At 72.8% G+C, this 230,686-nt stretch carries 124 protein-coding genes and 2 pseudogenes (1 of these 126 only partly in view); 73 read left to right on the forward strand and 53 right to left on the reverse strand.

From position 1 onward, the window contains the following. The 4 genes and pseudogenes from OG823_RS31215 to OG823_RS31230 form a co-directional block, all read left to right on the forward strand. Window positions 1–3,353 carry the end of a type I polyketide synthase gene (locus OG823_RS31215; protein WP_371483525.1) on the forward strand. The gene continues 12,049 nt to the left of window position 1, outside the view, so the window shows 3,353 of its 15,402 coding nt (coding positions 12,050–15,402); its start codon lies off the left edge, out of view; it ends in the stop codon at window positions 3,351–3,353. A 64-nt stretch (window positions 3,354–3,417) separates the two neighbouring features. Further along, window positions 3,418–7,746: pseudogene (locus tag OG823_RS31220) on the forward strand (type I polyketide synthase); the annotation flags it as partial. Between the two features lie 210 nt (window positions 7,747–7,956). Continuing rightward, window positions 7,957–20,274: an SDR family NAD(P)-dependent oxidoreductase gene (locus tag OG823_RS31225; protein ID WP_371484725.1), complete on the forward strand. Its 12,318-nt coding sequence runs from the start codon at window positions 7,957–7,959 to the stop codon at window positions 20,272–20,274. A gap of 118 nt (window positions 20,275–20,392) precedes the next feature. After that, entirely contained in the window at window positions 20,393–21,787 is a 1,395-nt protein-coding gene (locus tag OG823_RS31230) for a cytochrome P450 (RefSeq protein WP_371483526.1), read from the forward strand. Window positions 21,788–21,875: 88 nt separating this feature from the next. Here the strand turns inward: OG823_RS31230 and OG823_RS31235 are convergent, their stop codons facing one another. From OG823_RS31235 to OG823_RS31260, 6 genes are read right to left on the reverse strand one after another with little or no spacing between them, the layout of a single operon-like run. Continuing rightward, on the reverse strand, window positions 21,876–22,904 hold the full coding sequence (locus OG823_RS31235) for a spirocyclase AveC family protein (protein WP_371483527.1): 1,029 nt from the start codon (window positions 22,902–22,904) through the stop codon (window positions 21,876–21,878). A gap of 36 nt (window positions 22,905–22,940) precedes the next feature. Beyond that, window positions 22,941–35,777: a type I polyketide synthase gene (locus tag OG823_RS31240; RefSeq protein WP_371484726.1), complete on the reverse strand. Its 12,837-nt coding sequence runs from the start codon at window positions 35,775–35,777 to the stop codon at window positions 22,941–22,943. Beyond that, complete coding sequence (locus OG823_RS31245) at window positions 35,774–38,848, reverse strand: beta-ketoacyl synthase N-terminal-like domain-containing protein (RefSeq protein ID WP_371484727.1); 3,075 nt, start codon at window positions 38,846–38,848, stop codon at window positions 35,774–35,776. The genes OG823_RS31240 and OG823_RS31245 overlap by 4 nt, the downstream gene beginning before the upstream one ends. Continuing rightward, on the reverse strand, window positions 38,845–41,058 hold the full coding sequence (locus tag OG823_RS31250; RefSeq protein ID WP_371484728.1) for a type I polyketide synthase: 2,214 nt from the start codon (window positions 41,056–41,058) through the stop codon (window positions 38,845–38,847). Before OG823_RS31250 ends, OG823_RS31245 begins: the two co-directional genes overlap by 4 nt. Window positions 41,059–41,063: 5 nt before the next feature. Then, on the reverse strand, window positions 41,064–52,172 hold the full coding sequence (locus OG823_RS31255; RefSeq protein ID WP_371483528.1) for a type I polyketide synthase: 11,109 nt from the start codon (window positions 52,170–52,172) through the stop codon (window positions 41,064–41,066). Next, window positions 52,162–59,241 carry an SDR family NAD(P)-dependent oxidoreductase gene (locus OG823_RS31260; RefSeq protein WP_371483529.1) on the reverse strand — a complete coding sequence of 2,360 codons (7,080 nt, stop codon included), beginning with the start codon at window positions 59,239–59,241 and terminating at the stop codon, window positions 52,162–52,164. Before OG823_RS31260 ends, OG823_RS31255 begins: the two co-directional genes overlap by 11 nt. Before the next feature lie 376 nt (window positions 59,242–59,617). Here OG823_RS31260 and OG823_RS31265 point away from each other — a divergent pair, with 376 nt between their 5' ends. Further along, window positions 59,618–60,421, forward strand: coding sequence for an SDR family oxidoreductase (locus OG823_RS31265; RefSeq protein ID WP_371483530.1), 804 nt, complete (start codon window positions 59,618–59,620; stop codon window positions 60,419–60,421). Between the two features lie 135 nt (window positions 60,422–60,556). Here OG823_RS31265 and OG823_RS31270 read toward each other — a convergent pair whose 3' ends face one another. After that, window positions 60,557–61,342 (reverse strand): thioesterase II family protein, encoded by a 786-nt coding sequence (locus OG823_RS31270; RefSeq protein ID WP_371483531.1) that lies wholly within the window; start codon window positions 61,340–61,342, stop codon window positions 60,557–60,559. A gap of 337 nt (window positions 61,343–61,679) precedes the next feature. Between OG823_RS31270 and OG823_RS31275 the strand changes: the two genes are divergently transcribed. Continuing rightward, on the forward strand, window positions 61,680–64,547 hold the full coding sequence (locus tag OG823_RS31275) for an AAA family ATPase (protein ID WP_371483532.1): 2,868 nt from the start codon (window positions 61,680–61,682) through the stop codon (window positions 64,545–64,547). Window positions 64,548–64,595: 48 nt separating this feature from the next. On the opposite strand, the gene OG823_RS31280 is transcribed toward OG823_RS31275, so the two are convergent. From OG823_RS31280 to OG823_RS31295, 4 genes and pseudogenes are all read right to left on the reverse strand, one after another. Continuing rightward, a complete protein-coding gene (locus OG823_RS31280) occupies window positions 64,596–66,074 on the reverse strand; it encodes a cytochrome P450 (protein WP_371483533.1) in 1,479 nt (492 codons plus the stop codon). After that, window positions 66,067–66,714 (reverse strand): hypothetical protein, encoded by a 648-nt coding sequence (locus OG823_RS31285; protein ID WP_371483534.1) that lies wholly within the window; start codon window positions 66,712–66,714, stop codon window positions 66,067–66,069. Before OG823_RS31285 ends, OG823_RS31280 begins: the two co-directional genes overlap by 8 nt. Before the next feature lie 265 nt (window positions 66,715–66,979). Beyond that, window positions 66,980–67,279 (reverse strand): annotated as a pseudogene (locus OG823_RS31290) (hypothetical protein); the annotation flags it as partial. Window positions 67,280–67,325: 46 nt separating this feature from the next. Next, the gene (locus OG823_RS31295; RefSeq protein WP_371476951.1) at window positions 67,326–67,496 is read right to left on the reverse strand and encodes a hydrophobic protein; all 171 of its coding nucleotides are present in this window, start codon (window positions 67,494–67,496) and stop codon (window positions 67,326–67,328) included. A 133-nt stretch (window positions 67,497–67,629) separates the two neighbouring features. On the opposite strand from OG823_RS31295, the gene OG823_RS31300 reads away from it, so the two are divergent. Both OG823_RS31300 and OG823_RS31305 read left to right on the forward strand, forming a co-directional pair. Further along, window positions 67,630–67,803: a CsbD family protein gene (locus tag OG823_RS31300; RefSeq protein WP_371483536.1), complete on the forward strand. Its 174-nt coding sequence runs from the start codon at window positions 67,630–67,632 to the stop codon at window positions 67,801–67,803. A gap of 470 nt (window positions 67,804–68,273) precedes the next feature. Next, on the forward strand, window positions 68,274–68,633 hold the full coding sequence (locus OG823_RS31305) for an ATP-binding protein (RefSeq protein WP_371483537.1): 360 nt from the start codon (window positions 68,274–68,276) through the stop codon (window positions 68,631–68,633). Window positions 68,634–68,888: 255 nt separating this feature from the next. On the opposite strand, the gene OG823_RS31310 is transcribed toward OG823_RS31305, so the two are convergent. The 3 genes from OG823_RS31310 to OG823_RS31320 are packed head-to-tail and all read right to left on the reverse strand — an operon-like array spanning window position 68,889 to window position 71,342. After that, the gene (locus OG823_RS31310) at window positions 68,889–69,182 is read right to left on the reverse strand and encodes a DUF1330 domain-containing protein (RefSeq protein ID WP_371483538.1); all 294 of its coding nucleotides are present in this window, start codon (window positions 69,180–69,182) and stop codon (window positions 68,889–68,891) included. Window positions 69,183–69,238: 56 nt separating this feature from the next. Further along, window positions 69,239–69,826, reverse strand: coding sequence for a TetR family transcriptional regulator (locus OG823_RS31315; RefSeq protein ID WP_371484729.1), 588 nt, complete (start codon window positions 69,824–69,826; stop codon window positions 69,239–69,241). Next, complete coding sequence (locus tag OG823_RS31320; protein WP_371483539.1) at window positions 69,798–71,342, reverse strand: MFS transporter; 1,545 nt, start codon at window positions 71,340–71,342, stop codon at window positions 69,798–69,800. The genes OG823_RS31315 and OG823_RS31320 overlap by 29 nt, the downstream gene beginning before the upstream one ends. A 530-nt stretch (window positions 71,343–71,872) precedes the next feature. Here OG823_RS31320 and OG823_RS31325 point away from each other — a divergent pair. Next, the gene (locus OG823_RS31325) at window positions 71,873–72,337 is read left to right on the forward strand and encodes a phage tail protein (protein WP_371483541.1); all 465 of its coding nucleotides are present in this window, start codon (window positions 71,873–71,875) and stop codon (window positions 72,335–72,337) included. A 193-nt stretch (window positions 72,338–72,530) separates the two neighbouring features. Here OG823_RS31325 and OG823_RS31330 read toward each other — a convergent pair whose 3' ends face one another. The 4 genes from OG823_RS31330 to OG823_RS31345 form a co-directional block, all read right to left on the reverse strand. Further along, window positions 72,531–73,892, reverse strand: coding sequence for a tetratricopeptide repeat protein (locus OG823_RS31330; protein ID WP_371483543.1), 1,362 nt, complete (start codon window positions 73,890–73,892; stop codon window positions 72,531–72,533). After that, on the reverse strand, window positions 73,889–74,665 hold the full coding sequence (locus tag OG823_RS31335) for a class F sortase (RefSeq protein WP_371483545.1): 777 nt from the start codon (window positions 74,663–74,665) through the stop codon (window positions 73,889–73,891). The genes OG823_RS31330 and OG823_RS31335 overlap by 4 nt, the downstream gene beginning before the upstream one ends. Continuing rightward, on the reverse strand, window positions 74,662–76,302 hold the full coding sequence (locus tag OG823_RS31340; RefSeq protein WP_371483547.1) for a DUF4331 domain-containing protein: 1,641 nt from the start codon (window positions 76,300–76,302) through the stop codon (window positions 74,662–74,664). Before OG823_RS31340 ends, OG823_RS31335 begins: the two co-directional genes overlap by 4 nt. Window positions 76,303–76,549: 247 nt before the next feature. After that, complete coding sequence (locus OG823_RS31345) at window positions 76,550–77,698, reverse strand: HoxN/HupN/NixA family nickel/cobalt transporter (protein WP_371483548.1); 1,149 nt, start codon at window positions 77,696–77,698, stop codon at window positions 76,550–76,552. Window positions 77,699–78,071: 373 nt separating this feature from the next. Here OG823_RS31345 and OG823_RS31350 point away from each other — a divergent pair, with 373 nt between their 5' ends. The 10 genes from OG823_RS31350 (at window position 78,072) to OG823_RS31395 (ending at window position 88,299) form a co-directional block, all read left to right on the forward strand. Then, a complete protein-coding gene (locus tag OG823_RS31350; protein ID WP_371483550.1) occupies window positions 78,072–79,520 on the forward strand; it encodes a DUF4331 domain-containing protein in 1,449 nt (482 codons plus the stop codon). Between the two features lie 125 nt (window positions 79,521–79,645). After that, window positions 79,646–80,944, forward strand: coding sequence for a tetratricopeptide repeat protein (locus OG823_RS31355; protein ID WP_371483552.1), 1,299 nt, complete (start codon window positions 79,646–79,648; stop codon window positions 80,942–80,944). Further along, window positions 80,941–82,668: a nickel/cobalt transporter gene (locus OG823_RS31360; RefSeq protein WP_371483554.1), complete on the forward strand. Its 1,728-nt coding sequence runs from the start codon at window positions 80,941–80,943 to the stop codon at window positions 82,666–82,668. Before OG823_RS31355 ends, OG823_RS31360 begins: the two co-directional genes overlap by 4 nt. A gap of 17 nt (window positions 82,669–82,685) precedes the next feature. Further along, window positions 82,686–83,027 carry a hypothetical protein gene (locus tag OG823_RS31365; RefSeq protein WP_371483555.1) on the forward strand — a complete coding sequence of 114 codons (342 nt, stop codon included), beginning with the start codon at window positions 82,686–82,688 and terminating at the stop codon, window positions 83,025–83,027. Window positions 83,028–83,343: 316 nt separating this feature from the next. Beyond that, entirely contained in the window at window positions 83,344–84,405 is a 1,062-nt protein-coding gene (locus OG823_RS31370) for an acyl-CoA dehydrogenase (protein WP_371483556.1), read from the forward strand. Next, entirely contained in the window at window positions 84,402–85,214 is an 813-nt protein-coding gene (locus OG823_RS31375) for a PIG-L deacetylase family protein (RefSeq protein WP_371483557.1), read from the forward strand. Before OG823_RS31370 ends, OG823_RS31375 begins: the two co-directional genes overlap by 4 nt. Next, window positions 85,211–85,861, forward strand: coding sequence for an SAM-dependent methyltransferase (locus tag OG823_RS31380; RefSeq protein WP_371483558.1), 651 nt, complete (start codon window positions 85,211–85,213; stop codon window positions 85,859–85,861). Before OG823_RS31375 ends, OG823_RS31380 begins: the two co-directional genes overlap by 4 nt. Then, entirely contained in the window at window positions 85,858–86,580 is a 723-nt protein-coding gene (locus OG823_RS31385) for a glycosyltransferase family 2 protein (RefSeq protein ID WP_371483559.1), read from the forward strand. The genes OG823_RS31380 and OG823_RS31385 overlap by 4 nt, the downstream gene beginning before the upstream one ends. Window positions 86,581–86,719: 139 nt before the next feature. Then, window positions 86,720–87,637, forward strand: coding sequence for a Rieske 2Fe-2S domain-containing protein (locus tag OG823_RS31390; RefSeq protein WP_371483560.1), 918 nt, complete (start codon window positions 86,720–86,722; stop codon window positions 87,635–87,637). Window positions 87,638–87,822: 185 nt separating this feature from the next. Then, on the forward strand, window positions 87,823–88,299 hold the full coding sequence (locus tag OG823_RS31395) for a ferritin-like domain-containing protein (RefSeq protein WP_371484271.1): 477 nt from the start codon (window positions 87,823–87,825) through the stop codon (window positions 88,297–88,299). A 166-nt stretch (window positions 88,300–88,465) separates the two neighbouring features. Here OG823_RS31395 and OG823_RS31400 read toward each other — a convergent pair whose 3' ends face one another. The 3 genes from OG823_RS31400 to OG823_RS31410 form a co-directional block, all read right to left on the reverse strand. Further along, entirely contained in the window at window positions 88,466–88,639 is a 174-nt protein-coding gene (locus OG823_RS31400) for a CsbD family protein (protein WP_371483561.1), read from the reverse strand. A 185-nt stretch (window positions 88,640–88,824) separates the two neighbouring features. Further along, window positions 88,825–89,907 carry an SRPBCC family protein gene (locus tag OG823_RS31405; protein WP_371483563.1) on the reverse strand — a complete coding sequence of 361 codons (1,083 nt, stop codon included), beginning with the start codon at window positions 89,905–89,907 and terminating at the stop codon, window positions 88,825–88,827. Between the two features lie 3 nt (window positions 89,908–89,910). Further along, the gene (locus OG823_RS31410; protein ID WP_371483564.1) at window positions 89,911–90,795 is read right to left on the reverse strand and encodes a histone protein; all 885 of its coding nucleotides are present in this window, start codon (window positions 90,793–90,795) and stop codon (window positions 89,911–89,913) included. A gap of 504 nt (window positions 90,796–91,299) precedes the next feature. Between OG823_RS31410 and OG823_RS31415 the strand changes: the two genes are divergently transcribed. From OG823_RS31415 to OG823_RS31495, 17 genes are all read left to right on the forward strand, one after another. Continuing rightward, window positions 91,300–91,671 (forward strand): gas vesicle protein, encoded by a 372-nt coding sequence (locus tag OG823_RS31415; RefSeq protein WP_371484730.1) that lies wholly within the window; start codon window positions 91,300–91,302, stop codon window positions 91,669–91,671. Between the two features lie 70 nt (window positions 91,672–91,741). After that, a complete protein-coding gene (locus OG823_RS31420; RefSeq protein WP_371483565.1) occupies window positions 91,742–92,194 on the forward strand; it encodes a gas vesicle structural protein GvpA in 453 nt (150 codons plus the stop codon). A gap of 1 nt (window position 92,195) precedes the next feature. Beyond that, entirely contained in the window at window positions 92,196–92,909 is a 714-nt protein-coding gene (locus OG823_RS31425) for a GvpL/GvpF family gas vesicle protein (RefSeq protein WP_371483567.1), read from the forward strand. A 13-nt stretch (window positions 92,910–92,922) separates the two neighbouring features. Further along, entirely contained in the window at window positions 92,923–93,174 is a 252-nt protein-coding gene (locus OG823_RS31430; RefSeq protein ID WP_371483568.1) for a gas vesicle protein GvpG, read from the forward strand. Between the two features lie 31 nt (window positions 93,175–93,205). After that, a complete protein-coding gene (locus OG823_RS31435; protein WP_371483569.1) occupies window positions 93,206–93,670 on the forward strand; it encodes a gas vesicle protein in 465 nt (154 codons plus the stop codon). After that, window positions 93,667–94,488, forward strand: a complete 822-nt coding sequence (locus OG823_RS31440; RefSeq protein ID WP_371483571.1) for a GvpL/GvpF family gas vesicle protein — start codon at window positions 93,667–93,669, stop codon at window positions 94,486–94,488. The genes OG823_RS31435 and OG823_RS31440 overlap by 4 nt, the downstream gene beginning before the upstream one ends. Beyond that, window positions 94,485–94,727: a gas vesicle protein GvpJ gene (gene gvpJ, locus OG823_RS31445; RefSeq protein ID WP_371483573.1), complete on the forward strand. Its 243-nt coding sequence runs from the start codon at window positions 94,485–94,487 to the stop codon at window positions 94,725–94,727. The genes OG823_RS31440 and gvpJ overlap by 4 nt, the downstream gene beginning before the upstream one ends. Next, window positions 94,724–95,131: a gas vesicle protein K gene (locus OG823_RS31450; protein ID WP_371483575.1), complete on the forward strand. Its 408-nt coding sequence runs from the start codon at window positions 94,724–94,726 to the stop codon at window positions 95,129–95,131. The genes gvpJ and OG823_RS31450 overlap by 4 nt, the downstream gene beginning before the upstream one ends. Before the next feature lie 145 nt (window positions 95,132–95,276). After that, the gene (locus tag OG823_RS31455; RefSeq protein WP_371483576.1) at window positions 95,277–95,735 is read left to right on the forward strand and encodes an SRPBCC family protein; all 459 of its coding nucleotides are present in this window, start codon (window positions 95,277–95,279) and stop codon (window positions 95,733–95,735) included. A gap of 96 nt (window positions 95,736–95,831) precedes the next feature. Then, entirely contained in the window at window positions 95,832–96,536 is a 705-nt protein-coding gene (locus OG823_RS31460) for an HAD family hydrolase (protein ID WP_371483577.1), read from the forward strand. Window positions 96,537–96,757: 221 nt separating this feature from the next. Then, on the forward strand, window positions 96,758–97,228 hold the full coding sequence (locus OG823_RS31465) for a (2Fe-2S)-binding protein (protein WP_371484731.1): 471 nt from the start codon (window positions 96,758–96,760) through the stop codon (window positions 97,226–97,228). Next, window positions 97,225–98,217 carry a xanthine dehydrogenase family protein subunit M gene (locus tag OG823_RS31470; protein WP_371483579.1) on the forward strand — a complete coding sequence of 331 codons (993 nt, stop codon included), beginning with the start codon at window positions 97,225–97,227 and terminating at the stop codon, window positions 98,215–98,217. The genes OG823_RS31465 and OG823_RS31470 overlap by 4 nt, the downstream gene beginning before the upstream one ends. Beyond that, complete coding sequence (locus OG823_RS31475) at window positions 98,214–100,283, forward strand: xanthine dehydrogenase family protein molybdopterin-binding subunit (RefSeq protein ID WP_371483580.1); 2,070 nt, start codon at window positions 98,214–98,216, stop codon at window positions 100,281–100,283. The genes OG823_RS31470 and OG823_RS31475 overlap by 4 nt, the downstream gene beginning before the upstream one ends. Before the next feature lie 216 nt (window positions 100,284–100,499). Beyond that, complete coding sequence (locus OG823_RS31480; RefSeq protein WP_371483581.1) at window positions 100,500–101,777, forward strand: ABC transporter substrate-binding protein; 1,278 nt, start codon at window positions 100,500–100,502, stop codon at window positions 101,775–101,777. Beyond that, complete coding sequence (locus tag OG823_RS31485; RefSeq protein ID WP_371483582.1) at window positions 101,774–102,709, forward strand: carbohydrate ABC transporter permease; 936 nt, start codon at window positions 101,774–101,776, stop codon at window positions 102,707–102,709. The genes OG823_RS31480 and OG823_RS31485 overlap by 4 nt, the downstream gene beginning before the upstream one ends. Next, the gene (locus tag OG823_RS31490; RefSeq protein ID WP_371483583.1) at window positions 102,706–103,539 is read left to right on the forward strand and encodes a carbohydrate ABC transporter permease; all 834 of its coding nucleotides are present in this window, start codon (window positions 102,706–102,708) and stop codon (window positions 103,537–103,539) included. Before OG823_RS31485 ends, OG823_RS31490 begins: the two co-directional genes overlap by 4 nt. Before the next feature lie 34 nt (window positions 103,540–103,573). Then, on the forward strand, window positions 103,574–104,761 hold the full coding sequence (locus OG823_RS31495) for an ABC transporter ATP-binding protein (RefSeq protein ID WP_371483584.1): 1,188 nt from the start codon (window positions 103,574–103,576) through the stop codon (window positions 104,759–104,761). A gap of 242 nt (window positions 104,762–105,003) precedes the next feature. Here the strand turns inward: OG823_RS31495 and OG823_RS31500 are convergent, their stop codons facing one another. Together OG823_RS31500 and OG823_RS31505 are read right to left on the reverse strand one after the other, a co-directional pair. Beyond that, entirely contained in the window at window positions 105,004–105,327 is a 324-nt protein-coding gene (locus tag OG823_RS31500; RefSeq protein WP_371483585.1) for a hypothetical protein, read from the reverse strand. After that, a complete protein-coding gene (locus tag OG823_RS31505) occupies window positions 105,324–105,788 on the reverse strand; it encodes an ATP-binding protein (protein ID WP_371483586.1) in 465 nt (154 codons plus the stop codon). Before OG823_RS31505 ends, OG823_RS31500 begins: the two co-directional genes overlap by 4 nt. Before the next feature lie 206 nt (window positions 105,789–105,994). Between OG823_RS31505 and OG823_RS31510 the strand changes: the two genes are divergently transcribed. Both OG823_RS31510 and OG823_RS31515 read left to right on the forward strand, forming a co-directional pair. After that, window positions 105,995–106,843 (forward strand): helix-turn-helix domain-containing protein, encoded by an 849-nt coding sequence (locus tag OG823_RS31510; RefSeq protein WP_371483588.1) that lies wholly within the window; start codon window positions 105,995–105,997, stop codon window positions 106,841–106,843. Next, complete coding sequence (locus OG823_RS31515) at window positions 106,840–107,058, forward strand: DUF397 domain-containing protein (protein WP_371483589.1); 219 nt, start codon at window positions 106,840–106,842, stop codon at window positions 107,056–107,058. The genes OG823_RS31510 and OG823_RS31515 overlap by 4 nt, the downstream gene beginning before the upstream one ends. A gap of 376 nt (window positions 107,059–107,434) precedes the next feature. Here the strand turns inward: OG823_RS31515 and OG823_RS31520 are convergent, their stop codons facing one another. Further along, window positions 107,435–107,812, reverse strand: coding sequence for an ArsR/SmtB family transcription factor (locus tag OG823_RS31520; protein WP_371483591.1), 378 nt, complete (start codon window positions 107,810–107,812; stop codon window positions 107,435–107,437). 120 nt (window positions 107,813–107,932) lie between these two features. Between OG823_RS31520 and OG823_RS31525 the strand changes: the two genes are divergently transcribed. After that, window positions 107,933–109,186 carry an MFS transporter gene (locus OG823_RS31525; RefSeq protein WP_371483593.1) on the forward strand — a complete coding sequence of 418 codons (1,254 nt, stop codon included), beginning with the start codon at window positions 107,933–107,935 and terminating at the stop codon, window positions 109,184–109,186. A 155-nt stretch (window positions 109,187–109,341) separates the two neighbouring features. Here the strand turns inward: OG823_RS31525 and OG823_RS31530 are convergent, their stop codons facing one another. Then, window positions 109,342–109,989: a ScbR family autoregulator-binding transcription factor gene (locus tag OG823_RS31530; protein WP_371483595.1), complete on the reverse strand. Its 648-nt coding sequence runs from the start codon at window positions 109,987–109,989 to the stop codon at window positions 109,342–109,344. Between the two features lie 235 nt (window positions 109,990–110,224). Here OG823_RS31530 and OG823_RS31535 point away from each other — a divergent pair, with 235 nt between their 5' ends. From OG823_RS31535 to OG823_RS31635, 21 genes are all read left to right on the forward strand, one after another. Beyond that, entirely contained in the window at window positions 110,225–111,187 is a 963-nt protein-coding gene (locus tag OG823_RS31535) for a ScbA/BarX family gamma-butyrolactone biosynthesis protein (RefSeq protein ID WP_371483596.1), read from the forward strand. Beyond that, on the forward strand, window positions 111,181–112,452 hold the full coding sequence (locus tag OG823_RS31540; protein WP_371483597.1) for an oxidoreductase: 1,272 nt from the start codon (window positions 111,181–111,183) through the stop codon (window positions 112,450–112,452). The genes OG823_RS31535 and OG823_RS31540 overlap by 7 nt, the downstream gene beginning before the upstream one ends. A 349-nt stretch (window positions 112,453–112,801) precedes the next feature. Further along, the gene (locus tag OG823_RS31545) at window positions 112,802–113,431 is read left to right on the forward strand and encodes a TetR family transcriptional regulator (protein ID WP_371483599.1); all 630 of its coding nucleotides are present in this window, start codon (window positions 112,802–112,804) and stop codon (window positions 113,429–113,431) included. A 133-nt stretch (window positions 113,432–113,564) separates the two neighbouring features. Beyond that, window positions 113,565–114,605 carry a LysR family transcriptional regulator gene (locus tag OG823_RS31550; RefSeq protein ID WP_371483600.1) on the forward strand — a complete coding sequence of 347 codons (1,041 nt, stop codon included), beginning with the start codon at window positions 113,565–113,567 and terminating at the stop codon, window positions 114,603–114,605. A gap of 396 nt (window positions 114,606–115,001) precedes the next feature. Further along, window positions 115,002–115,991 (forward strand): NAD(P)H-dependent flavin oxidoreductase, encoded by a 990-nt coding sequence (locus OG823_RS31555; protein ID WP_371483601.1) that lies wholly within the window; start codon window positions 115,002–115,004, stop codon window positions 115,989–115,991. Between the two features lie 156 nt (window positions 115,992–116,147). Continuing rightward, window positions 116,148–116,738, forward strand: a complete 591-nt coding sequence (locus tag OG823_RS31560; RefSeq protein WP_371483602.1) for a hypothetical protein — start codon at window positions 116,148–116,150, stop codon at window positions 116,736–116,738. A gap of 131 nt (window positions 116,739–116,869) precedes the next feature. Then, window positions 116,870–118,303 carry an FAD-binding protein gene (locus tag OG823_RS31565; protein WP_371483603.1) on the forward strand — a complete coding sequence of 478 codons (1,434 nt, stop codon included), beginning with the start codon at window positions 116,870–116,872 and terminating at the stop codon, window positions 118,301–118,303. Window positions 118,304–118,335: 32 nt separating this feature from the next. Continuing rightward, a complete protein-coding gene (locus tag OG823_RS31570; protein ID WP_371483605.1) occupies window positions 118,336–119,271 on the forward strand; it encodes a hypothetical protein in 936 nt (311 codons plus the stop codon). Continuing rightward, window positions 119,268–120,044, forward strand: a complete 777-nt coding sequence (locus tag OG823_RS31575) for an alpha/beta fold hydrolase (RefSeq protein WP_371483606.1) — start codon at window positions 119,268–119,270, stop codon at window positions 120,042–120,044. Before OG823_RS31570 ends, OG823_RS31575 begins: the two co-directional genes overlap by 4 nt. After that, the gene (locus OG823_RS31580; RefSeq protein WP_371483607.1) at window positions 120,041–121,813 is read left to right on the forward strand and encodes an isocitrate/isopropylmalate family dehydrogenase; all 1,773 of its coding nucleotides are present in this window, start codon (window positions 120,041–120,043) and stop codon (window positions 121,811–121,813) included. The genes OG823_RS31575 and OG823_RS31580 overlap by 4 nt, the downstream gene beginning before the upstream one ends. Next, window positions 121,806–122,666 carry a DUF6282 family protein gene (locus OG823_RS31585; RefSeq protein WP_371483609.1) on the forward strand — a complete coding sequence of 287 codons (861 nt, stop codon included), beginning with the start codon at window positions 121,806–121,808 and terminating at the stop codon, window positions 122,664–122,666. Before OG823_RS31580 ends, OG823_RS31585 begins: the two co-directional genes overlap by 8 nt. Before the next feature lie 34 nt (window positions 122,667–122,700). Then, window positions 122,701–125,412: a phosphoenolpyruvate carboxylase gene (gene ppc / locus OG823_RS31590; protein WP_371483610.1), complete on the forward strand. Its 2,712-nt coding sequence runs from the start codon at window positions 122,701–122,703 to the stop codon at window positions 125,410–125,412. A gap of 42 nt (window positions 125,413–125,454) precedes the next feature. Further along, window positions 125,455–126,498 carry an MBL fold metallo-hydrolase gene (locus OG823_RS31595; RefSeq protein WP_371483611.1) on the forward strand — a complete coding sequence of 348 codons (1,044 nt, stop codon included), beginning with the start codon at window positions 125,455–125,457 and terminating at the stop codon, window positions 126,496–126,498. Between the two features lie 403 nt (window positions 126,499–126,901). Further along, window positions 126,902–127,501: a GNAT family N-acetyltransferase gene (locus OG823_RS31600; protein ID WP_371483612.1), complete on the forward strand. Its 600-nt coding sequence runs from the start codon at window positions 126,902–126,904 to the stop codon at window positions 127,499–127,501. A 116-nt stretch (window positions 127,502–127,617) separates the two neighbouring features. Further along, window positions 127,618–129,765, forward strand: coding sequence for a WD40 repeat domain-containing protein (locus OG823_RS31605; protein ID WP_371483613.1), 2,148 nt, complete (start codon window positions 127,618–127,620; stop codon window positions 129,763–129,765). A gap of 91 nt (window positions 129,766–129,856) precedes the next feature. Continuing rightward, window positions 129,857–132,619, forward strand: coding sequence for a BTAD domain-containing putative transcriptional regulator (locus OG823_RS31610; protein WP_371483615.1), 2,763 nt, complete (start codon window positions 129,857–129,859; stop codon window positions 132,617–132,619). Between the two features lie 265 nt (window positions 132,620–132,884). Next, window positions 132,885–133,586: a hypothetical protein gene (locus OG823_RS31615; RefSeq protein WP_371483617.1), complete on the forward strand. Its 702-nt coding sequence runs from the start codon at window positions 132,885–132,887 to the stop codon at window positions 133,584–133,586. Between the two features lie 238 nt (window positions 133,587–133,824). Beyond that, window positions 133,825–136,140, forward strand: a complete 2,316-nt coding sequence (locus tag OG823_RS31620; RefSeq protein WP_371483618.1) for a hypothetical protein — start codon at window positions 133,825–133,827, stop codon at window positions 136,138–136,140. Between the two features lie 40 nt (window positions 136,141–136,180). Continuing rightward, window positions 136,181–137,278, forward strand: coding sequence for a WXG100 family type VII secretion target (locus OG823_RS31625; RefSeq protein WP_371483620.1), 1,098 nt, complete (start codon window positions 136,181–136,183; stop codon window positions 137,276–137,278). 4 nt (window positions 137,279–137,282) lie between these two features. Continuing rightward, a complete protein-coding gene (locus tag OG823_RS31630) occupies window positions 137,283–154,094 on the forward strand; it encodes a toxin glutamine deamidase domain-containing protein (protein WP_371483621.1) in 16,812 nt (5,603 codons plus the stop codon). Window positions 154,095–154,737: 643 nt separating this feature from the next. Next, entirely contained in the window at window positions 154,738–158,043 is a 3,306-nt protein-coding gene (locus OG823_RS31635) for a LamG-like jellyroll fold domain-containing protein (RefSeq protein ID WP_371483622.1), read from the forward strand. A 165-nt stretch (window positions 158,044–158,208) separates the two neighbouring features. Here OG823_RS31635 and OG823_RS31640 read toward each other — a convergent pair whose 3' ends face one another. The 4 genes from OG823_RS31640 to OG823_RS31655 all read right to left on the reverse strand — a co-directional run bounded on the left by OG823_RS31640 (window position 158,209) and on the right by OG823_RS31655 (window position 163,973). Then, a complete protein-coding gene (locus OG823_RS31640; RefSeq protein WP_371483623.1) occupies window positions 158,209–160,272 on the reverse strand; it encodes a cellulose binding domain-containing protein in 2,064 nt (687 codons plus the stop codon). A gap of 831 nt (window positions 160,273–161,103) precedes the next feature. Beyond that, entirely contained in the window at window positions 161,104–161,967 is an 864-nt protein-coding gene (locus tag OG823_RS31645) for a ketose-bisphosphate aldolase (RefSeq protein WP_371483625.1), read from the reverse strand. A gap of 28 nt (window positions 161,968–161,995) precedes the next feature. Continuing rightward, window positions 161,996–162,913, reverse strand: a complete 918-nt coding sequence (locus OG823_RS31650) for a 1-phosphofructokinase family hexose kinase (protein ID WP_371483626.1) — start codon at window positions 162,911–162,913, stop codon at window positions 161,996–161,998. Between the two features lie 175 nt (window positions 162,914–163,088). Then, window positions 163,089–163,973, reverse strand: a complete 885-nt coding sequence (locus OG823_RS31655) for an SIS domain-containing protein (RefSeq protein WP_371483628.1) — start codon at window positions 163,971–163,973, stop codon at window positions 163,089–163,091. 406 nt (window positions 163,974–164,379) lie between these two features. Between OG823_RS31655 and OG823_RS31660 the strand changes: the two genes are divergently transcribed. The 6 genes from OG823_RS31660 (at window position 164,380) to fabD (ending at window position 194,912) form a co-directional block, all read left to right on the forward strand. Continuing rightward, complete coding sequence (locus OG823_RS31660) at window positions 164,380–166,185, forward strand: ricin-type beta-trefoil lectin domain protein (RefSeq protein ID WP_371483630.1); 1,806 nt, start codon at window positions 164,380–164,382, stop codon at window positions 166,183–166,185. Between the two features lie 357 nt (window positions 166,186–166,542). After that, window positions 166,543–167,511: an ROK family protein gene (locus OG823_RS31665; protein WP_371483631.1), complete on the forward strand. Its 969-nt coding sequence runs from the start codon at window positions 166,543–166,545 to the stop codon at window positions 167,509–167,511. Between the two features lie 98 nt (window positions 167,512–167,609). Continuing rightward, window positions 167,610–168,395 carry a DeoR/GlpR family DNA-binding transcription regulator gene (locus tag OG823_RS31670; RefSeq protein WP_371483633.1) on the forward strand — a complete coding sequence of 262 codons (786 nt, stop codon included), beginning with the start codon at window positions 167,610–167,612 and terminating at the stop codon, window positions 168,393–168,395. A gap of 953 nt (window positions 168,396–169,348) precedes the next feature. Further along, entirely contained in the window at window positions 169,349–183,790 is a 14,442-nt protein-coding gene (locus OG823_RS31675) for a GNAT family N-acetyltransferase (protein ID WP_371483635.1), read from the forward strand. Continuing rightward, window positions 183,787–193,029, forward strand: coding sequence for an amino acid adenylation domain-containing protein (locus OG823_RS31680; protein WP_371483636.1), 9,243 nt, complete (start codon window positions 183,787–183,789; stop codon window positions 193,027–193,029). The genes OG823_RS31675 and OG823_RS31680 overlap by 4 nt, the downstream gene beginning before the upstream one ends. Then, window positions 193,026–194,912 (forward strand): ACP S-malonyltransferase, encoded by a 1,887-nt coding sequence (gene fabD, locus OG823_RS31685; RefSeq protein WP_371483637.1) that lies wholly within the window; start codon window positions 193,026–193,028, stop codon window positions 194,910–194,912. Before OG823_RS31680 ends, fabD begins: the two co-directional genes overlap by 4 nt. Before the next feature lie 184 nt (window positions 194,913–195,096). Here the strand turns inward: fabD and OG823_RS31690 are convergent, their stop codons facing one another. The 19 genes from OG823_RS31690 to OG823_RS31780 all read right to left on the reverse strand — a co-directional run bounded on the left by OG823_RS31690 (window position 195,097) and on the right by OG823_RS31780 (window position 214,488). Next, complete coding sequence (locus OG823_RS31690) at window positions 195,097–196,035, reverse strand: alpha/beta hydrolase (protein WP_371483638.1); 939 nt, start codon at window positions 196,033–196,035, stop codon at window positions 195,097–195,099. Between the two features lie 123 nt (window positions 196,036–196,158). Further along, the gene (locus OG823_RS31695; protein WP_371483639.1) at window positions 196,159–196,896 is read right to left on the reverse strand and encodes a 4'-phosphopantetheinyl transferase superfamily protein; all 738 of its coding nucleotides are present in this window, start codon (window positions 196,894–196,896) and stop codon (window positions 196,159–196,161) included. Continuing rightward, window positions 196,893–198,248, reverse strand: a complete 1,356-nt coding sequence (locus OG823_RS31700; protein ID WP_371483640.1) for a PLP-dependent aminotransferase family protein — start codon at window positions 198,246–198,248, stop codon at window positions 196,893–196,895. The genes OG823_RS31695 and OG823_RS31700 overlap by 4 nt, the downstream gene beginning before the upstream one ends. Window positions 198,249–198,250: 2 nt before the next feature. Beyond that, window positions 198,251–199,507, reverse strand: coding sequence for an alpha-hydroxy acid oxidase (locus OG823_RS31705; RefSeq protein WP_371483641.1), 1,257 nt, complete (start codon window positions 199,505–199,507; stop codon window positions 198,251–198,253). 68 nt (window positions 199,508–199,575) lie between these two features. Then, complete coding sequence (locus tag OG823_RS31710) at window positions 199,576–200,649, reverse strand: hypothetical protein (protein ID WP_371483643.1); 1,074 nt, start codon at window positions 200,647–200,649, stop codon at window positions 199,576–199,578. A gap of 2 nt (window positions 200,650–200,651) precedes the next feature. Further along, window positions 200,652–200,948: a phosphopantetheine-binding protein gene (locus tag OG823_RS31715; protein WP_371483644.1), complete on the reverse strand. Its 297-nt coding sequence runs from the start codon at window positions 200,946–200,948 to the stop codon at window positions 200,652–200,654. Between the two features lie 33 nt (window positions 200,949–200,981). Beyond that, window positions 200,982–201,911, reverse strand: a complete 930-nt coding sequence (locus OG823_RS31720; RefSeq protein WP_371483646.1) for a 3-oxoacyl-[acyl-carrier-protein] synthase III C-terminal domain-containing protein — start codon at window positions 201,909–201,911, stop codon at window positions 200,982–200,984. Beyond that, window positions 201,908–203,359: a condensation domain-containing protein gene (locus OG823_RS31725; RefSeq protein ID WP_371483648.1), complete on the reverse strand. Its 1,452-nt coding sequence runs from the start codon at window positions 203,357–203,359 to the stop codon at window positions 201,908–201,910. The genes OG823_RS31720 and OG823_RS31725 overlap by 4 nt, the downstream gene beginning before the upstream one ends. A 31-nt stretch (window positions 203,360–203,390) precedes the next feature. Continuing rightward, window positions 203,391–205,019, reverse strand: coding sequence for a class I adenylate-forming enzyme family protein (locus OG823_RS31730; protein WP_371483649.1), 1,629 nt, complete (start codon window positions 205,017–205,019; stop codon window positions 203,391–203,393). A 79-nt stretch (window positions 205,020–205,098) separates the two neighbouring features. Continuing rightward, window positions 205,099–206,070, reverse strand: a complete 972-nt coding sequence (locus tag OG823_RS31735; RefSeq protein ID WP_371483651.1) for an alpha-ketoacid dehydrogenase subunit beta — start codon at window positions 206,068–206,070, stop codon at window positions 205,099–205,101. After that, entirely contained in the window at window positions 206,070–207,062 is a 993-nt protein-coding gene (locus tag OG823_RS31740) for a thiamine pyrophosphate-dependent dehydrogenase E1 component subunit alpha (RefSeq protein WP_371483652.1), read from the reverse strand. Before OG823_RS31740 ends, OG823_RS31735 begins: the two co-directional genes overlap by 1 nt. Continuing rightward, the gene (locus OG823_RS31745) at window positions 207,055–207,990 is read right to left on the reverse strand and encodes a phytanoyl-CoA dioxygenase family protein (protein WP_371483653.1); all 936 of its coding nucleotides are present in this window, start codon (window positions 207,988–207,990) and stop codon (window positions 207,055–207,057) included. Before OG823_RS31745 ends, OG823_RS31740 begins: the two co-directional genes overlap by 8 nt. Then, window positions 207,987–209,093, reverse strand: coding sequence for a 4-hydroxyphenylpyruvate dioxygenase (gene hppD, locus OG823_RS31750; RefSeq protein WP_371483655.1), 1,107 nt, complete (start codon window positions 209,091–209,093; stop codon window positions 207,987–207,989). The genes OG823_RS31745 and hppD overlap by 4 nt, the downstream gene beginning before the upstream one ends. A 36-nt stretch (window positions 209,094–209,129) precedes the next feature. Beyond that, the gene (locus OG823_RS31755) at window positions 209,130–210,416 is read right to left on the reverse strand and encodes a beta-ketoacyl synthase (protein WP_371483656.1); all 1,287 of its coding nucleotides are present in this window, start codon (window positions 210,414–210,416) and stop codon (window positions 209,130–209,132) included. Further along, entirely contained in the window at window positions 210,413–211,183 is a 771-nt protein-coding gene (locus OG823_RS31760; RefSeq protein WP_371483657.1) for a hypothetical protein, read from the reverse strand. The genes OG823_RS31755 and OG823_RS31760 overlap by 4 nt, the downstream gene beginning before the upstream one ends. Continuing rightward, window positions 211,180–212,325, reverse strand: coding sequence for a beta-ketoacyl synthase N-terminal-like domain-containing protein (locus OG823_RS31765; RefSeq protein ID WP_371483658.1), 1,146 nt, complete (start codon window positions 212,323–212,325; stop codon window positions 211,180–211,182). Before OG823_RS31765 ends, OG823_RS31760 begins: the two co-directional genes overlap by 4 nt. A gap of 159 nt (window positions 212,326–212,484) precedes the next feature. Next, the gene (locus OG823_RS31770) at window positions 212,485–212,721 is read right to left on the reverse strand and encodes a phosphopantetheine-binding protein (RefSeq protein WP_371483659.1); all 237 of its coding nucleotides are present in this window, start codon (window positions 212,719–212,721) and stop codon (window positions 212,485–212,487) included. Between the two features lie 2 nt (window positions 212,722–212,723). Next, entirely contained in the window at window positions 212,724–213,008 is a 285-nt protein-coding gene (locus OG823_RS31775; RefSeq protein ID WP_371483660.1) for an acyl carrier protein, read from the reverse strand. After that, entirely contained in the window at window positions 212,998–214,488 is a 1,491-nt protein-coding gene (locus OG823_RS31780) for a class I adenylate-forming enzyme family protein (RefSeq protein ID WP_371483661.1), read from the reverse strand. The genes OG823_RS31775 and OG823_RS31780 overlap by 11 nt, the downstream gene beginning before the upstream one ends. Window positions 214,489–214,952: 464 nt before the next feature. Between OG823_RS31780 and OG823_RS31785 the strand changes: the two genes are divergently transcribed. The 6 genes from OG823_RS31785 to OG823_RS31810 all read left to right on the forward strand — a co-directional run bounded on the left by OG823_RS31785 (window position 214,953) and on the right by OG823_RS31810 (window position 220,397). Next, on the forward strand, window positions 214,953–215,867 hold the full coding sequence (locus tag OG823_RS31785) for a methyltransferase domain-containing protein (RefSeq protein WP_371483662.1): 915 nt from the start codon (window positions 214,953–214,955) through the stop codon (window positions 215,865–215,867). Beyond that, complete coding sequence (locus tag OG823_RS31790; protein WP_371483664.1) at window positions 215,864–216,241, forward strand: hypothetical protein; 378 nt, start codon at window positions 215,864–215,866, stop codon at window positions 216,239–216,241. Before OG823_RS31785 ends, OG823_RS31790 begins: the two co-directional genes overlap by 4 nt. After that, a complete protein-coding gene (locus tag OG823_RS31795; RefSeq protein WP_371483666.1) occupies window positions 216,241–217,455 on the forward strand; it encodes a glycosyltransferase in 1,215 nt (404 codons plus the stop codon). Before OG823_RS31790 ends, OG823_RS31795 begins: the two co-directional genes overlap by 1 nt. A 2-nt stretch (window positions 217,456–217,457) precedes the next feature. After that, window positions 217,458–218,216 (forward strand): ABC transporter permease, encoded by a 759-nt coding sequence (locus OG823_RS31800; protein ID WP_371483668.1) that lies wholly within the window; start codon window positions 217,458–217,460, stop codon window positions 218,214–218,216. A gap of 97 nt (window positions 218,217–218,313) precedes the next feature. Further along, a complete protein-coding gene (locus tag OG823_RS31805) occupies window positions 218,314–219,276 on the forward strand; it encodes an ATP-binding cassette domain-containing protein (protein ID WP_371483669.1) in 963 nt (320 codons plus the stop codon). Window positions 219,277–219,311: 35 nt separating this feature from the next. Beyond that, window positions 219,312–220,397, forward strand: a complete 1,086-nt coding sequence (locus OG823_RS31810) for an NAD-dependent epimerase/dehydratase family protein (RefSeq protein ID WP_371483670.1) — start codon at window positions 219,312–219,314, stop codon at window positions 220,395–220,397. A 301-nt stretch (window positions 220,398–220,698) separates the two neighbouring features. Here OG823_RS31810 and OG823_RS31815 read toward each other — a convergent pair whose 3' ends face one another. Then, a complete protein-coding gene (locus tag OG823_RS31815) occupies window positions 220,699–223,059 on the reverse strand; it encodes a chitobiase/beta-hexosaminidase C-terminal domain-containing protein (RefSeq protein WP_371483671.1) in 2,361 nt (786 codons plus the stop codon). 1,108 nt (window positions 223,060–224,167) lie between these two features. Here OG823_RS31815 and OG823_RS31820 point away from each other — a divergent pair. Then, window positions 224,168–225,085 (forward strand): NAD-dependent epimerase/dehydratase family protein, encoded by a 918-nt coding sequence (locus OG823_RS31820; RefSeq protein ID WP_371483672.1) that lies wholly within the window; start codon window positions 224,168–224,170, stop codon window positions 225,083–225,085. A gap of 191 nt (window positions 225,086–225,276) precedes the next feature. Here the strand turns inward: OG823_RS31820 and OG823_RS31825 are convergent, their stop codons facing one another. From OG823_RS31825 to OG823_RS31840, 4 genes are all read right to left on the reverse strand, one after another. Beyond that, on the reverse strand, window positions 225,277–226,455 hold the full coding sequence (locus OG823_RS31825) for a GDSL-type esterase/lipase family protein (RefSeq protein WP_371483673.1): 1,179 nt from the start codon (window positions 226,453–226,455) through the stop codon (window positions 225,277–225,279). Between the two features lie 34 nt (window positions 226,456–226,489). Next, complete coding sequence (locus OG823_RS31830; RefSeq protein WP_371483674.1) at window positions 226,490–227,128, reverse strand: TetR/AcrR family transcriptional regulator; 639 nt, start codon at window positions 227,126–227,128, stop codon at window positions 226,490–226,492. Window positions 227,129–227,472: 344 nt separating this feature from the next. Further along, a complete protein-coding gene (locus tag OG823_RS31835; RefSeq protein WP_371483675.1) occupies window positions 227,473–229,110 on the reverse strand; it encodes an amidohydrolase in 1,638 nt (545 codons plus the stop codon). Next, window positions 229,107–230,537: an APC family permease gene (locus tag OG823_RS31840; RefSeq protein ID WP_371483676.1), complete on the reverse strand. Its 1,431-nt coding sequence runs from the start codon at window positions 230,535–230,537 to the stop codon at window positions 229,107–229,109. Before OG823_RS31840 ends, OG823_RS31835 begins: the two co-directional genes overlap by 4 nt. Between the last annotated feature and the right edge of the window lie 149 nt (window positions 230,538–230,686).

Below are 230,686 nucleotides of genomic sequence, written 5' to 3' on the forward strand. Positions count from 1 at the left end.
CCGTGTTCGGCACCGTGCTCCTCCCCGGGACGGCGATCCTGGAACTGGCCGTACGGGCGGGCGACGAGGTCGACTGCGCGGTCATCGAGGAACTGACCCTCCAGGTGCCGCTGGTCCTGCCGGAACGCGGCTCCATCCTCCTCCAACTCATGGTCGGCGCACCCGAGTCGGCGCCGGACGGCGTGGAACGGCGCACCTTCGCGCTGCATGCGCGGGAGGACGACGGCCTCGACCGGGCCACAGCGGGGACCGGAGCCGACTGGACCTGCCACGCCACCGGCGTCCTGGCCCGCGGCCGGGAGTCCGCCGGCGCCCTGCCGGCGCCGTGGCCGCCCGCCGGCGCGACACCGGTGGACCTCGACCACTGGTACGAGACGCTGGCCGACGCCGGCCTCGGCTACGGACCGGCGTTCCAGGGCCTGCGGGCGCTCTGGCGGGACGGCGACGACCTGTACGCGGAGGTTTCCCTGCCCGACGGGCCGGCGGGCGACGCCTCCCGCTACGCCGTCCACCCGGCGCTGCTCGACGCGGCCCTCCACCCCGTCGTCCCGGGCTTCGCCGAGGCCGGCACGACCGAGGGCCACGGCTGGCTGCCGTTCTCGTGGAGCGGCGTCACGGTGGTCGCCTCGGGCGCGTCGGCGCTCCGCATCCGCCTCAGCCGCCGATCGGCCGACACCGTCGCACTGCTGGCCACGGACGGCACCGGACGGACCGTCCTCGCGGCCGAGGCGCTGGTCTTCCGGCCCGTCACGGCCGACCGGCTCCGGGCGGCCGGGGCCGCCCACCACGACGCCCTCTTCCGGCTCGATTGGGCTCCGGTGCCGCTGCCCGAGTCCCCTCCCGCGGCGACGGACCCGGCGGTGCTCGGCTCGGAGCGCGGTGATCCAGCGGACCCGGCAGACCTCGCGGAGCTGGCGGCCGCCGGTGCGCCCGAGGCGGTGGTCGTGCACTGCGGCCGGAGCGAAGACCCGGCCGATCCGGCCGCCACCGGGCGCGCCGCCGCCCGGGCCCTGCGGTTGATCCAGGGCTGGCTCGCCGACGAGCGGTTCGCCGACTCCCGCCTCGCGTTCGTCACCCGTGGCGCGGTCGCCACCGCGCCGGGCGAACCCCTCCACGACCTCGCGCACGCCGCCGTCTGGGGCCTGGTCCGCTCCGCGCAGACGGAGCACCCCGGCCGGTTCCTCCTCGTGGACGTCGACGACACCGACGCCAGCCGGCGCGCCCTGATCGCCGCCCTGCACTCCGGGGAGCCGCAGACGGCGCTGCGCGACGGAGCCGCCCGCACCCCGCTGCTGGCCAGGATCCCGGCCGACGGCCGGACCGAGCCGGCCCGCTGGGACCCGGACGCCACCGTCCTCATCACCGGCGGCACCGGCCACCTCGGCCGGCTCGTCGCCCGTCACCTCGCCGAACACCACGGTGTCCGCCACCTGCTGCTGACCAGCCGAAGCGGTCCCACCGCGCCCGGCGCCGAGGAACTCCGCGCCGAACTCGCCACGTCGGGAGCCGAGACGACCGTCGTGAGCTGCGACCTCGGCGACCGCGCGGCCGTCGCCGCGCTGCTGGGCGATGTCCCGGCGCGGTACCCGCTCCGGGCCGTCATCCACACCGCCGGCGTCGTCGACGACGGCGTCCTCACCGCCCTGACCCCCGACCGCCTGGACGCCGTCCTGCGCGCCAAGGCCCACGGCGCCGCCCACCTGCACGCGCTGACCCGTGACACCGAACTCGACGCCTTCGTCGTCTTCTCCTCCTCCGCCGCCTCCTTCGGCAGCCCCGGCCAGGGCAACTACACGGCCGCCAACGCCTACCTGGACGCCCTGATGCACCACCGCCACGCCCTCGGCCTGCCCGGCCACTCCCTCGCCTGGGGCCACTGGGCCGAGGCCGGCGGCATGGCCCGGCACCTCACCGCCGCCGACCTCGGCCGGATGACCCGCGGCGGCCTGCTCCCGCTCACCAACGCCCACGGACTCGCCCTCCTCGACACCGCCCTCGGCCTCGACCACCCGGTGCTGCTCGCCACCCCGCTCGACCCGGGCGCCCTGCGGCGACAGGCGGCGGCGGGCGCACTGCCGCCCGTCCTGCGCGGGCTGGTCCGCACCCCCGCCCGCCGGAGCGTCGACCGGGACCTCGGCACGGAGGCCCCCGCCGAGCTGCGGAAGCGGCTGGCCGCGACCCCCGCCGCCGCGGGACGCGCCGCCCTCCTGCTGGAGCTGGTCCGCACCCACGCCGCCGCCGTGCTCGGCCACCTCACGGCCGACACGGTCGCGCCCGGCGAGCAGTTCCGCGAGCTCGGCTTCGACTCGCTGACCGCTGTCGAGTTCCGCAACCGCCTCAACGCCGTGACCGGCCTCCGGCTGGCGACCACCCTCGTCTTCGACCACCCGACGGCGGAGGCGCTCGCCACCCGGCTGGGCGAGCTCCTGGCCGACGGAGTGGCCGGCGAGGGTGCCGGCGCCGTGCCTTCCGACCTGGCTGGCGAGGTGGGGGCGGCAGGAGCGGCAGGGGAGAGCGGCGTGCGGGGGAGAGCCGGCGCCGTGCCGTCCGACGAGACCGTGGAAGCACTGTTCTGGATCGGCCACGACGCCGGGCGCGTCGAGGAGTCCATGGCCCTGCTCACCGCCGCCTCCGCCTTCCGGCCGAGCTTCGCCGACCCCGCGGCCGCGCCCGCACCGTCCTTCGTCCGCATCGCCCGGGGCGGCACCGGCCCCGCGCTGATCTGCCTGCCCACCGTCGCGGCCGTGTCCAGCGTGTACCAGTACTCGCGCTTCGCCGCCGCCCTCGACGGGCTCCGCGACGTCTGGTACCTCCCCGCACCCGGCTTCGTCGACGGCGAACCCCTGCCCGCCGACGTCGACACCATCACCACGCTGTTCGCCGAGGCCGTCCTCCGCCACACCGACGGAGCGCCCTTCGCCCTCGCGGGGCACTCCGCGGGCGGCTGGTTCGCCTACGCCGTCACCAGTCGCCTCGAACAGCTGGGCTCCCCGCCACAGGCCGTGATCGCCATGGACGCCTACCTGCCCGACGAGGGCATGGCCCCCGTCGCGGCCGCCCTCACCAGCGAGATCTTCGACCGGGTCACCGCGTTCGTCGACCTGGACTACGCCCGCCTCGCGGCCATGGGCGGCTACTTCCGCATCTTCGCCGGCTGGCGACCACCCGACCTCGTGACCCCTGCGCTCTTCCTCCGCGCCCGCGAGGGCGAGCAGCCGCCCCCGGTGTGGGGCGAACCGGACAGCGTCCTCGACGTCGACGGCAACCACTTCACCATGCTCGAACAGCACGCGGACGCCACCGCCCGGCATGTCCACACCTGGCTGACCGAACTGACCGACCGGCGCCGCTGACCCTCGGTCCCACCACCGCGTTCGCACCTCCGGACTCGACACCCTCCCAGACTTGGAGACACCGATGACCACGCCCAGCGAGAAGCTCGTCGAGGCGCTGAGGGCATCCCTGAAGGCCAACGAGACGCTGCGGACGCGCAACCGGCAACTCACCGCGGCCGTCGAGGCGGCGAGCGAACCGCTGGCCGTCATCGGGATGGCCTGCCGGTTCCCGGGAGGGGTGCGCACGCCGGAGGGGCTGTGGGAGCTGGTGGCGTCGGGCGGGGACGCGATCGGGGAGTTCCCGGCGGACCGCGGCTGGGACCTGGACGGCCTGTACGACCCCGACCCGGACCGGTCCGGCACCTCCTACGCCCGGCACGGTGGATTCCTGTACGACGCCGCGGAGTTCGACGCGGGATTCTTCGGGATCTCGCCGCGGGAGGCACTGGCGATGGACCCGCAGCAGCGGCTGCTGCTGGAGACCTCCTGGGAGGCCGTCGAACGGGCCGGGATCGACCCGTCCTCGCTGCAGGGCGCCCGGGCGGGCGTGTTCGCCGGGATGATGTACCACGACTACGCCTCCCGGCTGACGACCATCCCCGAGGGGTTCGAGGGCTACATCGGGAACGGCAGCGGCGGCGCCGTCGCCTCCGGCCGGGTCGCCTACACGCTGGGCCTCGAAGGACCGGCGGTCACGGTCGACACGGCCTGCTCCTCCTCTCTGGTCGCGCTGCACCTGGCCGGCCGGTCGCTGCGCGCGGGCGAGTGCGACCTGGCGCTGGCCGGCGGGGTCACGGTGATGTCCACCCCGCACCTGTTCGTCGAGTTCTCCAAGCAGCGGGGACTGTCACCCGACGGGCGGTGCCGGTCCTTCGCGGGCGCCGCCGACGGCACCGGCATGGGTGAGGGCGTGGGCCTGCTGCTCGTCGAACGCCTCTCCGACGCACGGCGGTTGGGGCACCGGGTGCTGGCGGTGGTGCGGGGCAGCGCGGTGAACCAGGACGGCGCCTCGAACGGTCTCACCGCGCCGAACGGGCCCGCGCAGGAGCGGGTGATCCGCGACGCCCTGGCCGACGCGGGGCTGTCGGTGTCGGATGTGGATGCGGTGGAGGGGCACGGGACGGGGACGCGGCTCGGCGACCCGATCGAGGCGCAGGCCCTGCTGGCCACCTACGGCCGAGTACGGCCGGAGGGTAGGCCGTTGTGGCTGGGGTCGTTGAAGTCGAACATCGGTCACGCGCAGGCGGCGGCGGGGGTGGGCGGGGTCATCAAGATGGTGATGGCCTTGCAGAAGGGTGTGCTGCCGGGGACGTTGCATGTGGATGAGCCGTCGCCGCAGGTCGACTGGACGGTGGGGGACGTGCGGCTGCTGGCGGACGCGCGGCCGTGGGTGCGGGACGAGGCGCGGGTACGCCGGGCGGGGGTGTCGTCCTTCGGGGTGAGCGGGACGAACGCGCACGTGATCCTGGAGGAGGCGCCGGAGACCGTCGAAGAGCCTGTGGTGGACGCCGGGGGCCCGGTGCCGTGGGTGTTGTCGGCCCGGTCGGAGGCGGCGCTGCGGGCGCAGGCGCGGGGTCTGCGGGACTTCGTCCTGGCCGCCCCCGCGGTCCAGGTCGCGTCCGTGGGTGCGGGGTTGGCGCGGGGGCGGGCGGCGCTGGAGCACCGGGCGGTGGTCGTCGCCGCGCGGGGTGAGGAGTTCGTGGGGGCACTGGAGGCGCTGGCGGCCGGCGAGCCGCATGTGTCCGTCACACAGGGGAGCGTGGGGGGCGGTCACGGTCAGGTGGTGTTCGTGTTCCCCGGTCAGGGTGGGCAGTGGGCGGGTATGGGCCTGGATCTGCTGCGTACCTCGCCGGTGTTCGCGGAGCGGATCGCGGCGTGTGAGAAGGCCCTGGCGCCGTGGGTGACCTGGTCGCTGACGGACATGCTGCACCGCGACGCGGAGGACCCCGCCTGGGAACAGGCGGACATCGTCCAGCCGGTGCTGTTCTCGGTGATGGTGTCGCTGGCCGCCCTGTGGCGCTCCTACGGTATCGAGCCGGACGCGGTGCTCGGGCACTCGCAGGGCGAGATCGCCGCCGCCCATGTCTGCGGGGCGCTCAGCCTGGACGACGCCGCCAAGGTCGTCGCCCTGCGCTCACGTGCCCTGGCGGTGCTGCGCGGCCGAGGTGCCATGGCCTCCATCGCCCAACCCGCCGACACCGTACAAGCCCTGATCGATGCGCGGTGGGCGGGGCGACTGTGGGTGGCGGCGTTCAACGGCCCCCAGGCCACCACCGTCTCCGGTGACACCGACGCGCTGGACGAGCTCCTCGCGCACCACGCCGGCACCGACACCCGCGCACGACGCGTGCCCGTCGACTACGCCTCCCACTGCCCGCACACCGAAACCGTCGAACGCGAACTCCTCAACACCCTGAGCGACATCACGCCCGTCGCATCGACCGTGCCGTTCTACTCCACCGTCGACGACGCCTGGCTCGACACCACCACCCTCGACGCCGGCTACTGGTACCGCAACCTGCGCCGGCCCGTCCGCTTCACCCAGGCCATCACCACCCTCACAGCCGCCGGCCACCGCACGTTCATCGAAACCAGCCCCCACCCCACCCTCACCCCCGCCATCGAAGACCACGACGACGGCCTCACCGCCATCGGCACCCTGCGCCGCCACGACCACGACACCACCCGCTTCCTCACCTCCCTCGCCCACGCCCACACCACCGGCCACACCGTCGGCTGGACCACCACCCACCCCCACACCACCCCCCACCCCGACCTCCCCACCTACCCGTTCCAGCGCGAGCGCTACTGGCTCGATGCACCGGCCGGCACGGGGGACCTCTCCGCCGTCGGTGTCCAGGCGGCCGACCATCCCCTCCTCGGAGCCTTCGTCGAACTCGCCGACGGCGACGGTCTCGTCCTCACCGGGCGGCTCTCCCTGCACACCCATTCCTGGCTCGCCGACCACACCATCGCGGGTACGGTCATCCTCCCCGGCACCGCCATGCTGGAGCTCGCTCTCCATGCCGGCGTGCGCGCCGGCTGCGAGCACGTCGACGAACTCACCCTCCACGCACCGCTCGTGGTCCCCGAATCCGAGCCTGTGCTGCTCCAGGTGGTGGTGTCGTCCGCGGACGAGTCCGGGCGCCGCGCGCTGAGCGTGTACACGCGGCCGGTGGGTGACGGCTGGACCGACGGCGTGTGGACGCGCCAGGCGGAGGGTTTTCTGAGCCCGGCCCTTGACGCCGGTCCGGCCCGGGACGAGGTCTTGGCCGGTGCGTGGCCGCCGCCCGGCGCACGGCCCGTCGACCTGGACGACGTGTACGAGCGGCTCGCCCAGGCCGGGTTCGGCTACGGGCCGTCGTTCCAGGGGCTCACCGCGGCCTGGCGGTGGGGCGAGGAGATCGTGGCCGAAGTCGGCCTAACGGAAGGGATGTTGGCGGACGCCGGGCGGTTCGGGATCCACCCCGCTTTGCTGGACGCAGCCGTTCAGGCGGTGGGGTTGCTCTCGCCGGGGGAGTGCCTGCCGTACGCGTGGAGTGGTGCCGCGCTGCACACCCGGGGCGCGACCGGTCTGCGCGTCCGGATGACACCTGTGGGCGAGCCCGGGACGACGGTGGCCCTACGGGTGGTCGACGGGTCGGGTGCGCCGGTCCTCTCGCTGGAGTCCCTCGTGCTGCGGCCGGTGTCACTGGCGGGACTGGCGGCCGGCCGGGGCTCGTTGTTCGAGCTCCAGTGGATCCCTTGTGAGGCGCAGGCCGATGTGCCGGTGCCCGTACCCGGGTTCGAGGTGTGGGAGTGCCCGGACGGCGACGTCGCCGGCGTCACCGCCGCGGCGCTGGCGACCGTACAGGCCTGGCTCGCGGATGAGCGTCCCTCCGAAACCCGGCTGGTCGTGGTGACGCGGGGTGCGGTCGTCACCGGCCCCGGGGAGGGCGTGGTGGATCCGGCGGGTGCGGCGGCCTGGGGGCTGGTGCGCTCCGCGCAGTCGGAGCATCCGGACCGCTTCGTCCTGGTCGACCTCGACCCCGACCCCGGCACCGATGGTGTGGGCGTGTCGGCGGCTGTCGCATGCGGTGAGGCACAGGTGGCCGTGCGGGCCGGGGTGCCGCGGGTGCCACGCCTCGTGCGGGCGGGGTCGGGGTCGGGGTTGGTGCTGCCCGCTGGTGGGGGGTGGCGGCTGGGCTGCGACGGCTCGGGGACGTTGGACGCGGTGGGTCCGGTGGACGCGGACGCGGACGAGGTCGTGCTGGGGCCGGGTCAGGTGCGGGTCGCGTTGCGGGCGGCGGGGGTGAACTTCCGCGACGTGATCGTGGCGCTGGGGATGGTGCCGGAGCTGTCGGGGATCGGTAGCGAGGGTGCGGGGGTGGTGGTGGAGGTCGGGCCGGGGGTGGAGGGTCTGGTGGTGGGGGATCGGGTGTTCGGGGTGTTCGGGGAGGCGTTCGCGCCGGTGGTGGTCGCGCAGGCCGCGGTGTTGGCGCGGGTGCCGCGGGGGTGGTCGTTCGCGCAGGCGGCGTCGGTGCCGGTGGTGTTCGCGACCGCCTACCTGGGTCTGGTCGATCTGGCGGGCGTGCGGCCCGGTGAGCGGGTGCTCATCCACGCCGCGGCCGGCGGTGTGGGGATGGCCGCGGTGCAACTGGCCCGCCACCTGGGGGCGGAGGTCTTCGCCACCGCGAGCCAGACCAAGTGGCCGCACCTGCACGCGCTCGGCATCCCCGCGGAGCGGATCGCCTCCAGCCGCACCCCGGACTTCGAGAAGCAGTTGCGCCAGGCCAGTGACGGGCTGGGAATGGACGTGGTCCTGAACTGCCTGACCGGACCCTTCGTCGACGCCTCCCTGCGTCTGTGCACCGAGCAGGGAGGCCGGTTCCTGGAGCTCGGCAAGACCGACATCCGCGACACACAGCAGGTGGAGCGGCAGTTCCCGGGGCGGTCCTACCGGGCGTATGACCTGATGGACGTCGGCGCCGAACGGGTGGGACAGATCCTGCGCACGATCGTGGACCTGTTCCACCGCGGCGTACTGCAACCACTGCCGGTGACCGCGTGGGACGTGCGCCAGGTGCGCGAGACGCTGCGAGCGATGCAGTGCGGCCGTCACGTCGGCAAGAACGTCCTCACCCTGCCCACCCCCCTGGACCCGGACGCGACGGTCCTGGTGACCGGCGGTACGGGTACCCTCGGTGCGGCCGTCGCCCGCCACCTGGCCGCCTCGCACGGGGTGCGGCACCTCCTCCTGGCCTCCCGGCGCGGGCCGCAGGCGCCGGGCGCCGAGGAGCTGATGGCCGAACTCGCCGCCCTGGGCGCCAAGGTGACGCTCACCGCGTGTGACGTCGCCGACCGCGGGCAGCTGGCCGAACTGCTCGCCGGCATCCCCGCGGACCGGCCGCTCACCGCGGTGGTGCACACCGCCGGCGTCCTGGACGACGCGACCATCACCGGCCTCGACGAAGCACGGCTGCGGGCGGTCCTGGCACCGAAATGGGAGGCCGCACGGCACCTGGACGAGCTGACCCGCCACATGGACCTGTCCGCGTTCGTGCTGTTCTCCTCCGCCGCCGGCATCCTCGGCTCACCCGGCCAGGGCAACTACGCCGCCGCCAACGCAGCCCTCGACGCCCTCGCCCACCAACGCCACACCCACGGCCTGCCCGCCCTCTCCCTCGCCTGGGGACTCTGGGCACAGACCAGCGGCATGACCGGCCACCTCGACACCGGCGACCACCACCGCATCACCCGCTCCGGACTACGCCCCCTCACCACCCCCGACGCCCTCACCCTCCTCGACACCGCCCTGACCACCGGCCGCCCCGCCCTGCTGCCCGCCGACCTCCACCCCACCCACCCCACCCCACCCCTACTCAGCCACCTCACCCCCACCACCCGCACGGGCCACCGCCGCCACCCGAACACGACACCCGCCACCGACCTGCCCGCCCGCCTCGCCGCCCTCACCCCCGACCAGCGACACGACACCCTCCTCACCCTCGTCCGCACCCACATCGCCACCGTCCTCGGCCACCCCACCCCCCACACCATCGACCCCGACCACACCTTCCGCGACCTCGGCTTCGACTCCCTCACCGCCGTCGAACTACGCAACCACCTCACCCACACCACCGGCCTACGCCTACCCACCACCATCGCCTTCGACCACCCCACCGCCACCACCCTCACCCACCACCTCACCACCAGGCTCGTCGGCGCGGAGGACTCCCGCGCCCCCCTGGAACCCGCTGCCGTCGCACCGATCACCGGCAGCCACGAGCCGATCGCGATCGTCGGCATGGCCTGTCGCTTCCCCGGCGGAGTCGCGTCGGCCGAGGACCTCTGGGAGCTGGTCGCGTCCGGCACCGACGCGGTCGGCGAGTTCCCCGCCGACCGGGGCTGGGACCTGGAGAGCCTCTTCCATTCCGACCCGGATCACCCGGGCACCTCCTACACCCGGCACGGCGGATTCCTCTACGACGCAGGCGAGTTCGACGCCGGGTTCTTCGGCATCTCACCGCGTGAGGCGCTGGCGATGGACCCCCAGCAGCGGCTGCTCCTGGAGACGACCTGGGAGGCGTTCGAACGGGCCGGTATCGATCCGCGGACGGTGCGGGGCAGCCGGACCGGCGTGTTCGCCGGCGTCATGCCGCAGGACTACGCGCCACGGACCCGACAGCACGTCGAAGCCGACGTCGACGGCTATGTCCTGACCGGCACCTCGGGCAGCGTGGCGTCGGGACGCATCTCCTACACCTTCGGACTTGAAGGCCCCGCGGTGTCCGTGGACACCGCCTGCTCCTCCTCCCTGGTGGCTCTGCACCTGGCCGCCCAGGCATTGCGCTCGGGCGAGTGCACGCTGGCGCTCGCGGGCGGCGTGACGGTGATGTCCACCCCCACGCCCTTCGTTGAGTTCTCGCGGCAGCGTGGGTTGTCGGAGGACGGTCGGTGCCGTTCCTTCGCGGCCGGTGCTGGCGGGACGGGTTGGGGCGAGGGCGTGGGGATGCTGCTGCTGGAACGGCTTTCGGATGCGCGGCGCAACGGTCATCGGGTGCTGGCGGTGGTGCGGGGCAGCGCGGTGAACCAGGACGGCGCGTCGAACGGTCTGACCGCGCCGAACGGGTTGGCCCAGCAGAGGGTGATCCGGCAGGCGCTCAGCGGGGCGGGTCTGTCGGCGGCGGACGTCGACGCGGTAGAGGGGCACGGGACGGGGACGCGGCTGGGTGATCCGATCGAGGCTGAGGCGCTGCTGGCCGGTTATGGCCAGGATCGGCCGGAGGGGCGGCCGTTGTGGCTGGGTTCGTTGAAGTCGAACATCGGGCACAGTCAGGCCGCGGCGGGTGTGGGTGGGGTCATCAAGATGGTGATGGCGCTGCGTCACGGCGTGTTGCCGCGGACGTTGCATGTGGACGAGCCGTCGTCGCACGTCGACTGGGCGTCGGGGAATGTGCGGCTGCTGACGGAGGCCCGACCGTGGGTTCGGGACGAGGCGCGGGTACGCCGGGCAGGGGTGTCGTCGTTCGGCGTGAGCGGGACGAACGCGCACGTGATCCTGGAGGAGGCACCCGAACCGAAGGCCGTCGAGCCGGCGGGGTCGGGGGCTTCGGGGCTGCCTTCGGGGCTGCCGTCGGTGTGGGTGCTCTCGGGCAAGTCGCAGGCCGCGCTGCACGCCCAGGCCACCGCCCTGCACACCCACGTCACCGCCCACCCCGACCTCGACCCCGCCGATGTCGGCGCGACTCTCGCGTCGGGCCGCGCGGTCTTCGAACACCGCGCCACCGTCATCGCCACCGACCGCGATCAGGCCCTGAACGCCCTCACCGCCCTCACCACCGGACAACCCCACCCCTCCCTCGTCATCGCGCCGGCCCGCGGGACACATGGAAAGACCGCGTTCCTCTGCTCCGGCCAGGGCACCCAATACCCCGGCATGGCCCACGGCCTCTACCAGGACTACCCCACCTTCGCCACCGCCCTGGACGAAGTCTGCGCACACTTCGAACCCCACCTCGACGCACCCCTGCGCGACCTCCTCCTCAACACCGACAACGGTGACGGTGACGGGCTACTCGCCCAGACGCTCTACGCCCAACCCGCACTGTTCGCCCTCCAAGTCGCCCTGCACCGACTGCTCACCGACACCTACCACATCACCCCCCACTACCTCGCCGGACACTCACTCGGAGAAGTCACCGCAGCCCACCTCGCCGGAATCCTCACCCTCCCCGACACCACCCGCTTCATCGCCACCCGCGCCCACCTCATGCACACCATGCCCCCCGGCACCATGATCACCCTCCACACCACCCAAGACCGAATCACCCCACTCCTGAACGGCCTGGACGACAAAATCTCCATCGCCGCCATCAACACACCCACCTCCATCGTCATCAGCGGCGACACCGACACCATCAACCACCTCACCACCCTCTGCCACACCCAAGGCATCACCACCAAACCCCTACACAGCACCAAAGCCTTCCACTCCCCACACACCGACACCATCCTCGACCAACTCCACACCGCCGCAAGCGAACTCACCCTCCACCAACCCCACACCCCCCTCATCACCGCAACCCCCGGCGACCCCACCACCCACCAGTACTGGACCCACCAAGCCCGCAACCCCGTCCACTACGCCAACACCACCCAAACCCTCCACACCAACAACGTCACCACCTACATCGAACTCGGCCCCGACCACACCCTCACCACCCTCACCCACCACAACCTCCCCCACCACACCCCCAACGCCACCGCCCTCCTCCACCCCCACCACCACAACCCCACCCACCACCTCCTCACCGCCCTCGCCCACACCCCCACCCCCTGGCACACCCACCACCACCCCCACACCACCCACACCACCCCCAGCACCCCCAGCACCACCGGCACCGGCACCGACCTCCCCACCTACCCCTTCCAACGCACCCACTACTGGCTCAAAACCCCCACCAACACCGCCGGAGTGACGGCCGCCGGCCTCGACACCCCCGACCACCCCCTCCTGTCCGCCGCAGTGGAACTCGCCGACGGCGACGGCCTCATCCTCACCGGCCGGCTCTCCCTCCAGAGCCACCCCTGGCTCGCCGACCACACCATCGCCGACACCGTCCTGCTCCCCGGCGCCGCCATGCTCGAACTCGCCCTCCACGCCGGCCGACACACCAACTGCCCCCACGTCGACGAACTCACCCTCCACACCCCCCTCGTCATCCCCGACACCGGCCACACCACCATCCAGGTAGCGCTCTCATCCACCAACGAGGCCGGCCAGCGCACCATCACCATCCACAGCCGCCCCGCCCACCACGACGCATGGACCCGCCACGCCGACGGTCTCCTCAGCCCACCCACCAACACCACCCCACCCGCCGACGAGACCCTCACCGGCCCCTGGCCACCACCCGACGCACAACCCATCAACCTCGACCAGCTCTACGACCACCTCACCCACAACGGATTCAACTACGGCCCCCTCTTCCAAGGACTCACCACCGCCTGGCACCACACCGACGGCATCCTCGCCGAAGTCCACCTCCCCCACCACACCCCCCACCACAACACCCACGGCTTCGCCCTCCACCCCGCACTCCTCGACGCCGCCATCCAAACCGTCGCCCTCCTCACCCCCCACCACAACACCCACGACCACGACACCCCCCACGACCACCCCCACCCCGCTCTACTACCGCACACCTTCACCCACACCGACCTCCACACCCACACCACCACCACCCTGCGCATCCGCCTCACCCCCACCGACCACAACGCCACCACCCTCACCCTCCACGCCACCGACGAAACCGGCACCCCCGTCCTCACCCTCAACACCCTCACCCTGCGCCCCCTCCCCACCCCCACCCCCACCCACGGCACCCCCACCCACGGCACCCTCCTCGAACTGCACTGGATCCCCGCCCCACCACACCCCACCCACCCCACACCCACCCACCCCGCACCCGACCACCCGGTGCTCGACTACCAGCTATGGCAATGCCCACCCGGCGACATCACCGACGTGACACACGCCGCCCTCCACACCCTGCAAACCTGGCTCACCCAAGACCACCCACCCCACACCCGCCTCGTCATCACCACCCAAAACGCCACCACCACCCAAAACGCCACCACCACCACCCAAACCACCACCGACCCCGCCCACGCAGCCGTCTGGGGCCTCGTCCGCACCGCCCAAACCGAACACCCCGACCACTTCCACCTCCTCGACACCAACCAGCCCCACCCCCAACACACCGACATCACCACAGCCCTCGCAACCGGCGAACCACAAACCGCCCTCCGCAACGCCACCATCCACATCCCACGCCTCGTACCGACAGCGGTGACGGGGACGCCGGGGAGTGTGCCGTGGAGCGGGGTGTGCACGGGGACGGTGCTGGTCACCGGTGGTACGGGCACGCTCGGCTCGGCCGTCGCCCGTCACCTCGCCGCCGAACACGGGGTGCGGCACCTCGTCCTGGCTTCCCGGCGCGGACTGGAGGCGCCCGGTGCTGATGAGCTGGTGGCCGAACTCGCCGCACTGGGGGCGACGGTCACGGTCGAGGCCTGCGACCTGTCCGACCGCGAGCAGGCCGCAACGCTGCTCAAGGGGATTCCCGCCGATCGGCCGCTGACCGCCGTAGTGCACACCGCCGGCGTCCTCGCCGATGCCACCCTCACCACGCTCGACGAGGGCAGGCTCCGCACCGTCCTGGCGCCCAAGGTCGATGCGGCGCGGCACCTGGACGAGCTGACCCGAGACATGGAGCTGTCGGCGTTCGTGCTGTTCTCGTCCGCCGCCGGCGTTCTCGGTTCCCCGGGGCAGGGGAACTACGCCGCTGCGAACGCCGCCCTGGACGCGCTCGCCCACCAGCGCCGTGCCGCCGGACACCCCGCTCTCTCCCTCGCCTGGGGGCTGTGGGAGGCAGCGAGCGGCATGACCGGCCATCTCGACACCGGCGACCGCCACCGCATCTCACGCTCGGGCCTGCACCCCCTCTCCACCCCCGACGCCCTCGCCCTCCTCGATGCGGCAGTGGCCGGCGACCGTGCCGTCCTGCTGCCCGCCGACCTGCGACCGACGCACCCCGTCCCGCCTCTCCTCGCCGAGCTCGCGCCCACCCGCACCCGCCGTCGCACGGTCCCCGCGCAGGCCGGCGACAGCGCCGCGGCGCTGCGCACCCGGCTGGCCGGCCGGACACCGGAGCAGCAGCACCACGTCCTGCTCTCGCTCGTCCGCTCGCACGTGGCCACCGTCCTCGGCCATCCGGCGCCGGAGGCCGTCCCGGTGGACTCGGCCTTCCGCGACCTGGGCTTCGACTCGCTGACGGCGGTGGATCTGCGGAACCGCCTCAGCGCCGAGACGGGCCTGCGGCTCCCGGTCAGCCTGGTCTTCGACCAGCCGAGCCCGGCGGCCGTGGCGCGGATGCTCCGCACCGAACTGGTCGAGGAGGACGTCGAGGCCGGTCGAGCGCCTGTCGGCAGCGCGTCGGCCGTCGACCGTGACGATCCGATCGCCATCATCGGCATGGCGTGCCGCTTCCCGGGCGGAGTGCGCTCACCGGAGGGGCTGTGGGGGCTGGTCGCCTCGGGCGGGGACGCGATCGGGGAGTTCCCGGCGGATCGCGGTTGGGACGTGGACTCCCTCTTCGATCCGGACCCGGAGCGGTCGGGCACCTCCTACACCCGGCACGGCGGATTCCTCTACGAGGCGGGGGAGTTCGATGCCGACTTCTTCGGGATCAGCCCTCGTGAGGCGCTCGCGATGGACCCCCAGCAGCGGCTGTTGCTCGAAACCACCTGGGAGACCATCGAGCATGCGGGCCTGGCCCCGACGGCCGTCCGCGGGTCGCAGACGGGCGTGTTCGCCGGGGTGATGTACCACGACTACGCCTCCCGCCTGACCACCGTCCCCGAAGGAGCCGAGGGCTACATCGGCAACGGCAACGCGGGCAGCGTCGCCACCGGCCGGGTCGCCTACACCTTCGGCCTGGAAGGCCCGGCGGTGACGGTCGACACGGCGTGTTCGTCCTCCCTGGTCGCGCTGCATCTGGCGTGTCAGGCGTTGCGTTCGGGTGAGTGCTCGATGGCGCTCGCCGGCGGCGTCACGGTGATGTCCTCACCGGGCACCTTCGTCGACTTCTCGCGGCAGCGGGGGCTGTCGGTGGACGGTCGGTGCAAGTCCTTCGCCGGTGCCGCCGATGGTACGGGCTGGGGTGAGGGCGTTGGCATGTTGCTCGTCGAGCGTCTGTCGGATGCGGAGCGCAACGGGCATCGGGTGCTGGCGGTGGTGCGGGGTAGTGCGGTGAACCAGGACGGTGCCTCGAACGGTCTGACGGCGCCGAACGGGCCGTCGCAGCAGCGGGTGATCCGGCAGGCGCTGACCAATGCGGGGCTGTCGGTGTCGGATGTGGATGCGGTGGAGGGGCACGGGACGGGGACGCGGCTCGGCGACCCGATCGAGGCGCAGGCCCTGCTGGCCACCTACGGCCGAGTACGGCCGGAGGGTAGGCCGTTGTGGCTGGGGTCGTTGAAGTCGAACATCGGTCACGCGCAGGCGGCGGCGGGGGTGGGCGGGGTCATCAAGATGGTGATGGCCTTGCAGAAGGGTGTGTTGCCGAGGACGTTGCATGTGGATGAGCCGTCGCCGCAGGTCGACTGGACGGTGGGGGACGTGCGGCTGCTGGCGGACGCGCGGCCGTGGGTGCGGGACGAGGCGCGGGTGCGGCGGGCCGGGGTGTCGTCCTTCGGGGTGAGCGGGACGAACGCGCACGTGATCCTGGAGGAGGCGCCGGAGACCGTCGAAGAGCCTGTGGTGGACGCCGGGGACCCGGTGCCGTGGGTGTTGTCGGCCCGGTCGGAGGCGGCGCTGCGGGCGCAGGCGCGGGGTCTGCGGGACTTCGTCCTGGCCGCCCCCGCGGTCCAGGTCGCGTCCGTGGGTGCGGGGTTGGCGCGGGGGCGGGCGGCGCTGGAGCACCGGGCGGTGGTCGTCGCCGCGCGGGGTGAGGAGTTCGTGGGGGCACTGGAGGCGCTGGCGGCCGGCGAGCCGCACGTGTCCGTCACACAGGGGAGCGTGGGGAGCGGTCACGGTCAGGTGGTGTTCGTGTTCCCCGGTCAGGGTGGGCAGTGGGCGGGTATGGGCCTGGATCTGCTGCGTACCTCGCCGGTGTTCGCGGAGCGGATCGCGGCGTGTGAGAAGGCCCTGGCGCCGTGGGTGACCTGGTCGCTGACGGACATGCTGCACCGCGACGCGGAGGACCCCGCCTGGGAACAGGCGGACATCGTCCAGCCGGTGCTGTTCTCGGTGATGGTGTCGCTGGCCGCCCTGTGGCGCTCCTACGGTATCGAGCCGGACGCGGTGCTCGGGCACTCGCAGGGCGAGATCGCCGCCGCCCATGTCTGCGGGGCGCTCAGCCTGGACGACGCCGCCAAGGTCGTCGCCCTGCGCTCACGTGCCCTGGCGGTGCTGCGCGGCCGAGGCGCCATGGCGTCGGTCGCCCAACCCGCCGACATCGTACAGGGGTTGATCGATGCGCGGTGGGCGGGGCGACTGTGGGTGGCGGCGTTCAACGGCCCCCAGGCCACCACCGTCTCCGGTGACACCGACGCGTTGGACGAGCTCCTCGCGCACCACGCCGGCACCGACACCCGCGCACGGCGCGTGCCCGTCGACTACGCCTCCCACTGCCCGCACACCGAAACCGTCGAACGCGAACTCCTCGACACCCTCGGCGACATCACGCCCGTCGCATCGACCGTTCCGTTCTACTCCACCGTCGACGACGCCTGGCTCGACACCACCACCCTCGACGCCGGCTACTGGTACCGCAACCTGCGCCGGCCCGTCCGCTTCACCCAGGCCATCACCACCCTCGCAGCCGCCGGCCACCGCACGTTCATCGAGACCAGCCCCCACCCCACCCTCACCCCCGCCATCGAAGACCACCACCACCACGACCACCACGGCCTCACCGCCATCGGCACCCTGCGCCGCCACGACCACGACACCACCCGCTTCCTCACCTCCCTCGCCCACGCCCACACCACCGGCCACACCGTCGGCTGGACCGCCTCCTCCCCCGATGCCGCCCCCCACCCCGACCTCCCCACCTACCCGTTCCAACGCCAGCGCTACTGGCTCGACGCACCCACCACCGACCCCGTACGCCTCCTCGCCGCCGGCTTCCACCCCACCCACCACCCCCTCCTCACGGCCACCCTCCAGCTCGCCGACGGCACCCGCCTCCAGACCGGGCGGCTCTCCCTCCAGAGCCACCCCTGGCTCGCCGACCACACCATCGCCGACACCGTCCTGCTCCCCGGCGCGGCCCTGCTCGAAATCGCCCTCCAGGCGTGCGACTTCCCGTACGTCCGGGAGCTGGTCCTGCACGCCCCCCTGGCCGTTCCGCAGGCCGCTGGCGTGGACCTCCAGGTCCGCGTCACGGCACCCGACGACAGCGGCACCCGCACCCTGACGGTCTCCTCGCGCCATGAGGACGCCCACCCCGACGACCCCTGGCAGCACCACGCCACCGGCCTGCTGGACACCGAAGAACCGGCGGCCGACGACGACCTGCTCCGCAGCTGGCCGCCGGAGGGCGCAGTGCCATGTACGGCCGAGGAGTTGGACGGCCTCTACGCCGCGTACGCAGAGAGCGGGTTCGCCTACGGTCCGGCGTTCCGAGGGCTGCACTCCGCCTGGCGGCGGGGTGAGGAGGTGTTCGCGGAGGTCCGGTTGCCAGAGGTCGTGGCGGACGAGGCGTCCGCGTACAACCTGCACCCGGCGCTGCTGGACGCGGCTCTGCACTCGGTGGCGTTCGGCGCGACGGACGGGCTGCCGACGGGGGCCGTGCCGTTCGCGTTCACCGGTGTGACCCTGCACGCGGTGAACGCGGCCGCCGCGCGGGTCCGGGTGGCCCCTGCCACGGAGGGCGGTGACCAGGCAGCCGTGTCCGTCCTGCTGGCGGACGAGACGGGCCGGAGCATCCTGTCGATCGACGCCCTCGCCGTGCGACCGCTGGACGCCGGCGAACGCCGGGCGTCGGCGCGCACGACCGGAAGCGCCTCACTCTTCGACGTGACCTGGACGGACGTCACCCCGGGTTCGCCGCCCCCCGCCCCGATCGTCCGGCCGACCATGCTGGGCCCCGACTGGATGGGGCCGGACCTCGCCGACCTGCTGATCGAGCCGGACGGTGGCGCGCCCACGCCGGAGGCGGTGCTGCTGAGGTGCCCGCAGGGTTCGGTGGCGGACGTCCTGGGCGAGGTGCTGGGCACGCTGCAGACCTGGCTCGCGGCGGAGCGTCTCCTCGACGCCCGGTTGGTCGTGGTGACCCGGGGAGCCGTGGCCACCGGCCCCGGCGACGATGTCGCGGACCCGGCGGGAGCGGCCGTGTGGGGCCTGGTGCGCTCCGCCCAGGCCGAGCACCCTGACCGCTTCATCCTCCTTGACATCGACACGGGGACCGACACCGTCGGTGACCTGCCGCTCGCCGCGGCCCTGGCCTGCGGCGAGCCACAACTGGCGGTGCGCGCCGATCGACTGCTGGCGGCGCGCCTGACCCGCCTGCCGGCGACGGGCGAGCAGCCGGGCACCTCGTCGTGGAGCGGCGCAGGGACGGTCCTGGTGACCGGTGGTACGGGTACCCTCGGTGCGGCCGTCGCCCGCCACCTGGCCGCCTCGCACGGGGTGCGGCACCTCCTGCTGGCCTCCCGGCGCGGGCCGCAGGCGCCGGGCGCCGAGGAGCTGGTGGCCGAACTCGCCGCCCTGGGCGCCAAGGTGACGCTCACCGCGTGTGACGTCGCCGACCGCGGGCAGCTGGCCGAACTGCTCGCCGGCATCCCCGCGGACCGGCCGCTCACCGCGGTGGTGCACACCGCCGGAGTCCTGGACGACGCGACCATCACCGGCCTCGACGAAGCACGGCTGCGGGCGGTCCTGGCACCGAAATGGGAGGCCGCGCGGCACCTGGACGAGCTGACCCGCCACATGGACCTGTCCGCGTTCGTGCTGTTCTCCTCCGCCGCCGGCATTCTCGGCTCACCCGGCCAGGGCAACTACGCCGCCGCCAACGCAGCCCTCGACGCCCTCGCCCACCAACGCCACACCCACGGCCTGCCCGCCCTCTCCCTCGCCTGGGGACTCTGGGCACAGACCAGCGGCATGACCGGCCACCTCGACACCGGCGACCACCACCGCATCACCCGCTCCGGACTACGCCCCCTCACCACCCCCGACGCCCTCACCCTCCTCGACACCGCCCTGACCACCGGCCGCCCCGCCCTGCTGCCCGCCGACCTCCACCCCACCCACCCCACCCCACCCCTCCTCAGCCACCTTGTCCCGGGGACCCACCGGCTGCGCACCGCGCATGGCCCGTCGACGGCGGCCGCCCTCGACGCGACCCTCGCCGAACGCCTCGCCACCCTCAGCCCCGACCAGCGGGACGAGACCCTCCTCACCCTCGTCCGCACCCACATCGCCACCGTCCTCGGCCACCCCACACCGGATGCCGTCCACCCCGACCGCGCCTTCCGCGACCTCGGCTTCGACTCCCTCGCCGCCGTCGAACTTCGGAACCGGCTCGCCCGGACGACGGGGCTGCGCCTGCCCAGCACCCTGGTGTTCGACCACCCCTCGGCGACCGTCCTGGCCCGGCACCTGCTGACCCGGCTGCTCCCGGACAGCGTGGTCGCGGACCCCGGCGCGACCGCGCCCGAGCGGTCCCTGCTGGCCGACCTCGGCCGGCTGGAGGCGGCGCTCAGCTCCGCGGTCTCGCCGTCCTCCGGCCCGGCGGTCCTGGACGAGGCGGCCCGCACCCGGCTGGCGTCACGGCTCCGCTCGCTCGCCCAGACGCTCGGCGGAGCGGCGGAACCGCGCCAGGACCTTGCCGAGACGACGGACGAGGAGATGTTCGCGCTCATCGACCTGGAGCTCGGCGCGGACTGACACGACGTCCGCCAGGGCGGGCCACGGCACACCGTCCACGGCCCACCGTCCAAGTCCTCCACCGCCCGCCAACCCCTTCCCCAGCCCCACCCGGGGCTTCCCCCCGTAAGGAGCAGCAGTGTCCTCGACCCCGTCGAGCATTCCCGAGGCCCCCGGCGCCTGGCCGGTGCTCGGCCACCTGCCGGCGCTCATCCGCAATCCGCTGGGATTCCTGTCGTCGGCGGCCGATCACGGGGACCTCTTCCGGGTCCGGCTCGGCCCCAGCACCGTCTACCTCGCCACCCACCCGGAGCTGGTGCGGACCATGCTGGTGTCGAACTCGGCGGACTTCACCCGGAGCAAGGGCGCGGCCGGTGCCAGCCGCTTCATCGGCCCGATCCTGGTGGCCGTCTCCGGGGACTCGCACCGCCGTCAGCGGCGGATGATGCAGCCCGGGTTCCAGCGGGGGCAGCTCAACCACTACGTCGTCGGCATGACCGCCGCCGCCACGGAGACCGCGGACTCCTGGCGGCCCGGCGAGGTGGTGGACGTGCAGCGGACCGCCAGCGACCTGTCGCTGGCGATGATCACGAAGGCGCTCTTCCAGTCCGAGCTCGGGGCCACCGCCGAGGCGGAACTGCGCGTCACGGGGCACGACATCCTGAAGGTCGCCCGGTTGAGCGCGCTGGCCCCGGGGCTCTACACCGTCCTGCCCACCGCGGCCAAGCGCAACCTGGGCCGCACCAGCGCCGCCATCCGGGCGGCGGTCGCCGCCTACCGGGCGGACGGGCGCGACCACGGGGACCTGCTGTCCATGATGCTGCGCGCCCAGGACGCCGAGGGACGCACCATGACGGACCAGGAGGTGCACGACGAGATCATGGGGCTCGCGGTCGCCGGGATCGGCGGCCCCGCCGCCCTCACCTGCTGGATCTTCCACGAGCTCGCCCAGGACGCCGCCGTCGAGCAGCAGCTGCACGCCGAACTCGACGAGGTCCTGGCCGGCCGGACGCCCACCGGAGCGGACCTCCCGCTCCTCCCGTACACCCAGCGCCTGGTGAAGGAGGCGCTGCGCAAGTACCCCGGCTGGGTCGGCTCCCGCCGTACCGTGCGGCCGGTCAGGCTCGGCGACCACGAGCTGCCGGCCGACGTGGAGGTCATGTACAGCCCGTACGCGCTCCAGCGCGACGCCCGCTGGTACCGCGACCCGGAGCGGCTCGACCCCGACCGCTGGGAGTCGAAGGAGTCGACGCGGGAGGTGCCGAAGGGTGCCTGGGTCCCCTTCGCGCTCGGCACCTACAAGTGCATCGGCGACAACTTCGCGCTGATGGAGACGGTCGTGGCGATCGCGGTGATCGCCTCGCGCTGGCGGCTGCGCCCCGTCCCGGGGGACCGCGTCCGGCCGGTGGCCAAGGCCACCCATGTCTTCCCCAACCGCCTGCGGATGATCGCCGAACCCCGCACCCCTTGCCCCCCGCGCGGCCCCGCGCACGATTCGCTGACCGACTCCGCGACCGCGGCGGCGCCGTCCTGACAGCGGACCGGCCAGGCGCCTGAGAGCACGACAGAGGGAAGGGGGCCCGGAGACGGGCCCCCTTCCCTCTGCCCGGCGTGGTGGGTGCTCAGTAGGCGGCCGGCGGACCGAAGAACTCCGGCAGCCCGGCCGGCGGTTGGCCGCCGGCCAGCGACAGCAGCGCCTGGAGGGCGGCGTAGCCCAGCATCACCGCGTTGACGGTGCCCACCACGGCCAGGAACCGCACCCACGGCCGGATCCGCCCCGGCAGCCGCCAGGCCCCGCGCTCCACCACCGTCTCGTCACGCTCGTCGCGGAAGAACCTGATGGCACTCAGCGAACCGCTGGCCAGGCCCGTGCCCACCAGCTGATACAGCGGGAACTGGTACCACGCGCCACTCCACAGGGTCACGGCCGGCAGCGCCCGCGACCAGACGGAGACCCCGGCGAAGGAGATGAACGGCTCCGACAGGTCGAAGACCACGGCCGTGAGGAAGGCCAGCCCGACCAGCTGCCACGGCCGGATGCCCGGCCACCGGTCCCGGGCCCGCGTCATGACCTGGCAGCACCCCAGCACGCCCAGCAGCACCGTCGAGCCGAGGCTGAAGGTCACCAGCGGCAGTTCGGCCTCCATCCCCGGCGGCAGACCCCGCCACCCCGGCACGTACGGGCCCCAGGAACTCAGCGCGCCCCACACGTGCGTGTTGGCGATCAACACGGGGTGGAACCAGTTCATCAGCGGGCTGAGCCAGCCCGCGAACAGCACTCCCGCGAACAGCAGCGCGTCGAAGGACAGCCGGCGCTCCGTCCGCCCCCGCCGGACCAGCGAGACGGCCAGCCCGACGACGCCCGCCACCGACAGCGCCGGGAGGAGGACGTCCACGACCCGCCGGTGGCCGGTCCCCGCGCCGGCCGTCCCGTCGTCCGGGCCCGGCACGGCGAGGAGGTGGTAGCCGCCGTCGGCCGCCCAGCGCACGAACACGTAGCACTGGAGGGCCAGGAACACCGCCCCGGCCGCGGCCCACCAGAGCACGGGCCCTCGGCGGGTGTCCGGGGCCGCCCGGCCGTGCTCCACGGTGCCCTGGGTGGGCACCGTCACGACGGCGGCCGGGACGGGGGGTGGGGAACTCTGCGTCATGTGCTCTCTCGCATCCGTGAACCTGCGGCGTCGGGGTCAGTACCCGGCCGGAGCCGAGTCGGTGTCGGTGCCGTCGTGAGCCAGGCCGATCAGACTGTCGACGTCCATGGCGTCGATGTCCTCGATCGACACGGGCCTGGGGCCGGACTCCGCCGGGCGGACGGCGGAACCCGGTGCGGCGGCGAGTTCGAGCAGGCGGTCCAGCAGGCCCGCCTCCCGCAGCCGGTCGACCGGGATCGAGGACAGCAACCCGCGCAGTTCCTCCCCGCCCACCGCGGGCACGGCGTCGGCCGGCAGCAGACGAGCGGTGAGGTGCTCCGCCAGGGCCACCGGCGTCGGAAAGTCGAAGGCGAGCGTCGCCCGCAGGGCCAGTCCGGTCGCGACCTTGAGCCGGTTCCGCAGCTCCACGGCCGTCAGCGAGTCGAAGCCCAGCTCGCGGAAGGCCCGCGACTCGGACACCGACTCCGAACCCGCGTGGCCCAGCACCGCCGCCACATGGGAACGCACCAGCCGCAGCAGGGTGCCCCGGCGCTCGCCCTCGCTCTGGCGGCCCAGCCGCTCCCGCAGTCGCGCGGCCTCGTCCGCACCACCCGAGGGCGCCCGGTCCGCCGCCCTCCGGCCCCTGCGGGCACCGGGCAGCCGGACCAGGCCGCGCAGCAGCGGCGGCAGCGGACCGTAGGCGGCCCGGGAACGGACGGCGCGCAGGTCGACGCGCGCCGGGACGAGAAAGGGCTCCTCCGAGGCGAGCGCCGCGGAGAACAGGTCCAGGGCATCGGCCGTCGGGAGCGGTGCCATGCCCGCCCGGCCGATCCGGGCGCGGTCGCCGCCGTCGAGGTGCCCGGTCATGCCGCTGCCCTCCGCCCACAGCCCCCAGGCGAGGGAGAGGGCGGGCCGGCCGGCGGCCCGGCGCCGATGGGCCACCGCGTCGAGGACGGCGTTGGCGGCCGCGTAGTTCCCCTGGCCGGGGGAGCCGAGGACACCCGCCGCGGAGGAGAACAGGACGAAGGCGGACAGTTCCTGATGCCCCGTCAGTTCGTCCAGCAGCAGCGCCCCGTCCGCCTTCGCCCGCAGGACCGCCGCCAGCCGATCGGGCGTCAGCGAGGTCAGGACGCCGTCGTCCAGCACGCCCGCGGCGTGCACCACCGCGCACAGCGGACGCTCTTGCGCAACCCCGGCCAGCAGGGCCTCCAGCTGCGCCCGGTCGGCCGTGTCGCAGGCGGCGATCCTGACCCTCGCGCCGAGCTCGCGCAGTTCGGCCGTGAACGCCTCCACGCCCTCGGCCGCCGGACCACGCCGGCCGGCCAGGAGGAGGTGACGTACGCCGTGCTCCGCCACCAGGCGCCGGGCGACCAGCCGGCCCAACAGCCCGGTCCCGCCGGTGATCAGCACCGTGCCGCTCGACGGGAGCAGTAGGTACCGCGGCCCGGGCGTGCCCGCGGTACCGCGGTGCGGACGGGTCAGCCGGGGCGCGTGGAGGGTCCCGGCCCGGACGGCGAGCTCCGGTTCGCCGGAGGCGAGGGCGGCGGCGAACAGGTCCGGGGTGGCGGAGGTCCCGCTCGCGCAGTCCAGCAACGTGATGCGGTCCGGGTGCTCGGACTGCGCGGACCGCATCAGGCCCCGGACGGCCGCACCCGGTACGTCGGTGACCCCCTCCCCGGGCGAGGCGGCGACGCCGCCGGACGTGGCGACCACGAGGTGGCTCTCGGCCAGGCGCTCGTCCGCCAGCCATGCCGCGGCGGCGGCCAGGGCATGGGCGGCAGCCGCGTGGACGGCGTCGACGGGGTCGGTGACGTGTTCGGCACCGGTCCCGGCGCCCAGGATCACCATGGCGGGGACGGGCGCGCCGCCGTCCAGGTCGGCGATCAGGTCGTTGGTGCACCGGTAGGCCGTGACGCCCGCCCGCGCCAGGCCCGCCACCGCGGGGCCGGCGCCGACCACGGCCCAGGGGAGCGGCGGTGCGGTGGGGAGCGGAGCCGGGGCCGTGGCCGGTACCCACTCCAGGTGGAACAGCGACTCCTGCCGGCCGCCTTCCGCCGCTTGCGCCGCTGCCCGGAGCTGGTCGGGAACGACGGGACGCAGGGCGAGCTCCCCGACCGACAGCACCGGACGACCGTCCTCGTCCACGGCCACGAGGGAGACGGTGTCCCACGTGTCCGGCGCGCACGGTTCGACCCGGACGCGGAGTGTCGTCCCGCCCGGTGCGAACAGCTCGACGTCGGTCCAGGCGAACGGCATCCGGCCGTGGTGCGGCGCGGAGTCGGACGTGATGTCGGGCGCGGTGTGAGTCGCCGAGGCCAGTGCCGTCACGTGCAGGGCGGCGTCCAGCAGGGCCGGGTGCACGCCGAACCCCGACGCGTCGGCCGAGGCCTCCTGCGGCAGACGCACCTCGGCGACGATGCCACCGCCGTCGCGCCAGGCGGCGTGCAGCCCCTGGAACGCGGGGCCGTAGCCCAGGCCCGCCGCCGCCATGCGGTCGTAGAAGCCGCTGAGGTCGAGCGGTCGAGCGGACGGTGCGGGCCCGACGGTGACGGTGTCGGGTTCGCCGGGGTCGGTCGAGGGGGAGAGGGTGCCGGTGGCATGCCGTGTCCATGCGTGGCGTGCCGGGTCTTCGGCGTCCGTGCCCGTGTCCGCGTCCGCACCGGCGACGACGCGCGAGTGGAGTGCGAAGGCGCGTCGGTCGGCGTCGTCGGGCGCCGCGACCGTCAACTGGAGTACGACGTTGCCGGTGTCGGGGATGACGAGGGGCGCCTGGAGGGTGAGTTCGTCGACATGGGCGCAGCCGGTGTGTCGGCCGGCGTGGAGGGCGAGGTCGAGCAGGGCGGTGCCGGGGAGGAGGGTGACGCCGTCCACGGTGTGGTCGGCGAGCCAGGGGTGGGTGTGGAGGGAGAGCCGCCCGGTGTGGAGGCGGGTGCCGTCGGCGAGTTCGACGAAGGCTCCGAGGAGGGGATGGTCGGCCGCCTGGACACCGACGGCGGAGAGGTCCCCCGTGCCGGCCGGTGCGTCGAGCCAGTAGCGCTGGCGTTGGAAGGGGTAAGTGGGGAGGTGGGGGTGGGGGGTGGTGTGGGGGTGGATGGTGGTCCAGTCGACGGTGTGGCCGGTGGTGTGGGCGTGGGCGAGGGAGGTGAGGAAGCGGGTGGTGTCGTGGTCGTGGCGGCGCAGGGTGCCGATGGCGGTGAGGCCGTGGTGGTCGTGGTGGTGGTCTTCGATGGCGGGGGTGAGGGTGGGGTGGGGGCTGGTCTCGATGAACGTGCGGTGGCCGGCGGCTGCGAGGGTGGTGATGGCTTGGGTGAAGCGGACGGGCCGGCGCAGGTTGCGGTACCAGTAGCCGGCGTCGAGGGTGGTGGTGTCGAGCCAGGCGTCGTCGACGGTGGAGTAGAACGGCACGGTCGATGCGACGGGCGTGATGTCGCCGAGGGTGTCGAGGAGTTCGCGTTCGACGGTCTCGGTGTGCGGGCAGTGGGAGGCGTAGTCGACGGGCACGCGCCGTGCGCGGGTGTCGGTGCCGGCGTGGTGCGCGAGGAGCTCGTCCAGCGCGTCGGTGTCACCGGAGACGGTGGTGGCCTGGGGGCCGTTGAACGCCGCCACCCACAGTCGCCCCGCCCACCGCGCATCGATCAGGGCTTGTACGGTGTCGGCGGGTTGGGCGACCGACGCCATGGCGCCGCGGCCGCGCAGCACCGCCAGGGCACGTGAGCGCAGGGCGACGACCTTGGCGGCGTCGTCCAGGCTGAGCGCCCCGCAGACGTGGGCGGCGGCGATCTCGCCCTGCGAGTGCCCGAGCACCGCGTCCGGCTCGATACCGTAGGAGCGCCACAGGGCGGCCAGCGACACCATCACGGAGAACAGCACCGGCTGGACGATGTCGGCCTGTTCCCAGGCGGGGTCCTCCGTGTCGCGGTGCAGCATGTCGGTCAGCGACCAGGTCACCCACGGCGCCAGGGCCTTCTCGCAGGCGGTGATGTGTTCGGCGAACACCGGCGAGGTACGCAGCAGATCCAGGCCCATGCCCGCCCACTGCCCACCCTGACCGGGGAACACGAACACCACCTGACCGTGACCGCCCCCCACGCTCCCCTGTGTGACGGACACATGCGGCTCGCCGGCCGCCAACGCCTCCAACGCTCCCACGAACTCCTCACCCCGCGCGGCGACGACCACCGCCCGGTGCTCCAGCGCCGCCCGCCCCCGCGCCAACCCCGCACCCACGGACGCGACCTGGACCGCGGGGGCGGCCAGGACGAAGTCCCGCAGACCCCGCGCCTGCGCCCGCAGCGCCGCCTCCGACCGGGCCGACAACACCCACGGCACCGGGTCCCCGGCGTCCACCACAGGCTCTTCGACGGTCTCCGGTGCCTCCTCCAGGATCACGTGCGCGTTCGTCCCGCTCACCCCGAAGGACGACACCCCCGCCCGGCGTACCCGTGCCTCGTCCCGCACCCACGGCCGCGCGTCCGTCAGCAGCCGCACGTCCCCCACCGTCCAGTCGACCTGCGGCGACGGCTCATCCACATGCAACGTCCTCGGCAACACACCCTTCTGCAAGGCCATCACCATCTTGATGACCCCGCCCACCCCCGCCGCCGCCTGCGCGTGACCGATGTTCGACTTCAACGACCCCAGCCACAACGGCTCCTCTCCCGAACGTTCCTGACCGTAGGTGGCCAGCAGCGCCTGCGCCTCGATCGGATCACCCAGCCGCGTCCCCGTCCCGTGCCCCTCCACCGCATCCACATCCGACACCGACAGCCCCGCATTGGTCAGCGCCTGCCGGATCACCCGCTGCTGCGACGGCCCGTTCGGCGCCGTCAGACCGTTCGAGGCACCGTCCTGGTTCACCGCACTACCCCGCACCACCGCCAGCACCCGATGCCCGTTGCGCTCCGCATCCGACAGACGCTCGACGAGCAACATGCCAACGCCCTCACCCCAGCCCGTACCATCGGCGGCACCGGCGAAGGACTTGCACCGACCGTCCACCGACAGCCCCCGCTGCCGCGAGAACTCCAGGAAGGTCTCGGGAGAGGAGAGCACCATGACGCCGCCGGCCAGCGCCATCGAGCACTCACCCGAACGCAACGCCTGACACGCCAGATGCAGCGCGACCAGGGAGGACGAACACGCCGTGTCGACCGAGACGGCGGGCCCCTCCAACCCGAGGGTGTAGGCGACCCGGCCGGATGCCACGCTTCCTGAGCTTCCGGTCAGTGCGTACCCCTCGACACCGTCCTTGGCCTGGCGGAGATGTCCGGCGTAGTCCTGGGCGTTGATGCCGGTGAAGACGCCGGTGGAAGTGCCGTGCAGGCTCTGAGGGTTGATCCCCGCGTGTTCGATGGTCTCCCAGGTGGTTTCGAGCAGGAGCCGTTGCTGGGGGTCCATCGCGAGCGCCTCACGGGGGTTGATGTCGAAGAAGTCGGCATCGAACTCCCCCGCCTCGTAGAGGAATCCGCCGTGCCTCGTGTAGGAGGTGCCCGGGTGGTCGGGGTCGGGGTGGTAGAGGGCGTCGAGGTCCCAGCCGCGATCCGTGGGGAAGCCGCCGATCGCGTCGGTCGCCGATGCGAGGAGGTTCCAGAGGTCCTCGGCGGAGCGCACCCCGCCGGGGAACCGGCAGGCCATCCCGACGATGGCGATCGGTTCGTCGACGGTGGAACTCCGTCGGTCAGCCACCTGCCCATCAGGAGCGATGTCGCAGTCGCTCGGCAGCAGCCGGGACCGCAGCAGGGACACACAGTCCGCCGGAGTCGGGTGGTCGAAGACCAGCGTGGTGGGGAGCTGGAGGCCGGTGGCCTGGGCGAGACGCCGACTGAACTGGGCCGAGGTGAGCGAGTCGAACCCCAGATCCTTGAACGCGCGCTGCTCGTCGACCTCGTCCGCCTCGTGCCGGCCGAGCAACTCGGACATGTGCGTGCGCACCAGACGGAGGAGCTGCCGGTTCTGCTGGGCGGCGGTCAGGCCGGCAAGACGCTCGCGCAGGGGCGGGGCGTCGGGCGCGACGGTCGTGGACGTCTCCGCCAGCTCCGCCTTCCGTGCCAGTCGCCGGACTTCGGGGATGTCCTCGAACAACGGGTTGCTGCCGTGGGCGGTGAACCTCGGGACGAAGCGGTCCCAGTCGATGTCGGCGATGACGAGATTGGAGTTCGGCCGCGACCTGAGCGCGAGGTCGAAGGCCTTCACGGCGAGCCGGGGCTCCATCGGAGGGACGCCGCGCTCCCTGAGGTACCGCTGGGCCTCCTCGCCGGCGGACATCCCCTCTCCGCCCCACGGTCCCCAGGCGATCGACATGCCCGGCAGCCCGCGGGCCTGGCGGTGTGCCGCCAGCGCGTCGAGGTGCGCGTTCGCGGCCGCGTACGCGCCCTGGTTGCCGCTGCCCCACGCTGCGGCGCCGGAGGACAGGAGGATGAAGTGCTCCAACGTGTCGTGATCCAGCAGAGCTTCGTGCAGATGTGCCGCGCTGGCCGCCTTTGCCGCGAGGACGGATTCGAGCATGGCCGGGTCGGTCGCCGCCAGGGGTGAGTGGAGGTTGGTTCCGGTGGTGTGGATGAGGGTGGTGAGGGGGTGGTGGGTGGGGATTTGGTTGAGGAGGTTGGTGATGTGGTGGGGGTTGGTGAGGTCGCAGGTGGTGATGGTGGTGGTGGTGCCGAGTTGGGTGAGGTGGTGTTGGAGTTGGGTGGTTTTGGGGTGGTTGGGGTTGGTGCGGGTGGTGAGGTGGATGTGGTGGTGGCCGTTTTTGGCGAGGTGGGTGGCGAGGTGGTGGGTGAGGGCTCCGGTGGCGCCGGTGATGAGGGTGGTGCCGTGGGGGTTGGGGGGTGTGGTGGGGGTGGGGGTGAGGGTGGTGGGGGTGAGGTGGCGGGTGTGGGTGGTGTTGTGGCGGATGGTGGTGTTGTGGTGGGGGTGGGGGTGGGGGTGGGTGATGGTGGTGATGAGTTGGGTGAGGGTGGTGGGGGTGGGGGTGTGGGGGAGGTCGATGTGGCCTCCGGTGTGGGTGGGGTGTTCGTGGTGGGTGGTGCGGGCGAGTCCGATGGTTTGGGCTTGGGTGGGGTGGGTGAGTGGGTCGGTGGGGTGGGTGGTGGTGGCTTGGGTGGTGAGGTACCAGAGGGGGGTGGGGGGTTGGGTTTGGGTGTGGGTTTGGGTGAGGGTGAGGTTGTGGTGGGTGCCGGTGGGGGTGTGGGGGTGGTGGGGGTGGGGTGTTTCGTCGAGGGCGAGGAGGGTGAGGACGGCGGTGATGGGGGTGGGGGTGTTGTGGTGGGCTTGGTGGTAGGCGTGGTGGGTGTTGGTGGTGGGGGTGAGTGGGAGGGGGATGGGGGTGATGTTGTGGTGGGGGAGGTTGGTGAGGAGGTTGGTGATGTGGGGGTGGTTGGTGTGGGTGTGGGGGTAGGCGATGAGCCAGGTGGTGGGGGTGGTGGGTTGGGTGGTGGGGAGGTGGAGGGGTTTCCAGGTTTCTTGGTAGGTCCAGGTGTTGATGTGTGCGTCGTCGCGTTGGCGTTGGTGCCAGGTGGAGAGCGCGGGCAGGACGTCGTCGAGGACGGTGCTGTCCAGGTTCAGGGAGTCGGCGACGGCGTCGACGTTCTCGTCCTCGACGGCCCGCCAGAAGTCGGCCTCGACCTTCTCAAGAGCTGATCCGCTGAAGTCCGTGCGCTGGGGCTCGACTTCGGTGTTGGTGGGGGTTTTGAGCCAGTAGTGGGTGCGTTGGAAGGGGTAGGTGGGGAGGTCGGTGGTGGTGTGGGGGTGGTGGTGGGTGTGCCAGGGGGTGGGGGTGTGGGCGAGGGCGGTGAGGAGGTGGTGGGTGGGGTTGTGGTGGTGGGGGTGGAGGAGGGCGGTGGCGTTGGGGGTGTGGTGGGGGAGGTTGTGGTGGGTGAGGGTGGTGAGGGTGTGGTCGGGGCCGAGTTCGATGTAGGTGGTGACGTTGTTGGTGTGGAGGGTTTGGGTGGTGTTGGCGTAGTGGACGGGGTTGCGGGCTTGGTGGGTCCAGTACTGGTGGGTGGTGGGGTCGCCGGGGGTTGCGGTGATGAGGGGGGTGTGGGGTTGCTGGAGGGTGAGTTCGCTTGCGGCGGTGTGGAGTTGGTCGAGGATGGTGTCGGTGTGTGGGGAGTGGAAGGCTTTGGTGCTGTGTAGGGGTTTGGTGGTGATGCCTTGGGTGTGGCAGAGGGTGGTGAGGTGGTTGATGGTGTCGGTGTCGCCGCTGATGACGATGGAGGTGGGTGTGTTGATGGCGGCGATGGAGATTTTGTCGTCCAGGCCGTTCAGGAGGGGGGTGAGACGGTCTTGGGTGGTGTGGAGGGTGGTCATGGTGCCGGGGGGCATGGTGTGCATGAGGTGGGCGCGGGTGGCGATGAAGCGGGTGGTGTCGGGGAGGGTGAGGATTCCGGCGAGGTGGGCTGCGGTGACTTCTCCGAGTGAGTGTCCGGCGAGGTAGTGGGGGGTGATGTGGTAGGTGTCGGTGAGCAGTCGGTGCAGGGCGACTTGGAGGGCGAACAGTGCGGGTTGGGCGTAGAGCGTCTGGGCGAGTAGCCCGTCACCGTCACCGTTGTCGGTGTTGAGGAGGAGGTCGCGCAGGGGTGCGTCGAGGTGGGGTTCGAAGTGTGCGCAGACTTCGTCCAGGGCGGTGGCGAAGGTGGGGTAGTCCTGGTAGAGGCCGTGGGCCATGCCGGGGTACTGGGTGCCCTGGCCGGAGCAGAGGAACGCGGTCTTTCCATGTGTCCCGCGGGCCGGCGCGATGACGAGGGAGGGGTGGGGTTGTCCGGTGGTGAGGGCGGTGAGGGCGTTCAGGGCCTGATCGCGGTCGGTGGCGATGACGGTGGCGCGGTGTTCGAAGACCGCGCGGCCCGACGCGAGAGTCGCGCCGACATCGGCGGGGTCGAGGTCGGGGTGGGCGGTGACGTGGGTGTGCAGGGCGGCGGCCTGGGCGTGCAGCGCGGCCTGCGACTTGCCCGAGAGCACCCACACCGACGGCAGCCCCGAAGCCCCCGAAGCCCCCGACCCCGCCGGCTCGACGGCCACCGGTTCGAGTGCCTCCTCCAGGATCACGTGCGCGTTCGTCCCGCTCACGCCGAACGACGACACCCCCGCCCGGCGCACGTGATCAGCTTCCGGGGCCCACGGTCGGGCCTCCGTCAGCAGCCGCACATTCCCCGACGTCCAGTCGACGTGCGATGACGGCTCGTCCACATGCAACGTCCGCGGCAACACGCCGTGACGCAGCGCCATCACCATCTTGATGAGGCCGGCCATGCCGGCCGCGGCCTGGGTGTGGCCGATGTTGGACTTCACTGAGCCGAGCCACAACGGCTTTTCCTGGGAGCGGTCTTGGCCGTATGTGGTGAGGAGGGCGTGGGCTTCGATGGGGTCGCCCAGCTTTGTCCCCGTGCCGTGGGCCTCTACCGCGTCGACGTCCGCAGCTGTCAACCCGGCACTGGCGAGGGCCTGGCGGATGACCCGTTGCTGGGAAGGCCCGTTGGGTGCGGTGAGACCGTTGGAGGCGCCGTCCTGGTTCACCGCGCTGCCGCGCATCACCGCCAGTACCCGGTGACCGTTGCGCCTGGCGTCGGAGAGTCGTTCGACGAGGAGGGTGCCGGCCCCTTCGCTCCAGCTGGTGCCGTCGGCTGCGGAGGCGAAGGGCTTGCACCGTCCGTCGGGGGCGAGGCCGCGTTGGCGGGAGAACTCGGTGAACGTGATCGGGCTGGTCATGACGGTGACGCCGCTCGCGAGTGCCATGGTGCACTCGCCGGCGCGTAGGGCCTGGGCTGCCAGGTGCAGGGCGACCAGGGAGGACGAGCAGGCGGTGTCGATGGTCACGGCGGGCCCTTCGAGGCCCAGCGTGTACGCGATGCGGCCCGATGCGATGCTGCTGGCGGTGCCGGTGAGCACGAAACCCTCGGTGGTTTCCGGGGTCGCGTGGGCGTGTGCGGCGTAGTCCTGGGCGTTGATGCCGGTGAAGACGCCGGTGGAGGTGCCGTGGAGGGTCTGGGGGTTGATGCCGGCGTGTTCGACGGCTTCCCAGGCGGCTTCGAGCAGGAGCCGCTGCTGGGGGTCCATCGCCAGCGCCTCACGCGGCGAGATCCCGAAGAACTCCGCGTCGAACTCGCCTGCGTCGTAGAGGAATCCGCCGTGCCGGGTGTAGGAGGTGCCCGGGTGATCCGGGTCGGGGTGGTAGAGGGTGTCGAGTGCCCAGCCGCGGTCGGTGGGGAACGCGTCGATGGCGTCGTGTTCGGCGGCGACGAGGTGCCAGAGCTGCTCGGGTGAGCTGACGCGGCCGGGGAAGCGGCATGACATGCCGACGATGGCGATGGGCTCGTCGGCCTCGGCCCGTACGGCCGGGGCGGTGGCGCCCGGGCCCGGGAGGGCACCGACGAGCTCGGTGCGGAGGAAGGCCGCGAGCCTGGACGGTGTCGGGTGATCGAACACGAGCGTCGTCGGCAGGACCAGTCCGGTGTCGGCGGCAAGGTGATTGCGGAGTTCGACGGCGGACAGTGAGTCGAATCCGAGTTCCCGGAAAGGGCGTTCGGACACGACGGACTCCGGTCGGTCGCGTCCCAGGACGGTGGCCGCGTGGGTGCGGACGAGCGTCTGCAGGGTGTCGAGCTGGTCGGCCGGCGACTGCCGGAGGAGCCGTTCCCGGAGGTCCCTTGGCTCAGAGGACGGGTTGGCGCGGCCGGTTGGCACCGGCTCGGGCTGCCGGGCTTCGGGGATCTCCTCGAAGAGGGCGCGGAGCGCGGTCGAGGTGGTGCGACCGAACCTGGGCCAGTCGATGTTCGCGATGAAGACGGAGGGTCGATCGCTCGCGACCGCCCGGTCGAAGGCGCGGACCGCCGTTTCCGGGTCCAGGGGAATCATGCCGCGTCGGCGCAGGTGCTCGCCGATCTCGCCGCTCGAAAGTCCTTTTCCTTGCCAGGTGCCCCAGTTGATGGTGGTGGCGGGGAGGCCGTGGGTGTGGCGGTGGTGGGCGAGGGCGTCGAGGTGGGCGTTGGCGGCGGCGTAGTTGGCTTGGCCGGGGGCGCCGAGGGTGGAGGCGGCTGAGGAGTAGAGGACGAAGTGGGTGAGGGGGAGGTGTTGGGTGTGGTGGTGGAGGAGTTGGGCGGTGTGGGCTTTGGCTTGGAGGACGTTGTTGAGTTGGGTGGGGGTGAGGTTGGTGAGGGTGGCGTCGTCGAGGGTTCCGGTGGTGTGGATGAGGGTGGTGAGGGGGTGGTGGGTGGGGATTTGGTTGAGGAGGTTGGTGATGTGGTGGGGGTTGGTGAGGTCGCAGGTGGTGATGGTGGTGGTGGTGCCGAGTTGGGTGAGGTGGTGTTGGAGTTGGGTGGTTTTGGGGTGGTTGGGGTTGGTGCGGGTGGTGAGGTGGATGTGGTGGTGGCCGTTTTTGGCGAGGTGGGTGGCGAGGTGGTGGGTGAGGGCTCCGGTGGCGCCGGTGATGAGGGTGGTGCCGTGGGGGTTGGGGGGTGTGGTGGGGGTGGGGGTGAGGGTGGTGGGGGTGAGGTGGCGGGTGTGGGTGGTGTTGTGGCGGATGGTGGTGTTGTGGTGGGGGTGGGGGTGGGTGATGGTGGTGATGAGTTGGGTGAGGGTGGTGGGGGTGGGGGTGTGGGGGAGGTCGATGTGGCCTCCGGTGTGGGTGGGGTGTTCGTGGTGGGTGGTGCGGGCGAGTCCGATGGTTTGGGCTTGGGTGGGGTGGGTGAGTGGGTCGGTGGGGTGGGTGGTGGTGGCTTGGGTGGTGAGGTACCAGAGGGGGGTGGGGGGTTGGGTTTGGGTGTGGGTTTGGGTGAGGGTGAGGTTGTGGTGGGTGCCGGTGGGGGTGTGGGGGTGGTGGGGGTGGGGTGTTTCGTCGAGGGCGAGGAGGGTGAGGACGGCGGTGATGGGGGTGGGGGTGTTGTGGTGGGCTTGGTGGTAGGCGTGGTGGGTGTTGGTGGTGGGGGTGAGTGGGAGGGGGATGGGGGTGATGTTGTGGTGGGGGAGGTTGGTGAGGAGGTTGGTGATGTGGGGGTGGTTGGTGTGGGTGTGGGGGTAGGCGATGAGCCAGGTGGTGGGGGTGGTGGGTTGGGTGGTGGGGAGGTGGAGGGGTTTCCAGGTTTCTTGGTAGGTCCAGGTGTTGATGTGTGCGTCGTCGCGTTGGCGTTGGTGCCAGGTGGAGAGCGCGGGCAGGACGTCGTTCAGTGTCGCGGACGGTGGTAGATCCAGCGTCGCGGAGACGTTGTGAACGTCCTCGTCCTCGACGGCGCGCCAGAAGTCGGCTTCGAGGGCTGCGAGCGCGGACGTCTGAGACCGGCCGGAACGTCCCTCTGTCGTAGTGCTGTTGGTGTCGCGCTTCGACGATTCGAGCCAGTAGTGCTCTCGTTGGAAGGGGTAGGTGGGGAGGTCGGTGGTGGTGTGGGGGTGGTGGTGGGTGTGCCAGGGGGTGGGGGTGTGGGCGAGGGCGGTGAGGAGGTGGTGGGTGGGGTTGTGGTGGTGGGGGTGGAGGAGGGCGGTGGCGTTGGGGGTGTGGTGGGGGAGGTTGTGGTGGGTGAGGGTGGTGAGGGTGTGGTCGGGGCCGAGTTCGATGTAGGTGGTGACGTTGTTGGTGTGGAGGGTTTGGGTGGTGTTGGCGTAGTGGACGGGGTTGCGGGCTTGGTGGGTCCAGTACTGGTGGGTGGTGGGGTCGCCGGGGGTTGCGGTGATGAGGGGGGTGTGGGGTTGGTGGAGGGTGAGTTGTTGGGCGGCGGTGTGGAGTTGGTCGAGGATGGTGTCGGTGTGTGGGGAGTGGAAGGCTTTGGTGCTGTGTAGGGGTTTGGTGGTGATGCCTTGGGTGTGGCAGAGGGTGGTGAGGTGGTTGATGGTGTCGGTGTCGCCGCTGATGACGATGGAGGTGGGTGTGTTGATGGCGGCGATGGAGATTTTGTCGTCCAGGCCGTTCAGGAGGGGGTGATGCGGTCTTGGGTGGTGTGGAGGGTGGTCATGGTGCCGGGGGGCATGGTGTGCATGAGGTGGGCGCGGGTGGCGATGAAGCGGGTGGTGTCGGGGAGGGTGAGGATTCCGGCGAGGTGGGCTGCGGTGACTTCTCCGAGTGAGTGTCCGGCGAGGTAGTGGGGGGTGATGTGGTAGGTGTCGGTGAGCAGTCGGTGCAGGGCGACTTGGAGGGCGAACAGTGCGGGTTGGGCGTAGAGCGTCTGGGCGAGTAGCCCGTCACTGTCACCGTCACCGTTGTCGGTGTTGAGGAGGAGGTCGCGTAGGGGTGTGTCGAGGTGGGGTTCGAAGTGTGCGCAGACTTCGTCCAGGGCGGTGGCGAAGGTGGGGTAGGCCTGGTAGAGGCCGTGGGCCATGCCGGGGTATTGGGTGCCCTGGCCGGAGCAGAGGAACGCGGTCTTTCCATGTGAGCCGCGGGCCGGCGCGATGACGAGGGAGGGGTGGGGTTGTCCGGTGGTGAGGGCGGTGAGGGCGTTCAGGGCCTGATCGCGGTCGGTGGCGATGACGGTGGCCCGGTGTTCGAAGACCGCGCGGCCCGACGCGAGGGTCGCGCCGACATCGGCGGGGTCGAGGTCGGGGTGGGCGGTGACGTGGGTGTGCAGGGCGGCGGCTTGGGCGTGCAGCGCGGCCTGCGACTTGCCCGAGAGCACCCACACCGACGGCAGCCCCGAAGCCCCCGAAGGGGCCGGCTCCGGCGCTTCTGTCTCGGGTGCCTCCTCCAGGATCACGTGCGCGTTCGTCCCGCTCACGCCGAACGACGACACCCCTGCCCGGCGTACCCGCGCCTCGTCCCGAACCCACGGTCGGGCCTCCGTCAGCAGCCGCACATTCCCCGATGTCCAGTCGACGTGCGATGACGGCTCGTCCACATGCAACGTCCGCGGCAACACGCCGTGACGCAGCGCCATCACCATCTTGATGACCCCACCCACACCCGCCGCGGCTTGACTGTGCCCGATGTTCGACTTCAACGAACCCAGCCACAACGGCCGCCCCTCCGGCCGATCCTGGCCATAGCCGGCCAGGAGGGCGTGGGCTTCGATGGGGTCGCCCAGCCGCGTCCCCGTCCCGTGGGCCTCCACCGCGTCGACGTCCGCAGCTGCCAACCCGGCACTGGCGAGGGCCTGGCGGATGACCCGCTGCTGGGACGGCCCGTTGGGTGCGGTCAGACCGTTGGACGCGCCGTCCTGGTTCACCGCGCTGCCGCGCACCACCGCCAGCACCCGGTGACCGTTGCGCCTGGCGTCGGAGAGCCGCTCGACGAGCAGCATGCCGACACCCTCGCCCCAACCGGTGCCGTCGGCCGCGTCCGAGAACGCCTTGCACCTGCCGTCGGCCGACAGCCCTCGCTGCCGCGAGAACTCCACAAAGGCCTGCGGAGTGGACATCACCGTCGCGCCACCCACCAGCGCCAGGGTGCACTCGCCCGAGCGCAGTGCCTGGGCGGCCAGGTGCAGGGCCACCAGGGAGGAGGAGCAGGCGGTGTCGATGGTGACCGCCGGGCCTTCGAGGCCGAGGGTGTACGCGATGCGGCCCGATGCGATGCTGCCGGCGCTCCCGTGCCCCAGATAGCCTTCGTAGCCATCCGGCGCGGTGAGGAACCGGCTCGCATAGTCGTGGTAGATCAGTCCCGCGAACACGCCGGTGGTGGTGCCGCGCAGGGACTCAGGGTTGATGCCGGCGCATTCGGCGACCTCCCATGCGGTTTCGAGGAGAAGCCGTTGCTGGGGGTCCATGGCGAGGGCTTCACGGGGACTGATCCCGAAGAACTCCGCGTCGAACTCCCCGGCCTCGTAAAGGAATCCGCCCTGCTGGGTATAGGTCGTTCCGTGGCGGTCCGGGTCCGGGTCGTACAGTGCCGCCAGGTCCCAGCCGCGGTTCGTCGGAAACCCGCCGACCGCGTCGTGCTCGTCGCTCAGAAGGCGCCACAGGTCGTCCGGCGTCCGTACGTGACCGGGGTAGCGGCAGGCCATACCGATGATGGCGATCGGCTCGTCGGTTGCCGCCGCCCGGAGAGGGAGCCGGCTGGAGGTGTCCTCCGCGCCGAGGATCTCCGACTGGAAGTACCGGCGGAGGGCCGCCGGGGTGGGGTGGTCGAAGACCAGCGTGCTGGGGAGGTCGAGGCCGGTGACGGCGGCGAGCCGGTTGCGGAGCTTGATGGCGGCCAGTGAGTCGAAGCCGAGGTCCTTGAACGCCCTGTCGGGGTGGACGGCGTCCGGTGTGGAATGCCCGAGCACGGCGGCTGCCTGTGTGCGGACGAGGTCCAGAAGGGCCTCTTCGCGCTCCTGCGGGGGTCGGCCGGCGAGGGTGTCGCGGAGCGAGGTGGCGTGCGGTGACGGGGTGTCGAGGCCGGCGGCCGTCACTCCGGCGGTGTTGGTGGGGGTTTTGAGCCAGTAGTGGGTGCGTTGGAAGGGGTAGGTGGGGAGGTCGGTGGTGGTGCCGGTGCGGGTGGTGGTGCCGGTGCCGGTGCCGGTGCTGGTGGTGGGGGTGCCGGTGGTGTGGGGGGGGTGGTGGGTGTGCCAGGGGGTGGGGGTGTGGGCGAGGGCGGTGAGGAGGTGGTGGGTGGGGTTGTGGTGGTGGGGGTGGAGGAGGGCGGTGGCGTTGGGGGTGTGGTGGGGGAGGTTGTGGTGGGTGAGGGTGGTGAGGGTGTGGTCGGGGCCGAGTTCGATGTAGGTGGTGACGTTGTTGGTGTGGAGGGTTTGGGTGGTGTTGGCGTAGTGGACGGGGTTGCGGGCTTGGTGGGTCCAGTACTGGTGGGTGGTGGGGTCGCCGGGGGTTGCGGTGATGAGGGGGGTGTGGGGTTGGTGGAGGGTGAGTTGTTGGGCGGCGGTGTGGAGTTGGTCGAGGATGGTGTCGGTGTGTGGGGAGTGGAAGGCTTTGGTGCTGTGTAGGGGTTTGGTGGTGATGCCTTGGGTGTGGCAGAGGGTGGTGAGGTGGTTGATGGTGTCGGTGTCGCCGCTGATGACGATGGAGGTGGGTGTGTTGATGGCGGCGATGGAGATTTTGTCGTCCAGGCCGTTCAGGAGGGGGTGATGCGGTCTTGGGTGGTGTGGAGGGTGGTCATGGTGCCGGGGGGCATGGTGTGCATGAGGTGGGCGCGGGTGGCGATGAAGCGGGTGGTGTCGGGGAGGGTGAGGATTCCGGCGAGGTGGGCTGCGGTGACTTCTCCGAGTGAGTGTCCGGCGAGGTAGTGGGGGGTGATGTGGTAGGTGTCGGTGAGCAGTCGGTGCAGGGCGACTTGGAGGGCGAACAGTGCGGGTTGGGCGTAGAGCGTCTGGGCGAGTAGCCCGTCACTGTCACCGTCACCGTTGTCGGTGTTGAGGAGGAGGTCGCGTAGGGGTGTGTCGAGGTGGGGTTCGAAGTGTGCGCAGACTTCGTCCAGGGCGGTGGCGAAGGTGGGGTAGGCCTGGTAGAGGCCGTGGGCCATGCCGGGGTATTGGGTGCCCTGGCCGGAGCAGAGGAACGCGGTCTTTCCATGTGACCCGCTGGCCGGCGCGATGACGAGGGAGGGGTGGGGTTGTCCGGTGGTGAGGGCGGTGAGGGCGTTCAGGGCCTGATCGCGGTCGGTGGCGATGACGGTGGCCCGGTGTTCGAAGACCGCGCGGCCCGACGCGAGGGTCGCGCCGACATCGGCGGGGTCGAGGTCGGGGTGGGCGGTGACGTGGGTGTGCAGGGCGGCGGCTTGGGCGTGCAGCGCGGCCTGCGACTTGCCCGAGAGCACCCACACCGACGGCAGCCCCGAAGGCAGCCCCGAAGTCCCCGACCCCGCCGGCTCGACGGCCTCCGGTTCGGGTGTCTCCTCCAGGATCACGTGCGCGTTCGTCCCGCTCACGCCGAACGACGACACTCCCGCCCGGCGTACCCGTGCCTCGTCCCGAACCCACGGTCGGGCCTCCGTCAGCAGCCGCACATTCCCCGATGTCCAGTCGACGTGCGATGACGGCTCGTCCACATGCAACGTCCGCGGCAACACGTCGTTCCGAAGTGCCATCACCATCTTGATGACACTGCCCACACCCGCCGCGGCGACCGAGTGGCCGATGTTGGACTTGAGCGTCCCCAGCCAGAGCGGTCGGCCGTCGGAGCGGTCCTCGCCGTAGGCCTCCTGAAGGGCCTGGGCTTCGATGGGGTCGCCCAGCCGCGTCCCCGTCCCGTGGGCCTCGACGGCGTCGACGTCGGCGGGGGCGAGGTGGGCGTTGCTCAGGGCCTGGCGAATGACCCTCCGCTGCGACGGCCCGTTGGGCGCGGTGAGACCGTTGGACGCGCCGTCCTGGTTCACCGCGCTGCCACGCACCACCGCCAGCACCCGGTGACCGTTGCGCCTGGCGTCGGAGAGCCGCTCGACGAGCAGCATTCCCGCGCCCTCGCCCCAGCCCGTACCGTCGGCCGCGTCCGAGAACGCCTTGCACCGACCGTCGATGGAGAGGCCGTGATGACGGGCGAACTCGACGAAGACCAGCGGGGTCGCGAGCACCGAGGCACCGCCCGCGAAGGCCATGGTGCACTCGTCGGCGCGCAGGGCCTGGCAGGCCAGGTGCAGGGCTACCAGGGACGAGGAGCAGGCGGTGTCGATGGTGACCGCGGGCCCTTCGAGGCCGAGGGTGTAGGAGATGCGCCCGGACGCGATGCTGGCGGCGGCGCCGGTCAGCAGGTAGCCCTCGACCTCCGAACTCCGGCCGTGCTGACCGGTCGTGTAGTCCTGCGGGTTGATCCCCGTGAAGACCCCGATCCGGTTGCCGCGGACCGAGGTCGGGTCGATTCCGGCGTGTTCGAGTGACTGCCAGGCGGTCTCCAGGAGGAGCCGCTGCTGGGGGTCCATCGCCAGCGCCTCACGCGGTGAGATGCCGAAGAACTCCGCGTCGAACCCGCCTGCGTCGTACAGGAATCCGCCGTGCTTCGTGTAGGAGGTGCCCGGGTGGTCCGGGTCGGGGTGGTAGAGGCTGTCGAGTGCCCAGCCGCGGTCCGTGGGGAACTCCCCGATCGCGTCCGTCCCCGAGTTGACGAGGTCCCAGAGATCCGCGGGCGACCCGACGCCGCCCGGGTAACGGCAGGCCATGCCCACGATGGCGATCGGCTCCTGTTCCCGTTCGACGACCTCGTACAGGCGCCGCCGGGTCCGGTCCAGGTCGGCGGTGACCCGCTTGAGGTATTCGAGGAGCTTTTCGTCGTTCGCCACGTCTGGTTTCACGTCCTTGGGAGAACCCCGTTGCGCACGGGGGGAGTTCTGGTTGATCTGGTTCAGGAGAGACCGAGGTCCCGGTCGATGAAGGCGAGCAGCTCGTCCGGGGTGGCCGACGCGAACCTGTGGTCGTCGTCCATCTCTTCGGAGGCGGGCTGTCGGGAGCCGCTCCACTTGAGCATCAGCGACTGCAACCGCCGGGTGACCCGCTCACAGGCGGTGTCGTCCCGGTTCAGCGCGGTGAGTGCGGACTCCAGCTTGTCGAGCTCGGCCAGTACCGGGTCGACGCCCATGTCGGCGGGGGCCAGCAGCCTGGTGGTGAGGTGGTGGGTGAGGGTGGTGGCGGTGGGGTGGTCGAAGGCGATGGTGGTGGGTAGGCGTAGGCCGGTGGTGTGGGTGAGGTGGTTGCGTAGTTCGACGGCGGTGAGGGAGTCGAAGCCGAGGTCGCGGAAGGTGTGGTCGGGGTCGATGGTGTGGGGGGTGGGGTGGCCGAGGACGGTGGCGATGTGGGTGCGGACGAGGGTGAGGAGGGTTTCGTGTCGCTGGTCGGGGGTGAGGGCGGCGAGGCGGGCGGGCAGGTCGGTGGCGGGTGTCGTGTTCGGGTGGCGGCGGTGGCCCGTGCGGGTGGTGGGGGTGAGGTGGCTGAGGAGGGGTGGGGTGGGGTGGGTGGGGTGGAGGTCGGCGGGCAGCAGGGCGGGGCGGCCGGTGGTCAGGGCGGTGTCGAGGAGGGTGAGGGCGTCGGGGGTGGTGAGGGGGCGTAGTCCGGAGCGGGTGATGCGGTGGTGGTCGCCGGTGTCGAGGTGGCCGGTCATGCCGCTGGTCTGTGCCCAGAGTCCCCAGGCGAGGGAGAGGGCGGGCAGGCCGTGGGTGTGGCGTTGGTGGGCGAGGGCGTCGAGGGCTGCGTTGGCGGCGGCGTAGTTGCCCTGGCCGGGTGAGCCGAGGACGCCGGCGGCGGAGGAGAACAGCACGAACGCGGACAGGTCCATGTGGCGGGTCAGCTCGTCCAGGTGTCGCGCGGCCTCCCATTTCGGTGCCAGGACCGCCCGCAGCCGTGCTTCGTCGAGGCCGGTGATGGTCGCGTCGTCCAGGACGCCGGCGGTGTGCACCACCGCGGTGAGCGGCCGGTCCGCGGGGATGCCGGCGAGCAGTTCGGCCAGCTGCCCGCGGTCGGCGACGTCACACGCGGTGAGCGTCACCTTGGCGCCCAGGGCGGCGAGTTCGGCCATCAGCTCCTCGGCGCCCGGCGCCTGCGGCCCGCGCCGGGAGGCCAGGAGGAGGTGCCGCACTCCGTGCGAGGCGGCCAGGTGGCGGGCGACGGCCGCACCGAGGGTACCCGTACCGCCGGTCACCAGGACCGTCGCGTCCGGGTCCAGGGGGGTGGGCAGGGTGAGGACGTTCTTGCCGACGTGACGGCCGCACTGCATCGCTCGCAGCGTCTCGCGCACCTGGCGCACGTCCCACGCGGTCACCGGCAGTGGTTGCAGTACGCCGCGGTGGAACAGGTCCACGATCGTGCGCAGGATCTGTCCCACCCGTTCGGCGCCGACGTCCATCAGGTCATACGCCCGGTAGGACCGCCCCGGGAACTGCCGCTCCACCTGCAGTGTGTCGCGGATGTCGGTCTTGCCGAGCTCCAGGAACCGGCCTCCCTGCTCGGTGCACAGACGCAGGGAGGCGTCGACGAAGGGTCCGGTCAGGCAGTTCAGGACCACGTCCATTCCCAGCCCGTCACTGGCCTGGCGCAACTGCTTCTCGAAGTCCGGGGTGCGGCTGGAGGCGATCCGCTCCGCGGGGATGCCGAGCGCGTGCAGGTGCGGCCACTTGGCCTGGCTCGCGGTGGCGAAGACCTCCGCCCCCAGGTGGCGGGCCAGTTGCACCGCGGCCATCCCCACACCGCCGGCCGCGGCGTGGATGAGCACCCGCTCACCGGGCCGCACGCCCGCCAGATCGACCAGACCCAGGTAGGCGGTCGCGAACACCACCGGCACCGACGCCGCCTGCGCGAACGACCACCCCCGCGGCACCCGCGCCAACACCGCGGCCTGCGCGACCACCACCGGCGCGAACGCCTCCCCGAACACCCCGAACACCCGATCCCCCACCACCAGACCCTCCACCCCCGGCCCGACCTCCACCACCACCCCCGCACCCTCGTTGCCCATTCCGGTGAGTCCCGGTCCCAGGCCGAGGGCGACGAGCACATCGCGGAAGTTCACCCCCGCCGCCCGCAACGCGACCCGCACCTGACCCGGCCCGAGAACAGCCGCGCCGGCATCGGAAGCGACCGGCACAACGTCGTCCAACGTCCCCGAGCCGTCGCAGCCCAGCCGCCACCCCGTACCAGCGGGCAGCACCAGTCCCGTGCCCGTCACCGCTGTCGGTACGAGGCGTGGGATGTGGATGGTGGCGTTGCGGAGGGCGGTTTGTGGTTCGCCGGTTGCGAGGGCTGTGGTGATGTCGGTGTGGTGGGGGTGGGGCTGGTTGGTGTCGAGGAGGTGGAAGTGGTCGGGGTGTTCGGTTTGGGCGGTGCGGACGAGGCCCCATACGGCTGCGTGGGCGGGGTCGGTGGTGGTTTGGGTGGGGGTGGTGGTGGCGTTTTGGGTGGTGATGACGAGGCGGGTGTGGGGTGGGTGGTCTTGGGTGAGCCAGGTTTGCAGGGTGTGGAGGGCGGCGTGTGTCACGTCGGTGATGTCGCCGGGTGGGCATTGCCATAGCTGGTAGTCGAGCACCGGGTGGTCGGGTGTGGGGTGGGTGGGGTGTGGTGGGGCGGGGATCCAGTGCAGTTCGAGGAGGGTGCCGTGGGTGGGGGTGCCGTGGGTGGGGGTGGGGAGGGGGCGCAGGGTGAGGGTGTTGAGGGTGAGGACGGGGGTGCCGGTTTCGTCGGTGGCGTGGAGGGTGAGGGTGGTGGCGTTGTGGTCGGTGGGGGTGAGGTGGATGCGCAGGGTGGTGGTGGTGTGGGTGTGGAGGTCGGTGTGGGTGAAGGTGTGCGGTAGTAGAGCGGGGTGGGGGTGGTCGTGGGGGGTGTCGTGGTCGTGGGTGTTGTGGTGGGGGGTGTTGTGGTGGGGGGTGAGGAGGGCGACGGTTTGGATGGCGGCGTCGAGGAGTGCGGGGTGGAGGGCGAAGCCGTGGGTGTTGTGGTGGGGGGTGTGGTGGGGGAGGTGGACTTCGGCGAGGATGCCGTCGGTGTGGTGCCAGGCGGTGGTGAGTCCTTGGAAGAGGGGGCCGTAGTTGAATCCGTTGTGGGTGAGGTGGTCGTAGAGCTGGTCGAGGTTGATGGGTTGTGCGTCGGGTGGTGGCCAGGGGCCGGTGAGGGTCTCGTCGGCGGGCGGGGTGGTGTTGGTGGGTGGGCTGAGGAGACCGTCGGCGTGGCGGGTCCATGCGTCGTGGTGGGCGGGGCGGCTGTGGATGGTGATGGTGCGCTGGCCGGCCTCGTTGGTGGATGAGAGCGCTACCTGGATGGTGGTGTGGCCGGTGTCGGGGATGACGAGGGGGGTGTGGAGGGTGAGTTCGTCGACGTGGGGGCAGTTGGTGTGTCGGCCGGCGTGGAGGGCGAGTTCGAGCATGGCGGCGCCGGGGAGCAGGACGGTGTCGGCGATGGTGTGGTCGGCGAGCCAGGGGTGGCTCTGGAGGGAGAGCCGGCCGGTGAGGATGAGGCCGTCGCCGTCGGCGAGTTCCACTGCGGCGGACAGGAGGGGGTGGTCGGGGGTGTCGAGGCCGGCGGCCGTCACTCCGGCGGTGTTGGTGGGGGTTTTGAGCCAGTAGTGGGTGCGTTGGAAGGGGTAGGTGGGGAGGTCGGTGCCGGTGCCGGTGCCGGTGCCGGTGGTGCCGGTGGTGTGGTGGTGGTGGGTGTGCCAGGGGGTGGGGGTGTGGGCGAGGGCGGTGAGGAGGTGGTGGGTGGGGTTGTGGTGGTGGGGGTGGAGGAGGGCGGTGGCGGTGGGGGTGTGGTGGGGGAGGTTGTGGTGGGTGAGGGTGGTGAGGGTGTGGTCGGGGCCGAGTTCGATGTAGGTGGTGACGTTGTTGGTGTGGAGGGTTTGGGTGGTGTTGGCGTAGTGGACGGGGTTGCGGGCTTGGTGGGTCCAGTACTGGTGGGTGGTGGGGTCGCCGGGGGTTGCGGTGATGAGGGGGGTGTGGGGTTGGTGGAGGGTGAGTTCGCTTGCGGCGGTGTGGAGTTGGTCGAGGATGGTGTCGGTGTGTGGGGAGTGGAAGGCTTTGGTGCTATGTAGGGGTTTGGTGGTGATGCCTTGGGTGTGGCAGAGGGTGGTGAGGTGGTTGATGGTGTCGGTGTCGCCGCTGATGACGATGGAGGTGGGTGTGTTGATGGCGGCGATGGAGATTTTGTCGTCCAGGCCGTTCAGGAGGGGGGTGATTCGGTCTTGGGTGGTGTGGAGGGTGGTCATGGTGCCGGGGGGCATGGTGTGCATGAGGTGGGCGCGGGTGGCGATGAAGCGGGTGGTGTCGGGGAGGGTGAGGATTCCGGCGAGGTGGGCTGCGGTGACTTCTCCGAGTGAGTGTCCGGCGAGGTAGTGGGGGGTGATGTGGTAGGTGTCGGTGAGCAGTCGGTGCAGGGCGACTTGGAGGGCGAACAGTGCGGGTTGGGCGTAGAGCGTCTGGGCGAGTAGCCCGTCACCGTCACCGTTGTCGGTGTTGAGGAGGAGGTCGCGCAGGGGTGCGTCGAGGTGGGGTTCGAAGTGTGCGCAGACTTCGTCCAGGGCGGTGGCGAAGGTGGGGTAGGCCTGGTAGAGGCCGTGGGCCATGCCGGGGTATTGGGTGCCCTGGCCGGAGCAGAGGAACGCGGTCTTTCCATGTGTCCCGCGGGCCGGCGCGATGACGAGGGAGGGGTGGGGTTGTCCGGTGGTGAGGGCGGTGAGGGCGTTCAGGGCCTGATCGCGGTCGGTGGCGATGACGGTGGCGCGGTGTTCGAAGACCGCGCGGCCCGACGCGAGAGTCGCGCCGACATCGGCGGGGTCGAGGTCGGGGTGGGCGGTGACGTGGGTGTGCAGGGCGGTGGCCTGGGCGTGCAGCGCGGCCTGCGACTTGCCCGAGAGCACCCACACCGACGGCAGCCCCGAAGCCCCCGACCCCGCCGGCTCGACGGCCTTCGGTTCGGGTGCCTCCTCCAGGATCACGTGCGCGTTCGTCCCGCTCACGCCGAACGAGGACACCCCTGCCCGGCGCACGTGATCAGCTTCCGGGGCCCACGGTCGGGCCTCCGTCAGCAGCCGCACATTCCCCGACGCCCAGTCGACGTGCGACGACGGCTCGTCCACATGCAACGTCCGCGGCAACACGCCGTGACGCAGCGCCATCACCATCTTGATGAGGCCGGCCATGCCGGCCGCGGCCTGGGTGTGGCCGATGTTGGACTTCACTGAGCCGAGCCACAACGGCTTTTCCTGGGAGCGGTCTTGGCCGTATGTGGTGAGGAGGGCGTGGGCTTCGATGGGGTCGCCCAGTTTCGTCCCCGTGCCGTGGGCTTCTACCGCGTCGACGTCCGCAGCTGTCAACCCGGCACTGGTGAGGGCCTGGCGGATGACCCGTTGCTGGGACGGCCCGTTGGGTGCGGTGAGACCGTTGGAGGCGCCGTCCTGGTTCACCGCGCTGCCGCGCATCACCGCCAGTACCCGGTGACCGTTGCGCCTGGCGTCGGAGAGTCGTTCGACGAGGAGGGTGCCGGCCCCTTCGCTCCAGCTGGTGCCGTCGGCCGCGGAGGCGAAGGGCTTGCACCGTCCGTCGGGGGCGAGGCCGCGTTGGCGGGAGAACTCGGTGAAGACGCGTGGTGTGGCCATGATGCTGACGCCGCTCGCGAGTGCCATGGTGCACTCGCCGGCGCGTAGGGCCTGGGCTGCCAGGTGCAGGGCGACCAGGGAGGACGAGCAGGCCGTGTCGACGGTCACCGCCGGGCCTTCGAGGCCGAGGGTGTAGGAGACACGGCCGGAGACGACGCTGCCTGCGGTGCCGGTGAGGGTGTAGCCCTCGCTGTCGTCCGGCGTCTTGTGGGTGTGGCCGGCGTAGTCGTGTCCGTTGATGCCGGTGAAGACGCCGGTGGAGGTGCCGTGGAGGGTCTGGGGGTTGATGCCGGCGTGTTCGACGGCTTCCCAGGCGGCTTCGAGCAGGAGCCGCTGCTGCGGGTCCATCGCCAGCGCCTCACGCGGCGAGATCCCGAAGAATCCCGCGTCGAACTCTCCGGCCTCGTACAGGAATCCGCCGTGCCTCGTGTAGGAGGTGCCCGGGTGATCCGGGTCGGAATGGAAGAGGCTCTCCAGGTCCCAGCCCCGGTCGGCGGGGAACTCCCCGATCGCGTCGCCACCGGAGGCGAGGAGCTGCCAGAGATCCTCGGGTGACGTGACTCCGCCGGGGAAGCGACAGGCCATGCCGACGATCGCGATCGGCTCGTCGGCCTCGCTGCGAGGTGCCGGTACCGGCGCGTCGACGGAGTCCGAGCGCGTGCCCGTCAGCTCGGCCTGCAGGAAGGCGGCGAGCCTGGACGGGGTGGGGTGGTCGAAGACCAGCGAGACGGGCAGGTGGAGGCCGGTCTCCTTGCCGATCCGATTGCGGAGGTCGACGGCGGTGAGCGAGTCGAAGCCGAGCGCGCGGAAGGCCTGGTCGGGCGCGAGCGCACCGGGGTTCGCGTGCCGGAGTACCGCCGCCGCGTGCGACCGCACCAGGTCGAGCAGAGCCGCCCGCTGGTCGGAGGCGGACTGTTGGCGGAGCGTGCCGCGGAGGTCGACCGTCGTGGGCCGGGCCTTGGTACTGGCGGTGCGTCCACCGGTGGTCGAGGCGATGAGGTCATGGACGACAGGGGTGTCCTCGATTGTCGTCCAGTCGATGTCGGCGATCACCACGCCCGGTCGCTTGCTGGCGATGGCCCGGACGGCCGCGGCGGCGGCGAGCCTGGGGGGCATCGCGCGGAAGCCCCGGCGGCCGAGGTTCGCGCGGGCCCGGTCCGAGTCGGCGAGTCCTTTTCCTTGCCAGGTGCCCCAGTTGATGGTGGTGGCGGGGAGGCCGTGGGTGTGGCGGTGGTGGGCGAGGGCGTCGAGGTGGGCGTTGGCGGCGGCGTAGTTGGCTTGGCCGGGGGCGCCGAGGGTGGAGGCGGCTGAGGAGTAGAGGACGAAGTGGGTGAGGGGGAGGTGTTGGGTGTGGTGGTGGAGGAGTTGGGCGGTGTGGGCTTTGGCTTGGAGGACGTTGTTGAGTTGGGTGGGGGTGAGGTTGGTGAGGGTGGCGTCGTCGAGGGTTCCGGTGGTGTGGATGAGGGTGGTGAGGGGGTGGTGGGTGGGGATTTGGTTGAGGAGGTTGGTGATGTGGTGGGGGTTGGTGAGGTCGCAGGTGGTGATGGTGGTGGTGGTGCCGAGTTGGGTGAGGTGGTGTTGGAGTTGGGTGGTTTTGGGGTGGTTGGGGTTGGTGCGGGTGGTGAGGTGGATGTGGTGGTGGCCGTTTTTGGCGAGGTGGGTGGCGAGGTGGTGGGTGAGGGCTCCGGTGGCGCCGGTGATGAGGGTGGTGCCGTGGGGGTTGGGGGGTGTGGTGGGGGTGGGGGTGAGGGTGGTGGGGGTGAGGTGGCGGGTGTGGGTGGTGTTGTGGCGGATGGTGGTGTTGTGGTGGGGGTGGGGGTGGGTGATGGTGGTGATGAGTTGGGTGAGGGTGGTGGGGGTGGGGGTGTGGGGGAGGTCGATGTGGCCTCCGGTGTGGGTGGGGTGTTCGTGGTGGGTGGTGCGGGCGAGTCCGATGGTTTGGGCTTGGGTGGGGTGGGTGAGTGGGTCGGTGGGGTGGGTGGTGGTGGCTTGGGTGGTGAGGTACCAGAGGGGGGTGGGGGGTTGGGTTTGGGTGTGGGTTTGGGTGAGGGTGAGGTTGTGGTGGGTGCCGGTGGGGGTGTGGGGGTGGTGGGGGTGGGGTGTTTCGTCGAGGGCGAGGAGGGTGAGGACGGCGGTGATGGGGGTGGGGGTGTTGTGGTGGGCTTGGTGGTAGGCGTGGTGGGTGTTGGTGGTGGGGGTGAGTGGGAGGGGGATGGGGGTGATGTTGTGGTGGGGGAGGTTGGTGAGGAGGTTGGTGATGTGGGGGTGGTTGGTGTGGGTGTGGGGGTAGGCGATGAGCCAGGTGGTGGGGGTGGTGGGTTGGGTGGTGGGGAGGTGGAGGGGTTTCCAGGTTTCTTGGTAGGTCCAGGTGTTGATGTGTGCGTCGTCGCGTTGGCGTTGGTGCCAGGTGGAGAGCGCGGGCAGGACGTCGTTCAGTGTCGCGGACGGTGGTAGATCCAGCGTCGCGGAAACACTCGCCAAGTCCTCGGAGGCCACCGCCTGCCAGAACTCCGTCTCAGGAGGCGATAGTTCGGCGGAACCGGCACTCCTTGCCGCTCCGTGGGCCGCATCCCGCGGACCGTCGGTGGACGGACGCAAGGCCTCCCGCCAGTAGTGCTCGCGTTGGAAGGCGTACGTCGGGAGGTCCACGTGTCGTGGCGTGTGCCCGAGTCCGTCGTAGTGGTGGCGCCAGACCTCGGTGCCGGCGGATCCGTTCACGTGCAGATGGGCGAGGGAGGTGAGGAAGCGGGTGGTGTCGTGGTCGTGGCGGCGGAGGGTGCCGATGGCGGTGAGGTCGTGGTGGTGGTGGTCTTCGATGGCGGGGGTGAGGGTGGGGTGGGGGCTGGTCTCGATGAACGTGCGGTGGCCGGCGGCTGCGAGGGTGGTGATGGCTTGGGTGAAGCGGACGGGCCGGCGCAGGTTGCGGTACCAGTAGCCGGCGTCGAGGGTGGTGGTGTCGAGCCAGGCGTCGTCGACGGTGGAGTAGAACGGCACTGTCGATGCGACGGGCGTGATGTCGCCGAGGGTGTTGAGGAGTTCGCGTTCGACGGTTTCGGTGTGCGGGCAGTGGGAGGCGTAGTCGACGGGCACGCGTCGTGCGCGGGTGTCGGTGCCGGCGTGGTGCGCGAGGAGCTCGTCCAGCGCGTCGGTGTCACCGGAGACGGTGGTGGCCTGGGGGCCGTTGAACGCCGCCACCCACAGTCGCCCCGCCCACCGCGCATCGATCAGGGCTTGTACGGTGTCGGCGGGTTGGGCGATGGAGGCCATGGCGCCTCGGCCGCGCAGCATCGCCAGGGCACGTGAGCGCAGGGCGACGACCTTGGCGGCGTCGTCCAGGCTGAGCGCCCCGCAGACGTGGGCGGCGGCGATCTCGCCCTGCGAGTGCCCGAGCACCGCGTCCGGCTCGATACCGTAGGAGCGCCACAGGGCGGCCAGCGACACCATCACGGAGAACAGCACCGGCTGGACGATGTCGGCCTGTTCCCAGGCGGGGTCCTCCGCGTCGCGGTGCAGCATGTCCGTCAGCGACCAGGTCACCCACGGCGCCAGGGCCTTCTCACACGCCGCGATCCGCTCCGCGAACACCGGCGAGGTACGCAGCAGATCCAGACCCATACCCGCCCACTGCCCACCCTGACCGGGGAACACGAACACCACAGCCCCGCTGTCACCTTGGGTGTCCGCCCGGCCCTCGGTCAGACACGGATGGGGGTCGCCGGCGGCCAGCGCCTCCAGCGCCCGCAGGAACCCCGGACGATCCGGGGCGACGACCACCGCCCGATGCGTCAGCGCCGCCCGCCCCCGGGCCAGTCCCGCACCGATGTCGGCGAGTTCGACAGCCTCCGTGTCGTCCCCGGTCGTCTCCCCGGCCCGAACGAAGCGGGCCAGTACCGCCGCCTGTGCCCGCAGCCCGGCCTCGGACCGTCCGGATACCACCCACGGCAAGGCCGACGGGACCGGCAGCGGCAGTTCACCGTCCGCCTCCGGTTCCTCGCCGTCCGCCTCTTCCAGGATCACGTGGGCGTTGGTCCCACTCACGCCGAATGAGGAGACCCCGGCCCGCCGTGGTTCGCCGGCCTCCACCGCCGGCCACTCCACGGCGTCCGTCAGCAGCCTTACGGCGCCCGCCGCCCAGTCCACCTGCGGGGACGGCTCGTCCACGTGCAACGTCCGCGGCAACGACCCGTGCCGCAACGCCATCACCATCTTGATCACCCCGCCCACTCCGGCGGCGGCCTGGGTATGGCCGATGTTGGACTTCACCGACCCGAGCCACAAGGGCCGTTCCTCGGAGCGGTCTTGGCCGTAGGTGGCGAGGAGGGCGTGCGCCTCGATCGGGTCGCCCAGCCGTGTTCCCGTGCCGTGGCCCTCGACCACGTCGACGTCCGTCGGCGACAGGCCGGCGCTCGCCAGGGCGTCGCGGATCACCCGCTCCTGCGCGGGGCCGTTGGGGGCGGTGAGACCGTTCGAGGCGCCGTCCTGGTTCACCGCGCTCCCCCGCACCACGGCCAGCACCCGGTGCCCCAACCGCCTTGCGTCCGCGAGGCGTTCGACCAGCAGCAGGCCGGCGCCCTCGGCGAACCCGGTGCCGTCGGCCGCCGCCGCGTAGGCCTTGCACCGGCCGTCCGCCGACAGACCGCGCTGTCGCGCGAACTGGACGAACAGGCGCGGGGTGGCCATCACGGACACGCCACCGGCCAGGGCGAGGTCGCACTCGCCCGCGCGCAGGGCCTGGCAGGCGAGGTGCAGCGCGACCAGGGAGGAGGAGCAGGCGGTGTCGACGGTGATCGCCGCGCCTTCGAGGCCGAGGCTGTAGGCGATGCGGCCGGACGCGATGCTGGCGGCTCCGCCGTCGCCGACGTAGCCCTCCAGTTCCGGGTCGTCGCCGTGATCGGTGGCGTAGTCGTGGTACATCACGCCCGTGAAGATGCCGACCCGGGAGCCGTGGGCCGAGGACGGGTCGATCCCGGCGCGTTCGAAGGCCTCCCAGGAGGTCTCCAGCAGGATTCGCTGCTGGGGGTCCGTCGCCAGCGCCTCGCGCGGTGAGATCCCGAAGAAGCCGGCGTCGAACTCCCCCGCGTCGTGGAGGAAACCGCCGTGCCGGGTGTACGACGTCCCGGGCTGCTCGGGGTCGGGGTCGTAGAGGGCGTCCAGGTCCCAGCCGCGGTCGGTGGGGAAGGGCCCGATCGCATCCCCGCCGGACGCGACGAGGTCCCACAGGTCCTCCGGTGTCCGCACCCCGCCCGGGAAGCGACAGGCCATCCCCACGACGGCGATCGGCTCCCGGCTCGCCGCCTCCAGCTCGGTGACGCGCTCGCGTGAGCGGTGCAGGTCGGCGGTGACCCACTTGAGGTAGTCGAGGAGCTCGTCGTCATTCTCCACGAGGGGTCGCCTTGCCTTTCGGGTCGGGGGTGCGCTGGTCGAGGGGGGAGCGGGACGAGGGCGGGGAGTCGCGCCGGGGTTCGCGGCCGAGTTCGCGATCGATGAAGGCGAAGAGCTCGTCGCGCGAGGCGCCGGCGAGTCTCTCGGTGGTCCCGCGGCCGGTGGTCCCGTGACCGTCGGCGTCGTGATCGTCGGCCGCCGGGTGGGACCGCCCCGGTTCCGGCGCCCGATCGGCACGCGCCGGGGCCGGGGCGGGCACCGAGGCCGCGAGCGCCAGCAGGCGCGCCGCCACTCCGGCCGCCGCCAACTCCTGGACGGGAACGCCGTTCATCGCGGCCTCCAGCCTTTCGAGCGCGGTGAGTGCCGACGAGACCGCCGCGGGCCGGGGAAGGTCCGTGGGTGCGGGGCCGGGCGAGCATCGGTCGACGAGGTGCCGCGCGAGGGCCGAGGGCGTGGGGTGGTCGAAGACCAGGGTGGCCGGCAGGCGCACGCCGGCCGCCGCGTTGAGCTGGTTGCGGAGCTCGACGGCCATCAGCGAGTCGAAGCCGAGGTCACGGAAGCTGCGCTCGCCGTCCACCGCCTCCGGGCCGGCCGCACCCAGGACCCGCGCCACGTGCAGGCGGACGAGCCGGGAGACGGTGGTGGTCCGCTTCCGCCCGTCCAGACCGGCCAGCGTCTCGCTCAGGGGCGCGCTCCGGCGGCCGGGTCCGGTCCGTCGGCCGGCCTCGGACACCCCGGGGGTGTGGAGGAGGCGGCGCAGAACGGGCGGGGCGTCGGAGGTCCGGCGCAGCGCCGGCAGGTCGAGGCGGGCCGGCACCAGGACGGCGCGGTCCAGGGCGAGGGCTGTGTCGAAAAGGGTCAGACCGGTGTCGGAGGGGAGCGGGGTCAGGCCGTTGCGGGCCATCCGCCGCAGGTCGACGGAACCGAGGTGCCCGGTCAGGCCACCGGTCTGCTCCCAGAGGCCCCAGGCCAGGGAGGTGGCCGGGAGGCCTCGGGCGCGACGATGACCGGCGAGCGCGTCGAGGAAGGCGTTCGCGGCGGCGTAGTTGGCCTGCCCGGGCGTGCCGAGGGTGGCGGCGGCGGATGAGAAGAGGACGAACGCGGCGAGCGGCAGGTCGCGGGTGAGGTCGTGGAGGTGGAGTGCGGCGTCGGCCTTGGCCCGGAGGACGTGGCCGAGCCGCTCGGGGGTGAGCGAGGCGAGCACTCCGTCGTCCAGCACGCCGGCGGTGTGCAGCACGGCGGTCAGCGGGTGCTCGGCCGGGACGGTCGCGAGGACGGCGGAGAGCGCCGCGCGGTCGCCGGCGTCGCAAGCCGTGACGGTGACGGAGGCGCCGAGGGAGGCGAGTCGGTCCCGCAGTTCGGCGGCGCCGGGGGCGGCAGGGCCGCCGCGGCTGACGAGGAGCAGCCGCCGCACGCCGTGCGCGGTGACGAGGTGCCGGGCGAACAGCCCACCGAGGCTGCCGGTTCCACCGGTGACGAGGACGGTTCCGGCCGGGTCCCACACCGGCGGCCGGCCGGTGGCAGCGGTGGAGCGGACGAGTCGGGGAATCCTCAGCTCGCCTCCCCGGAGGGCGAGTTGCGGCTCTCCGGAGGCCAGTGCCCGCTCCACCAGGTGGCCGGGGAACGGACCGTCGCCGCCCGCACCGTCGAGGTCCAGCAGTACGAGCCGCCCGGGGTGCTCGCTCTGCGCGGAGCGCACCAGCCCCCAGAGCGCCGCCGTGACGGGGTCGGTGACCGGTTCGTCCGGGGTGCAGCCCACCGCGCCCCGCGTCAGCAGGATGAGCCTGGTCTCGGTCAGGCCGTCCTCGCCGAGCCAGGCCCGGACGAGGTCGAGTCCGCGTCGGCAGGTCTCGTGCAGGTTGGCCACGTCGAGGGGCCGGCCCTCGCCGCCGACGGGGACCAGGACGGCCGCGGGGGCGGACGTGCCCCCGGTGACCGCCTGCGCGAGGGCCGCGACGGTCGGGTACGGACGGTAGGGCGGCTGCGTGGCCCCCAGGACGGCGATGGCCTCCGCATCGGGGGCGGGGGCGGTGACCGCCGGGAGCGGGAGCCAGTCGAGCCGGAACAGCGCATCGCGCGAGCTTGTCGCGGAGCGGGCCGCCGCGTGCAGGCGCTCGGTGGAGGCGGGCCGCAGTGCCAGCGCCCCCACGGAGAGGACCGGCTCCCCGGTAGCCGCCGTGGCGGTGATGGAGACGCTACCGCCCCCGGCGGGTGCGAGACGAACCCGTAGGGTGCCGGTCGCGGGGGCATGGAGCGTCACGCCGGTCCAGGAGAAGGGCAGGGGGCGGGCCGGCACGTCCTTGAGGAACCCGAGGACGAGCGGGTGCAGGGCGGCGTCCAGCAGGGCGGGGTCGACCAGGAACGCGGAGCGGTCCTCGGACAGGGCCACCTCGGCGAAGACCTCCTCCCCGCGCTGCCACACCGCGCGCAGCCCCTGGAACGACGGCCCGTACCCGAACCCGTCCTCGGCCAGCCGGGCGTAGCACCGGACCGCGTCGCCGTGCTGCCCGGGGAGTACGGGCACGGCCCCCGGCGGGGGCCAGGCGCCGGTGAGGTCGGGCAGCGGAGCGGCGGGGGTGGGCGCGCCGGTGCCGAGGACACCGACGGCGTGGTGCTGCCAGGGGTCGTCGGGGAGGGCGTTCTCGGAGCGGGAGGAGACGGTGAGCGAGCGGAGGCCGGTGTCGTCGGGTCGGGTGACGCGGACCTGGAGGTCGATCGTGCCGTCCTCGGGGAGGACCAGGGGATTCTGCAGGGTGAGTTCGCGGATCTCGCCCGACTCGGCGCAGTGGAGGGCGAGTTCGAGGAGAGCCGTGCCGGGGAGGAGGGTGATGCCGTCCACGGCGTGGTCGGCGAGCCAGGAGTGGCTGCGCAGGGAGAGGCGGCCGGTGTGGAGTCGACCGCCGCCGTCGGCGAGCTCGACGGCGGCACCGAGGAGGGGGTGGGCGGAGTCGCGCAGGCCGGCGGTGGTCACGTCTCCCTGCCCGGCGAGGGAGTCGAACCAGTAGTGCTCGCGTTGGAAGGCGTACGTCGGGAGGTCCACGTGTCGTGGCGTGTGCCCGAGTCCGTCGTAGTGGTGGCGCCAGACCTCGGTGCCGGCGGATCCGTTCACGTGCAGATGGGCGAGGGAGGTGAGGAAGCGGGTGGTGTCGTGGTCGTGGCGGCGCAGGGTGCCGATGGCGGTGAGGCCGTCGTCGTGGTCTTCGATGGCGGGGGTGAGGGTGGGGTGGGGGCTGGTCTCGATGAACGTGCGGTGCCCCTCGGCTGTGAGGGTGGTGATGGCCTGGGTGAAGCGGACGGGCCGGCGAAGGTTGCGGTACCAGTAGCCGGCGTCCAGGGTGGTGGTGTCGAGCCAGGCGTCGTCGACGGTGGAGTAGAACGGCACGGTCGATGCGACGGGCGTGATGTCGCCGAGAGTGTCGAGGAGTTCGCGTTCGACGGTCTCGGTGTGCGGGCAGTGGGAGGCGTAGTCGACGGGCACGCGCCGTGCGCGGGTGTCGGTGCCGGCGTGGTGCGCGAGGAGCTCGTCCAGCGCGTCGGTGTCACCGGAGACGGTGGTGGCCTGGGGGCCGTTGAACGCCGCCACCCACAGTCGCCCCGCCCACCGCGCATCGATCAGGGCTTGTACGGTGTCCGCGGGTTGGGCGACCGACGCCATGGCGCCGCGGCCGCGCAGCACCGCCAGGGCACGCGAGCGCAGGGCGACGACCTTGGCGGCGTCGTCCAGGCTGAGCGCCCCGCAGACATGGGCGGCGGCGATCTCGCCCTGCGAGTGCCCGAGCACCGCGTCCGGCTCCATACCGTAGGAGCGCCACAGAGCGGCCAGCGACACCATCACCGAGAACAGCACCGGCTGGACGATGTCGGCCTGCTCCCAGGCGGGGTCCTCCGCGTCGCGGTGCAGCATGTCCGTCAGCGACCAGGTCACCCACGGCGCCAGGGCCTTCTCACACGCCGCGATCCGCTCCACGAACACCGGCGAGGTACGCAGCAGATCCAGACCCATACCCGCCCACTGCCCACCCTGACCGGGGAACACGAACACCACCTGACCGTGACCGCCCCCCACGCTCCCCTGTGTGACGGACACGTGCGGCTCGCCGGCAGCCAACGCCTCCAGTGCCCCCACGAACTCCTCGCGCTGCGCGGCGACGACCACCGCCCGGTGCTCCAGCGCCGCCCGCCCCCGCGCCAACCCCGCACCCACGGACGCGATCTGGACCGCGGGGGTGGCCAGGACGAAGTCCCGCAGACCCCGCGCCTGCGCCCGCAGCGCCGCCTCCGACCGGGCCGACAACACCCACGGCACCGGGTCCCCGGCGTCCACCACGTCCACCACGAGTTCCTCGGCGGCCTCCGGCGCCTCCTCCAGGATCACGTGCGCGTTCGTCCCGCTGATGCCGAAGGACGACACCCCGGCCCGCCGCACCCGCGCCTCGTCCCGCACCCACGGCCGCGCCTGCGTCAGCAGCCGCACGTCCCCCACCGTCCAGTCGACCTGCGGCGACGGCTCATCCACGTGCAACGTCCCCGGCAGCACACCCTTCTGCAAGGCCATCACCGCCTTGATGACCCCGCCGACTCCCGCCGCCGCCATGGTGTGCCCGATGTTCGACTTGAGCGACCCGAGCCACAACGGCCGGTCCGCAGGGCGGCCCTGACCGTAGGCGGCGAGGAGTGCCTGCGCCTCGATCGGGTCGCCGAGCCTCGTCCCCGTCCCGTGCCCCTCCACCAGGTCGACATCGGTGGCCGCCAGCCCCGCGTCCGCCAGGGCGTCGTGGATCACCCGTTCCTGTGCCGACCCGTTGGGCGCCGTCAGTCCGTTGGATGCGCCGTCCTGGTTGGCCGCGCTGCCGCGCACCACCGCCAGCACCCGGTGCCCCAACCGCCGTGCGTCGGAGAGGCGTTCGACGAGCAGCAGGCCCACGCCCTCGCTCCAGCCCGTCCCGTCGGCCGCTGCCGCGTACGCCTTGCACCGGCCGTCCGTCGACAGGCCCCGCTGCTTGGAGAACTCGACGAACATGCCGGGGGTGGGCATCACTGTGACCCCGCCGGCCAGCGCCAGGTCGCACTCGCCCGCGCGCAGCGACCGGCCGGCCAGGTGCAGCGCGACCAGGGAGGAGGAGCAGGCCGTCTCGACGGACACCGCCGGGCCCTCCAGGCCGAGGGTGTACGCGATGCGGCCCGAGGCGACGCTGGGCAGCATGCCGGTGAGGACGTGGCCTTGCAGGTCGGCGGCGCCGTGGGAGGCGTCGCCCAGGCTGGGTCCGTAGCCGAGCGGCAGGAGTCCTGCGAAGACGCCCGTCCGGGACCCGCGCAGTTGCGTCGGGTCGATACCGGCGCGTTCGACGGCCTCCCAGGCGTTCTCCAGCAGGAGCCGCTGCTGCGGGTCCATCGCCAGTGCCTCCCGCGGCGAGATCCCGAAGAAGCCGGCGTCGAACTCGCCTGCGTCGTGCAGGAATCCGCCGTGTCGGGTGTAGGAGGTGCCCGGGTGGTCGGGGTCGGGGTGGTGGAGGGCGTCCAGGTCCCAGCCGCGGTCCGCCGGGAACTCGCCGATCGCGTCCCCGCCCGACGCCACCAGCTCCCACAGCCCCTCCGGCGTGCGCACCCCTCCCGGGAAGCGGCAGGCCATCCCGATGATGGCCAGCGGTTCCCGGTCCTCACCGGCGCGGGCGGCGCCCCGCGCCGGTTCCAACGGGCCGCTGTCGTCGGCATCGCCGAGCGCCAGGCGGCGCAGCCGGGTGGCGAGCGCTGCCGGCGTCGGGTGGTCGAAGAGTGTCGCCACCGGCAGTCGTAGTCCGGTCGTTGCGCGGAGCCGGGTGATGAGGAGGACGGCGCCGGCGGAGTCGCAGCCGAGGTCGGCGAAGGTGGCGGAGGCCTTGAGCCGGTCGGCAGGCCGGCGGCCGTCGGAGACGAGGAGGGTGTCGAGCTCGGTCTGGACGAGGTCGAGCAGGAACCGCTCCTGCTGCGTGGGGGAGAGCGGGGCCAGGCGGTCGCGCAGGAGCGGGGCGCTCGCTGCTGCGTCCGAGCGGGGGGCCGTGGCGCCGCGGAGACGGCCGAGCGCCGCGCGGAACTCGGGCATCCCGCCGTGGTCCCGGCGCAGCGTGCCCGTGAGGACGGCGTCGGCGCCGCCGGGAATCTCGTCGGCGAGCTCCTGGAGGCCGAGGGTGAGGACGGGGTGGGGGCTGAGTTCGACGAAGCGCCGGTGGCCGCTCTCCAGGAGTCGCCGGGCGGCGGTCGCGAAGCGGACGGTCCTGGTGATGTTGCGATACCAGTGGGCGGCGTCCAACTCACGGGTGTCGAGCGGGCCCGCGGTGAGGGAGGAGTGGAAGGGGACGCGGGAGACACGCGGGCGGAGCGGGGCCAGGTCGGTGAGGATCCGGTTCCGGAGGGCACGCATCGCGGGGGAGTGGGCGGGGACGTCGACCGCGATCCGGCGGGCGCGGACGCCGGCCGCGGCGAGGTCGGCCTCCAGTGCGGCGACCGCCTCGACGTCTCCCGAAACCGTGGTGCTGTTGGGTCCGTTGACGGCGGCGACGGCGAGCCGGGCGCGGGCCGCGTCGCTCCCGCCGTGTCGCTCCAGGTGCGGTGCCAGGTCCTGCGGCGCGGCCGTGACCGCGAGCAGGGCGCCGGTGCCCGAGAGCGTGGCCTGGGCCTGGCTCCACCGTGCCGTCAGCCGTGCGGCGTCGTCCAGGCTCAGGGCGCCGCAGACGTGGGCGGCCGCGACCTCGCCGAGGCTGTGACCGAGGACGGCCCGCGGTACGACCCCGTGCGCGCGCCAGAGTTCGGCGAGCGACACCATGAGGGTGAACAGCGCGGGCTGGGCGACGTCGGCCCGGTCCGTGGCCGGGGCGCCGGGGGCGCCGCGCAGGACGTCCTCGACCGACCAGTCGAGGTAGGGGGCGAGCGCGGCCGCGCAGGCCCGGACGCTGTCGCGGAACACCGGCGAGGCGTCCCAGAGTTCCACTCCCATGCCGGGCCACTGCGGGCCCTGGCCGGGGAAGACGAACACCACGCCGTCCGCGTCCTCGGCGGCGGGCCCGCTTCCGTCGTACGCCTGCGCGTCGTGCACTCGTCGTCTCCTCACCGCTCGGCTCGGGTGGGCGGCCGAGGGGCAGGACGAAAGCCACCGAGGGAATTTCGGGCAGGGCAGAGCCCGAGAACGGGGAGAGCTTTCGAAGGAGGCCGCGCGCTGGGGTCTGAGGTTTCCCACGCTAGTGATCACGACGGGAATCCGGAAACCCCTGTCCGTCCACGATTACTCCGTCAGGGTAATCAGTCACCCCTAAGAGTTCTTCGTGTGAATATCAATCGTTCGCCCGCATCGTCGCGTGCCGTCGGGAATCTGGCACAGTATTGGGCGAGGTCGTGACCGCGGGTGGAGCCCGGCGGGTCGGGTCGACCATAGTAGAAATTGCAATCCTACTTTTTTCGGAAGGGAATTCGACATGGCGGATCTCAATGACAGGACGGCCCTGGTCACCGGTGCCTCGCGCGGCATCGGCAAGGCCGTCGCCCAGCGCCTCGCCGCCGACGGCGTCCGGGTCGCGGTGCACTACGGGACGCAGGAGAAGGCCGCGGACGAGACGGTGGCGGCGATCGAGCGGGCGGGCGGGCGGGCCTTCCCGGTCCGGGCCGACCTGTCGCGCGACGACGCCGTCGACACCCTCTTCGAGGGGCTGCGGGAGGGACTGGAGGGGCGGCCGCTGCACATCCTGGTCAACAACGCGGCCGTCGCCGCCGCCCCGACGGATCCGGCCCTGGCGGCGCGGCCCGACCACGTCCCGGGCCTGTCGGACGTGACGTCCGAGGAGTTCGACAGGCTCTACCGGATCAACGTCCGGGCACCGTTCTTCGTGACCCAGCGGGCCCTGCCCCTGTTGGCCGACGGCGGCCGCATCGTCAACGTTTCCTCGGCCGTCACCCGGATCGCCTGGCCGCTCCTGCCGTACGCCATGACCAAGGGCGCCCTGGAGATGATGGCCCCCAGGCTCGCCAACGAGCTCGGCGGCCGTGGCATCACCGTCAACACGGTGGCGCCAGGGATCACCGACACCGACATGAACCGCTGGGTGCACGAGATCCCGGGGGCCGAGGCGAGCATCTCCGGCCTCACGGCGCTGCGCCGCCTCGGCCGGCCGAACGACGTCGCCGACGTCGTCGCCTTCCTGGTCTCGCGCGACGCCCGCTGGATCACGGGGCAGCTCCTGGACGCCAGCGGCGGCATGGCCCTCGCACCCGCCATGATGTGAGGCCGCGCTGCCACCGGGCGCGCGCCGCTACGAGGGTCCGTGCCGCGGTGGGGACCGCCGTGACCGGCGGCCCCCACCGGGTCGCTCCGGGCCCGCGCCGCGGAGCGACCCGGTGTGGGCGCCCGGTCGGCGGCCTCACACCAGGTCGGCGCAGGCCGCCCGGTCCGCCCGGAGGCGGGCGGTGACGACGTCCACCACCGCGTCGTGGTTGCCGTCGAGGAAGAAGTGCCCGCCGGGGAAGGTCAGCACCTCGCACGGCGCCGTGCTGTGGCGGGCCCAGGCGCGCGCCTCGTCGGGGCTGGTCCTGGGATCGGCGTCGCCGACCAGCACCGTGATCGGGCAGTCGACGGTGGCGTCCTCGGCGGCGCGGTAGCGGCCGATCGCGCGGTAGTCGGCCCGCAGGGCGGGCAGTGCGGCGGTCAGCAGCTCCTCGTCCTGGAGGATCCGCAGGTCGGTCCCGCCGAGGGAGCGCAGCTCGGCGAGCATCGCGGCGTCGCTGGCGGCCGGGGCGGAGTCGTCGCGGAAGGCGGACGGCGCCCGGCGGCCGGAGGCGAAGAGCCGGACGCAGCGGACGCCGGCGTCCCGCTCCAGGCGCCGGGCGAGCTCGAAGGCGAGGACCGCGCCCATGCTGTGCCCGAACAGTGCGGTGGACGCGTCGACGCGGTCCCGGACAGCCGTGAAGAGCGCGTCCGCCAGGGCCTCGACGGACTCGGCGCAGGGCTCGGAGCGGCGGTCCTGGCGGCCGGGGTACTGGACGGCCAGGACCTCGGTTTCGGGGGCGAGGGACCGGGCGAGCCGCAGGTAGGTGCCGGCGGATCCGCCGGCGTGCGGGAGGCAGAGCAGCCGGGCAGGTGCCTCCGGGGCCGGCTCGAAGCACCGGAGCCAGAGGGATTCGTCCTCGTTCGGGGCGGTTGGCGCCATCGTTCTCTCCTGAATTCTGATGGTCGTACGACAGGTTTCCGCGTCATCCGAGAGTGTCTCGTCAGCCTGCGGAGACCGTTCATCCTGCCAGTCCGGCGAGCCGGTGATCCGCGCTTCGGTGGAGAGTGTTCGTGCTCCACTCGAAGGGGTGATCGGCGCTCCCCTTTTCGATGGGTCGAACGCGAACTTGACTTTTCCGTCCGCTTACCGGCATGTTCTCGCCGTCGGGAGAAGGAATGTGACGCGCCCCCGAAGCGGGCAGTACGTTGTCGGCGTGTTCGTTTTCCCGTTGGTGCGGATCCACTAAATGAGCCCGGTGGTCGGGCGAGGGGGACAGATGGCGGTGATGTCGGATGTTTCCTCGCCGACGCGTGCAGGAGCCGGCCCGGCGCTCGTCGACCGGGAGGCGCAGTTCCACACGCTGCGGGCGGCACTCGACGGCTGCGCGTCCGGACGGGTGGGGGTGCTGGTCGTCGAGGGCGGAGTGGGCTGCGGGAAGAGCGCGTTCCTCGGGGAGGCGCTCCGGGAGGCCGCCGCGTCCGGCTTCCTGGTCCTCCGGGCGCTCGGCCGCGCATCGGAAGTGCGCAGCCCCCGGGGCCTGTTGCGGCAGCTGGCGAACGATCCCGCGCTTGCGGACGGCCCGCGCTCGCGGCTGGGCGAGGCCCTCGGGCCCCCGGGGGTGCGGATGGGCGCGTCCCACGAACCGCCGGCGTCATCGGCGCGGCCCGGGCCGTCCGGGCCGTACGAGGTGACCGGAGCACCCGAGTCGACCGAGTCGTCGACGGTGCACCGGGTCGGCGCGGCCCTGCGGCAACTCACCGACGCCGCAATGGTCGTGATCGGCGTCGACGACCTGCACCACGCGGACGCGGAGTCCGTGCACTGCCTGCTGCAGGCCACCGGGGACCCTCGTACCACCCGCCTGCTGCTGGTCTGTACCGTGTTGCCGTCCGACCTGGCCGTCGATCCCGTGCTGCAGGCCGAACTACTGCGTCAACCGGCCCTCCAGCGCGTCACCTTGGACCTCCTCTCCCTCCCCGGGGTGTCCCGGCTGTGCGCGGCCCGGCTCGGGCCGACCACCACGACCCCGCCCGCAGGCGACCTCCTCGCCGTCACCGGGGGCAACCCGCTGCTGGTGCGCGCCCTGGTGGAGGAACACCTCGAAGGGAGGGCCGGTGAGCGTCCGGACGCCGTCCGGACGGTGCTCTGCCCAGCCATCGGCGGCCGGTTCTACCAGGCCGTCCACACCTGCCTGTCCCGCACGGACACCGTGATCCGGCACACCGCGGGCGCCCTCGCCGTGCTCGGCGGGGCCGGCTGCGCGGAGGCGGTCGCCCGGCTGCTCGGCGTCGGCCGCGCCACCGCGGCCCGCGGGATGCGTGCGCTGGAGCTGACCGGCCTGACGGTCCGCGACCGCTTCCGGCACCCCGTGGCGGAGGCCGCCGCCCTGGACGCCCTGGACCACGGCCACCGCGTCCACCTCCACCGACGCGCCGCCGCACTGCTGTACGAGGACGGAGCCGAGCCGGGCGAGGTCGCCCCGCACCTGCTCGCCGCCCGGCACGCGGCCGGCCCGTGGGCGGTGCCCGTCCTGCGGGACGCCGCCGAGCACCTGCTGGCCCGGGACGAGGTCCCGGCCGCGATCTCCTGCCTGGAGCTGGCCCACGGGTCCTGCGCCGGACAGAGCCAGCGCACCGAGATCAGGCTGCGGCTCGCCGTGGCCGCCCGGCGCACCGACCTGGCCGCGGCGGAGGACCACCTCGCCGCACTCGTCACCGAGCTGCGCGCCGGTGGGCTGACCCCGGCCCAGACCGAGCAGCTGGCGCAACTGCTGCTCGGATCAGGGAGGTTGGAAGAGGCGAGGGAGGCCATGGAGCGGCTCCAGGCGCCCGGCGGATCGGCCGGCCCGCGCCCCGGGGCGGGCCTGCACACCGCCGTGCTCTGGGAGCCGCTGGTGCGCCCCCGCGCCGAGCAGGACCCGGTACCGGGCGAGCTCCCCCGACCGCGGGTGCCGATCGCCGGGATCTGGGACCTCCCCGGGGACGGCACGAGCGCTTCCGCCGCCATGGCGGCGGGGCACGTCCTGCGGAGCCTCCCGCTCACCGACAGCACCCTGGTGGTCATCGCCAACGCCGTGCGGGTGCTCTGCCGCACCGGCCGGTGCGACGCCGCCGCGCTCTGGTGCGACCGCCTGCTCGGCGAGGCCACCCGCCGCGAACTTCCGGGCTGGAAGGCACAGTTCCTCGCCCTCCAGGCCGAACACTCGCTCTGCCGCGGACTGCTCGTCGACGCCGAGGAGCACGCCCGCCGGGCGCTGGCCTGCCTGCCGGGAGGCGGCCGCAGCGTCTTCGTCGGCGGACCGCTGGCCAGCCGCGTGCTGGCCGCCACCGCGATGGGGCGCTATGACGAGGCCACCCGGCAGCTGGACCGACCGGTGCCCGAGGCGCTCTTCGACAGCGTGTACGGCCCGCCCTACCTGCGCGCCCGGGGGTACTACTACCTGGCCATGAACCGGCCGCTGGCCGCCGTCGGCGACTTTCTCAACGCCGGCCGGCTACTGCGGCGTTGGCGGCTCGACCGGCCGACGCTGCAGCCTTGGCGCTCCGACGCCGCGGAGGCGTTCCTGCGCCTCGGCGAGCCGAGGAAGGCCGAGCAACTGCTCCGCGAGCAGCTCGCCCGGACCTCCGAGGGCGACCCGTACGTGCGCGGTGTCTCGCTGCGGCTGCGCGCGCGGATCGCCGGCCCGGAGGAACGCCTGGGCCTGCTGACCGACGCCGTGAACGACCTGAGGAACAGCGGCGACCGGCTCGCCCTGGCCCTGGCCCTCGCCGACCTCGGCACGCACTACCAGGAGCGCGGCGAGCCGGCCCGGGCGAGCGCCGAGATCCGCCGCGCCTGGCGCCTGGCCAACGACTGCGGGGCGCGGGCGCTGTGCGACAGCATCCTGCCGGGAGGTCCCGGCCGCCAGCCGCTCCGGGAGGGCGCGGGACGGGCCGAGACCACGCTCAGCGGCTCCGAGCTGCGGGTCGCCGAACTCGCCGCGACCGGGCACACCAACCGCGAGATCTCCGCCAGGCTCTGCATCACCGTCAGTACCGTCGAGCAGCACCTCACCCACGCCTACCGGAAGTTGAAGATCACCCGTCGGCAGGAGCTGCCGGCCGGGCTCCGGGCGGAGGCCGCCAGCCCGGGCCGAACGGGCTGAACGGGCTGAACGGCCTGAACGGGCTGGTGGACACCGTGCCCGCGCACCTCATCGGGCGCTCACGCGCATCGGGTACCCCAGCGCCTGCCGCGGCCGCAGGGGCGCTGGCCGCACCCGTGAGGGACGGGCGGGCGCGAGCCGCCAGGCTCCGGCGATGGCGGCGAGCGCCAGGGTGCCTTCGACCGTACCGAAGGCGTCGCCGATGCACTTGCGCCCGCCGCCGCCGAAGGAGAGGAACCCGCCGCGGGGGAGCCGCGGGTCGGCCCAGCGGTCGGGGTCGAAGACGGTCGGCCGCGGATAGAGGTCGGCCCGCTGGTGGACGGCGTAGCCGTTGAAGGCGACGAGGGTGCCGGCGGGCAGGGCGCGCCCGGCGAGTTCGGTGTCCTCGGTGGTGACCCGGGTGAGCAGCCAGTCAGAGGGGAACAGCCGCAGCGCCTCCTGGAACACCCGGCTGGTCAGCTCCAGTCGGGGCAGGTCGTCCCAGGTAGGGGCCCGGCCGCCGTGCACCCGGTCGACCTCGGCATGGAGCCGGCGCTCGATGTCGGGGTGACGGTGGAGCAGGCGGAAGGCCCAGTTCAGAGTGGAGGCGACGGTCTCGACGCCGGCGATGGCCATCCCGACGAGCTCGACGAAGACTTCCTCGTCCGTGAGTCGTTCGCCGTCGCGCTCCGCCAGCAGGATCGACAGCAGGTCGCCCCGGTCGACGCCCTCCCGCCGGTACCGGCCGATCGCCTCCAGCACCGCCGTCCGCAGCTCCGCCGTCCGCCGGGCGAAGCGGCGCCTGGTGGGCGTGGGCACCGACTTCAGGACCGCGGGCGTGAGCAGCTCCGCGGTCAGCCCACTCGTGATCATCTGCGCGAACGGGACGGCGGCGGCCACGGCGTCCGCGCAGTGCTCCGCGGTGAAGATCGTGTGGGCCAGGGTGCGGGCGCTGACCGTGAGGAGCTGGCCGTGCAGGTCCACGGTCTCGCCGTGGCGCCAGCCCGCCGTCACGGCCAGCGTCTGCGCGGTCATCACCTCGGCGTAGCCGGGCAGCCGGTCGGCGCGGAAGGCCGGCTGGACCATCCGCCGCTGGCGCCGGTGCCGAGCGTGCGGGCAGGAGGCCAGCCCGTCACCCACCAGGTCGCGCAGCTTGTTGAACATCGGCCCGCCCTTGTCGAAGACCCGGTCGGAGGTCAGGACGCGGTGGGCGAGTTCGGGATGGCAGATCACGTGGAACGGCTTCGGCCCCACCCTGACCTCCACCAGGTCGCCGTGGGACGGCAGCGAGGCGAGGAAGGGCAGCGGCCGCCTCAGCAGCACATGACCGTGCCCCAGCAGCGGCAGCCGTCCGGGCGCCATGCCCGCCACGAAGCCCGCGTCGGGATTGCGTACCGGCTCGCCGGAGCCGTCCGGTCCGCCCGGCTCGCCCGTTCCGTCCGGCTCGGGCCGCCCCGCCGGACAGACCGGGCCGGTCCCGGCCGCCCGGCCGATCCCGGTCATCGCGCTCCTTCCTCCGTCCTCGTCCTCGCGGGTCGCCTCACGCATCGGGGAGGTGCCTCCGCAGCCACGGCGTGTCCTCGTACAACCGCAGGGCCACCGTCTCTGCTTCGTCCGCCCGCCGGCACCGGTCCGCGTCGTCGACGCCGTCCGCAGGCCCGTTCGTGACCGCCGACCCGTCACCGACCGCCGCCCGGGCGGCCCGAGCCGCGACGCCCGCCGCCTCGGCGATCACGGCGGCCTCGGCGGCGGCCTGCCGGGTGTGCGCGGCTGCGGCGGCCAGCGCGTCCGCCAGGTCGGTGCCGGCCGCGGCCCCGGCGGCGGCGACCGTGGCGGCCTCGGTGACCCGGGCCGCCCGGGCTCCGGCCACGGCGGCGGCCTCGGCGGCCTCGGCCGACTCGGCGGCCGCCCGGCGCGCGTCCCCGGCAGCGCCGTTCCGGTCGGCGGACAGTGCCGCCGACTCGGCCTCCTCGGCAGCCGTCCTCGTGCGCACCGTGGCTTCCGCCATCGCCGCCCCGAGCTGTTCGGCGCCGGCCGCGCCCTCCGTACCCGCCGCGGCCGCCACCGCCTTCTCGGTCTCGGCGGCGGCCGCCGCCATGGCGGACGCCAGCGCCCGCGCCCGTCGGGCCGCGCTCTGCGCTCGCTGCGCCGGCCCTGTCCTCGTGATGTCCTGACCGACGTCGGTCACGGCGATCTCGCCTCCGTGGATGGAATGGTCCCGCCGCCGGTGTCGGGTCGCGGCACTTCCACGCGACCCTCGGCGGCACGCCACTCATTGGACCGGCCGCGGACCCCGCTGTACAGGCGACACGACCCCAGACTCCGGCCGTACCCCTATTCCGCGCCCCCTGGACGGTCCGGGCCCGTGCCGTCCCAGGGCGTTCGCGCCGTCTGGCAGGCCCGTCCGGGACTGTCCGGAAGCGGAGGGAAGGCCGCAGGAAGCGACTGCTGGCGTTGAGGCGTTCCATGAGGGCGGCCGTCTGTTGACGGACGGTACGCAGAGAGACGCACAGCCGTTCGGCCACCGTTTCGTCGGTCAGTCCGGTGGCAAGGTGTTTCAGCAGTTGCTTCTGGGTCGCGTCCAGTCCGGTCCCGGTGTCGCGCCCGGCATCGGTGCCGAGCGGAACGGCTGTCTCCCACGCCTGCTCGAACACGGCGACCAGGTGGCGCTGACGGCTGGTCCTCGGGTACGCCCCGGCAGGAGGACGAATCCGCTCGGCGCTCCGGTCCGGCACATGGGTCGGGCCGGGCACACGCTGTTGCGTGTGCCCGGCCCGGGGTTCGGTGTGGTGTGGGTTTCTACCAGCGGTACCAGCGGTGGCGGCGGCCGGAGGAGTGGGTGCCGCGGGCGAGGAAGCCGACCACCCAGACCACCAGGACGATGACGGCGACCCACCAGAGGATCTTCAGTGCGAAGCCCGCTCCGAAGAGGAGCAGCGCCAGCAGTAGAACGAGAAGAAGCGGAACCATCGTGACCTCCACAGTCAGTGTCGGGGAACCGACTGCCCTGGCCAGGACGGGATAGTCATAGGAATCTTTCCGGCGTGAGGGGGCAGGCGACCGGTTGTCAGGGAAACGACGTACCGATGGTGAGGAGATCGCGATGAGCGCGGGCGACAAGATCGAGAACACCGGTGACAAGGTCAAGGGCGCGGTCAAGGAAGGCGCCGGCAAGGTGACCGGAAACGAGCGCCTGAAGGCCGAGGGCAAGGCCGACCAGGCCAAGGGCGACGTGAAGCAGGCCGGCGAGCACGTCAAGGACGCCTTCAAGCGCTGAGCGCGCCGTGACCTGTGGGCCCCGACCGTCCCGGTCGGGGCCCACAGCGTTTCCCATGCCTCCCTCGCGGCCGACCGGCCATGGCGCGCGATGCCTCCGGATCAGGCGGGCGGGTGTCGGCGCCCCCTGCCGACGCGATCGGGTGCCCGCCGCCGCAGGTGTCGTAGGGAGGCATCGTGCGCTCCCCCGGTCCCGGGGGTGACCGCCCGGTGCGCGCCGGTGCGGCAGTCACAGCGGTGCGGTCGCCGGGGCCTTCGACCCCTTCGCGTCACCGGGCATTCTCCGGCGAACGGTCGTGGTGGCGAAGCTGGAGCGTGTGCGGTGGAGACGGCGGATGGGGGTAGGCGTGGTGCAACGGTTGACGGTGGAGGCATGGCATGGGTGACGCGTCGGTGCGGGCGATGGGGTGGGCGCGGTCGTTTCCCGTGTCGGGCGGTGTGCGGGAGGGACGTCGGTGGACGCGGCGACATGTGGAGTCGTTGGAGTGGACGGCCGCGGCGCCGCAGGTGGTGGACGCGATCCTGCTGACCGTCTCCGAACTGCTGACCAACGCGCACGTGCACGCGCACAGCAGCGGCGAGCTGGTGCTGGTGTGGGACGGGCGCTGCCTCCACGTGTCGGTGCACGACTCCGGCGCCGGGTTGCCGCAGCCGCGGCTGCCGGACGGGGAGAGACCGAACGGCCGGGGGATGGTGATCGTCGACGCCCTGGCGGACGAGTGGGGTGTCCGGCTCCAGGGCGAGGGAAAGACGGTCAGCGCCTGCTTCCACCCGCCCGGCCAGAGCGACCCCCACGCGCCCAGCAGCCCGGGCCTGTGCAAACCCCTGTGACGTCCGCTCCGCCTACGGACGGCAGCGAGGTGCGGGCACGGACAGACCGCCCGCAGCGCTCTCGTACCGCCCGCCGCCGAGTGGCCGGGCCCTGCGGGGACGGGCTGCAGGGTCAGCGCGAACGCGGGTGCTGCGCCGGCGACGAGACCGTCACCGCGGCCGAGGGCGCCGCCGGCCGGGCCGTCGCCGTCGTCGGCGAGCTCAGCGACCCGGCCGTCGTGGACCAGGTCGTCGCCACCGCCATCGACACCTCGGTCAGTCGAGGCCCTCGACGATCCGGAAGTCGCGCTCGACGCCGTCGGAGAGGGCGGCCAGCGCCTCCTGGTAGGCCTCGCTCTCCCGTGCGGCGACGGCCTGCTCGAAGCTGTCGAACTCGATCAGGACGGTGAATTCGGCGATTCCGGCGTCGTGTGCGACGACCCGGCCGCCGCGTGAGAGGAGCCGTCCGCCCGCGGCCCGGACGGCCGGACCGGCCAGCTTGGTGTAGGCAGCCATCCTCTCGGGGTCGGAGATGGTGCGGTAGACGCTGACCCAGTAGCCCTTGGCCATGGGAACCTCCAGGATGTCGAAGTTCTTTGCCGGCGTTCGCCGTTGACAGGATGGGCCTATACGGCCGGAAGGGCAGGGGAATCGCCGCAGAGCAGAGGTTGCAGTAGTGGGACGTACAGGTCGGCGACTTCGCCCGGGTCCAGCCGGGTGAGCCGGTCGGCCTGGACGGTTGCGTAGAGCGCCCCGAGGCCGAGCAGCACGCCGACGGCCATTTCTGCTCGCAGCGGGGCGGCCGGCCCCGGGAGCCGGGCGGCAAGGGCGTCGATGACCTGGGTGCGGAAGTTGGCTCGCGCCTGGCTGCCGAGCTCCAGGTGGTGGCGGGAGAAGGCGATGCGCAGGATCGGGTCGCGGGTCTGGCCGCGCTGGGTGGCCAGCAGGTGCAGGACCATGTGCCGGGCGAGGCCGTCCACAGGGGCGTCGAAGAGGGCGGTGGCGTCGGCGTCGAAGGTGAAGACCTGGGTGAACAGGTGCTCCTTGGAGCCGTAGTACTTCATCACCAGTGCCGGGCTGACGCCCGCGTCGGCGGCGATGGCGGCGATGGTGGTGTCGGCGTAGGCGTGGCGGGCGAAGGCCCGCCGGGCGGCGGCGAGGATGTCCGCGCGGCGCGCGTCGGCGTCACGCGGTCGTGCCGGCCGCTCCGGCACCGGGTCGGGAGTCGGCACCTGCGTCGTCGGCGGGGTCGGCGGGGTCGGCGGGTCCCCGGGCGTCGCTCGCGGGCCGGCGCTGCGGGGGGAGACGGAGCTCGGATCGGGCATCTTGTTCGGTCTCCCGGGGCTGGAGGGGGATCGGCGCGGGTCGCGGCGGACGCGGGATGAGGCAGGCGGCCGTGCAGGCCAGCAGCGCGACCGCGCCGGCCGCGGCGAAGGCCGTGCGGTACCCGGCCAGGGTCGGCGCCGCGACGGCCGCGCCCGCCGTCCCGGTGAACAGGCGGGTGTGCTGGGCCAGCACCGTGGCGACCACCGCGCTGCACAGGGCCTGCCCGATGGTGCGCATCAGGACGTTGAGGCCGTTCGCCGCGGCGGTCTGCTCCAGCGGCACCGCCCGCATGATCAGCATGGGCAGGGCGGAGTAGGCGAGCGCCGTCCCGACCGAGACCACGGCCGCGCCCGCGATGACCGCCCACAGCTGCCGGCTGTCGGCGAAGCGCAGACCGTAGCCGGCCGCGATCACAGCCGCGCCCAGGACGAGGGTGGCCTTGGCCCCGCGGGCGGCGGAGAGGCGGGCGGACAACGGAGCACACAGCACCATGATCACACCGCTGGGCAGCAGGCAGGCGCCCGCCGCCACCACCGAGAGCCCCAGGCCGTACCCGGTGGCCCGGGGCGCCTGGACCAGTTGCGCGGTGACCAGGGAGTTGGCGTAGAAGGCGAACCCGGCCAGCAGTGCGGCCAGGTGCGGCAGCAGCACCGCCGGACGCGTCGCCAGCCGCACGTCCACCAGCGGCCGCGTCGCACGGCGCTGGTGGAGGGTCCAGCCGGTCAGGATCAGCAGCGCCGCCCCCGACAGGCCCAGCGTCCGCGAACTGCCCCAGCCCCACTCGCCTGCCCTGGACAGTGCCAGCAGCAGGAGCACCAGCCCCGCACTCAGTCCGAACGCCCCCGGCAGGTCGAAACGCCCGGCCGACCGGACCGGCTCCTCCCGCAGCAGCCGCCACGCCAGGACGAGCACTCCCGTCGCGAGCACGGTCATGGCCCAGAACATCGCGTGCCAGTCCGCGTACTGCACCAGCAGCGCGGCCAGCGGCAGACCGAGGGCCGCGCCGATGCCCACCGTCGAACTCATCAGTGCCACCGCGGACCCCGTCCGCTGCGGCGGCAGCACACCCCGCAGGAAACTGATCGCCAGCGGCACCACCGCCGCACCCACCCCCTGCAGCGCTCGCCCCGCCAGCAGCCACGGGAGGGTGGAGGCGAACGCGCACACCAGCGATCCGGCGGCGAGCGCCCCCAGCGCCAGCAGCAGCATCCGCCGTTTGCCGTACATGTCCCCGGCCCGCCCCAGCAGCGGGGTGGCAACCGCGCCGGTCAGCAGCGTGATCGTGACCACCCACCCGACATCGACCGGCGCCGCGCCGGTCAGCCGAGGCAACTGCGGCAACAGCGGCACCACCGCGGTCTGCACCAGCGTGGTGACGATGCCGCCGGCCGCCAGCACGGCCATGACGGCACGATCGGCGGACGGAGCCGTCGACGGACGCGAATCAGGCGGCACAGCGAAGCCCCCTCCAAGGTGAATGGCGTTCACCAAGATAGGTGAACGCCATTCACCTCGCAAGGGGGAGGTCGGCCCGGACCGACAAGGGCGATCCCGTCCGATCGGAATGATCGGACGGGCTTCCTGGGGCGGGGGCTGGTTCAAGGGGACGACTACCTTGCCGACGCGGGCTGGGTCGGTGAGGCGGGCGCGGGTCCGTCGTACCTCGAACTCGACCTCGACCCTGGGTCCGGCGGTCCGGCGGGCCGGAGAACGACTTCACCAACCGGAACACGACCTTCGTCCCGAGCACCGTTGAGCGCGTCACCTGGGAGGGCGGCGCCTGTTCGGCGGAGGGCCCGGGGCGGGTACTCGCCGTCTCCGTCTGCGCGGTGACGCTTCTGCGCGTGCTTCCCCCTGGCACGATCCCCGGGTTTCGCGCGCGGCGCGCGGCCGAAGGCCAGTCGTCCACGGACGCCGATGAGAGAGTACCTGCCATGACTTACACCGTTGATTTCGTCACCGTCTCGACCGTCGGTCTGGAGTCGTCGCCCGTGGCGGATGCGCTCGCCGGTCTGCGGGCGAACGAGGCCCGCTATTTCAAGAACAAGTACGACCACGTCTTCACGGTGGAGCCGGCGAGCGATGCCAAGGCCGCCGTCGAGTGGGTGCACCGGATCCTCGCGGAAGAGCGTGACATCGTCATCTCGTCCCGGCCGCTGGAGGCCACGGCCTTCCAGGTCGAGAACATCCGGATGGCGTACGTCTTCTACGAGAGCGGACTGTCGATCAACGTGATGTACACCGTCGACGACGCCAAGAAGCGGGCGGTCGGGTTCAAGCTCTCCGAAGGGATGGAGGTCCCGGAGGAGCTCGCCTCCCGGTTCAAGTTCGCACGACAGAAGTCGAAGCTCGCCGGCACCATCCGCGGCTCGTTCTTCGTCGTCAAGAACGAGTACTGACCACCACACCCTCGCACCCGGCGCCCGGGGCCGCCCGCAGCTTCATGCAGAGGGCTTTACGCCCACGCACGGATGTGGCGTCGGAGCCGATAGAGCCCTTGTCGCCGCAGGCCCGATTGCTGGAGCACGTTCAGGTGCGTGACGACGCCGTCGGCCGCGGAGGGCGTTGAGCTGCTGTTGGTCCGTGAGATCTTCAGGCGGCGGGGTTCTGGGGTGCGTCGAGTGCCGCGCGTGCCTGGGGGGCGTAGCGGGGGTGGAAGCGGGGGTTGATGGCGAGGGCCGTGCCGAGTTCCTCGTGGGCTGCGGCGGTGTCGCCGAGGGTCGCCAGGATTGCGGCGCGGTGGTAGTGGAAGAGGGCGTTGCGGGTGCCGAGCGTCAGGGCCCGGTCGGCTTCGACGAGGGCTTCTCGGTCTTGGCCGGCCGCGTGCAGGGCCCAGGCGAGGGCGTCGTGGGACTCCAGGAATGGACGGGTCTGCACGCCCTTGCGGGCGATGGCGACTGCCTTGTCGGGGTCGCCGTGGTCGGCCTCGAAGAGGGCCGCGTCGGCGTCGGGGGTGACGCCGTTGTCGGTGAGGAGTTGCTGTTCGGCGCGGAAGACCTGGTACTGCTGTTCGGCTTCGTCGGTGCGGCCCAGGGACTGGTAGAGCTCGCCGAGTTGGAGGACGTATTCGGGCAGTGGGGTTCGCTGGGCGGCCTTGGCGAGGTCGCGGACGGCTGAGTCCGGGTCGCCCAGTGCGGCTTCCGCTCTGGATCCGGCCTGCAGCAGCGGGGTGTAGGAGGGTGTCGCCTTGAGGCCGGCCTCGGCTTCGCGCAGCGCGCCGTCAAAGTCGCCGGAATTGAAGGCGAGTTCGCTCAGGTAGTAGTGCGTGAACGCCCGGTCGCCCGGGTTGGCGGCGTCCTGCAGGGCCCGTTGCATCCAGGTCCGGGCGGTCTCGGTGTCGCCGCGCAGTTCGGCGACGTAGGAGGCGCGGGCGAGCGAGGGGGTGCCGGGCTTCAGGTCGACCATGTGCTGGACCGCGTCGGCGGCCTGCTGGTACTGCCCGAGCTGCGTGAGGGCGTCGGCGAGGGCCCCGTACAGCGAGGAGTTGTACGGGTTGACGTCCACGGCGCGCTGGGCCCAGTCGAGGGCGGCGGCGAAGTTGTGGCGGCCGTTCTCCAGCGCCGCCATGCCGCCCAGCGCGGTGAAGTTGTCCTGCGCCGCCAGGCTCAGGGACCGTCGCAGCGCCTCTTCGGCCTTGGGGTAGTACGTCGGGTCGGCGCTGTTCTTGGCCTGCTGGACGTAGTCCAGGCCGAGGGTGGCGAGTGCGGCGGCGTCGTCGGGGGTGCGGCGCAGCTGGTCCTGGAGTGCGGTGATGGCCGTGGTGAGGGTGTCGCCGCTCGCGATCGCACCGCGCTGCGTCGACGGTTCGGACGGCCGGCCCTCGGCCGGGTCGCCCTGCCAGGGGGCGAGAGCGAGAGCGCCGGTCAGGAACAGGCCGACGCCGAGCACGGTGGTGACGGCGGCGGAGAGCAAGGTCCGGCGCCGCCCGGGCTGCCGGCGTTGGGGGTCGCTCATGTCCTTCTTCCGTCGGATGCGGATGCGGATGCGGGTGTGGGGGCGGATGCGGGGGAGGGTGTCGAGGGCGGCGGGGGCGGGGTGGTGAGGCTCGCGTAGACCACGAGGTTGTCCGGGTACTCGTGTTGCGCGCGGTCGTAGGTGCCGCTGCAGGTGATGAGTCTCAGCTGGGGCGCTCCGCCGTCGGTGTAGACCTGGTCGTCCGGGAAGGCGGCCTTGTCGTACTGGCGCAGGGCCTGGACGGTGAAGGTGACGGTGGTCAGGTCGCTGCGGTCGACGGTGATCGTGTTTCCCGGTCGCAGGGCCGAGAGCCCGGCGAACGCGGCGGGCCCGGTGAGGGAGTCGACGTGCCCGACGATGATCGCGGCGCCCGAATCGCCCGGTCTCGGGCCCTCGCTCCACCAGCCGACCTGGTCGGGATCGGCCGGCGCGGCCAGGTGGCCGTCCTGTTCCACGTGCAGGTCGGTGAGGGGGTCGTCCAGGCCGATGCCGGGTATCCGGACACGCACCGGTGGCGCCGCGGAGAGTGTCGCCGGGCCGGCCGAGGGGGCAGCCCCGGGCCCGTCCGGGGGCAGCTCGCCGAAGTCGGCCGGCCTCTGCTGCGTCGCGCTGGGGGCCAGGAGCGTGCGGGCGCCGGCACCGGCCAGGGAGAGCCCCGCGAGCAGGACCAGTCCGGCCGCGAGGCGGACGCGGCGTCGGTGGCGGGCGCGCCGCGGCCGCCCGTCCTCGGTGGCGGAGGACGGGCGGCGCGGTGTGGCGGGGCTACCGGTCATGCCCGGTTGGCACGGCGCCGGCGCAGGGTCAGGAAGCCGGCTCCGGCGAGCAGGACGCCGCCGCCGAGCGCGGCGGCGGCCACCACGGGGGTGTCGCCGCCGGCGGCCAGGCCGCCGAGACCGGCACCGATGCCACCGCCGGGGTGCGCGGAATCGGCCTGGTTGACCGCGGCGGTGTTGGGCAGTGCCACGTAGGGGAAGGAGTCACCGGGCCGGCGGTAGGGGGTGTCGACGGCGTCACCGGCGGCGAGGGCGGGCACGATCTGGCCCGTCTGTGCCGCGCCCTCCAGGGCCTGCAGTTCGATGTCGACGACGTCGTCGTTGAGGCGACGGCCGTTCGGGAAGCCCGCCAGGTCCTGGCCGAGGACACCCAGCCGGTTGGGAGCGGCGGCCGGCGGCACGGACATGTTCAGCCGCAGCTCCTCGGAGGGGACGAACTTGTCCTTGACCACGTCCGCGTTCAGGAGCTGTGAGTTGAGGTCCGCCTGAATCGGGCCGCAGGCCTTGCAGACTCCGGTCAGGAAGATCTCGACGAGGTCCTTGCGCGGCGTGGCGGGGGCGGGGATGCCGTAGATGTTCTGGATGAGCTTGGGCACGATCGGGTCGAGGACCTTGTCGACCACCGGGGTGACGGTGTGGTCCTGGTCCGGGTTGAGGGTGTTGAAGGCGTCCTTGTACTTGAGCGGCACGACCACCTCGTTGACCAGCGGGTTGCCGAGCCGGGAGACCTGGTGCCAGCCGCCCTCGCCGCCCTTGTCCGCGCCGGCCTCCGCGCCCTTGCCCTCGCCGCCCTTGTCGGCCACCACCGCGCCCTTGCGGTCCGTGGTCGACCAGACGCCGATGACGGGGTTGCGGGTGGCGTCGCCCTTCAACGCCAGATCCTTCTTGGGGACCTGGATGGCGATGGTGTTGATGTTGTAGCCGGCGAGCGTGTCGTGGCCGGTCTCGGAGAGGTTGCCGCCGTACAGCAGGTCGAAGACCCGCAGATCGAGGAAGAACGGATCGGCCGCCTGCCCGGCGAAGCTCTGCCCGCCGTCCGCCAGCGGCACCACGGCCTGACCGCGCAGCGTGGCGTAGTCGGGCATCGAGGCCTTGCCGACGTCGGACGGCGCGGTCGGGGCGTCCTTGAGGAGAGTCCTGGTGGCGCCGCTCGCGTCGGTGACGGTCAGGGTGTACGTCTGGCGGAAGTTCAGCGTCGGGTCGTCGAAGGACTTCACGACGCCGGTGTTGTAGAGGAACTGGTCGGCGTCGTCGCGGATGTGGTCGCTGAAGGTCCAGGTGTAGGTGGTGTCCGCGTTGCCGTCGCCGTCACTGTCGATCTTGATGTTGTAGCGGGCGTCGTTGGCGAACGGATAGAAGTTCGGTCCTCCGTTGGGCTCCTGGAACGGGATCCAGTTCGCGACCAGGGTGACGGTGTCGGGTTTGTCGGGGCTGGTGAAGGCGTAGACGTCGGTGTTGTCGGCCTTCGGGTCGCCTGCGATCAGCGGTGCCTCGCGGTGGCTGGAGGCGGAGCTGACACCGGGGGTCAGCCCGGTCAGTGCTCCGGCGGCCACCAGTGAGATGGTGCCCAAGGTGGCCAGGGCGCGCTCGGTCGAACGGGCCGACGGGCTGCGGCGGGGCGGGCGGGGGTGCGGCATGAGCCATCCGTTTCCGGTGAGAGCCGCAGCCCGTCGTCCTCGGCGCGGTGCGGCTGGGAGCGTTCGACGCTCGAAGCCCACGCGGACGCTGCGATCCTGCCGTCCTCCCGGTTGGCGGGAGCGCGACCGATGCCACCGTCGTGTGACCTGAGCTGCTCACAGGTCAGCACGGCCGGGACCACCCCTGCCACGGGGGTGAGCCGATCGGGTCGTCACGGGTGAGGAAAGAGCGCCGTCTGAGTGGCACTCACTCCGCCGGCCGGTCCACCTCGGTCAGGCCGGCGCTCCAGCGCTGTTCGATGCGCCCGTACTTCCACACCAGCAGAGCGAGCGCCCAGGTCGCGGCGAACAGGGCGACGACGGCGAAGCCGACGGTGTTGAGGTCCAGTGACGAGACCCAGTCCCAGAACACGCCGTGCAGGGCGAGCTTGTCGGCGAGCAGCCCGAGCAGCTCGACGCTGCCGATGACCAGGGCCACGGCCACGGACAGGCCGGTGACGGTGAGGTTGTAGTAGATCTTGCGGACCGGCTTGGAGAACGCCCACCCGTAGGCGAAGTTCATGAACGAGCCGTCGATGGTGTCCAGCAGCGACATGCCGGCCGCGAACAGGACAGGCAGGCAGAGGATCGCGTACCAGGGGAGCCCCGTAGCGGCGCCGGAGCCCGCCAGCACGAGCAGGGCGACCTCGGTGGCGGTGTCGAAACCGAGGCCGAACAGCAGCCCCACGGGATACATCTGCCACGGCTTGTCGATCGAGCGCATCACCCGCCCCAGCAAGCGGTTCATCAGGCCCCGGTCGGCGAGCTGGCGCTCCAGCGCGGCCTCGTCCAGGTGCCCGGCGCGCAGCTTCCGCAGGACCTTCCAGATCCCGAGCAGGACGACGAGGTTGATCGCGGCGATGACGTAGAGGAACGTTCCCGAGACGGTGGTGCCGATCAGGCTGGTGACCCGGTGCAGCCGTGAGGAGTCGTCCCGCAGGGGCCCGGCCAGTGACTTCACGCCGAAGGAGAGCAGCAGGGTGAGGCCGAAGACGACGCTGGAGTGGCCGAGGGAGAACCAGAAGCCCACGGACAGCGGGCGCTGCCCCTGGCCCATCAGCTTGCGGGTGGTGTTGTCGATCGCGGCGATGTGGTCGGCGTCGAAGGCGTGCCGCATGCCCAGCGCGTAGGCGGTGACACCGATCCCCAGGCCGAAGGACTGCCCGTTCACGCTGTAGTGGCCGGGGGCGACGACGGCGACGAGGGTCGACCAGCCGATGACGTGCAGGGCGACGATCACGGCCGCCATGCCCGCGAAGCGGCCCCACTCGGGGCGGGTCATCAGGGCCCGGAGCCGCGCCGGTCGTGACGGCGGGCGGTTGACGATCGGCGTGGTGGGGGTTGCGGTGACAGCCATGAGCGCTCGTCCTTCGTCCGCGGCGACCGGAGCAGCAGCAGAGCACTGGTCTCCTATCTGCACTATATGTGCAGATACCTGACTCCATCAGGTGCAGTCGGAGTGCATGAGGGGCGCTCAACTTCCGCGAGGCGCTCCTTGATTCACCACCACACCGTGAAACGAGCCCCCTCCCTGGCTGCGATGGACGCGCCGCGGAAGGGCCGTCCGGGTGGCGAACGTGGTCCGTACGGGTGACCTGACCCAACCGGCCAGCGCGCGGCAGCGGAGAGCAGACACGGGGCCGTCATCCTCCAGGCGTAACCACAGGCCGGCCCCCCGAAGCAGCAGCACCCAGCCGGCGACCCGTCGCCCCCACCCGAAAGCGAGCACGATGAACCCTGCACTCGGACGCGCCCGATCCAAGACCACCCTGCGCACCGCGGCCACCCTGGGCGCGATGAGCCTGGCGCTCGCCACCAGCGCCCTGGCCGGACCGGGCGCCGGGGTCGGAGCGGCGTCCAGTCACCGCGAGGCACCGCTGATCGCCGCGGACCCGCAGGTCGACAACACCGACGTCTACGCCTTCACCAGCCCCGACAAGCAGGACACCGTCACCCTGGTGGCCAACTGGCTGCCGTTCCAGGAGCCCAACGGCGGCCCGAACTTCTACCCCTGGGCCGACGGCGCGCACTACGACATCAACATCGACTCCCAGGGCACCGGCAAGCCCGACCTCACCTACCGCTGGACCTTCCACACCGAGGACCAGCGCGGCACCAACACCTTCCTCTACAACAACGGCGTGGTGAACAACCTCACCGACCCGACGCTGCTCTTCCACCAGTACTACACGCTCCAGGAACTGCGCCAGGGGTGCGACCCGGTCACCCTGGTCGAGCACGGCACCGCGGCCCCCTCGGACACCGGCAAGGCCTCCATGCCGAACTACGGGCAGCTGCGCGACCAGGCGACCGTCCAACTGCCCGGCGGCGGGCAGACCGTGGCGACCCAGGCCGCCGACCCGTTCTTCCTCGACCTGCGGGTCTTCGACCTCCTCTACGGCGGCAACCTCTCCGAGGTGGGCCAGAACACCCTGGCCGGGTACAACGTCAACTCGCTGTCCATCCAGGTGCCCAAGAGCGCACTCGCCTACAAGGGCGACCCGACCCGCAACCCGGTCATCGGCGTGTGGTCCAGCACCGAGAAGCAGACCCTCAAGCTGAGCCCCGGTAAGGCGGAGCCGGCCGGCAAGTTCGTGCAGGTGTCGCGCCTGGGCAACCCACTGGTCAACGAGGTCGTGCTGCCCGCCGGTCTCAAGGACGCCTTCAACTCGCTGCCGCCGTCCGAGGACCACAACCAGCCGGCCGTGGTCGCCAAGGTGCTGAACCCGGAGGTGCCGCAGCTCATCCAGGCGATCTACGGCCTGCCCGCCCCGGCCACGCCGCGCACCGACCTCCAGGAGATCTTCCTGACCGGAATCGCCAAGGCCACCGGCGGCCCCTTCCAGGTGGACCTCAACTCCCAGCTGATGAACCAGGACATCAACCCCAGGAAGTTCGTCCCCGCCGAGGAACTGCGGCTCAACATGTCCACCCCGGTCACCGCCAACCCGGACCGGCTCGGCATCCTCAACGGCGACTTCCAGGGCTTTCCCAACGGCCGCCGCCTCACCGACGACGTCGTCGACATCGCCCTCCAGGTGATGGAGGGCGCCACCCCCGGCCACCTGATCGGCGCACTCGCGGCCGGCGACAAGGTCGACACCACCGACAAGCCGTTCGGCACCACCTTTCCCTACATCGCCACCCCGTACGCCAAGGCCGTCAACCAGCCCAACTGACCCCCGGTCGCGGCGGGTGCCGTCCGGACACACCCGGACGGCACCCGCCGCCCCTCGTACCGACCCCCACCGGGAGCAGGCCGCCGCCGCGGCCACCGGCTCCCCGCCCGACCGAAGGATCCGGGATGCGCCGTCTGCCCCTGCTGCTCACCACCGCCGCGCTGTGCGGCGCCCTGGCCGCATTCGGCGCACTCGGCCGGGAGGGGCCACCCGCGGACACCCCGGCGGCAGCCTCCGCACCGCGGACCGGGAGCCTCGGCCAGGCCATCAGCGCCGACCAGCAGCGGCTGCACACCCTCCCCGGCGATGCCACCGGGTGGGCCCGGCTCGGCGCGGAGTACGTCGAACAGGCCCGGCTCACCGCCGACCCTTCGTACTACCCCAAGGCCGACGAGGCCCTGCACACATCGCTGACCCTGCAGCCGGAGAACAACGTCGACGCCCTCACCGGCCTCGGCGCACTCGCCAACGCCCGCCACCTGTTCGCCGACGCCCGGGACTTCGCCGACCGCGCCATCGCCCTGGCCCCTCAGCACTGGCCCGCCTACGCCGTCCTCGCCGACGCCCGCACCCAACTCGGCGACGACACGGGCGCCACCGAGGCCGTCCAACACCTGTTGGACCTGCGGCCCGGCACCGCCTCCTTCACCCGCGCCGCCTACGACCTCGAACAGCACGGCCGCACCGACGACGCCCGCCGAGCCCTCCAACAGGCCCTCACCGGTGCCTACGACCCCGCCGACAAGGCCTTCTGCCAGTACCAGCTCGCCGAACTCGACCGCAATGCCGGTCACCCCGAACAGGCGCTGGCGGGCTACCGCCAGGCCCTGGCCGCCGACCCCTCCTACACGCCCGCACTCGCCGGCGAGGCCCGCGCCCGAGCCGCTCTCGGTGACCCGGACGCAGCCGTGCACGACTACACCGCCGCCATCGCGATGGTCCCGCTCCCGCAGTACCTGCTGGAGCTCGGCGAACTCCAGGAGTCGCTCGGCCGCCCCACCGAAGCCCGGCAGCAGTACCGGCTGCTCGACGCGGAGCAGCAACTCGCCGCCGCCAACGGCGTCGTGGACGACCTGACGATCGGCCAGTACCGGGCCGACCACGGCGACCCCGCCGACGCCGTCACGCTGCTGCGCGCCGAATGGCAGCGCCGCCGCAACGTCCAGGTCGCCGACGCCCTGGCCTGGGCCCTGCACCGACAGGGCTCGGACGACGAGGCCCTCCCGCTCGCGGAGCAGGCCCAGCAACACGGCTGGCACAACGCCCTGTTCGCGTACCACCTCGGCGAGATCGAACGCTCCCTCGGCCACCCCGACGCCGCCCGCGAGCAACTGGACCTGGCCCTGCGGACCGACCCGTCCTTCTCCCCACTGCTGGCCCCGCAGGCCCGCACCGCCCTCACCGCACTCGGAGGAAACCCGTGACCCACCGTCGACTCCTCCAGCGGTCGGCCGCCGCAGCCGGCGGCGCGCTGTGGCTGCTGGGGCCGGCCGCAGCCACCGCCCAGGCACACCCACTCGGCAACTTCTCCGTCAACCACTACACCGGCCTCACCGTCCACACCGACCGCATCGACGCCCTCGCCGTCACCGACACCGCCGAGATCCCCACCCTGCAGGCCGCACCCGCCGTCGACACCGACGGCGACGGAACCCAGAACGACACCGAACGCGCCACCTGGGCCACCACCCGCTGCGCCGAGACCGCCGGCAAGCTCTCGGTCACCACCCCGCAGCGCCTCACCTGGACCGTCGCCTCCGCCGTGTTCGGCTACCAGGAGGGGCAGGCCGGACTGCGCACCAGCCGCCTCGAATGCCGGCTGAGCGCAGCACTGGACCTGGCGGGCGGCCCGTTGGCGCTGCGGGTCGAGACCGGCGCGGACCCGACCAGGGTCGGGTGGAACGAGATCACCGCCAAGGGCGACGGCGCCCACCTGGAACACTCGACGGCGCCCGAGGTCTCGCCCTCCGGCGAACTGCGCGACTACCCCCGCGACCTGCTCGACACACCACGCGGCGACACCACGGCCACCTTCACGGCCGTCGCCGGTGACGCGGTCGGCGGCGGGCGAGTCGCGCAGGCGGGGGCGTCCGGGAGCGGCGGCCTGACCGCCCGCTTCGAGGCACTCTCCCGCCGCCTCAGCGCGCTCGCCGGGGCCGAGCGGCTGACCGTACCCGTCGGCCTGCTCGCGATCCTGCTCTCCGTGGTGCTCGGGGCCGGCCACGCCCTGCTCCCCGGCCACGGAAAGACGGTGATGGCGGCCTACCTCGCCGGCCGTAGGGGCCGCACCCGCGACGCCGTCACCGTCGGCGCGACCGTCACCCTCACCCACACCGCCGGAGTCCTCGTCATCGGACTCGCCCTCACCACCTTCTCCACCCTCGCCGGCGACACCGTCCTCGCCTGGCTCGGCGTGCTCAGCGGCGCCCTGGTCGCCGTCGTCGGCGCCGCACTGCTCACCGGCGCCCTCCGCCGCGCCCGCCCGCGGTCCGGGCCCGTCCTGACCGAGGGCGCGCACGCTCACCGGCATCCCGCCCTCGTGGGCGCCGCCGGGCCGGCACCGGAGATCCTCCCGGCCCGGCCCGTCCCCGCGCACCACGAAGGGCACCACGGACACGGGCATGACCACGGGCATGACCACGGGCATGACCACGGGCATTCGCACGACCGCACTCACCACCGCGAACACGGCCACGACGAACACGGCCACGACGAACACGGCCACGGCGAACACGGTCACGAAGAGCTGAAGCCCCACCGGCACGGCCTGTTCGGCCACAGTCACACCCACGGGCCCACCACGTCCGAGGCGCAACCGTTCAGCACCCGGGGCCTGGTCGGGCTCGGCATCGCCGGCGGCCTCGTCCCCAGTCCCTCGGCACTGGTCGTCCTCCTCGGCGCCATCGCCCTCGGTCGCACCGTCTTCGGCGCCGCCCTGGTCGTCGCCTACGGCCTCGGCATGGCCGCCACCCTCACGGCCGTCGGGCTCCTCCTCGTCCGCATCGGGGACCGGTTCGGCAGGATCGCCGACCGCCCGGCGTTCGCCGCGGTACGACGTCTCGCACCCCACACCGCCGCGCTGACGGCGCTGCTCGTCCTCGTCGTCGGCCTCGGTCTGATCGCCCGCAGCCTGCCGCCCATCCTGTGACCTCCCGGAGACCCCGCATGACACCGCACCGCGTCCTGCCGCTCGCCGCCCTGCTGGCCACCGTCCTTCTCGGTGGTTGCGGGGCGTCCGACGACGGGAGCCTGGACTCCCAGGCCGCCACACCCACCCCCACCTGCCTGGTCCACCAAGCGAATCAGCCGGCGAACCGCTACACCGACGGCACGGGCGCCGACACCCGCTCCGTCCTGGAGATGATGCGCTACTACACCGCCAACGGCACCAAGGCCTTCTGCGACGGGAAACCCCCGACCAGCACCGATCTGCGCTGGATGAACCTCTACACCACCCTGGGCGGCGACGGCGCCCACGTGCCCGCCCGGCCGGCGGACAAGCCCTGAGCAGTCCGACAGGAGCGGAATCGACCATGCCCGCCCCCGGACCGGTGCGGAGCGGGAAGGCCGCCCGGTCCGGTGGACGGTGATGTCCCTCCGGGGCCCCCGCCGGTCGTGGCGATCGGCGCCGTGGCTCCACCGCCGCGCGTGCGGTCGGCGAAGGGCGGGTGCAGAGTCGGAGCAGAGCGGGGCGCCCCTCGTGCGCCCCGGCCGATGACTCGGAGCCCCCGGTGACCGCTGGTTCGTCCTTTCGACCGTCCACCCTGCCGCCGTGGCCCGTGCGCCTGCCGCGCCAGCCCGACCCCCGCAGGGAGGGCACCTGATGACCACCGGCGCGGTGCCGACCGGTGTGCTGACCGGACCGGCCGGGCCCCCGAATCCCACGGCCGACGCGGAGCAGCACCGCCGCTGCATCGCGGAGGCGGTGACTCGGATGGCGGCGTGCGGAGAACTGGACCTGCCGCTGCCCGGCGCCGGGCGGACCCGCGCCCGGTGGGAGGCGCTCACCCGATGGGCGCAGTGGGACCTGTCCCTGGCCCGGCTCGCCGAGGGACACACCGACGCCATCGCGATTCTCGCCGAACTCGACTCTCCGGATTCGCGGGAGCCGCCGGCAGGTGGGGGAGATCCCCTCTGGGGAGTCTGGGCGGCCGAGCCGCCCGGCTACACATTGGAGGCGCACCGGGTGCCCGGCGGGTGGCGTCTGTCGGGGGTGAAACCGTTCTGCTCGGGCGCCCGGGTCTGCACGCACGCCCTCGTGAGCGCCCGCGAGGGGACGTTGCGGCGTCTGTTCGCCGTCGAGGTCGCGCAGCCGGGCGTCGCAGCGCTGCCGGACAGTTGGCCCGGCCCGGGCATGGCGGGCAGCGACACACTGGACGTGACCTTCGACGCCGTCTGGGCCGCCCCGCTCGGCGAGCCGGGCGCCTACGTGGAGCGCCCCGGATTCCACCACGGCGGGATCGGCGTCGCCGCGTGCTGGCACGGGGGCGCCCGCGCCGTCGCCCGCACGCTTCTCGCCGCCTCGCGGAAGTGGGACCTGGGGCCGCACGCACTTGCCCACCTCGGAGCCGTCGATGCCCGGCTGGCCACCGTCGACGCTCTGCTGGACCGTGTCGCCGCTGCCGTGGACGCCGACCCCGACGACAAGGACGGCGTCGCACACCTTCGGGCGATGCGGGTGCGCGCAGCCGTCGAGGACGCCGCCGATGACGTGCTGCGCCGGGTGGGCCGGGCGCTCGGCGCCACCCCGCTGGGCCACGACGCGGTCCATGCGCGTGCCGTCGCGGACCTGACCGTCTACCTGCGCCAACATCATGCGGAGCGCGACCTCGCCGACCTCGGCAGAGCCGCCTCCGCCGCGCGCCTGGACTGGGAGGACGTGTGACGATCCGGCCGGCCCCGCCCCTGTCCGCCCCCGACCCGCAGCCGCCGCCGACGGACCCGATCCAGGAACCCGGCACCCCGGAAGCCGACTGGCGGGCCTGGCAGGGGCTTCGCGCCCTGCCCGCCATCGACCCGCTCACCCACCTGCCGGCCACCGCGGGCCGCCGGCCCCGCGTGATGGTGGTCGCCGCCCATCCCGACGACGAGGTCCTCGGCTTCGGCGGCACCATCGCCGTCCTCGCGGCGGCCGGCGTCCGGCTGCGCCTGGTCTCCATCAGCGCCGGTGAGTCCTCCCACCCGCACAGCAGTGCCCCGGCTGCCCGCGATCTGGCGGCCATCCGTACCAGGGAACTGCACCAGGCACTGGGCCGCCTCGGCGCCGATGTGCAGAGCGTTTTCCTGGGCGTCCCCGACGGCCGGGTGGCCCGGCACGAGCGGGAGCTGACCGGCCAGGTGGCCGACCTGCTGCTGGACTGCGATCTCTGCGTGGCGCCCTTCAGCCGGGACCTGCACCCGGACCACGAGGCCGCGGGCCGGGCTGTCCTCGCGGCGGGCGCACGGCGCGACCTCCCGGTGTGGGAGTACCCGGTATGGGCATGGCACTGGGCCCTGCCCGGCGACCCGCGGCTGCCCTGGCACCGCGCGGCCCGCATCCCGCTGCCGCCAGACGCCCGAGCGCGCAAGCACGCCGCACTGGAGTGCTTCCGCAGCCAGATCCACCCACTGGGCGACCGGCCGGGCGACGGCGCGATCCTGCCCCCCGAGGAACTCGCCCACTTCCGCCGTGACTTCGAGGTGGTCTGGCGATGACCACTCCCGAGCAGGGCCGGCGCGGCGCCACGCCGGAGGACTACTTCACCCGGATGTACGCCGCCGAGGCCGACCCGTGGCAGCTCGCCGACCGCTGGTACGAACAGCGGAAGTACGCCCTCACCCTGGCGGCCCTGCCGAAGCCGGTCTACCGCAGCGCGTTCGAGCCCGGCTGCTCGGTCGGGGTCCTGTCCTCCCTGCTCGCCCCGCGCTGCCGGGCCCTGCTCTCGTGCGACCGGGAGGAGCGCCCCCTGGCCCGGGCCCGGCCCCGCCTCGCACACCTGCCGCACGTGCGCGTCGAGCGCTGTGTGCTGCCGGGCGACTGGCCCCGGGAACGCTTCGACCTCGTCGTCCTGTCCGAGCTGCTGTACTACTTCACGGCCGCAGGCGCAGCCGATCTCCTGGACCGCGCGGTGGAGGCACTGGAACCGGGGGGAACCCTGGAGCTCGTGCACTGGCGCCACCCGGTGGCGGACCACGCGCGGAGCGCCGACGCCGTCCACCGGCAGGCCCGTGCCCACCCGGCGCTGGTGCGGATCGCCGCGCACACCGAGCCGGACTTCCTCCTCGACGTGTTCAGCCGCCCCGAGCACCCGGGTACGTCGGCGGAGCGGCTGTCGGTCGCCGCCGCCGAGGGGCTGACGTGATCCGCGCGCTGGCCGTGGTCGTCCCGGCCCGCGACGAGGAGGAACTGCTCGGTGGCTGCCTGGACACCGTGCACCGGGCCGCGCGGCATCCGCGACTGGTGGACGTGCCGATCCGGGTGATCGTCGTCGCCGACGCCTGCACGGACGGTACCGCGGCGCTGGCGCGGCGGTACGGCGCGGACCTCGTGGAACTGACCGTGGGCAACGTCGGTGCGGCCCGTGCGGCCGGCAGCGAGCACGCGGTACGCCTCACCCGCGCATCCCTGCCGGGTCTCACGCTCGACGAGGTGTGGCTCGCCCACACCGATGCCGACTGCCGCGTCCCGGCGGGCTGGCTCGCCCGACAACTCGTCCACGCGGCAGCCGGATGGCACGCCGTGGTGGGAACCGTCCACGTCGCGGACTGGACCGGTCACCCGGAGGGCACCGCTGAGGCCTTCCGGCGGCACTACCGGCAGGGGTGGACCGCCGACGGGCATCGGCACGTCCACGGCGCGAACCTCGCCGTGCGGGCAGACGCCTACCGGACGGCCGGTGGCTTCGAGGCGCTCACCGTGGGAGAGGACCGGTCCCTGGTCGCCGCCCTGGAGGGTGCCGGCCGCCGGATCAGACGCACCACCCGACACCCCGTCATCACCTCGGCGCGACGCGATCCCCGCGCGCGGGACGGCTTCGGCAAGTTCCTCCGCAGCCTCGACCCGCTGACCGCTGACCGCTGACCGCTGACCGCTGACCGCTGACCGCTGACAGTCGAGGGTCGCCGTACCGGGCAGCTGCCGCCGTCCGGTACGCCGTCCGGTACGCCGTCCGGCCCAGGCCGAGCCGCGCAGGAGCGGGGGAGCGGGCAGCGTTGACGCCATGGGAATCCTCATCGCGCGTATCGGCAGCGCCTTCCGTTCGGACGGCGACGACATCGGCGTCCGAACCCTGAAGGCCCTCGACGCCGTCGCCTCGGCCGAAGAACTCGACAAGGTCACAGAGCCGCTGAAACGCGTCGTCCAGGGCCTGCCGCTGGGTCGCCTGCGCGACGTGCTGCACGGCCGGCCTCTGGGCCATCCACTGCACCCGGCGCTCGTCCAACTGCCCGTCGGGTCCTGGTTGTCCGCAGCCGTCCTCGACCTCGTCCCGGGATCCGAGCGGGCGGCCCGGCTGCTCGTCGGCGTCGGTGTCCTCACCGCCGCCCCGGCGGCGTTGACCGGCTGGGTCGACTGGGCCGAGCAGCACGAGCAGCAGATGCGTACGGGTCTGCTGCACGCCGCGTCGATGGCAACCGCCGTGGGCCTGTACGGCGCATCGTGGGTGGCCCGCTCGTGCGGTCGCCACCGGTTGGGGCGCGCCCTCGGGTTCGCGGGACTCACGGCCGCCGGCAGCGGAGCGGCGATCGGCGGCCACCTCGCCTACCGGCAGGCCGCAGGCGCGAACAAGACGGAGCCCGTCTCCCACCTCGTCGAGCCGGGCTGGCACGTCCTCGGGCGCGTGGCGGAGTTCACCGCGGGGGAGTCGGCGCGTCGCATGATCGGAGAGGTGCCGGTGCTGGTGGTCCGGGAAGCCGACGGGGTGTTCCACGTGCTGGCCGACCGGTGCAGCCACTTCTCGGGCTCCCTGTCGGAGGGCGAGCTCACCGACGGCTGCGTGACGTGCCCCTGGCACGGCAGCGTCTTCCGGCTCTCGGACGGCTGGAACGTGGGCGGACCCGCCACCGCCCCGCAGCCGCGCTTCTCCACCCGCACGGACGACGATGGCAACCTGCAGGCGTGGCTGCCCGCCGCCGGTTGAGCCCGGCCGGCCGCGCTGGTGTCGGGGTAATGCGAACCGGTGGCGTCCGGGGTCTTCGCGGTAGGTCGTGGCCGTCCTCGGGAAGACGTGCTCGGACGGTCCATTTCCAGCCCTGGGAGTACAGCGTGACAGGCGACGACTTCGTCATCGACGTGAGCCGGATCCGGGACGAGGCCCGGCAGAAGATGGCCGAGGGTGCGGTGACGAGTACCTACGGGCTCGACGTCCGGAAGGTGATCGCGGTCCTGAACGACGTGGTGGCGACCGAGGTGGTCTGCTGGCTGCGGTACACGCGGCACGCGATCTCGGCCGCCGGCATCGACCGTGCCCAGGTGGCGGCGGAGTTCACCGAGCATGCGGCCGAGGAGATGCAGCACTGCCTGCGTGCGGCGGAGCGCATCGCGCAGCTGGGTGGCGAGCCCGACTTCGACCCCGCCACTCTCGCCCAGCGTGCTCACACCGACTACACCACGCCGGACGAGAAGGACCTCAAGGCCATGCTGGAGCACAACCTGCTGGCCGAGCGCATCGTCATCTCGACCTACCAGGAGATCGCCCGCTGGCTCGGGGAGCACGACCCCACCACCCGCCGCCTCATCGAGTCCATCCTCGAAGAGGAGGAGGAGCACGCCGACGACCTCGCCGACCTCCTCGCCGCCTGACCGATTCCGTCGGCCGCCCCGGAGTCGGCCCCAGGCGCGGCCGTCCCAATCGCGGTCGTCCCGGGCTCGGTCGGCTCGGGTTCGGCCGTCCCGGGCTCGGTCGGCCCGGCAAGTGGCCGGGCCCAGGAGGATGCCGGACTCGCTGCCGGTGACGCACCGATCCCGACTAGTGCTTCAGTGCGTCCTTGGCCTTCTGGCCTGCCTGTCCCATGTCGCCCTTGACCTGCTCGGCCTTGCCCTTCACGACAAGGCTCTCGTTGCCGACGGCCTTGCCGGTTGCTTCCTTGGCCTTGCCCTTGACGGTTTCGGTCGTGTGCTTGATCTTCTTTCCCGCGCTCATGCGGTCCTCCTCGCATTCGATCCCCTTGCCCATCCTGCCCGTTTTCTGCATGTATAGGCAGCTTTAGGGCGAGCTGCGCTTCAAGCGCACGGATGCCGCCTCGGCCACGGCCACGGCCTCGGCCACCGACACCGTCTCGGGTCGCTCCGCTCTCGCCGTCGGCGACGACGGCCCGCGGTCCGGGGCTATCGGTCCTCGTCGCCGTACTCCTCCTCGGGTTCGTCGCCGGGGGGTTCCCCGTCCTCCTCCTCGTATTCGCTCTCGTCCTCGTCGTACTCCTCTTCGGGCTCCTCGCCGTACTCCCCCTCGGCCTCCTCCCCCTCGGCCTCCTCGCCGTCGTCCTCCTCGGCCTCCTCGTACTCGTCCGCGGGTCCGTCCTCGTCGTCGTACCGGCTTTCGTCGTCCTCGTCGTAGTCGTCGTCTTCCTCGGACCGGTCGTTCTGGGCGGCTTCCTCCTCCTCCATGGCTTCGTCGTGGGTGCGGACGACCTCGCCGTCGCGGATCTCTCCGCGCCATCCCTCCGCCTCGTCGTTGGTGAGGGAGACGTGCCGCTGGAAGTTCTTGAAGTCCAGGCGCAGACGTCTGCCCTGGGCGCGCCAGATGTTGCCGGTCTTCTCGAAGAATCCGTTGGGGTAGTACTCGACGACCAGGACGATGCGGGTGAGGTTCGGAGTGATCTCGTGGAAGCTGACGGCCCCGCGGGTGGATCCCTTCGCGCCCTCGGAGGTCCACACGATGCGGTCGTCGGGTATCTGCTCCTGGACGGTCGCCTTGAAGCTGCGCTTCGACGGTCCGACCTTGACCTTCCAGTCGGTGGTCACCTCGTCGCCCTGGGAGACGCTCTGCACGCCCTTGGCGAAGCCGCTGAAGTCCTCGTACTGGGTCCAGTGGTCGTAGGCGGTCCTCAGAGGAACGCCGACGTCCAGCGTTTCGACGATGTTCATGGCCTTCTTGCCGGCCTTGCGGCCGGGCTTTCCGCCGCCGCCGAAAGTCTCCTTGACCTTGTCGACGACGTTGTTCTTGATGCTTTTGGCCTTCTCGCCGAGGAAGGCCTTGGCCGGTGAGTCCCCCTGCAGGACGCGGGCGCCCACCTTGGGCAGTACGCCGCCGTTCTCGGCGACGTCGCCGAGCTGACCGGTGAAGTCGGAGACCTTGTCCCCGGCCTTCTCGACCAGGTGCTCCAGCTGGGCACCGAGATATCTGACGGCTTCCTCGCGCAGTCGGTCGACGCCCGACATGTCCGCGGACTTCTCCTCCGTCGCGGCCATGGTTCACCTCCGCCGGGTGCGTGTGGACGGTTTGGCGGCGGTGTTCTTGCTCGCAGCCGCCTTCTTGCTCGCAGTGGCCTTCTTGGCCGGTGCGGCCGTCTTCTTGCCCGCGGGCTTCGTGGCGGCGGACTTGGCCGGCGAGCGACCCGGCGACCGTTTGGCCGGGGGAGCCGTCTTGGCCGGAGCCCTCTTCGCCGGTGGGGCCGCCTTCTTCGCCGAGGGCGCGGCCTTCTTCGAGGGCTTGCGACCCGGGGCCTTGGGCGCGGACTCCTTGGGCGCGGACTCCTTGGGCGCAGCCCGGGGGGAGCGCGGCCGCTCGTCGCCGGAGGGGGCACTGCGGCGCCGGCGTGCCGGGCGCGGCTTCTCCTCGGCCTCGGCCTCGGGCTCCTCCTCCGGCTCTTCGTCCGCTTCGTCCTCGGGCTCGACCTCCTCCTCGTCCTCCTCGTCCTCCTCGTCCTCCGGCTCTTCGTCCGCTTCGTCCTCGGGCTCGACCTCCTCCGATTCCTCCTCGCCTTCTTCCGGTTCGTACTCGTCGTCGTAGGATTCCTCGTCCTGCTCCTCGTCGGCCGGCTTCGGCTTGCCGACGTTGAGCGTGCGTTCGCGCAGGGTGTCGGCGAAATCGCCGATGCGGCGATTGGCGGCCGCGACGACCGCCTTCTTGCCGGCTTCCATCAGTTCGCCGCGGACCTGTTCGTTCAGTTCGGCGACCTGCGGGACCTCGGCGAGCTTGCGCAAACCTTCGGTCGCGAGCTGGCGCGGGTCCAGGCCGAACCGCCGGCCCGCGAGGTAGGTGGCGGCGGCGAACGCGAGGCGTCCCTTCTTGGCGCGTCCGAGTACGTATCCGCCTGCGACGGCGGCCGCCAGGGCGGCCTTGGTGGTGTCCTTCATGGGGTCATCTCTTTCCGGCACGTGCCCCTCCTCAAGGGATCGACACCAGCGAAGGGGCCCACGGGTGCCACCACCCGGCGCAGGGCCGTGCTGATGTGCCTGCGCGTCAGGCGGGCGGGGAGCAGCCGTCGTGTCCACGGCAGTGCGTCAGTTGCGGCCGCCCACTGCCGCATCCGAGGGGCCGAACCGGACCGGCACGGGCCACGGCGGACTCCCCGACACACCGGAACCCCCCGACACACCGACGGCGGCTCCCGCACCTCCAGTCTGGGCAGTACACCCTCGGAGCGCACCCGGAGCGGCGACATGCTGCACGCGGCACGTCCTCGTGCAACTCGACGCCACCGGTGGCCCACGGCAGACGCGGCCACCGTGCGGCGGTCAGGAACGCGGAAGGGCGGCCCGCACCCGCCCTGGGTCTGGTAAATGGGTACTATGAGGACATATCTCGCGTGGGCGCAACTCGGTACGGCGCAGTGCGCGGTCTCCGACCCGGAGAAGGACATGGCCGTAGGCAAGGAGGAGGGCGCGAGGCCCCGCAGGCCTGCCGCCGCGCACCCGACGCCTCGGGGTGACCGGCGTCCGGCGGACCGGGCGCCAGAACACCCCCGGCGCCGCCTCTCCGCAGCCCACGCCATGCGCAACGCCGCCGAGCAGTTGGCTGAACTCCTGGGCCGCGTACCCGAGTCGGTGTCGGCGCTGAAGCCCGTCGAAGGAGGCTGGCAGGCCGACGTGGAGGTGTTGGAACTGGAACGCATCCCCGAGACGACCAGCGTGTTGGCCAGCTACCGGGTGACCCTCGACGCAGAGGGCGAACTGCAGTCCTACGAGCGGATCCGCCGCTACACCCGCGGACAGATCGACCGTCGCACCTGACACACCCGCTGCCGCGACGAAGTGAACGCATCCACTTCCACCGCGACGGGGGCCGGCGAAGGGAGGCACCGTGACCGTGGTGCCGCAAGGCTCGGCCAGTGTTTCCCGTGGAGGGAGCACCGGCAATCTCTACGACATCCTCGAACTGATCCTCGACCGCGGCCTGGTCATCGACGTCTTCATCCGGGTGTCCCTGGTCGGCATCGAGATCCTCAAGATCGACATCCGCATCGTCGTCGCCAGCGTCGACACCTACCTGCGATTCGCCGAAGCCTGCAACCGCCTCGACCTGGAAGCCGGGCGCAAAGCCCCGGCCCAGCTCACCGACATCGTCGGGGAGGTCACCGAAGGCGGAGCCAAGGGCAAGAGCAAGGGCGCCCTCAGCGGCGCCGTCGAAGCCGTCACCGACACCCTCCACCTCGGTCGCGACGACGACGGGAGCGAGGAGCAGGAGGAGAAGGAGCCGGCACCCAAACGCACCCGCCCGGCCACCCGCCGGCCCGCCAGGCGACGGGAGGAATGACATGGCCGTCTACGTCTACTCCATCACCGCCGCCGGCCACCCCCGCGACCTGGACGGTCTCACCGGCGTCGGACCCACCGCCCCCGAGCTGCGCACCGTGAGCGCCGGTCCACTGTGCGCCGTCGTCAGCGACGCACCGCAGGAGCTACGGCCCAAACGCCGCGACCTCATGGCCCACCAAGCCGTCCAGGAACGCCTCATGGCCCACGGCACGGTCCTGCCCCTGCGCTTCGGCCTCACCGCCCCCGACGACGACGCCGTACGCACCGCCCTCGAACAGCGCCACGACGAGTACACCCAGCGGCTGGCCGACCTCGAAGGCTGCGCCGAGTACCACCTCAAGGCCGCCATCGACGAGGACGTCCTGCTGCGCCAGATCCTGCAGGAGTCGCCCGAGGCCCGACAACTCAACGACGACATCAAGGCCGGCGACACGAACCCCGACCTGCCGCTCGCCCTCGGCGAACTGGTCGCCCAGGACGTCCTCGCCCGCCACCACGCCCTGGCCGCCGGAATCGTCGAGGCCCTGCGCCCGTACGCCCGCCAGGAGCGGATCTCGGAGCCGACCGGCGGCGACTTCCTGAACATCTCGTTCCTGGTCGACGAGGACCACCAGCAGCTCTTCCTCACCGCCGAGAAAGGTCTCACCAGCGAACTCGGCAGTGAGTTCGACTTCCGGCTGCACGGTCCCCTGCCCGCCTACAGCTTCGTCTGAAAGGCGCGAACCCATGGGCCTGCTCACCCAGATCCTCACCCTTCCGCTGGCACCCGTGCGCGGCACGGTCTGGGTGCTGGAGCGCGTCGTCGAGACCGCCGAGCAGGAGTACTACGACCCCGCCCCCGTCGAAAGGGAACTCGCCGCACTGGAGAGAGCACTCCTCGCCGGACAGATCGACGAGGAGACCTTCGACCGGCGCGAGGACGAACTCCTCGACCGACTGGACGAGATCCGAGCCCATTCCGCGCGAAACGGCCAGTGACCCGCAGCGGGCGAACGGAGGGCAGCACCCCGTGACCGACCCCATAGCCAACCGTCTCGGCTCCCTGCCCTCCCGATCCGCCCCGCCCTACAACCAGCCCTCCACCGCCAACCTCGCCGACATCCTGGAACGCGTCCTGGACAAGGGCATCGTCATCGCCGGCGACATCCAGATCAACCTCCTCGACATCGAACTGCTCACCATCAAACTCCGCCTGCTCATCGCCTCCGTCGACAAGGCCAAGGAAATGGGCATCGACTGGTGGGAACACGACCCCTCCCTCTCCTCCCGCGCCCGCCGGACCCCCTCCCTCGACGACGCCCGCGGCACCTCCTCCCTCGAAGAGGAGAACCGGCGCCTGCGCGAGCAGATCGAGACCCTGCGCGCCGACGCCGCACTGGCACCCGCCGAGGAGCCCGAAGCCGGAGCCGCGCCGAGCCCGGCCCGCCCCAAACGCTCCACCACACGTGCCAGGCCCACCCGAGGTGACCCATGACCGCCGGGTCCCTCGTCTACGTCTACGCCGTCGCCCGGGAGCCTGCCGCGACCCTGGTGACCATGGCGGGCACCCTCACCGGCGTCGCCGGCTCGCCGGTCCACCTCGTACTCCGGAGCCCCGCCCTGGCGGCGGTCGTCAGCCCCGTCCCCGAGCGCGACTTCCACGAGACGGCCCTGCGCCGGCACCTGGAGGACCTCGGCTGGCTCGAAGCACTCGCCAGAGCGCACCACGGCGTCATCGAGGCATTCTCCACGCACGCCACGGTCCTCCCGTTGCGCCTGGCGACGGTCTATCGCGACGACGACCGGGTACGCGCGGTGCTCCACGACCGGCAGGGGCTGTTCCTGGACAGGCTCGGGCGCCTGGACGGCCATGTGGAGCTGGGCGTCAAGATCTACGTCGACCGCGGATCCGACACCCCGTCCGAGCCCGCACCCCCTGCGGCGTCCTCCTCCGATCCGCCGCTCGGTCCGGGACGGTCCTACCTGCGCCATCGCCGTGCGGAGCAGGACTCACGAAACGACGCCGAGCGGGCGGCCGAGCGGGCGGCCGAGCGGATCGAGGCGACTGCCCGCGCTCACGCCGTCGAACGGGCCCGACACCGTATCCAGGAGGGCGAACTGGCCACCGCTCCCGGGGTGAACGTCAGCAACGACGCCTACCTCGTGCCCGCCGCCCACGCCGACGCGTTCCGCGCCGAGGCCCTGCGATCCACCGACGGCCTCACCGGGGTCCGGGTCGACGTCACCGGCCCCTGGGCCCCCTACTCGTTCGCCGGCCTCCCCGAGCCCGACCCGCCCGGGAGCGCACCGTGAACACCCCGGACCGCGACCCGGCCCGCTCCGGGACGCCCCTGCCGCAGCGACAGGCCGCCCTGATCGACCTGCTCGACCGACTGCTGAGCGGCGGCGTGGTCGTCACGGGCGACGTCGTCCTGTCCATCGCGGACATCGACCTCGTCCGGATCTCGCTACGCGCCCTCATCGTGTCGATCAGCGAACAGAACCCCGGCCCCTGGGGCGCCGGTCCGGCCGGGCGGACGGCGACGCCATGACCGCTGGTCCACCCGGTCGTCCCGACCGTTTCGACGAGGTCGCCCGAGCCGCCGCCCGTGCGTTCCGCCTCCTGCCGGCCACCCCTTACGACAGGCCCCCCGCAGGCCGCGACTCCCCGCAGCAGGTCCCCCGCAGGATCACCACCGGCTCCGAGACGGTCGAACGGGACCTGATGAAGCTCGTCCTCACGATTGTCGAGCTTCTGCGACAGCTCATGGAACGCCAGGCCCTCCACCGGGTCGAGGCCGGGGATCTCACCGAGGAACAGGAGGAGGATCTCGGGGCCACCCTCATGGCCCTGCACGACCGGATGACGGACCTCTGCGACCAGTACGGGCTGACCATGCAGGACCTCAACCTCGACCTGGGACCGCTGGGGCCCCTCCTGCCGCCGGCCGACTGATCCCGGCCGGCCCGCACCTGGTCGATCCGGCGGGCCGGCGGGCCGATCCCGGTTGTTAGAGGTCGGCAGGCAGGGGCAGGCGACTCACGACGCCGAAAACTCCGGCAGTGCCTCGCGGCACCGGATCTCTGGAGGAGGAGCCGAGATGAGCATGGTGAAGGAATCGGTCGAGGTGGACGTGCCGTTGCACACCGCCTACAACCAGTGGACCCAGTTCGAGGAGTTCCCGAAGTTCATGGAGGGCGTCGACGAGGTCGTTCAGCTCGATGAGCGGCGCAGTCACTGGCGCACCAGCATCGCCGGCGTCAGCCGGGAGTTCGACACCGAGATCGTCGACCAGTTGTCGGACGAGCGTGTGGCCTGGCGGACCACGGGCGGTGACGTCCGGCAGAAGGGGGTGGTGACCTTCCAGAGGCTGGACGACAGCCACACCCGGATCAACCTCGCCGTCGACTTCACGCCCGAGGGCGTGGCGGAGAAGGCCGGCGATGCGCTCGGCCTGGTCGACCGTCGGGTGAAGGGCGATTTGCTGCGCTTCAAGGACTACATCGAGCAGCGCGGCGTGGAGGGGGGCGGCTGGCGGGGCAGGATCAGGCCCGCGTGAGCAGAACCGCCGGCCGCGCCTCCCCGCCCGGGCGGGAGAGCGCGGTCGGCGGGAGAAGCGGTTGGCGGGAGAAGCCGGGGAACGGAGGATTCTGCTGTGGCTGACATTGCGGCGGCGCTGTTCGACGTGGACGGGACACTGGTGGACAGCACCTATCTCCACACACTCGCCTGGGCCCAGGCGCTGGCGCAGTTCGACCGGGTCGTGCCGATGGCCCGGGTCCACCGGGCCGTCGGGATGGGGTCGGACCAACTGCTCGACCACCTGCTGGGCGACGAACGCGGCCGTGACGACGACGCCGGGATCGTGGCGGCCCACGCGGCGCTCTACGCGAGGTTCTGGCCGGGCCTGCGGCCGCTGCCCGGCGCGGTGGGACTGTTGCGCGAATGCGCCCGACGCGGCTGGACCGTCGTGCTCGCCAGTTCCGCGTCCTCGCGCGAGCTGGCGGTCCTGCGGCGGGTCCTGGACTGCGACGAGGTGATCTCCGCGGTCACCGGGGCGGACGACGTTGCCAGGTCCAAGCCGGCTCCCGATCTTGTGGAGGCGGCCCTCGGCAAGGCCGGCGCCGATCGCGCGGGTTCGGTGTTCGTGGGAGACGCCGTCTGGGACGTACGGGCGGCGGCACGTGCCGGGGTTCCCTGCGTGGGCGTCGAAAGCGGTGGTTTCAGCAGGCTGGAGCTGGCGGCCGAGGGCGCGTCCGAGGTTCACCGCGACGCGGCGGACCTCCTGGAGCACCTGGACTCGAGTCTGCTGGGCCGCTCCGGCCCCGGAGAGGCCACGTCCGGTACGGGCCCCAGGTGACGGCGGGGCAGCCGGGGCCGACCCGGGGTCGGTGACGGGCTCCGGCGCCCGGTGAGCGCCCGTCCGGCGGAGCGGACCCGCAGGCGCACGTCCCCGTCGGCGCACCCGGCGATGCGGCGAACCGGTGGTCGGTGGCGCGGTGAGGTGTCGTGGCCGCCGCCGGGTGGGACGGCTGAACCGATCGGATCGTTCGGACGAGAGGTGGGCCGGTGCCCGACACCATGGCGACGGAGACCGGCCTGGAGGTGAACGGCGGGTCGCACACCCTGCGACTGGACAACCGGTGCACCCTGCTGGACGCCCTGCGCGAGCATCTCGGGCTGACCGGGCCGAAGAAGGGCTGCGACCACGGGCAGTGCGGCGCCTGCACGGTGCTGGTGGACGGGCGGCGGGTGAACAGCTGCCTGATGCTCGCCGTCAGCCTGGACGGTGCCTCGGTCACGACGGTGGAGGGACTGGCCGACGGCGAACAACTGCACCCGGTGCAGCAGGCCTTCCTGGACCACGACGCCTTCCAGTGCGGCTTCTGCACCCCGGGGCAGCTCTGTTCGGCGGTCGGCCTGCTGGCCGAGGCGGCGCGGACCGGCGAGCGGCTGGACGAGGCGTCGGTCCGCGAGCGGATGAGCGGGAACATCTGCCGGTGCGGTGCCTACCCCGGCATCGTCCGCGCCGTGCTGGAGGTGTCGGCGTGAAGGAGTTCGGCTACCTGCGGCCCACGGACCCGGCGCACGCGGTGGAGCTGCTCGCGGCCGACCCGCACGCCCGCTACCTGGCCGGCGGAACGAATCTGGTCGACCTGATGAAGCTCGGCGTGGAGCGGCCCCGGCTGCTGGTCGACCTCGGTCGACTGCCGCTGCGTGCCATCGAACCGGCCGACGACGGCGGCCTGCGCATCGGCGCCCTCGCCCGCAACGCGGACCTGGCGGCCGACCCGAGGGTGCGTGAGGCGTATCCGGTACTGTCCCAGGCGCTGCTGGCGGGGGCCTCCGGTCAGCTGCGCAATCTTGCGACCACCGCCGGGAACCTGCTCCAGCGCACCCGCTGCCTGTACTTCCAGGACATCACCAAGCCGTGCAACAAGCGGCGGCCCGGCACCGGCTGTCCGGCCCGCGAGGGCGTCCACCGCGACCTGGCGGTGCTCGGCGCCTCCGAGCACTGTGCGGCGACCCACCCGTCCGACCTGGCCGTCGCCCTCGCCGCCCTGGACGCCGTGGTCGAACTGCTCGGCCCGGACGGCGCCCGGACCCTCCCCGTCACCGACGTGCACCGGCTGCCCGGCGACCGGCCCGACCTGGAAAACCGTCTGCTGCCCGGCGAGCTGATCACCGCCGTCACCCTGCCGCCACCGGTCCCCGGCGCCCGCTCCGCCTACCGCAAGGCTCGCGACCGCGCCTCGTACGCCTTCGCGCTGGCATCGGTGGCGGCCGGACTCGTCGTCCGGGACGAGCGGGTGGAATGGGTGCGGATCGCCTTCGGCGGGCTCGCCGCCAAGCCCTGGCGGGCCCGGACCGCCGAGGCACAGCTGCTCGGCGCGCCGGCCGACGACGCGTCCTTCCGGGCGGCACTGGAAGCCGAACTGGACGCCGCCAGGCCGCTGCGTGACAACGGCTACAAGGTGCCGCTGGCCCGCAACCTGGCGGTGCGTGTCCTGTCCGACCTCGCCCGGGAGAGCGTCCGATGACCGACCACGTCCGCTTGGAGGGCCGTGCCAAGGTGACCGGCACGGCCCGGTACGCCGACGACGGGCGCCCACCCGGAGCCGTGTACGCGTGCCCGGTGCCGGCCGCCGTCGCCCGCGGTGAGGTCACCGCCGTCGACGTGGGCGCGGCCCTGGCCGACCCGCGGGTGCTCGCCGTGCTGACCCACCTGGACGCGCCGCGCCTCGGTGACGCCGGGGACCCGACGCTGGCCGTCCTGCAGTCCGCCCGGGTGGCGCACCGCGGCCAGATCGTGGCGCTGGTCGTCGCCGAGACCTTGCAGGCGGCGCAGAGCGGCGCCGTCGGGGTGCGGGTGGAGTACGCCGCGGAGCGGCACGACGTGGTGCTCGTGGAGGGCCACCCGGGAATCTACGCCCCGCAGGAGGCCAACGGCGGTCATCCGGCGGACCGGGTGCGGGGCGACTTCGACACCGCGTACGCCGCGGCCGCGATCCGGATCGACGCCACCTACCGGATCGGTCCGCTGCACAACCATCCGATGGAGCCGCACGCGTCGACCGCGGCCTGGGAGGGCGGCCGGCTGACCGTCCACGACTCCAGTCAGGGCGGCCACGGCGTCCGCAAGGCCCTGGCGGCGCTGTTCGGGCTGCCGGAGGGGCACGTGCTGGTGGTGAACGAGCACGTGGGCGGCGGGTTCGGATCGAAGGGAACGCCCCGGCCCAACGTCGTGCTCGCCGCCATGGCCGCCCGCGTGGTCGGCCGCCCGGTCCGTCTCGCCCTGCCGCGGGCGCAGCTGCCGGCGCTGGTCGGCCACCGGTCGCCGACCGTGCAGAGGGTACGGCTGGCGGCCGGGCCGGACGGGCGGATCGAGGGGTTGGCGCACGAGATCCTGACCAGGTCCTCGACGCTGAAGGAGTTCGTGGAGCAGGCGGCGGTGCCCGCGCGGGTGATGTACCGGTCCGCCGTCTCCCGGACCACCCACCGGGTGGTCCGGCAGGACGTGCCGACGCCGTCGTGGATGCGGGCGCCGGGAGAGGCCCCGGGCATGTTCGCCCTGGAGTCCGCGATGGACGAACTGGCGTCGGCCTGCGGCCTGGACCCGGTGGAGTTGCGGCTGCGCAACGAGCCCGACGTGGAACCGGACAGCGGGAAGCCCTTCTCCAGTCGCAGCCTCACGGAGTGCCTGCGCGAGGGCGCCCGCCGGTTCGGCTGGGCCGGTCGCGACCCGCGGCCCGGTGCCCGGCGCGAGGGCCCGCTGCTGATCGGTACGGGAGTGGCGGCATCGACCTACCCGGTGCTGATCGCACCGTCGTCGGCCGAGGTGCGGGCCGAGCCCGGCGGCGCCTACCTGGTGCGGGTCAACGCCGCCGACATCGGGACCGGCGCCCGGACGGTGCTGGCCCTGGTCGCCGCCGAGGCGCTCGGGGTGCCCGTGGACCGGGTGCGGATCGAGATCGGACGCAGTGACCTGCCGTACGGCGCGGTGGCCGGCGGCTCCAGCGGGACGTCGTCGTGGGGCTGGGCGGTGCACGAGGCCGCGACCGGGCTCCGGGCGCGCCTGGCCCGGGGCGCGCCGATTCCCGTGGAGGGCCTGTCCGAGCGGGCCGACACGCGGGAGGTCGTCGGGCGGGGGTCGCAGTTCGCCCGGCACGCGTTCGGCGCGCAGTTCGCGGAGGTACAGGTGGACACGGACACCGGTGAGGTGCGGCTGCGCCGGCTGCTCGGGGTGTTCGCCGCGGGGCGGATCCTCAACGCCCGGACGGCCCGCTCGCAGTTCGTGGGCGGCATGGTGATGGGTGCCTCGATGGCCCTGCTGGAGGAGTCCACCATGGACCCGGGCTTCGGCGACCACGCGGAGCGCGACCTCGCCTCGTACCACGTCGCGGTGAGTGCGGACGTGCCCGACGTGCGGGCGTACTGGGTCGACGAGGAGGACGTCCACGTCAGCCCGCTCCGGTCGAAGGGCATCGGGGAGATCGGGATCGTCGGTACGGCGGCGGCCGTCGCCAACGCGGTGCACCACGCGACGGGCGTACGGGTGCGGGAGCTGCCGGTGGCGTCCCGGCGCCTGCTGGCGGCGCTCGCCTGAACCGGGGTGGACGGGGGACGGCCCGCCGACGAGCCCGCGTGCGCCGCCGGCGCCGGACGCTCGCGGTCCCCGGCCGGGGCCCGGAGCCGGCTGCGCCGGCCGATCGGGCTGAGCCGTCCGGCTGACGTCGGCCACGGCCCCGGAGCGTCCCCGGCCGGGGCGGCCGCGTTCTTCGTAGCGTGAGCTGGTCCGCTCGCCACCGACAGCAGGAGTGCGATGCCCAGGGGTCGAAATCTCCACTCGCGGTGGTCGGCCGTCGCGGCCGTCCTGCCCGTGCTCGCCTCGCTCCTCGCCGGTTGCGGGAGCAGCGGTGGCGGTGGGCCGGTGGCCCTGAACTGGTACAACTTCCCGGACGACTCGGGCGCCCTGCAACAGGCCGCGGACCGGTGCGGCCAGGCCTCGGGCGGCCGGTACGTGATCCACTACAACAAGCTGCCCCGCACCGCCGACGGACAGCGCCAGCAACTGGTCCGGCGGCTGGCAGCACACGACTCCGGGGTCGACATCATCGGCCTGGACGTCACCTGGCCCGCGGAGTTCGCGGAGGCGGGCTGGATCCGCGAGTGGACCGGACCGATGAAGGAGCAGGCGACCGCCGACACGCTCCGGGCCGCGGTGCAGACCGCCACCTGGAAGGACAAGCTGTACGCCGCCCCCTACAACTCCAACACCCAACTGCTCTGGTACCGCGACGATCTGGTACCGACCCCGCCGAAGAGCTGGGCCGAGATGCTGGCCCGGGCCGACGCGCTCGCGAAGGCCGGCAAGCCGCACTACGTGGAGATCCAGGGCGCCCAGTACGAGGGACTGACGGTCTGGTTCAACACGCTGGTCACCAGCAGCGGGGGATCCATCCTCACGCCGGACGCACAGGCGCCCTCGCTCGGTGCGCCGGCCGTCGTCGCCGCCGGGATCATGCGGGACACCGCCCGCTCCGCCGCCGCCGACCCGTCGCTGCCCAACCAGATGGAGGACCAGAACCGGCTCGCCATGGAGTCCGGTACGGCCGCGTTCGAACTGAACTACCCCTTCGTCTACCCGTCGATGAAGGCCAACCAACCCGAGCTCTTCCAGCACTTCAAGTGGGCGCCCTACCCCGGGGTCACCGCCGACCGGCCGGCCACGGTGACGATCGGCGGCATCGACCTCGCGGTCGGCGCCTACGGCAAGCACCCCGATCTCGCGTTCGAGGCCACCCTCTGCCTGCGGGACCGCGACAACCAGCTGACCAACGCGCTCAAGGGCGGGCTGCCGCCCTCCCTGCGCAGCCTGTACCAGGCCGCGGAACTGACCAAGAGCTACCCCTTCGCCGCCGACGTGCTGGCCGCACTCGAAACGGCCAGCGTCCGACCGCAGACACCCGCCTACCAGAACGTGTCGATCGCCATCTCGCACACCCTCTCACCGCCGGCCGCGATCAATCCCGAGAGCACCGTCGCCGACCTCCGGGGGCAGATCGAGGACGCCCTCGGCTCCAAGGGGCTGATCCCGTGAGCACATCCACCACCGCCGCCGCCTCCACCGGCCGGCGCGGCCGCGCCGCCCTGTCCGAGGGCGCCCGGCAGGAGCGCAGACTCGGCCTGCTGCTCTGCGCGCCCGCCGTGATCGTGATGGTCGCGGTCACCGCCTACCCCATCGCCTACGCGATCTACCTCTCGCTGCAACGCTACGACCTGCGGTTCCCGGGCCAGGCCCACTGGGTCGGGTTCAGCAACTACGGAGCCGTGCTGTCCTCGCCGTTCTGGTGGCAGGCGCTCTGGGTGACGGCTCTCATCACGGTGGTGTCGGTGGCCGTCGAGCTGGTGCTCGGGATGGCGCTGGCACTGGTGATGCACCGGGCGATCTTCGGCCGGGGCACGGTCCGCACCGCCGTGCTGATCCCGTACGGCATCGTCACCGTCGTCGCCGCGTACTCCTGGCAGTACGCCTGGACCCCCGGCACCGGCTACCTGGCCGCACTGCTGCCCGCCGGCAGCGCCCCGCTGACCGACCAGTGGCAGGCCATCGGGCTGATCATCCTGGCCGAGGTGTGGAAGACCACCCCCTTCATGGCGCTGCTGCTGCTGGCCGGCCTCGCGCTCGTCCCCGGTGAGACGGTGCGGGCCGCGATGGTCGACGGCGCGACCTTCTGGCAGCGGCTGCGCCTGGTGATCCTGCCGCTGATGAAACCCGCGATCCTGGTGGCGCTGCTGTTCCGCACCCTCGACGCGTTCCGGATCTTCGACAACATCTACGTCCTGACCGGTGGCTCCAACGACACCGGATCGGTGTCCATCCTGGGCTACGACAACCTCTTCACCGCCCTCAACCTGGGCATCGGGTCGGCCATCTCAGTGCTGATCTTCCTGTGCGTGGCGGCGATCGCCTTCGTCTTCATCAAGATCTTCGGCGCGGCCGCGCCGGGCGGCGAACCGGAGCGGCGATGATGTCCCACCGCAGCAGGACCCTCACCGGCTGGGGCGTCGTGAACGTCCTCGTGGTGCTGTACGCGCTGTTCCCGGTGTGGTGGATCGTCGCCCTGTCGTTCAAGGACCCGAGCACGCTCAGCGACGGCGACTTCATTCCCCGCAAGTGGACCTGGGAGAACTACCACGGGATCTTCCAGACCTCGGAGTTCACCCGGGCCCTGGTCAACTCGATCGGCATCGCGGTGATCGCCACCACGATCGCCGTCGTGTTCGGCACGATGGCGGCGTACGCCGTGGCCAGACTCCGCTTCCCCGGGAAGCGACTGCTGATCGGGATGTCACTGCTGATCGCGATGTTCCCGCCGATCTCGCTGGTCTCGCCGCTGTTCAACATCGAGCGCGTGCTGGGCATCTTCGACACCTGGCTGGGATTGATCATCCCGTACATGACCTTCTCGCTGCCGCTGGCGATCTACACCCTGTCCGCGTTCTTCCGCGAGATCCCCTGGGATCTGGAGAAGGCCGCCAAGGTGGACGGCGCCACCCCCTGGCAGGCGTTCCGGCTGGTGATCGCCCCGCTCGCCGCACCCGGCGTGTTCACCACCGGGATCCTGGTGTTCATCTTCTGCTGGAACGACTTCCTCTTCGCGATCTCGCTGACCTCCACCACCGCGGCACGCACCGTCCCCGCGGCGATCGCGTTCTTCACCGGCAGTTCGCAGTTCCAGCAACCGACCGGCTCGATCGCCGCGGCCGCCGTGGTGATCACCGTGCCGATCGTGATCTTCGTGCTGCTGTTCCAGCGCCGCATCGTCGCCGGCCTCACCGCCGGCGCAGTCAAGGGATGAGCCCGCCCACCCGGGCGGACCAGGAAGGCAGACCGTGGCCGAGATCGTCCTCGACGGCATCACCAAGCGCTACCCGGACGGCGCTCTCGCCGTCCACGACTTCAACCTCACCATCGCCGACGGCGAGTTCGTCATCCTGGTCGGCCCCTCCGGCTGCGGCAAGTCCACCACCCTCAACATGATCGCCGGACTGGAGGACATCACCGAAGGCACCCTGCGGATCGACGGCCGGGTGGTCAACGACCGCGCGCCCAAGGACCGTGACATCGCCATGGTGTTCCAGAGCTACGCCCTCTACCCGCACATGAACGTCCGCGACAACATGGGCTTCGCGCTGCGGCTGGCCAAGACGGACAAGGCCGTCGTCAACGCCAAGGTCGAGGAGGCCGCCCGCATCCTCGACCTCACCCAGCACCTGGACCGGAAGCCCGCCAACCTCTCCGGCGGCCAGCGCCAGCGCGTCGCGATGGGCCGCGCCATCGTCCGGGACCCGAAGGCCTTCCTGATGGACGAACCGCTCTCCAATCTCGACGCCAAACTCCGCGTCCAGATGCGCACCCAGATCGCTGCCCTGCAGCGCAGGCTGGGCACCACCACCGTCTACGTGACGCACGACCAGGTCGAGGCCATGACCCTGGGCGACCGGGTCGTGGTGATGCGCGGAGGCGTCGTCCAGCAGGTCGGCACTCCCCAGGACCTCTACGACGGACCGGTCAACCTCTTCGTCGCCGGGTTCATCGGCTCACCCGGCATGAACCTCCTGGCCGCGACGCTCGAGCAGGGGCGTCTTCGGACCTCCCTCGGCGATCTGCCGCTCGAGGACCGCGTCCGCCGGCGACTGGAGCGCCAGGACGCGCCGCGCGAGCTCATCGTCGGCATCCGGCCCGAGGACTTCGAGGACGCCGCCCTCGCCGGCGAACGGCACGCCGGCCACACCTGCACCGCCACCGTCGACGTCCGGGAGTCCGTCGGCTCCGACGTCTACGTCCACTTCACCGAGGAGGGCGGCCCGACCGGTACAGCCGAACTGGCCGAGCTCGCGGCGGACTCCGGCCGAGCCGACACCGGAATGCAGGGCCACCGGATCGTCGCCAGGCTCAGCCCCGCCACCCGGGCCGCCGAGGGCAGCGCGCTCGATCTGTGGCTCGACGTGTCCCGCATCCACGTCTTCGACCCCTCCACGGGCACCAATCTCACCCACCCCGAGCGACAGGAACCGTAGGGCCGCACCGCACAGGCGCGTCGGCGCGACCCACCCTCTCGACGGCCGGTACCGAATCCGAGGCGGTGGTCGGAAGGAGGGCGGACGAGACGGTCAGCGCCAGGATGACGAGACGGACGGAGAACCCTCTTATCGGGCCGCGCGCGGGGTGGCCCGGCCGCCGGGTGGGGCGGCTGCTCTTCTCCGCGTGCGGGTGGAGGTGGGGTCAGGTGGAGGGGTGGTGAGGGGGCGGAGGGGGCCGGTCAGCGGGAGCGGCCGGTGGGCGTCGGCGGCGGGTTGCCGGGTGGCTCCTGCGGGGCCGGGTGGACGCTGACGCGGTGCAGGCGGTCCGCCAGACGGAGCGTGAGGTCGAGTCGCCCGTCGAGGTCGAGGAAGTAGCGGACCTGGTCGGCGGCGTTCGGCCGGGTCAGGAAGTACTTGAAGGCGCCCGCCTGGAACTCGGAGACCGGCAGCACGCACAGGGCGTCCCAGAGGGCGGCGAGGGCGTCCGGGAGATGCTGGAAGCGGGCCGGGGCGGTGATGTCCTCGATCTCGACGATGACGGGCCCTTGGGCGTCGGTGTTCATGCGGCGGCGCTCCTGTCGTCGGCCGTGACGGTGCACCAGACGGACTTGCCGACGCCGTCGGGGCGGGGCAGGCAGCCCCAGCGGTGCGAGAGGTGCTCGACGAGGAAGAGCCCGCGCCCGGACTCCGCGTCGTGGTCCGGCGGTTCGGCGGTCGTCGGGGCGGCGGGAAGGCCCTCGCCGGCGTCGTGGACCTCGATCCGCAGCTCGGCGGCGCAGAGCGTGAAGCGGACGAGGATCAGGCGGCCGGGCGGCACCCGGGGGTGCTCGACGGCGTTCGCGACCAGCTCGCTCAGCAGCAACTCGCCGACTTCGGCCAGTCGTTCGCTGCGCTCGGGATGGGCGGCGAGGAACTCCCGGAGCAGTTGCCGGGCGGCGCCGGCGGACCGGCGGCGTCTGGGGAGCCAGCTCGACTGCTCGTGCGTGGCGGGGGACAGGGATGGGCTGGCGCAGATTTCGGGCATGGCGACCCTCTCTATGCGGCTACGCAGGGCGTGCGATCCGTCACGCTCAGCATTGCGCCTGATATATCGTCAGTGCAAGCTGAATGCCTCAAGATGCAAAATCTCATCTGCTGTCATTCGAACGCTACTTTCGCCAGCCCGGGCAAGTAGCGTTGGCCTCGCCGAAGCAGGCAGACTGGCGCCGTGAGGTCCAAGAGGGGGAGTAGATGACGCAACCCACGGTTCGCCGACGGCAACTCGGCAACCAGCTGCGCGGACTCCGGGAGAAGCGGCAGTTGACCCTGGACGACGTGGAGAGGCTCACCGGAATCACCGCAGCGAAGCTGTCGAGACTGGAGACGGCCCGGTCGGCGGCCAAACCGATGGACATCGAGCGCTTGGCCGAGGCGTACGGGTGCGACGAGCCTCTTCGTGCGGCGTTGGTTGCGGTGGCCAAAGACGGGAACAAGCGCGGCTGGTGGTTCAACTACATCGACGTTCTTGAGCCCTGGTATGCCGATCAGATCAGCCTGGAGTCCTCCGCCTCGACGTTCAGGACCTACCAGTCCCACTTCATCCCCGGGCTCTTCCAGACGGCGGACTACGCGCGAGCGATCATCACGCGGTTGGGTCTCGGGATCTTGCCCTCGGACGTGGAAGCACGAGTACGCGTTCGGAGAGAGCGACAGTCCGTCCTGACCCAACCCCAGCCGTTGGACGTGTGGGCGGTCATCCACGAGGCGGCGCTGCGGAGCCGCGTCGGAGGCGCCCAGACCATGCGCGGCCAATTGGAGAAGCTGCTCGAACTGGCGGCGCTTCCCAATGTCACCATCCAGGTGATGCCAGCGGACGCCGGAGTGCATCCGGGCATGAACGGTGCCTTCGCCATCATGGGTTTCCCGGAGTCTGCGCTCGACGTGGTCTTCGTGGAGGGCATGCTGAGCAGTCAGTGGGTCGAGGAGCCGGCAGAGGTCAGCATCTTCGACCGGGCCTTCCGGGAGATCACCGCTGACGCCTGGCCACTTGAGAAGTCGCTCGACTTCATCGCTGCACAGAAAGAAGAGATGACCACATGAACAGCTTCCTGCCGCGCTCTGCCGCTCTGGGACTGCACTGGCAGAAGTCGAGCTACAGCGGAGCGAACGGCGACTGTGTCGAACTCGCGGAGGCGGGTACGGTCTCGTACGTCCGTGACTCGAAGGACCCCGAGGGGCCCGCGCTGCTGTTCGCCGCCGAGGCGTGGGCGGCGTTCGTCGCCGGGGTCAAGGCGGGGGAGTTCACGGGCGCCTGACCGGTTCCTGCGCCGGTGCCGACCGTGGAGGATGCGGTCGGCACCGGGGACTACCAGGCGTCGAGGTCGGTGAGGAAGTCCCTGATGTCACGGAACGATTCCTGCCCGCAGAGCGGTTGCGCTCCGACCCCGGGCGATCAGACGCAGGATGTCGGACCGGGCGCCGGCGGCCCGGCTGCCACACGGCGCCGTTGCGGGCAGGCCCCAGGTCGACGAGGCCACGGATCGACGGCGACGCCGGAGGCAGGGTGGTTCGCCTGAAGGTGCCACGAGCGGCGCGGCGGCCGTGACGGGGGAAGGCGGCAACGGTTCGGCCGGTCACCGGACGACCCGAGAAGGCCCCCGGCGGCCGCATCCGCCGGGGGCCCGGTGCCGGTCAGTTCTGCGGGGTCCAGGCCGCGACCAGGTCGAGCAGCCCGGGGAAGCGGGCGTTGAGGTCGTCCACGCGTACGTGGCTGCGCCGCTCCAGCCCGTACTGGCGCTGGCGCGTCAGCCCCGCCTCGCGCAGCGCCTTGAAGTGGTGCGTGAGCGAGGACTTGGGCCGGTCGATACCGAACCAGCCGCAGGAGTGGTCGAAGTCCTCGGACTCCAGCAGGAGCTTTCGGACGATGGTCAGCCGCAGCGGGTCGCTGAGCGCGCCCAGCACGTTCTCCAGGCGCAGTTCGTCGACGGCCGGCTCGGCCAGCGGTTCGGGCAGGGCGGACGGCTCCGGGAGCACCTTGAAGGCGGGTGCGTCGGCCGTGGTCATGGGCATGGGCGGCTCCTCAACTCCTCATAACTCGATTCCTATGCAGTACGACTTCTATCGTACTGCATGCTAAGTTTGACTCGACTCGTACTGCTGGAGCCAGCGATCAGATCGGGAGGAATCGTCATGTCCGAGACCGGGACCGTACCCATCCAGGCCGTCGAGGAGGTGCAGCACACCGCGACCGCCGGGGCCGCCGCCGCCCCCCTGTGGTGGGTGTGGCTGGCCGCCTGGCCGGTGACCGCCGTCTTCGTCCTCTCGAACGCGGCCACGCCGCTGTACGTCCTGTGGCAGCGCGACATCGGCTTCTCCAAGGGCACCCTGACCGTGGTGTTCGCCTTCTACATCGTCGGCCTGATCGGCTCGCTGCTGGTCTCCGGCGTGGTCTCCGACCGGATCGGCCGCAAACCCGTCCTGCTCCCGGCGCTGGCCCTCGGGCTCGCCGCCTGCCTGATCTTCGGAACCGCCACCAGTGTGGCCGCGCTGATCGTGGCGCGGCTGTTCACCGGCATCGCGGTCGGCGCGGTGGTCTCGGCCGGCATGGCCGCGGTCACCGACGTCGCCGGACCGGAGCGCAAGCGGATCGCCGCCCTGCTCGCCTCCTGCGCGATGGTCTTCGGAGCCGGCCTCGGCCCGCTGCTCGCCGGCGTGCTCTCCGAGCTGGTCCCCGGGCCGACGGTCACCGTGTTCGTCGTCGAGGCCGTGGTCCTGGCCACCGCCGCGCTGGTCGTGGTGCGGATGCCGGTACGCCGTCCCGAGAGCCGGGGCAAGGGCGCCTGGATCCGGGTGCCCGGCGTCCCGAGCGGCAACGGCCGTCAACTCGCCCTCGGCATCGCGGTGTTCGCGCCCGGCATCACCGCCACCTCGTTCGTGCTCTCGCTCGGCCCCTCGCTGCTCTCCGGGCTGCTCGGCACCACCAACCGGATCGTCGCCGGCGCCATGGCGTTCGTGATGTTCCTCACCGCCACCGGCGTGCAGTTCGCCGTCCAGAAGCTGCGCCGCCGCACCATCCTGACGGGCGGCGCGGTGAGCACCACGCTGAGCATGGTCGCGCTGATCATCGCCGTGCACTCCGAGGCGGTCGCGGTACTGATCATCGCCGCACTGCTGGCCGGTGCCGGCCAGGGCCTGGGCCAGCTCGGCGGCCTGTCGCTGCTCAACTCCACGATCGCGCCGCAGCGGCTCGCGGAGGCCAACGCGGCCCTCAACGTGGGCGGTTACATCCCGGCCGGCATCCTGCCCGTCTCGGCCGGCTACCTCAGCGACGCGGTGGGCCTGACCAACGGCGCCACGATCTTCGGCGCCGTCCTGACCGCCCTCGCGGTGATCGGCGGTCTGGTGGTCCTGGCGACCAAGCGCCAGGTGACCGATCCGGCCTGAGCGGCCGGTACCGGACAGTACGCCCGACCGGGGGCGGCGCACCGTGACCAGCGGTGCGCCGCCCCCCGGCGTCCGCCCGTCCGGTCGACGGACGCCCACCGGCCTCGTCGAGGACGGCCGGCGTCACGGCGAACGGGTGAAGCGGACGGAACGGCTCACTCCGTCCGCATCGCCCGGAACAGCAGATCGCTCAGATCCCGCCAACGCGCCACCACGTCGGCCCGTCCACTGAGGACGTCCGAGACGTGCTGCGAACCGAAGAACGCGGACACCAGGGAGCGCGCCGCGTTCCCCGGCACGACACCGGCGCGCAGCTCGTCCGCCTCCTGCGCGGAGGTCAGCAGGGACTCCAGCAGGGAGACCCAATCGACGTACGGGGTAGGCAAATCGGCGTCGATGTGCGGCCGTTCGATCTGCAGCCGGGCACCGGCCTGGACGATCACGTCGTCCTGGAACGCGACGGCCGCCCGGTCCAGCATCCGGGCGGCGGTCTCCATCGGGCCGAGCTCCTCCCGGGCGACCTCATCGAGCAGTTTCGGCCAACGGGCGTAGTGCTCCTCCACGATCGCCACGGCCAGGGCTTCCTTGGTCGGGTAGTGGAAGTACACGGCGCCCTTGGTCATCTCGACCCGGTCGGCGACGTCCTTGACCGACGTCTGGCGGAAGCCCCGCTCGGTGAAGAGCTCGGCGGCCCCGATCAGGACCCGCTGCCTGGTCCTGGCAGAACGTTCCTGCTTGGGATCGGACCCTCTCCGAACTGGGGTTTTGAGTGGGGCGAAGATGATCGCTTGCGGCTCCGGCATGTGGGAAGTTCTCCGTCGTCGGTCGGCATGGCGCCATGTCGGGTGGGCACGGCGTTCACGGGTCGGTCATGTTCGGTCGTGTTCGATGACGAAAAACCTACCCCGCAAGATTCCTTCCTGGAGGTATATTTCTTGACGTCGCCACGTGCCGCGTCGGGACGATACCGGCGCACGGGCAGGCACGGCGAACCAGGAGGGGGATCTGCGCATGCATGTCGTACCTGGACTTGAACCGATGACCGGCCGTCCGGGGCCGGAGCAGCACTGGAAGGCCATGGAGTTCGAGCGCCGCGTCCCGCGGGAGTCCGTCCACAAGGCGGCCGACGCGGAGGTCCTGTTGACGGACGCGCAGCGCCTCGGCGCCGACCGGTTCGCGGTCGCGGCCCGCTGGGACCGCGACCACTACCTCGCCCACTACGGCGGCCGGGCCGCCGACCCGGTGATGCTGGCGGAGACCACCCGCCAGACCGCCATCCACCTGTCCCACCGCTTCCTCGACGTCCCGTACGGCATGCCGTTCGTGCTGAGCGAGGCGTCCGTCGACCTGTCCGAGACGGTTCCCCCGGTGGGGTCGGGGCACCTCGCCGTCGGGCTCGACGTCAGCTGCCACCGGCCCGCCGAGGGCGCCCGCCGCCTGCGCCTGGAGCTGACGGCCGACGTCCTGGTCCGGCACCGGTTGATCGGCAGAACGCGCCTGTGCTGGGAGCCGATGGAACCCGGCCGGTACGCCATGCTGCGCCGGCGCGGCGGCCGCGAGCCCCTGGTGGCGCCGCCGGCCGGACCGCCCCGGCTCCCGCTGTCGCCGGCCACCGTCGGCCAGCGGGCCGAGCGGGACGTGCTGATCGCCGCCGACCCGACCCGGGCCGGCATCTGGTGGCTGCGGCTCGACCTGGACCATCCGGTGCTGTTCGACCACGAGGCCGACCACGTGCCGGGCATGGCGCTGATCGAGGCGTTCCGGCAGGCCGGCCACGTGGCGGCGGCGGACCGCAGGGCGGGGGCGAGCGGTGTGACGCTGCTCGGGGTGAAGTTCACGGCCTTCGGCGAGCTGGACGCGCCGGTGGCGATCACGGCCGAGGCGACCGGCCCCGGCGTCTTCACCCTGCGCGCCCACCAGGGTGAGCGCGAACTCGCCCACGCCACGGTCCGTTTCGACGCAGCCGAGCCCGCCCGGACCCTGCTGGGGACTGCGTGCTGACCACCCCTCGGACGGTCCTCGGAGCCGCCGACCTGACCGCCGCGCCGACCACCACGGCGCCGACCACCGCCGCGCCGACCACCACGGCGCCGACCACCGACCAGCCGGCCGACGACCAGCCGCCCACCGACCAGCCGGCCGCCGACCGACCGCAGGACGGCCGATCCGCCCCCGGCTCCCAGGAGGCGTTGAACTCGCTCACCGAGCTCGCGCGTCATGGCGCCGCCACCGCCGAGGAGCAGCGCAGGCTCTCCCCGCAGGTCGCCGCCGCCCTGGTCGACGCGGGCCTTCCGCGCCACTTCGTCCCGGCGCGCTGGGGCGGCGCGGCGGGGAGCTTCGCCCGGGTGCTCGCCGACGCCTCGGCCGTCGCGGAGGCCTGCGCCGCCGCCGGCTGGTGCGCCGCCCTGTTCGCGGCGCACGGGCGGCTCGCGGCCTACCTGCCCGAGGAGGGGCAGCGCGAGCTCTGGGCGGACGGCCCGGACCCCCGGATCGCCTCCTCGATCATCCCGCCGCAGGGCCGCGCCACCGAGGTGGCCGGCGGCTGGCGGCTGGACGGCCGGTGGCGCACGGCCAGCGGGGTCGACCACGCCGAGTGGGTGCTGCTGGCCTCGTGGACCGAGGGGCCGGAGGGCATCCGGGAGCACCGGATCTTCGCCGTGCCGCGCGCCGAGCTGACCGTCCGCGACACCTGGGACCCGGTCGGCCTGCGGGGCAGCGGCAGCAACAGCGTGACGAGCGAGGGGATCGTCGTCCCCGCGCACCGCTCGTTCACCCTGTGCGCACTGCTCGGCCCGCTGCCCGGCGCCGCCCGCTGCCACCAGGTCCCGTACCCGATGGTCGCCGGGCTGATCTTCGCGGCGCCGGTGCTGGGGGCGGCCCGGGCGGCGCTGCGGGCCTGGACGGACGAATGCGGGCCGACCGCGTCGGGCAGGCCCGGCTGGAGCCTGCTCCTGGCCGGCGCGTCCGCGCGGATCCACGCGGCGGGTCTGCTGCTGGAGTGTTCCGCCGACCGCGCGGACCGGGGGGCGATCACCCCGCTCTCGGTGGCCGAGAACCGCCGGGACGCGGCCACCGCCGCCGTGCTGTGCCGGGAGGCGGTGGATGAGCTCTTCCACGCCTGCGGCATGCGCGGCCAGGCCCCGGACAGCCGGGTGCAGCGCGCCTGGCGGGACGTCACGACCGCCGCCGGGCACGGCGCCCTGGACCTCGGGACGGCGGCCGGGGCGTACGCGGACGCGGCCCTGGCTGCCTGGGGCACCCGATGACGGGGGCGGTTCGGCGGGTACGTCCCGCACTCGCCCTGGTCGACGTCGACCGGGCCGTGACGGGCGGTAGGAGCCCGCCCGCCCCCGCCACCACCGCCGTTCATCGGATCGGGGGCCGCGGAGCCGCGCCGGCCCCGGGCTCGATGCGCCCTCTCCCGGCCACGCCGGCCGAGGAGTCGGGGGCGGTGCTGCTGTACGAGGACGCGGAACGCTTCGGCCGGCCGGTGTCCCCGGCCCGACGACGGCCGTCGGCGGGACATGCATGATCGACCTGGCGGACCGAATGGCTGCAACAGCATTGCGTCCCAATGGTATGCATGTGCTCTCGCTGACTACGGAGGGCACGAAGATGGCCAAGCAGGAACGGGCGCACCGCACTCGGGAGAAGGTGCTGACGGCTGCGGCCGAGATCTTCGCCGCGCAGGGCTACAGCAGCACCACGCTCAACGCGGTGGCCGAGCGCATCGGGATGACGAAGGGCGCGCTGTACGGGCACTTCCCGTCGAAGAGTTCCCTGGCCTGGGCTCTGATCAACGAATCCCGGCAGACCTGGACGAACCTGCGGGCCGAGTACGCCGCCCCGGGCGCCGATCCGAGCGGCGGCCTCGAACGCGTGGTGGTGGGTCTCGCCGGCCGGCTGCAGTCGGACGTGCGACTGCGGGCCGCGCTCCGGCTCGCCGCCGACTGCCCGACCCTGGCGCAGTCGCTGTCCGGTGTCCTGGCCGAGGTGCACAACTCGCTGACCGAGTTGGTCCGTTGGGCCCAGCGTGAGAGCGACCTGCCCGGCTACCCGCCGCGGCTGGTCGCCGCCTTGCTGATGATCGTGATGTACGGGCTGCTGAACGCCCCCGCCGGGTACGCCGAGATCTCGGGCGCACCCGGCGGGGGGCCGCTGTGGCGGCTGCTGTTCACCGCACTGGCGGGGACCGGAGGGCCGAACTCCGCCGGCCCCGCCGCGGGCCCTGTTTCGGGGCGGTAAAACATACCTTCTAGAACGAATCCTTGTGTCATGCTGCACCGGGGCCCCGACTCGCGCGGGGCCCGCCGGACGCACAACCCCTGCACGAGGCAGGGGCGACACCCATGGGGAGCCGACGCTTCGGAGGAAGCAGATGAGCGTGCTGGACGAGTGGACCGGCCGACGCACCACGACGCGCGCGGACCTCGACGAACCCGGACCGGATCCGGCCGACGACGCCCTGCTCCGCGCGATGGCCGACGCGCGGGAAGTCGACGATTTCGACATGCGACACCTCCGCTATTTCCTGACCGTGGTTCGCGCCGGCACCGTCTCGGCCGCCGCCCAGGAACTCCGGATTTCCCAACCGAGCCTCAGTCAACAAATTCGACGACTGGAACAGCGAATCGGTGCCGCGTTGTTCACCCGAAGTTCCCGCGGCGTTGAACTGACCGTCGGTGGCAGAGCGTTCCTACGCGAAATACAGGGAATTCCCGGCCAGCTCCGCTCGGCCGTCGCCGCCGTCGCGCCCGCGCCTCAGCTGTGGCCCGTCGGGGTGTGCGGCGCGGTGCCGGCCGAGGTCCTGATCGAGGTGCAGAACGGCCTGTCCGGGCGTCGTACCCACGGCAGCCACCACGTCGCCCACCAGCCCGGCGCGAGGCTGCGGATGCGTTCGGTGGACGCGGCCGACCAGGGCGAGCTGCTGCGGCGCGGCGAGATCGCGTTCGGCATCGTGCGCCTGCTCGCCCCGGAGCCGCACGTGGTCTGCGCCGTCGTCCGGGACGAGCCGCTGGGCGTCGTCATGGCCCGCCGGCACCCGCTGGCCGCCCGGCCCGAGCTGACCCTGCGGGACCTCTCCCGGCAACGCCTGCTCTGGTACGAGGAGGGCTGCGCGCCCGGGTTCGCCGAGTCCCTGCCCGCCGAGCTGGCCCGGCTCGGCTGGAACTGCGCGCTGTACCCGGCCGACCAGGACCGGCCCGCCCTGTTCCTGCACGCGCTGCAGACCACCGCGGACCTGGTGGCCCTGCGCCCGCGACGCACCGTGGAGCGGGAGCCGCACCTGGTGTGGCGGCCGCTGCCGACACCCGGACCGCCACGCGAGCGCATAGCCGTCACCGCGGTGCGACACAGCCACACCGCCCGCGTCCTGAAGGAGCTGGCCGCCGAACGCGGCTGGCTGTTCATCGAGGACTGACCCCCCGACCGGCCGGCGCACACCGTGCGCCGGCCGGCCCCGAGCGGCGTGTGATCCGGTTTCCCCCCACCGGATCACACGCCCTTTCTGTTTCCATCACGTTTCGACACCAGTCCGGTATAGCACCGTCCTATGGCAGTCACACGGTTTACGTCTTGGACGCTGTTCGAATCCAGCGGCTAACGTCTTGAACAGAGCGCAGCACCGGTCGAAACGGCACCACGGAACCCGGCCGGACGCGGATGAGCGCAACGCGGGCCGCCGCTCGCCACAGTTCCGATTCGTGAGACAGCCCCCCCCTGCGCCGGGTGCACGGAATTCATCGTCGAATTCACCGCGCCACCCCTCCTTCCCGGCCCGCCGGGCCATGCCATCGAACAGGACCAAAGGAGCATCGTGATCTCGACCAAGCTGACGGAACTGCTCGGCATCGACCACCCGGTCGTCTGCGCCCCGATGGGCGCGGTCACCGGCGGTCGGCTCGCCGGCGCCGTGACGGCCGCAGGCGGCCTGGGCCTCGTCGGCGTCAGCTACGGCGACCCGGCGTTCATCGACGAGCACCTGCCGCAGGCCGCCGAGACCGGCGGTGTCTGGGGCGTCGGGTGCGTCATGTTCACCTTCGACGAGCGGCCCGGCCTGTGGGAGAAGGTGCTCGGCTACGCCCCGCCGGTCGTCGAGCTCTCCTTCGGCAGCGCCACCCAGGTGCAGAGGTACGTGGCCTCCGCGGCCGAGGCCGGCGCCAAGGTCGTCGTACAGGTGCACGATCCCGACCAGGCCGCCGCCGCCCTGCGGTCCGGGGCCCACGTGATCGTCGCCCAGGGCGCCGAGGCGGGCGGTCACCACGCCTCCCGGGCCACGCTGCCCCTGATCCCCGCCGTCCTGGACGTCACCCGGGGCCGCGTACCGGTGGTCGCCGCCGGCGGCTTCGCGGACGGCCGCGGCCTCGCGGCGGCCCTCGCGCTCGGCGCCGACGGCGTGATGATGGGCACCCGGTTCGCCGCGACCGAGGAGTCGCTGGCCTCCGCCGGCTTCCGGTCCCACCTGATCTCCGCCCGCGCCGCGGACACCGTCAACACCCGTTCCTTCGACGTCGTGCGCGGCATCCCGTGGGACGAGGTCTACAGCGCCCGCGCCGTCGGCAACGACTTCACCCGCACCTGGACCGGTCGGGACGCCGAACTGGCCGCCCGCCGGGGCGAGATCGAGCCCGCGTGGAACGCCGCCGTCGCCCGCGACGACACCACCCAGCGCGCGATGCTCGTCGGCGAGAACCTCGACCAGATCCAGGACGTCCAGCCCGCCGCCCGGGTCGTCCACAGCGCCGTGGCCGACGCGGAGCGGATCCTCGCCGGGCTCGCCCGGCGCCTCGGCACCCCCACCTCCTGAGCCCGCCGCCTCCTCCCACCCCCATCGGCCGAGGCCCCACCCCCCCGGCCGAGGCCCGACACCCGAGGCCCGAGCCCGACACCTCGCACCCGAGGCCCCGACACCCCGATCCCAGGCACTCGATGCCCCATCCATCCACACCACCCGGAGGACCCGTTGATCCACGTACTGACCCTCAGCTATCTCACCCCGCGTGAGACCGTCCTCGCCCACCTCGCCGAGCACAAGGCCTGGTTGCGCGAGCACGGCGACCAGGGCCGCATCCTGCTGAGCGGCCCCCGGCCCGAGGGCGGCGCCGTCGTCGTCACCGCCGACCTCGACGACGTCCAGGTGAGCGAGCTCATCGAGAGCGACCCCTGGCACAAGCTGGGCATCGCCTCGTACGCCCGGCTCTCCTTCGAGGGCCGCAACGCGAGCCCCGGCGTGATCACCTCCCCGGTGCAGGACGACGGCGTCCTGCTGATCAACGTGGCCACCACCGACGACGCGGCCGCCAGCGTGGACGCGCTCGCCTCGGCCGTCGACCACGTCGCCGCCACCGCCGACGGCTTCCGCGGCTCCCGCCTGCTCACCAGCGTCGACGGCGACGCCATGGTCAACTTCGCGGCCTGGTCCAGCCGGGCGGAGTTCGACGTGATCTTCCACGACCCGGAGTTCATGCGCCTGTACCAGGCCTTCGCCGAGACCACCACCGGCGCCAAGTTCCGGCTCTACCGCACCAGCCGGGTCATCACACCCAACCGCTGAGCCCGCACCACCCCACGAGCCCGCACCACCCCACCAGCCCGCACCAACCGCTGAGCCCGCACCACCCCACGAGCCACCGCCACCCGGCGGTCTCGCACCGACCCGTACGCCTCCACCCCGAGGGGAAGCACATGTCCGACGCGAACACCCAGCCCCGGTACGACCTCATCGTCATCGGCTTCGGCGCCGCCGGCCTGTCCGCCGCGCTGTCCTACGCCGAGGCCACCGAGGGTCGCGAGACCCCCACGAAGATCGCGATCCTGGAGCGCTCCGCCGAGGAGGACCGCGGCGGCGCCACCCGCTGGACCGGCGCCTTCCTGCGGATCGACGAGGACAGGCAACTGGACTCCGACTGGGCCGAGCACGTCAGCCGGGTCTCCGGTGGCCTCGCCGACATCGAGTACTGCCGCACCGTCGAGCGGGAGACCAAGCAGGCCCTGGAGTTCGTCGAGAAGCACGGCGTCGAGATCGCCTTCGAGCACTTCCCGCTACCGCACAGCTTCGCCGCCGGCCGGCCGTCCATGGCCAAGCCGGCCAGCCCTCGCGGCGGCGGCGCCTCGATCGTCGAGCACCTCGGCTCCGCCCTGGAGAAGGACCCGCGCGTCGACATCCGCTACCGGACCGAAGCGCTGCGCCTGACCACCACCGAGGACGGCACCGTCGACGGCGTCCTGGTCCGCGGCGCCGACGGCCGCACCCAGCGCCTGAGCGGCCGCGCTGTCGTGCTGGCCTGCGGCGGCTTCCAGGGCAACCCGGAGATGCTCACCCGCTACGTCGGCGAGAGGGCCTGCGACCTCCCCCTGATCGCCCCCGGCATCACCAACAACCGCGGCGACGCGCTGCGGATGGCCCTGGAACTGGGCGCCGACACCGCCGGCCAGTTCGACGGCATCCACGCCGAGCCCGTCGACACCCGCACCGACAAGGCCGACGCGGTGCTGTACGGCTTCGCCACCGGCATCTTCGTCAACCGCTCGATGGAGCGCTTCTTCGACGAGGGCCGTGACACCTGGGACAACACCTTCGAGCACGTCGGCCACGAGATCTGGAAGAACCAGGACCAGGAGGCGTACTGGATCGCCGACGCCAAGACCCTCGCCATCCCCGGCTTCCTGACCTCGCTGCTCAGCGACGTGCCGCCGGAGCAGGCCGACAGCCTGGCGGAGCTGGCCGGCAGGCTCGGCATCGACGCCGAGGCGCTGGAGAAGACCGTCGCCGAGTTCAACGCGGCCGTCGGGCCCGGCGAGTTCGACCCGACCCGGCTGGACGGCAAGGCCACCGTCGGCATCGAGCCGAAGAAGTCCAACTGGGCCACCGCGCTGGACACCGCGCCGTTCATCGGCGTCCCGCTGACCGCGGCGATCTGCTTCACCTACGGCGGCGTCCGCACCGACCTCGACGGCCGGGTGGTCACCCCGTCCGGCACCGCCATCCCCGGCCTGTACGCGGCGGGGGAGGCCACCGGCCTCTTCTACCACGCCTACCCGCCGGCCACCTCAGTCCTGCGCTCGCTGATCTTCGGCCGGCTCGCCGCGCACCACGCGGCGGCCCAGCAGCAGGCCTGACCCACCCCCCGACCACAGCACCTGGAGGAACCGTGAGCATCGTCAACATCGACGTCACCCTCCGTGACGGCGGCTATCGCAACGGCTTCAACTTCCCGCTGGACTACGCGCTGAAGCACGCCAGGCTGAGCGTCGAGGCGGGCTTCGACTGGGTCGAGATCGCCTACCGCAAGGGCTCGCTCCTGCCGATTCCGAACCTCGGGCTCACCGGCCGCGGCGACGACGAGTTCATCTCCGCCGTCGCGCAGGAGGTCGGTCCGGAGCGGGTCGCGATGATCCTGCACCCGAAGAACATCTCCGAACACGACCTGCCCGCGATGTACGCCGCCGGCGCCCGCCTGGTACGCATCATCCTGCCGTCCAAGGGTTACCGGCCCGGCCTGGACCACATCCGCCAGGCCAAGGAGATCGGGTACACCGTCGGCGTCAACTTCGCCCGCATAAGCCAGTGGTCGGGCCGGGGCATCGTCGAGGTGGCCACCGCCGCCACCGACGCCGGCGCGGACTTCGTCTACCTGGCCGACTCCAACGGGAGCCTCTCCCCGGTGGACACCACCGACCTCACCACCCTGACCAAGTCGGTCACCGGCGGTCCGGTCGGCCTGCACGCCCACAACAACCTGGGCCTCGCCCTGTCCAACGCGATCAGCGCGGTCGCCGCCGGTGCGACCTGGATGGACTCCTCGATCCAGGGCATGGGCAAGGGCCCGGGCAACCTGATCGCCGAGCAGTGGCTGGCACACCTCGACCGCACCGATGCCGGGGCCAGCGCCCACCTTCACCTGGGCCACGCCCTGGAACTGGCCGAGCTGCTGCTCGCCACCGTCCCGGAGGGCACCCCCTCCCTCCCGCTGCCGGACCTCGTCCTGGGCCGCTACGACCTGCCGGTCGAGCACCGCAAGGACGTGGCGGGTGGCACTCACCACGAGGGCATCGCCACCGCGCGCACCCTCGCCACCGTCCGGTGACGATCACCGGACGAACTGTGCCGGCGGCGGTCTTCGGACCGCAGACCGCCGCCGGCGCGGCCCACGCCCTCGTCCTCGCCCCGGTCACCCCCCGCTGGGACGGCGGAGCCTTCTTCACCCCCGTCACCCGGGCCCTGACCGAGGCCGGCCTGCGGGTGACGGTGGTGGACACCCTCTCCGCGTGGGACGAGCAGATCGACTCGCTGGCCGCTCTCGCCGCCCGCTGGCGCGAACTCCTCGGCCGGTACGGCCCGGTGGACCTGCTCTGCGGGAACGCCCTCGGCGGCGCGGTCGCCCAGGCGCTGCTCCCCGACCTCGCCCCGCACACCGCGGCGCTGCTCGTCTCGGGCCCCGCCCGCAGCGACGCCGTCCTAGAAGCCCGGCTCACCGAAATCGCCGAACTGGCCGCCACCGGCCGCTCCGGCGAGGCCCTGGCCCTGCTCGGCCGGCGCGTCCAGCCGCACGACCGAAGCGTCCCACCGGGGGCCGGCGCCCCCGAACCGCACGACCCGCAGGCGGGGCGCCGCCTCGCAGGCGGGATGCGGATGCTGTGCGGCATCGACCTGACCGAGGCGGTGCGCGCCCACCCCGGCCCGCTGCTGCAGATCGTCGGCGGTCACTCCCAGTTGGTCGGCCACCGCCACACCGCGGCGGCCGGCCACCACCGGGTGCACGTCATCACGGGGGCCGGAATGCGCCCCCACTTCGAACGCGCCGCAGAGGTGTCCGCCCTGGTCGGCACCTTCCTGCGGGAGAAGGGACTCAGCACATGAAGAGCGTCGCGGTACTCCCCGGCGACGGCATCGGCCCGGAAGTCACCTCCGCGGCCCTCGACGTCCTGGACAGGCTCGGCCTCCCACTCGACCTGCGCTTCGGCGAAATAGGCTGGGAATGCTGGCGCCAGGAGGGCAACCCCGTCCCCGCGCGGACCTGGAAACTGCTGGAGGAGACCGACACCTGCCTGCTCGGCGCCATCACCAGCAAGCCACTGCGCGAGGCCGAGGCCGAACTGCCCGACGACCTGCGCGGCACCGGGCTCACCTTCGTCTCCCCGGTCATCCAACTGCGCCAGCGGCTGAGCCTGTACGCCAACGTCCGCCCGGTCGTCGACCTGGTCGACGGGCGCTTCGACTTCACGGTGATCCGCGAGAACACCGAGGGTCTGTACGCCGGTTACGACTTCCACGGCCTGGAGGAAGCGCTCTGGAACGTGGTCCGCGACCACCCCAACGCCCAGGCATCCGGCCCGGACGCGAGCAGCGTCACCCTGCGCCTGCAGACCCGGTTCGGCATGGACCGGCTGCTGCGCCACGGCTTCGAGTACGCCCGCTCGCACGGCTACGACCGGCTCACCCTGGTCGACAAGCCCAACGTGCTGCGCCACAGCAGCAACCACCTGCGCGAGCGACTGGAACTGATCGCGGCCGAACACCCGGAGATCGAGACCGAGATCCTCAACGTCGACGCGGTCGCCCTGTGGCTGGTCCGCCGGCCCGAGCGCTTCGGGGTGCTGGTCGCCGAGAACATGTTCGGCGACATCCTCTCCGACCTCGGCGCAGGCGTCATGGGCGGCCTCGGCCTCGCCCCCAGCGGCAACGTCGGCGACCACGGCAGCTACTTCGAGCCGGTGCACGGCAGCGCCCCCGGCATGGCCGGGCAGGACCGCGCCAACCCGATGGCGATGGTGCTCACCGTGGCCCAGATGCTCGACCACCTGGGCCTTCCCGTGCCCGGCGACGAGCTCCGGGCGGCGGTCCGCGCGGTCGCCGCGCGGCGCACCACCCTCACCTACGACATGGGCGGCAGCAGCGGCACCCGCGCGGTCGCCCGAGCGGTAGCCGAGGAGCTCACCGCGGACCGCGCCCCGGACGAGGCGGTGGCGCGGCTCGCCCGCCTGGACACCGCCTCCGTCTCCGACGCGCTGGACAGCCTCGGCGTCGGCGGCGTGCTGGCCGGCGTCACCGCCCGGGTGCCCGGCGCCCGCGCCGCCGGCCGCGCCTTCACCGTCACCTACCAGCCCGTCGACGGCGCCGCCGAGGGATTCCGCAACGCCGCCAACTACCTGGACGACGTGCCCGAGGGCTCCTTCGTGGTGGTCGACAACACGGGCAGCACCGGCTGCACCAACTGGGGCTCGCTGCTGACCAAGCTCGCCCAGCGCCGCGGCGTGCGCGGCACCGCCCTGCACGGCTCGGCCCGCGACATCGCCGAGATCCGCGCCACCGGGTACCCGCTGTTCAGCACCGGCGCCACCATGGTCAGCGGCAAGAACCGGGTGGAGCTCGCCGCCACCGGCCGGGACGTCGTCATCGGGCAGGTCACCGTACGACCCGGCGACATCGTCGTCGCCGACGACAACGGAGCCCTGGTGGTCCCCGCCGAACACGCCGCCGAGGTCGCCGACCGGGCCGAACGCGTCGAGCGGACGGAAAGCGCCATCGCCGAGGCCGTCGACGCCGGCCTGCGGCTCGACGAGGCCCGCCTCCGGTACGGCTACGCCAAGCCCTGGGACGACAGCGGCGCCGGGCAAGCCCATGTCTGACCCGGCGGGGAGCGCGGTGGTGGACCTCCACTACCACGCCGGCCCCGACCTCTACCGGCGCCGCCTCACCTCCCACGGCGCCGGCCGGGCCTACCGGGACGTCGGCGGGTGGGTGGTGCTCAAGAGCCACCTCACCTCCACCGCCGCCCGCGCCTGGGAGGCCCGCCAGGAGGGGCTGCCGGTCTCCGGCACCCTCGTCCTCAACGGGCTGGCCGGCGGCGTCCGGCCCGCAGCGGTGGAACAGGCGGTCTACGCCCACGGCCCGGACAGCCCGGCCCGGCTGGTCGTCCACCTGCCGACCCTGGTCGGCCACACCCACGGCTCACCACTGCGCCGCACCCCGTTCCACCCCCGGCTCGCCACCGGGCGGTGGCGGACCCGCCCGCTCCTGGACAGCAACGGCCGGCTGCGCCGGGACGTGCGCGAGGTGCTCCGGGCGGCCCGCGACCTCCCGGTCGCGGTGGCCACCGGGCACAGCGACCGGGAGGCGGCGCTGCGCATCGTGGACGAGGCGGTCCGGCTCGAACTGCCGCGACTGCTCCTCACCCACGCCACCCACCCCATGTCGGGCTTCACCCCCGAGAACCTGAGCGACCTCGCCCAGGTGCCCGGCCTGTACGTCGAGATCACCGCGCTGACCCTCCTGCTGGGCCACCGCGACGCCGGGCACCTGGGCGAGCTGGTGCACGCGCACCCCCGGGTGCTGTTCAGCTCCGACCTCGGACAGCCCGACCAGCCGGACGTGAAGGAATGGCTTGACCTGAGTGCGCAGTGGTTCCGGGCCGCCGGCCTGACGGACCAGGAGATCAGGGCCATCACCCGGGCCAACCCGGTGAGCCTACTGACGCCGTGAACGGACCTTCAACACTCCCCGATCAGGAGCAGTCATGAACGCCCGTACCGACCATGCCGCCCTGCAGGCGGACCTCCGCCACCTCTCGGACCTGCTGGACGAGACCCTCGTCCGCCAGGAGGGCCCCGAACTGCTCGGCCTGGTCGAGCAGGTCCGCCTGCTCAGCCGAACCGACGGTGAGGCCACCGCCGACCTTCTGCGCGGCATCGGGCCGGCCACCGCGGCCAACCTGGTTCGCGCCCTCGCCACCTACTTCCACCTGGCCAACGTCGCCGAACAGGTGCACCGCGGCCGCGAACTGCGCACCGTCAGGGAACGGGCCGGCGCCGCCCTCGCCCGCGTCGTGCAGCAGGCGGCGAGGGAGGCGCCACAGGCCCTGACCCGCGCGGTCGAGAACCTGAACGTCCGGCCGGTCTTCACCGCCCACCCCACCGAGGCCGCCCGCCGCTCGGTTCTGACCAAGCTGCGCCGGATCGCCGAACTGCTGGAGATCCCCGTCCCCGAGGCGGACCGCCGCCGGCACGACGCTCGGCTCGCCGAGACCATCGACCTCATGTGGCAGACCGACGAGCTGCGGGTGGTCCGCCCCGAGCCCGCCGACGAGGCCCGCAACGCCCTCTACTACCTGGACGAGCTGCACTCCGGCGCGGTCGGCGACGTCCTGGAGGACCTGACCGCGGAGCTCAACCGGGCCGGCATCGAACTCCCCTATGAAGCACGACCTTTGACCTTCGGCACCTGGATCGGCGGTGATCGCGACGGCAACCCCGGCGTCACCCCGGACGTCACCTGGGACGTACTGATCCTCCAGCACGAGCACGGCATCAACGACGCCCTGGCGATGGTCGACGGACTGCGCGGCCTGCTCTCCAACTCCATCCGGTACACCGGCGCCACCGCCGAACTGCTCGGCTCGCTGGAGCAGGACCTCGCCCGGCTGCCCGAGATCAGCCCTCGCTACAAGCGGCTCAACTCCGAGGAGCCGTACCGTCTCAAGGTCACCGCGATCCGCCAGAAGCTGCTGAACACCAAGCGCCGGCTCGCCGAGGGCTCCCCGCACGAGGCGGACCGCGACTACCTCGGCACCGCCGAGCTGCTGCGCGACCTCACCCTGGTGCAGACCTCGCTGCGCGAGCACCGCGGCGGCCTGGCCGCCGAGGGCCGGCTCGGCCGCACGATCCGCACCCTCGCCGCGTTCGGCCTGCAACTGGCCACCATGGACGTGCGCGAGCACGCCGACGCCCACCACCAGGCCCTCGGCCAGCTCTTCGACCGGCTCGGCGAGGAGTCCTGGCAGTACGCCGAGATGCCCCGCGACTACCGGCAGCGGCTGCTGGCCAAGGAGCTCACCTCCCGCCGGCTGCTCGGCCCGGCGCAGCTGGACCCGGCGGGGGAGAAGACCCTCGGTGTCTTCCACACCGTCCGCCGGGCCCTGGACTCCTTCGGCCCCGAGGTCATCGAGTCGTACATCATCTCGATGTGCCAGGGCGCCGACGACGTCCTCGCCGCCACCGTGCTCGCCCGCGAGGCCGGCCTGATCGACCTGCACGCCGGCGTCGCCAGGATCGGCATCGTGCCGCTGCTGGAGACCACCGACGAGCTGAAGTCCGCCGACACGATCCTGGAGGACATGCTCTGCGACCCCTCCTACCGGGCCCTGGTCGCCCTGCGCGGCGACATCCAGGAGGTCATGCTCGGCTACTCCGACTCCTCCAAGTTCGGCGGCATCACCACCTCCCAGTGGGAGATCCACCGCGCCCAGCGCCGGCTGCGCGACGTCGCCCACCGGCACGGGGTGCGGCTGCGCCTCTTCCACGGCCGCGGCGGCACCGTCGGCCGCGGCGGCGGCCCCTCGCACGACGCGATCCTGGCCCAGCCCTGGGGCACCCTGGAGGGCGAGATCAAGGTCACCGAGCAGGGTGAGGTGATCAGCGACAAGTACCTGCTGCCCTCACTGGCCCGGGAGAACCTGGAGCTGACGGTCGCCGCCGCGCTGGAGGCCTCCGCGCTGCACACCGCGCCGCGCCGGTCTGACGAGGCCCGGGCGCGCTGGGACGCCGCGATGGATCTGGTGTCCGACGCCGCGCACGCGGCCTACCGCGCGCTGGTGGAGGACCCGGACCTGCCCGCCTACTTCCTGGCCTCCACCCCGGTCGACCAACTCGCCGACCTCCACCTGGGTTCACGGCCCTCACGCCGCCCGGACTCCGGCGGCGGACTGGACGGCCTGCGGGCGATCCCCTGGGTGTTCGGCTGGACGCAGTCCCGGCAGATCGTGCCGGGCTGGTACGGCGTCGGCTCCGGGCTGAAGGCGCTGCGCGAGGCGGGCCAGGGCGCCGTGCTGGACGAGATGCACGACCAGTGGCACTTCTTCCGCAACTTCGTCTCCAACGTGGAGATGACCCTGGCCAAGACGGACCTGCGGATCGCCCGGCACTACGTCGAGACGCTGGTGCCGCAGCCGCTGCAGCACGTCTTCGCGGCCGTCGAGGCCGAACACGACTTGACCGTCAGCGAGCTGCTGCGGATCACCGGGGAGCATGAACTCCTCGACGCCCAGCCGGTGTTGAAGCAGACCTTCGCGGTCCGCGACGCCTACCTCGACCCGATCTCCTACCTCCAGGTCGCCCTGCTGAAGCGCCAGCGGGAGGCCGCCGCCGCGGCCGAGGAGCCGGACCGCACGCTCTGCCGGGCCCTGCTGCTGACCGTCAACGGCGTCGCCGCCGGCCTGCGCAACACCGGCTGACCCCGAGTCCGAGACCGCCACCCCCACGAAGGAACCCCCGCCATGACAGAGACACCCACGCCCCGGGACGCCCCCTCCCGGCGCGGCGTGCTGCGCACCGCCGTCGTCGCCGGCGCGGCCCTGGCCGTCCCGCTCGCCGGCGGACTCTCCCGGGCCGCGGCCGGGGAGACGGCCCTGCCCGGCCACGCCCCGATCGGCTCGCTCGGCGACCAGTCCGCCGTCCGCACCTTCACCCTGGGCGACGTCCGGCTCACCTACGTCGTCGACGCCGCGATGGAGTTGGACCGATCCGGCTTCCTGCCCGCCGTTCCCTCCTCCTACTGGGCGGCGCACCCCGAGGAGGTGGCGCCCTCCGGCCGGATCGCCGCCTCGGCCGGCGGCGTCCTGGTCGAGCGGGGCCCCCGCCGACTGCTGATCGACGTGGGCCTCGGTGCGAACCTGCTCCCCGCCTCGCTCGGCGTCTCCCGCGGCGGAGCGCTGCTGCGTACCCTCCGGGCGCTGCGGGTGCGGCCGGAGAGCGTCGACACCGTGGCCTTCACCCACCTGCACACCGACCACACCGGCATGGGCTTCGTCACCGCGCCGGGCCGGGCGCCGCGCAAGGCGTTCCCCCGCGCGCACTACCTGGTGGCCGGGGCGGAGTGGGAGCCGTTCTGGGAGCACCGGGTGAAGGTCGGGGCGCCCTCCTGGGACAGCTTCATGGTGCCGATGTCGAAGGTGCTGCGCCGCTTCGACGACGGCGCTCAGGTGTGGCCCGGCGCCACCGCGCTGATCACCCCCGGCCACAGCCCCGGCCACACCACCTTCGTCGTCTCGGCCGGCGGCGGGCGGCGGATCCTGGTGTTCGGCGACGCCTTCCACACCCCGGCGCAGGTGGCCCACCCCGAGTGGCCGTCCGGGCCGGACACCGACGTCGACAAGGTGCTGACGGCCCGCCGGACCCTGCTCGCCGAGCTGCGCAAGCCGCACACCTACGGCTTCGCGTTCCACTTCGGCGACCAGGCCTTCGGCCGGGTGGGGGACGACGGCCGCTGGCACCCGGTGCCCGCCAGGGCCCTGCTGCCCGCCCCGATCCAGTTGCCGTAGCGCGCGTCGCGACACCACGTCCTCCCGCGCGAACCCGCGGAACGCCCGCGCCGACGGCGCCACCGCGTACGGGAGCGACGGCGAGACGCCCCGCAGCACGCCGCCGCACCCCGGTTGCGGCTGCGGGGCGTCCGCCCGCGCCTCCTCACGACCCGCGAGCGCTCCCGCACCCGGACGGCCGGAGCCCGGCTCACCCTCGCCGGGGCCCGCACCCGCCGGGCCGCCCCCGCACACCGACGTGATGCCCCGGCAACCGCAGCACCCGGATGCTCACGTTTGGCTAACGTCCTGGGGACGCGCGGAAACGGGGGTGGAGTGTGATTCACTGAGCGGGCCGTTCAGCCCGGTGGGGGTGGAACGGGCGGACTTCGGCGCTGCCGGGGTGCGCCTGTGAGCGGCGGGGATGTCGGGGAACGAGGGACTGCCGTCAGGGGGAGCGATGCGGGCGCTCGCCGCCGTTGGGGACGAGCCGCTGCGGGCGGACGGGCTGGTGCTGCGCCGGCCGGTGGCGGGGGATGCGCCGCTCATTTTCCGGGGAACGCGGGATCCGCTGGTGCGGGAGTTCCTGCAGGCGGTGATCCCGCACCTGGACGTGGCGGCCGCCGAACGCTGGCTGGCCGAGGTCCCGCCCCTGCTGTGGGCCGAGGGCCGGGCCGCCTACTTCACCGTGGATCTGGACGAAGAGCCGGTCGGCTGGGCCGAGTTGGTGAACCTGGACGCAGTGGACGAGAGCGCCGAGGTGGCCGTGTGGCTGCTGCCGGAACACCGCCGGATGCGGACCGCCACCGGCGCGCTGCGGCTGGTCTGCCGGTTCGGCTTCGAGCGGCTGGGCCTGCGCCGGATCGACGCGTTCGCCGCCGCCGACAACATGCCGAGCCAGGTGATGGGCGCCGCGATCGGCTTCCGCCGGGCCGGGTACCGTCCGGCGCTGTTCCGCAGCTCCCGCACCCAGCGGCTGCACGACGCGGTGCACGCCACCCTCGTCCCCGACGACCTGTGCTGATCGCGGCGAGGAGCACCCGACGAGCACCGGGGTACGAACCCGGAGACGAACCCGGGCAGAGAAACGGGCAACCGCAGGGGCAGGCAACTGCCGAGCAGGGCAGAAGGAGTAGCGACATGTCAGGAAGCGTCCGACTGGAGACCGGTGGCCGCGAGCTGCTGATCACCGCCGACGGCACGTTCCGTGCGAGCGGGGCGGACGGCGGCGAGGAGCGGACCGGGCGGATCGACGGTGCGCTGGTGCGGCGGGTACTGGGCGCAAGCGGTGAGGCGCCCGCACCCGTCGAGGAGCCGGCCGCGGCGCGGCGGCTGACCGTCGTCGGGCAGCCCGGCCACCCCGACCGGCAGTGGACCGACCGGACGGCGGCGCCCGTCCCGGCCTCGGCCGCCGCGCTGGAGGCCCTGCTGGACCAGCTGCTCGCCGAGCCCGGCGCCGCCGCCGCGCTGCCCGGCGCGCTGGCGCTCGCCGATCCGACCGTCCGCGGCGCCCGCACCGCCGCCGCGGTCGGCACGGTGGGCGGCCGGGCCGCGTACGCCCTGGTCGACACGGACGGCTCGTTCGGGCTGACCGCGCTGGACGACGCCGAGTCGCTGGGCGGTTCGGACGCCGGTGCGGGCCTGCTGCCCACCGCGGTGGCGCTCGGCGAGGCCGCCGGGCGTTCGCTGTTCGCGGTCGGCGGCGCGGACGGCTCGGTGCAGGTCTGGGACGCCGCCACCGGACAGGTCGCGCACGGCACCACCGGCGGCGGAGGCGCCCAGGCGGTCGCCGTCGCGGTGATCCGGGACATCCCGGTGGCGTTCTCGGCCGGCCAGTCCGGCGACCTGCGGGCGGTGCGCGCCGACGACGGCCGGGTGCTGGGCGCCCTGGCCGCCGGCGGGCAGGGCGCCACCGCGTTGCGCGCGGCCCGCTGCGCCGGGCTCGACCTGCTGGCCGCGGCCTCGCCCGACGGCAGCGTCCGGGTGTGGAACTCCGCCGACGGCGAGCAGCTGCACCTGCTGGTCGGCCACCGCGGCGAGGTCCGCGTCCTCGCGGTGCTGTCGATCGCCGACCAGGCGGTGCTCGCCTCGGCCGGCGAGGACCGCCGGATCCGGCTGTGGGACCTCGCCACCGGCCAGCTCGTCGCCGAACTCGACGGCCACACCGGCACCGTCACCGGCCTGGCCTTCCTCGACCTGGACGGCCGCCCGGTGCTGGCCTCCTGCGCACTGGACGGCACGGTGCGCACCTGGGACGTGTACGACGGGCGCCCGCTGCGCGGCTGGCCCGCCGGGGAGTGGCTGACCGCGCTGACCGCCGACGGCGCCCGCCTGCTGGTCGGCGACGAGAACGGGCGGATCACCGCCTGGGACGCCGCCACCGGAACGATCCGCGAGACGCCCACCCCGGTGGGCCGCACCGGCACGCCGGTCACCGCACTGGCCGGGGCCGAACTGGGCGGCCGGGCCGTGCTGGTGGCCGGGTTCGGCGACGGCACCATGATGGCCTGGGACGCGCTGACGGCGACTCGGCTGCTGGTGGTGGCCGCCGACGGCGGGCCGGTGCACTCGCTGGACGTCGCCGCCGGCGGCCCGCACGGTCCGCTGCTGGTCTCCGGCACGGCCGCCGGGTCGGTCCGCGCCCACGCGCTGCGCGACGGCACCGCGTACCCGCTGCCCGTCCCGCACACCGGGCCGGTGGTCGGGCTGGCGTTCACCGCCGACGAGCCGCCGCTGCTGGTCTCCGCCGGGCGGGACGGGGTGGTCGCGGTCCGCGACGCCGCCACCGGTGAGGCCCGGCTGCGCTTCGACACCGGACATGCGGGGACCACCGCGCTGGCGGCCACCCGGGCCGGTGGCCAGGACATCCTGGCCACCGTCGGCGCCGACCTGACGGTGCGGCTGTGGCACGGTGGCTCCGGCGGGGCCGGCCCGGTCTGCGAGGGCCTGGCGCAGCCCGCCGAGGTGCTGACCTTCGGAGAGCTGGGCGGACGTCCGGTGGTGATCGCCGGGGCGGCCGACGGCACGGTGCTGGTCTGGTCGGTCGAGAACGGCAGCCGCACCGCGCAGCTCACCGGCGGCGGCGCGGCGGTCCGCTCGCTGGTGTCCCGGGAGTTCGACGGCGAGGCGCTGCTGGCGGCGGGTGACACCGCCGGAGGGCTGCGACTGTGGCACCTGGCGAGCGGCACCCTGCTGAACGAGGCCGCACTGGAGGGTGCTCCGTTGGCGATCGACCTCGACGAGGCGGGCCTGCGAGTCGTCACCCCCGGGGGGACGGTGTCTCTCTGACAGGCTTGGAGCCCTGGTTGGTCACTCAGCGTTCATAACGTCGAGATAAAGTCGCTTGCCTGTACATACCAAGGATACGGTGGGGGAAGCGGTGAACTTTCGGCTGCTCGGCGCGGTCTCGGCGGACGGCGTGGACGGGGAACTGCGGCTCGGACCGGAGAAACGGCGCAGCCTGCTCGCGCTCCTGCTGCTGCGCCGTAACCACGCCGTCTCGGTCGCCCAGCTGACCGAGGCGCTGTGGGTCGCGGCGCCTCCGGCCAACGCCCGCACCGTGGTGCAGAGCCACGTCTCCCGTCTTCGGGCGCTGCTCGCCGAGGCGCAGGCCGACCGGCACGGGGTGCTGCTGACCACCGCCGGGGACGCCTACGCCCTGCACCTGCCGGACGGGCTGGTGGACGTCGAACGGTTCGACGAGCTGCTGGCCGCCGCCCGCGCCGAGCAGCGCTCCGCCGCAGTGGTGGACGCGTTGGAGCGGGCGCTGGCGCTGTGGCGCGGGCCGGCGCTGACCGGCACCGTGGCCAGCCCACCGCTGGAGGCCTGGCGGCAGAGCCTGGAGGAGAACCGGCTCGCCGCGGTGGAACTCCTCGGCGAGCACTACCGGCTGCTTGGCGAGCCGGCCCGGGCCGTGGAGATTCTACGCGCGGAGACGGTGGCCCATCCGCTGCGCGAGTCGCTGGTCTCCGCGCTGATGCTGGCGCTGTTCGGGGCCGGGCGGCAGTCCGACGCGCTCGACTGGTACCACCGCACCCGCGAGTCGCTGGCTGACCGGCTCGGCGTCGACCCCGGCCGGGCTCTGAACGCCGCCTACGAGCGGATCCTGCGCGGTGAGGGGAGCACCGCCGGCACCGGCGGCCCGTCAGCCGCACTGCCGCAAGCCGTGGTCCGGGTGCCGGAGCAGCGTCGGGCCGAACCCGACCCGCTGCCCGCCGTCGATCTGCTGCCCCGCTCGCCGCGCGGATTCCACGGCCGGGAGACCGAACTCGCGGCCCTCGGCGACGCCGCGCGCACCGGCCCGGACGGCGCCGTCGCCCTGGTCACCGGCGCGGCCGGGGTCGGCAAGACCGCACTCGCCCTGCACTGGGCGCACCGCAACGCCGCGCGCTTCCCCGACGGCCAGCTCTTCGCCGACCTCGGCGGCTTCAGCGACCGCCCCGTACGCGAGACCGGCGAGGTGCTCGCCGAGTTCCTCGCCGCGCTCGGGGTCGCCCGAGAGGACCAGCCGGCCGGCGCCGCCGCCCGGGGCGCGCTCTACCGGCGGCTCACCGCCGGCCGCAGGGTGCTGGTGGTGATCGACGACGCCCGGGACCCGGCGCAGGTCCGCCCGCTGCTGCCCGGCGGCACCGACGCGGTCGCCGTGGTCACCAGCCGGCACCGGATGCTCGGCCTGCTCGTCTCCGAACTCGCCCGCCCCATCCCGTTGTCCGTGCTCGACCAGGACGAGTCCACCGCGCTGCTCGCCCGGGTGCTCGGCCCGGCCCGGATCGCCGCCGAACCCGCCGCCGCCCGCGAACTCGCCACCCTCTGCGACGGCCTGCCGCTCGCCCTGCGGATCGCCGCCGCCAAGCTCGCCGCCGACCCGCGCCGCGAACTCGCCTCCCTGGCCGGCCAACTCCGCCAGGAACAGCACCGGCTCGCCCGGCTCGCCACCGAGGAGGTCGGCGTGACCGGCGCGCTGCGGCTCTCCTACGAGCACTTGTCCCCGCCCGCCGCCCGGCTGTTCCGCACCCTCGGCTTCCACCCCGGTCCGGTGATCGACGCCTACAGCGCCGCCGCGCTCGGCGACCTCGACCTGTGCGCCGCCGTCGAAGCCCTGGAACAACTCGCCGCCGTCCACCTGATCGGCGAGACCGAGGGCGGCCGGTACACCCTGCGCGACCTGGTCCGGCTGTACGCCCGGGAGCTGAGCGTCCGGTCCGGCCCCGTCGAACAGCGGCTGGCCCGCAAACGCCTCGCCGACCAGTACATCTACACCGGCCTGGGCGCCGCCGAAGCCGCCGAACCCGGCAGCCAGTCCTGCTTCGTCCCCGTCCCCGACAGCCACCGGCCCCGCGCCACCGCCGAGTTCGCCACCGCCGCGGAGGCGCTGGCCTGGCTCGACGAGCACCGCGAGACCCTCGCCCAGCTGATCGCCACCATCGACCCCGACCGGGCCTGGCGACTGGCGCTCACCCAGTGGCCGCTGATCGTGCGCCGGGTTCGGGACGGCTGGGTGCCGCAACTGGAACACGCGCTGGACGCGGCCGTCGAAGCCGGCGACCCCGACGGCGAGAGCCAGGTCCGCGCCCTGCTCGGCTGGGTGCTGGTCTCCAACCGCCGCCTCCCGGAGGCGCAGACCTGCCTGGCCCCGGCCGCTGACCTCGCCCAGCGGGCCGGTAACCAGGTCGGCCGGGCGGTCGCGCTGATCAACCTGGCCCTGGTGCAGGCAGAACTCGGCGACACCGCCGCGGCCGGCGCCGGACTCGCCCAGGCCCTGGAGATCGCCCTCGCCATCGACCACCGGCACACCGTCACCCTCGCCCTCCAGCACCTGGCCCGCCACCTGCTGGACACCGGCCGCCCCCGCCAGGCCATCGAACACGTTCGGCGCGGGCTGGAGCTGACCGCCGAGGAAGCCCCCGCCGGGCGCCGCGTCCGGCTGCACACCGCCTGCGGCGAGGCGCTGACCGCCCTCGGCCGGCACCCCGAGGCCCGCGCCCGGCTGCAGGCCGCGCTCGCCGAGGCCGAACGCCTCGGGTACGACGAGGCCACCGCCGAGGTACTGCGCGCCCTCGCCCACGCCGAGGACGCCGCCGGACTGGCCCGCGCCGCCACCGTCCACCGCCGGCGGGCCGAAGAATTCGGCCCGGCGCCGTGACCAGGTGGGGCCGGGCCGCGGTGACCCGCCTGGATCGTCCGATCGACTCGTGTTCGCGTGGAAATCGGTTGATAAAGCGTTAGTCATGCGCATGCGAAAGGCAAGTGGCATGGGAGAGAATGAATGAGTGCGGCAGCTGTGGGTACACCCGGCGCTGCCCGTGGCACCGCGTCCGCACCAGCTGCTCACCCGGTCGCCCCGGGTGGCCCGGCAGACCCTCGCCCACCCGCACACGGGGCAGTGAAAGCGGGAGGGGTGTCCAGGGATGGCCGAAGAATCGGTGTATATCGACCTCGACGAGGTCCAGTCGTCAGCCAAGACGATCTTGGGGTTGCTGAAGGAACTGGAAGGCCCGGCCAACCAGTTGGAGGCAGCCGTCAAGCAGGTTCAGGCCTCGGTCTACGGTGTGGACTTGCTCGGCAAGTCACTGCAGGGCTCCGGCTCCTCGGTCGGTGGCCTGGGCCAGCACCAGGAGCAGGTGATGGCGGGCATCCGGGTCCTGATGCAGAACGCCACCGCGATGGGCGAGAACCTGGTCGCCATGGCCGCGCGCCACGAGGCCAACGACCAGCAGCACGCAGCCGAACTGACCCGGATCGGCGCGACCGGGACGACGCCCGCCGCGCCGGTCCTCGCCGGCCTGCCGACCGCCGGGCAGGTGCACCTGCCGACCGCTGCGCAGGTGCACCTGCCTACCCCCGGTGTTCTGACCCCCCGCCACTACGAGGGCACCACCCTCGCGCCGCTCGGCGAGCCGGACCGGATCAGCGCCGTCCCGACGGTGCCGGGCCTGCGGCCCGATGGTTTCCATTCGGCCACCCCGGACCTCGATCCGATCACCCGGCCCGCGCCGATCGCTCCCGTCAGCGTCCCCGACGCCGGGGTCGCCTACCACGGCCCGGACGCGCCGGAACTGCACTACAACGACAATCCCAACCCGCTGTTCGAGTACTACGCTGCGGACTGACCGAGCAGCGGCCACTGTCACCGGAGGCGACGGCGGCTGATGTCATGTCGGCTGACCCGAGACCCTTTCGGCTGAAGCCACGTGGAGAGCATCAGCCGAATCGCCATCCCGAGCAGGCACCGACGTTCCGACGTCCGACTGATCGCCGCGTCAGTCGATCCGACGCACCGTCACCGGGACCACCTCGGTGCCGGCCGTCGCCGAACCGACCCGACACCCTCTCAGAGAGCTTCCCGCCATGATCGAGCTGCCGGCCGACCTCGCCGAAGTACTCAAAACCGTGCAGAGCAACGAGAACGGCAAGGACATCGCCTTCCCGGACGGCGACGAGGAACTGCTCGCCCAGCTCGCCACCGCCTGGGACAAGTGGAACCAGGCCGCCGGCACCCACGTACAGGCGATCGCCCAGGCCGCGCAGCGCGCGATGGCCAGCATGGCCGGACCCGCCGCCGACAGCTTCCAGCAGTACCTGCAGAAGTTCGCCGTCGGTGACGGCTCACACGTCTCCACCACCCTGCAGGCCGGCAACGGCCTCGCCCAGGGCCTGTACGGCGCCGCCGAGGCGGTCAGCAACACCAAGAGCGAGATGATCCGCGAACTCCAGTACGCCAAGGAGTACATCGAGCAGAACCCGGCCGGAAAGCACGACGACATCGCGCAGTCCGAGGGCATCAAGCAGGCCGCCGCCACCTATCACCAGTACGTCAACCAGGTCGGCAGCGGCGTCGACGGCATGCTCCGCAAGAGCGCCGGCCACATCAGCGACATGAACGGCATGGGCAAGACCTGCGCTCTCAACGGCGCGGGTGGCGCCGGGGGTTCGGGCGGCCCGGGCGGCGCGGGCGGTGCGGGCGGTGCCGGCGGCACCGCCATCGACCCGAGGACGGGGTTGCCTTTCCAGGCGGGGGCTGCTGGTGGGATCGACCCGAGGACGGGGTTGCCTTTCCAGGCGGGGGCTGCTGGTGGGATCGATCCGGCGACGGGGTTGCCTTTCCAGGCGGGGGCTGCTGGTGGGATCGATCCGGCGACGGGGTTGCCTTTCCAGGCGGGGGCTGCTGGTGGGATCGATCCGGCGACGGGGTTGCCTTTCCAGGCGGGGGCTGCTGGTGGGATCGATCCGGCGACGGGGTTGCCCTTCCAGGCGGGGGCCTTCCCGAGCGGCGCCGACGGCGCGGGCGGTGGCGGTGGTGGTGGCGCCGCCCCGTTCAGCATGGGCGCCGTCAACGCTCCCGACGCGTTCGCGGGTGGCGGCGGTGGCGGCGGTGGCGGCGGTTCCTTCGACGGCGGCTCGTTCGACGGCGGCTCGTTCGACGGTGGGGGCGGCGGCGCCGGCTCCGGTGGAGACAGCGCGGACACGCCCAGGCTGAAGCCGTTCACGCCGCTGACGCCCACCATGACGAACTTCGGCGAGGGTGCCGGTGTGGGCGACGGAACCCCGACGTTCACCCCGCTGCCGGTCAGCCCCTCCCACAGCTCGCTGAACCTCGCCGGGCTCTCCGACCCCAACGTCGGTGGAGCGGGCGGTTCAGGATTCGGCTCCGGCTCGGGCCCGGGTGGCGGCATCGGTGGCGGGATCGGTGGCGGGCTGGGCGGCAGCGCGGGCGGGGCCGGGGCCGGCGGGCTGTCGCCGTTCGGCGGTGCGGGCGGACTCGGGAGCGCGTTCGGCGGTGCGTTCGGGGGTGGCGGGGGATCCGGAGTCGGCGGCGCGGAAGGCACCGCCTTGGCGCGTGCCGGCGGCCTCGGAGCGGCGACGGCCGGCAGGACGACCGGCGCCGCCGGCGCGGTGGCCGGCTCCGGCTTCGGCTCCGGTGCGGGCAGCGGCAGCGCCGCCTCCCGGGCCGGTGGCATGCCCGGCGGTGGCATGGCCGGCGGCCACATGCCCGGCGGGGGCGGGGGCGGCGGCGGTCGTGGTAAGGAAGCCCGCAAGGGCAACCGGTTCCTCAGCCCCACCCGGTTCGGCCTCGAAGGCGAGGAGGAGGCGGAGCTGCCGGCCGCGGACTCCGGCATCCTCGGCCAGGCCGGCGAGGCCGATCCGCGCGACCGGCAGTGGCAGCGTGCCCGCCGCCGCTGGCTGGACGACGCCCGCACCGACGGTACCTTCGGGCTGCCCGAGGCGGCGGCGTCCACCGAGACCGCCACGGCTGCCGCACCCACCAGCGAGCAGGCGATGCTCAACCAGCTCGCCGGCGTGCTGCTCGGCTCCGGCGCCGACCCCGAGGCGGCGGCGTCCACCGAGACCGCGACCGAGACGGCGACCGAGACCGCGAGCAGCGGCACCCCGGCTGTCGATCTGACGGCCACTCAATCGGGCTCCGTCACAACCGAGTCGGCGGGGGACACGGACGAGGGCTATCTCGATCGCTCCCGGGCTGCCGCCGCGCGGCGCGGCCACCCAGATGCGCCCGAGGCCGCCGCGCCGGCAGCCGCGCCCGCGGCAGCGGCTCCGGCGGCCGCCGGAAAGCCCGCCCCGCTCCGCGAGGAGGGCGGCTACCAGGTCCCCAGCCCGTTCATGCGCGCCGCACTCAGCCGCCTCGCCGCCCCCGCGGCGGACTGACCCGCGCCCGCCGCTGAACCCGCACCGACGAAGGAACACCATGAGCAACGACGAGCCCGCCTGGTACGAGACCGAGGCCACGCATGAGGAGCCGTTGGAACAGGCACAGCCCGAGTTTTTGGCGCGGCAGGGGGTTGAGTTGGCGCCCGATGAGCCGTTTGTGCAGGCGCGGCAGGGGGTTGAGTTGGCGCCCGATGAGCCGTTTGTGCAGGCGCGGCAGGGGGTTGAGTTGGCGCCCGATGAGCCGTTTGTGCAGGCGCGGCAGGGGGTTGAGTTGATGCCCGATGAGCCGTTTGTGCAGGCGCGGCAGGGGGTTGAGTTGGCGCCTGATGAGCCGTTTGTGCAGGCGCGGCAGGGGGTTGAGTTGATGCCCGATGAGCCGTTTGTGCAGGCGCGGCAGGGGGTTGAGTTGGCGCCCGATGAGCCGTTTGTGCAGGCGCGGCAGGGGGTTGAGTTGGCGCCTGACGAGCCGTTTGTGCAGGCGCGGCAGGGGGTTGAGTTGGCGCCCGATGAGCCGTTTGTGCAGGCACAGTCGGAGTTGAGGCCGGCGGAGCGGCACGGGATGGAGCTGCCTGAAGGGCAGTTGAGGCCGGCGCAGTCGGAGTTGAGGATGGCCGCGCTGCCCGAGCAGCAGGTGCGGGCCCGCACTGCCGCGTCGGTGTCCAAGCGGAGGGTTGAGGGGGCTGACGGCGGCGGCAGTGCCGGTCAGGGCTTCAAGGTCGACCCGGAGCAGTACCAGGCGGCGGTGTCGCCGATGCTCGCCGCATCCGAGCAGGTCCGGTCGCTGTACACCTCGTTGAGCGCGTTCCTGCCATCGCTGGAGGCGCAGAACCCGTGGGGCAACGACGAGTCCGGCAAGAAGTTCGCCGAGGGTGAGAAGGGCTACCTGAAGTACAGCAAGGACACGCTGGACGTCGTCAAGGGCCTGCCCGACGCGCTGAAGGGCATCGCCGACGGTCTGAAGGCGATGGCCCAGAGCTACCAGGGCGCCGACGAGTCGATCGCCGCCGAGTTCGACGGCATGGACACCGGCGCGAGCTCGCTGCCCGCGGCGCCGTCCCTGCCGAGCACCCCGGTGAACATCCCCGTACACATCCCGGTGACCCCGCGGAATGTCATCCAGAGCGGAAGGCACTGACCAGATGGCTGTCGAACTCCCCGAGCCCCTCCAGTGGGTGCTCCTGATGCTCGCAGGCTGCCGCTGGCCGGAGGCGGACGAGGACCAGCTCCGCGACATGGCCGACCACTGCCGCAAGGCCGCCGAGGGGCTCAAGGACGCCACGCAGAGCTCCGACGCCGCGATCAAGCGCGCACTGGAGGGCCAGCAGGGCCTCGCCGCAGAGTCGTTGAACACGTACTGGGCCAAGTTCGCCACTGGCAAGGGTACCCAGGACGACCCCGGCTACCTGCCCGGCGCGATCAACGCGCTCAACGGCATGGGCGACATGCTCGAACAGACAGCCAACTCCGCCGAGACCGCGAAGATCCAGATCATCGCCCAGCTCGGCATCCTCGCCTTCGAACTCGCCACTGCCGAGGCCGAGGCCCCGTTCACCGCGGGTGCCTCGCTGCTCGAGGTCCCCGTGATGATCGCGGGGAGCCGGGCCGTGATCTCCGCGCTCCTGAAGACCCTGCTCAAGGAGATGATCACGATGGCGGCCAAGCAGGCCGCCCAGATGGCCGCGATCAACTTCCTCGCCCAGGGCATCGAACTCGCCGAGGGCCACCGCAAGAGCATCGACATGAAGGAGCTCGGCCAGAACGCGCTCGGCGGCGCGATCGGCGGCGCCTCCGGTCACCTGATCGGCAAGGGCATCGGCGGCGCCGGCGCGAAGCTCGGTGCGGAGAAGGCGCTCAACTCCACCGTCGGCAAGATGGCCACCGGCGCCGCCGTCGGCGTCGGCGCGGACGTCTCCACCCAGCTCATCACCACCGGCAAGGTCGACGGCGAGTCGCTGCTCGGCTCCGGCCTCTCCGGCGGCGCGGGCGCCGGCCTGCACGCGGGCGCCTCCGCGGTGAAGGGTCACGCCAACGCCCCCAAGCCCGCCGAGGCTCCGCACCTCGACATTCCGAGCCCCGCCGCCCACGGGGGTGGGGAGGGCTCACCGACCTTCACGAAGCCCAGCACATCCTCGGGAGAGGGCGGTTACCACGGTCCGACCGGCGACTCAGGTGGCGGCGGTACCACCACGCGGTCGGGTGACGCCGGGGGCGGTTCCGGCATCGGCGCGGCCTCCGGATCCGACGGCGGTGCCGGCGTGGGCTCCAGCCTGAACTCGAACGGCGGCTCGAACGGCGGGACGGAGACGGTCGGCGGTTCGGGGTCGGGCGCGGGCGCGGGCTCGGGTTCGGGTTCGGGTGAGTCGCGGGTGAACGGGCTGACCCCGTTCGGCTCGGCACGGGCGAGCGAGGCTCCGCAGTCGGTCGGGTCGACGGGCGGCGGCAGCCACCCCGACCCGGCCACCCACGAGGCGGGGAGCGCCGGTTCGGGCGGTTCCGCGCGCTCGTTCGACGCCCCGGCCCCTCGCTCGGGTGGCGACGAACCGACGGCCGTACACGAGTCGTCGGCTCGTCCGGAGTCGTCGGTGTCGGGTCACGAGCAGTCGGGTCACGAGCAGTCGGTTCGAACCGACGCGGCGTCGGCTCCGGCAGCGCATGAGACCGTCGCGCGTCAGGAGCAGGCTGTCCATGAGCCGTCGGCTCAGCAGCGTGGTCCCGAGCCGACGTCGGCTCGTCCGGAGTCGTCGGTGTCGGGTCACGAGCAGTCGGTCCGATCCGACGCGGCGTCGGCTCCGGCAGCGCATGAGACCGTCGCGCGTCAGGAGCAGGCTGTCCATGAGCCGTCGGCTCAGCAGCGTGGCCCCGAGCCGACGTCGGCTCGTCCGGAGTCGTCGGTGTCGGGTCACGACCAGTCGGTTCGAACCGACGCGGCGTCGGTTCCGGCAGCGCATGAGACTGTCGCGCGTCAGGAGCAGGCTGTCCATGAGCCGTCGGCTCAGCAGCGTGGTCCCGAGCCGACGTCTGCTCGTCCGGAGTCGTCGGTGTCGGGTCACGAGCAGTCGGGTCACGAGCAGTCGGTCCGATCCGACGCGGCGCCGGCACCGGCAGCGCATGAGACTGTCGCGCGTCAGGAGCAGGCTGTCCATGAGCCGTCGGCTCAGCAGCGTGGCCCCGAGCCGACGTCGGCTCGTCCGGACTCTGTTCCGGCACTTCACGAGACCGTGCCGCGTCAGGAGCAGCCGCAGCACGAGCCGGTGGCGCAGCGTGGTGATCACGAGGTTGTCGAGCAGCCCGGGCCCCGGCACGACCAGCCCGCACACGAATCCGTGCCGCGTCAGGAGCCTGGTTCGCACGAGCCGGTGGCGCAGCGTGGGCAGGAGTCGACGCCACGTCAGGAGCAGCCCGCGCACGACCCCCCGGCTCAGCGGCGTGGCCCCGAGCCGACGGCGTCGCACGAGACTGCGCCGCGACAGGAGCAGCCTGCCGAGACCGGCGGGTCGCGGACGGGTGCGCCCGTGCACGAGGAGCCGGTGGCAACCCACTCGGCCGGTGGGCACGGTGGTTCGCCGGCTCGGGGGAACGCTTCGGAGTCGTCCGACGGTGCGCCGCAGCGGAGCGGTACAGGAGCGGTGCCCAACCTGTCCGGGGCGTTCGGCGGTGCCGCGCACCTGGCCGGGGCCGAGGGCAACACGCACCTCGACGGCGGTACCCGGATCGCGGGCGGCCAGGCGCCGTCCCGGCCGGCGCCCGAGACGGTGCCGAATCAAGTCGGGCCCGACGCCGCGACGTCCACCGTGCAGCAGCCGGCCGGGGCGCCGCCGATGGCCGGTGGCTTCGTGCCCGGTCCGGTGGCGGGCGGCGGCGGGGCGAGCCACGCTTCGGGCGGCGGCACTCGCACGCCGTCGACCTCCGGTGAGCCCAGGCCGACGAGCCAGCGCCCGGCGGAGCCGACCCCGCAGCTCGGCGGGGGAACCCTCCGCCCGGGTGCCGGTCGCTCGTCCGACAGCCACCTGCCCCCGCCCCCGCCCCCGTCGGCGGGCACGTCCCAGCACGGCACGGCCGACCCCGTGAGCACCCGTACCGTCGGCGACCCGCACGCGGCCCCGCCGTCCACGTCCCGCAGTGGGCGGACCGGTGACGAGCACCTGCCGCCGCCCCCGCCGCCGCAGAACACCCGCGTCAGGCCGCTCGAGGAGCGGCCCACGGAGGACGAGCTGGCGCAGTTGCACCAGCATCCGGACGGTCCGGCGCTGATCCACCCGCCCGCGACGGACCCGGCGGCGCTGCAACGGTACAAGAACACCAACAAGTTCAACTTCCGGCTGACCGACGAGCTGGGCACGGCCGCGAACGCGCTGCCGCACAGCTCGTGGGGCCGGCACGACTCGGGAAGCCTGCTGCCGGACGGCAGGCCGGACGTCAAGGTCAGCCCGTACTCGCAGTCCTTCAAGTCGCACCTCGACCCGCTGACCCTCAAGGCCCTGCATCCGATCCCCGCCAACGCGGTGACCCCGCACCTGCGGAACGAGCTCGGGCCGGACGCGATGGCCTTCCAGGGCAACCATGTGCTGGAGGCGGCCGGCAGCCTGGACTTCCGTACGCAGGAGCACTTCCAGCAGCAGGAGATCCGCCGGAACGTCCTGGAGCGCCTGGCCCGGCAGGACTCCCAGCAGTCCTGGCACCCGGTCGGCGAGCAGCGGGTGACCGAACACCTCGACGGCTCGACGTCGGCGATGGACGGCGTGAACCGCCTGCTGGGCGGCCACGACGGTCGGCCCGGCTTCGGCGGGATCGTCCTGGGCGAGGCACACAACCAGTCGCCGAGCTGGAGCTTCCTCAACGAGAACATGCACGACCTGAAGGCCGCGGGCGTCGACAAGATCTTCGTCGAGTCGCTCCGCGACGATGCCTTCCAGCAGCACCTGGACGCCTTCCAGCGGCCCGACGGCACCATGTCGCCGAACCTGGAGAAGATGCTCCGCGCCTACGACCGCAGTCAGAACTCCCCGGCCGGAGCCGGTCTCTACGACACGGTCGTGAAGGCGAAGGCGGAGGGCGTGACTGTCCACGCGGTCGACGGCTACCCGGCGCGGCGGCCGACCGAGGGCGGCCGCCAGGCGCTGGAGGAGCGCGCCCGTCTGCTGAACTCGTACATGAACCACGCCATTTCGGAGTCCGGCGGGTCCGGCAAGTATGTGCTGGTCACCGGAAAGTCGCACGTGCACGAGCACGCCAGCAGCTCTGAGCACCGGATCCCGGGCGTGGCCGAGATGCTGGGCGCCCCCGCCGTGCGGCTCACCGACGTCGGCCGGCCGAACTCGTCGGGAGCGCCGCACGACGCGTCTGTGAACACCGACCCCGGAGACGTCCGCCTCGGCTACCTCGCCCCCGAATCGACCGGCCAGGACCCGGCGAACGCGACCCAGCACCAGGGCGGCGGGATCCCGCCGGCCCCGCCCGCGCCGCCCACCCAGCACGTCGTCGGCGGCAGCCAGGGGAACGGGACCCGAAGCCTCGGTGACCGGACCCCGCCGCCTCCGCCGCCTCCGCCGGCACCACCGGCACCACCGGCCCCGCCGACGCAGCACACGCCCCCGTCCACGCAGCACACGCCGCCCGGCACCGGCCAGCACACGCCGCCCACGCAACACACGCCGTCCACCCAGCACACGCCGCCCGGCACCACCCAGCACACGCCTTCGACCGGCGCGCACGACCAGTTCCTCGACCGGCAGAAGCAGGAGCGCGACGCCGAACTGCAGGCGCTGTCCGGCAAGTCGCCCGTGCGCGATGCGGTCGACCAGCTCGGGCGCGAGCAAAGGTCGGTGGCGACGCCGCCGGTGAACTCGGACCGGCTCCGCCAGGACCTGCCGACGATGTCCCCACAGGCGCGTGCCCAGGAACTGGCCAACATGACACCGGAGAACCGGCGTTGGCTGGCGCGGGATCCCCAGACGGTGGATGCGTTGAAGAACGGCCTGCCGCCGAAGGAGTTCGCGAAGACCGCGGCGGACCTGCTGGTGCACGTGGACCCGCGGGCGGAGCGCGCGGCGACGGCACGGCAGGAGGCGAAGCAGCAGATCGCCCGGATGCTCCAGGACCCGGAGACGGCGGCGCGGCTGCTGAAGAACGGCGCGGACGTCGTGGTGGTCCCGAAGGACGTACGGATGCCGGACGTCCCGGAGTTGAACAACCTGCGCGGGGTGCACAACAACTCGTCGGCGGGCGCCGGTCGCGGGTACGACGACATGCGTGGTTCGGGCGGTCGGCACTCGGCGGTCACCGAGGAGAACCTGCTCGGCGAGCACACCTCGATCGGACAGGGCGGGCACTACGAGGACGGGTACTCCACCACCACCCACGAGTTCACCCACACCGTGCACAAGTACGGGCTGGAGACGAACGACCAGAAGCTGATCACCGACACCTTCAACCAGAAGCTGGGCGATCCGAAGGCGGCCTGGCCCGACGGCCCGCGCCACGACGGCAGCGGAAAGCCGGTGGACAACTACTCCTCGCGGGACGAGCAGGAGTACTTCGCCCAGGTGACCAATGCCTACCTGGGTACCAACCACGGCACCGACCCGTACACCGGCCAGCCGCGCAACAACGGTGCGGACTGGGTGCGGCAGAACGAACCGGCCATGCTTCCGCTCCTGGAGAAGCTGTACGGCAAGGACCCGAGTCTGGTGCACGAGGGGCCGGCCAACCCGGTGCACGCCACCACCGCCGACACCCAGATGTACGACGGCTTCCGGGAGTTCATGGACGGCGTCGAGGGCAACGGCAACCATGCGCCGAGCCACCAGCCGCCGTCCACCCCGCCGCCGCCGACCCCCCAGCAGCCCGGCCGGAACCACGGGCAGCAGGGCGGTTCGTCTCACCTGCCCGCCCCGCCGCCGAAGCCGCCGGCCCCCAAGGCCGCGGTGGACGACGGGTACTCGCACAAGATCGACGGCGCGAAGACCCTCGATGCGATCAAGGACTTCCTCCCGGACACCAGGGAGTTCGACAAGGTCAAGGACACTCTCAAGAAGTACGAGCGGTCCCCGCTGGTCGACGGCGACACCGCGGCGATCATGGACTCGTACCGGACGCAGAAGCAACTGCACGTGGACCTGCTGCGTCGCAACGTCCCCGAGTCGCTCGACGTCGTGAACCACCGGCTCGACGAGATCGCCAGGGAGACGCCGAACCGGCAGGCCGAACTGGCCGCCGAGAAGCACAATCTGGAGACCGCGAAGGCGGCCCTGGACGGCCAGCGGGACCGGATGGCCGTCTACGACCACGAGCTCGCCCGGCTCAAGGGCGAACCCAAGCCCGGCACGCCGCAGTTCAAGGCTCTGGAGGACGCCCGTCGGCAGGCGGAGCCCAGCGTCACCACGGACGCGATCGCGCGGATCGAGGAGCAGCGCACGGCCACCGCCGACCTGCGGCAGCGCGCCGACCAGCGCTTCGACGACGCCGAGGTCAAGTACCAGGACGAGAAGAACAAGCGGATCGCCTCCGGCGCCCCGAAGGAGAGCTCCGCGGAGGCGGCGGCCAAGACCTCCCGGAACGTCTACGAGAGCCGCGTCAAGGACCTCGAGCGTCGCGAGCAGGAGCTCATGGCGGATCTCACGGCGCGCAAGGACGCCCTGGCGGGCACCTACGCGCCGACTCCGCCCAAGCCGAAGAAGGGCTCCGGCCACGAGGCGACGGACGGCGCCTACCGGGCCGCGTTCGGCTACTCGGACCACGGCGTGATGTCGACCGACCCGCACGCCGAGAAGACCGTCCGCCGGGTGGACACGAACGGCAAGGTCAGCCTCAGCGACGCGGTGGTGAACCGGAACCACGTCGTGGCCGACTACATGGTGCACAAGTACGTGACGGCCGCCGTGTTCAAGGCCCGGTCGTTCGGCGACGAGCAGCACCGGGCGGAGGCGTCGAACACGTTCGCCGACTTCGCCGACACCCTGGCACCCGACCAGCACCGGGTCTTCGACACGGCCGGGAAGGGGACCGCCAGGGCGCTCGGCAGGAACGGTCTGGAGCACGCGGCGCTGACCGTACGCGACCTCGGCTACACCGCCGCCGACGTCGACCTGGGGAAGGCGTACGGCAACGAGGAGTTGGCGCCGGCGTTCAGCCCCGCGAAGACGGACGACCCGGCGAGTGCCGGTGCGGCCAAGCAGGAACTGCAGAACCAGTTGGGCAGGTCCGGGCTGGACGGGCCGGCCAAGGCGGAGTTCGACCGGTACGCGGACACCGTGGCGAAGTTCTCCGACGACCCGTCTCCGCAGCACCTGGCGGAGATGAAGGCGGCGCTGGGGGACGTGCACACCAAGGTCCGTGAGCAGGCGGTCGAGGACCTCGCCGTGGTGCACGGCGTCACCGGCCCGCGTCACCTCGACGACACCGTGGCGGCGGCGCGGCAGGCCGCCGCCGAGCCGCCCGGCGGACCGGGCAGGTCCCCGGCGCACGAGCGGCTCGCCGACCGCCTCGACGACCTGGCGGGCGCCCACGACCGTCTGGGCAGTGACCGCCAGGATCTGAAGGGCCTGGCGCACGATCTGCGCAACGACCCCAACAGCGTCCAACCCGAGCAACTGAGGGCGCTCGCCGACACGTTGCCGAAGGAGCGGGAGCAACTGCGCAAGGACGAGGTGCAGCGCCGCCTGGACGAGGCGGGGGAGACCCTCAAGCCCGGCGGCAGCGCGGCCGCGAAGGCCAACGCCGCCGCCAAGCACCTGACCGGTGCGGAAAAGCACATCGGGACGGTGGGCCGGCAGTACGGCGGTGCCTACCCGCGGGCCGGCGCCGGGGAGAACCACCCCGCAGGGCTCTTCGACCAGGCCCTGCACGCCAAGGTGGAGGACGTGCCCAAGCTGATCGAGGACATCACCGCCGGCCTCTCCAACAGCGCCTCCAACCTGCGGTTCGGCGACGAGCTGACCAACAAGTGGATCCAGAACTTCCTCGATCCGCACGTGATCCGGGACCAGGACGTACTGACCGCCGTCGCCAAGGGCGACCTGCCGCCCGAGGCGCTGTACTCGCCGCACACCCTCGACCTGCTGCGCGGGCTGCGCACGCTGGAGGACACCGGTCTGGCCCCGCGCGAGCTGCGCGACCTGATGGCGCCCAAGACCGAGGCCGACATGGTGGAGCTCCACCAGCCCGGCAAGAAGCCCAGCCCCAGCGCCGTCAACATCGCGGACGAGCACGGCATGCTGACCCACGCGGGCGGCCGGACGCCGGTCTCCTCCTCCGGCGACCTCACCCACCAGCCCCACCAGTCCGCGAACCCCGCGGTGGGCATCGAGGGCATGCACCACCCGGTCCGGGACGCCCAGCCGGGCACCGAGGGTCACGAGATCGGGACCACCCCGCCCCCCGTGACGCCCCGGCCGCAGACCCCGGACACCGACGTCCTGATGGCCTCGCCGGACCACGAGACGCCGATGGCGACCCAGAACACCGACGTCCCGATGGCGTCCCAGCAGACCGTCCGGCCGGCGAAGCGGCCGCTGGATCCGGACGAAGACACCCTGATGACGGACGCGCCGCCGACCAAACGCCGCCAGGCCGACGTGGTCCTGCCTCCGCCGCCCCCGCCGGTCAGCCACGGCGCCGGCACCCGGGGCTTCGGCTCGCTGCCGTCACCGCCCCCGCCGGCCACCGCCCACGGCACCGGCGTGCCCGCACACCAGCAGCCCGGTCCGACGGAGGCCCACGGGCCGGCCCAGGCTGCCGAGGCCGTTCCCCAGGAGCGGGACGTGGACGGCGACACGGTGATGGCGGATAGGTCCGTCGAAACCGCCGAGGCCGTTCCGCAGGAGCGGGACGGGGACGGCGACACGGTGATGGCGGACGGGTCCGTCGAAACCGCCGAGGCCGTTCCGCAGGAGCGGGACGCGGACGGCGACACGGTGATGGCGGACGCCGCCCACCACGGCCGCAAGCGCGGTCGGGAGGAGGACGAGGAGCCCGGCGAGGAGCCGGACGCCAAGCGGCGGCGGACCCCCGCGTACGAGAACAGCCACGCGGTGATGGCGGACCGGGGCTACCAACAGATCGACCCGCAGCACCCGTTGACCGGCGAACTGGTCGACTACCTCGGCGGTGCACCCAGGATGCACCCGCCGATGAGCAACTCGCTGCTGCAGAAGGTCAATCCGCACCAGGCACCGACGAAGCCAGCTGCGGACTTCCGGCCCGGCAACGACCTGAACGCCTGCCTGGAGAACGTCGAGGCCTACCGGGACACCCACTTCGGGCGTCCCCGGGTGTCCGGTCGGACCGAGCACGGAACCGTCGAACCGATCCCCGGCAACACGCTGTGGAAGCGTCACGACGGTCCCGCCCTGTTCGGCCAGGGGACGGACGCGGTCCAGAAGTTGATGGAACGGGTGCGGGCCGGCGGGCCCGGCGCCTTCGCCACCGTGCTCGGCATCGGAGCGTCCGGCAGCGGTCACGGCCACGCGGTCGCCCTGGTCCACGACCGGGACGGCACGCTGCGCTGGGCCGACCTGACCGACCGCAAGGTGACCACCGCCAACGGCGGGGCGATGCCCGACAACTACCGCTCCGACTGGACGGTCTGGGCCTCCGTCGCCGACCCGCACGAGAACAACATCTCCGGGCCGCACGACCCGCAGTTCATGGAGCGGTTCAGCACCTTCGGCGAGTCGGACCACCCATCCGACCCGATGGACATCGACACCTTCGGCACCTCGCACCGCGCCGACCCGGACTCGGACACGGCCTCGGTTCGATCTGACGACGAGTCATCCACCGAGTGGCACGACGCGGTCGAGCGGATGTCCGATCGATCCGACGACGAGTCATCCACCGAGTGGCACGACGCGGTCGAGCAGATGTCGGTGTCCGATCACTCGGAGTCCGACAGCGACCCGCGCGGGAACCCGGTTCCCGCGCGACACGAGCCGGAGATCACGGACACCACCGCGACCCAGGCCCGGACCCAGGTGCTTGACGGCGACCAGGGCGGCGCGCCGAAGGGCGACTCGCCGCAGCAGAACTCCCCGAAGCCCGCCGATCAGACCTCGGCCCGCGACAGCCGGTCGGAGGACGCACCGGACAACGGCGGGACCGTCCCGGTGACGCCCCGTCCGGCCGACAGCTCCTCCACCGTCGTTCCACCGGCCGGTACGCACGGGGGCGGGGGATCGGTCCGCCCCCGGTCGGCCTCGGACCCGTCCGGGCTCGGTACGCGCACCTCGGCCCCGCGCCGGTCCGACGGCAGCATCAACCCGTCGATGCGCGGCAACTCGTCCCGTGCCGCCGAGTCGCACACGAGCACGGTCACGTCCGAGTCGCACACGACCACGGTCGCCCCCGAGTCGCACACGAGCACGGTCACGTCCGAGTCGCACACGACCACGGTCGCCCCCGAGTCGCACACGACCACGGTCACGTCCGAGTCGCACACCACCACCACGATCACGGAACCAGGTGCCAAGACGGGCCAGGAAGGCGTCAAGGAGGAGGGGCTCGAAACGCCTCTCACGCAGCACTCCGAGCACGCGCCCGTGACGGAGTTCCCGCCGGTCGGCGCGCGGGTCCCGGTGAAGGGCGACGGTCTCTGCCTGATCCACTCGCTCGAACGCAGCTATCCCGGTCTGGCCGAGCGCCACCCGGAGGGTCTGCAGAACGCCGTCGGGCAGCACTTCGGCAACCTGCGTCCGGAGGACTGGCCGACCGAGGTCTTGTCCAACTACCGGAACTACCTGCTTAGTCGGCCGAACCTGGGTGAGAGCAAGCTCCTGGAGTTCCTTCCGGAGGAGAACCGGCCCGCGTTCGTCGGGATGCCCGACGACCAGTTGCGGGGGATCATCTCCGACCATCTCGCCGTCAACTCGCCGGATCCCTCGCCCCGTGAGCAGCAGGATCTGCGTGACACCGTCGGGGACTGGGCGAACCGATGGGGGTCGGACGAGGGGGAGATGCTGCCGGCGGCAGCCGCCCACGCGCTGGACCTGCGCCTGCGGGTCGTCGACCACGACGGCATCACCCAGGCGGTCTTCGGGCCTCCTGGCGGGACGCCGGTGACGGTGTACCACCGCGGGAACCACTACGACGGCAGCGAGCCGCAACCGGGCACCCCGGAGACCGGCCACACCCCGCCCGCCGCCGAGCCGGAGGTGAAGGCTCCGGAGAGCGAGCAGCCGCCGCTCAAGACCCCCGAGAGCGAGTCGAAGCCGCTGGTCCGGGGCACCGTCGTCAAGCCGAAGCCGATCGCGGGCACCGACCTGGTGGTCGGGCTGACCGGGCACGAGACGGACGTTCGGGAGAAGGTCATCGACATGCTGGCGCGGGCCGTGCCGGGCGACCGGGCGGCGGTCCGGGCGTTCGCGGACGCGAATTTCGGTCCGGCGACGCTGCGTCCCATGCTCAGCGCGCTCTCGCGGGGCGAGGCGTGGACGGCCCCGTTCGAGGGCAACGGCTGGAGCGGCAGCGTCAAGCTGCGCGGTCGGGTGGCCGAGTCGACGTACATGGGCCAGAAGAAGATCGAGTTCGAGGACGGTGCCGACCGCACCGTGGCGATCGGCACCAACCGGGACTCGGCGTGGCAGTTCAACATCGGGGCCCAGACCAGGCAGGCGCGCGGCATCGGTGAGCCGCAGGAACTCGTGGCCTACTACCACGACCGTGGTCAGGCCGAGGTCAACATGGACCTCGGAGGCACGGTGGCGCGGTCGAAGACCAATCAGGAAGCCGACCTGTTCCGGTCGACGATGCGACTGGAACTCGACTTCAACGACCTGAGCCACCACGGCACTCCGGTGAGCAACGAGTCCGCCGGGCGCACCGAGACGGTGGACCTCGGCCTGGCGGTCGCGGTCCCGCAGCGCCCGGAGATCACGACCGGCGGCGAGCAGCGGGTTCCTCCGCGGCGGCTGCAGGACGGCCGTGTGGGCGGCCAGGAGGTCGTGCTCGACCTTTCGCCGCGCGGTGCGTCGCACGACCGTCCGCCGGTGGAGGCGCTGCTCGAAAAGGCCGAGGCCGCGGCCAAGGAGGAGTTCGGCAACGACTGGCCCGCGATGCGCGACAAGGTCCTCGCCGAGGTCGACTTCGCCCGTCTCCAGCGCGACCTGAAGAGCATGACGGCGGGCGAGCCGGTCTCCGTCACGCTGACCGACCGGCGTGGCAATTCGCTCGGTACGGTCGAAATCACGGCTCGGGTCGGGGAGTTGAAGCAGGTCGGCACCACCAAGGAGTCCGAGTTCAACATCGGCACCAGCATGCAGCAGGTGCGCAGCGCGTCCTCGAACAGCGGCCACGCGGGCCAGCTCGGGTTCTCGTCCGCGGTCAAGCCGTCCGCCGCCCTGGTCACCCCTCCGGGCGTCGCCGGGCGGCTCGGCCGCGACACCGTCTCGATCGTCGGCGAGGCCCGGACCTCACAGCTGACCAGCAAGTCGAAGGTGCCGGGCGTCGTCTACGACGGCGCTGTCCACTTCGACCTGTCGTTCAACGGCAGGCCCGTGGCGAGCGATGCGGGCGCGGCGGACGTCCGGCTGCTGGTCGACCGCGCGGACACGGCGCCCGAGCCGGCGAAGGTCGATCCGGCCGGGACGGAGCCGAAGGGCGGGACCGCACCCGAGCTCGAGGGGACCGCCCCGAAGGCGGAGGGCTCAACCGAGCCGCAGCTGCGCGAGGTCGTCAGCCCGCCTGCCAGCGTCTGGCACAGCGGCGACGACACGGGCGGCCTGGGCGAGACCGTCGTCGTCCGCGACCTGGAGAGCACGAAGGCGCTGCGCGCGGCAGTGGACACCGCTGGGCGGGCGAAGTTCGGCGATGACTGGGACGCCGTCCGCGACCAGGTCATGCGCGGGTTCAGCCAGCCGAACCTGTCCGCCCGGCTGACCGGGATGACCCGCGGTGAGCCCCTGGAGATCAAGATCCCGGGCAAGGAGTCGCTGGTCGTCACCGCCGTCGCCAGGGTCGAGACGATGACCTACCGCCGGGAGGACGAGAAGGCCGAACTCAACACGGTGAACGAGACCAGCTCGTTCAGCCTGGACCGTCGGCTGGGGGCGCGCACGACCATCGAGCAGGGCTACGTCGGCGGCACACCGGTCAAGGGCGCGCCGGGCCTGGACCTGACCGCCAACGCGTCCGCCGAGCAGCGCCGGCGCTCCGGTGGGCAGGGCCGGCAGGCCGACCGGGTGTACGCCAGCGGCAAGTACAGCGCGCCGCAGGTCATTTACGGCACCGAACTGGTCATGGACATCCACATCGGCCGGCCCGGTGAGGCGATCGGCGGTCGGCCCGCCGCGTCGGTGCCGGTCCGCGCCGAGGTGGGCATGGACGCGCGGGACACCGTCAAGGTCCAGGCGCCCCGCACCGAGGACGGCGTGATCGACTTCAAGCGGCCCGCGGCGGACACGGCGGACGGCGCCGTGCCGAAGCCGGACGCGACCACCAGCGCCGTGCCGAAGCCGAATACGGCGGACGGCACCGTGCCGAAGCCGGACGCCACCACCAGCACCGCGCCGAAGCCGGACGCCACCACCAGCACCGCGCCGAAGCCGGACGCGACCACCAGCGCCGCGCCGAAGCCGGCCGCGACTCACAACGCGCCGAGCCGGATGCGCGAGCAGCAGGAGCTGAACGCGTCCTACGTGGTGCACAGCCTGAGCGGTGCCGACAAGGTGCGTTCGGCGGTGGAGGAGGCGGTGCGCTCGAAGCACGACGGGCCGTCGGACGAGGTGCAGCAGCGGATCAACGCGAGCTTCGACCGGGTCGCGCTCAAGACCCAGCTCTCCCAGCTCACCCGCGGCGGGAAGATCACCCAGACCGTCTCCGGCAAGACCTGGTCGGCCGAGATCACCGTCCGGGCCCGGCTGGGGGACGCCACCTACCACTCCCAGGCGGACAAGTACGAGTTCGAGTCCGGTACCCGGGTGTCGAGTGGCCAGGGCAACCTGCACGACGGCCGCGACCGGATGGCCGGCGGCGGCCGGGCCAACATCAAGGCGCCGTTCGTCAGCATCCCGACCGGCTACGGGTACCGGGTGGAGCGCACCTACGGCCAGACGACGGAGACGATCGGTTCGGTCTCGAACCGTGGCAAGCACGTCGAGAAGGCCGTGTTCTTCGACGTCAACGCGTCCTACGACGTCGAGGTCAAGTTCACGCAGCTGGGCCTGCCCCACGGGACCGTCACCCGGCAGGTGGACACGGTGGCGCGGGTGGCCGTTCCGGAGCGCGACGCCGAGCCGGTGGGGGGTCGGGCCCCGCGGGTCACGACGAAGCAGCCGAAGAGCTTCGTGGACCACAAACGCCTGGACTCGTCGGCGGTCGTCACCGACGTCCACATCTTGCCCGACCCGGCGCCGACCGTGTCACCGACCCCGGCGAACGGTGCGGTGGACGGCGCGGCGAACGGATCCGCCCGGACGAAGCCGAGCCCCAGTCGGCCCCTCGGCGAGTCGATCCTGTCCCAGGTGGAGTCGGGCTGGAAGCCCGGCGGCCTGCGTCTGCCGAGCTTCGGGCGGAAGGGGAAGTCCGGGCTGGAGAGCAACCCGTTCGGCAGCGACTGGGCGGACATCCGCCGCGAGCTGGAAGCGGAACTCACCCCTGACAAACTCCAGTCCAGGCTCAAGGCCATGACGGCCGGCGACGAGATCGTGGTGCGGCACGGGCGGACCACCGTCCGGGTCCGTGCCGTCCTCCGCGACAAGCTGGAGCACCTGGGCGACTCGGGCACCACCGAGTTCAACGCCGGCACCGACGTGCAGCGGAACTTCGCCACCACCAAGGGCACCGGCACCACCCACCAGGGCGTGCTCGGGGCGGTCGCCTCCGTCCCGCTGCCGCACGCGCCGGCCGTCTCGGTGACGGGCGGCGTGATCGGCACCGGAGGACACGGCCACAACCAGGTGGACACCCAGACCCGGAGCACCTCGGCCGGTGCCGCCACCAAGACCAAGACGGACGGCAGCGCCTACAGGGGCGAGGCGGAGCTCCAGTTCACGATCACCCGGAAGCCGTGGGGCGGCACCCAGGTCTACCAGCGGCGCACCGCGGTGATCGGCTACGAGACCATCGTCGAGGCCGGCGAGACCGTGCCGGCCACGCCGAAGCCCGCCGCCGACGCCACCACCAGTGGGCGGCCCGAAACGGACGCGACCGACGCGCCGGCCGTCGACCAGCAGCGGCCCGCGACGGACTCGACCACTGTCGATCAGCAGCGGCCCGCGACGGACTCGACCACCGGCGATCAGCAGCGGCCCGCGACGGACGCGACGGACGCGACCACCGTCGACAAGCAGCCGCAGACCGTCTCGCTCCAGCCGTCCGCGCCGGAGACCGTCCGGGTCCCGCCGGAGCGGGTCTGGGAGACCGGCCTGCGCGACACCGACATCCTGCGCTGGCTCGGCGACGTCGGCGGCGTCCGGGACCTGGTGCGGCTGCGCGGACCGCAGTACTTCGGCGCGTCGACCTGGCAGAAGATGGAACCCCAGGTCGGGAAGATCACCACGCACAGCCACCTCTCGGCGCTGTTCGGCAGTGCGAGTCAGGGTGCGGAGGTGGCGGCGACGGTCCCGTCCGAGAAGGTGCTGTTCGGTGGCGGGAAGGGGGTGGAGATCGGCGTGAAGGTCGTCTCCCTCGAGAGCCGGTCGAGCGACACGGCCGATGTGGCGCCGGCCAACACGCTCTCCTCCGGCGGCGTTCGGTACGACCTCGCGGCGAACAACGCGGGCGCCCAGGGCCAGGTCGGCGCCAAGATCACCGGTGACCCGACCTCCAACAGCCCATCGCTCATCGGCGGGGCGGCCCGGTTCTGGCGCGAAGGCGGCGGCCACGGCGACTCGGGCCAGGTGATCTCCAACGCCAAGTACTCCGACGACATGGCGCGTTACACCGGTTACGCCGAGGTCGACGTGACGTTCTTCAACGGGAACAAGGAACGGGTCACGGAGAAGGGCATCGTTCCCTTCACCGTGGACATCCCCGCCTCGGAGACCACGGCGAAGGACGTGCCGGGCGACCACTACCTGGCCTTCACCCCGAAGCAGAAGGGCGGTGAGGCGCGCCTCACCGAAGGCTCGTGGCGGCTCGCCGAGGTCGAGCGGGTACTGACACCGGACGACGGCAAGCCGCCGACCGGTCCCGTCCCGTCCGCCCCCGCACCCGCCCGTACTCCCGCCCAGTACGAGCAGCTGATGGGCACCGCGCGACTCGGGCAGGCGTTCGCCAACGGGGAGTTCACCTCCGGCACCGACGCCGGCGCCGCCCGCATCAAGGCGACCCATCGGCTGGTCGAGCTGGCCGGCGGCACCACGGCCGGCACCTCCACCCTGCTCGGGGACCTGCTCCACGCACCCGACGGGACCCAGCTGAAGGCGGAGGAGGTGCGCCAGGTGATCGACTACGTGGCGCGGAAGAGCGCCGCGGGGCCGATCACGCTGGACGACCTGGTGGCCGGAGCGCAGGACGGCTGGCCCGCCCACGAGCCGTACGAGATCCACCGCGGCACGTGGACCGACAACGGTCCCGCCAGCGAGCTGGTCACCGCCGCCATGGCGACGGTCGCGGACGCCACCCGCCCGCTGCTCCAGGGCGGGGCTCCCACACCTGGGCAGCTGCACCTCACCGTGGTCGGCGAAGGCCCCGAACTGCCGCTGCGCCGGGTGTTCGACCTGGACGGCAGCCCGGCGGTGGAGCAGATCCAGAAGATCGAGCAGGCCACCTACCTCAAGCCGGGCACCCGCCCGAGCGAGGTCACCGTCCGGCTGGCCGGCACGCCCGGCACGGGCCAGGACTGGGACTACCGGGTCACCGCCCGGTCCGACCGCAGCCGTGAACTGATGATCCGTCAGCTCGGTCCGGAGGAGGGGAAGCAGCGCGACCCGCAGGCCCGGGCCGAGGCCGACGCCCGCTCTGCCGGGCTCACCAGGTTCGTCGCGGACCGCACCGGAGCACCGGAGAAGAACGCCTGAGCCGCCTGGGGCCGCCGCACCGCGCCCTCGGGCGCGGCGGCCCCCCGGTGGTCCGACCGTCCACCAAGTCGCGGGGCCGTCGGCGGGTGACGGGGAACGGTCATGAGGGGTCGGAGCCGTCTCCGGCACCGGCCGGTCGGATCCGGGCGGCTGCTGTACGTCGGGTGCACGTGGTCGACCTGTGCCGATGTCAGCGGGCAGGGCGATGCTCCGGGTGGTGCCGAGTGATTTCGGGGTGCCGGGGTCGCTGGTGTTTTACAACGTTATACACATCGCCCACGAGTACGCCAAGGGGTCGCTCCGGGTTTCCGGGAGATTTCCCGGCCGTGACCTGAGCGGCCTTGCGGAGGTGCCACCGCAGCGGGTGCTCCGGGCGCCGCAGGAGGACCTGCCTGGCCCGGTGGCCTGATGGGGAGCCTCGGTGGCGGGGCGACGCCGGTTTCGGGCGAACTGTGTCAGACCTCTGGACACGACTCCCGGCGCGTGCTCTTATGCCGTTGGCAACAACGTTTCCAACGTTGTAAGTCCGCCCCCACCCCTCCACCCCGGCCGAGCCGCCCCGCGCCTCGGCCGCCCCGTTCCTGCCCCGCCCCGGCCGCAGGGTCCCCCCACTCTCTACGCCCCCCGCACGAGGAGCCACCGCATGACACGACAGCCAGCCACCCGACACCGAGGCAGAATGTGGGCGCTGCTGCTTGCAGCGACACTCTCACTGCCCGTGGTCGGCCTGGTCCCCGGTGCCTCGGCCGCCGTGCCGTCCGGCGACACGGCGATGTCCGCCGCCGCGCCCTCCGACAGCACGGCGACCTTCGCCGCCGCCGACCCGGCCACCCAGACGCACGGCCTGAAGGGCGAGTACTACCGGATGTCGGCGCCGGGTGCGCGTGACTTCGCCGAGCTCGGCGGCGTCGCGCTCGACCCGCAGATCAGCCTCCCCGGGCTGGCGTCGGCCTTCCAGGAGATGACCGGCCGCCAGGAGAACACCACCGCCCGCTGGACCGGCCAGATCGAGGCGCCCGCCGACGGCGACTACACCTTCTACGCCATCGGCGACAACGGGTTCCGCCTGTTCGTCGACGGCGCGCCCGTCATCGACCACTGGGTGCCCGACTGGGACAACGAGCAGACCAGCGCCGTCCTCCACCTCAAGGCCGGCGAGCGACACGACTTCCGCCTGGAGATGTTCCAGGACGTCGGTGGCGCCAACATGTACCTCCGCTGGTCGAGCCCGGCGATGCCGAAGCAACTGGTGCCGGAGAGCGCCTTCACCCCGCCCGCCGGGTTCAGCGTCTACCCGGTCGCCCTGTCCGTCGCCGAGGACGGCCTGAAGGTGCAGGCCACCTTCGACGGCAAGGTCGGCAACGTCGCAGACGTGGCGAGCCACCTGACGGTCGAGTCCGACACCACGCCGATGCCCGTCAAGTCGGTCGCCACCGCCTCCGACGACAAGCGGTCGGTGATCGTCAAGCTCTCCGAGCCGATCCAGAAGGGCCAGCAGGTCCGCGTCCGGTACGACGGCAAGGGCGCCCTGACCTCCGGCGGCCAGGCCGTTCCGGAGATCTCCCGCACCGCCGCCAACGCCTCCACCCACCGCCTCACCACCCCGTGGACCGACAAGGTCGACAAGAACCACCCGCTGCCCGAGTACCCCCGGCCGCAGCTCGTGCGCGACGACTGGCTGAACCTCAACGGCCCCTGGCAGTTCGCCGGCGCCGCCGCGGGTGAGCAGCCGGTCTTCGGCAAGGACCTCGGCGAGAAGATCATCGTGCCCTACCCGGTCGAGTCGATGCTCTCCGGTCTGGAGCGGCACGAGGACCACATGTTCTACCGGCGCACGGTCACCGTCCCGAAGAGCTGGAAGATCGGCTCCGGCCAACGCCTCAAGCTGAACTTCGGCGCCGTCGACAACAAGGCCACCGTCTGGGTCAACGGCACGAAGGTCGCCGAGCACACCGGCGGCTACACCGGCTTCACCGCCGACATCACCGACGCCCTCAAGGGCACCGGCCCGCAGGAGATCGTCGTCGCGGTCACCGACACCGCCGGCGCGGACCAGCCACTCGGCAAGCAGTCCGCCAACCCCGGCGGCATCGTCTACACCCAGTCGTCGGGCATCTGGCAGACCGTCTGGATGGAGCCCGTCACCACCGCCTCCATCGACACCGTCACCACGACCCCCGACATCGACAGCGGTACCCTCGCCGTCACCGTCAACTCCCCGGGCGCACCCGCCGGCACGCTCGTCAAGGCCGTCGCCAAGGACACCAACGGCAACGTCGTCGGCTCGGTCAGCGGCCCCGCCAACACCCTGCTCCACCTGCCGGTGAGCAACCAGCACCTGTGGACACCCGACGACCCGTACCTCTACGACCTCAAGGTCACGCTGACCAGCGGCAAACAGACCGACACGGTCAAGAGCTACTTCGGCATGCGGAAGGTCGCGATCCAGGACGTCGGCGGCTACCAGAAGATCGTCCTCAACGGAAAGCCGATCTTCTCGCTCGCCGAACTCGACCAGGGCTTCTGGCCGGACGGCCTCTACACCGCACCCACCGACGCGGCCATCACCTTCGACCTCAAGGCGCAGAAGGACCTCGGCTTCAACGCCGTCCGCAAGCACATCAAGGTCGAGTCCCCGCGCTGGTACTACCAGGCCGACAAGCTGGGCCTGCTCGTCTGGCAGGACTTCGTCTCCGGCGACTTCCGCACCACCGCCGGGCAGCAGGAGTTCGTCGCCGAGGGCATGGCGGAGATGAAGCTCCTCCACAACTCCCCGTCCCTCATCGGCTGGATCGTCTTCAACGAGGGTTGGGGCGAGTGGAACCGCGAGGACACCGGCAAACTCACCGAGGCCGTCAAGGCCGCCGACCCCTCCCGCATCGTCAACGCCCACAGCGGCGTCAACTGCTGCGCCTCCAAGGGTGACTCCGGCAAGGGCGACATCATCGACCACCACGACTACGGCAACAACGACCCGGCGTTCCCGGACGCCGAGCGCGCCGCCATGGACGGCGAGCACGGCGGCTTCACCCTCCGCGCCCCCGGCCACATGTGGCCCGGCGCCCCGACCGTCATCTACAGCGGCGTGAACGACAAGGCCGCCCTCACCCAGAAGTACGTCGACAACACCGAGACCTTCTACCTCGCCGCCGCCGGCGCCGAGCTCTCCGGCTCGGTCTACACCCAGGTCACCGACGTCGAGAACGAGCTCAACGGCCTCTGGACGTACGACCGTCGGCAGATCAAGGTCGACCCGGCCCAGGTCCGCGCCGTCAACCTCAAGGTCATCGCGGCCGGCGCCGCGGCCGGCGCCCGCTCCGAGGTCAAGGGCGGCGGCTCCTGGTCCCTCGACGAGGGCACCGGCACCACCGCCGCCGACCAGGGCCCCAACAAGGCCTCGATGACCCTGACCGACGGCACCACCTGGACCCCGGGCATCAGCGGCAGCGCCCTGAAGTTCAACGGCCAGGCGCAGTACGCCCAGACCGCCGGGCCCGTGGTCGACACGACGGCGAGCTACTCGATCTCCGCCTGGGCCACCCTGGACGCCCTGCCCGGCAACTACGCCACCGTGGTCAGCCAGGACGGCCGCCGCACCGAGAACCCGTTCTACCTGCAGTACGGCCAGGGCGCGTTCGCCTTCAGCCTCCCCGGCGGCACCCGTGCCCGGCTGGCGATCACCCCCCAGCTCGGCCACTGGTACCACCTGGTCGGCGTCCACGACGCGGCGGCCGGCACCATCGCGCTGTACGTCGACGGCACCCTCGCCGCCACCGTGCCGGCCGGCACGGGCGACGTGTCCACCGGCCCGCTCAGCCTCGGCCGCGCCAAGTGGAACGGCGGCAACGTGGACTTCTGGAACGGCTCGATCGACCAGGTCCACGCCTTCGACAAGGCGCTCACCGCCGCGGAGGTGAGCGCCCTGCACACCGCCGAGCAGCCCGCGTAGCACCCGGCGGCCGCACCACCCGCACCACCCGCACGACCAGCACCACAAGCACGACCCGCACGACCAGCGCCACCCGAACCGCCCCCGGCGGGAGGACCCCCTCCCGCCGGGGGCGGTTCGGGTGGGAGCTGCGTGGGCCGCTCCCACCCGGGGTGGAGGGGTGGATCAGATGATGGTCCGGCAGACCGTTCCGTTCAGCCTGAAGACCGTCGGGGACGGGTTGACGCCGTTGTTGCCGCCGACGAACCCGAAGTTGACGGAGTTGCCGCCGTTCGGCGCGAGCCGCGCGTTGGACTCGCCGTTGGTCACGCGGACGTGCTGCCCGCTGCTGGTGATGTCGGCGTTCCACCACGAGCCGACGGACTGTCCGGTCGACGGCCAGTCGAAGTCCAGTGTCCAGCCGTTGATGTCCGCCGGGCCGAGGTTGCTCACCACGACGTTGGAGACGAAGCCGTTGCCCCAGCCGGTGGTCACCTGGTACGAGACGCTGCAGGTGCTGTCGGCCGGCGTGCCGGTGGTGAAGGTCAGCGGGACGGACGGCCGGGAGAGGTGCCCTGCCTGGTCCCGGGCCAGCACGTTGACCGTGTGCCGGGAGCCCGGCGGCAGGTTGTGGAGCGTGGCGGACGTGCCGGTGGACGAACCGAGCAGCTGGATGGTGGTGCCGAGCTGCTCGTAGACCTCGTAGCGGTCCACCGAGCCGCTGGTGGCCGGCCAGCTCAGGGCGACGGTGTCGGCGCCCACCGAGGTGGTCTGCGGCGTACCGGGGGTGCCGACGGTGGCGGCGGAGGAGCCGGTGCCGCTCTTCGGGTGCACGGTCAGCACGGTGAGGGAGTACGGCGCCAGGGTCGCCGAGGAGGCGGTGGCGGTACCGGTCGCGTCCACCAGGCCGTCGTCACCGGGCGCCCACCGCTGGACCGAGGGGGCCGGAGCGTCGGCGGTGAAGCCCAGGTAGCGCAGGTCCACGGTGTGCACGGCGGAGGAACTCTTGTTCAGCAGAAGGACGCTGAGGTCACCGTTGGCCCGGAGCACCGCGTGCGACGACACCTCGGAGCCCGAGGCGGCGGAGGCCAGCATGGTGTCGCCCGGGTCGCTGAGTGCGCCCAGCGCCTTGATGCCGTAGTACGGCGCGAACGGGGTGTTCACCGCCGGCTCGCAGACGCTTCCGGAGCAGCTGCCGCTCGACAGCATGCCCATGTCGCCGTAGTCGGTCTCACCGCCCACGGTGGTGACGGCGCCCGCGCCGTTGTGGGTGTCCCACCAGTCCACACTGAAGACGCCGTTCTCCAGCGCCGTGCTCATGGCCTCCGCGGCGAACAGGCCGTTGGGGCGGCTGGTGAAGGCGCCGCCGCCGGAGTTGGAGTTCACCTCGGTCATCGCGATGCCGATGCCCGCGGAGCCGGCACCCGCGTACTGGTTCACCAGGTTGCGCACCTCGCGGAGCTCACCGGGCAACTGCTGGACGGCGGCGAGCGCCTGGTCGCCGTTGCCGGCGTTGGGGTACCAGTGGACGCTGACGAAGTCGACGTCGTGGGCGACGGCGGCGAGCACGGTGTGGTTCCAGTCGGCGGCGTCGCCGGCGGCCACCGAGCCGTCCGGCCAGTTGCCGGGCATGGTGAGCACCGCACCGATCTTGACGGTGGGGTCGACGGCCTTCATGGCCGCGGCGTACGCCTTGACCTCCCTGGCGTACTGGTCCGGCGTCTTGTCGGCGTGGTCGTCGGTCTCCCAACCGCTGCCGTAGACGCCGTTGCCGTAGATCTCGTTGCCGATCTCCCAGTACTTCGCCCCGTAGCCCTTGGTGACGTTGGCGTACCGAACCCAGTCCGCGGCCTCCTGGGCCGTACCGGAGCCGTAGTTGGCGATCAGGATCGGCTGGGCGCCGGTGGCCTTCGCGGTTCCCATGAAGGCGTCGAAGTCGGTGCCCGGGGCGACGTAACCGCCCGGTGCGGTGTTGTCGACCCAGTGGTAGATGTCGGAGTAGGAGCCGCCCGGGTAGCGCAGCGCGCCGATCCCGGCGGCCCTGTACAGGGAGGTCACCTGGGGGTCGTTCATGTTCGCGTCCCAGATGGCGGTGTTGGCGCCGAGCGCGGTGGAGCTGACGGTGCCCAGACCCGCGCTCGCGTTGACCGTGACCGTGGTGTCGCCGGTGGCGGCCGGGTCGGCCGCGACGGCGGGGGTGGACAGCGGCAGGGCCGCGGCCACCACGGCCAGGGCGGCCGAGGCCGTCATGGCGAGGGGGCGACGGAGCCCGTCTGGTCTCCTGCGGAACAGCATGGGGGTGTTCCTCCTGGGTGATGCGCCGGCTCGGGGCCACGCCGCGGAGCCGGACGACGGACGGGGGACTGTGCGGGGTACGGCGCCGCGTCAACCGTCGGAGACGGGTGAGCCGGGTAGGACGTGGGAGCGCTCCCATGATGGGAGGGGGCGCCGAGCATGTCAATCTTCCTGACGCACCGGGACGCAGGATCGCCACCGTGCGCGCATCTCCGGTCCACTGGTGGGCTGTTGAGGCCGGTTCCCCCCACCCTTGGCCGCCACCGTGATCCGGCCGCTCTCGGCGATCCGGCCGGGAAGGACGAGGCGTGCACCGGCCAGGGCGGTTCGGTCCGTGGTCACGCGGTACCCCCGGGAACAGGGGGCGGTCGGGGCGGTCGGCCGGGGAACCGAGGAGCGCCGTGAGAAACGGGAGGCGCCACCGGCGGCTCGGCCGGCCGCCGGGGAGATGTCGGCCTGCACGGACCCCGCGTCCTGCCCGGCCCCGCCCACTCGGCCCGTCCGCCCGTCCGCCCGTCCGCCCGCCCGGCCCCGCCCACTCGCCCATCCGCCCGCCCGTCCGCCCGTCCGCCCGTCCGCCGGTCCGCCCGGCCCCGCCCACTCGGCCCGTGCGACCCCACGTCACCGTCCCGATCCGTCCCACCCGTCGTCACCTAACCGACGGGGCGTCACCGATGCGTCCGCCCCGATCGAGGGGCCGGCAGGGCGGGTTCGCGATGCGGTGATGCCGTGTCCGGCCCGAGCCGCGCCGGGTGGTGCGCCGTGTGCACGGCGCTGCGGTGGTGATCACCCGACGGGTGCGGCGGCAACGGTGGTCAGCAACTGGACGACGGTGTCGGTGACCGCCCGGCGTCCGGCCGCCAGGTAGTGGCGCGGGTCCACGCCCCGCGGGTCGGCGTCCAGTTGGGCGCGGATCGCGCCGGTCATCGCGATGCTCAGCGCGGTACCGATGTTGACCTTGCTGATGCCGCCCGCGACGGCCCGCCGGATCTCGGCGTCGGGGACACCGGAGGAGCCGTGCAGGACGAGCGGGACGGGGACGGCGTCGTGGAGCGCCGCCAGCAGGGTGTGGTCGAGCGCCGCGTCCCGTGTGGTCATCGCGTGGGAGCTGCCGATGGCCACGGCGAGAGCGTCCACCCCGGTCTCCTCGACGAAGCGTCGGGCCTCCCCGGGTTCGGTGCGGGCGCCGGGAGCGTGGGCGTCCAGCGGCCCGTTGCCGTCCTTGCCGCCGACCTCGCCGAGTTCGGCCTCCAGCCAGAGACCGTTGGAGTGCGCCCAGTCGGCCGCCGTCCGGGTCGCGGTGACGTTCTCCTCGTAGGACAGGTGCGCGGCGTCGAACATGACGGAGCTGAACCCGCAGTCGGCGGCCTGCCGGAGCAGCTCCCCGCTCTTGACGTGGTCGAGGTGCAGGGCGACCGGTACCGTGCCGGCACGCGCGGCGGCCACGGCGGCGGCGGCGACCGGGTGCAGGCGCCCCGCACGGAACTTCACCGCGTTCTCGCTCACCTGGAGGATGACCGGCTCGTTGACGTGCTCCGCGGCGGCGATGACGGCCTCGATGTGTTCGAGGGTGATGACGTTGAGGGCGACGACCGCACCGTGGTGGGAGGCGGCGTCGGCGACCAGTTCGCCCGTGGTGCAGAGGGGCATGGCGATTCCTTGCTCGGGAGGACGGGACTCAGGCGGGGACGACCTGGACCCGGGTGAGGTAGCGCTCGTACCGGTGGGCGTCGAACTGCCCGGCGTAGCGGCTGTGGACGGTGGCGGCGGACAGCGCGACGGCGTGGTTAAGCGACTGGGGCAGCGGGGTGCTGTCGGCGAGGCCGATGGCCAGGGCGGCGACGGCGGCGTCACCCGCGCCGGTGGGGTTTCCGCGGATGTCGGCCGACGGGGACAGGAAGGCACGCCAGGAGCCGGCCGGCGTGACGGCCAGCAGGCCGTCCGGTCCGAGGGAGGCGACCACGGTCCGGGCGCCGGCGTTCGTCAACTCCCTTGCGGCGGTGAGCGGGTCGTCGATTCCGGTGGCCTCCCTGAGCTCGGCGGCGTTGGGTTTGACGACGGTGGGTCCGGCCCGGAGGGTTTCGGTGAGGGCCGGCCCGGCGGCGTCGAGGACGACGGGGACGCCGTGTTCGCGGGCCAGTTCCACGAACGCGGTGTAGGCGTCCGGCCGCACGCCACGGGGGAGGCTGCCGGACAGCACCAGCGCCCGCGTGGTCGGCAGCAGGCTCCTCACCCCGCCGAGGACGGCCGCCCATTCCTCGGCGGAGAGCTCCGGCCCGGGTTCGTTGAACATCGTCGCGTCGCGCTCGTCGACGGCGGCGACGGTCCGTCTGGTGGCCCCGTCGGTCAGGGGGATCGAGAGACAGGCCAGGCCGGCCCGGTCGAGGTCGGCCCTGACGGCCGCGCCGGTGGTACCGCCGAGCGGCAGGACCGCTGTCGCCCGCCGGCCGAGGGCGTGCAGGACCCTGGCCACGTTGACGCCCTTGCCGCCGGCCTGTTCGTGGACGCCGTCCACCCGGTGGCTGGAGTGCGGCACCAGCGCGGGGAGGGTGTAGGTGATGTCGAGTGCGGGATTGGGTGTGACGGTGACGATCACGACCGAGGTCCTCCTTCCGCCGCACGCTCGGCGGTGAGAGCGGGTGCCGGTGTGCCCGTTCCCCGGCGCGGGCGGTGAGCGGCCGGCGCCCGGCCGGGGAGCCGCGCGGCGCGACGGCAGAGCCGCCGTACGTCCGCGCCGGGGGAGACCCGTGCGGTGACGTGCGCGGGCGGTGTCACGCGTCGGCGAGGATCACGGAGCGGGTCAGGTTGCGCGGCCGGTCGGGGTCGAGGCCCTTGGCCGCGGCGAGCGCCACGGCGAGGCGGTGGACGCGGACCAGCTCGGCCAGCGGGTCGAGTCCGCCCGCCACCCAGGCGGCGCCGGTCGCCTCCACCTGCTGGGCCAGGCCGACCGGGGCCTCGCCGAGCATCCAGGTCGCGGTGGTGGGCGCCGCGATGCTGATGGGGCCGTGCCGGTACTCCATGGCGGGGTAGGACTCGGTCCAGGCGAGGGCGGCCTCCCGCATCTTCAGGGCGGCCTCGTTCGCCAGGCCGACGGTCCAGCCGCGCCCGAGGAAGGTGAACTGGGTGCGGTCCACCAGGCCGGCCGGCAGGGGCTCCGCCAGGGCGCGGCGCGCGTCCCGCTCCACGGCCTCGGAGTGCAGCCCGAGGTGCGCGCGCAGGAAGGTCAGCGCGGTGGTGGCGAACCGTGTCTGGACGACCGACTTCTCGTCGGCGAAGTCCAGTACGACGACATCGTCCGCCAGCGACATGACGGGCGTGTTCGGGTCGGCCGTGACGGCGAGGGTGCGGGCCCTGCCCCGCAGGGCCCCGAGCAGTTCCAGGACCTCGGTCGTGGTGCCCGACCGGGTCAGCGCGATCACCCGGTCGTAGCCGCGGACCTCCGGGAACTCCGATGCGGCGAACGCGTCCGTCACCCCCTGCCCGGTCGACTCCCGCAGGGACGCGTACGCCTGGCCCATGTAGAGGGACGTGCCGCAGCCGATGATCGCGACCCGCTCGCCGGTACGGGGCAGGACGTCCTGCCGGGCGGCGGCGAGGTCCGCCGCACGGCGCCAGCAGTCCGGCTGGTCGGCGATCTCGGTCTCCAGGTACGTCATCCGGTGCCTCCATGGCGATCAGGTGATTCAAAATGCTTGCCCTGTGCTTTATTCAATCATCTTTGAGCATTCATGGGTAGCAGCCCGTCTTCGGGCTCGGCGACGGAGTTCCGCCGGGAGGGCGGGCGGGCCCGGTACGCCCGTGCCCGGCGGCCACTCCTGCGGTCTCCTGGTCAGGAGCGCCTGGTCGGAGGCATAGGGGGGTCGGAGGGTGGGCGGGGCGCCGGTCCGCTTCGGCCCGAAGGTCGGTCCGCCGGGCGACGTCGCAGGTACGGGAAAGCCGGATCGGGGCCTTGACTCGCTCGGGCGAGGCTGCCACGGTTTGCGCAAAGATGCGTTGAGTCGATCATCAAAGATCAGCTTCAAGCATCTTTCACCCTCCCCCATTCCCCTGCTCGGAGCACCCATGAGACTGCACCGACGGCTGGCCGGACTCGCGTCCGCCGCTGCGCTCGCCACCACCGGACTCGCGGCGGTGACCGCCCCCGCGGCCACCGCCGACCCGGTGGCCGCCAACACCGGCACGGCGATCGGCGTCAAGCCGATGATGGGCTTCAACAACTGGGCGCGCTTCACCTGCTCCGCCCAGGCCCGCCTCGACGGCACCCGCACCGGGTACTCGTTCCAGCAGTTCATGCAGGACCAGGCCGAAGCCATGAAGGACACCGGCCTGGTCGCGGCCGGCTACACCAACCTCACCGTCGACGACTGCTGGATGCAGCGCACCGCCGCCGGTTACCTGCACGGCGCGGCGACCTGGGGCGGCAGCTCCCAGCCCGGCTACGACTGGGAGCTCAACGGCTACGCCGACTACGTCCACGGCCAGGGTATGGAGGCCGGCCTCTACAGCACCTCCGGCGTCAACACCTGCCAGGGTGTGCCCGGCGGCATCATGGGGCACGAGCAGGTCGACGCCGACTCGCTCGCCTACTGGGGCATCGACTCCCTGAAGGTGGACAACTGCGGGACGGACACCAGTAACCGCCGGCAGATCCTCACCACCATGGCGAACGCGCTGAAGACCGCGACCGCCGGCACCAGCCGCAAGATCCTGCTCAACGAATCCGCTCCGGCGGGCTACGGACCGACCAGCGCGGAGAAGTACAACGCGATGGACTGGGTCCGCGGGCTCGGCCAGATGTGGCGGGTCAGCCCGGACATCGCCGTCCGGCACGACGACAACGCCTCCGCCTGGGACTGGCCGCACGGCGGCGACTACTACGAGGGCGGCGTCTACCAGAACTTCAACGACAGTGTGGCCCTGGCCCGTTACAACGGCCCGGGCAACCACACCGACGCCGACATGCTGCTCATCGGTGACAACGGCCAGCTGACCCTCGCCGAGCAGCGCAGTCAGTTCGCCCTGTGGTCGGCCATGGGCTCCCCGCTCATGATCAGTTCCGACGTGCGCAGGATGGCCGCGGACCCGACCACCTACGCCCCGCAGCTGGGCATCCTCAAGAACGCCGACATCATCGCCGTCGACCAGGACTCCCTCGGTGCCGGCGGCTATCTCGCCTCCCGCGACAACGCCTCCGCCACCGCGGGCATCGACGTCGTCGTCAAGCCGCTCGCGGGCGGCCGCCGCGCCGTCGCCATCACCAACAAGAACGCCACCTCGACCGGCTACACGCTGGACCTCGCCCGGGTCGGATTCGGCAACACCGGCTGCACCCGCACCGCCCGCGACCTCTGGAGCCACACCGACCGGTCGGTCCAGTCCTCCATCACCACCACCATCGCCGGCCACGACACCGCGATGTACACCATCGACCCCGGCACCTGCGGCGCCGCGGTCCCCGTCGGCCAGATCCAGGCACCGCAGAGTGCCTTCCAGGTCTCGGCCCTGTGCCTGGACGCCTACGGCGGTGCGACGGCCGGCGCCAAGGTCGCCCTCTACGCCTGCACCGGCAACGGCAACCAGCAGTGGCAGCGCCAGGGCAACGGCCTGATCTCCTCCCTCCAGAACACCTCCCTGTGCGTCTCCGGCGACTCCACCGGCCTGCGTCTCGCCACCTGCAACACCGGTGACACCAAGCAGAAGTGGACCTACAACCGGCAGGGACAGCTCCGCCAGGGCAGCGGCGTCTGCGTCGACATCACCGGCTCCGACTTCGGCGACACCAACGCCGCGATCACCACCTACACCTGCGGCACGCACCAGCCCAACCAGACCTGGAGCGCCCCGTTCGACACTCCGCCGAGCACCTGACGCCGACGCACCGATGAGCCGAACTCCGTTCCCCCGGGGCGGTTCAGCCTCCCCGGGGGGAAACGGGGTGCTCCGCCGTGCGACGGCGCCTGACCCTGTCGACCGCCTCCCGCCGACACCCGCCCTTCCGCCCTTCCGCCTCTACGAGAGAGTCGCGCATGCCTGACAGCACGCCGTGCCGGACGTCCACCGGTCACGGACCTCGGCCCGACCGCCACCACGGCGCCCGAGGGGGCCGAGCGGGAGAGCCTTCCGCGCACCCGGGCCACCCGAGCGGCTCCGCCTGCCCCGGCGGATCCGCCCGCCCCGACGGCGGAGCGGAACGCCGTGGCTGACCGGCGGAGGAACGCGGAGTGCGTGATCGCCCTCGATGTCGGCGGCACCGGCATGAAGGGCGCCCTGCTCGACCGCGAGTCGGGCGCACCGGCGACCCGGCGGTTTCCCACACCGCGCGCGGACGGCCCGGAAGCCGTCGTCGCCGCGATCGCGGCGGCGCTCCGGTCCCTCGCCGACGAAGCCGCGGGACTCGGCTTCGCCGTCCGGCGGGCCGGGGTGGTCGTACCCGGCATCGTCGATTCCGACCGCGCCCTCGCCGTCTACTCCGCCAACATCGGCTGGCGCGACCTGCCGCTGGCCCGGGTGCTGGAACAGCACACCGGAATTCCGGTCACCCTCGGGCACGACGTACGGGCCGGGGCCCTGGCCGAGGTCCGCCTCGGCGCCGCCCGCGGCGCGCAGGACGCCCTCTTCGTCGCGATCGGCACCGGCGTCTCGGCCGCGATCGTGCAGGACGGGCGCCTGCCGGCCGCCGGCGGCTACGCAGGCGAACTCGGCCATCTCGTCGTCGAGCCCGACGGCCTGCCGTGCACCTGCGGCGGCTCCGGCTGCCTGGAGACGATCGGCTCCGCAGCGGGGATCGCCCGCGCCTACTCCGCGTACTCCGGCCGCGCCGTCGCGGGCGCCGCCGAGGTCGCGGCCCGCCTGGCCGCCGGGGAGGAGGCCGCCGAGGTCGTCTGGCGGCGCGCCGTCGCGGGACTCGCCACCGCCCTCGCCGCCGCCGTCACCCTGCTCGCGCCCGAGGTCGTCGTCCTCGGCGGGGGCCTCGCCGAGTCGGGCGCTCTCCTGCTGGACCCGCTGCGCGACGACCTGGACAGGAGACTGACCTTCCACCGGCGCCCCCGGCTGGTCGCCGCCGCCCTGGGCGACGAGGCGGGCTGCCTGGGCGCCGGACTGCACGCCTGGGACGCCGGATCCCGGGTGCGAGGCGCCTGCGGCGACCTTGCCACGAGCGCGTCGGCGGCGAGTACGGCGGCTGGTCACTGCTGAGCCGTTCCGCGGTATTCGATCATGGTAGGGGAGGGGTCGTGGGGTACGGGCGATAGGCTTCGGGGGCCGGTGTGGCGTGTATGTGAGGAGTGGGTTCCGTGGCGGCGCATGAGAGGTGGACCCGTCTGCTGGAGGTTCTGGGGGATCGGGGGCGCCTGGAGGTCGGTGAGGCCGCCGAGTTGTTGGGTGTGTCGGCGGCGACGGTGCGGCGGGACATGGACGAGTTGGCGAATCAGCAGTTGCTGGTGCGTACTCGTGGCGGCGCGGTGTTGAGCGGCGTGGCGTACGACCTGCCGTTGCGGTACAAGACGGCGCGTCGGGCGGACGAGAAGCTGCGGATCGCGAGGGCCGCGGCGGCGTTGATTCCGCCGGGTGCGGTGGTGGGTCTCAGCGGTGGGACGACGACGTCGGAGGTGGCGCGGGAGTTGGCGACCCGTGCGGACCTGGCGGAGCATTCCAAGGGGACGGCGTTGACGGTGGTCACGAACGCGATCAACATCGCGAACGAGCTGGCGGTGCGTCCGCACGTGAAGACGGTGGTGACCGGGGGTGTGGCGCGTCCCAACTCGTACGAGCTCACGGGTCCGATGGCGACGATGGTGCTGCAGGGTATCTCGCTGGACTTCGCGATCCTGGGCGTGAACGCGGTGGACGCGGGCAACGGCGCGGCGACCCATGACGAGGGTGAGGCCAGTGCGAACCGGGCGATGGCCTTGCGGGCCGACAGGGTGATCATCGTGGCGGATTCGACGAAGATCGGTCGTCGGGCGTTCGCCCAGGTCTGCGGCGTCCACGAGTTCGCCGTTCTGGTGACGGACAAGGAAGCACCGGACGAGGTCGTGGAGCAGTTCGCCGCGCAGGGCGTGGAGGTCCACTGCGTCTGAGCGCGCCGGCCCGACACGGCGGGTACCCCGGGTCGGCTTGGGCCGGCCTCGCCGCCTCGATCCCGGTCCGTGCAGGTCGCTCCGAGGCGTGAGGCGTCGCCGGGACGTGGGGAGGCTCCGCCGTCACCCGGAGCGTGAACGCCCCCACGGTCAGCCGTAGCCGTAGCCGTAGCCGTAGCCGTAGCCGTAGCCGTAGCCACTCGCCCGATGGATGACAGCGGGCCGTCGGTACACGAGCGCATCAGGCCGACCGGCCGGCGTGGAAGAAGGAGCGGCGTCGCTCCCTCGGCCCGTCGGCGCGCAACCTGCGCCGCGCCGCCCCGGCCCGCGCGCCGCGGGAGAGCAGTCCGGGGACTCCGTGGAGATGAGGAGTCGTCACCGTACGTCACCGACGTCGCGCCGCCGGGATGCCTCCGGCGGGTCCTCGCCGGTAGGCCGCGGTGCCACCGGGGCCGGTGGCCGCCCGGGGTCGGCACGAGGTTCGCCGGTGGCGCCGGGTGGGCCCGGGTGGGGCCGTTCCCCGGTGCGGCGGCGACGGATCCGCTCTGCCGCACCTGCGCGGGACGCCTTTTGACGAGCCGTCGGATCGGTGTGCGAGTCGGCTCCAGGCCTTCCCCGTCCTGGCCAGGGAACTGTCACGCTCTGTTCGCATGCGCGGTTGAACCGCCACCCTGTGTTGGTTGAGCCGGGTACGGACCTTGGGTAGTGTGATCGCTGATCACTGAGATCTCGGCCGTGTGGTCCGTGAATCCAAGGTTCGACGGGGGATGTCGAAGGGTCTTTTGGGGGTTTTGGCGGGGTCTTTTCCGCCTTTTCATGGCGATTGCACGGGTGTGCTCGCTTTCTGATGGCAATGCCTCATGCGCTCCCGAGTGCAGTGCGCCGGGGCGCGGTATGCGGGTTTGTTCGGCCACTGCCAGGTGCCGAATACGGGGGAAGGTTCAGATCGGCTCATGTCGCATGCGCGCAAGTGTGTCATTCGTAACGCCCGGCTCTCCGATCTGCCCCGGCTCATGGAGCTGGAGGAGCTCTGCTGGGCCGCGTCGTCACGCGTCCCCGGACGGACCGTCAGGCAGCGGCTGCTGACCCATCCGATGGGCCAGGTGGTCGTCGAGGCCGCCGGTGTCGTCCAGGGGGTGATCTACTCCCAGCGCATCGAGAGTGCCGATGACCTGCTCTCATCCAGCTTCGACACGGCGGACCGGCTGCACCGGCGGGACGGGCCCGTCGCCCACGTGCTCTCCCTGAACATCGACCCGGGCAGTCAGGGACACCGCTACGGCGAGCTGCTGCTGGAGCACCTGCTGACCTGGTGCCGGGAGAGTGAGGCGCTGGAAACGGCGGTGGGGGTGACCCGCTGCCGGGATTTCGACCGGCATTCGGAGCCGGAACTCGGCGTGTACATACATGCCACCACGGCGCAGGGGCTCTGCCTGGACACCGTACTGCGTATGCACCAGCTGCACGGGGCGCGAATACGGTGCCTCGTCCCGGGATACCGGCCCGGTGACAGCGTCAACGGCGGGCACGGTGTCCTGGTCACCTACGATCTCTCCCGTCGAGCCGAACGCGTAGGGGAGATCACCCGGAATGCGACCGCCGTCGGAATGGACATTCCGGCGGCCGACCGACTCGTCGAAGATATCAGCGGGTTCATTCACGACATCGTCGGCGCCGAGGCGTACGGAGAAGTCCGCAACCCCCTGGAGAGCCCGTTCTTCGAGCTGGGCCTCGACTCGGCCGGCCTGCTGGACCTGCAGGAAAGGATCCAGAGCCGGTACGGGGTCCCCCTTGAACCGCTCGTCTTCTTCGAGCACAACACCGGCGCCCGGATCGTCCGCCACCTCGACGGGCTGCGGGGCGGGCGGCCCGCCGCCACGTCCGTGGCCGCGGGGGAGGAGCCCGAGGAGGCGCCGGGGAGCGACGACTCCCGTGACATCGCGATCATCGGCATGGCCTGCCGGCTGCCCGGCGGCATCGAGGATCCCGCCGGGCTGTGGCGGCTCCTGGCAGCGGGCGACTGCGCGGTCGGAACGCTGCCCGAAGGTCGCTGGCGGTGGCCCGAGGGCATCGGCCCGGAGACGCACCCGGGCATCGACCGCGGCGGCTTCGTCGCCGACGCGGGGTGCTTCGAGGCCGGGCTGTTCCGGATCACCCCGCGCGAGGCGAAGCGGATGGACCCGCAGCAGCGCTGGATGCTGGAGCTGTCCTGGGCCTGCCTGGAGGACGCCGGGTACGCGGCCGGCGCGGTCGCGGGCACGTCGACGGGCGTGTTCGTCGGTGCCAGCGGTTCGGACTACCAGCGGGTGATGGACACCGAGGGGATCCCCGCGCGGGCGCACAGCGCGGTGGCCACCTCCACGGCGGTGATCGCCAACCGCGTCTCGTACTTCTTCGACCTGCGCGGCCCGAGCGTCCAACTGGACACCGCCTGCTCCAGTTCGCTGGTGGCCGTGCACACCGCCGTGCGCGCGCTGCGCTCCGGGGAGTGCGGGACGGCCCTGGTCGGCGGCGTCAACCTGCTGTGCCACCCCGCGAACAGCATCGCCTACCATCGGGCGGGCATGCTGTCGCCCGACGGACTGTGCAAGACCTTCGACGAGTCGGCCGACGGCTACGTGCGGTCCGAGGGCGCGGTGGTCCTGCTGCTGAAGCCGCTCGCCGCGGCGCTCGCCGCGGGCGACCACGTGCACGCCGTCATCAAGGGAAGCGCCACCAACCACGGCGGCCGCAGCGGCGGACTGACCGTACCGAGTGCCGCCCAGCAGGCGAGCCTGGTCGGGGCGGCGCTGGCCGACGCCCGGGTGACCGCCTCCGACATCGGGTACGTCGAGGCGCACGGCACCGGCACGGCGCTCGGCGACCCGATCGAGGTGCAGGGCCTCAGCCGGGCCTTCGCCGGGGTCGACGCGCCCTGCGCCCTCGGATCGGTCAAGACGAATCTGGGACATCTGGAAGCCGCCGCGGGCATCACCGGGCTGCTGAAGACCGTGCTGTCCCTGCGCCACGGACGACTGCCCGCCACGCTCCACCAGACACGGCGCAACCCGCAGATCACCCTGGCCGGGACGCCTTTCACCATCGCGGACCGGCTCGGCGACTGGGAGCTCGGGGGCCGGGCGACGCGCATCGCCGGGGTCAGCAGCTTCGGCTCGGGCGGCAGCAACGCGCACGTGATCGTCGCGCAGCCACCGGCCGTCGGCGATCGGCGGGAGGACGGCGGGGATCGGGAGTTCGGCCTTCGCGCCGACCCGCGCCGTCCGGTCGTGGTGCTGTCGGCCGAGAGCGAGGTCCAGCTCGTACGGCAGGCCGAGCTCCTCCTCGCCTGGTTGCGGACCGAGCGGGCGGCCGGCACCGCACTCACCGACGCCGACCTGCTGGACGTGGCGTACACCACCCAGGTGGGCCGGGAGGCGCTGACCGAGCGGCTCGGGCTGGTGCCGACGGACGGCGCCTCGCTCGTGGCGCTCCTGGAGGCCTTCGTCGCGGGCGTCGAACCGCTGCCGCCCGCCGTCCGGCGCGGTCGCGGACGCGCACGGCCGGACGGCGCGCAGTCCGAGGGCGCCGCCCCGCGCAACGACCCGGAGCGGCTGCTGGCGGACTGGCTGCGCGGAGCAGCGGTGGACTGGGAGCGGCTCCACGAGGGCGCCGCCCGGCCGCGCCGCGTACCGCTGCCCACCCACGCCTTCGCCCGAACACACCACTGGCTCGACCTCGAACCGGCCGCCGCTCCCCACCGGCGGCGGCCGCTGCTCCCGCGTCCGGCCGACCCCGCCCCTTCGTACCAGGAGGCCGGCGGCGCCGCCTTCGAGTCCGTCCTCACCGCGCGTGACTTCTTCCTGCGCGACCACCGCGTCGGCGGCGAACACGTCCTGCCCGCGGTCGCCCACCTCGAACTGGTGCGAGCGGCCGTCGCCCGCACCCTGCCCGGAGCGGACGACCCGGGCGCGGTGCTCTGTCTGGAGAACGTCGTCTGGTCGCGGCCCATCGTCGTCGGTGAGGAGGACCGCGTGGTCCGGATCGCGCTGACCCGGAGGCCGGCCGCCCCGGACGGCGACGAGCTGGTGTCGTACGAGCTGGTGTCGTACGAGCGGGTGTCGTACGAGGTGAGCACCGGCGAGGCCGGCGCCGGAACGCACGTGGTGCACTCCCGGGGCGTGGGGTCGCGCCGCCGGAGGGCGACCCCGGCGCCGGTGCTCGACATCGAGGCGCTGACAGCCCGTACGGAGCCGGCGGCGTTCGCCGTCGAGGAGTACTACGAGACCTTGCGCGCGGCCGGGCTGGACTACGGGGAGGCCCACCGCGCCCTGCGCGACCTCCGGCTCGGCGACGGCGAGGTGCTCGCCGCCCTCGCCCTCCCGCAGGCCGTCGCGAACACCCGGGACGACTTCGTCCTGCATCCCGGCATGCTCGACGGCGCCCTCCAGGCGGCGTTCGCGCCCGAGGTTCACGCGGCCCGGGGAGCCGGGACCTGGACCGCACCCCTCCCCTTCGCCCTCGACCGCCTGGAGGTCCTCGGCGCCACGCCCGCGTCCGCGTACGTGTGGATCCGCCGGGCGACGGGCGGCTCGGGGGAGGTCCGGCGGTGGGACCTCGACCTCTGCGACGACCGGGGCAGGATCTTCGCGTCGTTGCGGGGCTACTCGACGCGGCGGACCACGGCGCCGGCCGGGACGGCGGCCACGGGTGAGGTGACGCTCCTCCGGCCGGTCTGGCGCGAACGGCCGACCGACGCCGCCGCGCCGGCACCCGCCCGGGACCTCGGTCGGCTGGTCCTCGCCTGCGGCTTCGAGGACCGGCTGGCCGACCTGCGGGCCCGTGCGCCGCATCTCACCTTCCTGGAGCCGCCGGAGGGCATCGAGGCCGCAGCACCGGGCGCCGAGGCCGTCACGGCGTACGCCGTGGAACTGCTCCGGGTGTTCAAGGGCCTCCTGTTCGACCGGTCCGCCGGTTCGGTCCTCGTGCAGGTCCTGACGCCCTCGCAGGGGTCGGCGGCGCTGAACCAGGCTCTCTCCGGGCTGCTGAAGACGGCCCGGTTGGAGAACCCGGCCCTCGTCGGGCAGGTCCTGGCGGTGCCGGCCGACGCGTCCTCCGGGTCCATCGTCGAGCGGCTGGACGCGGACAGCCGGATGCCGGAGGACCGGCGGATCGGCTACGGCGACGGGCTGCGCAGGGTACTCGGCTGGGAGCCGCTCCCCGAGGACCCCGCGCGGCCGGTGCGGTGGCGCGCCGGGGGCGTGTACCTCATCACGGGCGGTACCGGCGCGCTGGGCATGATCCTCGCCGAGGAGATCGCCCGCCGGGCGGAGGGCGCGGTGATCTGCCTGACCGGCCGGTCCCGGCCGGGACCGGCTCAGGAGGCGGCTCTCGCCGCCCTGCGCGCCCTGGGCGCGCGCCCCGAGTACCACGCCCTGGACGCCGCCGACGTGCCCGCGACCGCGGCGCTCGTGGCCGCACTGACCCGGCGTCACGGCGGGCTGCACGGCGTCGTCCACGCCGCGGGCGTGATCCACGACAACTTCCTGCTCAGGAAGCCCGTCGCGGAGTTCCGCCGGGTGCTGACGCCCAAGCTCGACGGCTGCCAGAGCCTGGACGAGGCGACCGAGGGCACGGAGCTGGACTTCTTCGTGCTGTTCTCGTCCGTCCTGGGCACGACCGGCAACGTGGGTCAGGGCGACTACGCCATGGCCAACGCCTACCTCGACGAGTTCGCGCGGCACCGCGGCGCCCTCGTCGACGCGGGCGAGCGCAGCGGCCGTACGGTCGCCGTCGGCTGGCCGCTGTGGCAGAGCGGCGGCATGGGCACCGACGCCGCGACGCTGCACGCCCTGCGGGTACGGACCGGACTGCTCCCCATGGCCACCGAGGACGGGCTCAGAGCCTTCCACCGGGCCCTGGACAGCGGGGAGACCGGTGTGGTCGTCCTGGCGGGGGAGACGACGCGGATGCGCGCCCTGCTGGAGCCGGAGGCCGCGCCGGAGCCGCAGCCGGAGCACGAGCGGCGCGGACCGGGGGGCGGGGCACCGGCGGCCGGTCCCGACCGGCGCGCGCTCGAAGCACGGGCGGTGGACATCGTGCGGGAGGCGTTCTCGCGGCTCACCGGGCTGCCGGTGGCCGAGATCGACGTGGACGAGCCGCTCGGCTCCTACGGCCTGGACTCGATGCTGGCGACCGAGCTGACCGCCGGGCTGGAGGAGACGTTCGGTTCGCTGTCCAAGACGCTGCTGTTCGAACACCACACCCTGTCCGAGCTGGGCGGGTACTTCGCCACCCGGCACCGTGCCGTCCTGGCGACGACGGACGCGCCGTCCGCGGACGAGACCGCCCCCGAGGTCGTGCCGCCCCCGGCCCCCGAGGTCGTGTCGGCCCCGGCCCCCGAGGTCGTGTCGGCCCCGGCCGTTGATCCGGCCGCCGTGCCCGCCGTAGGTCCGGCCCTCGTGCCCGCCGCGCGGTCGGGTCCGTCCGGCGCGCTGGACATCGCGGTCATCGGTATCTCCGGGCGCTACCCCGAGGCGCGTGACCTGCGCGAGTACTGGCAGAACCTGCGCGACGGACGCGACTGCGTCGTGGAGGTCCCCGCGGACCGCTGGGACTGGCGCGCGTACTACTCCGAGGAGCGCACCCGGCCGGGCCGGCACTACAGCAGGTGGGGCGGTTTCATCGCCGAGGTCGACCGCTTCGACCCGCTGTTCTTCAACATCTCGCCGCGCGAGGCCGACCACCTGGACCCCCAGGAGCGACTGTTCCTGGAGCACGCCTGGACCGCGATGGAGGACGCGGGGTACACCCGCGAGCGGCTGCGGCGCACGGACGGGGAGGCGGGCGCGGGCCAGGTGGGCGTGTACGCGGGTGTGATGTGGGGGCAGTACCAGCTGCTGTTTCCGGCTGTGGACGGCGTCGGGGGCAACCCCAGCGCCATCGGCAGCAGTTACGCCAGCGTCGCCAACCGGGTCTCCTTCGTGATGAACCTGCACGGGCCCAGCATGACCGTGGACACCATGTGCTCCAGCTCGCTCACCGCCCTGGACCTGGCCTGCCGCGATCTGCGGCAGGGCCGGACCGCGCTGGCGTTCGCCGGCGGGGTCAACGTGACCGTGCACCCGAACAAGTACCTGGCACTCAGCACCGGGCAGTTCATCTCCGGCCAGGGGCACTGCGAGAGCTTCGGCATCGGTGGGGACGGCTACATCCCCGGTGAGGGCGTCGGCGTCGTGCTGCTGAAGCCGCTGCACGCGGCCGAGCGCGACGGCGACCACATCCACGGGGTGATCAAGGGCAGCGCCATGTCGCACGGCGGGCGCACCAACGGCTACACCGTGCCCAACCCACGTGCCCAGCAGGCCGCGGTCCTCGGCGCGCTGCGCGAGGCCGGGGTCGACCCCAGGGCCGTCAGCTACGTCGAGGCACACGGCACCGGGACCAAGCTCGGCGACCCCATCGAGATCGCGGGGCTGAGCGGGGCGTTCGCCGCCGCCGCTGCCGCCACCGGGGCCGGTACGGCGGCCGACGGCCTCCGGTCCTGCTACCTCGGCTCGGCGAAGTCCAACATCGGGCACTGCGAGAGCGCCGCCGGGATCGCCGGGCTGACCAAGGTCCTGCTGCAGATGCGGCACGGGCAGATCGCCCCCTCCCTGCACTCGGCGACGCTGAACCCGAACATCGACTTCGCCGCCACTGCGTTCGTCGTCAACCAGGAACTGCGGTCGTGGGAACGGCCCGTCGTCGACGGGCGCACCCATCCCCGGATCGCGGGAGTCTCCTCGTTCGGCGCCGGAGGCTCCAACGCCCATCTGGTGGTGGCCGAGTACGAGGACCGGCGCCCGGCGCCGGCCGTGGGCGGGGCCCTGTTCTTCCCGCTCTCCGCGAAGAACGAGGACCGCCTGCGGGTGTACGCGGATGAACTTCTGCGCTTCGTCCGGGAGGCGGCGTCCGAGGAGGGCGCGGTCACGCCGGCGGATGTCGCCTACACCCTGCAGACCGGTCGCGAGGCCATGGACGAGCGCCTCGGCGTCCTCGCGCACTCCTTCCCGGCGCTCGCCGGGACGCTGGAGCGGTATCTGGCGGGGGAGGGCGCGGTCGAGGGACTGCACCGGGGGAACGCCAGGCGCGACAGGGGGACGCCCGCGCCCGTCGCGGCCCCGGCGGTCGCGGGGCCCGGCGACCTGGAGCGGATCGCCGACCGGTGGGTGCGCGGCGGGGCCGTGGACTGGGACGGCCTGTACACCGGACCGGGCCCCGCACCCCGCCGGATCAGCGCGCCGACCTACCCCTTCGCACGGGAGGTCCACTGGGTGCCCGAGGCGGCGCCGGTCGCGCCGGTCGCGCCCGCTGCTCCCGCTGCTCCCGCCGAGGCGGCTGCGCTCGGCGTGTCCGCCGTACCTGCCGTACCTGCCGTACCTGCCGTACCCGCCGTGCCCGCCGCCCGGGCCACGCGGGTCGCGCCCCGGACGGCGCTCTTCCTGACGAAGCGGTGGCGGGAGGGCCGGCCGGCCCCTGGACGGGCGCGGCACACTCACGTCCTGGTCCTGCACGACCGGGCGACGGCGGGGCTCGCCGAGACGCTGGCGGAGGGCTTCGAGGGCGCCACCCTGCTGGACGCGGCCGCCTCCGACGCCCGGGAGGTCCTCGCCCGCCGCATCGCGGGCTGCACCGCCTGGATCGACCTCACCGGGATCACCGGGGCCGCCGACTCCGGCACAGCCGGCACGGCCGACGACTCCGCCGTCGACCCGTTCGGCGAGCACGGCGCGTCCGGCCGAGTCCTGGCCCTGCTGCAGAGCGCGCTCGGGGCCAGGGCCTCACGTGACCTCCGCCTGCTGTTCGTGACGCGGGGTCTCGAATCACCGGACACCCACGCCCCGGAGTACGCCGGCCGTCGGGTGAACCTGGCCGGGGCCGCGCGCGCCGCGCTCCACCGGATGCTCGGGAGCGAGTACCGGGGCCTCACCTCCTGCCACCTCGATCTCGATCCCGCCGTGCGGGGCGACGCCGAGCACGCGGCGGTCATCCGGCGCGAACTCGACGACGAGGCCGGCGAGGTGGCGGTCTGCCAGCGCGACGGAGTCCGCCTCACCCCCGTCCTGGCCGAGGCGGCGCCCGCGCCGCGGACCGCCCCGCCGTCCTTCGCCCCCGACGAGGTGTTGCTGGTGACCGGCGGCACGCGCGGCCTCGGGCTGCTGTGCGCCAGGCACCTGGTCGAGCGGTACGGCGTGCGGCGGCTGGTCCTGACGGGCCGGGAGACGCTTCCGCCGCGCGGGCAGTGGGCCGACGCCGACGCCTGCCCGCCCGCGGTGCGCGAGAAGATCGACGCCGTTCTGGAACTGGAGGCTCGGGGCGTCGAGGTCCGTGTCCTCGCCCTGCCGCTGGAGCACGCCGACGAGGTCGCCGCGGGCATCGCCACGATCGAGTCGACGCTCGGCCGGATCACCGGGGTCATCCATGCGGCGGGCCTGGTCGACACCCGCACCCCCGCGTTCGTCCGCAAGTCCGTCGCCGACATCGCCCGGGTGGTCTCCCCGAAGATCGACGGCACCAGGAACCTGCTGGCCGCCCTCGACCGGCGGGTGCTGCGGTTCGCGGTCCTCTTCTCCTCGGTGTCCGGGGTGATCCCGGCCCTGGGCGTCGGGCAGAGCGACTACGCGATGGGCAACGCGTTCCTGGACCACCTCGCGCAGGCGTACGCCGGGGAGCTGCCGGTCACGAGCATCCAGTGGCCGAGCTGGCAGGAGAGCGGCTTCGGCGAGGTCAGGAACCAGGCGTACACCGACACCGGACTGCTCAGCATCACGGACGCGGAGGGCACGATGTTCCTGGACGAGATCCTCGCCGCGCCGCGCGGCCCGGTCGTCATGCCGGTCCGCGTCGACGCCGACCGCTTCGAGCCCGGTGCACTGCTCGGGGTCCGCCGGCGGCCCGTCGCGAGTCCCGTGCCGTCCGGTCCCGTGCCGTCCGGTCCTTCGCCCGTCGGCGCCTCGGCGCGGGACACCTCCCTGCGGGAGCGGCTGGTCGCCTTCCTCGGCCGCACTTTCGAGACCGAACTCGGCCTAACGTCAGGTCAGCTGGACGAGCACACCGCGTACGCGGACTACGGGGCCGACTCCATCCTGCTCACCCAGGTCCTCCAGCGGATCCGGCAGCGCCTGCACGTCGAGCTCGACCCGGCGACCCTGCTGGAGCACCCGACCGTGAGCGAGCTCGCGGCCCGGCTGCTGAGTGCGCACCGCACGGCGCTCGCCGAGGCGTTCGGCGACGAGGCCGACGCCTCCCCGGCCGGGCGGACGAGGGCGGAGGAGTCGGTGGCCCGGCAGCCGGTGGCCGGTGTCGCGCCGGTCGGGACGCCGCTCACACCGACCGTCGAGCGGCAGGAGCGGGCCACCCCCGGCGCCGGCGTCCCGGGCGGGCGGGACACGGCCGTCGCCGTCATCGGCATGGCCGCCCGGCTGCCCGGCGCCCCGGACCTCGACGCCTACTGGCAGCTGCTCTCCGAGGGCCGTCGCGCCATCCGCGCCGTCCCGGACAGCCGCTGGGGGCGGGCGAGCGGCGCGCGCGCCGGGGTCGTCGACGACGTGCACGGCTTCGACGCCGGGTACTTCATGCTGCACCCCGAGGACGTCCGCGCGATGGATCCGCAGGCCCTGGTGCTGCTGGAGGAGAGCCTCAAGGCGATCCACCACGCCGGGTACCGGCGCGAGGACCTGGACGGCGCCCGCGCCGGCGTCTACGTCGGCGCCCGCGGCCGCGGACGGGTGGACGACTCCCGCGTGGACGCGGCCCGCAACCCGATCATGACGGTCGGGCAGAACTACCTGGCCGCCAACGTCTCCCAGTTCTTCAACTGGTCCGGCCCGGCACTGGTCGTCGACACGGCCTGCTCCTCCGCCCTCGTGGCGATGCGGGCGGCCGCCGACGCACTGGCGACCGGATTGGCCGACCTGGCGCTCGTGGCGGGTGTCAGCCTGCTGGAGGACGACTCCTCGCACGAGCTGTTCCGCCGCCGCGGACTGCTCCGCGAGGACGGTGAGTTCCACATCTTCGACCGTCGCGCGGGCGGCGTCGTGCTGGGCGAGGGCGCGGGCGTCGTCGTCCTCAAGCCGCTGGACCGGGCCGAGCGTGACGGCGACACCGTGTACGCCGTGATCGAGGGCATCGCCCTCAACAACGACGGCCGCACCGCCGGCCCGGCCACCCCGAACCCGGCCGCCCAGAAGGAGGTGATGGCCGAGGCGCTGCGCCGGGCGGGTCTGCGACCGGACCGGATCGGGCACCTGGACGTCAACGGCTCGGGCTCCGAGCTGACGGACCTCCTCGAACTCAAGGCCATCGACGCCGTCTACGGCGAGGGCCGGAGCACACCGCTGCGCCTCGGCTCCATGAAGCCCAACATCGGCCACCCGCTGTGCGCCGAGGGCATCGCCGCGTTCATCAAGGTCGCGCTGATGCTGCACCACCAGCGCACGGTCCCGTTCCTGTCGGGCGAGGAACCCATGGAGTACCACCCGATCGACCCCGACCGCCTGGACCTCCCCCGGCACAGCGCACCCGTGGACCTGGCTCACGCGGCGCTGAGCAGTTTCGCCGACGGCGGGACGAACGGGCACGTGATCCTCGGACGCGGTGGCCCGGGGCGGCGCGGCCCGCTGCCCCCGCCCGACCTCGACCGTCGTGACGTCCGGACGGGCGGGCGGGTCGGCGCCGCCGCCCGGACGCCGGTGTGGACCCGGCGCCTCGACGCGCGGGACGCCGTCCTCGCCGGCCACCGGGTCCACGGCCGGCTGCTGTTGCCCGGACTGGCCTGGATCGACCTGCTCCACGGCTGCTTCGCCGAGCTCACCCCCGAGGCGCCGCCCGCCGAGATGGTGGTCGAAGGGCTGACGATCTACCGGCCGCTGTCCGTGGACGACGGCGGCGCGGTGGAGATCCGGATCGAGGCCCGGGCCGAGGGTCCGGACGGCTGGCGGATCACGGTGACCGACGCCGCGCCCCGGGCCGTCACCGCGGTTCCGTACGTCACGGCCGAGCTGCGACGGGCGGGGCGGTCAGCCGGCTTCGACGAGCAGGTGCCGGCCGGGGTGCTGGCCGTGCTGGGCGCCGCCGACGGGCGGACGCACGACCTGGAGGAGGTCTACCGGGCCTTCCGCGCCGCCGAACTCGTCCACTCCGGGCCGATGAAGGCGGTCGGCGCCGCGTACGTCACCCGGGAGGACGTCTGGGTGCGGGTGGCACTGGACGAGCACGCGGCGGGCGACGAACCCGACCGACTGTTCCACCCCGCGCTGATCGACGCCAGCGCCGTGGCCGCGAGCGCGTCGGTGCTGCGCGAGGGCGACGACCGGCGCCTGTTCCTGCCGCTCCACCACGGCGCCTTCCGGGCCGACGCTGCGCTGGGGCGCTCCTGCTACACGCGGGTGCGGCGCGACTCGGTCCGGTTCGGGGCCGAACTCCTCACCTTCACCATGGAATTCTTCGACGCACGGGGGTGCAAGATCGGCGAGCTGAGGGACCTCACGACCAAGGCGGTGCGCGACGCCGGGCAGATCAACCCCGGGCGCGGCGCCGACGCACCCGTGGAAGCCGGCCACCCGGCCGCGGCCGGGCTGGGAGCGGGCACCGGGGAGTACGCGGAGCGGGAGACGGGCGCGGTCGTGGCAGCTGCCGTGGCCGCCCGGCTCGGCGTTCCGGCGGACCGGGTCGCCGCCCACACCAGCTTCTACGAGCTGGGCCTGGACTCGGTCACCCTGCTGCAGCTGGCGGGGGAGATCGGGGAGCGGCTGGGCGCGAAGCTGCCACCGACCCTGCTGTTCGAGCATCCGACGGTGGCCGGGCTGGCGGGGCACATCGCGCGGAACCACCGCCCGGCGGCCGCTACCCGGCCGACGGAGCCCGACCGGGCGGTGCGGCCCCCGGGAGCAGAGGCGTCGGGTCAGGCGCCGGCGGCCGAGGTACCGGTGCCGGCCCCGGCCCCCGGCACCCGGGCGACCGGGCGGCCCGCCGCACCGGCCCGGGAGGCCGAACCCGGGGACATCGCGATCGTCGGGATCGCCGGCCGGTACCCGAAGGCGGCCGATGTCGCCGAGTTCTGGGAGAACCTCAAGGCCGGCCGCGACTGTGTCACCGAGGTCCCCGAGAGCCGCTGGCCCCGCGACACCTTCCGGGGCGAGCACACCCCGTCCGGTCGGCCGGTGGCCCCCTGGGGCGGGTTCCTCGACGACGTCGACGCCTTCGACGCCGGCTTCTTCGGGATCCCGGCGGAGGAGGCGGCCCAACTCGACCCGCAGGAGCGCCTGTTCCTGGAGGTGTGCTGGGAGGCGATCGAGGACGCCGGGTACACCCCGGCCGGTCTCGCCGCCGCGGAGGTCCGCGGCCCGCGCCGGGCGGTCGGCGTCTTCGTCGGAGTCATGCACAAGGACTACGTCCTGGTGCAGCACGACGCGGCCGACCGCACCGGGCCCGCCCCGCTGGCGCTGAACGCCGCGTCCATCGCCCACCGGGTCTCGCATTTCTGCGACTTCAACGGCCCCTCGCTGGCGGTCGACACCGTCTGCGCCTCCTCGCTGAGCGCGCTGCACCTGGCGGTGCAGAGCCTGCGGAGCGGCGAGTGCGACGCCGCGCTCGCGGGTGGCGTGAACCTCTCGCTCCACCCCGGCAAGTACCGGGCGTACGGCGCGCTGGACCTGCTCGCGGGCGAGACCCCCGCCCGGTCCTTCGGCGCCGGCGGCGAGGGTTACGTCCCGGCCGAGGGCGTCGGGGCCGTGCTGCTGAAGCCGCTGAGCCGGGCCGTCGCCGACGGCGACGCCGTCTACGCCGTCATCAAGGGCACCGCCGTCAACCACTCCGGCCGCACCCCCGGCCTGCGGGTGCCCTCGGTGGCCGCCCAGGCGGCCCTCATCGAGGACTGCCTGGACCGCGCCGGGATCGACCCCGCCACGATCGGCTACCTCGAAGCCCACGGTACGGGCACCGAGATCGGCGACCTGATCGAGATCCAGGCGCTGCGCAGGGTCTTCGAGGGTCGTACGGACGACAAGCGGTTCTGCGCGCTGGGCTCGGTCAAGTCCGCCATCGGCCACGCGGAGGCGGCGGCCGGGATCAGCGCCCTCACGAAGGCGGCGCTCCAGCTCCACCACGCGACCCTGACCCCGCTGGTGCGCGCGGAGCGGCCCAACCCCTTCCTCGACCTGGACGACTCGCCGTTCCGCCTCCAGACCGAGCCGGCGCACTGGTCGGTGGACCCGGCCGGGTCGGCGGCGCCGCGCCGCGCCGGGGTGAGCGCGTTCGGCGCCACCGGCGCCAACGCCCACGTCCTCCTGGAGGAGGCGCCCCGGGCGGGCGGCGGCCGGCCGGGCAGCGGCACGCGGGACGGCGCGTCAGGGCCCGTACTCGTGCCGCTGTCCGCGACCGACGCGGAGCGCCTGCGCGCCCACGCCGGGAGACTGCTGCGCTTCCTCGACTCCGAGCAGGGAGCGCAGGTGGAGCTGTCGGCGCTGGCCCACACCCTGCAGACGGGCCGGGTGGCGCTGGCCGAACGCGCGGTCGTCCTGGCGGACGACCTGGACCAGGTGAAGGACGCCCTGGCCGCCCTGGCCCGCGGAGCCGAGGCAGGCGCAGGGACCGTGTGGCGCGGCCGGGCCGGTGAGCGGACCCTGGAGACCCGGCTGCTGGACGAGGACGAGCTCCGCGCGGAGCTGGTCGCCCGCTGGGCGGGGCAGGCCGCGTGGAGCAAGATCGCCGAGCTCTGGGTCAACGGGTTCGCCGTCGACTGGCGCGTCCTGTACGGGGAGGGGGCACCGCTCCGGCTCCACCTGCCCGGCTACCCGTTCGCCCGGCAGCGGCACTGGGTGACGAGCTGCGCCGAGCCGGTGGCGCAGGACGGGGGCCCCGCCGCCGCGGACGCCCCGCCGCAGCCCCGGCCGGGGAACGGCGGCCTCCACTGGCGGTTCGTCCCCGAGGACGAGACGCTGCCGGTAACGGCGCGGTCGACGCGTCCGGCGGCCGCACCGGAGGAGCGGGCGCGCGGCTTCCTGCGGCAGCTGGTGGCCGGGCGGCTGGGGCGGCCCGCCGGGGAGATCGGCCCGGACACCAGTCTGATCGAGCTGGGCCTGACCTCGCTGGGAGCTCTCGGACTCACCGAGGACCTGGCCGCGACGGTCGACCCCGGCTTCCTGCCGAGCGTCCTGTTCGAGCACGGCACGATCGCCGGACTCGCCGCTCATCTGACCGCCCGGCGGCCCGCCGCGCTGGACCGTCTGGTGGCCGTACGCACCGAGGACCCGCCGCGCCCCGGGCCGGCGGGCGACCCGCGCCCGGACGTCCTGGCGCTGCTGGAGAACCTGCACACCGGCGAACTGCTGCTGGACGACGCCATCGCGCTCCTGGACACCGAGAGGATCGAGAAGTGAAGCACGAGATCGACACCCTGATCGAGGCGTACCGGGCGGGCCGGCTGACCGAGGGCGAGGTCGCCGCGCGGCTGCGCGGGCTGCGGACGGAGGCGGAGGAGCGGTCGGCCCGGCCCGCCGGCGAGGCCCGCGAGGTGCACACGCACGGGCTCTCCCAGGCGCAGCACGGCCTGTGGGCACTCCAGCGGGCGTACCCGGATCTGGCCGCCTACAACGTGCCGCTGTGCTTCCGGGTCACCGACCTGGACGTGTCGCTCTTCCGGGAGGCCTGCCGGGTGCTGGTGGCACGCCATCCGGTGCTCGGCACGGTGATCCACCGGGAGGGGAGCACCCCGCGCCAGTCGGTCGACCCCGCCCGGGAGCCGGACTTCGACCGCGTGGACCTGACGGACGTCACCGACGACGCCGAGGCACTGGAGGTCGTGCGGCGCGAGAGCAAGCGCGCGTTCGTCCTCGACGCCGGCTCGGCGGCCGACGCGCGGAGCCTCTTCCGGGTGAGGGTCTTCGACCGCCCGGGGGCCGAGTCGATCGTGCTGGTCACCGCACACCACGCCGTCTTCGACGGCAGCTCGGCCGCGCTGGTGATGAGCACGCTCTTCGAGGCGTACGAGGCACTGGTGGCAGGGCGGCGTCCGGCCGCCGCGGACTCCCGCGGGAGCGGTGTCGCCTTCCACGGCTTCGTGGAGCAGGAGCGACGCCTGCTCGCCGAGCGCGGTGACGAGCTGCTGTCGTACTGGCGCGAGCGGCTCGCCGGGCCGCTGCCCGTCCTGGACCTGCCCACCGACCGCCCGCACGGGGAGGTGACGGACCGCTTCGCGGGCGCCACCCACGTCAGCCGGGTGCCCGCCGGACTCGTCGCGCGGATCAGGGAGCTGGCGGCCTCGCGGCGCGTCTTCCTCTCCGCCGCGCTGCTGACCGCCTACACGGCGACCCTGGCCTCGTACGCCGGGCAGCGCGAACTGGTCGTCGGGATGGCGGTGAACGAGCGACGCGGCGAGCAACTCGCCGACGCCATGGGCCTGCTGGTCAACATGGTGCCGGTCCGGGTGGCGGTCCCCGACACCTCGTCCTTCGCGCGGTCGCTCACCGACGCGCAACGCCAGCTCGCCGACGACCTGCTGCACGGCTACCCCTTCCCGGCGCTGGTCCGGGAGCTGGCCACGGAGGCCGCCCCCGGGCGGTCGCTGCTCTTTCAGCCGGCGTTCGTCCACCAGGACGTGCTCGACGGCATCGCCGGACCGGACCGGCCGTACCGGCTCGTCGAGGAGCTGCACCAGGAGGGCGAGTACGAGCTGTCGCTGGAGGTGTGGAACAACGGGGACGACCTCACCCTGTACTGGACGTACCAGTCGCAGCTGTACGGCCGGGAGTTCGTCGAGGGCCTCGCGGAGCGGTTCGTCCGTCTCCTGACGGCCGTCTGCGACGAGCCCGACCGGCCGCTGGCCGAACTGCGCCCGCGCTTCGCGCAGGAGGTGGCGACCGAGCCGCCGCGGGCGCGGCAGGAGAGCCGGTGCGTGCACGAGTGGTTCGAGGAGGTGGCCGCCGCCGCGCCGGACGCGATCGCGCTGGAGCACGAGGGGCGTCTGGTCTCCTACGGGGAGCTCAACGCCCGGGCGAACCGCCTGGCGCGGCATCTGCGCGGGCTGGGAGTCGGGGCGGAGGTCCTGGTGGCGCTGTGCCTGCCGCGCGGTGAGCAGCAGGTGGTGGGGCTGCTGGCGGTGCTGAAGGCGGGCGGCGCGTACGTGCCGCTGGACCCGGCCTCGCCCGTGGAGCGGCTGGCGTTCGTGCTGGAGGACAGCGCGCCGGGGGTGGTGGTGACGCAGGACGGGCTGCCCGAGGGGCTGGCCGTGTCGGCGGTGCCGGTGGTGGACGTGACGGCGGACGCCCCGCTGTGGGCCGGGCTGGCGGCGGAGGACCTCTGCGCCGACGGGGTGTCGGCGGCGAACGCGGCGTACGTGATCTACACCTCGGGTTCGTCGGGCGTCCCGAAGGGCGTGCTGGTCGAGCACCGGAACGTGACCCGGCTGTTCACCTCGACGGCCGAGTGGTTCCGCTTCGGCGAGCGCGACGTGTGGACGCTGTTCCACTCCTTCGCCTTCGACTTCTCGGTGTGGGAGATCTTCGGCGCGCTGCTGTACGGCGGCCGGCTGGTGATCGTGCCGCAGGCGGTCACCCGTGATCCCCGCGCGTTCCACCGGCTGCTGTGCGCCTCGGGCGTGACGGTGCTGAACCAGACGCCGAGCGCCTTCCAGCAGCTGATCGCGGCGCAGGGCGCCGACGCCGAGCCGCACGCGCTGCGGTTGGTGGTGTTCGGCGGCGAGGCCCTGGACGTGGCCTCGTTGAAGCCGTGGACGGCGCGCGCGGTCAACCGGGGGGTCGACCTGGTCAACATGTACGGCATCACCGAGACGACGGTGCACGTCACCTACCGGCTCCTGTCGGCGGCGGACGCGGAGCGGTCGGTCAGCCCGATCGGCGAGCGGATCCCCGACCTGCGGACCCACGTGCTGGACGAGGACGGCCGGCCGGTGCCGGACGGCGAGGTGGGCGAGCTGTACGTCGGCGGCGCGGGCGTGGCGCGCGGGTACGTGAACCGCCCGGAGCTGACGGCGCAGCGCTTCCTCGACGACCCGTTCCACGGGGAGCCGGGATCCCGGATGTACCGGACCGGCGACCTGGCACGCCGGCTGCCCGACGGCGAGCTGGAGTACCTGGGCCGCAACGACGACCAGGTCAAGATCCGCGGGTTCCGCGTCGAACTCGGCGAGATCCGGGCCCGCCTCGCCGAACACCCGGCCGTCGGCTCCTGCGTCGTCCTGGCCCGGCAGGACCAGCCGGGGGACGGGCAGCTCGTGGCCTACGTCGTCCCGGCCGACCGCGCCCCGGGCGCCGGGGCGCCGCACCGGCGCGCCGAACTGGCCGAGCACCTGCGGCGGACACTGCCGGACTACATGGTTCCCAGTGCGTTCGTCACCCTGGACCGGCTGCCCCTCACCGGCAACGGCAAGCTCGACCGCGAGGCCCTGCCCGCGCCGGGGATCGACGCCTACGCCCAGCGCCCCTACACGGCGCCGGACACGCCCACCGAGCGGGCCGTCGCCGCCGTCTGGGCGGAGCTGACCGGGCTGGAGGAGCCCCGCATCGGCACCGGCGACAACTTCTTCGAGCTGGGCGGGCACTCCCTCCTGATCGCCACCCTGGTCGCGCGGCTCAAGGAGCGCGGACTCGACGCCACCGTCCGCGCCGTCTTCGCCAGCCCCACACTGGCCGAGCTCGCGGCCGAGATCGACCGCGGCGGGAACAGCGCTCCCGGGCACGAGACCCCGGCCAACCTCATCCCGGCGGCGTGCGAACGGATCACCCCGGACATGCTGCCGCTGGTCGGCCTCACCCAGGCCGAGATCGACGCGCTGGTCGGCCAGGTGCCCGGCGGTGCCCCCAACGTGCAGGACGTCTACCCGCTCGTGCCCTCCCAGGAGGGGATCCTCTTCCACCACCTGATGGACCCGGCGCAGGACCTGTACGTCATCCCCATCCTGTTCGACGCCCCGAACCGGCGCGTCTGCGACGACTTCACCTCCGCCGTGCAGCAGCTGATGGACCGTCACGACGTCCTGCGTACCGCCGTCATCACCGAGGGCCTGCCCGAGGCGGTACAGGTGGTCCTGCGGGAGGTGCGCCTCGACGTGGAGCGGCGGACCCTCGACCCCGAGGAGGACGCCGAGCGGCAGGCCCGCGCCTGGCTGGAGGAGATGGGCACCATCCGCCTCGACCGGGCGCCGCTGCTGCGGGTCGTGGTCGCCGCCGATCCACACTCCGAGCGCCACCTCCTGCTGCTCGGTGTGCACCACATCGTCGAGGACGCCACCTCGCTGCGGCTGATCTTCGACGAGCTGGCCACCCACATGGCGGGCCGCGGCGACCGGCTGCTGCCGCCCCCGGCCTACCGGGACTTCGTCGGCCACACCCTGCACCAGCTCGCCTCGAACGACGCGGAGGCGTTCTTCCGCGCCGAACTGGAGGACGTCACCGAGCCGACCACCCTGTTCCAGCTGGCGGAGGTGCGAGGCGCCAACAGTCCCGTCAGCGACGTGCACCGCGTCCTGCCGGCCGAGCTGACGGGCGACCTGCGCGAACAGGCCCAGCGCCTGCGGATCAGCCCGGCCACCGTGTTCCACGCGGCCTGGGCCCTCGTGGCGGCGGCGGGCAGCGGACGAGACGACGTGGTCTTCGGCACCGTCCTGTCCGGACGGCTCCAGGGCGTACCGGGCATCGAGCGCATGATCGGCAACTTCATCAACACCCTGCCGCTGCGCGTGCGGTTGCGCGACCGGAGCGTGCGGGACCTCGTCTCCGAGATCGACGCCGGCCTGAAGAGACTGATCAGCCACGAGCAGAGCGCGCTGACGCTCGCCCAGGGGTGCAGCGGGCTCGACGGCGACGCCGCGCTGTTCAGCGCCCTGATCAACTACCGCTACGTCGAGCCCCGCCACGGCCGGGACGAGCCGGTCACGCTGGAGGACCTGGGCGTCAACCGGCTCGGCTGGCTGGACCGCACCAACTACCCGGTCGGCGTGTCGGTCGACGACACCGGAACCGACCTGTCCCTGAACGCCCAGATCGACGCGAGCCTCTCGCCCGAGGCCGTGCTCGACTACGTGGAGGCCGCGGTCTCGGCGGTCGTCGCAGCCCTGGCACTCGACGACGGCGCCGGAACCCGGGCCCTGGACATCGACGTCATGCCCGAGGCCGAACGCCGCCGGCTGCTGACCGAGTGGAACGGCACGGCCGAGCCCGCCCCCGACGACCGCTGCCTGCCCGAGCTGTTCGAGGAACAGGTCCGGGCCCGGCCGGACGCGATCGCGGTCCGCCACGGGACGCGGACGCTGACCTACGCGCAGACGAACGCCCGGGCCAACCGGGTGGCGCACTACCTGCGCGGCCAGGGGGTGGGGCCCGACACCCGGGTCGGACTGTGCCTGCGCCGCTCGCCGGAGACGGTGATCGGCCTGCTCGGCATCCTCAAGGCCGGCGGGGCGTACGTCCCCATCGATCCCGACTACCCCAGCGAGCGCGTCCGGGCCCTGCGCGACGCCTCCGGTGTCTCCATCGTCCTCGGCCGGTCCGGGGCCGAGCGGTCGGTCCTGGACGACGGCAGGGCCGACGCCGACCGCCTCCAGGTCGTCCACCTCGACACCGGAGAGCGCGCCGAGGACGGGACCGGGCCCGCGGCCCAGGTCCTCGCCGGCCAGCCGGAGCACGACCTGTCCCGGGCGGAGACCGGCCTCACACCCGACCACCTCGCCTGCACCATCTTCACCTCCGGATCCACCGGGCGGCCCAAGGGCGTGCTGATGGAGCACCGCGGTGTGGTCCGGCTCGTGCGAAACCGCGAGTTCTTCGCCGCCGACGAGGACACCGTGGTCCTGCACCACTCCTCGATCTCCTTCGACGCCGGCTCCCTGGAGGTGCTCACCCCGCTGGTCTGCGGGGGCCTGCTGGTGCTGCACGACGGCGACTCCAAGGACCCGGAGCAGCTGCTGGACCGGGTCGAGAGCGCCGGCGTCACGACCATGCTGCTGTCGGCCGCCTTCCTGCCGGCCTTCGCGGACTCCGCGGCCGGGCGAGACCTGCCGCTGCGCTACCTCGCCGTGGTGGGCGACACCTTCGCGGCCCGCGACGTCCGCCGGCTGTACGCCGCACACCCCGGCCTGACCGTGGTCAACGGGTACGGCCCGACCGAGAACAGCATCGCCTCCACCCACCACGTGATCCCCCGGGACATCGCCGACGACGCGGTCGTCCCGATCGGCCGGCCCGTACCGCACTCGACCGCCTACGTGCTCGACGCGAACCAGCGGCCCGTCCTGCGCGGCGTCGTCGGCGAACTGTGCTTCGGCGGGCTCGGGGTGGCGCGCGGCTACCTCGACGACCCGGAGCAGACGGCCGAGCGGTTCGTCCGCGACCCCTTCGCGGTCGAGCCCGGCGCACGGCTGTACCGCACCGGCGACCTGGCCCGCTGGCGGCCCGACGGCACCCTGGAGTTCCGCGGCCGGGTCGACGACCAGGTCAAGGTCCGCGGCTTCCGGGTCGAACCGGGCGAGATCGAGACGCTGCTGAACGCCCACCCCTCGGTGCACGGCGCCGTGGTCACCACCCGGTCCGCCGGCGAGAGCAAGCAGCTGATCGCCTACGTGCGGCCGGCCGAGGACTGGCTGGACACCGTCGCGCGGCAGCAGAACGCCGACCGGCTGCGCCAGTGGCAGGACCTCTTCGAGGACCGGTACCGCACCGAGGGCGCGGACACCGTCGGCGACACCCCGGCGGAGGCCGAGGACGACCTCAACCTCCTCGGCTGGAACAGCAGTTACACCGGGGAGAGCATCCCCGAGGCCGAGATGCGCGAGTGGATCGACGGCACCGTCCGGCAGATCGGGGCACTGCGCCCCCGACGCCTGCTGGAGGTCGGCTGCGGCAGCGGACTCCTGCTCCTGCGCTACGCGGCCCTCTGCGAGGAGGTGTACGCCGTCGACCTCTCCGCCGCGGCGCTGGAAGGCGTCCGGCGCAGCGTGGACCGCCGGGGCTGGACGCACGTCACCCTCGCCCAGGGCGAGGCCGACACGTTCGCCCTGCCGCCGGGCACGGAGAAGTTCGACACCGTCGTCGTCAACTCCGTCGTGCAGTACTTCCCCAACCGCCTCTACCTGGAGGAGGTGGTCGAGCGGCTGCTGCCCCTGGTCGCCGACGGCGGGCGCCTCCTGATCGGCGACGTACGCAACCTCGACCTCTTCTCCGCCCACGTCTGCGCCGTCGAACGCGGCAGCCTGTCCTCGAAGGTCCCGGCGGGCACGCTCGTGCGCGAGGTCCGGCGCCGGCGCCGGCAGGAGACCGAACTGCTCGTCAGCCCGGGCTGGTTCGCCCGGCTCCCCGAGCGGCTGCCCCAGATCGGCTCGGTGGACATCACCGTCAAGCGCGGCACCGGTGACAACGAGATGCTCAGCTACCGCTACGACGTCGTCCTGACCAAGGGCGCCGCCGCACCCGCGCAGGACCTTCCCTGGCTGGAGGCCACCACCGCGGACGGGCTGCGCGCGCTGGTCACCGAGGGCCGGTACCGGCGGTTCGGGGTCGCCGGCCTGAGCAACCCGAAGGTCGCCGACGACGTCCGGGTGAGCGAGAGCCTCGCGACCTGGCCCGCCCAGCGGCAGGTGGAACCGCTCGCCGGCGGCCGCCGGCTGTCCCCGGAGGCGTCGGCGCGGGCGCTGGAGCTCGAAGCCGCGCTGCGGTACGCCGAGGAGCAGGGCTACGAGGTCGCGGTGACCTGGTCCCAGGACCGGCTGGACGGGCTCGACCTGGTTCTCGCCAAGGGCGAGCCGGCCCGCGCGCGGGCCCGCGCCCCGTACCGCCGCTCCGCCGCGACGAACGTGCCGCAGATCGCCGACACCGGCCGGGAGCTGACCCGCACCCTCAAGGACCACCTGGCGAGCCGGGTGCCCGAGTACATGGTGCCCAACGTGTTCGTGGCCCTCGACGAGCTGCCGCTCACCCCCAACGGCAAGGTCGACAAGAAGGCGCTGCCCGCTCCGGACGAGGCCGACGTCCACCGCGAGAGCTACGTCGCGCCCCGCAGCGCCCTGGAGCTGATCCTCTGCCGGCTCGTCCAGGACGTCCTCGAACTGGAGCGCGTCGGCCTCCAGGACAGCTTCTTCGAACTCGGCGGCCACTCCCTGCTCGCCACCCGCCTCACCATCCGGGTGAAGCGGGAGACCGGCCGGGAGCTGTCCCTGATGACGGTGCTCTCCGGGGCCACCATCGGCGAGATGGCCAGGGAGCTGGCGGCGGAGCCCGAGAGCACCCCGGGCGAGACCGTGCCGCTGCTGCCCGTCACCGACGCCGACGCCGACGCCGACGCCCCTCTCGCCCTCCAGCAGAGCGAACTGTGGTTCCTCAACCCGCGCGAGCACCTGGGATCGGCGTACGACAACGCGCAGGCCGTCTTCCGGATCATCGGCCGGCTGGACCGCGCGGCCTACGCCCGCGCCTACGCGGTGCTGGTCGAGCGGCACACGATCCTGCGCACGAGCTACGTCCGGCACGCGGACTCCGGCGTCACCCAGCGGGTGAACGAGGCCGCCGGGTTCACCGTCGCCTTCGAGAAGGTGAGCGGGGACGCCGCCGTCGCCGAACTGCTCCGGGCCGAACGCGTCCGGCCGTTCCGGCCGGACGACCGCCACCAGCTGCGCGTGCACGTCCTGACCCTCACGGAGTACGAGCACATCGCCGTGGTGACCAGGCCCTGGGGCATCTTCGACGGCTGGTCGGCCGGCATCTTCCTGGCCGAACTGGCCACCGCCTACCGGGCGCTGAGCCGGGGGGAGGAGCCCGCACTGCCGGAGCTGCCCGTCCGGTACGCGGACTTCGCCCGCTGGCAGCTGCGGGTCGTGGACGGGCCGGCCCGCGAACGGCAGCTGGCGTACTGGCGCGCGCAGCTCGCCGCGCTGCCGGCCTGCGTCTCGCTGCGCACCGACTACCAGCGGCCCGAGGTCAAGTCGTACCGGGGCTCCTCGGTCGAGGTGAAGGTGCCGCAGGAGGTGCTCGAAGAGCTTCGGCGTTTCGGGCGGCAGCGGGGCGGCACTCTCTACATGACGCTCCTCGCGGCCTTCGCGACACTGATCGGCGGGTACACCCCGGACCGTGAACTGGCCGTCGGCTCACCGGTGACCAACCGGCCGAGGCCGGAACTGGAGCGCGTGGTCGGCTACTTCGTCAACCTGCTGGTGATGCGCCTGGACGTGAGCGCCGACCGGGGATTCGACGAACTCCTGACGCAGGCCAAGCAGGTCACCGCCGCGGGCCACGAGCACAAGGACGTCCCGTTCACCGACCTGGTCGCGGAGCTCGCGTCGAAGACCGACCCGGCCCACTCCCCGCTGTTCCAGGTCATGTTCAACCTCGTCCCCGCGCCCGCGCCGGCGGACCCGGACGGCGGGGACACCGACGGCCCGGCGATCCTGCCGGTGCCGACCGCGACCGAGGTGGCGAAGTTCGACCTCAACCTGACCGTCCGGGAGACCCTGTCCGGCCTGATCGGCGCCCTGGAGTACAGCACCGACCTGTTCTCCGGGAACACCGCCGAGGAGATGGCGGCGGCCTACGAGCGGCTGCTGCTGAAGATCGTGACGAATCCGGGAGCGAGCCTCGCGCAGCTGCGCCGGGCGGCCGAGGGCGGTGCCCGATGACCTCGGTGTACGTGTTTCCCGGCCAGGGATCGCAGCGCAGGGGCATGGGACAGGGCCTGTTCGACCGGTTCCCCGCCCTGGTGGCGCAGGCCGACGACCTCCTCGGCCGCTCACTGCGGACGCTCTGCGAGGAGGACCCGGACGGCCTGCTGGGCCGCACGGAGTACACCCAGCCGGCGCTGTTCGCGGTCAGCGCCCTGCAGTACCTCGACCGCGTCGACGGCGGGCGGGAGCGGCCCGCGGTCCTCGCCGGCCACAGCCTGGGGGAGTACGGCGCGCTGTTCGCCGCCGGGGCGTTCGACTTCGCCACCGGACTCGGCCTGGTCCGCGAGCGCGGCGCGCTGATGAGCCGGGCTCCCAGGGGCGCGATGGCCGCGGTCGTCGGCCTGGAGCAGGAGCGCGTGCGGGAGATCCTGGCGGGGCTGCCCCACCGGACCATCGACGTCGCCAACCTCAACTCCCGCCGGCAGTGCGTCCTCTCCGGCGTCCACGACGACATCCACGCACCCGAGGTCCGCGCCGCCTGCACCGCGGCCGGCGGCAGGTTCGCCCCCCTCCGGGTGAGCGCGGCCTTCCACTCGCGTCACATGGCCGGGGTGGAGGAGGAGTTCGCCCGCCACCTGTCCACGGTCGAGCTCGGCGAACTCCACACTCCCGTGGTCGCCAACGTCACCGCCCGCCCCTACCCGACCACCGGTTACGCCGACCTGATGATACGTCAGATATCGAGCCCGGTCCGGTGGCACGAGTCCGTCTCCTGGCTGATGGCCCAGGGACACCGCGACTTCCACGAGATCGGCCCGGGAGACGTCCTGACCAGGCTCACCGAGCAGATCGCCCAGGAGCCCTTCACGGGAGCGGAGCGGCCCCCGGTCCCGCGCCGGATGCCGCGACGGCGCGAGGTCGTCTTCATGTACGGGGGCCAGGGCAACCAGTACCCCGCGATGGGCAGCGAACTGTACGACGCCAACCCGGCGTTCAGGGCCGCCCTGGACCGGTGCAGCGCCCTCTACGAGGCGGCCGACGGCACCTCGCTGGTGGCCGCGATCCAGGACACCCGCGGCGGCCGGGCCTTCGACGACATCCTGCAGACGCACGCCGCCCTCTACAGCATCGGGTGGAGCCTCACCGAGGCCCTGCGCGCGGACGGCTTCACGCCCGACGCCGTCGTCGGCCACAGTCTGGGCGAGTACGTCGCCGCCACCGTCGCCGGGGCGATGTCCCTGGAGGACGGCCTGGACCTCGTCATGAAACAGGCCCACCTGGTGAAGCAGCACTGCCGCACCGGCGGGATGCTCAGCGTCCTCGCCGGACCGGGCCTCTACCGAGCGCGGCCGGAGCTGTTCGCGGGACTGGCGCTGGCGGGTGTCCACCACGACGGCGGGACGACGGGGAACTTCGTCGTCAGCGGCAGTGCCGATCGGCTGGCCGAGGCGCGGGCCCTGCTGGACGAGGAGGGGGTGACCACCGCCCGGCTGCCCGTGCGGTACGCCTTCCACTCGGAGCTGATCGACGACATCCGGCACGAGTGCCACGAGATGGGCCGGGCCGTCGCGGTGCGCAGGCCCGAACTGCCCGTCCACTCGGCGGCCTGCGCGGGGCCGCTGCGGGAGGACGCGGCCGAGCGCTGGGGCCCGTACGTCTGGGACGTGATCCGCGGCACGGCGCGCTTCGACACGATGATGGCCACCTCGTTCCCCCGGCCCGAGCGCCACTGGTTCGTCGACCTCAGCCCCGGCGGATCCCTCGCCGGCCTCCTCGGACACGGGTACGGGCCCGACCACCGAGGGGCTTTCGCCATCGACCGGTTCACCTCCGACACCGCGTCGATGCGGCGACTGAGGGAGGGCCTGCGCTCCGTGCGCGACAGCCGGGGAGCCTGAGCCCGTGCTCCCGGCCGGGTGCACCGCCACCGCCGGCCCGACCGCCTCACGACGGCACCGGTCGGCGATCACCGGATCGGCGATGGCGGCAGGTCGGTTCCGGCCCGTCGGTTCGCCGGGCCGGGGCGCGACAGTCGAGCGCCGGTCGAGGCCGCTCCGCCCCACTCGGCGCGGAGCGGGCCGGTCAGCACGACTCGAAGCGCTCCCGGAGGAAGCGGGCCGCCTGGAGGACGGCGGTGCGGGCGGCGTCGACGGTGCCGGTCATCGCGAAGAAGCCGTGGGCCATGCCGGGGTAGCGGGTGAGTTCCACCGGCACCCCGGCGGCGGCCAGCCGCGCGGCGTACGCCTCGCCCTGGTCGCGCAGCGGATCGTACTCGGCGGTGAGCACCAGGGCCGGGGGCAGCCCGGCCAGGTCGGCCGCCCGGAGCGGGGAGGCCAACGGGTGCTCGGCGTCCGCCGGGGCGGTCAGGTAGTGCCCGCCGTACCAGGCCACCGAGTGGCGGTTGAACAGCCAGGGGTCGGCGTTGTCGCGCATCGACGCGTCTTCGGCCAGTTGGTCGGTGTTGGGGTAGACCAGCACCTGCCCGGCCGGCGTGAGCTCGCCCTCGGCGCGGGCGATCAGGGTCACCGCGGCGGCGAGGTTGCCGCCGGCGCTGTCGCCCCCGACCGCGAGCCTGGCCGGGTCGGCGCCCAACTCCTCGGCGTGGTCGGCGACCCAGCGCAGCGCCGCGTGGCAGTCGTGCACCGCCGCCGGGAACGGGTGCTCGGGAGCGAGCCGGTAGCCGACGGTGACGACCAGGCAGCCGGCCTCCGCGGCGAGGTCCCGGCAGAGCCCGTCGGCGGTGTCGATGCTGCCGAGGGTCCACCCGCCGCCGAAGTAGTACAGCAGCGCGGGCAGTGGCCGCTCCGCGCTCGGCCGGTAGACCCGGACCGGAAGCTCGCCACCGGGCCCGGGCAGGTGCAGGTCGGTCACCTCGTGCAGGGCGCGGGGGCTGCCGGCCGCGGCCCGGATCGAGGCCAGGTCGGCTGCTCTGGCCTGCTCCACCGACAGGGTGTAGAGGGGGGCCGCGCCGCTGCGGGCGCGCTGCTCGCGCAGGGTCTGGAGCTGGGGGTGCAGGGGCATGGCGGTGCTGCTCCGATCAACGGATCGTCGGGCGTCGGGCATCAGAGGGCCGGGGCGGCCGGCCCGGGGCGGCCGGCCGGCCGGGTGATTCGGGTTCGGGTTCGGGGTTGGGGTTGGGTACGGCTACGGGTACGAGCACGGGACGGCGGGTGACGGCGTGCTACGACCCGGCCAGGTCCATCGGCCCACCGTGACCCGGAAGGCCCCGGTGCCGGACAGGGCGACGGCCGCGCGATAGCCGGGGGGCGCGGCGACGTCGGCGACCCGGTAGTCCCGCGACCAGCTGTCGGCGGGGTGATCGGTGCTCCCGGCGCCGCCGTCGAGCAGCGGTATCCGCAGGCCCTGGGTCAGACGGCCGCCGTGCGCCTTGACCAGGGCCTCCTTGCGGGCCCAGAGCCGGGCGAAGCGCTCGGCCCGGCTGTCGGGGCCGTCCGCCGTCCGCACGAAGCGGGCCTCCTCGGGCGGGAAGTAGCGCTCCGCCATCGCGGTGGCGTCCAGCCGTGGAAGCACCCGTTGGACGTCCACGCCGACCCGGCGCGAGGAGCAGAGCGCGACCATGGCGACGCTGCCCGAGTGGGAGAGGTTGACCTCGGCCCCGGTGAAGGGGCCGGCCAGCTCGGGCTTGCCGTGCGGGCCCCGCCGCCACCGGATCTCCTCCGGCGCGACCCCCAGCCGCCGGGCGACGAGGTGGCGGACCGCGCCGTGGGCGAGGACGAACCGGCGGCGGTCGTCGGCCGAGCGGCAGGCCTCGGCGCGCCGCCGCTCCTCCGGGTCCAGCACGGCGAGCAGGCCCGCCAGGGCCGCTCCGGGCCACTGGTCCGGCACCAGCCACAGCCGGACCGTGTCCGGGGCGCCGGTCACCCGGCAACCGTCGTCGCCGCCGGGGCCCCCCGGTCCGCGGGGGCCGCCGCCAGGCCCGGGTCCGACGGCTCCGCCCGCTCCCTGACCAGCCGGGCGAGGCGGCGCACGCCCTCCTCGATCTGCTCCGGCTCCAGCGCGCTGCAGGACAGCCGCAGGGCGCGCCGGCCGCCGTCGCCACCGTGGAAGAAGCTCATCGGGGTCCACAGCACCCCGTAGTCGCGGCCGGAGATCTCCAGAAGGCTCTCGTCGGCGGTCAGCGGCACGTCGACCACTGCGAAGAAGCCGCCGTCCGGCGCGTTCCAGCGCACCCTCGGCTCGTCGGCGAAGGAGTGCTCCAGGGCCGCCAGCAGGGTGCGCAGGTTGCGGCGGTAGAACCGGATCTTCCCGGTGACCGCGGTACGGAGGCTGCAGCCGGACTCGACCAGGAACCCGCCGACCAGGGCCTGCGCGATCGGCGAGGTGTTCACCGTGAGCAGGCTCTTCACGGTGGACAGCTCCTCCGCGAGCAGCGCGCGCCCGCCCTGACCGTCCATCACGACCTGGTCGGCGACCAGGAATCCGATCCGGGCACCGGGGAAGCAGGACTTGGCGAAGGAGCCGAGGTAGACCACCCGCTGATCCGTGTCCAGCGCCTTGAGCGTGGGCCGGGGCTCGTCGTCGAGCCCGAACAGCCCGTACGGGTCGTCCTCCAGGAGCAACAGGTCGGCCTCCGCCGCCACGTCGAGCAGGCGTCGCCGGGCCGCCACCGGCATCGAGACCCCGGACGGGTTGGCGAAGTTCGGCACCAGGTACAGGGCGCGCGGACGGCGGCCACCGGCCCGGACGGCGCGGGCGACGGCGAGCACCGTCTCCGGGTCGAGGCCGTCCGCCGTCTCCGGCACCGGTACCACCTCGATGCCGAGCAGCCGGGCCGCCCCGGTGAACCCGACGTAGCAGGGCTCGACGGCGAGCACCACGTCGCCCGGCCCCGCGCACAGCCCGCGCAGCGCGATGACCATGGCCTCCTGGGCGCCGGTGGTGACCATCACGGCCCGCTCCGGCACCTCGATCCCCTCGTCCAGGCGGAGCATCCGGGCGATCAGCGCGCCGAGGTGGCCGTTGGTCCGGCCGTACTGCAGCAGTTGGCGCTGCCGCTGCTCCGCGTCGAGGCCGAGCCCCTCCAGATGGGTGAGGTAGGACCGCAGGTAGCGGTCCAGGTCGTCGGTGGTGTGGAAGCCGTCGTGGGGGCGTCCGGCCGCCAGCGAGACGGCGTCGGGGAAGCGAGCCGAGACCTCGTTCAGGAAGTTCATCGACGCCGACGCGGGGTCGGAGACGGACGTGTGCAGGTCCTCGCGTGCCAGAAGTGTCGCCATCGTCAGACCGTCCCTCGTGTCCCTGTGCCGCGTGCGAACGCGACCGCGGACCGGTCGACGGCCGCCAGGGCCGGTCGTCCGGTGAGTGCCATGGTGTGGGCCAGCTCCGCGGTCGCCAGGCCCAGCACCCCGGCGACCCCGGTGGCGCCGTCCGCGGCCAGGCCCCAGAGGACCGGGCGGCCGAGCAGGACGGCCCGGGCGCCCAGCGCGAGCGCCGCGAAGGCGTCGGCGCCGCTGCGGACCCCGCCGTCGAAGAGCACCGGGCAGGGTGCGGTCCCGACCGCGTCCACCACCTCGGTCAGGGCCTCCAGGCTCGCCGCCGCGCCGTCGAGCTGGCGGCCGCCGTGGTTGGAGACCACGATCGCGTCAACCCCGTGTTCCACGGCCAGGGCGGCGTCCTCGGCGGTGAGGATGCCCTTCAGGACCAGCGGCAGCTCGCTGCGCCCGCGCAGCCAGGCCAGGTCGGCCCAGGTCACCGAGGGGTCGACGGCCTCCGCGGTGTGCACCGCCAGGGCGGAGCGACCGGCGTCGGAGCGGTGGGCGGACGCCATCAGCGCCGGGTCGAGGTTCACGGCACGGATGCCGGACGGGATCGCGAAGCCGTTGCGGGCGTCCCGGTGGCGCCGTCCCAGCTGCGGCGCGTCCACGGTCAGGACGATCGCGCGGTAGCCAGCCCCGGCGGCCCGGTCGACCAGCCCGGCCAGGACCTCGCGGCGGCGCAGCCAGTAGAGCTGGAGCCACAGTGGTCCGGTGGCCTCGGCGGCGATCTCCTCCAGCGTGCGGCTGGCGAAGACGCTGACCACGTAGAGCGCTCCGGCCGCCCCGGCGCCGCGGGCGGTGGCGACCTCGCCGTCGGGGTGCACCAGCCGGTGGTAGGCGGTGGGCGCGATGCCCACCGGGGTGGCCAGCCGGGCGCCGAGGAGTTCCGCCCCGGTGTCGCAGGCGGAGACGTCGACCAGGACCCGCGGCCGCAGCGTCACCCGGGCGAAGGCGCGCCGGTTGGCGGCGACGGTGCGCTCGGCTCCGGCACCGCCCTCGACGAAGTCCCAGACCTGGTGGTCGAGCCGGCGCCGGGCCGGAGCCTGGTAGTCCTCGATGCGGAGCGGGGCCGGCCCGGTGTCGGTCGGCACCGTGTCCGTCGGAGTGGTGCGCATCCGAGGGGTGTCCATCGGAACGGTGTCCATCAGCACTGTGTCCATCAGCACTGTGTCCACGGCATTGGTGTCCACGGAGATAGCTTCCGTGGCGATGGCGTCCATGGAACCTGTGTCCACGGACACGCTCGTCGTCGAGGCCGTGGACACGGGCGGGATGTTCACGGGCGCGGTCACCTGGGCACCCCGCCGTCGCCGTCCAGGTCGTCCAGGTCGTCCAGGCCGTGCAGGCCGTGCAGGTCGTCCAGGCTCACCGTGGCGAGCGAGAGCCGGCGTGCTCCGGCGTCGTAGTCGGCCAGCAGCAGTCGGTGCGGTCCGGCCGGCGGTTCGGCCAGTTCGCCGGCCAGCTCCCACCACACGCCGGTGCCGGGCTGCCCGGTGTCGGCGAGCCGCAGACCCTCCGGCCACCGGTGGGCGGCACCGACCGCCGCCGTCGCGCCGAGGATCGCGGTCACCGTCGCCGGGTCGTCGCGGAGCGGGTCGTCGCGGAGCAGGTCGTCACCGAGCGGGTCGTCGCGGAGCAGGCCGAGCCGGCCGAGTTCGGTGGCTAGCGCCGCCGCGGGGGAGCCGATGGAGGCGTCCGCGGAGGACACGGTGGAGCAGTCCGCGGGCAGGGTCCGCGTGGCGGCCCGCGAGATCCTGGCCACCCGCTCTCCCGGCAGCGGTTCGCCGAACAGCAGCGCCACGCCGCGGCTCCCGGTCGGCATGTTGACCGGGACCCCGGGGTCGTAGGGCAGCGAGTCCTGTTCGACCACCAGCAGCAGCGCTCGGCGGAGCCCGCCGGAGCGTGCGTAGGCGTCGACCAGCCGCAGCGCGGTGAACGCGCTCGCCGGGCCCTGGTCGCTGACCGCGAAGGCCATCGGAGTACCGGGGCAGACATGGCTCAGGTAGGTGGTCGTGGCGCGGCCCGGGGTGATGTCGGGCACCGAGTACGCGAGCACCAGCAGGTCGACCGACTCACCCGCGGGCACGGTCGCGCGGATCAGCGCCTCGGCCATCTCCCCGTAGACCTGGCCGCCACGGTGCACGGCGTCGGGGCCCAGGGCGCCGGGGTCGAGTTCGCGTCCGTACGGGCGCAGCAGGTCGGTCAGGTAGCGCCGCAGGCGCCCGGTGTGGACGGGGTCGGCGGCCAGCGCCGCCGGGTGCGGGAAGGCCAGCCGAACGGCGCCGCGGATCCCCCAGGAGGGCGAGGGCCCGTCAGCGGCTGCTCCGGCGTCCGCCGCGCCGGCCGGTACGAAGGTACGCATCGTCACGCTTCCGGGAGCAGGTTCCCGGCGACGTAGTCGGCGAGGGAGCCGACCGTGCCGAAGTCGTCCCGGCCGAGCTCCTCGACGCTGATCTCCACGTCCAGGTGTTCCTCCAGCTCCAGGATGAGTTCGAGGCCGCTGGTCGAACTCATCCCGAGGGCCTCCATCAGCGTGGTGTCGGCCGTGGCCCCGGTCACCTCGCGCTTGAGCACGTGCGGGAGCAGGGCGCAGATGCCGTCGACCAACTGCTCGCGCAGGGCCGGGTCGATGGCTGGGAGGGCGGTGTCCCGCTCCGTCATCGTGGATCCTTCGGTGGTGGGTGGGGTGGTGGATCAGTGCTGGAGGACCATGGCCGAGAAGGTGGCGCCGCGTCCGGCGCCCGCGGCGGCCATCACGTAGGGCTCGCCCGGCCGTAGCAGCCCCCGCTCCCGAGCGGTGCGGTGGTTGACGAGGTTGTCCGCGCAGAAGACGTGCCCGGCGGTCGCCACGTTGTCGAGCACGACCCGCTCCCGGGGGTAGCCGAGGGTGCGGCACACCTGGTGCCAGGCCACGTTGTTGACGTTGTGCGGCAGGATCACCCCGATCGCCTCCATGGTCAGGCCGGCCCGTTCGACGGCGGCGAGGACCGCCGCCGCCAGCGCGTCGGCGTAGATCCGCTGGAACTCCAGGGCCGCCTCCGGCGCGTCGCTGTCGAACTCGCCCCGGAGGTCGGCGGCGTAGGACAGCACCCGGTCGCGGTCCCCGGAGGGGGCGATCAGGCAGGCCGAGGCGCCCTCGCCGAAGAACGAGGTGTCCGGGACCATGCCGGCCTCGGGGGTGAACGCCTTCTCCCCGGCCAGGACGAGGGCGAGGCCGTCGGGGTCGGCGTCGGCGGCGAGCAGCCGGCCCGCCGCGTCGATGGCCAGCAGCCCCGACGCGCAGGCGTGGTGGCCGACCGCGAACACGGTCGCCCGGTCGAGGCCCAGCTCCCGGCAGAGCTCCCGGACGGGGTCGTGCGGGTAGGGCACCACGGTCGGGAAGGTGCGGGCGTGCAGCACGTAGCGCACCCGGTGCTCCAGGCCGCGCAGGGCGTCCAGGCCGGCGACCGCGCCGCGCAGCAGGTCGAGCAGGCTGCCGCCCGGGTCACGGCCGACCTCACCGAGCTTGTGGTAGCGGCGGAAGATCTTGACCTGCATCGAGGTCAGCCCGAAGTCCGCCGCCAGCTCCTCGATCGGCACCCGGTCGGGGGCAAGGTAGTCGGCCACCGCGAGCAGCGCGGTCACCGGAGCCGCTCCGCAGACGGCTCCGGAGACCGCTCCGGAGACCGCTCCGCAGGCCGCTCCGCAGACGGCTCCGGAACGACCTCCGGGGCTCCGGGGCCGGAGGTCACTCCGGTGCGGGTGCCCGGGTCGAGGGCCGCCTCGATCGCCATCGCCTCGATACAGAGGGCCATCGCCTCGGCGTCGCCGGAGGAGACGTAGTGGGTGTCCGTCTGGATCTCCACCACGATCGTGTCGGCGACGTCGTCGAAGGCGACGTAGAACGCGCTGACCGGGTCCTCCTTGCGGTGGATCCACTCGAACTCGCCCTCGGACTGCGCCTTCCGCAGTCGCCGGGCCGTCTCCTCGGCGTCGGCCGTGGCGCCCTCCTCCGACGGCCGGTGCGTGGTGCGGTCGTTGAGGAAGCACTGCACGTCGACCCTCTCGCCCCGTTCGGCGGAGACCCGGGTGACCAGCTCGTCCAGCTTCTCCGGGTGGAAGTAGGCGTGCTTGTAGGTGGTGAGGGTGCCGCGCCTGGTCCGGTCGACCGCCTCGTCGATGGTGAGGTCGCCGATCTCCAGCACCGAGATGCCGGCCTGCGCGACCATGCACACCACGTCGCTCAGGTCGGAGCGGAAGCGGTTGTTGACGACGGGCCGGACCACGATCGGCCCGGGGCCGTGGATCCGCCGCAGCGCGACGGCGTACAGGGTCAGCAGGACGGTCTGGGTGTCCGTGCCGTTCCGTTCGGCGATCACCGGCAGCGCCAGCGGCAGGGCGGCGGACCGGAACAGCCCCGTCCAGTGCCGGGGGGTGCGCGGGTCCGCCGACGGCGGGAACCGGCGGGCCGGTATCGTCCGCAGGATCCGCTCCCAGTGGCGCAGGGCCTTGTCGTTCTGTCGCTGCCCCGCCGGTGAGCGCTGCCAGGCGGCCTGCTCCAGCGGGTTCAGGCCGGTGACCGGTGCGGTCGACCGCTGCTGCACCTCACGGAGCATGATCGCCCCGCCGACGGCGTCGGTGACCAGATGGCTCATGATGCTGACCAGATGGGTGGGCCGGCCGTCGCGCCGCACCACGGCCATCCGCACCGGCCATTCGGTGGCGTAGTCGAAGTCGGTGGACCGGTAGTGCTGTTCGACCGCGCTCGCGACCTCGTCGGGATCGGCGTCCCCGGCGTCGTAGACCTCCAGCGTGGTGCTGCCGGTGGCGAAGAGCTCCTGGGTGGGCCAGCCCGCCTCGTCGAACCTGAGCAGGGTCCGCATGGAGGGGAACCGGCTCATCAGATAGCGCAGTTCCTCGGCCAGGTCGGCGACGCTTGCGCCGGCGGGCAGCGCCATCCGGCCGCCGATGGGCAGCGAGCTGAGCTGGTCCACCATCGCGTGCCAGATCTCCCACATCCCCCAGGACATCTCGTCGACGCCCGCGCCGTCCCCGGTGAAGTGCACGGTGACCCGCTCGGCCGGCTCGTGCACGGGTGTCTCCCTGTTCTCCTGGCCGCCCATGTCAGACCGCCGTCGTCTCGGCCAGGTGCCGCTGTCGCATCAGGAACTTCCGTACCTTGCCGGTCGGGCCGATGATCAGTTCGTCCTCGGAGATGGCCACCACCCGGCGCAGGGTCGCCGCAGCGGCCTCGGTCAGTGCCGCGCGGACCGCCGGGGTGCGGTCGGCGTCCGGGTCGGCGGTGGAGTGCAGGGCGAGCAGGACGTCGGTGACGACCGTGCCGTCGACCTCCACCGACACCACCGTGCAGTCGTGCACGTCGGGGCAGTTCGCGAGGATGCGCTCCTCGCTCATCGCCGTGTAGAGCCACTCGCCGCCGCCCAGGTCGACGGAGTCGACCGCCCGGTCCACATGGAAGTAGTAGCCCTCCTCGTCCCGGTACATCAGGTCTCCGGTGAGGTAGTAGCCGTTCAGACGGTTGCGGTAGGTGGCACCCGAGTCGTTCCAGTACCCGGGGGCCAGTGACGGCGCCTTCAGCCCGAAGTGGCCCACCTCGCCGACCGGGACCTCCCGGCCGGTGCCGACGTCCAGCAGAGCCACCTCGGCGAATCCGTGCGGCACCCCGACGCAGCGCCCGTAGCGCTCGGTGCCGGTGCTGTGGGTGATGTGGAACGCGGAGTGGCCCATCTCGGTGGAGCCCAGGCCGTCGACGAAGCTGGATCCGGGGACCCGCCGCACCCCGTCGCGGGTGACGGTCTCCCGGGAGCCGGCCGCGACCAGGTGGCGGATGTGCGGCTCGTGCGCGCAGTCGCCGGTGTTGAACCAGAGGGAGACCGACTCCACGTCCCGGCCGCGCAGATCCAGGCGGGCCAGCTGGGCCCAGGTGGCCGCGAACCCGAGGACCCCGGTGGGCCGCCAGCGCTCGATGGCGTCCACCACCGCCGCGCCGTCGTTCTGGGTGGACAGGAACAGCAGCTCACTGCGGTTGCACAGGGCCAGGTTGAGCGCCGAGATGCCGGCGGCGTGGGCGGCCGGCAGCGCGCTGAGGATCCGGGCCGTGCCCCTGGCCCGCGGTGCGGCCAGCCGGAACACCCGGGTGGCGGCGAACAGGCTGGCGTTGGAGTGCACCACCGCGGTGGGCATCCGGGTGGTGCCCGAGGAGTGCGTGATGGCGATCGGGTCGTCGGCGTGGTGCCGGTACGGCGCGGGCGCCTGCGCCGGGTCCCCGGTTCCGGTCGCGGCGGCGTCGCCGTGGACGCGCACCCCGAGGTCCTCGCCGGCCAGCCGCTCCCGGTGCTCCGGGTCGGTGAGCAGCCCGACGCCGCGCAGCCGCCGGATGTACTCGGCGGCGATGTCGCCCGGGATGTACTGGTTCATCAGCGCCGGGATCGCGCCCAGCCAGGTCAGCGCCAGGAAGTTCAGCAGGCAGTCCGCCGAGCCGGAGACGTAGACCGCGACCGGGTCGCGCGGGCCGATGCCCTGCGCGTGCCACCAGGCCGCCCTGGCCGCCACCCGCTCACGAAGCCGGCCGAGGGTCAGCGGCTGTCCGGCCGGGAGCCCGTCGACCGGGACGTCGAAGGCGGCGCCCGGGCCGTCCGGGTCGGCCCCGTGCTCGAACAGCTTGTGCAGCACGTTGCCCGCGCCCAGGCCGGGGTCGGCGGCCAGCCGCGCTCTGATGTTGGTGCCCGTCACTCTGCGCTCCTTGGGGGGTGTCCGTGCGGGTGTCCGTCCGGCTGCCGCTGCGGGTGATCCTGCGGTTGCGGCTGTCCGCTCATCCGGCCTTGACCGCCTTCTCGACGGCCGCTCTGAGCTGCGCCCTGGTGGGCTGGCAGGCCAGGTCGAGCCCCCGGGCGAAGGGCAGCACGGCGCCGTCCGGCCGGGTGACCCGGCGGGGCGGCGCGATCAGCCGCATCTCCTCGGCCGCGGTCGCGACGATCTCCGCGCCGATGCCGCAGCTCCGGTTGGAGTCGTCGACGACGACCAGCCGCCCGGTCCGCTCCAGGGAGGCGGCCAGCCCGGACCAGTCGAAGGGGAACAGCGACCGCGGGTCGAAGACCTCGACCGAGACCGAGCCGGCCAGCTCCTCGGCCACCGCCAGGGCGTCGTGGACCAGATGGCCCACCGCCACCACGGTGACGTCGGTGCCGCCGCGGTGGATCCGGCCGACCCCCAGCGGTACGGGCGCGAGCCCGGCGAAGTCCACGTCCTCGCGCACCCCGAGGGCTCCGGAGGGGGCGAAGACCACCACCGGGTCGTCGTCCCTGATCGCCGTCGCCAGCAGCCCGTAGGCGTCGGACGGGGTGGCCGGCACCACCGTCTTCACCCCGACGTGGGCGAACAGGCTGTACGGGTGGTCGGAGTGCTGGCCGGCCCAGCTCTCCCGGGAGCCGGAGCCCGGCAGCAGGTAGGTCACCGGCACCCGGGTCTGGCCGCCGGTCATCAGCGAGAACTTGTGGGCCTGGTTGGCGATCTGCTCGAAGACCAGGAACAGCAGCGCCGGGATCTGGAACTCGATCAGCGGCCGCAGCCCGGCCATGGCCGCGCCGGTGGCGAAGCTGGTGAACGCCTGCTCGGAGATGGGCGTGTCCAGCACCCGCTCCGGGCCGAACCGCTTCAGCAGCCCGGCGGTGGCGTGGGTGACGGCCACGCCGACGTCCTCGCCGAACACGCAGACGTCGGGGTCCCGGTCCATCTCGTCGCCGATGGCGCGGTTCAGCGCCTTGAGGTAGGAGAGGTTCGGCATCAGAGCGCACCCGCCCTGGCCCGCATTCCGGTGGCGTACAGGTGGTCCAGCGCGGTGGCCGGATCGGGGTGCGGGCTCTCGCAGGCGAAGCGCACCGCCCGGTCGAGCAGCTCCGCGAGTTCCGCGTCGATCGCGTCGCGGGTGGTGGCGGGGATGCGCGCGCCCTGGATCTCCAGCGGGTCCCGGGCCCGGCCGGCGGCCACCTCCGCGTCCGTGCGGTAGCGGGGGCGCGCGGTGTGCTCCCAGGTGTGGTGGGCGTCGAAACGGTAGGTGGTGCACTCCAGCAGGGTCGGCCCCCGGCCCGTCCTGGCGTGGGCGACCGCCTCGGCGGTGGCGTCGAGGACCGCCTCCGGGTCCGTCCCGTCCACGGTTCGGGCCGGGATGCCGAAGGCGGCGGCCCGGCCGAGGATGCTGCCGGCCACCGTGTCCGCGGTCCGCATCGAGGTCGCGAATCCGTTGTTCTCGCAGACCAGCACGACCGGCACCCGCCACAGCGCGGCCAGGTTGAAGGTCTCCAGCACCACACCCTGGCTGACCGCGCCGTCGCCGAAGTAACTGAGCGCGACCCGGTCCGAGCCCGCCCGCCGGAAGGCCCAGGCGGCGCCGGCCGCGATCGGCACGGCCGCGCCGACGATGGCGTTCGCCCCGAGTACGCCCACGCCGAAGTCGGCCGCGTGCATCGAGCCGCCCCGGCCCCGGTTCAGCCCGGTGGTCCGGCCCGCCAGCTCGGCCATCATCCGGGCCGGGTCGGCGCCCTTGGCCAGTACGTGGCCGTGGCCGCGGTGGGTGCTGGTGATCACGTCGTCGGGGCGCAGCGCCGCACAGGTGCCCGCGGCGATCGCCTCCTGGCCGGTGTACGGGTGGATTCCGCCGAGCACCACCTTGGCCCTGACCAGCTCGATCGCCCGCTGTTCGAAGCCGCGGATCAGGGCGACGCTCCGGTAGAGGGCGGCTGCCGGGCCGGTGGCCGGGCCCGTGGTCGCGTCAGTCACGGCCGACCGCTCCGTCGGCCCGCCAGAGCACCGGGCAGTACGCCGGGTCCGCGTAGTCGGGGCGGCCGTCCGGCAGTCGCCGGACCAGCACGTCGTGGTTGTACGCGGCGGTGGCGCCGTCGCTGAGCGCGAAACCGCGGTACTCGTTCGCGCCGTCCTGGAGGTGGAAGGAGATCGCGCGGCGCGGCCGGTCACTGCGGTTGGGGCCGCTGCCGTGGTACGTCCGGCAGTGGTGGAAGCTCATGTGGCCCTTGGGGATGACCAGCGGCACCTTGCGGATCCCGGCCCCGTTGTAGGCGGCGTTCTCGGCGAGCACCCGCTCCAGGTCGGCCTTGTCGCGGTCGGCGAAGTGCCTGGTCATCGAATCCTGGCGGCCGGTCTCCCGCCACAGGTGGCTGCCGTCCACCACGGTGAGCGTGCCCATCTCCTCGTCGCAGTCGTGGAACGGCACGAACGCCGTCAGCATCCGCTCGGACGTCGAGGTGGACCAGTAGTGCTTGTCGAAGTGCCAGGGCACGATGTTGCTGGGCTCACCGACGACCGCCGGCTTGAGGATCAGTGTCGACTGGAACACCCGGATCTCGTCCACTCCGGCCAGCAGCGCGGCCACCGCCCCGATCAGCGGCTTGCACAGCACCCGGGCGATCGGGTCGCTCTCGTAGTGGACGTAGTCGTTGTGGCGCTGGACCGGGCCGTGCGAGGGCTCCCAGGCCGCCAGCCGGGGCGGGCGCACCGGCAGGGCGCGGCTGCGCTCGCCGGCGTAGTAGCCCTCGCTCGCGGCGGCCAGCGCGTCCACCTCCTCGTCGGTGAACAGCTTCTTCGTCAGGTACCAGCCGTGCTCGGCGTAGAAGGCGACCTCGTCGGCGTCCGGCAGCAGCGCCAGCTCCTCGTCGGTGAGATCGAAGCGAAGGGTCCGGGTGGCGGTCATCGGTGGTCCGCCTCGGTGCTCCGGTGGATCTGGGCGGACTGGCGCACGGTGGCGAGCTCCCTTTCCTTGGCCTCGTAGAGGGCCGGTATGTTGCTGGTGCCGAAGGTGCGGGCCCCGTGACGCTCGATCAGCTCCCAGAAGAAGGTCCGCCGCACGTGCATCGAGGTGGCGAAGATCTGGTACATCCGGCCGAAGTGGTCCCGGTCCACCAGGATTCCGCGGCCGCGCAGCCGGTCCACCGGGAGCTCGGCGGCCAAGCCGCCGTCCAGCGCGTCGTAGTAGCCGTCCGGGGTGAACGCGAAGCCGACACCGCGCTGTGCCAGCGTGTCCACGGTGGTGACGATGTCGCTGCTGTTCAGGGCCAGGTGCTGCACGCCGGCGCCGTCGTGCCAGGCCAGGAAGTCGTCGATCTGACCGGGGGAGCGGCTGAGGTCGGGCTGGATCAGTGTGAGCGTGACGCCGCCGCCGGGGCTCTGCACCACCTGGGAGAACATGCCCTGCTTGCCGACCTCGATGTACTCCTCGAAGATCACCTCGAAGCCGAAGGCCTTCCGGTAGTACTGCGTGGTGGCGTCGAGCTGCCCGTCCGGCACGCAGACCGCGGCGTGGTCGATGCTCCGCAGCAGATCCGGTGACGCCGGTGGGGCCACGTCCAGCATCTCGATCGCGCCGGGCAGGAACTCCCGGTCCGAGCCGTGCCGTTCGACCAGCCGGTGCACCACGTCGCCGAAGCCGGAGACGGTGGCGGTGACCACGGAGGCGCCCTCGCAGGCGTAGGTCCTCGGCGCCTCGACGGCGGTCGCGCCGCCGGCCACCGTCGCGTCGTGGGCGGCGGCCGCGTCCCGGGTGCCGAAGGCGATCACGGCCACGCCGTCGCCGTGCCGGGCGACGTACGCCGCCGCCGGGTGCTCCGGCACCAGGGCCGAGGTCAGCAGCACCCGGCAGTCGCCCTGGCCCAGCAGCAGGCTGCGCTGCCCCGGCAGGCCGGTCTCGGGACCGCCCTCCCCGTAGAGCCGGAAGCCGTACCCGGAGCACAGGACGAACGCCGCCTGGCGCGCGTCACCCACGTAGAACTCGACATGATCGACGCCGAGGAAGTCCATTGCGGTAGCCGTTCCTTCTCTGTTCACCCGGTGTCGTCAGACGGCTCTGGCGAGCCGAGTGCTCGGCAGGCCGTAGACCAGGCTGATGTTGTGGCCGCCGAACCCGAACGAGTTCGACATGACGTGGCTGATCCCCGGAGCCGGACGCGGGCCCTTGCGGACGTGGTCGAGCTCGCAGGCGGGGTCGGGGTCGTCCAGGTTGTGGGTGGGCGGCAGCAGTGCGCGCCGCAGCGCGAGCACCGAGACCGCCGACTCGACCACCCCGGAGGCGCCGAGCATGTGGCCGGTGACCGCCTTGGTGGAGCTGACCGGCGGGGCGTGCTCGCCGAAGACCTTGCGGATCGCGACCACCTCGGCCCGGTCGCCCAGTCTGGTACTGGTGCCGTGGGCGTTGACGTAGCCGACGTCGCGCGGTTCGATCCCGGCGCTGCGCAGGGCCTGCCGCATGCAGGCGGCGGCGCCCGCGCCGTCGGGGTGCGGGGTGGTCGGGTGGTGGGCGTCGTTGGTCGCGCCCCAGCCGAGCACGTCGGCGTACCCGGCAGCGCCGCGTGCGTCCGCGTGCTCGGCGCGCTCCAGCACCAGCACGCCGGCGCCCTCGCCCATCACCAGGCCGTTCCGGCGGCGGTCGAAGGGCCGACTGGCGCCGGTCGGGTCCTCGCTCCAACCACGCGCCAGCGCACGGGCGTTGCCGAAGGTGTCGACCAGCGTGGGGAACAGCGGCGCCTCGCTGCAGCCGACCACCACCACGTCGGCCTCGTCCGCGCGCAGCAGCCGCAGCCCCTCCCCGACGGACTGCGCCCCGGCCGCGCAGGCCGTGCTGATGGACGAGCTGTAGCCGCGGATGCCGTGCCGGATCGCGACCCGGGCCGCGCTCATGTTGGGCAGCATGGCGGGCAGCAGGTAGGGGCTGACGCCCAGGCGGCCGCGCCGGGTGCGGACGACGACCTGGTCCTCCAGGGTGGCCAGCCCGCCGTTCCCGGAGAGGATCACCCCGATCCGGTACGGGTCGACGTCGCGGCCCACCTCGATGCCGGCGTCGGCCAGCGCGTCCGCCGCGGCCCGCATCGCCATCACGATGTAGCGGTCCACCAGCCGGGTCTCGGGCGCGGGCAGTACGGACGTGGGGTCGATCGGCGGGGCGAAGCCGGCCACCTCCAGGGATCCGGCCAGCGGCCCGTCCGGGTCCGGCCGGACCAGCCCGGACCGGCCCTCGCACATCGCCGCCATGACCTCGTCGGCGCTGGAGCCCACCGGGGTCACCAGGCCCATTCCGCTGACGACGACGTCCGCCCGTCCGGTCTTCCTGTGGCGCGCGTCGCTCACGGCTGCTCTCCCTCGTGGTGGTGCGGTTCTCTGTCGTGCTGGGCTTCTCGGTCGTACTGGGCTTCTCTGGCGTACTGCGGTTCTCTGTCGCACTGCGGTTCGGTGCCCGGGCGGTGCGGCAGCGGGCGGGCGGCGACGTACCCGTCGCACCCGTCGCACCCGTCGCACCCGTCGCCGCCGGGGCCGAGGAGGACGGCGGCGGCGCGGTCGTGGCCGTCGGCGGTGTGTGCCTGGTCGACGCGGATCAACAGGGCCTCGTCGGCGTCCCCGTCGGCGAGCAGCAGGGCCGTGACGGCCAGGCCGGCGGCGGTGTCACCGACGCACACCACCGGACCGGTCAGCCGCCATCGCGCGGCCAGGTGCCCGGCCACGGCGTTCGGGACGGCCTGGAAGAAGAGCAGCGGCCCGATCCGGGTGCCGTCGTCGACGGCCTCGGCGACGTGCACCGCGCCGGCGAGGTCGCCCAGCGGGCTGACCACCACCACGGCGGTGACCGGCGGTCGTTCGTCGGCCGGGGGGCCGGTGGTCGCGGCCGGGGCGGCTCGCCGCAGCAGGCACCGTCGGGCCGTCTCGGCGGCGAGCGGGCTGAACGAGGACACCACGAACCCGGCGATCACCGGTGGGGTCCGGTCCTCGGCTGACTCCGGCCATCCGGCCGAGGCCAGCACCCGCAGACCCGCCGTCGAGGCGGCCGCGGTCAGGGCCGGGGCGTGCGCCTGCTCGGGCTCGGGCCCGGAGACGTCCGGTGGGGCGGCGGTCAGGTTCACGGTGTGCCGACCAGGAGTGCGGTGTTCGCTCCGCCGAAGGCCGTGGTGAGGCTCAGCGCGTGGTCGGAGGGCGTGTCCAGGGCCCGGTCGAGCACCAGGTTCAGCGGGCAGGTCTCGTCCGGTCCCAGGAAGCCCGCGTTCACCGGCAGCCTTCCGGCCCGCAGGGCGGCGATGGTGACGACCAGTTCGAGCAGGGCGCCGGCCTCCAGGGCCTGGCCGTGCACCGACTTGGTGGAGCTGACCGGTACGGTCGCGGCGCTGTCGCCGAGCGCCCGGTGCAGGGCGGCGGCCTCGGCGGTGTCGCTCATCGCGGTGCCCGAGCCGTGGGCGTTCACGTAGCCGATCCGCTCCGGGCCGACCCGGCCCCGGTGCAGGGCGTCGGTGATCGCCCGGGCCAGCCCGGCGCCGTCCGGGCGCGGTTTGCAGACGTGGTACGCGTCGCCCGCGCGGCCCCAGCCGGCCAGCACCGCGAGCGGCCGGGCCCGCCGGGCCCGGGCCGCCGAGGCGGCCTCGACCACCACGGCGACCACGCCGTCGCCGAGCAGCAGCCCGGTACGGCCGGAGCTGAACGGACGTACCCGTCCGTCGCGGGCCAGTGCCCGGCCCGCCTCGAAGACGGCGAACTGGTCGGCCTCGACCAGATAGCCGGCCGCCACCACGATCCGGTCGGCGTGCCCGTGGGCCACCGCCGCGGCGGCGTCGGCGACGGCGGTGCTCGACGCCACGCAGGCGGAGGTGTAGGCGCGGGAGGGGCCGGACAGCCCGGTGCGCCGGGCGAGCGCGTCCGCGAAGACGTCCGCGCCGTGGGCCGGGCGCTCCGGCGCGGCGGCCCGGGCGAGCGCGGGATCGCCGTGCACCGCGAGGTGCAGCGGGAGCCCGGCGCGCCCGGCCGTGGAGAGCCCGGCCTCGTCGCAGGCTTCGCCGACCACCCGGTCCAACTCGTCGGTCAGGACCGGAGATCCGGGACACGTCGCGGCCGGAGCGAGCTGCCGGCCGGACAGGTCGAAGCGCCGCACCGGCGCGAACGCCGGTGCGCCGTCGAGTGCGGCGGACAGCAGCGGCTGGACGCCCCGGCCGAGCGCGCTGAGCACGGCGGCCCCGGTGACGACCACGGAACGGGGGCCGCGCCGGACCACTGACATACCGTCAGTCATCGTTGATCCGCCCCTCTTTCCTGTCGTGTCCGGATGTGCGTCGGCAGCGCCGTGTGCGGTGGTGGGTGGTTCACCGGCCGTGCCCCTCCGTGCCCGTCCCGCGCAGGTCGGGCGCGGTCCGTTCGGCACCGCCGGGCACGGGACTTCTCAGGCACGGCCGGGGTGGGGCTCGCCGAAGCCGGCGAGCACTTCGACCACATCGGACACCGTGGTCATGCGGGCCAGGGTGTCGTCGTCCAGGCGCCGGTCGCAGCGCCGCTCGATCTGATGGACCAGCCAGGCCAGTTCCATCGAGTCGATGCCCTCGGGCACCTCCTCCGGAGTGCGGTCGCCGAAGCCCGCGAGGATCGCGACGACCTCGTCCCGCCCGAGTGCGGCCGACACGCTCAGAGGCCCGCGGCCGGCGCGGACTGGATCCGGGCGGCCACGGCCGCACCGAACTCGCCGACCGTCATGGTGCCGAGCAACTCGGCCTCGTCGTCGTCGAACCTGACGCCGAACCGCTCCTCGACCCGGACACCCAACTCGGCGAGCGAGAGCGACTCCAGGTCGGCGCCGGCCGGACCGAGCAACGTGTCGTCGTCGATGCCGCCGATGTCGTAGTTCATCTCGCTCAACGAGGTGAGCACGAACGCACGGATCTCCTCGGTGGACATCGCCTCAGTGGACATCGCTGGTACTTCCTTTTCGGTTGGACTGTTCCTGGACGGTGGGTGTCTGGAGGGACCGGCCGGCGCCGCTCAGGGCGGCCCGGTCGCGGACCAGCTTCCCGGTCGCGGTGCGCGGCAGTCGGTCGACGACGTGGATCAGGCGGGGCCGTTTGTAGGCCGCCAGCCGTTCGGTGAGCTGTGCCTCCACCCGCGCCGCGGTGCCCTCCGGGCGCAGCACGACGTAGGCCTCGATCGAGGTGCCGAAGACGACGACCGCGGCGGCCACCTCCGGCAGGGTGGTGAGGGCCTCCTCGACCTCGGTGAGGTCGACCTTCAGGCCGCCGACGGAGATCTGGGAGTCGAGCCGGCCCAGCACCCGGACCCGCCCGGTGCCGGGATCCACCGTGCCGCCGTCCTTGGTGTGCAGCCAGCCGTCGGCCCAGCGGATCGGGCCCGCGGCGGCGGGCGCCCCGTGGTCGAGGTAGGGCGACTGCTCCCTGGCGATCAGCAGTTCGCCGCCGACCTCGCGCAGGGCGATGCCGGGCGCCGGGGTCAACTCCGGCCGGTGCGCGCCGAACAGGTCGGTGGCGATGACGCCCACCTCGGTCATCCCGTACATGCTGCCGAGGCGGACACCGTAGCGGTTCACGAAGGCGTCGTGCACCTGGGCGCGGACCAGCTCTCCGCCGGTGGTCATGCCGGTGAGCTGGGGCAGCCGGGGTGGTTCGGCCACCCAGCTGAGCAGTTCGATGTGGAACGGCACGCCGAGCAGGGTGGTCGGCTCGGAGCCGGCCGCGACCGTGGCGAGGATGCCCTCCGCCGTCGGCCGCCGCGGGATCGCGAGTCGTACCCCCGCGTGCAGGCTGTGCAGCAGGCCGCCGACGAGGCCCAGCACGTGCACCATCGAGGCCAGCGAGACGATCCGCTCACCGGCCCCGGGCACCCCCTCGATCCTTGCGTACCGGTCGAGTTCGGCGACCAGGTCGGCCGCGGTACGTCCGATGATCTTCGAAGGGCCGGTGGAACCGGAGCTGAGCTGCACGACCGCGTGCGGGCTCCGCGCCGGACGGCCCGGGTGCGCGGTGACGACGTCCTGTTGCTCGTAGAAACCGCGGGCCGGGCCGCTGCCGACCGGTTGCGCGGCCGCCACCACCACCTGCGGCTCCAGCCGGGCGAGTGCCCGGGCGGTTTCGAGGGGGGTGAGCCGGTGGTCGAGCAGCGCGGCCTGGGCCCCGATCCGCCAGGCCGCCAGCAGGTTGGCGACCAGGGCGAGCGAGGGGGCCAGGCACAGGGCGAGCGAGCCGCCCCGGCGCAGCCCGGCCGCGGACAGCACGGTCTGCCGGCCCAGGACCAGACGGCGTAGTTCGTCCCTGCTGACCGGTTCGTCGAAGAAGAGGCAGGGCTCGGAACCGGCGCCGGCAAGGAGGACCTCGTCGACCCAGGAGGGATCGAGGGGGAGAGCGCCTAAGTCTCCCGGCGGAGTTGTGGCAGCAGCCTTCATGGAGAACCAGAACCTCTTTCAGGTACATGACCAAAGGAGCTGACAGAATTCCCACGCCGAACTTTCAACTCTGAATTGCGTGATGTCAAGTCCTGTAACTTCGGCGTGATTTCACGGCATGCTGGCTTCAAGTTGTGATGGCAGAGCGGGGTTTGTTTGGTGCATTGACGAGGGAGCGCTCCCCCGCTAGTGTGGCCGCCGGTTAGCCAACTGCCGTGATCCGGCCGGGTTTTGCCGCTAGCTAACTACCTTTCAGTAACATGAGCCACCCAGTCGGGTGGTTCAATCTTTTTTGGCGGGGCCGCGAGGTGGCCAGCCTTTTCGCGTACTGACGGGCGGCGGGTTCCGCGGGCGTGACCGCCATTGGATCAGACCAATCCCGGCGGTGTGGATTTCCTTCCCGCCGCCGCTGTCCAGTCGCCTTGTTGTACGCATTCATGCCAACTTCTCGAGGATCGGCACCAGTGGAACCAGCGATCGGCTCCGGCCTGAACACGGCCGTGGAGCGCTATTACGACATCACCCTCGACCTGTACGAGGACCTTTGGGGTGAGCATGTCCACCACGGTTTCTGGGATCCGGGCGAGGCCCCCGGCCTGAACGGGGCGGACCGGCACGCCGCCACCGATCGGCTGGTGCGCGAACTGGTCGACTACGCCGGCGTTCCCGCCGGATCGCGGGTGCTCGATGTGGGCTGCGGCATCGGCGGACCGGCGCTGCACCTCGCCGGGGCGCTGGGCTGCACCGTCGAGGGAGTGACCCTCAGCGCCCTGCAGGCCGCCCGCGCCAACGAGAAGGCCCAGGCCGCGGGCGTCGCCGACCGGGCCCGCTTCCACCAGCTCGACGCGCTCAGCACCGGGTACCCGGACGAGTCCTTCGGCGTGGTCTGGGCGGTGGAGAGCCTGATGCACATCGCCGACCGGGAGGCCTTCTTTGCCGAGTCGATCCGGATGCTCGCGCCGGGCGGCACGCTCGCGGTCGCCACCTGGTCGGTCCGCGACGGTGAGCTGGACGACGACGAGCGCGAACTCGTCCGGCAGATCCTGGTGCACCAGGTGATGCCCGACTTCTCGTCCCTGGAGGAGCACGAGCGGCTGGCCCGCGCGGCCGGCTTCGCCGACGTCGCCACGGTGGACTGGAGCAGTGCCGTCGCCAACTCCTGGGATCCGGGCTTCGCGCAGATCCAGCAGTTCGAGCGGGGCCGTACGGTGATGCGCGACCTCGCCCGCGAGCGCGGCGTGGACGTGCTCGGCTTCTTCCACGCCGGGCCGCTGATGAAGAAGGGCTTCGACACCGGCGTCATCACCTATGGCGCACTGCGGGCCACCAAGCCGCGGCAGGACCCGGGGCAGGCGCCGCCGTCCGGCCCGACGCCATGAGCACGAGCACGGCCGAAGAGGGGCTGGTCCGCCGGATCGCCGAGCTCCTGCGGGAGGTCGTCGGTGAGGACCGCGCCTGGCTGGACGCAGTCGGTCCGGACACCCGCGTGGACGGCGAACTACTTGTGGAGAGCCACGAACTGGCGTCCTGGAACCTGGCGCTGCGTCACCACTACGGCGACCAGGTCGACCTGGTCGCCCATGTGGCCGGGCTCGACATCGACCAGATCATCGAGCTGACGGTCGGGGACGTGGCCGCCCACGTGACCGCCCGGCGCGAGGACGGCGAGGACGGCGCGACCGCCGCGGCCGCCGGTCCCGCCGGTGCCACCAGTCCCACCAGGTCCGCCGGCCCCACCGGAAGCGGTGTCTGATGGGACGCTACCTCTTCGTCTCGCTGCCGCTGACCGGCCACGTGAACCCGCTGGCCGCCGTCTCCCGGGAGCTTCTCGCGCGCGGGCACGAGGTGCTGTGGGCGGGCTCCGAGTCGTTCCTCCGGCCGCTGCTCGGCCCCGACGCCGCGATCGCCCCGATCCCGCTGCGGGCCCACCGCGGCCAGGCCGACCGGGGCATGGCCGCCGCCAAGTCGCGCTGGGACGGCTACATCGTCCCGCACGCGAAGAGCACCCTGGCCGGCATCGAACGGGCGGTGGCCGCCTTCCGCCCCGACGTCCTGGCCGTGGACCAGCACGCGGTCGCCGGCGCGCTCGCCGCGCACCGGGCCGGGCTGCCCTGGGCCTCGATGGCGCCGACCACCATGGAACTCACCCGCCCCTACCGCGCCCTGCCCAGGGTGGAGGAGTGGATCCACCGGCGGATGGCGACGATGTGGACCGCCGCCGGTCTGCCCGGCGAGCCGCCGCACGACCTGCGCTTCTCACCGCACCTGCTGGTCGGCTTCACCGGCGAGGCCCTGACCGGCCCGCTGGACGGGCCGGACAACGCCGTCCTGGTCGGACCCGCACTGGCCCCCAGGGCCCCGGACACCGCGTTCCCCTGGGAGTGGCTCGACCCCGCCCGGCGCCACGTCCTGGTCACCGTCGGCACGCTGTCGCTGGACCTCGCCCAGGAGTTCCACGCCCGGGTCGTCGAGGCGCTGCGCCCGCTCGGCGACCGCGTCCAGGCGATCGTGGCGGCGCCGGACGGCACCGTCGTCGATCCGCCCGACCACGTCCTGGTCCGCCCCCGGGTCCCGGTTCTGGAACTGATGCCCCGGCTGGACGCGGTGGTCAGCCACGGCGGGCTGAACACCGTCTGCGAGGCGCTCGCCCACGGGGTACCGCTGCTGGTCGCCCCGATCAAGGGGGACCAGCCCATCAACGCGGCCCAGGTGGCGGCGGCCGGCGCCGGCCGCCGGGTCAGGTTCGCCAGCGTGCGGCCCGGGCCGCTGCGCGAGGACCTCCTGGCCGTGCTCGACGACCCGTCCTACCGCGCCGCGGCGCGGCGGGTGGGGGAGTCCTTCGCCGCCGCCGGGGGCGCCGCGACCGCGGCCGACCACCTGGAGACCCTGCTCGGCGGGCCCACCGAGAACACCCGGACCACCCGGACCGGCCGTACCACCGAAAGAATGGGAAGCGCACAGACGTGAAGATGCTCCGCGACACCTGGCTGGTGTTCCAGCGGCACATGCTGCTGATGGTGAGGTCCCCGCTCTCGATCGTCCTGGGCGTCTCCCAGCCGGTCGTCTACCTGGCCCTGTTCGCGCCGCTGCTCAAGCCCGCGCTCGCCTCCATGGGCGCGGGCTCGATGGCCGACGCCTACCGGATCTACGTGCCCGGCATGCTGGTCGCCCTGGCACTCGGCGGAGGGCTCTACGTCGGCTTCGGCCTGCTCGCCGAGCTCGGTTCGGGCGTCATCGAGCGGGCCAGGGTCACCCCGGTCAGCAGGGTGGCGCTGCTGCTCGGCCGGGCCCTGCGCGACGTCGTCACGCTGGTGATCCAGGCGGCCATCATCATCGTGCTGTCGATGCCCCTCGGCCTCTTCGTCCGGATCCCGGACCTGCTGCTCGCCTACGTGCTGCTGGCGCTCATCACCCTGAGCAGCGCCTCCATCTCCTACGGCATCGCGCTCAAGGTGAGCAGCCCCGACGTGCTCGGCCAGCTTGTCAACAACCTGGCGCAGCCGCTGATGCTGCTGTCGGGCACGCTGCTGCCGCTCGCCCTGGCCCCGCTCTGGCTGCGCCAGGCGTCCGACTGGAACCCCTTCAGCTGGGCGGTCGTCGGCATGCGCGCGCTGTTCGCCGGCCACACCGGCGACGCCTCGGTCTGGCAGAGCATCGCCCTGATGGCGGCCGTGGCGCTGCTGGCGCTCACCTGGTCGGCCCGCCTCTTCGCCCGCTCCGTCCGTTGACGACCGCCCGCGTCGTCACCCGCCTCCCCGCTCTGATCCCCGCTCTGATCCCCGCACCGAACCCCGTACTGATCCCCGCACGTGACAAGGACACCCGATGATCGAGACCAGCGGACTGCGGAAGTCCTTCCAGACCGGGCGCCGCAGCAGGACCGCCACCGTGGACGCGGTGGCGGGCCTGGACCTCACGGTGGCGGAGGGTGAGATCTTCGGGTTCCTCGGCCCCAACGGCGCGGGCAAGACGACCACGCTGCGCATGCTCGCCACCCTGCTCCGGCCCGACGGCGGCGACGCCGTCATCGCCGGCGCCGACCTGCGCACCCAGCAGGCCGCGGTCCGCCGGAGCATCGGTTACATCGCCCAGGGCGGTGGCACCTGGGACGACGTGACGGCCCGTGAGGAACTGGTGATGCAGGCCCGGATGCACGGCATCGGCAAGGCCGAGGCGCAGACCCGGGCGGTCGCCGCCCTCGACGCCTTCGACCTCACCGAGTACGCCGACCGCAACTGCCGCACCTACTCCGGCGGCCAGCGCCGCCGGGTGGACATCGCCCTCGGCGTGATCCACCGGCCCAAGGTGCTCTTCCTCGACGAGCCCACCTCGGGCCTCGACCCGCAGAGCCGCTCGCACATGTGGGACGAGATCCGCAGGCTGCGCAGCGACGGCATGACCGTCTTCCTGACCACGCACTACCTGGACGAGGCCGACGCGCTCTGCGACCGGATCGCCATCATCGACGGCGGCGGCATCGTCGCCGAGGGCACCCCGGCCGCGCTCAAGCGCTCGATCGCCGGCGAGGTGGTCACCGTCGGCGTGGCCGACGCCGAGGTCGCGCAGAAGGCGTCCGGTGTCCTGGCCGAGCAGGACTGCGTGCGCTCCGCCGAGGTGCGTGAGGACGGCGCTCTGCGCCTGTCGGTGGACGTCGGCGAGACGGCGATGCCGCAGATCATGCGGACCCTGGCCGACGCCGGGATCGAGCTGGCCACCATCGAGCTGCACCGGCCGACGCTGGACGACGTGTTCCTCACCAAGACCGGCCGCTCGCTGCGGGAGTCCTGACCATGATGCGCGGTGCGACGAAGGAGGAGAACCAGATGGACCGGAGCGGTTCCGACGACGGGGGCGGCCCGGGCGGCGGTGGTTCGGACGACAGTGGTTCGGGTCTCAGCGGTTCGGACGGCAGCGGTTCGGACGGCAGTGGCTCGGGCGGGGGCGGTTCGGACGAGGGCCGGAGAGTGCGCCGCGCGGTGGTCACCGGCGGCGCGGGCTTCGTCGGCTCGCACCTGTGCGACCGCCTGCGGGCCGAGGGCACCTCGGTCGTCTGCGTCGACAACCTGCTGACCGGCTCGGCCGACAACCTGGCCGCTCGGGCGGACGACCCGGAATTCGTCCTGGACCGCAGTGACGTCTCCGAGGTGTTCGACATCGAGGGGCCGGTCGACCTGGTGCTCCACCTCGCGTCGCCGGCCTCGCCGCACGACTACGCGCGACACCCGATCGAGACGCTCAGGGCCGGTGCCCACGGCACCCTGAACGCACTCGAACTGGCGCGCAGGAAGGGCGCCCGCTTCCTGCTGACCTCCACCTCGGAGGTCTACGGCGACCCGTTGGTCCATCCCCAGATCGAGTCCTACTGGGGCAACGTCAACCCGATCGGCCCGCGCAGCCAGTACGACGAGGCCAAGCGCTACGCGGAGGCGCTGACCACGGCCTACCGCACCGCCCTCGGGGTGGACACGGTGATCGTGCGGCTCTTCAACACCTACGGTCCCCGGATGCGGCCCACCGACGGGCGCGCGGTGCCGACCTTCATCACCCAGGCACTGGCCGGGCAACCGATCACGGTCTCCGGCGACGGCGCGCAGACCAGGTCGATCTGCTACGTCGAGGACACCGTCAGCGGCATCCTGGCCGCGGCCGCCAGCGGGCACCAGGGGCCGATCAACATCGGCAACCCGGTCGAGCTCAGCGTCCTGGAACTGGCGCACCACATCCGCGACCTGTGCGGCTCGGCCTCCCCGGTCGAGTTCGTCGAGCGGCCCGGTGACGACCCGACGCTTCGCCGCCCGGACATCACGCTGGCCCGGTCGGTGCTCGGATGGCAGCCGATGGTGGACTTCGACAAGGGCCTGGCGATGACGATCGACTGGTTCTCGCGCCTCGCACCCGCCGGGAGCTGACCGCCTCGACCGGGCGGGAGGGGCCGGCGGGACCTGACCGAGCCGGGAAGGCGGCCGGACGCAACCGCGCACCGGGCCCGGCCCGGTGGGCCCCGCGAGCGAGCGCCCGTCCGCCCCACCGCGGTGGCCCGCCGGTCGGGCGTCACGCAGCCGTGCCGCTCCCGCGCGGGAAGGCGCGGAAGCGGCACGGCGGCGAGCGGTGCACCGAGGCTCACTGCGGTGCGGTGCGGTTCAGTGTGGTGCGGTGTGGTGCGGTGCGGTGCGGTTCAGTGCGGTGCGGTGCGGGTCGGACCGGGTCAGGTCACGGGTACGAGACGACGTTGACCGGGGTGGTACCGGTGGGCGTGACCGCCCCCGTGTCGTTGATGACGTGGGTGATGGTGCCCTGGTAGTTCAACGAGACGCTGAGCAGCGAGTGGAACCGCACACCGCTGTTGTTGGGCACCTCGAAGGCGTGGTAGTTCGACACCGCCGGATTGACGTTGAAGTAGCAGTAACTGCCCACCCCCCACGCCTCGTGACTGGTGACGTTGTTGCCGACCTTGTAGGCGGCGTAGCCGTTGACCGAGGCGGAGCTCTTCCAGGCGGCCTGGTTGGGCACGTCGTAGGGGTTCTCGTTCTGGAAGAAGATCGTGCGGCCGCCCTGGCCGTTCCAGACCACCTCGTACTTCTGGTAGTGCTCCACGAACAGGCCCGTGGCGAGGACGTCGTTGCCGTTGACGATGAGGCCGGTGTCGGCGGTGTTGGTGGTCCAGCCGATGGTCCCGGCGTTGCCGTGGTCGGCGCGCCAGGCCCAGATGTGGTCGATGACGGTGTTGCCGCTGTTGACGACCAGGCTGTTGGTGGCCTTGCCGGCGAGCTGGCCGCCGATCCGGAAGAACACGTCCTGGATCGTGGTCGGGTTGGCCGCGTGGCTCGCGGAGGAGCCGGACGGGCCGACGGTCAGCAGCGCCTGGGAGTTGGTGGCGCCGGCGTCGAAGAGCAGGCCCTTGAGCCGGACCCCGTCCACGTCGGCGACCTGCATGGCGTTGACGCCGTTGTCGGGCACGAAGGTCGGGTAGCCGACACCGAGGACGACCGTGTTGGCCCGGGTGACGTTGAGCGTCTGGTTCAGGTGGTAGACACCCGGGGTGACGAACAGGTTGCAGCCCTGGGCGAGCGCGTTGTTGATGGTGGAGGCGGTGTCACCGGCCTTGACGACGTAGAACTGACTCATCGGTACGGAGCTGCCGGGAGTGCTGCCGGAGGCCCAGCTCGCGCCCGACGCGTTGGTGCGCAGGCTCGGGAGGAAGACGCGGTAGCGGTTGGAGCCGTCGACGTACAGGTAGGGGACGTCGCGGGAGACCGGGGTGGTGGCGAGCACAGTCTCGGGCGGGGTGGGGAAGGTGTTGGCCGGAGCGCCCTGGACGCCGGAGAACACCATGTTCCACACGCCGCCGTCCCAGCTGCCGAGGCCGCTGTCCCGGGTGTACCACTGCTGCTGGGAGATCGACGCCATCTGGCCGGTGACCCGGGTGTCGGCGACGTAGCCGCCGCTGGCCCAGCCGTAACTGGCCGGGTAGAGGGCGAGGTTGCCGTGCACGTCGATGCGGCGGAACGGGGCGGCCTGCGCCACCGCCCAGCGGTTGGTGCCGCCGCCGGGGTTGATGGCGAGGTTCTCGGCGCTGCGCCAGAAGTTCTGGGTGGCGTTGCCGGCGTCCGAGGCGTTGAAGGCGTCGACGGTGATGTTGCCGTTGATGGTCACGTCGTCGGGGTTCTGGCCGAGGCCGGCCACCGAGGTGTAGAAGCCGACGTTGTCATTCACGTTGTACGTACCCGGCTTGAACAGGTCGGCCACCCGGTTGGAGCTGAACTGCGCCGACTGGGTGTCCTTCATCTGGTTGAAGTGGGTGTCCAGCTGCGCCTGGATGGTGGCGGCGGACATGCTGGGGTCGTAGATGTGGACGTTGGGGCCGAAGTCCGGCGTGTCCGACTGCACCGGGCAGCTGGTCTGGGTGCCACCGATGGTGTAGGTCGCCGAGGCCACCGAGGAGTCGGTGAGACCCGACAGCTGGGCGAAGGCCTTGACGGTGCTGCTGGCGGTGACGCTGATCGGCCCGGTGTACGCCGGGGAGCTGCCGGTCGGGGTCGAGCCGTCACGGGTGTAGCGGATGGTCGCCCCGGCGGTGGCGTCGGAGATCGTCACCGTCTGGGCGGTGGCGAACTGCCCGCCGGCCGGGCTGAAGGTCGGCTGCGCCACCTGGCCGACGGTGCCGCCGCCGCCCTGGGTGTAGGCGAAGTGCGGCGTGTCGTACTGCGGGCCGCTCTTCTCGTAGGTGAACCAGTAGTCCAGGGCGTTGCCGGTGGCGAGCCCGCCGACGGTGTACGTCCAGGTGCCGGAGCCGTTGACCATCCGGATGTTCTGCTGGTTGGCCGAGTTGACCAGGAAGTGCACGTCGACGTAGAGCGCCGCGGTGGTCGGGGTGAAGGAGATCTTCGCCTGGGTGGTGCTGGTGGCGGTCACGCTCTGGGTGTAGTCGGCCGACGCGGCGGCGGCCGTACCCGCCACCGATGTCAGGCCGAGCCCACTGAGCAGGAGCGCCAGGACGGCCAGCAGCAGCGGGACGCGGCGGGCGCCCTGCCGCGGCCGTGGGCCGCGCGGGGGAGCAATGAGGTGGGTCATGCGGTGGTGGTCCTTCCCTGTTCATCACGGTGGGGGTGTGCGACGACACGGGACGGCACGACCGGGCCCCGGCGGGGGCCCGGTCGGATCCGGGACACGGGCGAGCGCTGCTCCATGGATGCTGTCGCGGGGTGAGGCAGGTGCTCGGCGGGAGGGCGCCTCCGGCAACTGCCGTACTCGGGGCGCGCCGGACCGGACCGGCCGAGGCCGGGCGGGCGCGGCGGCAGCCCGGTCGGTGGGATGTCCAGGGCGTGTCCGACAGGTCGGGTCGGATCGGCGCGCGGTGGCGGGCGTACCTCCCGGCCGAAGGCCGGCGGAGGACGTCCGGCGTCGCCGGTCCGGCGGGAGGCGCCGGACACGGCCCAGACGTCAGAAGCCTCCCGGTGGTCGCGGGGCCCGATCGACGATCGGCACTCCGGTCCCCGCCGGGGGCGCGGTGAAGGAAGGCACGGCCTTCTCCTTCGTGACGTGCATCGCTGCGCCGGGCCCTGGCGGGACGGGTGCGGACCGGCCGGGGAGGAGGCGGTCCGGCCGGGAGCGCCGCAGCGACTCTGCGGGCCGGGCAACGATGTGCGGATGAGTGGGGGCGGATCGCTCGCAGCGGTACGGGTGGGGGTGCCGGTGAGCGCGCCAGAGGTCACGGTGCGCACGATGAGAGCGCTCTCAAGACCAGGACGGTACCAGCTGTCGACAGGACGGCCAAGGGGGAGTGCGAGAAAGGCGGTGGCGCTCCTGGCTCTCAACTTCCTTTTCGGCCAAGGTCACTGACTGTGTGAGTGCTCCGATGCCGACGCGTCCGCGGGCGGCCCGCCCGGCGCTCCCGCTCCGCTGTCCGACCCCTGTGCGGGGTGGCTGCGATCCGGCTCGGGCGACGCCGGATCGGCCCGTCGCCGACGGCCCGGTAGGAGCGGCGGGACGGCGGGTGCCCGTCCCGGTGGGGTCGGTGCGCCGGCGCGGTGACCCGCGCGGTCCGCGGCGCGGCCCGGCCCGGCGACCGGTCGGCCGCACCCGCGAAGTCCGGATCACGACGCGGATCACCGTCAGCGATGTCACGTCCCGCCGTGCCGGTCTGTCCTATGGGCACGACCGAGACGACGGGAGTACGGGGATGAAGGTTCTACTGGCGGGTGCGAGTGGTGTGCTGGGCCGGAAGACCGCTCGGGAGCTGGTGGCGGCCGGGCACGAGGTGTCCGGGCTGGGGCGGGGAGCGGAGAACGCGGTGCGGGCCGATCTGCTGGACGCCGAGGCGGTGCTCCGGGCGGTCGACGGGCTCGCCTTCGACGTGGTGGTCCACGTGGCCACCGCGCTCCAGGGCCGGTCGATGATGCGCCACCGGGACATGTCGGCCACCAACGTCCTGCGCACCGAGGGAACGGCGAACCTGCTCGCCGCGACCCGTCTCACCGGCGCCCGGCGACTGGTGGTGGAGTCGATGATGTTCGGCTACGGCTACGGTGACCACGGCGACGAGAAGCTGGCCGAGGACCGGACCTTCGGCCCGCGGGGCGCGAACCCGTGGCTGGAGCGGCACGTCGGCGCGATGCGTGCCAAGGAGGAACTGGCCTTCACCGCCGACGGAATCGAGGGCGTGAGCCTGCGGTTCGGCATGTTCTACGGAGCCGGAGTGACCGGCACCACCGTGTTGCCGATGCTCCGAAGGCGCGCGCTGCCCGTGGTGCCGGACCACGGCCGCGCACTGTCCTGGGTGGACGCCGACGATGCCGCTCGCGCCGTCACTCTCGCGGTGACGAGCGAACAGGCGGCCGGGCGGGCGTACAACATCGTGGACGACACCCCGGTCGGCTTCGGCAGCCATGTCCGGTCCGTCGCCGCGGCGTTCGGGGCGCCGGCCCCGCTGACCGTCCCCCTGTGGCTGCTCAGGCCGGCCCCGCTGGCGCACACCATCATGGCCACCAACCTGCGCCTGGCCAACGACAGGGCGCGGCGCGAGCTGAACTGGGCGCCCACCCACGCCGACTGCGCCGACGGCCTCCGGGAGCTCGCCCGGGAGTCGGCCCACGTGTGAGGACGACTCATCCCGGGGATTCGACCACGGTCGGGAGGTGAGACGCCTGGGCGGTGACGCCAACGGGACGGTCGCGGCCGCCGACTCGACCCGCACGCCGACGACGTACTGCGGCACCTCGACGGTGACTCATCGTCGTGGCGTCGTGGCGTCATGCCGTCATGACGCCGGCCAGGTCGCCCGGGCCGTGATCAGGCCGGGGCCGGGGCGAACGGGCCGCCGGGGCCGAAGGCCAGGCGGGCGAAGTTCTCGCCGATGCGGCGGTGTCCGGCGGGGTCGGGATGGACCTCGTCGGGCAGCGGAATCTCGGCGAAGTCCTTCTCGCCGTAGAGCTCGCGACCGTCGAGGTAGTACAGGTTCGGGTCCTCGGCCGCACGCTGCTCGACGATCCGGGCGAGCGCGTCGCGGATGACGGTGAGGGTCAGACGTCCGGCGGCGCGTTCGGCCGGATCGCCCGTGGCCCTGAACCGTACGGTCCCGCCGTCGAAGTCCCCCGCGAGCGGCCCCGGGGTGTCCTCCTGGACGGGGCACAGGACGGACGACACCACCAGGAGCGGTGTGGCCGGGTGCCCCTCGCGGATGGTGTCCAGGAAGCCGTGGACCGCAGGCGTGAAGGCCCGCAGGCGCATCACGTCGGTGTTGACGATGTTGATGCCGATCTTGACGCTGACCAGGTCCGCGGGGGTGTCCCGGATCGCCCGGGCGGTGAACGGGTCGAGCAGCGCGCCGCCGCCGAATCCCAGGTTGATCAGCTCCACCGCGCCCCGGGCGGCGGCCAGCGCCGGCCAGACGGCGGTCGGGTGGCCGGCGTTCGACCCGTGGCTGATCGAACTGCCGTGGTGCAGCCAAACCCGGCGCCCGTCGGCCGGCGCCGGTTCGACCGGGGCGTCGGTGCGCAGGGCGATCAGCTCGGTGATCTCCGTGTGGGGGAGCCAGATCTCGACGTCCTTGTCCCGCGCGGGGAGATCGGTGAACCGGGCGGTGCCGGGAGCCCCTTCGCTCGACTCGACGGACCCGGTGGCCATGTCGATCGTGTGCAGCCTGCCGCCGGCCACCGTGGCCTGGGCGGTGAGACGGCCGTCGATCAGCAGGTCGTACACGCCGTCGGCGGGGGTCGGCAGCCCTCGGTAGGTCCTCTTGGTGGGCAGGGTGTCCAGTTCGACGACGGTGGCGCGGGTGCGGAAGGCCAGCCGCACACCGGAGGGCTGGGCCTCGGCCATGGCGAGTTGGCCGTCGGGGATCTGTCGGCGGGCCCGCGCGGGCAGTCGGTGCGGCAGCAGGCCGCCGTCCACGGTGCGCTCCAAATCCAGGGCGCCGCGCAGGAGCTCTGCGGTGACGGGTGTGGTGATCCGGTCGTGCTCGGTGTTCATCGTCCCAGCTTCTTGATCAGGATGTCCGGACTGCTCAGGTGCGTCGGTGCGCGGCGCTGCCGGGCGCCGGGGGTTCGGGTGCCGGGGGTGCGGGCGCCGGGCGTTCGGGGCGCGGGCCGGTCCGCAGCAGGACGTCGAGCGAGTCCACGATCCAGTTCCAGGATTCCTGCGGTTCGACGGCGGTGTGGCTGAAGCCGCCGCTCAGCTCCAGGCTGACGTAGCCGTGGAAGACGCTGCCCAGCATCCGGACCGCGTGGGTCTGGTCCGGCTCGGCCAGGTCGTAGCCGCGCAGGATCGCCCGCGTCATCTGCGCGTGCCTGACGCCCGCGGAGGCGGCCGCCGTCCGGGGGTCGAGCGGGAGCCGGGCGGCGGCGTAGCGGCCGGGGTGTTCGCGGGCGTAGTCGCGGTAGGCGTCCGCGAAGGCGGCCAGGGCGTCCCGGCCGGCGCGCCCCGCCAGGGCGGCGGCGACCCGGTCCGCGAGCTCCTCCAGGGCGAACAGGGCGATCCTGGTTCTGAGGTCCTGGGAACTCTTCAGGTGCGAGTACAGGCTCGCGACCTTGACGTCGAACCGCCGGGCGAGCGCCGAGACGGTCACCTGATCGAAGCCGACCTCGTCGGCCAGTTCCGCCCCTGCCCGGGTCAGGCGTTCCGTGGTCAGTCCTGCTCGAACCATGGCCTTCCTCCCATTCAGCTACAGCCATTGTGCATTTGCCTAATACATATAGGCAAATCGCCCCAGGGTGCGGGTGGTCGCCGGCCGCGTGGGAGGCGGCGCGACCGGCACCCGTCGGGCGGGTGGACGGGGCGACGGCCGGGTTTCCGGATCCGCGGCCGTCACGCGCGGCTGCGGGGGCACACGCCGTGCCGCGCCCCGCCGTCGGGCCGGTCGAGCGAGGGTGGCCGGCCCGGGAGCGTCATGACGGCGGCGCCCTCGGTGATCCGTCGGCGCGACCCGCAGCCCCTCTGCTCTCCCGCCGGGGCCGGAGAGCAGAGGGGCGGTCCGGGGCCGGGCCCCGGTCAGGCGGCGGCGTGCACCAACTCCCCACCCACGTAGGTGCGCAGCACCCGGGCTTCGGCGATCTCCTCCGGCGGGCCGGTGAGGATGTCGCGGTCCAGGACGACCAGGTCGGCGAGGTGGCCGGGGCGCAGACTGCCGGCGTCGTCCCAGCCGTTGACGTGCGCCGAACCGGCCGTGTAGGCGGCCAGCGCGGCGGTGGGGTCGAGCCGCTGCTCGGGCAGGAAGACCCGGCCGTCGGTGGCGCCGGGTTGCATCCGGTTGACGGCGACGTGGATGCCGGCGATCGGGTCCGGGCTGCTGACCGGCCAGTCGCTGCCGGCGGCCAGGGTGGCGCCGGCCCGCAGGAGGGCGGCGAACGGGTACTGCCAGGCGGCGCGTTCGGGGCCGAGGAAGGGGATGGTCAGCTCGTCCATCTGGGGTTCGTGGGCGGCCCACAGCGGCTGGATGTTGGCGATCGCCCCGACCTCGGCGAACCGCCGCAGGTCCTGCGGGTGGACGAGCTGGAGGTGGGCGAGGTGGTGCCGGGTGGCCCGGCGGCCGTTGGTCGCGCGTGCGGCCTCGACGGCGTCCAGCGCTTCGCGCACCGCGCGGTCCCCGAGGGCGTGGAAGTGCACCTGGAAGTCGAGCGCGTCCAACTCCGTGACGTACGAGCGCAGCGCCAGGGGGTCGACGAAACTCAGGCCGCTGTTGCCGGTCGCGCAGCCGCAACCGTCCAGGTAGGGGCTGGTCAGGCCGGCGGTGAAGTTCTCCGCGATGCCGTCCTGCATGACCTTCACCGAACCGACCCGGAACCGGCCGTGGCTCAACGCGGTCCGACGCGCGACGAGTTCGGGGATCTGTTCGGATCCCCGGTCGCGATCCCACCAGAGTGCGCCGCTCACCCGTGCGGTCAGGGAACCCGCGCGGGCGGCCGCCAGATAGGCGTCGGAGGGGTCGGGCTGGCCGTTGAAGACGCCGAGCAGCGCGTCCTGCCAGCCGGTGACGCCGAGCGAGTGCAGCAGGCTCTGGGCACGGAGCAGGCCGGCCGACCGGTCGGCGAGGGTGCCGGCCGGGATCATCCGGGCGACCAGGCCGGTGGCGCCCTCCTGGAGGACGCCACTCGGCGTGCCGTCGGCCTCGCGTTCGATCCGGCCGTCGGCGGGGTCGACGGACTCCCGTGTGAGACCGGCGAGTTCCAGCGCGCGACTGTTGGCCCAGGCGCCGTGGTGGTCCCGGTTCAGCAGGTAGACCGGACGATCGGAAACGACGGAGTCGATCATCTGCCGGGTCGGCAGGCCGCCCTCGAAGCTCTCCATCGACCAGCCGCTGCCGGTGATCCAGGGCCGGTCGGGGTGCGCGGCGGCGTAGCCGCGGATGCGTCGCAGGTACTCGTCGGCGCCCACGGTGCCAGTGAGGTCGCACTCGGCGAGCTCGGTTCCGCCGTACACGGCGTGGATGTGCGAGTCCTGGAAGCCGGGGATGAGCAACTTGCCTCTGAGGTCGACGACTTCGGTTCTCGGGCCGATCAGTTCGCGTACCTCGTCATGGCCCACCGCCGTGATCCGCTCGCCGGTGACGGCGAGGCCGGTCGCCCGGGTGCGGGCGGCGTCGGTGGTGTGGACGGGGCCGGCGGTGAAGACCAGGTCGGCCTTGGTCATGGCTGTTGCTCCGATGCGTCGGGGGTGAAGTAGGGCGACCGGCGGTGCCAGCGGGCCCAGGCGGCGGCCGGCAGACCGCTGCCGATCATCAGGGCCGGACAGAGCAGCTGGAACCAGCCGTTGTCGGCCCTGATCGCGAAGTGGTCGGCGGAGTCGTAGAAGCTCCAGGCGAGGTAGCCGCCGACGGCGAGCAGCACGGCGGCTCCCAGCAGCGGCCCGACCACCGCGCGCAGGGCCTCCGACGGCGCGTCGCGCAGCAGGTGGCGGAAGCGCACGGCCGAGGCGATCGCGGTCAGCGCGTAGTAGAGGGCGACGATGATGCCGATCGCGTTGACCGCCGCCAGGATCAGGTCGCTGACGGTCGGGATGACCAGGGCGAGGAGGGCGATGCCGGAGGCGATCGCGGTGATCAGCACGGTGCCGACGGCGGGCGTGAGGTGGCGGGGGTGGATGCGGGTCCAGACCGGCCCGAGCGTGCCGTCGCGGCCCATCGCGTACAGGCCGCGCGCGGTGGGGATGACGGCGGCCTGCAGCGAGGCCGTCGCCGAGAAGGTCAGGGCGATCAGCGGCAGCGAGGCCAGTGGCTGGGAGGCGAGCCGTTCGCCGAAGTAGGTGAGGCCCTGTGCGCCGTTGTCGGCCAGCGCGTCCAACGGCAGGACCCGCTGGAAGGCGGTGCCGGCGAACACGAAGAGCAGCATCACGGCGGTCAGCGCGACGAAGCCGCTGCGGGAGGCGTCGCGCGGGTCGCGGACCTCCTCCCCGATGCTGAAGACGGATTCGAAGCCCCAGTAGCAGAACACCGCGAGCACCATGCCGTGGGCGAACGCGGAGAAGGAGGGAATGGCGAGGGGGTTGAACCAGTCGACCGTGAAGGGCTGGTCGCCCGTGAGGAGTCCGTAGCCGCAGAAGCCGATGAGCACAACGTACTCGAAGACCAGCAGGTACCTCTGGAGGCGGGCCGCGAGGTCCAGGCCCCGTACGGCGACCAGGGTGGCCAGGGCCAGCACGGCCAGGCCCAGCACGGTGGTCTGCACGGTGGAGTCGGGATCCAGCGTGAGGCCGGCGATCCGGTGGAGGCGGGCCTGGCCGGCGAGCTGGATGATCGCCGAACCGGTCACCGCGGTGGTGTAGGCCATGAAGACGACGGTGCCGACGATGTTGACCCACCCGGTGAGGAAGCCGAGCCAGGGGCTGAGGGTGCGGCCCACCCAGGTGTAGCTGCTGCCGGCATCGGGCTCCACCCGGTTGAGCCTGCCGTAGCCGCCGGCGATGCCCAGCACGGGCAGGAAGGCCAGCAACATGACGGCCGGCAGGTGCAGGCCGACGACGCCCGCCATCAGACCGAGACCGATGCCGATGCTGCTGGTCGCCGCCATGGAGGAGGCGGCGACCACCGCACCGCTGACGACACCGACGGATCTGCGCATCGCGGTGGGGGATTCGCCGGTGCCCGGGCGCGCATCTCTCCTCGCGTCCTTGCTCGTTGTCGCCAACGGATTACCGCCTTGCTCGTGGGGGTGCCGGCCCCTGGGCCGGTGGCTGGAAATAAAACCTCAGCGCCCCTACAGCGTCAATG

The organism is Kitasatospora sp. NBC_00315 (genome assembly GCF_041435095.1).
GTDB lineage: Bacteria > Actinomycetota > Actinomycetes > Streptomycetales > Streptomycetaceae > Kitasatospora.

Bases quoted from the DNA above. Each gene is read 5' to 3' on its own strand.
- OG823_RS31640 (WP_371483623.1), bottom strand. From the start codon at position 160,272: ATGACGGCCTCGGCCGCCCTGGCCGTGGTGGCCGCGGCCCTGCCGCTG.
- OG823_RS31820 (WP_371483672.1), top strand. From the start codon at position 224,168: ATGAAGGTTCTACTGGCGGGTGCGAGTGGTGTGCTGGGCCGGAAGACC.
- OG823_RS31415 (WP_371484730.1), top strand. From the start codon at position 91,300: ATGGCCGTAGGCAAGGAGGAGGGCGCGAGGCCCCGCAGGCCTGCCGCC.
- OG823_RS31765 (WP_371483658.1), bottom strand. From the start codon at position 212,325: ATGTCAGTGGTCCGGCGCGGCCCCCGTTCCGTGGTCGTCACCGGGGCC.
- OG823_RS31705 (WP_371483641.1), bottom strand. From the start codon at position 199,507: ATGGACGCCATCGCCACGGAAGCTATCTCCGTGGACACCAATGCCGTG.
- OG823_RS31310 (WP_371483538.1), bottom strand. From the start codon at position 69,182: ATGGCCAAGGGCTACTGGGTCAGCGTCTACCGCACCATCTCCGACCCC.
- OG823_RS31365 (WP_371483555.1), top strand. From the start codon at position 82,686: ATGACACCGCACCGCGTCCTGCCGCTCGCCGCCCTGCTGGCCACCGTC.
- OG823_RS31320 (WP_371483539.1), bottom strand. From the start codon at position 71,342: ATGGCCGTGCTGGCGGCCGGCGGCATCGTCACCACGCTGGTGCAGACC.
- OG823_RS31280 (WP_371483533.1), bottom strand. From the start codon at position 66,074: ATGCGTGAGGCGACCCGCGAGGACGAGGACGGAGGAAGGAGCGCGATG.
- OG823_RS31815 (WP_371483671.1), bottom strand. From the start codon at position 223,059: ATGACCCACCTCATTGCTCCCCCGCGCGGCCCACGGCCGCGGCAGGGC.
- OG823_RS31515 (WP_371483589.1), top strand. From the start codon at position 106,840: ATGAACAGCTTCCTGCCGCGCTCTGCCGCTCTGGGACTGCACTGGCAG.
- OG823_RS31350 (WP_371483550.1), top strand. From the start codon at position 78,072: ATGAACCCTGCACTCGGACGCGCCCGATCCAAGACCACCCTGCGCACC.
- OG823_RS31805 (WP_371483669.1), top strand. From the start codon at position 218,314: ATGATCGAGACCAGCGGACTGCGGAAGTCCTTCCAGACCGGGCGCCGC.
- OG823_RS31395 (WP_371484271.1), top strand. From the start codon at position 87,823: ATGGCCGAGGGTGCGGTGACGAGTACCTACGGGCTCGACGTCCGGAAG.
- OG823_RS31530 (WP_371483595.1), bottom strand. From the start codon at position 109,989: ATGCCGGAGCCGCAAGCGATCATCTTCGCCCCACTCAAAACCCCAGTT.
- OG823_RS31380 (WP_371483558.1), top strand. From the start codon at position 85,211: ATGACCACTCCCGAGCAGGGCCGGCGCGGCGCCACGCCGGAGGACTAC.
- OG823_RS31735 (WP_371483651.1), bottom strand. From the start codon at position 206,070: ATGCCGAACCTCTCCTACCTCAAGGCGCTGAACCGCGCCATCGGCGAC.
- OG823_RS31690 (WP_371483638.1), bottom strand. From the start codon at position 196,035: ATGCCCCTGCACCCCCAGCTCCAGACCCTGCGCGAGCAGCGCGCCCGC.
- OG823_RS31605 (WP_371483613.1), top strand. From the start codon at position 127,618: ATGTCAGGAAGCGTCCGACTGGAGACCGGTGGCCGCGAGCTGCTGATC.
- OG823_RS31300 (WP_371483536.1), top strand. From the start codon at position 67,630: ATGAGCGCGGGCGACAAGATCGAGAACACCGGTGACAAGGTCAAGGGC.
- OG823_RS31425 (WP_371483567.1), top strand. From the start codon at position 92,196: ATGGCCGTCTACGTCTACTCCATCACCGCCGCCGGCCACCCCCGCGAC.
- OG823_RS31265 (WP_371483530.1), top strand. From the start codon at position 59,618: ATGGCGGATCTCAATGACAGGACGGCCCTGGTCACCGGTGCCTCGCGC.
- OG823_RS31235 (WP_371483527.1), bottom strand. From the start codon at position 22,904: ATGACGCAGAGTTCCCCACCCCCCGTCCCGGCCGCCGTCGTGACGGTG.
- OG823_RS31325 (WP_371483541.1), top strand. From the start codon at position 71,873: ATGACTTACACCGTTGATTTCGTCACCGTCTCGACCGTCGGTCTGGAG.
- OG823_RS31645 (WP_371483625.1), bottom strand. From the start codon at position 161,967: ATGCCCCTCTGCACCACGGGCGAACTGGTCGCCGACGCCGCCTCCCAC.
- OG823_RS31500 (WP_371483585.1), bottom strand. From the start codon at position 105,327: ATGAACACCGACGCCCAAGGGCCCGTCATCGTCGAGATCGAGGACATC.
- OG823_RS31635 (WP_371483622.1), top strand. From the start codon at position 154,738: ATGACACGACAGCCAGCCACCCGACACCGAGGCAGAATGTGGGCGCTG.
- OG823_RS31585 (WP_371483609.1), top strand. From the start codon at position 121,806: ATGTCTGACCCGGCGGGGAGCGCGGTGGTGGACCTCCACTACCACGCC.
- OG823_RS31660 (WP_371483630.1), top strand. From the start codon at position 164,380: ATGAGACTGCACCGACGGCTGGCCGGACTCGCGTCCGCCGCTGCGCTC.
- OG823_RS31455 (WP_371483576.1), top strand. From the start codon at position 95,277: ATGAGCATGGTGAAGGAATCGGTCGAGGTGGACGTGCCGTTGCACACC.
- OG823_RS31835 (WP_371483675.1), bottom strand. From the start codon at position 229,110: ATGACCAAGGCCGACCTGGTCTTCACCGCCGGCCCCGTCCACACCACC.
- OG823_RS31330 (WP_371483543.1), bottom strand. From the start codon at position 73,892: ATGAGCGACCCCCAACGCCGGCAGCCCGGGCGGCGCCGGACCTTGCTC.
- OG823_RS31715 (WP_371483644.1), bottom strand. From the start codon at position 200,948: ATGACGGAGCGGGACACCGCCCTCCCAGCCATCGACCCGGCCCTGCGC.
- OG823_RS31565 (WP_371483603.1), top strand. From the start codon at position 116,870: ATGTCCGACGCGAACACCCAGCCCCGGTACGACCTCATCGTCATCGGC.
- OG823_RS31800 (WP_371483668.1), top strand. From the start codon at position 217,458: ATGCTCCGCGACACCTGGCTGGTGTTCCAGCGGCACATGCTGCTGATG.
- hppD (WP_371483655.1), bottom strand. From the start codon at position 209,093: ATGGACTTCCTCGGCGTCGATCATGTCGAGTTCTACGTGGGTGACGCG.
- OG823_RS31275 (WP_371483532.1), top strand. From the start codon at position 61,680: ATGGCGGTGATGTCGGATGTTTCCTCGCCGACGCGTGCAGGAGCCGGC.
- OG823_RS31480 (WP_371483581.1), top strand. From the start codon at position 100,500: ATGCCCAGGGGTCGAAATCTCCACTCGCGGTGGTCGGCCGTCGCGGCC.
- OG823_RS31840 (WP_371483676.1), bottom strand. From the start codon at position 230,537: ATGCGCAGATCCGTCGGTGTCGTCAGCGGTGCGGTGGTCGCCGCCTCC.
- OG823_RS31345 (WP_371483548.1), bottom strand. From the start codon at position 77,698: ATGGCTGTCACCGCAACCCCCACCACGCCGATCGTCAACCGCCCGCCG.
- ppc (WP_371483610.1), top strand. From the start codon at position 122,701: ATGAACGCCCGTACCGACCATGCCGCCCTGCAGGCGGACCTCCGCCAC.
- OG823_RS31410 (WP_371483564.1), bottom strand. From the start codon at position 90,795: ATGAAGGACACCACCAAGGCCGCCCTGGCGGCCGCCGTCGCAGGCGGA.
- OG823_RS31225 (WP_371484725.1), top strand. From the start codon at position 7,957: ATGGCCGCGGTGCAACTGGCCCGCCACCTGGGGGCGGAGGTCTTCGCC.
- fabD (WP_371483637.1), top strand. From the start codon at position 193,026: ATGACCTCGGTGTACGTGTTTCCCGGCCAGGGATCGCAGCGCAGGGGC.
- OG823_RS31775 (WP_371483660.1), bottom strand. From the start codon at position 213,008: ATGTCCACTGAGGCGATGTCCACCGAGGAGATCCGTGCGTTCGTGCTC.
- OG823_RS31295 (WP_371476951.1), bottom strand. From the start codon at position 67,496: ATGGTTCCGCTTCTTCTCGTTCTACTGCTGGCGCTGCTCCTCTTCGGA.
- OG823_RS31475 (WP_371483580.1), top strand. From the start codon at position 98,214: ATGACCGACCACGTCCGCTTGGAGGGCCGTGCCAAGGTGACCGGCACG.
- OG823_RS31580 (WP_371483607.1), top strand. From the start codon at position 120,041: ATGAAGAGCGTCGCGGTACTCCCCGGCGACGGCATCGGCCCGGAAGTC.
- OG823_RS31510 (WP_371483588.1), top strand. From the start codon at position 105,995: ATGACGCAACCCACGGTTCGCCGACGGCAACTCGGCAACCAGCTGCGC.
- OG823_RS31675 (WP_371483635.1), top strand. From the start codon at position 169,349: ATGTCGCATGCGCGCAAGTGTGTCATTCGTAACGCCCGGCTCTCCGAT.
- OG823_RS31405 (WP_371483563.1), bottom strand. From the start codon at position 89,907: ATGGCCGCGACGGAGGAGAAGTCCGCGGACATGTCGGGCGTCGACCGA.
- OG823_RS31440 (WP_371483571.1), top strand. From the start codon at position 93,667: ATGACCGCCGGGTCCCTCGTCTACGTCTACGCCGTCGCCCGGGAGCCT.
- OG823_RS31745 (WP_371483653.1), bottom strand. From the start codon at position 207,990: ATGACCGCCACCCGGACCCTTCGCTTCGATCTCACCGACGAGGAGCTG.
- OG823_RS31595 (WP_371483611.1), top strand. From the start codon at position 125,455: ATGACAGAGACACCCACGCCCCGGGACGCCCCCTCCCGGCGCGGCGTG.
- OG823_RS31630 (WP_371483621.1), top strand. From the start codon at position 137,283: ATGGCTGTCGAACTCCCCGAGCCCCTCCAGTGGGTGCTCCTGATGCTC.
- OG823_RS31795 (WP_371483666.1), top strand. From the start codon at position 216,241: ATGGGACGCTACCTCTTCGTCTCGCTGCCGCTGACCGGCCACGTGAAC.
- OG823_RS31830 (WP_371483674.1), bottom strand. From the start codon at position 227,128: ATGGTTCGAGCAGGACTGACCACGGAACGCCTGACCCGGGCAGGGGCG.
- OG823_RS31780 (WP_371483661.1), bottom strand. From the start codon at position 214,488: ATGAAGGCTGCTGCCACAACTCCGCCGGGAGACTTAGGCGCTCTCCCC.
- OG823_RS31625 (WP_371483620.1), top strand. From the start codon at position 136,181: ATGAGCAACGACGAGCCCGCCTGGTACGAGACCGAGGCCACGCATGAG.
- OG823_RS31340 (WP_371483547.1), bottom strand. From the start codon at position 76,302: ATGCCGCACCCCCGCCCGCCCCGCCGCAGCCCGTCGGCCCGTTCGACC.
- OG823_RS31430 (WP_371483568.1), top strand. From the start codon at position 92,923: ATGGGCCTGCTCACCCAGATCCTCACCCTTCCGCTGGCACCCGTGCGC.
- OG823_RS31710 (WP_371483643.1), bottom strand. From the start codon at position 200,649: ATGCGTACCTTCGTACCGGCCGGCGCGGCGGACGCCGGAGCAGCCGCT.
- OG823_RS31810 (WP_371483670.1), top strand. From the start codon at position 219,312: ATGGACCGGAGCGGTTCCGACGACGGGGGCGGCCCGGGCGGCGGTGGT.
- OG823_RS31270 (WP_371483531.1), bottom strand. From the start codon at position 61,342: ATGGCGCCAACCGCCCCGAACGAGGACGAATCCCTCTGGCTCCGGTGC.
- OG823_RS31550 (WP_371483600.1), top strand. From the start codon at position 113,565: ATGAGCGTGCTGGACGAGTGGACCGGCCGACGCACCACGACGCGCGCG.
- OG823_RS31490 (WP_371483583.1), top strand. From the start codon at position 102,706: ATGATGTCCCACCGCAGCAGGACCCTCACCGGCTGGGGCGTCGTGAAC.
- OG823_RS31390 (WP_371483560.1), top strand. From the start codon at position 86,720: ATGGGAATCCTCATCGCGCGTATCGGCAGCGCCTTCCGTTCGGACGGC.
- OG823_RS31790 (WP_371483664.1), top strand. From the start codon at position 215,864: ATGAGCACGAGCACGGCCGAAGAGGGGCTGGTCCGCCGGATCGCCGAG.
- OG823_RS31620 (WP_371483618.1), top strand. From the start codon at position 133,825: ATGATCGAGCTGCCGGCCGACCTCGCCGAAGTACTCAAAACCGTGCAG.
- OG823_RS31700 (WP_371483640.1), bottom strand. From the start codon at position 198,248: ATGGCGACACTTCTGGCACGCGAGGACCTGCACACGTCCGTCTCCGAC.
- OG823_RS31465 (WP_371484731.1), top strand. From the start codon at position 96,758: ATGGCGACGGAGACCGGCCTGGAGGTGAACGGCGGGTCGCACACCCTG.
- OG823_RS31370 (WP_371483556.1), top strand. From the start codon at position 83,344: ATGACCACCGGCGCGGTGCCGACCGGTGTGCTGACCGGACCGGCCGGG.
- OG823_RS31655 (WP_371483628.1), bottom strand. From the start codon at position 163,973: ATGACGTACCTGGAGACCGAGATCGCCGACCAGCCGGACTGCTGGCGC.
- OG823_RS31615 (WP_371483617.1), top strand. From the start codon at position 132,885: ATGGCCGAAGAATCGGTGTATATCGACCTCGACGAGGTCCAGTCGTCA.
- OG823_RS31825 (WP_371483673.1), bottom strand. From the start codon at position 226,455: ATGAACACCGAGCACGACCGGATCACCACACCCGTCACCGCAGAGCTC.
- OG823_RS31525 (WP_371483593.1), top strand. From the start codon at position 107,933: ATGTCCGAGACCGGGACCGTACCCATCCAGGCCGTCGAGGAGGTGCAG.
- OG823_RS31535 (WP_371483596.1), top strand. From the start codon at position 110,225: ATGACCGGCCGTCCGGGGCCGGAGCAGCACTGGAAGGCCATGGAGTTC.
- OG823_RS31505 (WP_371483586.1), bottom strand. From the start codon at position 105,788: ATGCCCGAAATCTGCGCCAGCCCATCCCTGTCCCCCGCCACGCACGAG.
- OG823_RS31450 (WP_371483575.1), top strand. From the start codon at position 94,724: ATGACCGCTGGTCCACCCGGTCGTCCCGACCGTTTCGACGAGGTCGCC.
- OG823_RS31520 (WP_371483591.1), bottom strand. From the start codon at position 107,812: ATGCCCATGACCACGGCCGACGCACCCGCCTTCAAGGTGCTCCCGGAG.
- OG823_RS31600 (WP_371483612.1), top strand. From the start codon at position 126,902: ATGTCGGGGAACGAGGGACTGCCGTCAGGGGGAGCGATGCGGGCGCTC.
- OG823_RS31355 (WP_371483552.1), top strand. From the start codon at position 79,646: ATGCGCCGTCTGCCCCTGCTGCTCACCACCGCCGCGCTGTGCGGCGCC.
- OG823_RS31335 (WP_371483545.1), bottom strand. From the start codon at position 74,665: ATGACCGGTAGCCCCGCCACACCGCGCCGCCCGTCCTCCGCCACCGAG.
- OG823_RS31545 (WP_371483599.1), top strand. From the start codon at position 112,802: ATGGCCAAGCAGGAACGGGCGCACCGCACTCGGGAGAAGGTGCTGACG.
- OG823_RS31400 (WP_371483561.1), bottom strand. From the start codon at position 88,639: ATGAGCGCGGGAAAGAAGATCAAGCACACGACCGAAACCGTCAAGGGC.